Origin of the sequence: Thiothrix subterranea, assembly GCF_016772315.1 — a bacterium.
Lineage (GTDB): Bacteria > Pseudomonadota > Gammaproteobacteria > Thiotrichales > Thiotrichaceae > Thiothrix > Thiothrix subterranea.
Genome location: NZ_CP053482.1, coordinates 2847501 through 3078186, shown reverse-complemented (window position 1 = coordinate 3078186; position 230686 = coordinate 2847501). Strand labels below are relative to the sequence as shown.

At 49.4% G+C, this 230686-nt stretch carries 212 protein-coding genes, 2 rRNA genes and 1 pseudogene (1 of these 215 running past the window's edge); 132 read left to right on the top strand and 83 right to left on the bottom strand.

Annotation, left to right across the window (positions count from 1 at the left end):
• Window positions 1–11: 11 nt before the first annotated feature.
• From HMY34_RS15235 to folK, 3 genes are all read left to right on the top strand, one after another.
• A complete protein-coding gene (locus HMY34_RS15235; RefSeq protein WP_202716298.1) occupies window positions 12–488 on the top strand; it encodes an RT0821/Lpp0805 family surface protein in 477 nt (158 codons plus the stop codon).
• Window positions 489–591: 103 nt separating this feature from the next.
• The gene (folB, locus tag HMY34_RS15230; protein ID WP_202716297.1) at window positions 592–963 is read left to right on the top strand and encodes a dihydroneopterin aldolase; all 372 of its coding nucleotides are present in this window, start codon (window positions 592–594) and stop codon (window positions 961–963) included.
• Window positions 945–1436: a 2-amino-4-hydroxy-6-hydroxymethyldihydropteridine diphosphokinase gene (gene folK, locus HMY34_RS15225; RefSeq protein WP_202716296.1), complete on the top strand. Its 492-nt coding sequence runs from the start codon at window positions 945–947 to the stop codon at window positions 1434–1436. The genes folB and folK overlap by 19 nt, the downstream gene beginning before the upstream one ends.
• Here folK and HMY34_RS15220 read toward each other — a convergent pair.
• From HMY34_RS15220 to gcvA, 7 genes are all read right to left on the bottom strand, one after another.
• A complete protein-coding gene (locus HMY34_RS15220) occupies window positions 1433–1921 on the bottom strand; it encodes an SRPBCC family protein (protein WP_202716295.1) in 489 nt (162 codons plus the stop codon). The two genes, folK and HMY34_RS15220, sit on opposite strands and share 4 nt — an antisense overlap.
• An 80-nt stretch (window positions 1922–2001) precedes the next feature.
• Window positions 2002–2172, bottom strand: a complete 171-nt coding sequence (rpmG, locus tag HMY34_RS15215) for a 50S ribosomal protein L33 (RefSeq protein WP_028487722.1) — start codon at window positions 2170–2172, stop codon at window positions 2002–2004.
• Window positions 2173–2192: 20 nt separating this feature from the next.
• On the bottom strand, window positions 2193–2429 hold the full coding sequence (gene rpmB / locus HMY34_RS15210; RefSeq protein ID WP_202716294.1) for a 50S ribosomal protein L28: 237 nt from the start codon (window positions 2427–2429) through the stop codon (window positions 2193–2195).
• A gap of 101 nt (window positions 2430–2530) precedes the next feature.
• Window positions 2531–3970, bottom strand: coding sequence for a cardiolipin synthase (gene cls / locus HMY34_RS15205; protein ID WP_228287880.1), 1440 nt, complete (start codon window positions 3968–3970; stop codon window positions 2531–2533).
• A gap of 15 nt (window positions 3971–3985) precedes the next feature.
• On the bottom strand, window positions 3986–4429 hold the full coding sequence (locus HMY34_RS15200) for a molybdenum cofactor biosynthesis protein MoaE (RefSeq protein WP_202716293.1): 444 nt from the start codon (window positions 4427–4429) through the stop codon (window positions 3986–3988).
• Between the two features lie 2 nt (window positions 4430–4431).
• Entirely contained in the window at window positions 4432–4665 is a 234-nt protein-coding gene (locus tag HMY34_RS15195; protein WP_202716292.1) for a MoaD/ThiS family protein, read from the bottom strand.
• Complete coding sequence (gcvA, locus tag HMY34_RS15190; RefSeq protein WP_202716291.1) at window positions 4655–5629, bottom strand: transcriptional regulator GcvA; 975 nt, start codon at window positions 5627–5629, stop codon at window positions 4655–4657. Before gcvA ends, HMY34_RS15195 begins: the two co-directional genes overlap by 11 nt.
• Window positions 5630–5726: 97 nt before the next feature.
• Between gcvA and trpE the strand changes: the two genes are divergently transcribed.
• Genes trpE through HMY34_RS15175 form a run of 3 tightly spaced genes read left to right on the top strand, consistent with a single transcriptional unit; the run spans window position 5727 to window position 8234 of the window.
• Complete coding sequence (gene trpE, locus HMY34_RS15185; protein ID WP_202716290.1) at window positions 5727–7208, top strand: anthranilate synthase component I; 1482 nt, start codon at window positions 5727–5729, stop codon at window positions 7206–7208.
• 11 nt (window positions 7209–7219) lie between these two features.
• Complete coding sequence (locus HMY34_RS15180; RefSeq protein WP_202716289.1) at window positions 7220–7804, top strand: anthranilate synthase component II; 585 nt, start codon at window positions 7220–7222, stop codon at window positions 7802–7804.
• Complete coding sequence (locus HMY34_RS15175) at window positions 7794–8234, top strand: RDD family protein (protein WP_228287879.1); 441 nt, start codon at window positions 7794–7796, stop codon at window positions 8232–8234. The genes HMY34_RS15180 and HMY34_RS15175 overlap by 11 nt, the downstream gene beginning before the upstream one ends.
• On the opposite strand, the gene HMY34_RS15170 is transcribed toward HMY34_RS15175, so the two are convergent.
• A complete protein-coding gene (locus HMY34_RS15170; protein ID WP_202716288.1) occupies window positions 8235–8780 on the bottom strand; it encodes an NUDIX hydrolase in 546 nt (181 codons plus the stop codon).
• A gap of 60 nt (window positions 8781–8840) precedes the next feature.
• On the opposite strand from HMY34_RS15170, the gene der reads away from it, so the two are divergent.
• Window positions 8841–10259 carry a ribosome biogenesis GTPase Der gene (der, locus tag HMY34_RS15165; RefSeq protein ID WP_202716287.1) on the top strand — a complete coding sequence of 473 codons (1419 nt, stop codon included), beginning with the start codon at window positions 8841–8843 and terminating at the stop codon, window positions 10257–10259.
• A 48-nt stretch (window positions 10260–10307) separates the two neighbouring features.
• Here the strand turns inward: der and HMY34_RS15160 are convergent, their stop codons facing one another.
• Window positions 10308–11045 carry a TSUP family transporter gene (locus HMY34_RS15160; protein WP_202716286.1) on the bottom strand — a complete coding sequence of 246 codons (738 nt, stop codon included), beginning with the start codon at window positions 11043–11045 and terminating at the stop codon, window positions 10308–10310.
• 183 nt (window positions 11046–11228) lie between these two features.
• Between HMY34_RS15160 and HMY34_RS15155 the strand changes: the two genes are divergently transcribed.
• Window positions 11229–12002 (top strand): hypothetical protein, encoded by a 774-nt coding sequence (locus HMY34_RS15155; protein WP_202716285.1) that lies wholly within the window; start codon window positions 11229–11231, stop codon window positions 12000–12002.
• 73 nt (window positions 12003–12075) lie between these two features.
• Here HMY34_RS15155 and HMY34_RS20630 read toward each other — a convergent pair whose 3' ends face one another.
• Entirely contained in the window at window positions 12076–13623 is a 1548-nt protein-coding gene (locus HMY34_RS20630; protein ID WP_202719213.1) for a PD-(D/E)XK nuclease domain-containing ATP-binding protein, read from the bottom strand.
• A 214-nt stretch (window positions 13624–13837) separates the two neighbouring features.
• On the opposite strand from HMY34_RS20630, the gene HMY34_RS15145 reads away from it, so the two are divergent.
• Both HMY34_RS15145 and HMY34_RS15140 read left to right on the top strand, forming a co-directional pair.
• The gene (locus HMY34_RS15145; RefSeq protein ID WP_202716284.1) at window positions 13838–15049 is read left to right on the top strand and encodes an efflux RND transporter periplasmic adaptor subunit; all 1212 of its coding nucleotides are present in this window, start codon (window positions 13838–13840) and stop codon (window positions 15047–15049) included.
• Complete coding sequence (locus HMY34_RS15140) at window positions 15046–18216, top strand: efflux RND transporter permease subunit (RefSeq protein ID WP_202716283.1); 3171 nt, start codon at window positions 15046–15048, stop codon at window positions 18214–18216. Before HMY34_RS15145 ends, HMY34_RS15140 begins: the two co-directional genes overlap by 4 nt.
• Here HMY34_RS15140 and HMY34_RS15135 read toward each other — a convergent pair.
• The 3 genes from HMY34_RS15135 to HMY34_RS15125 all read right to left on the bottom strand — a co-directional run bounded on the left by HMY34_RS15135 (window position 18174) and on the right by HMY34_RS15125 (window position 23114).
• On the bottom strand, window positions 18174–18779 hold the full coding sequence (locus HMY34_RS15135) for an HAD family hydrolase (protein WP_202716282.1): 606 nt from the start codon (window positions 18777–18779) through the stop codon (window positions 18174–18176). The genes HMY34_RS15140 and HMY34_RS15135 overlap by 43 nt on opposite strands.
• 32 nt (window positions 18780–18811) lie before the next feature.
• Window positions 18812–19957, bottom strand: coding sequence for an RNA-binding domain-containing protein (locus tag HMY34_RS15130; RefSeq protein ID WP_202716281.1), 1146 nt, complete (start codon window positions 19955–19957; stop codon window positions 18812–18814).
• A 109-nt stretch (window positions 19958–20066) separates the two neighbouring features.
• The gene (locus HMY34_RS15125; RefSeq protein ID WP_202716280.1) at window positions 20067–23114 is read right to left on the bottom strand and encodes an NACHT domain-containing protein; all 3048 of its coding nucleotides are present in this window, start codon (window positions 23112–23114) and stop codon (window positions 20067–20069) included.
• A gap of 187 nt (window positions 23115–23301) precedes the next feature.
• On the opposite strand from HMY34_RS15125, the gene HMY34_RS15120 reads away from it, so the two are divergent.
• The 3 genes from HMY34_RS15120 (at window position 23302) to HMY34_RS15110 (ending at window position 25779) form a co-directional block, all read left to right on the top strand.
• Window positions 23302–23505, top strand: coding sequence for a hypothetical protein (locus HMY34_RS15120; RefSeq protein WP_202716279.1), 204 nt, complete (start codon window positions 23302–23304; stop codon window positions 23503–23505).
• 69 nt (window positions 23506–23574) lie between these two features.
• A complete protein-coding gene (locus tag HMY34_RS15115) occupies window positions 23575–24636 on the top strand; it encodes a thioredoxin family protein (RefSeq protein WP_202716278.1) in 1062 nt (353 codons plus the stop codon).
• A 189-nt stretch (window positions 24637–24825) separates the two neighbouring features.
• Window positions 24826–25779: an IS110 family RNA-guided transposase gene (locus HMY34_RS15110; protein WP_202716277.1), complete on the top strand. Its 954-nt coding sequence runs from the start codon at window positions 24826–24828 to the stop codon at window positions 25777–25779.
• 27 nt (window positions 25780–25806) lie between these two features.
• Here HMY34_RS15110 and dsbD read toward each other — a convergent pair whose 3' ends face one another.
• A complete protein-coding gene (gene dsbD / locus HMY34_RS15105) occupies window positions 25807–27717 on the bottom strand; it encodes a protein-disulfide reductase DsbD (RefSeq protein WP_202716276.1) in 1911 nt (636 codons plus the stop codon).
• A 174-nt stretch (window positions 27718–27891) separates the two neighbouring features.
• Between dsbD and HMY34_RS15100 the strand changes: the two genes are divergently transcribed.
• The 5 genes from HMY34_RS15100 (at window position 27892) to HMY34_RS15080 (ending at window position 31620) form a co-directional block, all read left to right on the top strand.
• Window positions 27892–28233 carry a YfiM family lipoprotein gene (locus HMY34_RS15100; RefSeq protein ID WP_202716275.1) on the top strand — a complete coding sequence of 114 codons (342 nt, stop codon included), beginning with the start codon at window positions 27892–27894 and terminating at the stop codon, window positions 28231–28233.
• A gap of 7 nt (window positions 28234–28240) precedes the next feature.
• Entirely contained in the window at window positions 28241–29128 is an 888-nt protein-coding gene (locus HMY34_RS15095; protein ID WP_202716274.1) for an AEC family transporter, read from the top strand.
• A gap of 101 nt (window positions 29129–29229) precedes the next feature.
• Window positions 29230–29868: a thioredoxin family protein gene (locus HMY34_RS15090; RefSeq protein ID WP_202716273.1), complete on the top strand. Its 639-nt coding sequence runs from the start codon at window positions 29230–29232 to the stop codon at window positions 29866–29868.
• Window positions 29855–30844 carry a TolC family protein gene (locus HMY34_RS15085; protein ID WP_202716272.1) on the top strand — a complete coding sequence of 330 codons (990 nt, stop codon included), beginning with the start codon at window positions 29855–29857 and terminating at the stop codon, window positions 30842–30844. The genes HMY34_RS15090 and HMY34_RS15085 overlap by 14 nt, the downstream gene beginning before the upstream one ends.
• A complete protein-coding gene (locus tag HMY34_RS15080; RefSeq protein ID WP_202716271.1) occupies window positions 30841–31620 on the top strand; it encodes an efflux RND transporter periplasmic adaptor subunit in 780 nt (259 codons plus the stop codon). Before HMY34_RS15085 ends, HMY34_RS15080 begins: the two co-directional genes overlap by 4 nt.
• Window positions 31621–31674: 54 nt before the next feature.
• Here the strand turns inward: HMY34_RS15080 and HMY34_RS15075 are convergent, their stop codons facing one another.
• The gene (locus HMY34_RS15075) at window positions 31675–32466 is read right to left on the bottom strand and encodes a hypothetical protein (RefSeq protein ID WP_202716270.1); all 792 of its coding nucleotides are present in this window, start codon (window positions 32464–32466) and stop codon (window positions 31675–31677) included.
• 202 nt (window positions 32467–32668) lie between these two features.
• Here HMY34_RS15075 and HMY34_RS15070 point away from each other — a divergent pair, with 202 nt between their 5' ends.
• A complete protein-coding gene (locus HMY34_RS15070) occupies window positions 32669–33430 on the top strand; it encodes a HesA/MoeB/ThiF family protein (RefSeq protein WP_202716269.1) in 762 nt (253 codons plus the stop codon).
• A gap of 9 nt (window positions 33431–33439) precedes the next feature.
• Here the strand turns inward: HMY34_RS15070 and HMY34_RS15065 are convergent, their stop codons facing one another.
• The 5 genes from HMY34_RS15065 to HMY34_RS15045 all read right to left on the bottom strand — a co-directional run bounded on the left by HMY34_RS15065 (window position 33440) and on the right by HMY34_RS15045 (window position 36599).
• A complete protein-coding gene (locus HMY34_RS15065; protein ID WP_202716268.1) occupies window positions 33440–33721 on the bottom strand; it encodes a thioredoxin family protein in 282 nt (93 codons plus the stop codon).
• A gap of 25 nt (window positions 33722–33746) precedes the next feature.
• Window positions 33747–34796, bottom strand: coding sequence for a permease (locus HMY34_RS15060; protein ID WP_202716267.1), 1050 nt, complete (start codon window positions 34794–34796; stop codon window positions 33747–33749).
• Between the two features lie 75 nt (window positions 34797–34871).
• Window positions 34872–35297, bottom strand: coding sequence for a hypothetical protein (locus HMY34_RS15055; RefSeq protein ID WP_202716266.1), 426 nt, complete (start codon window positions 35295–35297; stop codon window positions 34872–34874).
• A 48-nt stretch (window positions 35298–35345) separates the two neighbouring features.
• Entirely contained in the window at window positions 35346–35633 is a 288-nt protein-coding gene (locus HMY34_RS15050; RefSeq protein WP_202716265.1) for a hypothetical protein, read from the bottom strand.
• A gap of 24 nt (window positions 35634–35657) precedes the next feature.
• A complete protein-coding gene (locus HMY34_RS15045; RefSeq protein ID WP_228287878.1) occupies window positions 35658–36599 on the bottom strand; it encodes a sulfurtransferase in 942 nt (313 codons plus the stop codon).
• A 389-nt stretch (window positions 36600–36988) separates the two neighbouring features.
• On the opposite strand from HMY34_RS15045, the gene HMY34_RS15040 reads away from it, so the two are divergent.
• Complete coding sequence (locus HMY34_RS15040; RefSeq protein WP_202716264.1) at window positions 36989–37753, top strand: SHOCT domain-containing protein; 765 nt, start codon at window positions 36989–36991, stop codon at window positions 37751–37753.
• 5 nt (window positions 37754–37758) lie between these two features.
• On the opposite strand, the gene HMY34_RS15035 is transcribed toward HMY34_RS15040, so the two are convergent.
• Both HMY34_RS15035 and HMY34_RS15030 read right to left on the bottom strand, forming a co-directional pair.
• Window positions 37759–38496 carry an MBL fold metallo-hydrolase gene (locus HMY34_RS15035; protein WP_202716263.1) on the bottom strand — a complete coding sequence of 246 codons (738 nt, stop codon included), beginning with the start codon at window positions 38494–38496 and terminating at the stop codon, window positions 37759–37761.
• Window positions 38497–38601: 105 nt separating this feature from the next.
• Window positions 38602–39270, bottom strand: coding sequence for an ArsR/SmtB family transcription factor (locus tag HMY34_RS15030; RefSeq protein WP_202716262.1), 669 nt, complete (start codon window positions 39268–39270; stop codon window positions 38602–38604).
• A gap of 38 nt (window positions 39271–39308) precedes the next feature.
• On the opposite strand from HMY34_RS15030, the gene HMY34_RS15025 reads away from it, so the two are divergent.
• From HMY34_RS15025 to HMY34_RS14980, 10 genes are read left to right on the top strand one after another with little or no spacing between them, the layout of a single operon-like run.
• Window positions 39309–40583 carry an MFS transporter gene (locus HMY34_RS15025; protein WP_228287877.1) on the top strand — a complete coding sequence of 425 codons (1275 nt, stop codon included), beginning with the start codon at window positions 39309–39311 and terminating at the stop codon, window positions 40581–40583.
• Window positions 40584–40586: 3 nt separating this feature from the next.
• Window positions 40587–41549 carry an AAA family ATPase gene (locus HMY34_RS15020; RefSeq protein ID WP_228287876.1) on the top strand — a complete coding sequence of 321 codons (963 nt, stop codon included), beginning with the start codon at window positions 40587–40589 and terminating at the stop codon, window positions 41547–41549.
• Between the two features lie 43 nt (window positions 41550–41592).
• Complete coding sequence (locus HMY34_RS15015; protein ID WP_202716261.1) at window positions 41593–42738, top strand: hypothetical protein; 1146 nt, start codon at window positions 41593–41595, stop codon at window positions 42736–42738.
• A 54-nt stretch (window positions 42739–42792) separates the two neighbouring features.
• Complete coding sequence (locus tag HMY34_RS15010; RefSeq protein ID WP_202716260.1) at window positions 42793–43752, top strand: DUF58 domain-containing protein; 960 nt, start codon at window positions 42793–42795, stop codon at window positions 43750–43752.
• Window positions 43749–45119 (top strand): flavin monoamine oxidase family protein, encoded by a 1371-nt coding sequence (locus tag HMY34_RS15005; protein ID WP_202716259.1) that lies wholly within the window; start codon window positions 43749–43751, stop codon window positions 45117–45119. The genes HMY34_RS15010 and HMY34_RS15005 overlap by 4 nt, the downstream gene beginning before the upstream one ends.
• Window positions 45116–45451 (top strand): DUF4381 family protein, encoded by a 336-nt coding sequence (locus HMY34_RS15000; RefSeq protein ID WP_202716258.1) that lies wholly within the window; start codon window positions 45116–45118, stop codon window positions 45449–45451. The genes HMY34_RS15005 and HMY34_RS15000 overlap by 4 nt, the downstream gene beginning before the upstream one ends.
• On the top strand, window positions 45448–46449 hold the full coding sequence (locus HMY34_RS14995) for a vWA domain-containing protein (protein WP_202716257.1): 1002 nt from the start codon (window positions 45448–45450) through the stop codon (window positions 46447–46449). Before HMY34_RS15000 ends, HMY34_RS14995 begins: the two co-directional genes overlap by 4 nt.
• Entirely contained in the window at window positions 46446–47456 is a 1011-nt protein-coding gene (locus tag HMY34_RS14990; protein WP_202716256.1) for a vWA domain-containing protein, read from the top strand. The genes HMY34_RS14995 and HMY34_RS14990 overlap by 4 nt, the downstream gene beginning before the upstream one ends.
• Entirely contained in the window at window positions 47446–48156 is a 711-nt protein-coding gene (locus tag HMY34_RS14985; protein ID WP_202716255.1) for a tetratricopeptide repeat protein, read from the top strand. Before HMY34_RS14990 ends, HMY34_RS14985 begins: the two co-directional genes overlap by 11 nt.
• Window positions 48150–49175 carry a BatD family protein gene (locus HMY34_RS14980; protein ID WP_202716254.1) on the top strand — a complete coding sequence of 342 codons (1026 nt, stop codon included), beginning with the start codon at window positions 48150–48152 and terminating at the stop codon, window positions 49173–49175. The genes HMY34_RS14985 and HMY34_RS14980 overlap by 7 nt, the downstream gene beginning before the upstream one ends.
• Before the next feature lie 60 nt (window positions 49176–49235).
• Here HMY34_RS14980 and HMY34_RS14975 read toward each other — a convergent pair whose 3' ends face one another.
• On the bottom strand, window positions 49236–49931 hold the full coding sequence (locus HMY34_RS14975) for a P-loop NTPase family protein (RefSeq protein ID WP_202716253.1): 696 nt from the start codon (window positions 49929–49931) through the stop codon (window positions 49236–49238).
• A gap of 181 nt (window positions 49932–50112) precedes the next feature.
• Here HMY34_RS14975 and HMY34_RS14970 point away from each other — a divergent pair, with 181 nt between their 5' ends.
• Complete coding sequence (locus HMY34_RS14970; protein WP_202716252.1) at window positions 50113–50346, top strand: heavy-metal-associated domain-containing protein; 234 nt, start codon at window positions 50113–50115, stop codon at window positions 50344–50346.
• 44 nt (window positions 50347–50390) lie between these two features.
• On the opposite strand, the gene HMY34_RS14965 is transcribed toward HMY34_RS14970, so the two are convergent.
• From HMY34_RS14965 to HMY34_RS14950, 4 genes are all read right to left on the bottom strand, one after another.
• Window positions 50391–50933 (bottom strand): C40 family peptidase, encoded by a 543-nt coding sequence (locus HMY34_RS14965; protein WP_202716251.1) that lies wholly within the window; start codon window positions 50931–50933, stop codon window positions 50391–50393.
• A gap of 150 nt (window positions 50934–51083) precedes the next feature.
• Window positions 51084–51632 (bottom strand): 16S rRNA (guanine(966)-N(2))-methyltransferase RsmD, encoded by a 549-nt coding sequence (gene rsmD, locus HMY34_RS14960; RefSeq protein WP_202716250.1) that lies wholly within the window; start codon window positions 51630–51632, stop codon window positions 51084–51086.
• Window positions 51622–52935: a M16 family metallopeptidase gene (locus HMY34_RS14955; RefSeq protein WP_202716249.1), complete on the bottom strand. Its 1314-nt coding sequence runs from the start codon at window positions 52933–52935 to the stop codon at window positions 51622–51624. Before HMY34_RS14955 ends, rsmD begins: the two co-directional genes overlap by 11 nt.
• Window positions 52936–52938: 3 nt before the next feature.
• On the bottom strand, window positions 52939–54246 hold the full coding sequence (locus tag HMY34_RS14950; RefSeq protein WP_228287875.1) for a M16 family metallopeptidase: 1308 nt from the start codon (window positions 54244–54246) through the stop codon (window positions 52939–52941).
• A gap of 158 nt (window positions 54247–54404) precedes the next feature.
• On the opposite strand from HMY34_RS14950, the gene ftsY reads away from it, so the two are divergent.
• The 4 genes from ftsY (at window position 54405) to HMY34_RS14930 (ending at window position 57376) form a co-directional block, all read left to right on the top strand.
• Window positions 54405–55406, top strand: coding sequence for a signal recognition particle-docking protein FtsY (gene ftsY / locus HMY34_RS14945; protein ID WP_202716247.1), 1002 nt, complete (start codon window positions 54405–54407; stop codon window positions 55404–55406).
• A gap of 5 nt (window positions 55407–55411) precedes the next feature.
• Window positions 55412–56056, top strand: a complete 645-nt coding sequence (ftsE, locus tag HMY34_RS14940) for a cell division ATP-binding protein FtsE (protein ID WP_202716246.1) — start codon at window positions 55412–55414, stop codon at window positions 56054–56056.
• Window positions 56056–57045, top strand: a complete 990-nt coding sequence (ftsX, locus tag HMY34_RS14935; RefSeq protein WP_202716245.1) for a permease-like cell division protein FtsX — start codon at window positions 56056–56058, stop codon at window positions 57043–57045. The genes ftsE and ftsX overlap by 1 nt, the downstream gene beginning before the upstream one ends.
• A 112-nt stretch (window positions 57046–57157) precedes the next feature.
• A complete protein-coding gene (locus HMY34_RS14930) occupies window positions 57158–57376 on the top strand; it encodes a hypothetical protein (RefSeq protein WP_202716244.1) in 219 nt (72 codons plus the stop codon).
• Window positions 57377–57382: 6 nt separating this feature from the next.
• Here the strand turns inward: HMY34_RS14930 and HMY34_RS14925 are convergent, their stop codons facing one another.
• The 4 genes from HMY34_RS14925 to HMY34_RS14910 are packed head-to-tail and all read right to left on the bottom strand — an operon-like array spanning window position 57383 to window position 64443.
• The gene (locus HMY34_RS14925) at window positions 57383–59020 is read right to left on the bottom strand and encodes an ABC transporter ATP-binding protein (RefSeq protein ID WP_202716243.1); all 1638 of its coding nucleotides are present in this window, start codon (window positions 59018–59020) and stop codon (window positions 57383–57385) included.
• Window positions 59017–60207 (bottom strand): ABC transporter permease, encoded by a 1191-nt coding sequence (locus HMY34_RS14920; RefSeq protein ID WP_202716242.1) that lies wholly within the window; start codon window positions 60205–60207, stop codon window positions 59017–59019. The genes HMY34_RS14925 and HMY34_RS14920 overlap by 4 nt, the downstream gene beginning before the upstream one ends.
• Window positions 60200–61276: an ABC transporter permease gene (locus HMY34_RS14915; protein WP_202716241.1), complete on the bottom strand. Its 1077-nt coding sequence runs from the start codon at window positions 61274–61276 to the stop codon at window positions 60200–60202. Before HMY34_RS14915 ends, HMY34_RS14920 begins: the two co-directional genes overlap by 8 nt.
• A 59-nt stretch (window positions 61277–61335) precedes the next feature.
• Window positions 61336–64443: a leucine-rich repeat domain-containing protein gene (locus HMY34_RS14910; protein ID WP_202716240.1), complete on the bottom strand. Its 3108-nt coding sequence runs from the start codon at window positions 64441–64443 to the stop codon at window positions 61336–61338.
• A gap of 186 nt (window positions 64444–64629) precedes the next feature.
• Between HMY34_RS14910 and HMY34_RS14905 the strand changes: the two genes are divergently transcribed.
• Window positions 64630–65988, top strand: coding sequence for a transposase (locus HMY34_RS14905; RefSeq protein ID WP_202716239.1), 1359 nt, complete (start codon window positions 64630–64632; stop codon window positions 65986–65988).
• Window positions 65989–66112: 124 nt separating this feature from the next.
• Here the strand turns inward: HMY34_RS14905 and HMY34_RS14900 are convergent, their stop codons facing one another.
• Window positions 66113–66292 (bottom strand): hypothetical protein, encoded by a 180-nt coding sequence (locus tag HMY34_RS14900; RefSeq protein WP_202716238.1) that lies wholly within the window; start codon window positions 66290–66292, stop codon window positions 66113–66115.
• A gap of 224 nt (window positions 66293–66516) precedes the next feature.
• Here HMY34_RS14900 and HMY34_RS14895 point away from each other — a divergent pair, with 224 nt between their 5' ends.
• Window positions 66517–66849, top strand: coding sequence for a Uma2 family endonuclease (locus HMY34_RS14895; RefSeq protein ID WP_228287874.1), 333 nt, complete (start codon window positions 66517–66519; stop codon window positions 66847–66849).
• On the opposite strand, the gene HMY34_RS14890 is transcribed toward HMY34_RS14895, so the two are convergent.
• Window positions 66846–68078, bottom strand: a complete 1233-nt coding sequence (locus HMY34_RS14890) for an RNA-guided endonuclease InsQ/TnpB family protein (RefSeq protein ID WP_202716237.1) — start codon at window positions 68076–68078, stop codon at window positions 66846–66848. The two genes, HMY34_RS14895 and HMY34_RS14890, sit on opposite strands and share 4 nt — an antisense overlap.
• A gap of 103 nt (window positions 68079–68181) precedes the next feature.
• On the opposite strand from HMY34_RS14890, the gene HMY34_RS14885 reads away from it, so the two are divergent.
• From HMY34_RS14885 to HMY34_RS14740, 30 genes are all read left to right on the top strand, one after another.
• Window positions 68182–68418, top strand: coding sequence for a Uma2 family endonuclease (locus HMY34_RS14885; RefSeq protein ID WP_228287873.1), 237 nt, complete (start codon window positions 68182–68184; stop codon window positions 68416–68418).
• A 105-nt stretch (window positions 68419–68523) separates the two neighbouring features.
• Complete coding sequence (locus tag HMY34_RS14880; protein ID WP_202716236.1) at window positions 68524–69996, top strand: Fic family protein; 1473 nt, start codon at window positions 68524–68526, stop codon at window positions 69994–69996.
• A 331-nt stretch (window positions 69997–70327) separates the two neighbouring features.
• The gene (locus HMY34_RS14875; protein WP_202716235.1) at window positions 70328–71248 is read left to right on the top strand and encodes a GDP-L-fucose synthase family protein; all 921 of its coding nucleotides are present in this window, start codon (window positions 70328–70330) and stop codon (window positions 71246–71248) included.
• Entirely contained in the window at window positions 71229–72110 is an 882-nt protein-coding gene (rfbA, locus tag HMY34_RS14870; protein WP_202716234.1) for a glucose-1-phosphate thymidylyltransferase RfbA, read from the top strand. The genes HMY34_RS14875 and rfbA overlap by 20 nt, the downstream gene beginning before the upstream one ends.
• On the top strand, window positions 72107–73180 hold the full coding sequence (gene rfbB / locus HMY34_RS14865) for a dTDP-glucose 4,6-dehydratase (RefSeq protein ID WP_202716233.1): 1074 nt from the start codon (window positions 72107–72109) through the stop codon (window positions 73178–73180). Before rfbA ends, rfbB begins: the two co-directional genes overlap by 4 nt.
• Before the next feature lie 8 nt (window positions 73181–73188).
• Window positions 73189–74187, top strand: a complete 999-nt coding sequence (pseB, locus tag HMY34_RS14860; protein ID WP_202716232.1) for a UDP-N-acetylglucosamine 4,6-dehydratase (inverting) — start codon at window positions 73189–73191, stop codon at window positions 74185–74187.
• The gene (pseC, locus tag HMY34_RS14855) at window positions 74188–75354 is read left to right on the top strand and encodes a UDP-4-amino-4,6-dideoxy-N-acetyl-beta-L-altrosamine transaminase (protein ID WP_202716231.1); all 1167 of its coding nucleotides are present in this window, start codon (window positions 74188–74190) and stop codon (window positions 75352–75354) included. It abuts the gene before it with no gap.
• Complete coding sequence (gene pseF, locus HMY34_RS14850) at window positions 75351–76043, top strand: pseudaminic acid cytidylyltransferase (RefSeq protein ID WP_202716230.1); 693 nt, start codon at window positions 75351–75353, stop codon at window positions 76041–76043. Before pseC ends, pseF begins: the two co-directional genes overlap by 4 nt.
• 1 nt (window position 76044) lies before the next feature.
• Complete coding sequence (gene pseG, locus HMY34_RS14845) at window positions 76045–77142, top strand: UDP-2,4-diacetamido-2,4,6-trideoxy-beta-L-altropyranose hydrolase (protein WP_202716229.1); 1098 nt, start codon at window positions 76045–76047, stop codon at window positions 77140–77142.
• An 8-nt stretch (window positions 77143–77150) separates the two neighbouring features.
• Window positions 77151–77699, top strand: a complete 549-nt coding sequence (gene pseH / locus HMY34_RS14840; protein WP_202716228.1) for a UDP-4-amino-4,6-dideoxy-N-acetyl-beta-L-altrosamine N-acetyltransferase — start codon at window positions 77151–77153, stop codon at window positions 77697–77699.
• A gap of 9 nt (window positions 77700–77708) precedes the next feature.
• Complete coding sequence (gene pseI, locus HMY34_RS14835; RefSeq protein ID WP_202716227.1) at window positions 77709–78758, top strand: pseudaminic acid synthase; 1050 nt, start codon at window positions 77709–77711, stop codon at window positions 78756–78758.
• Window positions 78712–79983, top strand: coding sequence for an oligosaccharide flippase family protein (locus tag HMY34_RS14830; RefSeq protein WP_202716226.1), 1272 nt, complete (start codon window positions 78712–78714; stop codon window positions 79981–79983). Before pseI ends, HMY34_RS14830 begins: the two co-directional genes overlap by 47 nt.
• On the top strand, window positions 79980–81308 hold the full coding sequence (locus HMY34_RS14825; RefSeq protein WP_202716225.1) for a hypothetical protein: 1329 nt from the start codon (window positions 79980–79982) through the stop codon (window positions 81306–81308). Before HMY34_RS14830 ends, HMY34_RS14825 begins: the two co-directional genes overlap by 4 nt.
• Complete coding sequence (locus HMY34_RS14820; protein ID WP_202716224.1) at window positions 81286–82305, top strand: glycosyltransferase; 1020 nt, start codon at window positions 81286–81288, stop codon at window positions 82303–82305. Before HMY34_RS14825 ends, HMY34_RS14820 begins: the two co-directional genes overlap by 23 nt.
• Window positions 82292–83422: a hypothetical protein gene (locus tag HMY34_RS14815; protein ID WP_202716223.1), complete on the top strand. Its 1131-nt coding sequence runs from the start codon at window positions 82292–82294 to the stop codon at window positions 83420–83422. Before HMY34_RS14820 ends, HMY34_RS14815 begins: the two co-directional genes overlap by 14 nt.
• Entirely contained in the window at window positions 83415–84341 is a 927-nt protein-coding gene (locus HMY34_RS14810; protein WP_202716222.1) for a glycosyltransferase, read from the top strand. The genes HMY34_RS14815 and HMY34_RS14810 overlap by 8 nt, the downstream gene beginning before the upstream one ends.
• Complete coding sequence (locus tag HMY34_RS14805) at window positions 84338–85294, top strand: UDP-glucose 4-epimerase family protein (protein ID WP_202716221.1); 957 nt, start codon at window positions 84338–84340, stop codon at window positions 85292–85294. Before HMY34_RS14810 ends, HMY34_RS14805 begins: the two co-directional genes overlap by 4 nt.
• Window positions 85295–85335: 41 nt before the next feature.
• Window positions 85336–86064: a phosphoribosyltransferase gene (locus tag HMY34_RS14800; RefSeq protein WP_202716220.1), complete on the top strand. Its 729-nt coding sequence runs from the start codon at window positions 85336–85338 to the stop codon at window positions 86062–86064.
• 184 nt (window positions 86065–86248) lie between these two features.
• The gene (locus tag HMY34_RS14795) at window positions 86249–86398 is read left to right on the top strand and encodes a hypothetical protein (protein ID WP_202716219.1); all 150 of its coding nucleotides are present in this window, start codon (window positions 86249–86251) and stop codon (window positions 86396–86398) included.
• A gap of 44 nt (window positions 86399–86442) precedes the next feature.
• A complete protein-coding gene (locus HMY34_RS14790; RefSeq protein ID WP_202716218.1) occupies window positions 86443–87210 on the top strand; it encodes a type I phosphoribosyltransferase in 768 nt (255 codons plus the stop codon).
• 35 nt (window positions 87211–87245) lie between these two features.
• Window positions 87246–87836, top strand: coding sequence for an acetyltransferase (locus tag HMY34_RS14785; RefSeq protein WP_202716217.1), 591 nt, complete (start codon window positions 87246–87248; stop codon window positions 87834–87836).
• Window positions 87837–87913: 77 nt separating this feature from the next.
• Window positions 87914–88492, top strand: a complete 579-nt coding sequence (locus HMY34_RS14780) for a sugar transferase (RefSeq protein WP_202716216.1) — start codon at window positions 87914–87916, stop codon at window positions 88490–88492.
• A gap of 108 nt (window positions 88493–88600) precedes the next feature.
• The gene (locus tag HMY34_RS14775; RefSeq protein ID WP_202716215.1) at window positions 88601–89641 is read left to right on the top strand and encodes a DUF1800 domain-containing protein; all 1041 of its coding nucleotides are present in this window, start codon (window positions 88601–88603) and stop codon (window positions 89639–89641) included.
• Between the two features lie 255 nt (window positions 89642–89896).
• Complete coding sequence (locus tag HMY34_RS14770) at window positions 89897–91069, top strand: DUF1501 domain-containing protein (protein ID WP_202716214.1); 1173 nt, start codon at window positions 89897–89899, stop codon at window positions 91067–91069.
• Between the two features lie 198 nt (window positions 91070–91267).
• Entirely contained in the window at window positions 91268–91900 is a 633-nt protein-coding gene (locus HMY34_RS14765) for a hypothetical protein (protein ID WP_202716213.1), read from the top strand.
• A 41-nt stretch (window positions 91901–91941) separates the two neighbouring features.
• A complete protein-coding gene (locus HMY34_RS14760; protein WP_202716212.1) occupies window positions 91942–92295 on the top strand; it encodes a hypothetical protein in 354 nt (117 codons plus the stop codon).
• 262 nt (window positions 92296–92557) lie between these two features.
• Complete coding sequence (locus tag HMY34_RS14755) at window positions 92558–92779, top strand: BrnA antitoxin family protein (RefSeq protein ID WP_202716211.1); 222 nt, start codon at window positions 92558–92560, stop codon at window positions 92777–92779.
• A gap of 7 nt (window positions 92780–92786) precedes the next feature.
• Complete coding sequence (locus tag HMY34_RS14750) at window positions 92787–93380, top strand: NeuD/PglB/VioB family sugar acetyltransferase (protein WP_202716210.1); 594 nt, start codon at window positions 92787–92789, stop codon at window positions 93378–93380.
• 165 nt (window positions 93381–93545) lie between these two features.
• Complete coding sequence (locus HMY34_RS14745) at window positions 93546–93890, top strand: sugar transferase (RefSeq protein WP_266096936.1); 345 nt, start codon at window positions 93546–93548, stop codon at window positions 93888–93890.
• 91 nt (window positions 93891–93981) lie between these two features.
• Entirely contained in the window at window positions 93982–94431 is a 450-nt protein-coding gene (locus HMY34_RS14740; RefSeq protein ID WP_202716209.1) for a DUF29 domain-containing protein, read from the top strand.
• A gap of 30 nt (window positions 94432–94461) precedes the next feature.
• Here the strand turns inward: HMY34_RS14740 and HMY34_RS20260 are convergent.
• A pseudogene (locus tag HMY34_RS20260) lies at window positions 94462–94608 on the bottom strand (IS3 family transposase); the annotation flags it as partial.
• A 260-nt stretch (window positions 94609–94868) separates the two neighbouring features.
• Here HMY34_RS20260 and HMY34_RS14730 point away from each other — a divergent pair.
• The 7 genes from HMY34_RS14730 to HMY34_RS14700 all read left to right on the top strand — a co-directional run bounded on the left by HMY34_RS14730 (window position 94869) and on the right by HMY34_RS14700 (window position 105149).
• Window positions 94869–96653, top strand: a complete 1785-nt coding sequence (locus HMY34_RS14730; RefSeq protein WP_202716207.1) for a type I secretion system permease/ATPase — start codon at window positions 94869–94871, stop codon at window positions 96651–96653.
• A gap of 10 nt (window positions 96654–96663) precedes the next feature.
• Window positions 96664–98067, top strand: a complete 1404-nt coding sequence (locus HMY34_RS14725) for an HlyD family type I secretion periplasmic adaptor subunit (RefSeq protein ID WP_202716206.1) — start codon at window positions 96664–96666, stop codon at window positions 98065–98067.
• A complete protein-coding gene (locus HMY34_RS14720; protein ID WP_202716205.1) occupies window positions 98057–98866 on the top strand; it encodes an ABC transporter permease in 810 nt (269 codons plus the stop codon). The genes HMY34_RS14725 and HMY34_RS14720 overlap by 11 nt, the downstream gene beginning before the upstream one ends.
• A 9-nt stretch (window positions 98867–98875) precedes the next feature.
• Window positions 98876–100081 (top strand): ABC transporter ATP-binding protein, encoded by a 1206-nt coding sequence (locus HMY34_RS14715; RefSeq protein WP_202716204.1) that lies wholly within the window; start codon window positions 98876–98878, stop codon window positions 100079–100081.
• 49 nt (window positions 100082–100130) lie between these two features.
• Window positions 100131–101750 carry a class I SAM-dependent methyltransferase gene (locus tag HMY34_RS14710; protein WP_202716203.1) on the top strand — a complete coding sequence of 540 codons (1620 nt, stop codon included), beginning with the start codon at window positions 100131–100133 and terminating at the stop codon, window positions 101748–101750.
• Window positions 101750–102613: a glycosyltransferase family 4 protein gene (locus tag HMY34_RS14705; protein ID WP_202716202.1), complete on the top strand. Its 864-nt coding sequence runs from the start codon at window positions 101750–101752 to the stop codon at window positions 102611–102613. Before HMY34_RS14710 ends, HMY34_RS14705 begins: the two co-directional genes overlap by 1 nt.
• Window positions 102614–102782: 169 nt before the next feature.
• Entirely contained in the window at window positions 102783–105149 is a 2367-nt protein-coding gene (locus HMY34_RS14700) for a glycosyltransferase family 4 protein (RefSeq protein WP_202716201.1), read from the top strand.
• A gap of 23 nt (window positions 105150–105172) precedes the next feature.
• Here the strand turns inward: HMY34_RS14700 and HMY34_RS14695 are convergent, their stop codons facing one another.
• The gene (locus tag HMY34_RS14695; protein ID WP_202716200.1) at window positions 105173–106414 is read right to left on the bottom strand and encodes a CAP domain-containing protein; all 1242 of its coding nucleotides are present in this window, start codon (window positions 106412–106414) and stop codon (window positions 105173–105175) included.
• An 11-nt stretch (window positions 106415–106425) separates the two neighbouring features.
• The gene (locus HMY34_RS14690) at window positions 106426–108030 is read right to left on the bottom strand and encodes a DUF4214 domain-containing protein (RefSeq protein ID WP_202716199.1); all 1605 of its coding nucleotides are present in this window, start codon (window positions 108028–108030) and stop codon (window positions 106426–106428) included.
• Window positions 108031–108434: 404 nt separating this feature from the next.
• On the opposite strand from HMY34_RS14690, the gene HMY34_RS14685 reads away from it, so the two are divergent.
• From HMY34_RS14685 to HMY34_RS14660, 6 genes are all read left to right on the top strand, one after another.
• Window positions 108435–110384: a polysaccharide biosynthesis protein gene (locus HMY34_RS14685; RefSeq protein ID WP_202716198.1), complete on the top strand. Its 1950-nt coding sequence runs from the start codon at window positions 108435–108437 to the stop codon at window positions 110382–110384.
• 84 nt (window positions 110385–110468) lie between these two features.
• The gene (locus HMY34_RS14680) at window positions 110469–111290 is read left to right on the top strand and encodes a tyrosine-protein phosphatase (RefSeq protein WP_202716197.1); all 822 of its coding nucleotides are present in this window, start codon (window positions 110469–110471) and stop codon (window positions 111288–111290) included.
• A 55-nt stretch (window positions 111291–111345) separates the two neighbouring features.
• Window positions 111346–112083, top strand: coding sequence for a polysaccharide biosynthesis/export family protein (locus HMY34_RS14675; RefSeq protein ID WP_202716196.1), 738 nt, complete (start codon window positions 111346–111348; stop codon window positions 112081–112083).
• Window positions 112084–112123: 40 nt separating this feature from the next.
• Window positions 112124–114613, top strand: coding sequence for a GumC family protein (locus HMY34_RS14670; protein WP_202716195.1), 2490 nt, complete (start codon window positions 112124–112126; stop codon window positions 114611–114613).
• 41 nt (window positions 114614–114654) lie between these two features.
• Window positions 114655–115956 (top strand): hypothetical protein, encoded by a 1302-nt coding sequence (locus HMY34_RS14665; protein ID WP_202716194.1) that lies wholly within the window; start codon window positions 114655–114657, stop codon window positions 115954–115956.
• Between the two features lie 14 nt (window positions 115957–115970).
• Window positions 115971–117329, top strand: a complete 1359-nt coding sequence (locus tag HMY34_RS14660) for an O-antigen ligase family protein (protein ID WP_202716193.1) — start codon at window positions 115971–115973, stop codon at window positions 117327–117329.
• Here HMY34_RS14660 and HMY34_RS14655 read toward each other — a convergent pair.
• The 10 genes from HMY34_RS14655 to HMY34_RS14610 all read right to left on the bottom strand — a co-directional run bounded on the left by HMY34_RS14655 (window position 117303) and on the right by HMY34_RS14610 (window position 134336).
• Window positions 117303–118841 carry a class I SAM-dependent methyltransferase gene (locus HMY34_RS14655; protein WP_202716192.1) on the bottom strand — a complete coding sequence of 513 codons (1539 nt, stop codon included), beginning with the start codon at window positions 118839–118841 and terminating at the stop codon, window positions 117303–117305. The genes HMY34_RS14660 and HMY34_RS14655 overlap by 27 nt on opposite strands.
• Before the next feature lie 113 nt (window positions 118842–118954).
• Complete coding sequence (locus tag HMY34_RS14650; RefSeq protein ID WP_202716191.1) at window positions 118955–119188, bottom strand: hypothetical protein; 234 nt, start codon at window positions 119186–119188, stop codon at window positions 118955–118957.
• Window positions 119189–119406: 218 nt separating this feature from the next.
• Entirely contained in the window at window positions 119407–122250 is a 2844-nt protein-coding gene (locus tag HMY34_RS20510) for a beta strand repeat-containing protein (RefSeq protein ID WP_202716190.1), read from the bottom strand.
• A gap of 84 nt (window positions 122251–122334) precedes the next feature.
• The gene (locus HMY34_RS14640; RefSeq protein ID WP_202716189.1) at window positions 122335–125106 is read right to left on the bottom strand and encodes a Calx-beta domain-containing protein; all 2772 of its coding nucleotides are present in this window, start codon (window positions 125104–125106) and stop codon (window positions 122335–122337) included.
• A gap of 348 nt (window positions 125107–125454) precedes the next feature.
• Complete coding sequence (locus HMY34_RS14635; RefSeq protein ID WP_202716188.1) at window positions 125455–126471, bottom strand: hypothetical protein; 1017 nt, start codon at window positions 126469–126471, stop codon at window positions 125455–125457.
• 216 nt (window positions 126472–126687) lie between these two features.
• Window positions 126688–128640: an adenylate/guanylate cyclase domain-containing protein gene (locus tag HMY34_RS14630; RefSeq protein ID WP_202716187.1), complete on the bottom strand. Its 1953-nt coding sequence runs from the start codon at window positions 128638–128640 to the stop codon at window positions 126688–126690.
• Between the two features lie 20 nt (window positions 128641–128660).
• A complete protein-coding gene (locus tag HMY34_RS14625; RefSeq protein ID WP_202716186.1) occupies window positions 128661–130520 on the bottom strand; it encodes a FecR family protein in 1860 nt (619 codons plus the stop codon).
• Window positions 130521–130546: 26 nt separating this feature from the next.
• Complete coding sequence (locus HMY34_RS14620) at window positions 130547–131278, bottom strand: Crp/Fnr family transcriptional regulator (RefSeq protein WP_202716185.1); 732 nt, start codon at window positions 131276–131278, stop codon at window positions 130547–130549.
• Window positions 131279–131285: 7 nt separating this feature from the next.
• The gene (locus HMY34_RS14615; RefSeq protein ID WP_202716184.1) at window positions 131286–132464 is read right to left on the bottom strand and encodes a glycosyltransferase family 4 protein; all 1179 of its coding nucleotides are present in this window, start codon (window positions 132462–132464) and stop codon (window positions 131286–131288) included.
• A gap of 15 nt (window positions 132465–132479) precedes the next feature.
• The gene (locus HMY34_RS14610) at window positions 132480–134336 is read right to left on the bottom strand and encodes a peptide-binding protein (protein ID WP_202716183.1); all 1857 of its coding nucleotides are present in this window, start codon (window positions 134334–134336) and stop codon (window positions 132480–132482) included.
• Window positions 134337–134401: 65 nt separating this feature from the next.
• Here HMY34_RS14610 and HMY34_RS14605 point away from each other — a divergent pair, with 65 nt between their 5' ends.
• The 4 genes from HMY34_RS14605 to HMY34_RS14590 all read left to right on the top strand — a co-directional run bounded on the left by HMY34_RS14605 (window position 134402) and on the right by HMY34_RS14590 (window position 139555).
• Window positions 134402–135193, top strand: a complete 792-nt coding sequence (locus HMY34_RS14605; RefSeq protein ID WP_202716182.1) for an enoyl-ACP reductase FabI — start codon at window positions 134402–134404, stop codon at window positions 135191–135193.
• A gap of 91 nt (window positions 135194–135284) precedes the next feature.
• The gene (locus HMY34_RS14600) at window positions 135285–136532 is read left to right on the top strand and encodes an alpha/beta hydrolase family protein (protein ID WP_202716181.1); all 1248 of its coding nucleotides are present in this window, start codon (window positions 135285–135287) and stop codon (window positions 136530–136532) included.
• A gap of 65 nt (window positions 136533–136597) precedes the next feature.
• Window positions 136598–138643 carry a DEAD/DEAH box helicase gene (locus tag HMY34_RS14595; RefSeq protein ID WP_202716180.1) on the top strand — a complete coding sequence of 682 codons (2046 nt, stop codon included), beginning with the start codon at window positions 136598–136600 and terminating at the stop codon, window positions 138641–138643.
• A 9-nt stretch (window positions 138644–138652) separates the two neighbouring features.
• The gene (locus tag HMY34_RS14590; RefSeq protein WP_202716179.1) at window positions 138653–139555 is read left to right on the top strand and encodes an ATP-grasp domain-containing protein; all 903 of its coding nucleotides are present in this window, start codon (window positions 138653–138655) and stop codon (window positions 139553–139555) included.
• Here the strand turns inward: HMY34_RS14590 and HMY34_RS14585 are convergent.
• Genes HMY34_RS14585 through HMY34_RS14570 form a run of 4 tightly spaced genes read right to left on the bottom strand, consistent with a single transcriptional unit; the run spans window position 139507 to window position 143154 of the window.
• Complete coding sequence (locus HMY34_RS14585) at window positions 139507–140310, bottom strand: DUF4340 domain-containing protein (protein ID WP_202716178.1); 804 nt, start codon at window positions 140308–140310, stop codon at window positions 139507–139509. The two genes, HMY34_RS14590 and HMY34_RS14585, sit on opposite strands and share 49 nt — an antisense overlap.
• Window position 140311: 1 nt before the next feature.
• Window positions 140312–141712: a GldG family protein gene (locus HMY34_RS14580; RefSeq protein ID WP_202716177.1), complete on the bottom strand. Its 1401-nt coding sequence runs from the start codon at window positions 141710–141712 to the stop codon at window positions 140312–140314.
• A 6-nt stretch (window positions 141713–141718) separates the two neighbouring features.
• Window positions 141719–142480, bottom strand: coding sequence for an ABC transporter permease (locus tag HMY34_RS14575; RefSeq protein WP_202716176.1), 762 nt, complete (start codon window positions 142478–142480; stop codon window positions 141719–141721).
• Window positions 142477–143154: an ABC transporter ATP-binding protein gene (locus HMY34_RS14570; protein ID WP_266096935.1), complete on the bottom strand. Its 678-nt coding sequence runs from the start codon at window positions 143152–143154 to the stop codon at window positions 142477–142479. Before HMY34_RS14570 ends, HMY34_RS14575 begins: the two co-directional genes overlap by 4 nt.
• A gap of 277 nt (window positions 143155–143431) precedes the next feature.
• Between HMY34_RS14570 and rfaH the strand changes: the two genes are divergently transcribed.
• The gene (rfaH, locus tag HMY34_RS14565) at window positions 143432–143947 is read left to right on the top strand and encodes a transcription/translation regulatory transformer protein RfaH (RefSeq protein ID WP_202716174.1); all 516 of its coding nucleotides are present in this window, start codon (window positions 143432–143434) and stop codon (window positions 143945–143947) included.
• An 8-nt stretch (window positions 143948–143955) separates the two neighbouring features.
• Here the strand turns inward: rfaH and HMY34_RS14560 are convergent, their stop codons facing one another.
• Window positions 143956–144699, bottom strand: a complete 744-nt coding sequence (locus HMY34_RS14560) for a pteridine reductase (protein WP_202716173.1) — start codon at window positions 144697–144699, stop codon at window positions 143956–143958.
• A 47-nt stretch (window positions 144700–144746) separates the two neighbouring features.
• On the opposite strand from HMY34_RS14560, the gene HMY34_RS14555 reads away from it, so the two are divergent.
• Complete coding sequence (locus HMY34_RS14555) at window positions 144747–145973, top strand: class I SAM-dependent methyltransferase (protein WP_202716172.1); 1227 nt, start codon at window positions 144747–144749, stop codon at window positions 145971–145973.
• Window positions 145974–146005: 32 nt separating this feature from the next.
• Entirely contained in the window at window positions 146006–146833 is an 828-nt protein-coding gene (locus HMY34_RS14550) for an undecaprenyl-diphosphate phosphatase (protein WP_202716171.1), read from the top strand.
• Here HMY34_RS14550 and HMY34_RS14545 read toward each other — a convergent pair.
• The 4 genes from HMY34_RS14545 to HMY34_RS14530 are packed head-to-tail and all read right to left on the bottom strand — an operon-like array spanning window position 146810 to window position 151411.
• Entirely contained in the window at window positions 146810–147883 is a 1074-nt protein-coding gene (locus HMY34_RS14545; RefSeq protein WP_202716170.1) for an acyltransferase family protein, read from the bottom strand. The two genes, HMY34_RS14550 and HMY34_RS14545, sit on opposite strands and share 24 nt — an antisense overlap.
• Window positions 147884–147885: 2 nt before the next feature.
• Window positions 147886–149439, bottom strand: coding sequence for a tRNA(Met) cytidine acetyltransferase TmcA (locus tag HMY34_RS14540; RefSeq protein WP_503663875.1), 1554 nt, complete (start codon window positions 149437–149439; stop codon window positions 147886–147888).
• A gap of 23 nt (window positions 149440–149462) precedes the next feature.
• The gene (locus HMY34_RS14535) at window positions 149463–149801 is read right to left on the bottom strand and encodes a P-II family nitrogen regulator (protein WP_202716169.1); all 339 of its coding nucleotides are present in this window, start codon (window positions 149799–149801) and stop codon (window positions 149463–149465) included.
• A 2-nt stretch (window positions 149802–149803) separates the two neighbouring features.
• Window positions 149804–151411 carry an NAD+ synthase gene (locus HMY34_RS14530; protein WP_266096958.1) on the bottom strand — a complete coding sequence of 536 codons (1608 nt, stop codon included), beginning with the start codon at window positions 151409–151411 and terminating at the stop codon, window positions 149804–149806.
• Between the two features lie 116 nt (window positions 151412–151527).
• On the opposite strand from HMY34_RS14530, the gene HMY34_RS20580 reads away from it, so the two are divergent.
• Genes HMY34_RS20580 through HMY34_RS14515 form a run of 4 tightly spaced genes read left to right on the top strand, consistent with a single transcriptional unit; the run spans window position 151528 to window position 155446 of the window.
• Window positions 151528–151770 (top strand): PP0621 family protein, encoded by a 243-nt coding sequence (locus HMY34_RS20580; RefSeq protein ID WP_407701833.1) that lies wholly within the window; start codon window positions 151528–151530, stop codon window positions 151768–151770.
• On the top strand, window positions 151728–153356 hold the full coding sequence (locus tag HMY34_RS14525) for a two-component system sensor histidine kinase NtrB (RefSeq protein ID WP_202716167.1): 1629 nt from the start codon (window positions 151728–151730) through the stop codon (window positions 153354–153356). The genes HMY34_RS20580 and HMY34_RS14525 overlap by 43 nt, the downstream gene beginning before the upstream one ends.
• 19 nt (window positions 153357–153375) lie before the next feature.
• Window positions 153376–154809, top strand: coding sequence for a sigma-54-dependent transcriptional regulator (locus tag HMY34_RS14520; RefSeq protein ID WP_202716166.1), 1434 nt, complete (start codon window positions 153376–153378; stop codon window positions 154807–154809).
• Window positions 154810–154867: 58 nt separating this feature from the next.
• A complete protein-coding gene (locus HMY34_RS14515; protein ID WP_202716165.1) occupies window positions 154868–155446 on the top strand; it encodes a Uma2 family endonuclease in 579 nt (192 codons plus the stop codon).
• Window positions 155447–155454: 8 nt separating this feature from the next.
• On the opposite strand, the gene HMY34_RS14510 is transcribed toward HMY34_RS14515, so the two are convergent.
• The 4 genes from HMY34_RS14510 to HMY34_RS14495 form a co-directional block, all read right to left on the bottom strand.
• Entirely contained in the window at window positions 155455–155832 is a 378-nt protein-coding gene (locus HMY34_RS14510; protein ID WP_202716164.1) for a type II toxin-antitoxin system VapC family toxin, read from the bottom strand.
• Entirely contained in the window at window positions 155829–156035 is a 207-nt protein-coding gene (locus tag HMY34_RS14505) for an AbrB/MazE/SpoVT family DNA-binding domain-containing protein (protein WP_202716163.1), read from the bottom strand. The genes HMY34_RS14510 and HMY34_RS14505 overlap by 4 nt, the downstream gene beginning before the upstream one ends.
• 145 nt (window positions 156036–156180) lie before the next feature.
• Window positions 156181–156435, bottom strand: a complete 255-nt coding sequence (locus tag HMY34_RS14500; protein WP_228287871.1) for a BrnA antitoxin family protein — start codon at window positions 156433–156435, stop codon at window positions 156181–156183.
• The gene (locus HMY34_RS14495; RefSeq protein WP_202716161.1) at window positions 156416–156706 is read right to left on the bottom strand and encodes a BrnT family toxin; all 291 of its coding nucleotides are present in this window, start codon (window positions 156704–156706) and stop codon (window positions 156416–156418) included. The genes HMY34_RS14500 and HMY34_RS14495 overlap by 20 nt, the downstream gene beginning before the upstream one ends.
• A 231-nt stretch (window positions 156707–156937) precedes the next feature.
• On the opposite strand from HMY34_RS14495, the gene HMY34_RS14490 reads away from it, so the two are divergent.
• From HMY34_RS14490 to HMY34_RS14470, 5 genes are all read left to right on the top strand, one after another.
• Window positions 156938–157405, top strand: a complete 468-nt coding sequence (locus HMY34_RS14490) for a pilin (RefSeq protein WP_323127443.1) — start codon at window positions 156938–156940, stop codon at window positions 157403–157405.
• Between the two features lie 76 nt (window positions 157406–157481).
• On the top strand, window positions 157482–157943 hold the full coding sequence (locus tag HMY34_RS14485) for a pilin (protein ID WP_202716160.1): 462 nt from the start codon (window positions 157482–157484) through the stop codon (window positions 157941–157943).
• A gap of 354 nt (window positions 157944–158297) precedes the next feature.
• Window positions 158298–159404, top strand: a complete 1107-nt coding sequence (locus HMY34_RS14480) for an O-antigen ligase family protein (protein ID WP_202716159.1) — start codon at window positions 158298–158300, stop codon at window positions 159402–159404.
• An 18-nt stretch (window positions 159405–159422) separates the two neighbouring features.
• Window positions 159423–160190: a TfpX/TfpZ family type IV pilin accessory protein gene (tfpZ, locus tag HMY34_RS14475; protein WP_202716158.1), complete on the top strand. Its 768-nt coding sequence runs from the start codon at window positions 159423–159425 to the stop codon at window positions 160188–160190.
• A 306-nt stretch (window positions 160191–160496) separates the two neighbouring features.
• Entirely contained in the window at window positions 160497–160874 is a 378-nt protein-coding gene (locus HMY34_RS14470) for an HVO_A0114 family putative DNA-binding protein (protein ID WP_202716157.1), read from the top strand.
• 195 nt (window positions 160875–161069) lie between these two features.
• Here HMY34_RS14470 and HMY34_RS14465 read toward each other — a convergent pair whose 3' ends face one another.
• Entirely contained in the window at window positions 161070–161972 is a 903-nt protein-coding gene (locus HMY34_RS14465) for an Rpn family recombination-promoting nuclease/putative transposase (protein WP_202716156.1), read from the bottom strand.
• A 109-nt stretch (window positions 161973–162081) separates the two neighbouring features.
• On the opposite strand from HMY34_RS14465, the gene HMY34_RS14460 reads away from it, so the two are divergent.
• From HMY34_RS14460 to HMY34_RS14445, 4 genes are all read left to right on the top strand, one after another.
• The gene (locus tag HMY34_RS14460; protein WP_202716155.1) at window positions 162082–163638 is read left to right on the top strand and encodes a PD-(D/E)XK nuclease domain-containing ATP-binding protein; all 1557 of its coding nucleotides are present in this window, start codon (window positions 162082–162084) and stop codon (window positions 163636–163638) included.
• A gap of 80 nt (window positions 163639–163718) precedes the next feature.
• A complete protein-coding gene (pilB, locus tag HMY34_RS14455) occupies window positions 163719–165440 on the top strand; it encodes a type IV-A pilus assembly ATPase PilB (RefSeq protein ID WP_202716154.1) in 1722 nt (573 codons plus the stop codon).
• 93 nt (window positions 165441–165533) lie between these two features.
• Window positions 165534–166784 carry a type II secretion system F family protein gene (locus HMY34_RS14450; protein WP_202716153.1) on the top strand — a complete coding sequence of 417 codons (1251 nt, stop codon included), beginning with the start codon at window positions 165534–165536 and terminating at the stop codon, window positions 166782–166784.
• A gap of 14 nt (window positions 166785–166798) precedes the next feature.
• A complete protein-coding gene (locus HMY34_RS14445) occupies window positions 166799–167674 on the top strand; it encodes a prepilin peptidase (RefSeq protein ID WP_202716152.1) in 876 nt (291 codons plus the stop codon).
• A 4-nt stretch (window positions 167675–167678) separates the two neighbouring features.
• On the opposite strand, the gene HMY34_RS14440 is transcribed toward HMY34_RS14445, so the two are convergent.
• Window positions 167679–168074 carry a hypothetical protein gene (locus HMY34_RS14440; RefSeq protein WP_202716151.1) on the bottom strand — a complete coding sequence of 132 codons (396 nt, stop codon included), beginning with the start codon at window positions 168072–168074 and terminating at the stop codon, window positions 167679–167681.
• A gap of 84 nt (window positions 168075–168158) precedes the next feature.
• Here HMY34_RS14440 and ubiE point away from each other — a divergent pair, with 84 nt between their 5' ends.
• The gene (gene ubiE / locus HMY34_RS14435) at window positions 168159–168911 is read left to right on the top strand and encodes a bifunctional demethylmenaquinone methyltransferase/2-methoxy-6-polyprenyl-1,4-benzoquinol methylase UbiE (protein ID WP_202716150.1); all 753 of its coding nucleotides are present in this window, start codon (window positions 168159–168161) and stop codon (window positions 168909–168911) included.
• Here ubiE and opgC read toward each other — a convergent pair.
• Window positions 168857–170038, bottom strand: coding sequence for an OpgC domain-containing protein (gene opgC, locus HMY34_RS14430; RefSeq protein WP_202716149.1), 1182 nt, complete (start codon window positions 170036–170038; stop codon window positions 168857–168859). The two genes, ubiE and opgC, sit on opposite strands and share 55 nt — an antisense overlap.
• A gap of 190 nt (window positions 170039–170228) precedes the next feature.
• On the opposite strand from opgC, the gene HMY34_RS14425 reads away from it, so the two are divergent.
• From HMY34_RS14425 to HMY34_RS14410, 4 genes are all read left to right on the top strand, one after another.
• Window positions 170229–171755 carry an OpgD/OpgG family glucan biosynthesis protein gene (locus tag HMY34_RS14425; RefSeq protein WP_202716148.1) on the top strand — a complete coding sequence of 509 codons (1527 nt, stop codon included), beginning with the start codon at window positions 170229–170231 and terminating at the stop codon, window positions 171753–171755.
• A gap of 67 nt (window positions 171756–171822) precedes the next feature.
• A complete protein-coding gene (locus HMY34_RS14420; protein WP_202716147.1) occupies window positions 171823–172194 on the top strand; it encodes a hypothetical protein in 372 nt (123 codons plus the stop codon).
• Window positions 172191–174221 carry a glucans biosynthesis glucosyltransferase MdoH gene (gene mdoH / locus HMY34_RS14415; protein ID WP_202716146.1) on the top strand — a complete coding sequence of 677 codons (2031 nt, stop codon included), beginning with the start codon at window positions 172191–172193 and terminating at the stop codon, window positions 174219–174221. Before HMY34_RS14420 ends, mdoH begins: the two co-directional genes overlap by 4 nt.
• An 88-nt stretch (window positions 174222–174309) precedes the next feature.
• Window positions 174310–175545 carry an ATP-binding protein gene (locus HMY34_RS14410; RefSeq protein WP_202716145.1) on the top strand — a complete coding sequence of 412 codons (1236 nt, stop codon included), beginning with the start codon at window positions 174310–174312 and terminating at the stop codon, window positions 175543–175545.
• A 255-nt stretch (window positions 175546–175800) separates the two neighbouring features.
• Here HMY34_RS14410 and HMY34_RS14405 read toward each other — a convergent pair whose 3' ends face one another.
• The 3 genes from HMY34_RS14405 to HMY34_RS14395 all read right to left on the bottom strand — a co-directional run bounded on the left by HMY34_RS14405 (window position 175801) and on the right by HMY34_RS14395 (window position 180459).
• Complete coding sequence (locus HMY34_RS14405; RefSeq protein ID WP_202716144.1) at window positions 175801–176955, bottom strand: hypothetical protein; 1155 nt, start codon at window positions 176953–176955, stop codon at window positions 175801–175803.
• A 486-nt stretch (window positions 176956–177441) separates the two neighbouring features.
• Window positions 177442–179613, bottom strand: coding sequence for a nitric oxide reductase activation protein NorD (locus HMY34_RS14400; protein ID WP_202716143.1), 2172 nt, complete (start codon window positions 179611–179613; stop codon window positions 177442–177444).
• 9 nt (window positions 179614–179622) lie between these two features.
• Window positions 179623–180459 carry a CbbQ/NirQ/NorQ/GpvN family protein gene (locus tag HMY34_RS14395; protein ID WP_202716142.1) on the bottom strand — a complete coding sequence of 279 codons (837 nt, stop codon included), beginning with the start codon at window positions 180457–180459 and terminating at the stop codon, window positions 179623–179625.
• A gap of 182 nt (window positions 180460–180641) precedes the next feature.
• On the opposite strand from HMY34_RS14395, the gene HMY34_RS14390 reads away from it, so the two are divergent.
• Genes HMY34_RS14390 through HMY34_RS14375 form a run of 4 tightly spaced genes read left to right on the top strand, consistent with a single transcriptional unit; the run spans window position 180642 to window position 184204 of the window.
• Window positions 180642–181160 carry a hypothetical protein gene (locus HMY34_RS14390; RefSeq protein ID WP_202716141.1) on the top strand — a complete coding sequence of 173 codons (519 nt, stop codon included), beginning with the start codon at window positions 180642–180644 and terminating at the stop codon, window positions 181158–181160.
• Window positions 181161–181163: 3 nt separating this feature from the next.
• Window positions 181164–182639, top strand: a complete 1476-nt coding sequence (locus HMY34_RS14385; RefSeq protein ID WP_202716140.1) for an OmpA family protein — start codon at window positions 181164–181166, stop codon at window positions 182637–182639.
• Window positions 182640–182655: 16 nt separating this feature from the next.
• On the top strand, window positions 182656–183159 hold the full coding sequence (locus HMY34_RS14380) for a Rab family GTPase (RefSeq protein WP_202716139.1): 504 nt from the start codon (window positions 182656–182658) through the stop codon (window positions 183157–183159).
• Window positions 183152–184204 carry an HD-GYP domain-containing protein gene (locus tag HMY34_RS14375; RefSeq protein WP_202716138.1) on the top strand — a complete coding sequence of 351 codons (1053 nt, stop codon included), beginning with the start codon at window positions 183152–183154 and terminating at the stop codon, window positions 184202–184204. Before HMY34_RS14380 ends, HMY34_RS14375 begins: the two co-directional genes overlap by 8 nt.
• Here the strand turns inward: HMY34_RS14375 and msrQ are convergent.
• Both msrQ and msrP read right to left on the bottom strand, forming a co-directional pair.
• Window positions 184179–184823, bottom strand: coding sequence for a protein-methionine-sulfoxide reductase heme-binding subunit MsrQ (gene msrQ, locus HMY34_RS14370; protein ID WP_202716137.1), 645 nt, complete (start codon window positions 184821–184823; stop codon window positions 184179–184181). The genes HMY34_RS14375 and msrQ overlap by 26 nt on opposite strands.
• Window positions 184823–185752, bottom strand: coding sequence for a protein-methionine-sulfoxide reductase catalytic subunit MsrP (gene msrP, locus HMY34_RS14365; protein ID WP_202716136.1), 930 nt, complete (start codon window positions 185750–185752; stop codon window positions 184823–184825). The genes msrQ and msrP overlap by 1 nt, the downstream gene beginning before the upstream one ends.
• Before the next feature lie 104 nt (window positions 185753–185856).
• On the opposite strand from msrP, the gene HMY34_RS14360 reads away from it, so the two are divergent.
• Window positions 185857–186474, top strand: coding sequence for a ubiquinone biosynthesis accessory factor UbiJ (locus tag HMY34_RS14360; protein ID WP_202716135.1), 618 nt, complete (start codon window positions 185857–185859; stop codon window positions 186472–186474).
• 2 nt (window positions 186475–186476) lie between these two features.
• Here HMY34_RS14360 and HMY34_RS14355 read toward each other — a convergent pair whose 3' ends face one another.
• Entirely contained in the window at window positions 186477–187058 is a 582-nt protein-coding gene (locus HMY34_RS14355) for a beta-class carbonic anhydrase (RefSeq protein WP_202716134.1), read from the bottom strand.
• A gap of 167 nt (window positions 187059–187225) precedes the next feature.
• Here HMY34_RS14355 and HMY34_RS14350 point away from each other — a divergent pair, with 167 nt between their 5' ends.
• A complete protein-coding gene (locus HMY34_RS14350) occupies window positions 187226–187747 on the top strand; it encodes an ISAs1 family transposase (protein ID WP_228287870.1) in 522 nt (173 codons plus the stop codon).
• On the opposite strand, the gene HMY34_RS14345 is transcribed toward HMY34_RS14350, so the two are convergent.
• The 4 genes from HMY34_RS14345 to HMY34_RS14330 form a co-directional block, all read right to left on the bottom strand.
• On the bottom strand, window positions 187729–188214 hold the full coding sequence (locus tag HMY34_RS14345) for an IS630 family transposase (RefSeq protein ID WP_266096934.1): 486 nt from the start codon (window positions 188212–188214) through the stop codon (window positions 187729–187731). The two genes, HMY34_RS14350 and HMY34_RS14345, sit on opposite strands and share 19 nt — an antisense overlap.
• Before the next feature lie 17 nt (window positions 188215–188231).
• Entirely contained in the window at window positions 188232–188522 is a 291-nt protein-coding gene (locus tag HMY34_RS14340) for a COG3415 family protein (RefSeq protein WP_202716133.1), read from the bottom strand.
• Between the two features lie 93 nt (window positions 188523–188615).
• Window positions 188616–189784 (bottom strand): IS3 family transposase gene (locus HMY34_RS14335; protein WP_407701832.1). Its coding sequence is split into 2 segments (ribosomal slippage): window positions 188616–189505 and window positions 189505–189784, totalling 1170 coding nucleotides; the frame shifts between segments, so codons are not numbered across the junction.
• Between the two features lie 61 nt (window positions 189785–189845).
• Entirely contained in the window at window positions 189846–190046 is a 201-nt protein-coding gene (locus HMY34_RS14330) for a hypothetical protein (protein ID WP_202716132.1), read from the bottom strand.
• Between the two features lie 47 nt (window positions 190047–190093).
• Between HMY34_RS14330 and HMY34_RS14325 the strand changes: the two genes are divergently transcribed.
• Window positions 190094–190780, top strand: coding sequence for an ISAs1 family transposase (locus tag HMY34_RS14325; RefSeq protein ID WP_228287869.1), 687 nt, complete (start codon window positions 190094–190096; stop codon window positions 190778–190780).
• Window positions 190781–190908: 128 nt separating this feature from the next.
• On the opposite strand, the gene HMY34_RS14320 is transcribed toward HMY34_RS14325, so the two are convergent.
• On the bottom strand, window positions 190909–191589 hold the full coding sequence (locus HMY34_RS14320; protein WP_202716131.1) for a cytochrome b/b6 domain-containing protein: 681 nt from the start codon (window positions 191587–191589) through the stop codon (window positions 190909–190911).
• Between the two features lie 212 nt (window positions 191590–191801).
• On the opposite strand from HMY34_RS14320, the gene HMY34_RS14315 reads away from it, so the two are divergent.
• The 5 genes from HMY34_RS14315 to ubiB all read left to right on the top strand — a co-directional run bounded on the left by HMY34_RS14315 (window position 191802) and on the right by ubiB (window position 195850).
• Window positions 191802–192005 (top strand): cold-shock protein, encoded by a 204-nt coding sequence (locus HMY34_RS14315; RefSeq protein WP_202716130.1) that lies wholly within the window; start codon window positions 191802–191804, stop codon window positions 192003–192005.
• A 138-nt stretch (window positions 192006–192143) separates the two neighbouring features.
• Window positions 192144–192407 (top strand): RNA recognition motif domain-containing protein, encoded by a 264-nt coding sequence (locus HMY34_RS14310; protein ID WP_202716129.1) that lies wholly within the window; start codon window positions 192144–192146, stop codon window positions 192405–192407.
• A 93-nt stretch (window positions 192408–192500) separates the two neighbouring features.
• Window positions 192501–193064, top strand: a complete 564-nt coding sequence (locus HMY34_RS14305) for a DUF2058 domain-containing protein (RefSeq protein WP_202716128.1) — start codon at window positions 192501–192503, stop codon at window positions 193062–193064.
• Window positions 193065–193133: 69 nt separating this feature from the next.
• A complete protein-coding gene (locus HMY34_RS14300) occupies window positions 193134–194282 on the top strand; it encodes an ATP-binding protein (protein WP_202716127.1) in 1149 nt (382 codons plus the stop codon).
• Window positions 194279–195850, top strand: a complete 1572-nt coding sequence (gene ubiB / locus HMY34_RS14295) for a ubiquinone biosynthesis regulatory protein kinase UbiB (RefSeq protein ID WP_202716126.1) — start codon at window positions 194279–194281, stop codon at window positions 195848–195850. Before HMY34_RS14300 ends, ubiB begins: the two co-directional genes overlap by 4 nt.
• Window positions 195851–195907: 57 nt before the next feature.
• Here the strand turns inward: ubiB and HMY34_RS14290 are convergent, their stop codons facing one another.
• The gene (locus HMY34_RS14290; protein WP_202716125.1) at window positions 195908–199189 is read right to left on the bottom strand and encodes an Ig-like domain-containing protein; all 3282 of its coding nucleotides are present in this window, start codon (window positions 199187–199189) and stop codon (window positions 195908–195910) included.
• A 324-nt stretch (window positions 199190–199513) separates the two neighbouring features.
• Here HMY34_RS14290 and HMY34_RS14285 point away from each other — a divergent pair, with 324 nt between their 5' ends.
• The 4 genes from HMY34_RS14285 (at window position 199514) to HMY34_RS14270 (ending at window position 207575) form a co-directional block, all read left to right on the top strand.
• Window positions 199514–199924 (top strand): hypothetical protein, encoded by a 411-nt coding sequence (locus HMY34_RS14285; protein ID WP_202716124.1) that lies wholly within the window; start codon window positions 199514–199516, stop codon window positions 199922–199924.
• 17 nt (window positions 199925–199941) lie between these two features.
• On the top strand, window positions 199942–202284 hold the full coding sequence (locus tag HMY34_RS14280; protein ID WP_202716123.1) for an OmpA family protein: 2343 nt from the start codon (window positions 199942–199944) through the stop codon (window positions 202282–202284).
• Window positions 202284–203075: a 16S rRNA (adenine(1518)-N(6)/adenine(1519)-N(6))-dimethyltransferase RsmA gene (gene rsmA, locus HMY34_RS14275; protein ID WP_228287868.1), complete on the top strand. Its 792-nt coding sequence runs from the start codon at window positions 202284–202286 to the stop codon at window positions 203073–203075. Before HMY34_RS14280 ends, rsmA begins: the two co-directional genes overlap by 1 nt.
• 123 nt (window positions 203076–203198) lie before the next feature.
• Window positions 203199–207575 carry a TIR domain-containing protein gene (locus tag HMY34_RS14270; protein WP_202716122.1) on the top strand — a complete coding sequence of 1459 codons (4377 nt, stop codon included), beginning with the start codon at window positions 203199–203201 and terminating at the stop codon, window positions 207573–207575.
• Window positions 207576–207585: 10 nt separating this feature from the next.
• Here the strand turns inward: HMY34_RS14270 and HMY34_RS14265 are convergent, their stop codons facing one another.
• The 4 genes from HMY34_RS14265 to crcB all read right to left on the bottom strand — a co-directional run bounded on the left by HMY34_RS14265 (window position 207586) and on the right by crcB (window position 210628).
• Entirely contained in the window at window positions 207586–208035 is a 450-nt protein-coding gene (locus HMY34_RS14265; protein ID WP_202716121.1) for a PIN domain-containing protein, read from the bottom strand.
• 8 nt (window positions 208036–208043) lie between these two features.
• A complete protein-coding gene (locus tag HMY34_RS14260) occupies window positions 208044–208301 on the bottom strand; it encodes a hypothetical protein (RefSeq protein WP_202716120.1) in 258 nt (85 codons plus the stop codon).
• A 96-nt stretch (window positions 208302–208397) separates the two neighbouring features.
• On the bottom strand, window positions 208398–210230 hold the full coding sequence (recQ, locus tag HMY34_RS14255; protein WP_202716119.1) for a DNA helicase RecQ: 1833 nt from the start codon (window positions 210228–210230) through the stop codon (window positions 208398–208400).
• Window positions 210231–210247: 17 nt separating this feature from the next.
• Window positions 210248–210628 (bottom strand): fluoride efflux transporter CrcB, encoded by a 381-nt coding sequence (gene crcB, locus HMY34_RS14250; RefSeq protein ID WP_202716118.1) that lies wholly within the window; start codon window positions 210626–210628, stop codon window positions 210248–210250.
• Between the two features lie 115 nt (window positions 210629–210743).
• Here crcB and HMY34_RS14245 point away from each other — a divergent pair, with 115 nt between their 5' ends.
• The 6 genes from HMY34_RS14245 to HMY34_RS14220 all read left to right on the top strand — a co-directional run bounded on the left by HMY34_RS14245 (window position 210744) and on the right by HMY34_RS14220 (window position 219467).
• The gene (locus HMY34_RS14245; protein ID WP_202716117.1) at window positions 210744–211202 is read left to right on the top strand and encodes a Uma2 family endonuclease; all 459 of its coding nucleotides are present in this window, start codon (window positions 210744–210746) and stop codon (window positions 211200–211202) included.
• A gap of 164 nt (window positions 211203–211366) precedes the next feature.
• Window positions 211367–215047 (top strand): restriction endonuclease subunit S, encoded by a 3681-nt coding sequence (locus HMY34_RS14240; protein ID WP_228287867.1) that lies wholly within the window; start codon window positions 211367–211369, stop codon window positions 215045–215047.
• A 27-nt stretch (window positions 215048–215074) separates the two neighbouring features.
• Window positions 215075–216241, top strand: a complete 1167-nt coding sequence (locus HMY34_RS14235; RefSeq protein WP_202716115.1) for an RNA-binding domain-containing protein — start codon at window positions 215075–215077, stop codon at window positions 216239–216241.
• 3 nt (window positions 216242–216244) lie between these two features.
• Window positions 216245–218119 (top strand): RNA/DNA-binding domain-containing protein, encoded by a 1875-nt coding sequence (locus tag HMY34_RS14230; RefSeq protein ID WP_202716114.1) that lies wholly within the window; start codon window positions 216245–216247, stop codon window positions 218117–218119.
• Entirely contained in the window at window positions 218116–219264 is a 1149-nt protein-coding gene (gene hemW, locus HMY34_RS14225; protein ID WP_202716113.1) for a radical SAM family heme chaperone HemW, read from the top strand. The genes HMY34_RS14230 and hemW overlap by 4 nt, the downstream gene beginning before the upstream one ends.
• 5 nt (window positions 219265–219269) lie before the next feature.
• On the top strand, window positions 219270–219467 hold the full coding sequence (locus HMY34_RS14220) for a CPXCG motif-containing cysteine-rich protein (protein WP_202716112.1): 198 nt from the start codon (window positions 219270–219272) through the stop codon (window positions 219465–219467).
• Here the strand turns inward: HMY34_RS14220 and HMY34_RS14215 are convergent.
• From HMY34_RS14215 to HMY34_RS14205, 3 genes are read right to left on the bottom strand one after another with little or no spacing between them, the layout of a single operon-like run.
• A complete protein-coding gene (locus HMY34_RS14215; protein WP_202716111.1) occupies window positions 219464–220153 on the bottom strand; it encodes a phosphatase PAP2 family protein in 690 nt (229 codons plus the stop codon). The genes HMY34_RS14220 and HMY34_RS14215 overlap by 4 nt on opposite strands.
• Entirely contained in the window at window positions 220150–221577 is a 1428-nt protein-coding gene (locus tag HMY34_RS14210) for an ArnT family glycosyltransferase (RefSeq protein WP_202716110.1), read from the bottom strand. Before HMY34_RS14210 ends, HMY34_RS14215 begins: the two co-directional genes overlap by 4 nt.
• Window positions 221577–222509: a lysylphosphatidylglycerol synthase transmembrane domain-containing protein gene (locus tag HMY34_RS14205; RefSeq protein WP_202716109.1), complete on the bottom strand. Its 933-nt coding sequence runs from the start codon at window positions 222507–222509 to the stop codon at window positions 221577–221579. Before HMY34_RS14205 ends, HMY34_RS14210 begins: the two co-directional genes overlap by 1 nt.
• Window positions 222510–222565: 56 nt before the next feature.
• Between HMY34_RS14205 and HMY34_RS14200 the strand changes: the two genes are divergently transcribed.
• The 5 genes from HMY34_RS14200 to lptG are packed head-to-tail and all read left to right on the top strand — an operon-like array spanning window position 222566 to window position 228034.
• Window positions 222566–223564: a glycosyltransferase family 2 protein gene (locus HMY34_RS14200; RefSeq protein ID WP_202716108.1), complete on the top strand. Its 999-nt coding sequence runs from the start codon at window positions 222566–222568 to the stop codon at window positions 223562–223564.
• Window positions 223564–225135, top strand: a complete 1572-nt coding sequence (locus tag HMY34_RS14195) for an ArnT family glycosyltransferase (protein ID WP_202716107.1) — start codon at window positions 223564–223566, stop codon at window positions 225133–225135. The genes HMY34_RS14200 and HMY34_RS14195 overlap by 1 nt, the downstream gene beginning before the upstream one ends.
• Window positions 225132–225893, top strand: coding sequence for a phosphatase PAP2 family protein (locus tag HMY34_RS14190; RefSeq protein WP_202716106.1), 762 nt, complete (start codon window positions 225132–225134; stop codon window positions 225891–225893). The genes HMY34_RS14195 and HMY34_RS14190 overlap by 4 nt, the downstream gene beginning before the upstream one ends.
• 6 nt (window positions 225894–225899) lie before the next feature.
• Entirely contained in the window at window positions 225900–226970 is a 1071-nt protein-coding gene (gene lptF / locus HMY34_RS14185; protein WP_202716105.1) for an LPS export ABC transporter permease LptF, read from the top strand.
• Window positions 226967–228034 (top strand): LPS export ABC transporter permease LptG, encoded by a 1068-nt coding sequence (gene lptG, locus HMY34_RS14180; RefSeq protein WP_202716104.1) that lies wholly within the window; start codon window positions 226967–226969, stop codon window positions 228032–228034. Before lptF ends, lptG begins: the two co-directional genes overlap by 4 nt.
• A 69-nt stretch (window positions 228035–228103) precedes the next feature.
• Here the strand turns inward: lptG and rrf are convergent.
• Together rrf and HMY34_RS14170 are read right to left on the bottom strand one after the other, a co-directional pair.
• Window positions 228104–228219 (bottom strand): 5S ribosomal RNA (rrf, locus tag HMY34_RS14175).
• Between the two features lie 168 nt (window positions 228220–228387).
• Window positions 228388–230686: ribosomal RNA gene (locus HMY34_RS14170) — 23S ribosomal RNA — on the bottom strand (it continues 533 nt past the right edge of the window).

Below are 230686 nucleotides of genomic sequence, written 5' to 3'. Positions count from 1 at the left end.
GGAGTGTCCCGATGAAAGCATTAATGAATTATCCCCGCCTCGCCACGGCATTAGCTGCCTCCATTTTATTAAGTGGATGTGTAGGAACTGCCCCGATTAATAATGCCCAAACCGGCTCAATGGTTGGTGCAGTCTTAGGCGGTGTCGCAGGCAACCAATTTGGCAATGGCGATGGCAAAACCGCCATGACTATTTTGGGTACAGTGATGGGCAGCTACCTCGGCAGCCAATGGGGAACGCAACTGGACGCGCGTGACCAGCAAAACTTGGGTCAGTCCATTTACAGCGGTCGTCCAGCCACCTGGCAAAATCCGAACACTGGCTACCAATACAACGTCAACCCCGGTCAGGTTTACCGCGCTAACGTCAACAACCAAAGCACCGTCTGTCGCCCTGTGACCATTGTGGGTACGATTGATGGCAGAAACCAAAATATCCAAACCCAAGCTTGCCAAGACAGCCGTGGGCAGTGGCAACTGTCACGCTAATGCCTTTATCGGTACACTAATTCCTTTAACCCGTTACCCTCTTTCACGGGGGGCGGGTTTCTGTATTACAATCCATGCTTGATAGCCACAACAAGAGCAACGTATGGATATAGTTTATGTACGCGACCTGCGCCTCGATGCCCGCATCGGCATTTACGAGTGGGAAAAACGCATCCTGCAAAAAATTCGCATTGATTTGGAAATGGCGTGGGATAACCGCATCCCCGCCGCCAGCGACGCCATTAAAGACACCCTCAACTACAAAACCGCCGCCAAGCGCGTCATGCAACTGGTCGACAGCGCTCATTACGAATTAGTCGAGCGCCTCGCCGAAACCATCGCAGACACACTGATGCAAGAATTCCACATTCCTTGGATACAAGTCACCGTCGGCAAACCCGGCGCAGTACGCGGGGCCAGCGAAGTGGGTGTTAAAATTGAGCGTGGCAATCGGCAATGGCAAACGTCTATTTAAGCCTCGGCAGCAATATTGAGCGCGAAGCCAACCTGTGCAGCGCGATGCAACGTTTACGGCAAGACTTCGGTCATGTGGTCTTTTCGCACGTCTATGAAACGCCCGCCGCAGGGTTTGCGGGTGAACCCTTTTTCAATTTAGCCGCTGGCCTTACCACCGCGCTAACGCCAACCGCCCTGAAACACTATTTACGGGAATTGGAACAAGCCCACGGACGTTTGCGCGGTGAGGAGAAATTCAGCGCACGCACCTTAGACATTGACCTGTTGCTTTACGATGATTGGAATTTGCAACCAACCACCAATTTACCGCACCAGGACATTCTCACTTATGCATTTGTGCTGTTCCCGCTGGCGGAAATTGCTTCAACAGTCATGCACCCCGTGTTGCAACGCGCTATCGGCGAGATTGCCCGCGAATCAACGCTGTCGGCGGCAATGATGCGCCATGTCACCTTAAATTGCGGCGCTTAAGCCGTAAAGTGCGCTTTCAGTTGCTGAATAAAATGATCTAAACGCTGATCAAGGCTGCTGCCCATACGCCCCCTGATACGCCCTAGTGGACTGCGAGTTTCCAGCATTTCAGTGAAGGTTACGCGCGTGCCACCGGGAACAGCATTCATGCGTGCATGGCGAGTTCCCTTATTGCTACCCTGCGTCATTTCAACGAGTAATTCTTTCAGCGGCAACTCTTTAAGCTTACGCAGTACTAATGGGCGCTGATTAGCCACTTGCTCAACCCAACGCAAGCCCTCGTCATCATCCAGCATTTGCATACTGGTCAGGTCAGCACGCCACTGTGCTTGCTGCGAAAAATCGCTGAGCGCATTCCACACGGCATCGGCAGGCGCTTTGATTAATTCGACCCGCGTCACTTGTTGATAGGGTGAAATCAAAAACCCCACCAATACCGGCAGCAACAGCAGCAGGATAACCAGCGTTATTACAACCCACATCATACGGTGTTCCCTCAGTTTTTCCGTAAACGCAAAAACCCGGCGAAGCCGGGCTTTGGAAAGAATCGCAAGACAGCAAGCAATTACTTGATCTTGGCTTCCTTAAACATAACATGTTTACGCACAACCGGGTCGTACTTGCTGAACTCTAATTTGTCCGGCGTAGTGCGCTTGTTCTTGGTTGTAGTATAGAAAAATCCAGTTCCTGCGGAAGAAACCAGCTTGATTTTATCACGACCGCCTTTCTTAGCCATTCGCTGTTACCTCCGGTAAATTAAACTTTTTCGCCACGGCCACGAATATCAGCAAGAATGGTATCAATACCTAACTTGTCGATAATACGCATACCTTTTGCAGAAACGCGCAGGCGAACCCAGCGTCCTTCGCTTTCGACCCAGAAGCGCTTCGCGTGCAGGTTAGGCAGGAAACGGCGCTTGGTTCTATTGTTAGCGTGCGACACATTGTTACCTGTGACGGGACGCTTACCTGTTACTTGACATACACGAGACATCGGGATACTCCAGATCTGCGATTCTTGAACTCTAAAGGCGCGTGAGGATACCAGAAGCCCCCCCTGCAAGCAACCCAAGCACCTGTTTTTTTACACAAGGCTCATAACAATGGAGCCAGCAAACGCGCAATACTCTCTGCTAAACGCTGCCATTTGCCCAATTGACGGCGCTGGGCTTCAGTCACTTCCTGCGTATTCGCACAAGCGTTCAGAAAATCCTGCTCCAGCTTGCTGGCGATTTCGGCGCTGTAAAAAAAGATGTTGCCCTCGAAATTAAGGCGAAAACTGCGCTGATCCATATTCGCCGACCCCAGCGTCGCGAAGTTGCTGTCGATCATCACCGCTTTGGCATGAGGCATGGCACGGTACATTTCAAACACGCGCACGCCTGCTGCCAGCAAATCGTCTATAAAGGAACGCCCTGCATACAGTACCAGCGGATGATCCGATTTCCCCGGCAATAGCAAACGCACGTCCACGCCGCGCAACGCTGCCGTTTGCAAAGCCATCAGAATCGGGCGATCCGGTACGAAATACGGCGTTTCAATCCAAATGCGCGTATTCGCCAGATTCATCGCCGCGAATAACACGGTATGAATCGCCTGCCAACGCTCATCCGCAGGCCCGCTGGCAAGGAATTGCGCGTGAATCGTTCCGGCATCCGCAATCACCGGAAAGTACACCTCGCTCACCAAATCTTCGCCGGTTGCGTGATACCAATCCTGACAAAACACTTCCTGCAAGGTATACACCACCGGCCCCTGAATCCGTGCGTGCAAATCCTGCCAGGGCTCGCCCCTGCCCGCGTACACATCGCCGACATTCATCCCGCCGGTGAAAGCCAGCGTGCCATCAATAATGACGACTTTGCGGTGATTGCGATTGTTCAGATTAAGTTGACGGCTTAACACATTCACTTTCAGAAAACGTTCGACCTGCCCGCCTGCGGCTAACAGCGGCGCAAAAAATCGCGCATTCGCCTGACGCGAACCCACATCATCGACCAGCAAACGCACCGTGACCCCACGCTGTGCCGCTTGCACCAAGGCATTGCGCAAACGTTCGCCGGTGTAATCCGCCTCCCAGATATAGTAGACCAGATGAATATGCTGGGTAGCAGCGGCGAAAGCCTGTTCCAAGACCGCAAATAGCTGTTCACCCTCGCGCATAATGTCGACGGCATTGCCACCGACGGGGCCGATTTCGTCCAGCTTATTGACCAATTTCAGTAAGGACGGCGGAATCCCGCGAATATGTTGCTGACTATTCAAGCAAACTTGCACGTTTTGTAACGTATTCGCCAACTTTTCCTCGACCCGACGGCGTTTGCGACGGCGCAAATGCAAGCGCGTCGTGCCAAACACCCAAAAACTTAGCAGCCCAATAAAAGGCACAAAGACAATCGCCAACACCCACGCCAGTGTCGCCCCCGACTCACGGCGTTGCTGCACCACTGTCGGTAACAAAGTAGCGACAATAATAACGTCCAACAATAATAAGCCGGTATTGAACCAGCTTGCCAGATAAGCCGTCACGCGCATTCACTCCACGTGACATTAACCGAGCGTATTGCGATCAACCCAACGTACCGTGCCATTGCTCAACGTTTCACGCTTCCAGAACGGCGCAGTATGTTTGAGCGTTTCCATCAAATGGCGGCAGGCTTCAAACGCAGCGGCGCGATGTGCTGACCACACGGCTACCAAGACAATCGGTTGCGCGGGCAAAATCTCGCCCACACGGTGCACCACCAACGCCGCATCCAGCGACCAGCGTTGCGAAGATTCTGCCACCAACGTTGCCAATTGACGTTCGGTCATGCCGGGATAATGCTCCAAATACATGCCAATCACGTCATCGCCTTCGTTGAAATCGCGCATCGTGCCGACGAATACAGCCGTTGCACCGGAACGCGCATTTTCCGGCAACTGTTGCGCTTGCCAATCGGCGAGGTATTGCCAAGGATCAAACGGCATTTCGCGCACGTCAACGTGTTGCATAATCAACCTCCGGTGACGGGTGGAAAAAATGCCACTTCATCGCCCGGTTGCACCAGGCTGTTAGCATCCACATACGTTTGATTGACCGACCTTAATACATTATCCGGCAAATGGGTTTCACCGCTGCTGCGCTGCCAGACTTCTTGCAAGGTCAACGGCGTATCGGTTTCCAGCAGCCGTTGGCTTTGCCCGATGCGTTCGCGCAGGCTGGCAAAAAACAGTACCTTAATGGGCATTCAAACCTTCCTTTATTGGATGTTGATGGGCTTCTTCCAGTAACCATTCCACAAACACATCGCAAGCACGTTGATTTAAGGGCGCGGATTGCGGGCGAAACACGTAGTAAGCGTGCTCCAATGGCATCGGCAAATCAAAGGGGATACACAACCTGCCCGCATCAATATCAGCTTGCGCCAACGGCTTGATGCTTAATAGCACGCCTTGCGCATCAACCGCCGCATCCAACGCCAGTGACACATGGTTAAAATGCAGCCCCCGATTCGCATTAATGCCTTCCACACCCTGTAATTTTAGCCATTTTGACCAACTGGGGTGTCCCACATAATTTGTATCATCATGTAACAAGGTATGAAACACCAAATCCGCAGGTGTGTGCAAGGGGTGCGGATGTTGCGCATTCAACAACGCCGGGCTGCAAACCGGCACGGCAGACACTGCAAACAACTTGATTACACTGTCACCGGGGTATTGCCCTGCACCGAAGCCGATGACCACATCCACTTGATTTTGGCGAAAAAAAGTATCCATCGCACGATTATCTTGCTGAAGATCCGCATCCACCAGCCCCACATTGCTATTGATTTGCATATCAATCTCCGGGTGTTGCCGGGAAAAACGCGGCAGGCGTGGAATCAACCATTTGGACGCAAACGAGGGGGCTGCGCATACCGTAATGTGTTCGCGGTGGGTTTCATTGCGCATCAAATGCACTGCATCCGCCAGACAATCAAACGCTTGGCGCAACTTGGGCAAGGCTGCCTCCGCGCCTTTGCTGAGCACAATTGAACGATTTTTACGTTCCAACAACGCAAAGCCAAGGTAATCCTCCAGAAATTTAATCTGGTGACTAATCGCGGCGCGAGTCACATGAAGTTCTGCCGCCGCTTTGGTAAAACTCAAGTGGCGGGCAACGGCTTCAAAAGCTCGCAAAGCATTCAGGGGGGGCAGTTGTTGTGACATGGGGCAATTATGCCTGAATCAACACGTATCTCGCAGTGATACTTTAAACAATAACTGTGCTAGACTTTTTCCCCTTATTTAACCTGAAATGCCCACCATGAATCAGGATACTTTCGATACCTATATTGCCCAAGGCTACAACCGCGTTCCTGTCCGCCGTACCATTCTGGCTGACCTTGATACCCCGTTAAGTGCCTACCTCAAACTCGCGGATGCGCCCTATTCCTACCTGTTCGAGTCCGTACAAGGTGGGGAAAAATGGGGACGTTATTCCATGCTTGGCTTACCTGCGCAAACCATCATCAAGGTGTTTGGCTTGCAGGTGGAAGTGCATCGTGCGCACCAACCTGTGGAAACCGTTGACGTAGCTGATCCGCTGGCATGGATTACTGAATTTCAGCAGCAATACAATGTGCCAGACATCGAAGACTTGCCGCGCTTCAACGGCGGGCTGGTTGGTTATTTCGGCTACGAAACCATCCGCTACATCGAGAAAAAGTTGGTGCATGGGCGTGAAAAACCCGACCCGATTGGTACGCCCGACATCGTACTGATGGTGTCGGATGAAGTCGTGGTATTCGACAATTTGCGCGGTGAATTGCACCTAATCGTCCTAGCGGAAGCGGGTGGATACAAGCAATCCCAGCAACGCCTCGACGCACTCGAACGCCAGTTGCAAGAAGCCCGCCGCCTCTATCAACCTGCCCCCAAAGCGACACAGGTAGAAGAAAGCGACTTCATTTCCGGCTTCACCGAAGACGGTTTCAAGCAAGCGGTGCTGGATGCCAAGGAATACATCAAAGCAGGCGACATTATGCAAGTGGTGCTATCGCAGCGCATGAGCATTCCGTTTGCCGCGCCGCCGCTGGATTTGTACCGTGCCTTGCGCCGCCTCAACCCGTCGCCTTATATGTACTTCCTGAATCTGGGCGATTTCCACATCGTCGGATCCTCGCCGGAAATTTTGGTGCGCCTTGAAGATGACGTGCTTACCGTGCGCCCGATTGCCGGAACGCGCCGCCGTGGTGACACCGAACAGCGCGATCAGGAACTCGAAACCGAACTGCTCAACGACCCGAAAGAACTCGCCGAACACCTGATGCTGATCGACCTTGGGCGCAACGATGCCGGGCGTGTCAGCGAAATCGGCTCGGTCAAACTCACCGACAAAATGATCGTGGAACGCTATTCGCACGTCATGCACATCGTCTCCAACGTCACCGGCAAACTGCTGCCGGGGCTGGATGCGATAGATGTATTACGTGCCACTTTCCCCGCTGGCACAGTCAGCGGTGCGCCAAAAATCCGCGCAATGGAAATCATCGACGAACTCGAACCCGTCAAACGCGGCGTGTATTCGGGTGCGGTCGGTTATCTGGCGTGGAACGGCAATATGGATACCGCCATTGCCATCCGCACCGCCGTGATCAAGGATGACGTGCTGCACATCCAAGCAGGCGCTGGCATCGTTTACGACTCCGTGCCGCAGTCGGAATGGGATGAGACAATGAACAAAGGGCGGGCGGTGTTCCGTGCGGCTAGTGCTGCGTTGTCTGGCTTGAACGGCAAACATAAGTAAGGGGATAAATTATGAAACTGCTCATGGTCGACAATTACGACAGTTTTACCTACAACCTCGTGCAGTACTTCGGCGAACTCGGTGCGGATGTGCAGGTAGTGCGCAACGACGAAATCCCCGTCGAAGCGATTGACGACATCGCCCCCGACAAGATCGTGCTATCGCCGGGGCCTTGCACCCCGACAGAAGCGGGCATTTCCATTCCTACCCTGCTGCGTTTTGCGGGCAAAATCCCGATTTTGGGCGTATGCCTTGGGCATCAATCCATCGGGCAAGCCTTCGGCGGCAAGATCATCCGCGCCAAAGAAATCATGCACGGCAAGACTTCGCAGGTGCACCACAAAGGTGTCGGCGTATTCACCGGCTTGCCCAGCCCGTTTGAAGCGACGCGCTACCATTCACTGGTGATCGAACAAGAGAGCATCCCCGACTGCCTAGAAATTACCGCGTGGACAGAAACGGCGGATGGCAAGCTGGATGAGATCATGGGCGTGCGCCACAAAACGCTGCCGGTGGAAGGCGTGCAATTCCACCCCGAATCCATTCTCACCCAATACGGGCATGACATGTTGCGGAATTTCTTGGATGGCAAATAAAGATATTATGACGGCTGAACCCGCTACCCTCCTGCGTCGCCTCGGCGCAATCATTTACGACACCGTACTCGCAGGTTTCAGTGTGGTGATTATCGCCGCCATTCCCGCTTACGCTTTCACTGCATTAACCGGCGCAAAAATACAGGAAGCCATCATGTTGTTAGTATACGCTGCCATGACCTACGGCTTTTTCGGTTGGTTCTGGACGCATGGTGGGCAAACACTGGGAATGCGAGCATGGAAATTGCGCGTTGTTACCCCCGATGGACAAGCGATCAATTGGCAGCAAGCCCGTTCCCGTTGCCTGTGGGCATTGCTCAGTTGGGCAACGCTGGGGGCAGGATTTTTGATTTCCTTGTTCGACCCCGAACGCCTGACGTGGCATGACCGTTTTTCTCACACGCGCTTGGTACGCATCCACAAAAAATAATCACGCCGCAGGCTTAGGTATCACAAACCCCAAATTGTGTACCGAAAACGCCCCCAGTTTGCGGTCACTGAAAAAACATTCCAAGGTCTTGCGCACCGACGGAAACGCCAATTCATTCCACGGGATTTCATGCTCGTGGAACAAGCGCGTTTCCAGACTTTCCACCCCCGGTGAGAAGTCGTCTGACACCAATTCGCAGCGGTACAACATGTACACCTGATTAATGTGCGGAATGCTAATCACCGTATACAACCGCAAATCCCGCAAGCTGGCATTCGCCTCTTCACGTGCCTCACGTGCCGCTGCCTGATCAGTGGTTTCGCCGTTCTCCATGAAGCCCGCAGGCAATGTCCACAAGCCGTAACGCGGCGCAATCGCCCGCCGACACAACAACACCTGTTCGCCCCACACCGGCAACGCCCCCGCCACAATTTTCGGGTTTTGATAATGAATCACCCCGCAGGCATCGCACACAAAACGCAGGCGATCATCGTGTTCAGGGATTTTTAAACTCACGGTTGCGCCGCAATCGCTGCAATAATTCATGTTTTCTCCCAAAATAATGCTATCCTAGCCTGCTTCATTTTCTGCTGTACTGTTTATACCATGAAACCCGTCCTCGCACTGATTGGCCGCCCTAATGTAGGCAAATCCACCTTATTCAACCGCCTGACCCGTTCGCGTGACGCGCTCGTTGCCGATTTCCCCGGCTTGACCCGTGACCGCAAATACGGCACTGGCGAACTCAATGGACGCAGCTACATGCTGATTGACACTGGCGGCTTGAGCGGTGAAGAAGTCGGCATCGACGAACACATGGCGAAACAAACCCGCGCCGCGATGCAGGAATCCGATGCCATCCTCTTCATCGTCGATGGCAAGCAAGGGCTGACTGCCGCCGACCAACAGATTGCACAAGACATCCGCGTCATGGGCAAACCGGTCTACCTGCTGGTCAATAAAATCGACGGGGTGGATGCGGATCAAGCCTCCTCCGAATTTTATTCGCTCGGCTTTACCGAAGTCTTCCAGATTGCAGCGGTGCAAGGGCGCGGCGTGACCGTGCTGATGACGGCGGTACTCGACAGCCTCGGCGCGGATTTCGATGCCGAAGAAGAAGAGGAAGACGACGGCAGCATCCGCATCGCCTTTGTGGGTCGCCCGAACGTGGGCAAATCGACCCTGATCAACCGCATTATGGGCGAAGAGCGCGTGATTGCGTTCGACCAACCGGGCACGACCCGCGACAGTATTTTCATCCCGTTTGAACGCGATGGGCAAGCCTACACCCTGATCGACACCGCTGGGGTACGCCGCCGCAGCCGCGTGGATGAAACCATTGAAAAATTCAGCATTATCAAAACGCTGGATGCGATTCAACGTTGCCACGTCGTCATTATGCTGGTGGACGCGCACGACAGCATCACCGACCAAGATGCGCACTTGCTGGGGCTGATTTTGGACGCGGGCAAAGCCTTGGTGCTGGCGGTCAACAAATGGGATGGCATGGAATCCGACGACCGCGAGTGGATCAAGCAACAGCTTGAAATCAAACTGCCGTTCCTCGATTTCGCCGAAAAGTATTTCATCTCCGCGCTGCACGGCTCTAACGTTGGCTTGCTGTATACGGCAGTGAAACGCGCTTACGATTCCGCCATGCTCAAAGTGCCCACGCCACGCTTGACGCGCATTCTGGAAATGGCCGTACAACAACATCAGCCACCGCTGACCCGTGGTCAACGCATCAAATTGCGCTATGCTCATCAAGGCGGCAGCAACCCGTTCCGCGTCATTATTCACGGCAACCGTACCGATTACGTGCCGGATATGTATACGCGCTACCTGACCAACTATTTCCACAAAACCCTGAAATTAGTCGGCAGTCAGGTGCGGATTGAATACAAAGGCGGCGAAAACCCGTATGAAGGCAAGCGCAATACGCTGACCCCGCGTCAGGAACACACCAAGAAACGGCAGGCGGCGCGGATTCATAAGATTAAGAAAAGCGAGAAGAAAAAGAGGTAAGACCCCCTTCCCCAGCCCTTCCCCCGCAAGGGGGGCAGGGAGTAAGAGTTAGTCGAGTAGCAGTTTCAGTGAGACTAACAGTGATACGGTGACTAGGACAGGGCGGATCAGGCGCGTACCGTGCTTGACCGCCATGTGCGAACCGATGTAACTGCCGATCATTTGCCCTACCCCCATTACTAAACCTGCCAGCCAGACGATATGCCCTGAGAGCGCGAAGAACAGCAGCGATGCAATATTGCTGGTGAAATTCAGCAGCTTGGTATTACCCGTCGCTTTCGGTAAACCAAAACCCAGCAATGCTACGTAGCCCATTGTGAAAAATGTACCCGCGCCGGGACCAAAAAAGCCGTCGTAGAAACCTGCGCCAATACCGACCGTCATCGCAAACGTTTTGGGCGAAATCACTTGGTGTTTATCCGCATCGCTGATTTTCGGTGAGAATAAGAAATACAGCGCGAACAAAATCAGCAATACCGGAATGGCTTTTTCCAACAGGCTGGAGTCGATTTGTTGCACTAGCAAGGTGCCGCAGACTGAACCGAGGAAGGTGAGCGCGATAGCCAGTTTTTGCCCTTTGACATCGACCAAGCCGTGGCGGGTATAGTTGAACGCGGCAGTGGATGAACCGAAACTGGCTTGCAATTTGTTGGTTGCCAGCGTTTCCAATGGGGGGAAACCTGCCCACAGCAAGGCGGGGATGCAGATCAAACCACCACCGCCGCCGATGGAATCCACCCAACCGGCAATAATGGCGATGACGAACAGGGCTAACAGTAATTCCATGAAAATTTTGCCTATTTTTTGCTAATTCAGATTCTATAAAGTTTATTGATCAGTTACACTCTGTGTAGGAATTATAGCAGGTTGTTCATGGGGTGGGTCGGTGCAAATCAGGGCGGTAGCGTTACTGTCATTGAGCGATGCATACTTTAGCAATTAGCTTTTTTCAACTAAAAAGGTTAAAAAATGGAAGAAAAAGCTTTTGTAATCATTTCATTTAACAAGAAATTTAAAAATGTATATGACCAAGCCATAAAACCAGCAATTGAAGCCAATCATTTAATATCTCAAAAAGCTGATGGACAAGATACAGCAATACGAGAAATATATAGAGATATTGCCAAAAAACTAGTCAATTCTAAAATAATTATTGTCGATATTTCAAAAGTCAAAGATAATAATGAAGAATTAATAGATCTAAGCAACGTTTATTTTGAACTAGGCTTGGCAACAGCTATAAATAAACGATGCCTTTTCATAACAAGAGACCCCAGCCACATCCCATTTGATTTAAAAAATAGATCAGTTATTACTTATAATGAAGATGACCTTGAAGCATTAAAAGAAAAACTAACAAGTGAAATCGAAAAAGGATTAAAAGAAACCCCAATAGATTTTTTTGAGGGTTTTGACATATTTAATCAACAAAAAACTAACACTGAAAAATCACAACAAAGTAAAGATAGTGAAAAAATCAAAAAAACATCAAATGAATCGTGTGAATCTGGTATACTAGACTATTTATACAATATCTTTGTCTGTGTTGGTGAAGATTTTAAGCCATACAAAGAAGATAAAGTTTCTGAACTACAATTATTCAGACTATCGAGCCTAGGTTTTTTAGAAATCAAAAGAAAAGATTCAAGTACAGGCCCCATTAATTATGTTAGTCTTACAGAAGATGGATTGTCTTATATCGAAATCAATAAAAGCTTAATAAATTACAGCAATGCCAAATAAAATGCATAACGAGCATATCGACGACAGAAGCGGTGACAGCCCACCTCTTCGTCCAATTTGATATTAACACCAATCACTCCACTTCCACCTCAAACCCCACAATATTCCGATCCACCCGACAAAAATCCACCCCAATCAAATAGATCGGCTGATTCAGATAGCGGTATTTATCCGCATACCGCCGTTCTTTCAACTGCTGCATCGCCTCACCTTTCGGTGTCAACTCGACCACCTTAAACTCAAAAATATACACCCGCCCATTAAATTTCAGCGTCATATCCGTCCGCCCGTGATTCGTCGCATCCTCGACAATCACATCCAACCCCAACGCGGCGAAATACGAATAAAACACGCTGGCATAATAACCTTCATAGTGTTGAATATCGTTATTGGTATACCAGTGATAAGGAATGCTGGCAAAGAAACTGTGAAACAGCGTCTTTAACCCTTGCAAATCATTCGCTTCTAACAAGGTATACAATTGCAAACCCTGCTCCACCTGCGCACTTTGGTCTTGCACCAGCATACTCAACAGGCTTTCATTCAAACTTTGGTATACTTCCTTATTAGGATACCCCAAGCGATACAAGGTTTGGCTACCAATACGTTTGACTTCGTGAATGGTTAAATAACCACTCTGAAACAATAACGCTTCAATGGCAATGTGCCCAATATCAAAACTCGACAACATCGCACTGTTACTGAGCATATTCGTCAATTTAATCGAAGTCACTTGACGTTTAAACAACGTCTCCACCAAAAACGTTGGCGTACCGCTTTCAAACCAGTAATTTTTAAACTCACGGCTTTTGAACAACTGTAGAATATCAAAGGGGTTATAAACGCCCTCACCCAGCCAATTATAACCATTATACCACTCACGAATAGCCTGCCTATCTAACCCCTCCAACTCTGGCGCAAACACGCTATCAATATCCTGATCAGTATAACCACAGATGGCTGAAAACTCAGGCACCAAGGTAATATCATACAAGTTATTTAATCCAGAAAACAAACTCACCTTAGAAAACTTACTCACGCCAGTCAAAAAGCTGAATTTAATGTATGCGTCGTAGTCTTTAATAATCCCATAAAACCCCCGCAGAAAATCGCGATTGATTTTGGCAATCTCAGGATAATCCAACGCATCCAAAATCGGTTTGTCGTATTCATCAATCAGAATCACCACAGGCAAAGCGGTTTGCTGCTGCACTTGCACAATCAAATCGGCAAAACGTCCGCCCATGTCATCAAATTGCCGTGAGATGCCGAAATGTTGCTCCAAATGGCGTAGTTGGGTGTTGAGCGTATTGGGCAAACCTTGCGTATCGGTGAATTTTCCACTGCCAAAACTAAACCGCAACACCGGGTAGTGAATGCTCCAATCCCATTGATGCTGTGCGGCTAACCCCTGAAACAACGCTTCATTACCTTCAAACAACTCTTTTAGCGTATCCAAGAATAGACTTTTGCCAAAACGACGCGGACGCGACAGGAAATAGTGCTTACCGCCGTTAATCAGTTGCAGCGCCAAGGCAGTTTTGTCCACGTAATAGTGATTTTTTTCGCGAATTTCACGGAAAGTCTGAATGCCAATGGGGAGTTTTTTGCGTGCAGTCATGGCGGTTGGCTTGCTATTGTCGGAAGGTGTCAGCATACCACACGTCCGCATGGTGGCTGTGGATTCCAAGCGCACAATTGCTAGGGAATAAACACTTTTTCCATCCTTGTATGGCAGTATGCGTACCATGTAGCGTTGCCGCTAAACTTCCACACTGCTTGCACAATCTGGGCGTAGAATCCGCTCTCATTGGGACAAAGGACAACCTGAACGCATGAAAAAAATTATCCTCCCCCTGCTGGTCATTGCTATTGGTGTCGGCTTGGGCAAATTTCTGATTGCCACCGGCCCCGAAGCCGAAAAACAGCCGCAGGAAATCCGCCCCACCGTGGTCGAAGCGCAAGCCCTAGCATTGCAAGATTACCGCGTCAACGTCAGCGCCTCCGGCATTGTCAAAGCGCAAACCCAAACCAATCTGGTCGCGGAAGTATCCGGCAAAGTGTTGGAGATTTCCCCCAACTTTCAGGATGGCGGCTATTTTGATAAAGGCGCACCCCTGCTGAAATTGGATGCCGACAACTACGCCAACGCCATCACCATTGCCGCTGGCGATTTAGCGCAAAAGCAGCTTGCCCTCGAAGAGCAGCAAGCCCAAGCGCAACTGGCGCAACGCGATTGGAATTTGCTGGATAGCAGCAAAAACCGCCCGCAAAGCGACCTTGCCGCCCGCCGCCCACACATTGCCGCCGCACAAGCCGCGATTGCTGCCGCCGAAGCCAAACTCCAGCAAGAAAAACTCAACCTCAGCCGCACCCGCATTACCGCCCCTTACAGCGGACGTGTGCAAGAAAAGCGCGTTGAAGTCGGGCAATACGTCACCCCCGGCACGGTGTTAGGCGTGATCTACGCCACCGATGCGGTGGAAGTGCACTTACCGCTCTCGCTGGCGCAATACGACTTGTTAGGAATGCCCGAAGCCTTCCGCGACAAAGCCGCCGACCCTGCCGCAATGCCCGTCGTCGAGTTCCGCCCCAGCAATGGCAACCGCAGCGATGTCTGGCAAGGGCAAGTGGTACGCAGCAGCGCCGCACTCGACGAAAAAAGCCGTCAAATCAGCGTGATTGCACAAATCGACCAGCCGTTTATTGCGCGGGAAGGCGTGTCTGCGCCGTTACGCATCGGGCAATTCCTCAATGCCAAGATTGCAGGCAAACTGTTCAACAACGTTTATATTGTCCCCAGTGCGGCAGTACGCCAAGGCAAAGAAATCCTGCTGCTACGCGATGGTAAAGTCGCCGTACAACCCATTAACGTGGTGTGGAATGCTGAAAAAGAAGTCGTATTTCAGACCGATACCGACCTCAACGGGCAGCGCGTGATTACCACGCCCCTACCGCTGGCAACCGAGGGTCAAGCCGTGCAAGTGGCGGGCGAAAAGAAGCCACAAAGTAAGCCAGCAGACCCACCACAGGAGGCTAAACCATGATCGCTTGGTTCGTCCGCAATCCCGTTGCTGCCAATATCCTCATGGTGTTGATCATGGTGCTGGGGACGTATTCCGCCCTCAAACGCATTCCACTGGAAGTATTCCCCGAATTTGAGCTGGATATTGTCAACATCACCGTCGCCTACCCTGGTGCAACGCCACGCGAAGTCGAAGACGGCATTATCACCCGCGTCGAAGAAGCGATTGCCGACCTGCAAGGCATTACCGAAATCCTCAGTGATGCTTCAGAAGGCTCGGCACAACTGCGCGTCGAAATCGACAAACAGCATGACGTGACCGAGCTGGTCAACCAGATCAAAACCCGTGTGGATGGCATCACCAATCGCTTACCCGCCGATGCCGAACGCCCCGTGGTCGAACAGCTTACGCGCCGCCGCGAAGTCATTAGCGTGATACTCGGCAGCAATGTGCTGTCGGAAACCGAATTGCGCCTGCAAGCCGAAGCCGTGCGCGATGAAATGCTGCGCCTGCCCGGTATTACCCAAGCCGATTTGGGTGGAGTGCGCCCGTTTGAAATCAGCATCAGCGTGCCGCAAGCCACCTTGCGCCAATATGGGATTACCCTCGACACCATTGCGCAAGCGATCCGCAATGCGTCGCGGGACATCCCTGGCGGCACGGTCAAAACCAGTGGCGGCGATATTCTGGTGCGCAGTTTGGGACAAGCCTACAAACAAGCCGAGTTTGCCAATATCACCGTCATTAGCGGCACGGATGGTTCACGCATTCGCCTTGGTGATATTGCCAATATCAACGATGGCTTTAACGAAGACGAACTCTATTCCGAATACGATGGGCAAAAAGCGGCGTTTATCAACGTCTACCGTATTGGCGACCAGAACGCGATTACCTTAGCCAACACCATCAAAGATTACATTGCCGAACGCCGCGACAGTCTGCCCGCCGGAACGACATTGGATTATTGGCGCGACAACTCCAAAACCATTAAAGCGCGTTTATCCACCCTCACCTCCAGCGCTATCCAGAGCGCGATTTTGGTGTTTATTGTGCTGACGCTGTTTCTGCGGGTGGATTTGGCGTTTTGGATTATGTTGGGAATTCCGATCAGTTTCCTCGGCGCATTGTGGCTGATGCCGGAACTCGGTGTGACCCTGAATCTGGTCAGCATGTTCGCCTTTATTCTGGTGTTGGGGATCGTGGTCGATGATGCCATTGTGACGGGGGAAAATATTTACTCGCACGTCAAACGCCACGATGACCCACTGCGGGCGGCAGTGGAAGGCACACAGGAAATCAGCATTCCCGTCACGTTTGGGGTCATGACAACGGTGGCTGCTTTCACGCCGTTGTTAATGATGGCGGGGGATCGGGGGCCGATTTTCGCGCAAATCCCGCTGATCGTGATTCCGGTGCTGCTGTTCTCGCTGATCGAATCCAAGCTGATTCTGCCCGTGCATTTACGCCATATGCACCCGCGTCGTGACGATGAAATCGGCGCATTCACCCGGTTTCAGCGCAAGTTTTCGCACGGGCTGGAAACGTTTATCGAGCGTGTTTACCGCCCTTCACTCAACGCAGCACTCAACTGGCGTTATCTGGTAATCAGCGTATTTATTGCGCTATTTATCCTGAGCCTGACCTTGCCAATGAGTGGGCGCATGAAATTCACGTTTTTCCCGCGTGTACAAGGCGAGTTTGCCACCGGCACACTGCAAATGCAGGAAGGTACCCCCATTGAAGTGACCACCCGCAACGTTGAACGCATGGCAAACGCCGCCCAGCAATTGCAGGAAAAGTACATTGAACCCACCACTGGCGCGAGCATTATCCAGCATATTCTGGTCACGGTAGGCGCAACGGGTTCATCCGGCAGGCGCGGCGAAAGCACAGGCAAATCACACCTTGCCACTGTTACCTTTGAAATCACCGCACCGGAAGAACGTACCCTAGACATCAGCAGCACCGCCTTAACCAACGAATGGCGCAAACTGATCGGGCCCATTCCGGGCGCACAGGAAGTCAGTTTCCGTGCCGAAGTCGCCCAAGGTGGCAGCCCGTTAGCGGTGCAATTGCGCGGCAATAACTTCGAGGACATGGCGAAAGTTGCCGACAAAATCAAAGCAAAAATGGCGGAATACGACGGCGTATTCGACATTAAAAACAGCTTTGAAGGCGGTAAACAGGAGGTGCAATTGCGCATCCGCCCCGAAGCCGAACAACTGGGTTTAACCCTTGGCACGGTGGGTACGCAAGTGCGCCATGCCATTTTTGGTGCTGAAGCACAGCGTATCCAACGCGACCAGTCCGAAGTCAAAGTCATGGTGCGCTACCCCAAAGAGGAACGTTATTCACTCTCCGATTTGCAAAATTTACTGATTCGTAGCGCGGATGGCGCGGAAATTCCGCTAAGTGAAGTGGCAGACATCACCTTAGGGCAAGGTGCGCCGAAAATTTCGCGAGTCAACCGCCAGCGCGTGATCGACATTACCGCTGACGTGGACAAAGGGCGCATCAATATTCCCAAAGTGGTGGCTGACCTCAAAGCCTGGATGCCGGAAGCGCTCGCCGACTACCCCAGCGTCAGTTACGACATGGAAGGCGAGCAGAAAGAGCAGAAGGAGTCAATGGGCAGCTTGATGATGGGCTTGGGTTTTGCGCTGCTGGCGATTTATATTTTGCTGGCAATTCCGCTGCAATCGTACACGCAACCGCTGGTGGTGATGAGCGTCATTCCGTTTTCCATCATTGGCGCATTGGGCGGGCATTTGCTGATGGGCATGGATTTGAGCATTAGCAGCATGTTCGGTTTGCTGGCACTGTTTGGGGTGGCGGTGAATGACGCGCTGGTAATGGTGGATCGCATCAACCAAAAACTTAAAGAAGGTTTAGCCGTGGCGGATGCAGTGCGTGAAGCGGGGGTGGCACGTTTCCGCCCGATTTTGCTGACGTCGCTGACCACGTTTGCGGGGATGACACCGCTGATTTTGGACAAAACCACGCAAGCGCAATTCCTGATTCCGATGGCGGTCACGCTGGGGTTCGGGATTATGTTTGCGACATTTTTGGCGCTGTATTTAGTGCCAGCCTTGTATTTAATGGGGGGCGATGTGCGCGAATTGCCCGCTAAACTGTTCGGCAAGTCTCACAAAATCGCCAAAACATCCGCCAAGGATTCAATGGTGTAATCCGGCTCAAACGGGTGCGCGTCGGCTTCGCGCCGGTAATGGATGGTGGTCATGCCGAAACGCTTGGCCACCGCCAGATTTTCGCGGCGGTCGTCGATGAAGGCGATGTGCTCACCCCCTACCCCGCTGGCTGTTATCAGCACTTCGTAAATCGCGGGTTCGGGCTTTTGGCACTTGACCGCACCGCTGATAATGCGCGGCTCGAAGCGTTCGCTGAAGGCAAACCGCGCTTCCAACATCTCACCCCATTCCGCCCCCAAATTGGAGAGGATGCCGAGGCGGTAACGTTGTGACAGCGCGTAGGTCACTTCCGCTAAGTCCGCATCCAATTCAAAAAAGTTGAGGAATTGCTGGCGGATGGGTGATTCCAGCGTCAAGCCGATGCCTTCCCAAAATGCTGCTTCGCTAATCTGCCCGCCGGTGTAAGCATCGTAATACGGCTTGACGGCGGCTTTGGTCACGGTGGGTGATAACAACGGCAGCAAACCGTGGGTGACGAGGTGTCCGTCGGAAATCACGACACCGAATAGGTCGAAGGCGATGAGTTTGAGGGTGGGTTGCATGGGGTAACTCTCGATTATTGGTGACAACGGCGTTATAAAGGCAACACAACTCGCAGCTCTTCGCCGAGTTCGTAAACGTTGACTTCCTTGCCAATCTGCTGCATTTCGCGGTAAATCATCGGGAAACCGCGCCCTAAACGGTCGATGTAGCGCAGATTATCCATGAACTTTAGCAACACCGGATTGGAAGCGTAGGACACGCCAGAACGCAGTTTTGCCACCGTCACGGTATTCGGCAAACGCCCAGGGCTGATGCACTCGATGCGGTCATCAAACATGAAAATGCGGATGCGCGAGCCAGCAATCGCGTAATTGCGATGGACACAAGCATTCACCACCATTTCGCGCAACACCTTATCGGGCGGCAGTTGGCGGGTATCTTTGCGCTTCATGCCTTCGATGGTGGAAGGGCGCAACAGGTTATTTTTCATCACGGCGACGGCAGCATCCACTTGCTGGGGCAATGTGCCAATGATTTCTTGGCGGTCGATCAACTCAGCCGCGATTTCCAAACCGTTAAAGTGGGCAAACATAATCGCCGCTTGTGGCAAATAGCGTGACGGATTGATGCCGAACATTAGCAAACCGCCAATGGTGGGTTCACCGGAGGGCGCAAGAATATCGGTGTTGATCAATAACTGACGGCGGGCAATATCCGCTTCCTTGGAAAACTCGAAGCCGTAGTTGGCAAAATAGCTATCGAGTGCTGCCATATTGAGGTCGTTGATACCGGCGTTGGCGACTGGCAGGGTGTCGTAATGGAACACGCCGGACATTTGAAACAAGCGCATCAATTCAGACTGGGTAGCGACTCGATTGGTTGAGCCGACCCGCATCAAGTATTTATCGCCCGTTTGGTAAGGCTTGTCGCTGCCTTTGGGAACACCGACTACCGCAACCCGCGTTGCATTGATCGCGACGGTTCCGTAAGTCACGGTCAACGCTGGAATCACGGCAGTGCGGGCGATATTCATCACCCACTCTTCGAGTTGCTCTGAACCGTCGATGCCAAGCACTGTGCCATCATCCGCCACACCGAGCAGGATTGTACCACCCGCGCTGTTAGCGAATGCCACCATTTCACGGGCTAAGGCTTCAGGGCGAAGCGGCAATGCCTTGAATTCGACGGCGGCGTTTTCGCCTTGTTGGATCAGGGTTTGGAGTTCTTGGGGAGTCATAGCTGTGCTCTGGTTGTAGGAGGAGCTACGATCACTCCTCCAAAAGTCGATGTTTCACTGTCTGGTAGTTTAGGCGATTTTCCTGCAATACCAATAAATTGGCTGTTTTTTACCTATCCAGTCCCAACCATTTTTCTTCCAACCTTGCCAAGCGAATGTGAACATCATCCGTGTGGTAAGAACTTAATATGCTAGGATCAGGCCATTCCCCTGAAACATTTTTTACATGCAACTCAAGATATTCAACAATTCGCTTTTTCGTTCTTATTATTTTTGTATTTTTCATACAAAAATAAATATTCTCTCTACTTTTCAGCATTCCATAATCTATTTTCTTTATTTCATTGTAGTAAATAAACTCACTTTTAAAAACTTTAAAAACCATCAGAATCGACCTAAAAAACATATAAACTACCGCCAAAAAAAGCATAGCGGAAATAAACAATTCATACTTTGAAATCAATTCCATATTATTTAGAATAAAAATTAAAGCCAAAAATACAATTCCAAACCAAATAAACTGTCTTATATTGAGTGTATTCCCATAGTATCGAAATATCGCCATCAATACTATCATTAAAAATAAGAAAACAGAAAAATGCAAGTCTTTATCTTTAATTGTTAACAACATACTAAGTTTAGACTTTTCTTGAAGTTTAACTTCACTTGAGGAAAAACCAGAAATAATTTCTTTAATAAATCCAATGTCATTTATTTTGTAGCATTTTTCAGTTTCACAAATATTGCTTTTGGTCACGATAGGAAAAACATAAGGCGTATTAATTTTAACAGAAAGAAATAACAGCAAAAACAAAAAAGACAAGAAAGAAATCTCATACAACATTTTCTTCTCGCGAAAACTAGAGAAGATTATACGTAACAAAAAAACAATAACCATGAACATGGCTGACAACAAAAATGCTCCGATCACTATGAATGGAGAAAAAAACAAAAAAACCACTAAAAAAAACAACAGCGAATAAATAACAAATAAACTATATCTTATGCGATTTTTTATTCCTTTAAATGCTTCAGATAGAGAAAAGGTAAATAGCAATGAATGTCTAGTTAGAAAAATGTCATAAAGTGTCAGTTTAGACAAGTAGTCTTTAATTTTTTTGTTAAGATTTGGAGTGATTTCTGGTAAATTTCGGCAAGCATTAATTGAAGACTCTTCTAGTATTGGATTATTAATTGAAAGAGCGTCTATAACACATTCATCAATATGATCCGTACTTAATAGAGAAACTGTTTCAAGAGCAATTTTCACTGAAATAACATTATTTTCTGGACGAATAGCATCATATATATATTGTGCAAGTTCATCATTAAATCCTTGTATGCACTCTAGTCTGCCTTTAAAGGCATCACGTAGGAAACGCATACTGTGTATTACTCTTATATCTTGTGGATTTTTAATAGAATCAATAACGTTCCAACAAAAATTGGCAATAACAGTTGCTTTCTCAACACTAGCAACCTCACAATATAGAACTAGTGCATCACGCCATTGTGAATCTGTTGGAATAGCATATAAATCAATAGCTTGATCTTCTTTTATAATTTTTTGAACAGAGAAGTATTCAACAAAACGACGATGAGAAAAACTAAAAAAATTATCATCGCCAGAACCAAGCCGACCAAGACGGGCAAACTTCAATATATCAATAACATCTTCAACAGGAATGTTAGGTAATTTATTTATCAACTGACTAACCGGCGCTTCCAATCCATATTCTTTAAACATGGTACTGGCAATTTCAATAGTGTAATTAATCAAACTCTCTTTATTAAGATTTTTCTTCTCCATACGCATGGTGCAGTTATCGAGTGTTCGACTAAAGTAATCAGCATACATTTCCGATTGATTAGGTGGCAATTTATTTTCATTGTGTTCAATATATTCTGCTATCAAGACGGCTGAAAACGGATTTCTTGCTATTGGCACTAACTCTTGCCTATCCTTAAAAAGTGTCTTAATGATCTCCTTAGTAAATATTCCATAATTCTCAAAAGTCGAAATTATTTTTTGCTCAGTGAATGGTCGAATTTCCAGTGTCACCTCCGTCTGAAATTCGCGGGTTGGTTTTCTGAATAAGCGTGATGCAAGAATTCCTTGAGCCTCAGCTTGTCTTGCACCCTTGAGAAATTTGAAAATAACTTCAGACAACTGATGAATAAGTTCAGAGTTTTCTTTTTCATCCAAAACAGCCGGTATTTCATCAAACGAATCAAAAACAAAATACAGACGTCCGGTTTCATAGAGACGCTCAAAATATTTATCAAAGAACTTACTGGTAACAATGTCTCTGCTTTTAACATTATTGAAAACAAACTGATGAAGCTCTTCCAAAGTCGGCGGATTGTCTTCAGTCCATTTCCTTTCTACATGCCACTCTCTGAGATTAATATAAATGGGTATTTTTCCTGTTTTATCAACCTCTTCAGCCAAATCTTGGCACAATTTTCTGAGCGCAACACTTTTACCTGAACCGGGAGTGCCTAAAACGAGAAAAAGACGGTTCTTTGAACGTTTAATCGCTTTTAGCAAATCGGTAACTCTCCGTTCTTTACCATTAGGCGTATTTACTTCAACTTCAGCATCTAATGGTGTAAAAAGTCGCGCACTCCAGTTCGTTTTTTGATCAATTCCTCTTAAATCATCAGTCAATGCACCACAAACAGCCTTAAGCCTATCCTTGAATGAAGGCTCTGGAACATCTCTGTCAATAGGCGTGGGATGTACTCCCATCCCCGTTTGATCACGCCGGAAGTTGTTTACGATATAGATGACAACAGCAAGAAAGATAAAAACAGCAATTGCCATTGAATCAAGGCTTTGTGTTGCTACGTTGGGGTAATATTCTTTCAAAACTGGCTTGAGATATGTTTCAAGCAAAGCTGGCCAGCCCACGAATGCAGCAACAGCAGACCCAGCCACCCCAAGTGATACCAGTCTTACCGTAGTTTCACCGTATTTATCGGAATACCATATCGGTTTGGCAATGAACAAAATCAAGCCGATACCCGCACTGATCGCTAACGTTGCCTCGATTCCTTTGCCAAACAGGCTGATAAGTAGCCCACCAACAGACACTAAAAACACATACGCAAACAGTTTGTAGCGATCAGTAAAGCTTGAAAAGAAATTACCCATAAGTATCAAGTCCCGATAAAGTCATTATTTCTTCTGTCGAATTTAATCAGAAAATATTATGGGTTATTTTATCATCAATTTGGTTAAAAAACATTGAAACAAAACGACCAATTCATTATTAGTACACTTGCCTCTTCCAACCCTATGAACCACACTAACCAGAATAATTACACTATTGGAGCACCCCATGCTACGCCAACTCCCTACCCTAGTAGTGCGCCAAAACCTTGACGAACTAAACGAAGCCCAATACCAACGCATGACCCGCCAGATGCAGCAAGCCTTTCAAGATGTGCAGGAAACCGACCTCAGCGCGTTGCTGGATGAGGCAATTCAACACTCGCACAACACCAAACAATCACAACCAACCCTAGAAATATCCCCCTCATAAACAACCTGCTAAACTGCCTCCATAACCCAATAATATCACCGCATTACCGCTGTCTGAGGAGGCCATCCCATGAAGTACCTGTTACCCATCCCCCTCGCGCTGGCATTACTCGCCGGAGCAACCCACGCTGCCACGCCCGCTGGCACGCCCACCCAACTGGAAGCCGGTTTAGTCAACCCCGGCGCAATCGACAAACCCGCCTGGTTCAAAGAATCCTTCCTCGACCTGCGCGACGACATCAAAGAAGCGAATGCCGCGAATAAACGCACCGTGCTGTATTTCTACCAAGACGGCTGCCCGTATTGCACCAAGTTGATCCAAGAAAATTTCAGCAAAGAAGACATCACCGCCAAGACCCAAAAAAACTTTGACGTGATTGCCATCAATATGTGGGGCGACCGCAACGTAACCGACGTTGACGGCAAAGAAACTACCGAGAAAGCCTTCGCCGCTGAATTGAAAGTGCAATACACCCCCACCATGCTGTTCCTCGACGAAGCCGGAAAAGTGGTGCTGCGCGTCAACGGCTATTACGCCCCCGACAAATTTGCAATGGCACTGGATTTTGTCGCCGGTAAACACGAAAAAGACGGCAGTTTCAAAGACTACTTCGCCAAGCTCAAAGCCGATGGCAAAGTCGCTGCCACGACTGACAAAACTTACACCCTGCCCGCCGCACTGCCTGCGCCGTTACGCCTGCAAGACGCCCGCAAAGACAGCAAACGCCCGCTGATGGTGGTATTCGCGCAAACCGAATGCGACACTTGCGACGAACTCTACAATGACATTTTCAAACGCAAAGAACTCGCGTATTCCCTCAGCAATCTCGATCTCGCCCAAGCCAACCCCGACGATGACACCAAAATCCAAACCCCCGATGGCAAGGAAATGACCGTGGCAGAATGGGCAAAAGCGCTGGAAATCAAATACAGCCCCAGCCTGCTGTTCTTCGATACCGATGGCAAAGAAGTCTTCCGTACCGAAGCCTACTTCAAAGCGTTCCACCTGCACGGCGCAATGGATTACGTCACCTCTGGCGCGTATGACTGGATGCCCGAATTCCAACGCTACTTGCAACACCGCCGTGAAGCACTGGCTGCCCACGGCTTCCCGGCGGATTTGATGGAATAAAAGAACCCCTAGTATCTGTGCAATACCACCCCAAATGGACTAAACAAAGAGTTTTCAGGATGTGGCAGGCCGTAACCCCTCTGGGTGAACCCCGTTAGAGAGCTTGGGTCGCCACATCCAATTCTTGAAGAACCCGAACAGTTGCCAGGGAACACCCCGCATCATCGGCTAGGATGGGAGTACAGGAACATGGAGAAAACCCAAGAAACATTTATCGGCATTGATGTTTCCAAAGCGCATTTGGATGTGCATAGTTTGCCGTCCAGCGAAGCATGGCAAGCAGACAACACCCCCGCAGGTATTATAGCGTTGGTGGATAAGTTGTTACTTTGCAAACCTAGGCTGGTTGTCATGGAAGCGACGGGTGGCTTGGAAATACCCCTTGCTTGTGCCTTGATGGAAGCAGGTTTACCTGTGGCAGTGGTTAATCCCCGGCAAGCACGGGATTTTTCCAAAGCGATGGGGAAACTCGCTAAGACGGACAAAGTGGATGCACGGTTACTGGCCTTATTCGGGGAACGTATCCGCCCAGAAGTTCGTCCCTTGAAAGATGCCGAGCAGCAACTTTTTAGCCAATTGCTGGCACGCCGCCGTCAGTTGGTGGATATGCGGGTTGCTGAACAAAACCGTTGGTTCATGGCACAAGGTAACGTCCGTGGGAATATTGAACAGCACCTTGAATGGCTCAAGCAGCACATTGACGATGTGGACAAAGACCTAGGGCAATTCGTGCAGGCCAGCCCAGCATGGAAAGCGAAGGAAGACCTGCTGAAGAGTTTCAAAGGTGTGGGTCGTATTGCCAGCTTCACCTTGCTAGCCACGTTGCCGGAACTGGGGATGCTCGACCGAAAGGAAATCGCGGCTTTGGCGGGTCTTGCTCCCTTCAACCGTGACAGTGGCACGATGCGCGGAAAACGTGCTATCTGGGGTGGACGGGCTGAAGTAAGGAACCTGCTTTATATGGTCGCGTTAGTGGCATCAAGGAGTAACGAAACCATCAAGAGGTTTTATGAAAAGCTCGTTCAGGCTGGCAAACCCAAGAAGGTCGCACTCACTGCCTGCATGAGAAAAATCCTGACCATCCTGAATGCAATGGTCAGGGATAACCAACCTTGGAATCCACAAAGGGAACAACATGCTTGACACAACATCAAGACAGTTGCTCTCCCGCTACTGCAATGCCTTACTCAAATGCCCTGCAAACGTTTCTGCTGGCATAAACCCAACCTGCCGAAACGGGCGCAATTCCTCGCCATCCTTGTTAAAGAACAGGATGGCAGGCGGCCCCACAATCTGAAAATGCTTCAACAACGCCTTGGTTTCCGCATTCGTTTCCGTCACATCGGCTTTCACCAAAATTGCATTACGCAATAACGCCTGCACTGCCGGATCAGAAAACGTGTACTTTTCCATTTCCTTACAGGTCACGCACCAGTCAGCGTAAAAGTCCACCATGACCGGCTGACCTTTGCCATCTTTCACCGCCTGCTGCAAATCCGCCAAGGTCTTGACCGTGTTGAACTGCAAACTAGCGGTAGCAGCACCGCCGCCTGCCCCCGCCTGCCCCATGCTCAAACCACGCAAAGGCTGAAACAAATCGCCTTTCCCAGTGGCACTGCCGACCATCAGCAAACCGCCATAGATCAGCAGCAAAATCCCCCAACCCTTCCAAAATTTGCGCCAACCACTGGTATTTTCTGGCAAGTTGCTCAATGCACCCAAGAATATCGCCGAAATGATCAACAACGCCGCCCACAGCAACAGGCTCACGGATTCGGGCAAAATACGCTCCAGCATCCAAATCGCCACCGCCAACATCATCACCCCGAAGACCGCTTTAATTGCTTCCATCCACATGCCCGCACGCGGCAACCATTTTCCGGCGGATGTCCCCACCAGCAATAACGGAATCCCCATGCCAATACTCAGCGCAAACAATGCCATGCCGCCCAATACCGCATCACCCGTTTGCCCGATGTAAATCAGCGCCCCCGCCAGCGGTGCTGCCACACACGGCCCCACGATCAACGCCGACAATGCGCCCATAATGGCAACACCAATCAAGCTACCGCCTTCCTGCTTATTACTCAAATTATTCAAGCGGCTTTGAACACTGGAAGGCATTTGCAATTCATAAAAGCCAAACATCGACAATGCCAGCAGCACAAAAATAAGGCTAAACGTTCCCAACACCCACGGATTCTGGAACATCGCCTGCAAATTTTCCCCAAACAAACCCGCCAAGACACCGGCAACCGTGTAAGTCAGCGCCATCGCCAACACATAAACCAGTGACAGAATGAACGCTTTGCGCCCGGTCATGTTTTTCTGCCCCACAATAATGCCCGACAAAATCGGAATCATCGGGAATACACACGGGGTAAATGCCAGCAATAAACCAAACCCTAAAAAGCCCAACAAGGTCAGCAACACATTGCCACTGGCGAGGGTTTGCGCGATTTCATCTTGCTCAGACATTTGTGTCTCTGCGCCAGAATTAACAGCGGTAGTAGCCGAAGCCGTACTATCGGCTGCTTTCGCAACCGCTTCCGGTGGCGTGGTTTCAGCCCAGCTCACACGCGGTTGTTCCCCCGCAGCAGGCGCGGGCAAATCCACCTTGAACGCTTTGAGTTCCGGCGGGTAACACAATACGTCTTGCGCACAGCCTTGCCAGCCCAGCTCCACCACAAAACTGCCTGCTTTACCGGCTTCGGTGCGTTTCACGGGTAATTGGATGGCAGCGAGATCGTGCACGGCTTCGATTTTGCCGAAGAATTCGTCTTGTTTAACCTCACCGCTCGGCAACTCAGGCTCGCCCACTGTCACGCCTTGCGGATCAAAAATTTTGACCAGAAATTTATCTTTATAGAGGTAATGGTCAGGAGCAATCACCCATTGAATGGTTAATTTCTCACCCGCCAACGCCGGTTGCCCTAACGCGAATGCCTGTTCAGCCGTCAGACTTTCATCCCCAAAATCAAAGCTGGTATTAGCCGCCATTGCGAGTGGCAACGTGAATAACACCGCGAACACCACCAGAAAATAATTCAGATAACGCGACAATGCCGCTGGAATACCCATATTATTGTTTCCTCCTCATCGACTATTAACATAATGATTACAGTGTAATGGAATTACCGGTAAATTGTGAGAACACCGAAAAATTGACGTACATCATATTCTACCGCTGAAGCTACCCTCAAAGGCGTTCCGTGTGATGTAATGGCAGTCCGAATAATGGATTGAGCCGCCCCCATGAAAGCTTCCCAAGCATTGCAGGCAAGCACTTTCGCCATGTTATTGCTTTCCACGCATTTGACCCATGCCGATGAGTGGACAGGCAATGATAAGTCATTGCACTTTGGTGTCTCTGCCGCATTAGGCGTTGCCGCCTATTCGCAAACACATGATCGAACCAAAGCATTCACTTGGGCAATCGCGCCGGGTGTTCTCAAGGAAGTCATTGATAGCCAAGAGGAAGGCAACCGATTCAGTACCAAAGATTTGGCATGGGATGCGCTCGGTGCGTTGGTCGGGGTGCAAGCAGGGCATTGGATAATCGGTGACAATCAAATTGCTTGGGTAACGGATTTTTAAACACCTCATGCTCGATACCGCCCTGCGCATTTTCAGTATTATTTTTCCCGTATTTGCCTGCTCCGCATTGGGAGCGGCGTATGGCTATTTCCGCCGCCCGGATATGGCGGTGGTTAACCGCCTCAATATGGAATTTTTCGCGCCCTTCCTCGTGTTTTGGGCGCTGATGGATAAGCCCTTTGATTTTCTGGCGTTTCGCGACCTCGCCATTGGCGGCGTTGCGGTGGTCTTGGGTTCGGGTTTGCTGCTGTTACCGCTGGCGTGGGTATTGCGCATCAGTCTGAAAACGTTTTTGCCGCCGATGATGTTTAATAACTCCGGCAATATGGGTATCCCGTTGATCCTGTTTGCGTTCGGAGAGTCAGCGCTGCAAGCCGCCGTGGTGCTGTTTATTATTGAAATGGTGCTGCATTTCACGGTTGGTTTTTACATTTTAAACCATCGCACCAATCCATTGCATTTGCTGAAAATGCCGATGATTCAAGCCACGATTCTGGGGTTACTGTTTAGCAGTTTGCACATTACTTTGCCGGATGCCTTGGCGAATACGGTTAAGCTACTGGGGCAGGTTTCCGTCCCCTTGTTGCTATTTTCCTTGGGGGTGCGTTTATTGGAGGTGAATTTTCGCGATTGGAAACTCGGCACGCTTGGTGCACTCGCAGGCCCTGCTGCCGGACTCATCAGCGCATTCTTAATGGCACAATGGCTGGACTTGAGCACGACGCATTACGCCCTATTGCTGGTATTTGCAGCGCTGCCACCGGCGGTGTTGAATGTATTGGTGGCAGAGCAATACCAACAAGAACCGGATCGGGTCGCCTCGATTGTATTGCTGGGGAATCTAGCAAGCTTGGTGATTATGCCAGCAGTATTGTGGTTTGCCCTGCCGCATTAACCTTGTGGTAACTTTCGGGCTTGAATGCCGTCTGAATTAGACCTAGCATACTCCAACCAACAAGTGTCAATGACATACCGCAAAAAGGAGGATTTCCCGTGATGAAAACCATGCTGATCACCGCGCTCATGGCGTTGAGCGTTTCCGTGAGTACTGTATTTGCCGCCGACAAACCCGTAGAAGACAAACCTGCTGCTGCGCCATCCACGGATGTCAGCACCCCGCCCGACAAAGCGGCGGAGAGCGGCGAACCGGCTAAAGTTGAAATTCGTGAAGTGGCAAAATTTTTCGATGAAACCTTCAATGATATGCAGGATGAAATCGAAACCGCCAAAGCCGATGGCAAACAAGGCTTGCTGGTGATGTTTGAAATGGATGAATGCCCGTTCTGCCACCGCATGAAAACCACCGTGCTTAATCGCAGCGATATTCAGGATTACTACAAAGAAAATTTCCGTATCGTGACGGTCGACATTGAAGGCGATGTGGAATTAACCAATTTCAAAGGCGAAACCACCACCCAGAAAGATTTTGCCTTGAAAGAATTCCGGGTACGCGCAACGCCAGTGTTTCAATTCATCGGGCTGGATGGTGAACCCGTGAAAAACGGACGTTTGACCGGCGCAACCAAAGATGCGGATGAATTCATGCTGTTCGGCAAATACGTGGTCGATAAAAAGAATGAAGACGTGCCGTTTTCCAAATTCAAGCGCGAGCAAACCAGCGATGCCAAAAGTTAAGCACTTCCCGCTGTTATTCGCCAGTGCTTTGCTGGTCTCGGTGGCTCAGGCGGCAGAAGTACCTGACCCCTTGAGTTTGGATCAGGCGCTGAATTTTGCCGACGGTCATCCGCGTACCCAGCTTGCAGCGGAAATTGCGCAACGCCACCCCACGCCCCAGCCGGTGTATTTGGACTGCCATAACTTGGCGTACAACAACAATACCAGCCCCGACAATCAGCGTGACCGACCATTAGCCGCGCTGATTTCCCCGCTGGATAATCAGCGTTTGGAAATTCTCCAGCGCTTTTTCGACGTCTTGTTGGCAGATGGCAGCGCGGTGCGTGATAACGAAAACATGGCGGTGTATTTCATCCCGCTGGATCGCACCCGCACCCGCATGGAATTGAAAGAGTTTTCCGAACTCGATGTCGCGGAACTGGATGCCGAATACCAGATCGTCCGCCAGCAAGGGGCGGCAAGCATGGCCTCGCAACGCCTCACCCGTGCTTTACTGGCGCAAGCCATCAATAACCCGCAGACCTTGCCCAACGAACTGAATCCCATCACCCTTGACAAACTTCCCACCGAAATGCCGACGCTGGATGAATTGGTCACAGCCAGTCTGCAAGGCAATAAATGGCTGAAAGACCGCCGCGACGATGCCAACGCCGACGAACGCGCCATCATCGACATGGAATTACGCCAGCAAATTCTCGAAATTATATTGCGTCTGGATATTTTCAAAGTTGCTGAAGGCCGTTCTAAAGCGGAAATGCTATGGCGCGATTATTATCTGGAACGCAGCCGTACCCTGTACGAACAGGAAGTGAAATCCGACATTGGCGATGCCATGACCCAACAAAGCAAAGCGCGTTTGCAAGCGCAACAAATCCAGTTTTGCCAAGCACTCAGCCTTGCGCAACTCAATGCATTGCAAGGCAAACCCGTCTGGCCATTGCCCCAACCCGCGAAACAAGAGGAAAAGCCCGAATGAGATCGACCCCGCTAAGCATCCGGTTACTTTTGCCCGCCCTATTAGTGTGCAGCCTGCCCGCGCACGCGCTGGAACTCAAAGGGCGTTTGGAATGGATGCACAAAGTTGACATGCGCGTCATTGAAAACGGCATTGTCGAAAAAGTGAATGTCACCACCGGGCAACACGTCAAGGCCGGTGATGTTTTGGTGCGTATGGATCAACGCAAACAAAAAGCCGCGCTGCTGGAAGCCAAAGCCCGCGTTGCCCGTGCAACTTTAAGCTTGGACGATGCTGCCCGCGACATGGCACGCACCCAAGAACTGTTCGACCGTGGCTTGATTGCTGAAGAAGAGTTGAAAGACGGCGAGTTAAAACAAGCCGTGGCACAAACCGAAATGGAATCCGCCAAAGCCACCGAAGAAGCCGCGCAAGTTGCCTTGGAACACACCGAACTCAAAGCCCCGTTTTCCGGCATTATTGCTGCGAATACCGCATGGCAAGGCGCGGTAATTTTTGCAGGCAAGCAAGATCAGCCCTTGGTGACATTAGCGCCCGACGATCAGATGGTTGCACGGGTATTGGTCACAGCCGATGTGTTGCGCCGCCAATCGGTCGGGCAAAGCGCACAAGTGCTGGTGAATGGCAGTTCGCGCAATGGCAAAATCTATCGCCAAGGTGTGGAAGCCGTGCGGATCGAGCCGGAAGGCGCGATTTACGAGCTGGATATTATCTTCAAGCCCAATGGCAAAGAATTGTTGCGACCCTCGGAATCCGTCCGGGTAGTGTTGCCATAAAAAAAGGGCTGCAAGTGCAGCCCTTTTTTTTACTCAGCAATAATACCGACGAGCTTACTTAGCCGCAGGTGTTGCGGGTGCAGCCGGGGCAGCGACAGGTGCAGGTGGCGCTGGTGGCATATCCGTTGCGGCTGGCGTGGTGGTAGCAGCCGGTGCTGGTGCAGCAGGAGCGGCGGCTGGTGTGGCTGGGGTTGCAGCCGCAGGTGGGGTTACGGCGGCGGCGGTTGCTGCTTGGCGTGCTGCCGCTGCTTTGCGCTGCTCATCCACCTTTTTGAAAAACGCATCAGCCTGCGCACGTTGCATCAACATTTGCTGATAAACCTGCTCAAAACTAGGCGCTTGCGGCGCAGCGCTATAGCCCGGCATCATGGGCATTTGAGCGCCTTGCATCATCGGCATGGATGGCATTTGAGCACCTTGCATTGGCATCATGTTTGGCATACCGCCAGCACCCCACGGGTTGTTATTGCCACCTTGTGAGGAATTGCCCGTGCCATACATATTGTTGTATGCATTGCCATAACCGTAGCCAGTACCTTGCATATTGCTTGCGCCATCGCCACGACCGCTGCCCGCCATGTCGCTTGCCAAATCGGTTTTGCCTTTACCTTTCAAAGTAATGGTGAAATCGACTTCGCCGTCAGCATCGCCTTGACCGCGCCCGAAACCGGAAGCATCGCTGGCACCACTGCCATAACCTTGACCGGAACCACTGGTGTTAGCTTGACCACTACCTGCGCCTTGACCGGTAGCACTGCCATTGTCGAAACCATCGGTAAACTCAGCAGAAACCAGACCAGAAATGGCAAGCCCTGCGATAAAAAGTGCTGTTTTAGTGTATTTCATGAAATTGTCCTCTTCCTCTCGTGGTGATTTTTTACCCTTGCTGTTGCAGGATAAGCTGCTGCTGCACCAACCCCAGGCGCGTGATGCAGAGTGTGCATAATGCTTTATTTGCAAAGAGATGTACACCCATTGCGGGCAACTATGAAGATTGAGGAATCCAACCGACGGTGGCACACTCAGCCGATTAGTCTAGGAGTTCCCCATGCAAGACGAACAGCTTCTCCGCTACAGCCGCCAGATTATGTTGCCGCAAATTGATCTGGAAGGGCAAACGAAACTGAATGCCGCGTGCGTACTGATTTTGGGGCTGGGCGGGCTGGGTTCGCCGGTGTCGATGTACCTCGCCGCCAGCGGTGTCGGTAAGCTGGTATTGTGTGACCCGGATGTGGTTGACCTGACCAACCTGCAACGCCAAATTGTCCACGACACCCCCAAAGTGGGCATGGCAAAAGTCGACTCTGCCGCCGAAACCTTGCAACGCCTCAACCCCGAAATCATCGTTGAAACCATTCCCGCCAAGCTGGATGAAGCGACCTTGCGGCAACGGATGCAACAAGCCGATGTGATCGTGGATTGCACCGATAATCTGGAGGCGCGTTTGCTGATTAATCGGGTTGCCGTGCTTGCCCGCAAACCTTTGGTATCCGCTGCCGCCATCCGTTGGGAAGGGCAAATCAGCGTATTTCAGCCGTATTTGGGCGACAACCCGTGTTACCAGTGCTTTTACGGCAAAGTGGGCGGCATTGCGCAAACGTGCAGTGAAAACGGCGTAGTAGGCCCATTATTGGGCATTCTTGGGAGTATGCAGGCCTTGGAAACGCTCAAATTGCTGGTCGGCACTGGCGAAACGCTGACCGGGCGGGTCTTGCTGTTTGACGGGCAACGCATGGAATGGATGGCGCTAAAACTGCCGCGTGACCCCAATTGCCCGGTGTGCGCAACGGTTAATAGAATACATCCCTGATTTTCGGGCTTAGCAGCACTTACCGCCACTACAGCAGTTACCCACATTCGTGGTGGTTTCCCCCAACAGCCAGCATTCAATACTCGCTTTGGAAGGAATGCCGCCTGCATGAACGACTTTGCCATCCACCACTACACCGGGGGTAGACATCACCCCGTAGCCCATGATGGAAGGCAGGTCTTCGACTTTTTCCAGCTCCACCGCCACGCCTTTTTCTTTCGCCATGTCTTCAATCAGCTTGAAGGTGGTTTTGCAGTTGGCACAACCTGTGCCGAGAACTTTGATTTGCATGAAATGCTCCTTGATGCAGTAAACGTTACAAAACGAGATTAAAAATATACCCAACCAGCAAGATACCCGTCGCCACGATACCGATAAAAGTGGCGATCAAACGCGGTTTCAGTACCTTGCGTAAAATGATCATTTCCGGCGCAGACAGCGCAATCACGCTCATCATGAACGCCAGCACCGTACCGAGTGCCGCACCTTTCGCCAGCAATGCCTGCACGATCGGAATCACTCCGGCAGCATTGGTGTACATCGGCACGCCCAAGATGACCGCCGCAGGCACTGCCCACCACACATCCTTACCCATGAAAGATGCCATAAAATCTTCCGGCACAAAGCCGTGAATCAGCGCCCCCAAACCCACGCCGACGACAATATAAGGCCAGACCTTGCCGACGATTTCACGCACATGCTGGAAACCGTGCTGGATGCGTTCTGCCCAGGGCATCGCGCTGGCACCGACATTGCCAGCGGATTGGGTGTTTTGCATCTTGCGTACCCAGTCTTCGAGGTGCTCTTCCATGTTCAACTTGCCGATCAGCATTCCGGCGACAATCGCAATCAGCAAACCCATGACCAGATACAGCGCGGCGACTTGCCAGCCGAACAAGCCGAATAGCAAGATCAAGGCAACTTCATTCACCATCGGCGCAGCAATCAGGAACGAGAACGTCACCCCCAACGGCACACCCGCTTGCAAAAAGCCGATGAATAACGGCACGGCGGAACAGGAACAAAACGGGGTAACAATGCCCAAGGTTGCCGCCATCGCATTGCCCACGCCCAACCGCTTGCCGGAAAGCATGGCACGGGTGCGCTCTGGCGAGATGAAGGTGTGGATAATGCCCATCACAAACACAATGCCGGTGAGCAGCAGCAACACTTTCGGGGTATCGTAGAAAAAGAATTGCAATGCCCCGCCAAGGTGACTGTCACGCTCGATGGGAAGTGCCGCCACCAATGCTTCCGAGGCCGGAATCAGTGAGCGGTACAGCAAAAACCATACCGCTGTGGCAAGCAATACAAACAGAAGCGGTTGCTGCGCGGGAAAGCGGCGTAATTGTTGCAGCGCTGGCATCGGTCATCTCCTAAAGCGTGAGCATTTTAGCATTATATACGGATAGACGAATGTAAGTGCAACAGGATGCCGTTTTTAACCGAATAACTTTTGCCACCAACGTTTGCGATTGCCCGGTAACGGCGCGGTTTCTGCCAACGGTTCGGGCTTGAGGTGGCTTAATACCCAGCGCGGCCAGATGCGTTCCCCGCTGCATCCGCAGGAACTGCCCATATTGTGCGGGTCGTAAATTTTGATCATGGTGGGCGTGGCGGGGTTGTCGGCGTAAACAAGGCCGCAGTAGTCGTAATCGTGTTCTTCGCGCAGCAGGGTATCCATTTCGCGGATAAATTGTTCCAGTGCCTCTGCCGATAAGGGCGCATCCGGCAAGGCTTCGCCGACCAAACTGGCGTACCAGCCTTCCGGTTGCGCCCGTACTTTTTCCCAGAGTGCATCCAACTGATGCCAGCGCAAAATGCCCTGAAATGAACCGTCAAAATATTGGGTAAACGTCACGCTCATACCGATTCCTTCTCCTTATTTTGGTGAATTTATTTCATACAATGCACATCAGCAACACGCTTGCCCGGATGCCGTCGGCGTGCAGCAAGCGCCGCCAGCCTCCACGACTGGCGCACCTGAGAATTGCTCATCAAACGCCGCATCCAGCTTTTGCGCCGCTTCGTCGCGGATATGGCGGGCAATTTCCACCGCTGTTTGGATGTGATCTTCCGACACACCCAAGGAACGCAGCCGCTGCACTTGGCACAGCCCCATGCTGGGGTGTTTGGCGGCAATGCCCGCCGCCAGTGACACCAGCGCGACGATGGAAGAATGCAAAGGGATGGTTTCACTCATCGAGCTATCTCCAATGTTGCTGTTTTACAGTGAATAATCGTCGTCATACGGTTTGTCGCCTTGCACGATCGGCAGGGTCATCGCACCGTCCCACGCGCTCCAGCCGCCATTGACGAAACGCACGTCTTTGTAGCCGAGGCTACGCAATTGCAGGAAACCCAGACTCATGCGGAAACCGTCGTGGCAATACAGGTAGACGGTTTTGTCTTTGGGGATGTCTTTGTACATGGCTTCGAGGTCTGCGGCGGATTTCCAAGTTTGGCTTTGCCCGTCCGTACCGTCAAGGCTGACGATATTAATCGCACCGGGGATATGCCCACCTTGTACGGCGTGGCGGATGGTTTTGCCGTTGTACATATCTGCCGGACGCGCATCGACGAGCACGACTTTTTCATCGCGGCGTGACACGACATCGTCGTATACGTCCATCCACTCCACCAGCATGTCGGGGTTGGGGTCTTTGAGGGTGACATTGCCCTCTTTCGGCGCGGGAGTGGCTTCTTTAGTGAGTTCATTGAAACCTGTCCAGCCAATCGTACCGCCGTCGAGGATTTTCACTTTGCTCATGTCATAGCCGAACAACTCCAGCGTGCCATACAAACGCGCCACCAGTGCCGTGCTGGAATCATCGTACAGCACGATGGTGGAATCGTTATTCACACCCCATGAACGCAGGGTTTTTTCAAACTTTTCCTTGCTGGGGAAACGCATGATCGGTTTGGCGAGGTTGTCGCCCAAATCCTTGAAACGCTGCACTTGTACGGCACCTTCGATATGCCCAACGGTGTAAAAACGGTGCGGGTGGTAACGGGCTTCTAAAATCACCAGATTTTTGTTTTTCTCTTTTTCTGCTGCCAACCAGTCGGCATCGACCAGAAAATCGCGGCCTTCTGCCCACGCGGGCGCAACCATTATCAGGCTCAGTAGCAGCAGTGCGTTGCTAATACGTTTTAGGAATACGGTCATGGGGTTCCTCATCTTGGGGAAAACGTTAAGTACTTTCTCTTGATGTTTACCATTTGTTGGGAGATTATCATATTCGCATTAACGAATATATGGATGCGTAAATCTATACAACCGCACATTGCCAGGCATTCGGGCTTGAGAGGGTCAGCGAATCAAGGGAAACGTGTTGCGTACCGGGAACGCAAGCAGGAGACTGCTGTAATTAATGTGACCCCTGCACTGGCGCTTCAGCCAATAAGCCAGTATGGAAGTAAAACATTGCAATTCCCTAGGAACACTCGATAATGCTGATAGCGACCTAAGCAAACCTGCCAACCAATGCTAATAACCCATCGCCCTCAACGGGCTGGCAGTACCTTCCCTACCTAGCAGCTTTTGGAGATCATTCCATGCAAACGTTCACCGATTACGGACAAAATGCCATCAATAATTTGGCGCAACGCTACGGCGTTTCCAACGATGCCGTCACCCACATGCTTTACGCCGTGATGAATGGCAACGGCACCATGGCGCAATTCAACCACCCTGAACTCGGCGGCGGCGGGCAATGGATGCAAGGCGGCATGACGATGGTGGGCGATATGTTCAACTATGGCCTGAAAGCCAAAGTCGACGGCCTGTGCGTGGAATTATCCAACCTATTGGGCGGGCAGCAAGCGGTATTCATGCCAGTCAACAACCCCAGCAACCCCCAAGGCAGCCGCAACTGGTGGCCGGATGAGCTGGGCATGGCATCCACTACCGGCGCACAAAACAACAGCCGTTACGCCTATTTCCCGTCTACCTGCCGTTTAGCGGTCGATATTAACGGGCAAGTCACTGTTTATAACACGCTGGATCACCAAATCGGCGGCGTATCGCAACAGCAAGGCGGCAATAATTCCATGACGTTCAGCAGTCAATACGGCACGGTGGCAGTCGACCAATTGCCCATCGTGTCGGTGAATGGCGTTGCCCCCTTCGTGCCAGCACCCGCCCCTGCCCCGTACTACCCAAACAACAACAATGTTAACAATAACAATAGCAATAACGCCCCCGCAGACAACGGCGATATTTTTTCCCTGATTGAACGGCTGGCAGATTTGAAGCAAAAAGGCATTCTCAACGACGACGAATTTGCCAGCAAAAAAGCGGAATTGCTCCAGCGGTTGTAAATTCGCTAAAACGTCGCACTGGCATTGCGGCGGATAATCTCTGCCATGCCTTCTGGCTGTGGCGGCAAATCTGCGAGAATTGCCGCCACAAACGCCGCTTTATCCGCCAGCAACGTCGTATTAAACCGCTTTTCAAACGCAATCGTGGACGACGGTTTGCCCGAAATCCCCGCCCCACACACGCTACCCGCTTGCGCACCGGGGAAGATTTCCACATGTTCCGGCAAGGTCAGCAGCTTGTTAAACAGCGAATCGTGCAGCAAGCCGCCCATGCGTTCTTCTTCACCGCGCAAATCCGGTCGTCCCGCACTGCCCACAAACAGCGTATGCCCACTCAACAAAAACCACGGTTCAGCACTGCGGCGCACATCCGATACCAGCAAGCAAATGCTATCCGCTGTATGCCCCGGCGTGTGCAACACTTGCGCAGTCACATTGCCGATGGTCAGCACTTGCCCATCCTTGAGCGCAGTAAACGCAAATTGCGGCGTGGAACTTTCGTGCAAGCAATAGTCCCCGCCACAACGTTGCGCCAGTTCACGCCCGCCGGATACGTGGTCGGCATGGATGTGCGTGTCGATCACGTAATCAATCTTCACCGCCTGTTGCGCGGCTTGCTGCAAAAACCACTCCACGTCTTCGGCATGAACATCGACTGCGATGGCGTGACCTTTGCCGCCACAGCCGAACAGGTATGCGAGTGAGGAAGGGGTCGATGGTGCGGCACGTTGCAAGAAAAACATGAGAAAACTCCTTTGTTGTGAGAGTGAAGAGGGCGACCGCCGGTCGCCCCTACAGGGAATGATCTGCGTAGGGGCGACCGGCGGTCGCCCTCTTCGGGAAGTTGGTTAGGTCGGTGTTGCTTGAACAGGTAATCCAGCGGCTTTCCATTCGGGCAAGCCATCGACTAGGCGCACGGCGTTAATGCCATACACACGCAAGGCTTGCACCATCTGGTAGGAATACACGCAATACGGCCCACGGCAATACGCGACGATGGTTTTGCTGTCATCGAGTTCGTGCAGGCGTTCGGCGACTTCTTCCGGCAGCAGGTGAATCGCGCCGGGGATGTGTCCGGCGGCGTATTCGGCTTGGGGGCGCACATCCAGCACGGTGACTTCATCGCGCTGAATGCGAGTCAGCAATTCTTCCGCGCTAATGGCTTCCATCGCCTGTTTGTCGGTCAGGTAGGTGTGGGCAAGCCGCTCCACCTCCGCCAGATGCAATTCCGCCGTGCGCCGCAAGCTGGCAATCAGTTGCACCACATCATCCCCCGCAAGACGGTAGACGCGGCGCTTGCCATCCGTGCGTACATTCACCAACGCGGCTTGTTTGAGGGTTTGCAAATGCCGCGAGGTGTTGGCTACCGTGAGGTTAGCAAGCTGGCTGAGTTCCTCCACGCTGCGCTCGGTTTGCGCGAGGTAATCGAGGATTTCCAAGCGTTGCGGGGAGGCAAGTGCTTGCGCAATCAGGGCAAATTGGGCGTTAACGTGTTGTTTAAAACCGGGGGATGGCATCAGGGATTTCTCATTCAATTGATAACTTGAATGATTGCATGGCAATGCGTATCCTGCAAGTGTTTCCACCACAGGTTTTTTCCATGCCTCAGCTTCAGCACGGTATCCACGCCAATCTCGCGCAAATCTTGCACCAGTTGTTACAGGTGTTTCTGGTGGGTTTGACCATCGGCATGACGCGCACTGTCGTCCCCGGATTGGCGGAAACGGAATTCGGGTTGGGTGGGCAACAGTTCTTTTTGCTGACCACGTTTGTGGTGGTATTCGGTGCAGTCAAAGCGGTGATGAACCTGTTTGCTGGGCGGTTTTCTGACCGTTTCGGGCGCAAGCGGGTGTTGGTGACGGGGTGGATAGCGGCGTTGCCGATTCCGTTTCTGCTGCTTTACGCGCCGAATTGGGGGTGGGTCGTCGCTGCCACCGCACTGCTCGGTATTAACCAAGGCTTGTGCTGGTCGATGACCTTGAACAGCAAACTCGACATGACCAATCTGAATCAGAAAGGGCTGGTCAATGGCATGAATGAGTTTTCCGGTTATGCTGCGGTTGCGCTGGCGGGTGTCGTTACGGCGTGGTTGGTGGAAGTGTACGGCGCACGACTGGGCTTGTTTATGTTTGGTTCAACGGTGATTGTGTTGGGTTTGGTGTTGGCGGTTCTTGTGGTGAAGGAAACGCGACCGTGGGCGTTGGCTCATGTTCCCTTCGACTCCGCTCAGGGAACGGCTTTACAACCCTCACTAGGTCAAGCCTTCCTCTACGCCAGTTGGCAAAACCGCAATCTATTAGCCCTAAACCAAGCCGGATTGGTAGAAAAATTCACCGATGCACTGGTCTGGATCATCCTCCCCGTCTGGTTCGTCTCGCAAAACCTAACCCTCGTACAAGCCAGTTCCATCATCGGCATCTACGCGCTGGTATGGGGCGCAAGCCAACTCATCACCGGCCCTGCCTCCGACCGATTTGGGCGCAAACCTTTGATCGTTGGCGGCATGTGGCTATGCGGTATCGGCGTATTGTTGCTGGTACTCACCCACACGGTATGGCTGTGGACGTTGGAAGCAGGGCTAATCGGTTTCGGCATGGCAATGCTTTACCCCACGCTGGGTGCGGCAGTTGCCGATGTCAGCCCACCCGCGCAACGCAGCACCTTGCTGGGTGTATACCGTTTCTGGCGCGACTTCGGGTACGCGGTAGGTGCGCTGAGCATGGGCTTGCTGGCACAATGGGCGCAAGGCTTGGACGTAACCTTCTGGCTGGTCGGGGTAGCAATGCTGCTCTCCGGCGCATGGGTTGCGCTGGCATTCACCAAGGAGTAACCCGTGCAAACCCAAACCGAATTCCTGCAACTGCGCTCCCACCTCGAACAAGTGATCGTGGGGCAATCCGCCCTGCTCGACCGCCTAATGATTGCACTGCTCACGGGCGGGCACATCCTGCTGGAAAGCCTGCCCGGTCTGGCGAAAACCACCGCCGTCACCACGCTCGCCAGCGGTGTCCACGCCAGTTTCCAACGCATCCAGTTCACCCCGGATTTGATGCCGGGGGATTTGACCGGCACGGATATTTTCGAGCCGCAACACGGCACATTCCGCTTCATACCGGGGCCGTTATTCCACGAAATCGTGCTGGCGGATGAGATCAACCGCGCTCCGCCCAAAGTGCAATCCGCGCTGCTCGAAGCCATGCAGGAACACCAGATCACCGTCGGCGGCGTGACCCGCCCCTTGCCCGAACTCTTCATCGTGATGGCGACGCAAAACCCGCTGGAACAAAGCGGCACGTACCCTTTGCCCGAAGCGCAACTTGACCGCTTTTTGCTCCACGTCGTGCTGCAATACCCCTCGGCTGACGACGAATTGCTGATCTTGCAACGCGACCGGGCGCGGCATTACGGCGCGGATAAACCCGTGCTGCATTCACCTTTGCACCCGCAACAGGTATTGCAGGCACGGCGGGAAGTTGCCGAGGTGCATGTTGCGCCGGAACTGGAGCGGTACATTGTTGCGCTGGTCGGGGCTACACGCGATTTGGGGCAGTTTGATGCGGCGTGGGCAGAGTATTTGCAGGTCGGAGCATCGCCGCGTGCGTCGATTGCGTTACTGCGAGCCAGCAGTGCCTTGGCATATTTGCGTGGCAGGGAATACGTCGTGCCGGATGATATTTTGGAGATTGCGCCGGATGTATTGCGACATCGGTTAGTGTTGGGGTATGCGGCACGGGCGGCGGGTGTGGATGCGAATGCGGTGGTGCGTAAGGTGTTGGCGGGCGTGACGATTCCGTGAGAGTTTCGCGTAGTGGTATAGTCAAACGATAAGGAGTAAGTGCATGAGTGAATACCAATATTATGATTTTCGAGCGATTGACCAATCGTTAACCGCTGAACAGAGGGCAAATGTTGCCAGTTTGTCCAGCCGTGCGCAGGTGAGTTCGCAACGTGCCGAATTCGTTTACCACTACGGCGATTTTCGGGGCAATGTGACCCAGCTCATGCGTGAAACCTTTGACATGATGTTGTACGTCGCCAATTGGGGAGCGCATCGCTTAATGTTCAGGCTGCCCAAGGCATTGTTTAATGTGTCCGAAGTGCGTGATTATTTTATTTCTGACGAAATAGACCATCACCAACACGGTGAATACGTCATCATCGACCTGCATTTTAGCGAAGAAGAGCCGGATGGCGACTGGTTGGAAGGTGAGGAATTATTAGACGAAATGCTGTCATTACGGGATGAACTCTTGCAGGGAGATTTCCGCGTGTTGTATTTGGCATGGCTAAAAGCAGCAGAAAGAGAGGCGGATGATGAAACGCTTGAACTCGTCGTTCCAGCGGGGTTGGCTGAACTTTCTCATGCCCAGCAACGCTTTGCGGCGTTGTTTGGAGTGGATGAGATCATGATCAACATTGCTGCTGACAATAGCCCGCCGCTCCAGCAGACTGCTTTTCAGCCGGAAGCATGGGTAACGCAACTCCCCGATGCAGAAAAAAACGATTTTCTGGCGCGTTTGTGTCGTCATGAATCCAACCTCGCTACGCACCTAAACCGGCGGTTGCAAACCTTGTTTCAGACTCCAACACAAACGGGAACAACCCAACCTCAACCACCGCGCCGCCGATTTGTGGATATGCAAACCACTTATGATGCGCGTAAAGAGGCGGCTGATCGCGAAGCCCAGCGTCAAGCTGCTATCAAAGCCGAAGCCAAACGCCAAGCCGATGCACAGAAACGCCAGCAGTACCTTGATGAACTGAAGCAGCGGGAAAATCGTGTATGGCACGAGATCGACAATCTGATTAGTGAGGGCAATGCCAAAAGCTATGAACAAGCGGTTCGCCATTTGAGTGATTTGCGCGAACTGGCGGAACGCGACCAGACATTGCCAGTATTTCAACCTAAGTTGATTGCGCTGGCGAATCAGTACAGTCGCCGTCCGGCGTTTATGAGCCGCTTGCGGGGCAAGGGTTTGGTCTAACCCAAAAGTAGCCAATAACAGACTTTCTCTATTTAACCGCCCAAGGAGGATGCAATGTCGGACATCAGCGACATCACTAGCAAACGCCGCCGTCATGCCACCACGGGCAATAACCAACTGCTCACCGAAACGGAATTACAAGCATTGTACCAACGCGCCCGCAGTGCTGCCGCCGATAGTTCCCTGCAAAACCTGCTGGAACAACGTCAAGCGGGTGACGTAGCCTCGCGTTATCGCGGTGCTGGGCTGGATTACGCCGAAAGCCGCCCCTACCAACCCGGCGATGAACCGCGCTTTATGCACTGGAGCATCACCGCTCGCACCGGCAAACCGCACGTCAAACAATTCCGCGAAGAGCGCCGCCCCGCCGTTTTCATCCTGCTGGATCGGCGCAAAGCCATGCGCTTCGGCACGCGGGTACGCCTCAAAGCCGCACAAGCCGCCCGCGTTGCGGCGCTGGTCGCTTTCGCCGCCACGCAACAAGGCTGGGCAGTCTCCGGTGTCGTGTTGGAAGCGCACCCGCACTGGTTTCCAGCCTCCGCCGACACCCATGCCGCGTGGGAGTTCGTGCGCCAGTGCGCAGGAACTTGCCCATCGTTACCGCCGACGGCTGAACCTGCCTTGGCAAGCATTTTGCCCCTTATCAATGCGCAATCGGTACGTGGTACACACGTCTATTTGCTGAGCGATTTCGCCGACCTCGACGCAGCTTGTGAGGCGCATATCCTGCAACTCCTCAATCATCACCCGCTGTTCACAGTGCAAGTGCTGGACACTGCCGAATGCGAATTACCCGCTACCGGACGTTTAAACCTGCAAGGGTTGGATGGCGTTACCCACCACGTCAATCTGGCTGATCCCGTGTTGCGCGAACAATTCCGCCAGCAAGCAGCGGCATTGCATGATGGGCAAGCGCAACGTTTACGTGGCTGGGGATGCCATTACACACAACTCCTCACAGAGGTGGATGCGCCAGAATTGACAATACCACTACCGCATGGAATAGGAACATGAGCCGAAGAAAATTCTTACACCTAATCGCTGGTCTGTTAGCAAGCAGCACCATTGCGCCCCTGTCTGCTACCCCCGCCAAACGCATTGTCGTCGTCGGTGCAGGCATCGCCGGTCTCACTGCCGCACAAACCCTGCGCCAGCAAGGGCATTCCGTGACCGTTGTGGAAGCGCGTGACCGACTGGGCGGGCGTTTGTGGACAAGCAAACGCTGGCAACACATGCCCGTAGACCTCGGCGCAACGTGGATTCACGGCGCAAAAGACAACCCCTTATCCGCTTTGGCTGACCGCATCGGCGCAAAACGTTTGATCACCCGTTACGCAAACACCACCACCTACAACACCGCTGGCAAACCCCTGAACAACAGCGAAAACCGCCAGTTGGAACAATGGCAAGCGCGTATCGACAGCGCATTGGACGCCGCGCAAGCCGCCGACACCGATCAATCCGTTCAAGCCGCTGTCGAAACAGCACTGGGCTGGAATAGCCTGAAGGCAAGCGAACGCCAACTCGTGCAATTCATCCTCAACAGTACCTTGGAGCAAGAGTATGCAGGCAGCATCCATGAGCTTTCCGCCTACTGGCATGATGCAGCCGCCGCATTCAAGGGCGATGATGCGCTGTTCCCGGATGGCTACCAAATCATCGTCGATCATCTGGCGAAGGGGCTGAATGTGCAGTTGCAACACGTCGTGAAAACAGTCACATGGTCAGAACAACAGGTGACGGTGCAAACCAACCGGGGTGCGTTTCAAGCCGATCACGCCGTTATCACCTTACCGCTGGGCGTGTTGAAAAGTAGGCAGATCGCCTTTTCGCCGCCGTTGCCTGCCCGCAAACAACAAGCCATTAATACGCTGGGAATGGGGACGTTAAACAAGTGCTACCTGCAATTCCCCAACGTTTTCTGGCCGGAGGATCAGGACTGGCTGGAATACATTCCCACCGAAGCGGGCGCATGGGCAGAATGGGTTAGCCTGACGCGGGTAGCAGGTTGGCCGGTGCTGTTAGGCTTCAATGCGGCAAAGCGCGGCAAGCGCATCGAGCAGTGGACGGACAAACAAATCGTCGCTGATGCCATGCAAACATTGCGCAAACTGTTCGGGGCTAACATCCCTGAACCGCTTGATTACCAGATTACCCGCTGGAATACTGACCCGTATGCGCAGGGCGCGTATTCCTTCAATAGCGTGGGTTCAACGCCTGCCATGCGTGACCATTTGGCAGAACGTCTGGGCAATACGCTGTTTTTTGCCGGAGAAGCTACCGAGCGCAAACATTTCAGCAGCGTCCACGGTGCGTACCTGTCCGGCTTGCGGGCAGCCCAGCAAATTCTTGAACAGGGGCGGGGTAAACCATCCGCATGAATTCGCCCGTCCTGCACGATTTAGAACTTCCTCCTGTACCCTTGCCGGATGATGTGTGGTGGCTGCTGGCGTTGGTTGTGCTGTTGTTGTTGCTTGCAGGATTGGTGTGGTGGCGCAAATGGCAACACCCCGTGGCGCGGGCTTTGCGTCAGCTTGAACGCTTGCCCAATTCACCCCCCAATCCGGCGAAACTGGCAAGCATTTTGCGCGAAGCAGGGCTTACCTCCCCTGCCGCTCTCGACCACACCCGCTTTGCCCCAACGCCTTGCACGCCCGAAACCTTCGCCACCCTCAAACGCGAAGCCCGCACCCTGTTGGAGCAAGCCCGATGAACATCGACTGGCTTACCACGTATCTGGCGTTAATACCTGTGGTGTTATGGTTGGCTTCGACTACGCTCAGCCAACGCACCAACCGTTCCCTGAGCGAAGTCGAAGGGAACAACACGGGGAAGGGGGTCTTTCTTCACCCCCTAGCGCACCTATTACCCACTACCAAAATCCCCCAATGGCAACGCCACCTCCAACGCGCCATCTTCCTCTGGCTATGGCTCTGCCTAACCCTAGCCATCGCCCAACCCGTGCAACGCGGCGCAAAACTCCCCGATCTCCCTCCCGAACGCGACATCCTGCTACTGGTAGACGTATCCATCAGCATGACCCTAACCGACTACACCCTCGGCGGGCAAAAACGCAGCCGCATGGAAGTCCTCAAAACCCTGCTGCACGATTTCGCCAACCGCTTGCAGGGCGAACGCCTCGGCATGATCGTGTTCGCCGAAAACCCCTACCTGCTTGTACCGCTGACCCGCGACCCGACACTAGTACAACGCCAACTACAACGCCTAACCCCAACGCTGGCGGGGCGCGTCAGTGCCGTCGGCGATGCCATCACCCTCGCACTCAAAGAAGCCAGCAAACAGCCACAACGCAAACCCATTTTCGTACTCTTCACCGATGCCGACGAATCCATCGGGCGCGTAGACCCCGAAGCCGCCGCCGCCCTCGCCGCCGCAAGCAACATTCCGCTCTACACTATCGCCATCGGCTCAACCGCTGCGACAATGACAGGCGGCACCGGCGGATTAGCCTACCAACCCGTCAACCTCGCCCTGTTACAAACCTTATCGGAACGCACTGGCGCAAAAACCTACCAAGCCGGAGACACACAAGCCGTCGAACAAGCCCTTGCCGACATTACCCGCCAACACCAAAACGCCGCCGAACAAACCCAGCGCTACGAACAGCAACCGCTGTACCACTGGCTGCTACTCGCTGGCTTATTGCCGCTAATGCTGTGGCAACTCTGGCAACGGAGGGCAAACGCATGAACTTATGGCAAACCCTGCATTGGCGCGAACCCTTATGGCTATTGCTGGCACTGTTCCCGCTGCTGCTGGCGGCATGGGGCTATTTCCAGCAACGCCGCCAAGCGCAAACCTACGCCGACCCGCATTTATTGCCGTGGGTACAAGTGACCGCCAGCCAACACGGTTGGCGCAAATGGCTCTCACCGCAAACACTGTGGGCGATTATATGGCTACTATTCGCCATCAGCCTTGCCGGGCCGCGCATTCCGCAAACCCAACCCGATGACCTGCGCCCCGCCCAATTCGACGTGCTGGTGGTGCTGGATATTTCGCGCTCCATGCAAGTCACCGACCTTGCCCCCAACCGCCTGCAACGTGCCGCGCTGGAATTGCACGAATTCCTCAGCCTTGTCCAAGGTAGCCGCGTCGGCATCGTGGTGTATGGCGCACGTCCGCACCTGTTCGCACCGCTGACCAACGATGCCAACGCCGTGCGCTTTTACCTGCAACATCTGGAAACGCTGGTGTTGCCGACGCACGGCACCGACCACGCCGCCGCGCTCGGCTTCGCCCAGCAAGAACTTGCAGCGCGTGAACAAGCATTACCCGCTGCCGTGCTGTGGATTACCGATGGCGATATTCCCGCCGACAAATACTCCGCCTTGCAAACCCGTGTGCAAACCCTGCAAACGGCTGGCATTCCACTGTACAGCCTTGGCGTTGGCACAGAAGATGGCGAAGCCATCCCACTCCCCGGCGGCAAATGGCTGGAACACGCTGGGCAAGCGGTACGTTCGCGCCTCGACAGCGCCTTGCTGCAAAACCTGACCGCACAAGCGGCGGGAAGCTACAGCGCAGTGAAAGACGATGCCAGCGATTGGCAAACGCTGTACACCAACGGGATTGCACAGGCGTTTCCTGCCACTACCAACGATACGCAACAATGGCAGGAGTTGTATGTGTGGACGTTGTTACTGGGGATGGTGTGTGCATGGCTGGCAATAAGAGGAAGAAAAAATGAAGCATAAGCTGTTTGCGCTACTACTGCTGTTGACGTGTAGCGTCCAAGCGGATGAAACGAACCTACGCAACGGCATCGAAGCCTACCGCGCCGAACACTACGACACCGCCATCCAACACTTCACCGCCGCCGTATTCGCCGCCACCAATGACACCGAACGCGCCCGCGCCCTACACAACCTCGGCAACAGCTATTTCCAACAAGGCAATTACTCCGCCGCCGCGCAAGTATTCCGCGATGCCCTAACCTATCGCCCCAACCACCCAACCACCCAACAAAACCTCGACCTTGCCATCGAAATCCAAGCCGAACTCGAACGCCGCCGCGAAGCTGGACAACGCGCCGCCGCCGACAACGCCAGCACTGGCGCACGCCGCGAACGCAACACCAATACCCTCGACTGGGATCAAGCCAGCACCCTGACGTTGGGCGAAGGCAAAGACGCACCCGTCAATACTCCACCGCCCGACTTACCCCCAGATTTCGACAAACTGGTCGACAAAGGCATGGCACGCTTGACCGAAACCGGCGCAACCGACCCGCAAACATGGCGCAAAAGCCAACAATCACTCGATGATGCCCGCATTGCCTTGCAACAACTTGATGACGACCCCGCTACTCTATGGAAACGTTTGTTTGAAGTCGAAGAAGGCTACCCCGCCCCGCAAACCCAACCCAACGAATTACCGGGAGTCCTGCCGTGGTAGCCGCTGATTTACCGTGGACAATTCAACTCGAAGACGCGCAAGTTTGGCAACGCGAACGCACCACGTTGACCGTAGAAGTGCAATCCACCGACCGTTTCGCCATACTCGAAGCCAGCTTGCCGCGCATTGAAGGTGTCGATGTGCAAGCCCTGCCTGCCACTAATGAAGCAAGTCCTGATGGCAAACGTATCCTGCGCCTGATTTGGCAATTGTCTGCGCACACACCCGGCAAACAAACGATTCAACTTCCCGCCATCCGCTATAACCTCAACGGACGCGATGCGGCGCAATGGCAACCGCCCTTGCAAACGCTAGACGTGCAAGCTTTACCACCCTATTTGCCGCCAACCATCCCCGTCGGTAAGGTGCAAATCGAATCCCGCATTGAACCCAGCGGCTGGTTGCAACCGGATCATCTCGCGTATTGGCACATCCGTTTGCACAGCGACGCGGTAAGCACAGCGCAATTTCCACCGATTCTCAAACAAATACAGACCACCCAAGGCGTCGAGGTTTTCCCAGCAACCGTAGGGGCGGTTCATGAACCGCCCCTACAAACGTTGAATTATCGTATTCCATTGAAGGCACAAAGCAGCGGCAAATTGGATTTACCGACTTTGCAATGGCATTGGTTTGACCCCGAAACCGGACGCTTGGAACGGCAACAATACGCGCCCCCGACTCCGTGGGTTTTGGCGTGGGCATGGCGGGTGATACTCGCCATTAGCGGCGGACTCTTGCTATTGCTGGGGTTACGCACCGCCGGATACTTCACCTACCGCCGCCTGCGCCGTTGGCGTAGCAAGCGGCAAGTCCAGCAAGCCTTACAACAAAACGCCGATGCATCAAGCGTGCGCCAAACATTGGACGCCTGTTCCGCCGCACACGGCTGGCCTGCCAATCTCAGCACCCGCCATTGGTTGCAACACTGGGAACAGCAGTACGGTGCAAACCCAAGCTTGCAAACAGCGCTCCATCAGCACGAAGCCAAGCGTTTTGCCTCTAACCCACCGGGCTAAGTGCTGAAATTTCTCAGACAATGCAGCCATTCGCAGGAAATTGTTTATCGGACGTTGGGCTTAATCGTCGTGTTTGAGGAAGTGGTCGAATTGCGTGTAAGCATTGTCTAACCATACCCGCAGCCGCTGGCGTTCCGGCGTGTTCATTAGGTCACGGTTATTCGCTGCTGCCCAAAAACTGAGGTCGTTGAAATCCACTTTCTGCACCAATTTGGCGTGCAATTTGCCCAGTGTCATGCAATACGCATTGCGTTGTTGCGCTTTCTGGAAAATTGGCGAGCGCTCGAATGCCTCGAAGTTTTCACCACGCCCCATGTTTTGCACCACAATGAACTGAACGTCTTGCTGTGGGTAGCTATCCAACGTTTTGTCCAGCAAGCTCATGGCATCTGCGCCATCATCCATCACATGCCAGATAAATACCTTATGCCCCATTTCGGTGAAAATGCCGAGTACGTCACTTTCCGCCATCCACTGCCCCAAGCGTGCCGAGGTTTGCGCCGCAAGGTCGATAATGAGGTCATGTTCCGGCAAGGTTTCAGCGATGGTGATAATATTATCCAGACTTTCGTAATCATCCACCCGCAGCGGTGAAGAGAAGTCCTTGTAAAAGCGGGAAAATGTGCCGTGTGATTGATCGGAATCGAAACCTGTAAACGGTGTGGCGTTGTCGATGAAATATTGTGCCAACAGACGTGCGGTCAACGATTTGCCAACGCCGCCTTTTTCGCCGCCAATGAAATGTACCCTACCCATTATTATCTCCATGATTGCTGGTGGTTAAAATGCGCATTATGCAACATTCAAGCCAGCTCAAACCAATGCTTCCAAGCAAGCTCTGCATGATACAGGCTAATTAAACATAAAAAGTGGTAGTTTTTGACATTTCGCAAGCACGTTTTTACTGTGTTGGCTTGACATCCAAGCGAGGTGGCTTATGAAATCTTACGACGTAGCCGTCGTCATGCACATTGACGAAGAACTTTCCGACACTGAAATTCATCAATTGGAATACGACCTCTCTTTCGCTCCCGGTATCCGTTCTGCTTGCGTTAACGAACGCGCTCGCCATTTAATGGTGATTGATTATGACCCCGAACAGGTATATTCCGGTGAAATTCTCCATGCTGTACAGCATCGTGGTTATCACGCCGAGTTGATCGGCTTGTAAATTAACTCAAGCACGGCGGGCAATGGTCACGCCGCGCTACACGCTTAGGAATAACTGGGTTTACATGCGCCGGGAATGCGCCCAAACCCAATCAAACGCTGCGACCAATAACCTTTGAGTTCATCGGTAGCAATCGCCCTGCCTTTCCGTGGTGCGTGGACAAATTTGTCATTGCCCAAATAAATACCCACGTGGCTCACACGCCTGCCGCTGGTATTAAAAAACACCAAATCGCCTTTCTGACTTTGCGCTTGGGATACTTTGACAGCGGCAGCATATTGCTGAGCAGCAGTACGCGGAATAGCCACGCGAGCACCGTTTTTGAAAGCGTATTGCGTCAAGCCGCTGCAATCAAAACCCGTCACCGGGCTAGTGCCACCCCAGCGGTACATTTTGCCTTGCTGCTTTTGCGCATTCCACACGACTTTATCCAGCAAACTCACCGCTGGCTGCTGCTGTACCACCGGAATTTGCGCCACACTGACCGCTTTCGTCGATTCGGCTTGAGAAGATTCAGACACCGCACTACAACCAACCGAAGCACACACCAACAGAACTGCAAATCCTTGCATGATAATACCAGACATCTGGACATCCTCCACTCAACACCACACAACCTTGATACCTGTAAGGCAAGGGGAAAAACCTAATACTTCCCCTAATTGACTTACGACATCTCCCTCACTTAACAATAAAAAGTCTAGGTCAGAACCTGAATCTTTGCTGAACAAATATGATTAAATTAGCAAGAAACTTTTTACCTGCCCCGCTTGGGTTTCGCGATGGATGTTTAAGTTGAAACGGCTGAAGTCAATCGTGGCATCAGACTCGTGTTCCAGATAGATCATGGCCCCCGGTTTCAACAGGGATTTCGCCAACAAGGTATCCAGCACGGGTTCCAACAAGTTTTTGCGAAACGGCGGGTCAAGGAAAATCACCTCAAACCCTTCCGTTTCCCGTTGCAGAAACCGCAAGGCATCATCGTGTACCAACTGCGCGTGTTGCGCCCCCAACAAGGCAATATTGTCACGCAAGGCTTTGGCAGCAGCGGGGTGTTTTTCCACCATCACCACCTCACTCGCCCCGCGTGACAACGCCTCCAAACCCAAGGCACCACTGCCTGCAAACAAGTCGAGGCAACGCGCCCCCGGTATTTGCAGTTGCAGCCAATTGAACAAGGTTTCGCGCACCCGATCCGGGGTTGGGCGTAAACCGGGAACATCGGCAAAGCGCAACTGGCGGCTGCGCCATTCGCCCCCAATAATGCGCAAAAGATTATTTTTCATCACCGCCCACAATCACTGTCACCATTTTATCGGGCTGGACACGGCGCGTAAACGCCTCGGTAATTTGTTCGCGCGTCAACGCATTCACCTTAGTAGTAAAGGTATCCAAATAATCCAACGGCAATTGGTAAAAACCGATCATGCCGATGTATTCCACAATCTGGCTATTATTGGCGGTACGCAACGGGAAACCGCCACTCACGTCTTTTTTGGAAGCTTCCAACTCTTCAGCCGTCGGGCCGTCTTGCTGGAATTTACCCAATACATCGCGCACCACTTTTAATGCCTCGTCGGTTTGCTCCAACTTGGTTTGCAAGCCCACTTGGAACACCCCAAGTTGTGCTGAAGGCGCAAAATAGCTGTATACGCTGTAACTCAAGCCCCGATCATTGCGGATTTCCTTCATCAAACGCGAGGTAAAACCACTGCCCCCCAACACCTGATTGCCCATGTACAAGGTGAAAAAGTCTTCATCACCACGCTTATTACCGACCTGCCCCACCAAAATGTGCGCCTGCGTGGAAGGGTAAGGAATCTTCACCGTTTTCGCTTCAGTCAACGGTTTAACCTCAGGCAACGCGGCAGCGGCTTCACCCACCGGCAACGCCCCCGACACCTTTTCCGCTAACGCTTCGGCTTGCGCACGGTCTACCGCGCCGACAATCGCCAGCAGACCGTTTTTCGCCACGTAATGCTGTTGGTAAAACGCTTTTAAATCGTCAACTTTCAAGGCTTGCACGCTGGCTTCCGTGCCGTTTTCGGGCTGCCCATACGGGTGATCGCCGTAGAGCGCTTGGTAAAATGCTTTGCCACCAAGACTGGCAGGATCTTGTTTTTCACCTTGCAAATCCACCAACGCCAACTTTTGCACCCGCTCGAAATCCTTTTGCGGGAAATCGGGTTTCGACACCACTTTTAACCACAGCTCCAGCGCCGCTTGCTGCTCTTTTTCCAAGGTAATGGTGCGCAAGCCTGCCCAGCCCATGTCGTTGGAGGTACTGGAAGAAAACACCGCGCCAATGGCTTCAAACTGCTCGGCGAGTTGATCTTCACTCAAACCCGCCGCGCCTTTATCCAACATGGCATTGGTCAACATTGCCAAGCCCGGTTTTGCACCATCACGGGCGCTACCGGCAGCAAAAATCAGGCGCATATCCAACATCGGTAATTCCGGCGCGGGGACGTAATACACCCGCAAGCCATTGACAGTTGTCCAATGTTCAATTTTCGGGGCGGCGGATACCTGCGCAGTAAACAGGGCAAATAACAGCACCAACGGCGCTACAATAATAGTTTTTAACATCAGTTATCTCACAAAGCTGCGCGTGTTTTTCGGCTTATTCGGGTCAATGGGCTGCGGGTCAAGTTCCGCAATCGTCAGTGAATCTTCGATCAGGTATTTTTTCGCAACTGCCTGAATTTGCTCTGGGGTAATCGCCAGAATGTTGTCCACGTATTCATCCGCCAGCTTGTAACCCAAGCCCACGGTTTCCAAAGTACCTAACACATTCGCCTGATTTTGTTGGGAATCGCGCTCGTAGATTTCGCTGGCAATCACTTGGGCTTTGGCCCGTGCCAATTCGTCGGCAGTCACCGGCTCGTTGCGGAGTTTTTCCACCTGTTCCAGCAAGGCGGCTTTCACCGTTTCAAGTTTTTCGCCCTTGGTCGGCATTCCGCTCAAGCTGAATAAATCCGGCAAACGCCCAAACCCGCTGTACCAAGCACTGGCGCTGGAGGCAATTTCTTTGCCGCGAATCAGCTCTTTGGATAAACGTGAACTGTTACCGCCATCCAAAATACTGGCTAACATTTCCAGCGCATACGGCTCCCATTTTTCCTTGGCATTGATCATGCCGGGGACTTTGTAACCCATCATAATGTACGGCAGTTCAGCAGGCGCTTTGACTTTGATCGTGCGCACGCCTTTTTGCTCAACTTCGGTTTGCGGCTTGGGCGGGGGAATGTTCTCCGTCGGTTTGAGTGAGCCGTAATATTTTTTTGCCAGTTCTAGCACTTTTTCTGGCTCGACATCACCGACGACGACCAGCGTGGCATTGTTAGGCGCATACCAGCGTTCATACCATGCCCGCAGGTCTTCGACTTGCATGGCATCCAAATCCGCCATCCAACCGATGACCGGATTTTTGTACGGACTGTTGAGGAAAGCCACCGCCTCGAATTGTTCGCGGGTCAAGGACGTAGGCTTGTCTTCGGTACGCCAGCGGCGCTCTTCTTTGACCACTTCGATTTCTTTTTTGAATTCGGCGGGCGGCAAGGTAAGGTTGCGCACCCGATCCGATTCCAATTCAAACGCGACTTCCAACCGATCGGCGGCAATCACTTGGTAGTAAGCGGTGTAATCTTGCCCGGTGAAGGCATTATCTTCCGCGCCATTTTCCGCAATGATGCGGTTGAATTCGCCTGTTGGGTATTTTTGCGTCCCCTTAAACATCATGTGTTCGACCACGTGCGATAAGCCGGTCGAGCCGTTGTGTTCGTAACTCGAACCCACTTTGTACCACAATTGAACCACCGCAATCGGCGCACGCTTATCCTGTTTCACCAGCACCTTCAAACCGTTATCCAGCTTGTATTCGTGGACGGGTACTTGCACTTTTACACGCTCGATGGCGGGCGCAGGGGCTGTAAAAAAACCTGAAAATATGACGGAAACCGCTAGAATTGTTTTGATATTACGGTTTTGTCTGGCAAATGGTAGTATTCTTCGCATTCTCGCACCTGACGATAATAAAGCTGGACGGTCATTGTACGATGTTTGGATTCGGAAAGAAAAAAAAGCCGGAATTACCTGATGCCACTACGGTAGTTCCGCAAGCCCCTGCCCCGGCGGAAGGTTTATTTGCACGGTTAAAACGCGGTTTGTCCAAAACCAGCCATGCCCTTACCGAGGGAATGGAAACGTTGGTAGTGGGCAAAAAGCAAATCGACGACGATGTGCTGGAGGAGCTGGAAACGCGCTTACTCACCGCCGACGTTGGCATGGAAGCAACCCGCGAAATCATGAGCGACCTCACCAGCCGCGTCAAACGGGCGGAACTTGCGGATATGGATGCGCTAATGCAAGCGCTCTACAATAAAATGCACCGCATTCTGCGCCCTGCCGCGCAACCCTTGGAAATCGACGGCTCACACCAGCCCTTTGTGTTACTCATGGTCGGCATCAATGGCGCGGGCAAAACAACCACCATTGGCAAACTGGCGAAAAAATTCCAGCAAGACGGCAAATCGGTGATGTTAGCAGCGGGTGATACCTTCCGCGCCGCCGCCGTCGAACAGCTCACCATTTGGGGCGAACGCAATAATATTCCGGTGATTGCGCAAGGCAGTGGCGCGGATTCTGCCTCGGTGATTTTCGATGCGTTTCAAGCCGCCAAAGCGCGTAAAATCGACGTGTTGCTGGCGGATACTGCCGGACGCTTGCACACTCAAACCAATTTGATGGATGAGCTGAAAAAGGTCAAACGGGTTATTCAGAAATTCGACGGCACTGCACCGCATGAAATCATGCTGATTGTGGATGCCAGCATTGGTCAAAATGCTTTGGTACAAGCCAAACAATTCAACGAAGCATTGGGGCTGACGGGAATCACCGTCACAAAACTGGACGGAACTGCCAAAGGCGGGATTCTGTTCGCGATTGCCCAACAACTTAACATTCCGGTACGCTTTATTGGCGTGGGTGAAAGCATCGACGACTTGCAAGAATTTGATGCGTATGAATTCACCAGCGCCCTGCTCGCCGGAAACGACTGAGCCACATGATTGAATTCAAACAGGTTAGTAAGAAATACCCCACGGGGCAGCTTGCCCTTTACAATATCAACCTGACGCTGGAGGCCGGTGAAATGGTGTTCATCACCGGGCATTCCGGCGCAGGCAAAAGTACCTTATTGAAACTGGTCGCGATGCTTGAACGCCCCAGCAAAGGCGAGGTGCTGATTGGTGGGCGTTCCTTGAGCAAATTAGGGCGTAGCCAAATCCCCAACTACCGCCGCCGCATTGGGTTCATTTTCCAAGACCCGCACTTATTGTACGACCGCAGCGTATTCGACAATATCGCCCTGCCCTTGCGCATTGCTGGCATGGGGCAAAGCGAAACCCGCCGCCGCGTGCAAGCCGCGTTGGATAAAGTCGGGCTAACCGGGCGCGATACCACCTTTCCACTGATGCTTTCCGCCGGGGAAAAACAGCGGGTGGGTATTGCCCGCGCGATGGTCAATAAACCCACCATTATTCTGGCGGACGAACCCACCGGCAACCTCGACCCGGAACTCGCGCAAGACATTATGTTTACCTTTGCGCAATTCAACGAACTCGGTGCCACAGTGATGATTGCCAGCCACGACCATGCACTGGTGGAACGCATGAAAAAACGCACCATCGTCTTACAAAAGGTGGACTAATGGCGAACCCCAGTAATAAGAAAACGCCCCCGAAACGCAATGCCGCCTCCAGCGCTAATCCGTTGAGCGCTTGGTGGAATCAGCAATCCAGTGCCATCCATTTCAGCATGGAACGCTTGTGGTTCAACCCGGTATCGACCTGGATCACGCTGGCGGCGATTGCGATTGCGCTATCCTTGCCCACCAGTTTGCATTTACTCCTGAAAAACATGCAAACCTTGACGGCGGATAAGCGCGAAGTTCCCACGATTACACTCTTCCTCAAACCCGCCGTTGTCGAGCAGCAAGCCAAAGACCGCGCGGAATTGCTGTCTGAATTGCCAGAAATCGACAATGTGCGCGTGGTGACACGCGAAGAAGCGCTGGCCGATTTCCGCAAAATCACTGGCTTTGCGCAAACCTTGGAAACGCTGGACGAAAACCCCCTGCCACATGTGCTGATTCTGACGCCGCGCCTCAGTCTGCTCGGCGATTTAGAAATGGATGTGGCGGGTTTGTCTAAAAAGCTCAAAGCTTACCCCGAAGTTGACGATGTGCAAATTGACGTAGAATGGGTGCAGCGCCTGCGCGGGATTTTGCGCATTGCCGAACGCATCGTGCTAGTGGTATCGGTGTTGCTGGGGCTAACCGTGTTGCTGGTGGTCGGCAACACTATCCGTCTCGACATTGAGAACCGCAAGGAAGAAATCCGCGTCACGCAATTGATCGGCGCGACCAATGCTTATATCCGCCGCCCGTTCATTTATAACGGTGTTTGGCTGGGGTTGTTTGGCGGCGTTCTGAGCTTGGTGATTGTCCACGTCGCGCTGTTATTTTTGGTCGAGCCGGTCACTAAACTTGCCAGTTTGTATGGCAGCACGTTTATCCTCAGTGGCATTGATGTTGTGATGACCCTGAAAATTCTGCTTGCCAGCAGCGTGTTAGGCGTTATTGGCTCATGGTTAGCGGTCGGACGCTATTTGTGGCAAAGCGACGATGCGATTAAGTAATGTGGATACCTAAAACTTATCTATAATCAAAATAATTGATTTCATCTATGGCTAAACTTACCTTACCTTAACACTGTATGAATATTATTCTGAGTGTTAAAGGGCTTGTGTTATGTTAAGTACATCCAAAGCGTTGGTGGTTACATCCCCACCGCGTCCGTTTTCGCAAAAGCACCATTTTGATTGGTTGAAACACAGCCGCATCGGTTGCCCCAGTTGCAAAAGTTCTTACGTGATGGCAGTGCGGCGCACTTGGTATGAAAAGCTGCTGACTCGCCAGCACAAATTCTGGTGTCAGGATTGCGGCGAGAAGTTCTGGAAGAAGGATTGATCCCCATCAAGTAAGCAAGCGTGGCACAGCCTGCAACAGCTTCTGTGTGTACGCTTCTTGGGGATTACCGCATACCGCAGCGGTAGTCCCCCGCTCCACAATTTTGCCTTTGTACATCACCACCGTTTGATCACTTAAGTACTCTACCACCCCAATATTGTGCGTAATAAACAGCAAGGTCAGGTTATGTTCCTCACGGATTTTTAGCAGCAATTGCAAGATTTCCGCTTGCACCGATACATCCAATGCGCTGGTAATTTCATCACAGACGATGAATTCGGGGTTCAATACCAAAGCACGCGCCAAACCGATCCGCTGCCTTTGCCCGCCGGAAAATTCGTGCGGGTAACGCCACAGCGTGTCACGCGGAAGCTGCATATCCTCCAGAATCTGCGCGGCACGTTCGATGCGTTCCTCATGGTTTGCGCCGATGCTGTGGGCTTTCAGCGGCTCGGTTAAGGTGGTTTCGATCAGCAAACGCGGATTCAGCGACGATTGCGGGTCTTGGAAGGCAATCTGCATTTTCGGGCGCAAGGGGCGTAATTCCCGCGCCGATAAGCCGACCAATTCCTGCCCGTGAAGCTGAATACTGCCGGAAGTGGGCTTTTCTAATTGTAATACCGCCCGCCCCAAGGTGGTTTTGCCGCAACCGGACTCACCCACCAGTGCCACGATTTGCCCTTGCGGAATGTCGAGGGACACATCATCGACGGCGCGTACATGGTCAACCGTGCGGCGCAGAATGCCTTTTTTGATGGGAAACCAGACGTTTAGGTGGCGGATGGAAAGCAGCGGTAGATCGGATTTTACTGTCGGACTAAAGTCCGAGCTACTGGATCGGCGGCGAGCCAAATTCTCCGGCACTGCCGCGAGCAATTGCCGCGTGTAAGCGTGTTGCGGCTGGCGTAATACTTGCGCCGTACTACCAACCTCCACCAAACGCCCTTGTTGCATGACGCCGACTTGTTGCGCCATTTGTGCGACCACACCGAAATCGTGGGTGATAAACAGCGTGCTCATGCCGCTATCATCTTGCAGTTGGCGCAGCAGGCGCAAAATTTCAGCCTGTACGGTCACATCCAGCGCGGTGGTCGGTTCGTCAGCAATCAGCAATTCCGGTTCGCACGCCAACGCCATTGCAATCATCACCCGTTGGCGTTGCCCGCCGGATAATTGGTGCGGAAAGTCGCGGAAACGTTCGCGTGCTTTGGGGATTTGCACCTGTTCCAGCGCTAACATTGCCCGTTCTATCGCATCCGCATCGCTCATCGACGGGTGATGCAATTGCAAGGCTTCGGTAATCTGTTCGCCCACCGAAAATACAGGGTTAAGCGAAGTCATCGGCTCTTGGAAAATCATCGCAATTTGCGAACCGCGAATGTGCTGCAATGCCGTTTCGGGTTGGGTAAGAATATCTTGCCCGTTAAACAGGATTTCGCCGCCGGGGTGCGAAGCAATATCCTGCGGCAATAAGCGCATCACCGACAACGCCGTAATCGACTTGCCGCTGCCTGATTCTCCGACCAAACAAAAGGTTTCGCCCTTGGGGATGCTAAAACTCACATCATCGACCGCTTTCACGGTGCGCCCGTCACTCTTCAGGTAAGTGCGTAAGTGGCGGATGTCAAGCAAGGTCTGACTCATGAGCCTACCCCAGCATTGCGCGATAATTTCGGATCAATCGCATCGCGGAACGCCTCCCCAATCAGATTGTACGCAAACACCGTGAAGAAAATCGCGCCACCGGGGAATGCCGCCATCCACCAATTGAAGGTGGACGATTTCACCGCCTGATCCAACATTTGCCCCCATGACGGCTCACCGACCAAACCCAGCCCCAGAAAGCTCAAGGTTGCTTCCGCCAAAATCGCCGACGCCACCCCAAAACTCACCGCTACAAGCAACGGCGCTACCCCATTCGGCAACATGTGGCGGAACAAAATAGAGGTCAAGGGCAGACCACTGGCAACCGCCGCTTGCACATACTCCTGCTTACGCAACTTAAGGAATTCGGCACGCACATAACGCGCATACCCTGACCAACTGGTAAGACCGATAATAATCATCATCATGTACAAACTGCGCCCAAAAAACGCCACAAACGTCAGCAGCAAAAACAGCGTGGGAATCGCCTCGAAAATTTCCACCAGACGCATTCCCAGCATATCCACCACGCCGGAAAAATAACCCATCAGCCCGCCCAGAATCACCCCGATTACCAGCGCAATGCCGGTCGCAATCAACCCAATGCTCAACGCAATCCGCGAGGCATGAATCATGCGGCTGAACACATCCGCACCATTTTCCTCTGTCCCCATCAGATGAAACCGCTCAGTTGCCGCCAAGGGCGCTTCCAAACCGTGTTCGGGGTAATCACGCAAGTAATCGGTGGGCGCGTAAGGCACAGGCGGCATAATCCGCCAATCGACGTCGGTGTACGCGGGGGTGCGGAATTCGTCGTAAATTTTCACCGCAGGCGGTTTTACCAGCCAGTTTGCCAATAACGCTGCCAGCAAAGTTCCCACGATGAAAAACATTATTCGCCTACCGCCACTCAATGGCAACCACGCCAACAGCAGCGCCAGAGCAAACATCGCCAGCACCAAGGCATCTTCCGCCGTCAAATACGCCAATACCGGCGCAGACAACACTCCGTCTTTGCTCATCAGCAAAGGCATGGAGTTTGCCAAAAACGGCGCAAACACCCCCATGAAAATCAACACCCCCACCCACGCCAAGCCGAATTTCACCCCGACACCTTGCAAGGTTTTGAGCCAAATACGTCGGGAAAACGATTCGCGGCTGACCGCCTGTGCGCTTATTTCAGTCATACGACACCCTCGGATCGACCAACGTGTAACAAAAATCCGCAATCAAATAACCGATCAGGGTCAAAAAGCCGCTGATCCAGGTAATCGACAGCACCAATTCGCGGTCACGCCCTTTCACCGCCTCGACTGCCAATTGCCCCATGCCATTGATACTGAAAATGTTTTCCACGATGAGCGAACCCGCCAATAAACTCGGCAATAATCCGGCAGAAACGGTAATCAACGGCAACAGGCTATTGCGGAACACGTGTTTCCACAGTACATCCTCTTCCGCTAAGCCTTTGGCACGGGCGGTACGGGCATAATCGGCTTGCAGATTTTCCAACACCGAAGTGCGCGTGAGTTTTGCCAACCCCGCAAACCCGGCGTAAGACAAACAAATGACCGGCAACACCAAATGCCAGAGGCGATCGAGCAAGTAACCGGGGACAAATTCACCCCCTAGCATATGCGGCAAAAACGGCATGTCTTGCGCGGCACGACTGGAAATCCCCGCCGTCGGAAACCACTGAAAATATTGGGTATTGGCAAAAAAGCCCAGCAATAACACCCCGGCTAACATGGTCGGAATCGACCACAAAGCCAGCATCGACACGCCGGAGGCAATATCAAAACGCCCGCCCCTATCCGTCGCCGCTTTCACCCCGATCACAATCGCAATCACGTAAATCAACGGCAAGGTCACCAGATTGAGCAGCAAGGTGATGGGAATGCGTTCCGCCAGAATCTCGCTGACCGGTCGCCCATACATAAAGCTATTGCCCAAATCCATGCCCTTGGTGAAGGAAAAGCCAGTGAATGCGCCTTCCGCATCTTGGGTAAAACCGATGGGGGAAACATTGTTGAGCCAGCGTACATACTGGAGCGGCGCGGGTTGATCGAGGCCGTAGCGCTGGTTGTAATAGGCGGTCAGCGCGGCTTTTTCCTGCGGGTTCATATTCGCACCGCCAACCAGCGATTGCGCGGTAATGCCACCGGGGGAAAGTGCCATGACGGTAAACACGACAATGGTGATCCCCAGCAGCGTGGGGATCATCAAGAGTAAACGGCGCAGGAGGTATGTTAGCAAGTTCTTCTAGCCTGACTGATGGTAGAAGGGTTCAGAGTACACAACCCTTTCACGATCGTCTAGTGAGACTTATCCCAAACGCCTGCAATTGCTGATATATATTGCGGATAAACAGGACACTGATTATTAAACAAACTGCGTTGATTACTACTATTGCTACCAATAAGACTGATATTACTTGGCCAACCGAATAAATCTGAATCACTGAGACAATTTCCTTGCAGATGCAAAGTCATAGCCTGCGGAAATACCTTCAAGTTATTGACTGTCGCTAAGCGATTATAACGAACCGTTAGTACACTCAAGTTTGTTAGATTTTCCAAACCATTAATACTCGTCAATCCGTTATTGTCAATCTCAAAATAAATTAACGCTTGCAATTTTGACAAAACAGCCAAATTAAGCGCTTGATTTTTACTTAATCCATTATTATTCAAACTCAAAGTACGAATACTCGTTAACGACGCCAAAGGCGTTAAATCACCAATAAAATTATTATCCAATGTCAAGACATCCAAACGTTTTAATTGACTTAACGGATTAATATTAGTAATTTTATTACCACCCAAATACAATTGAGTTAGATTGGTCAACCCAGCCAAAAAATTAATATCTAAGTCATTCAACTGACTTTTCTCTAAACTGAGAATACTAAGTTTTGATAACTGAGCGATAATTTGTAATGCTGTAGCATCTAACACATTACCTTTTAAAGACAAACCTATCAATTCAGGAAAATCTAACAACGTTGAATAGTCACTAATAGCATTGCCTCCTAACGATAGATGCGTCAAGTTAGGCAAAAACATAGGCAATGCACTAATATCCGTAACATTGTTACCTTTATTCTCACAGCTCAAAGATTGTAATTTTAACAAATCCTCATCACTAGGAATATTTTTACCAAAGCAAGTCTCCAGAATCGGAGGAATTACACGCAATTGCACGGTAACTTTTTGTGACTTTTCACCATCACTATTTGTAACTGAGAAGGTGAAATTACCCGCACTCTTCAAGTGATCGGGATTAGGGAAAAATATTATCTGATTGCTTGCTAATTTTCCAATAGAAGCACTTAGCACTCCACCATTAACCGCAATACTATCCAATTGAAAAATCATGGTTTTATCATTAGGATCATAAGCATCCAAGGTAATTATTGTTGCAGTGTTAGGATAAACCTCTACTGTTTTACCAATAGCCACAGGCGCAATGCCCCCACACTTTGAGCCTGGAAACTGCCAAGACTTACCATAAACCTGAATAGTTTCAGGTAATGAAATATTCACTAAACAGTTATCTTCTAAACGTAGGCTATAGCTATTACGCATGGACGCAAGCAATATAATATCTTCATCTAACAACTGGTTATGACTTAATTGCAATAAACCATTCACTGCACTTAGATTTTGCAAACCACTAATGGTATTTAACGCATTATTCTCCAAATCAATATGTTGTAAACTCATCAAATTTGTCAAACCAGTAACTTCAGTAAGATTATTAAAATCTAGCGTCAAGTTAATCAGGCTGACCATATTTTGCAAAAAAATAACATTGGTGATTTGATTAAAGCTCAATTCCAACGTCTTCATGTTTACAAGATAAGTTAACGGACTAATATCCGTTAGCAAGTTTCCACTTAAATAAAGTGATTGTAAATTCACAAATTCTGCTAGTGCAGAAATATTTGATAAATCATTAGCTTCTAATGCTAATGACTGAAGTCGTTTCAATTTAGATAAAGCACTAATAGAATTAATTTGGTTATAGCTCAAACCTAAGTGTGTCAAATTTGTCAAGGCTGATAACTCAGCAATAGAATTAACTTGATTATCATCCAAATAAAGCTTTAGTAGTGATTTTTTATTTGATAGTGCACTCAAATTACTTAACTTATTAGCATCCAAGTAAAGCTCTTGTAGACTGTTCATATTTGACAAAGGAGTAATGTCACTAATTTCATTGAAACCCAAATTCAAGATTTGCAATTGCTGCATATCTGACAATGCACTAATATTTTCAATATAATTAGAGCCTAGATTTAATTTGGTTAGTTGCTTTAAGTCAGATAGACCGTTAATACTCGTCAATTTAGTGTTCGACAAATCAAGGTTACGCAGATTAGGAAGATATGTTAGCTGTGTTAAATCAGCATTAGAAAGATCTAAATCATTGCAGCTAAATGTTACCAATGTTTGTTGATCGGCTGCGGTTGGTGCAATATTTTTCAAACATTGTAATAAGCTAGGATCTGTAACAGTAGTCAATGCCGATTGTATGTTTATCGTTACCAGTGCTGGCAGCGATGCAACTATTCCATCGTGTGCAGTAAATCCAAAACTGTCCACACTAAGACCGGCTTTAGGCGTGTAGATAACTTGGCTGCCATTCATAGTTCCCAAACTGCCTTTTGGATTGGGTGAATTTGCTAATTGATAACTTAACTTATCATTGTCTGGATCTGTTGCCTGCAAAGTAATAATACTAGGTTGACTAGCCGGAAGCGTTACGGTTTGTGGTTGTCCAATTGGTGCATCATTCACGGGGATTACCGTCACGTTAATGTGTCCCGGTGCAGAATAATTTTTGCCATCAAAAGCCGTGTAAGTAAAACTGTCTGTACCGAAAAAATTGGGTTCTGGCGTGTAAGTAACTTTCCCCCCCTGAATAATAGCTTGCCCATGCGCGGCTTTAGTGTGAATAACATAACTTAAGGTATCACGCTCAATATCTGTTCCGCTGAACGTCATTGACTTAGCCGCATCCTCCTCTGTACTCAATGTAGTCACACTAGGTACAACAGGAGCATCGTTCACAGGGTTCACAGTGATGGATACTTTTGCTGTCTTAGAAATTAATCTGCCATCACTGACTTGAAAGTAAAAACTGTCGGTTCCTGAAAAATTTGCGGATGGCGTATAAATTAATTGTTTACTACCTGATTTTAGTTGTGACACGACACCCGTGCTAGGCTGAAGCGTGATCTTATACGTTAATAGTTTTTCATCTGTATCTGTATCAGAAGCTATCAAGCTAATGGGGATTGCTGTATCTTCATCCACTATAACGGCTTGTGGTGTCGCTATTGGTGTAACATTTGCTTGTGCAGTGAATGGTAACAAGGCCATGATTAATACCATACATGCGATCAACTTGGGGTTCATTGAACATCCTCACCATAATATTTTAGCTTTATATTATAATGTATTCTTATTCATAAAGTGTGAGCCTTGTCACACAGAAGTGAGTTGGTTAAAATATAATGGATGCTATGCGCAAACAGCAATTCCCGCCGATCTTAAAATGACTGTATAATCATGGTCTTGTAAAACGAGTCACTGTGCAACGAAATGCCTGCAAAACCACCTGCCCTGCCTCCTGTTGGTAGCCTGAAGCTACGCAAGACTCTCTCAGCCCCCGGATTGCTGGAACGTGTGCGTGGCTGTTTCAGCGAAGTCACTGAGCACCGTAAAACCAAACCCGACTATCCCTTGGTTGACGTGTTGATGTCAGGGCTTGCCCTATTTTCGTTGAAAGACGGCTCACTGTTGCAGTTTGACAAACAGCGCGGGGACAAGGCGCGGCGGCACAACCTGAAAACCCTGTTTGGCATCCCCGATGCTCCCTGTGACAGCCAAATGCGCACGGTATTGGACGGGGTAAAACCGCAGCGTCTGCGCCCGGTGTTTCGCGCCATCCATCAGGAGCTGCAACGGCAAGGCATACTGGAAGGCTACCGTTTTCTAGGAAAGTATTTAGTCAGTATTGATGGAACAGGTATTTTTAGCTCTGGGGCTATCTCTTGCCCGGATTGTTGCATTAAGACACACAAGGACGGACGTGAGGCGTATTACCACCAGATGCTGGCGGCAGTGCTGGTTCACCCTGACAAGAATACCGTATTACCCTTTTTCCCAGAGGCCATCACCAAGCAGGATGGCAGCAAGAAAAATGATTGCGAACACAATGCCTCTAAACGGCTCATCCCCCAGTTGCGCCAAGACTTCCCGCGCATGGAGATGATCCTGCTGCAAGATGCCCTGTCCTGCAATGCACCGCACATCCGTCTTCTGAAATCAAACGGTTACAGCTTTATCATTACCGCCAAAGCCCGTAGTAGCAGCCTATTGCTGAACACCGTATTGGACGGGTTAGCCAATGGCAGTACCCAAGAATTGGCAGGTACGACAAGCAAAAAGTTACGGTGTGGCTACCGTTATGCCAACGACATCCCGCTCAATCATGCCAACCAAGACGTGCGGGTCAACTACATCGACTATTGGGAGGAACGCCCCGACGGTACAACCTTTATCTATGACTGCGTGACTGACATCCCCCTCACCGCCGACAACGTGGCGGATGTGGTACGCGCAGGCCGTTCCCGCTGGAAGGTGGAGAACGAAACCTTTAACACCCTTAAAAACCTCGGTTACAACCTCGAACATAATTATGGTCATGGCAAGCAGCACCTCTCCACCGTGTTCGCCACCCTGATGATGTTGGCCTTCCTGATCGACCAGATACAGGAAGCCTGCTGCCAGTACTTCCAAGCCGCACGCGCCCGCTTACAGAGTCGTACTGCATTGTGGGAGAAGATGCGCGGGATGTTCCGTGAGCATCTGATTAGCGATTGGGAGTCCTTCTATGCTGCCATCATTTGGGGTTACGAACGTACCGACCTGACACCTAAAGGCATTCGCAGCGGATGAAAATCAGGCTTGAGGGTACGCTGGAGTTTTCCAACAGGGTGTTGGGTTATGCAAAAGTCAGGCGGTATTCGGGCAGGCTTTCAGGGCTTAGAGGGTGGGGTTGTGCCCGTAAAAATCAAAGCCCTCACAAGCCTGCGAAGCTCTGATTACCGATGGATAGCGGGAATTGCTGATGCGCAAATGCGGCTTGCTGATACCGGCTGTATAAGGTAGGGCTGTAGCGTGTCTGGTGCTGGCGTATCAAGGCAACCGTGTATAACCTGCGGCGGCTCTGTTCGCTCAAAGAAGGCGGAGTTGTGCCCATTTGACGGGGAAATCCCCGAAAAAACCGCAAAAATGCGGAAAAACAACCTAATTGTGGCTTGGTGTGCTAAAAATTGAGATGGGTTGGTGTTTTTTTAATAAAATACCGACAGGTCAAAGCTAACCGTTGCTATACACTGGGTTTTTAAAGGTTCCCCCTCTGAATTTGCGGTTTAGTGGTGGGCTTGCTAACCTCATTCCATCATCCAGTTGAAGGAAACACCGATGGCACACGCACTGAAATATGACCTCACCCCGTTTGAGGATTATCTGGCGGGTGAACGCGACGCTGACAGCCGTAGCGAATATGTGGATGGACTGGTGTACGCAATGGCGGGAGCGAGTGAAACACACAACACTATTGCCACCTCCTTTTGTGCGTTTATCGAAACCCAGCTAAAAGACAGTTGCCGTGTCTGGCAATCTGACATGAAACTGGTCATCCGCAACCAATGGCAGCGCTTCGGTTATTACCCCGACATCATGGCTGCTTGTGGTGAGAACCCAGATGACCTTTATACACGCACTAACCGTTCCTTTAAACTTATACAAACTTAACCAAGGTCAAGTTTGCGGTTAAATTCCTGCTTCATTGGGGCTGGTTTCGTCTTCGGCTTACGCCCAAGACCAGAGCCTTCCCCTCCACAGGCAGACACCGTGGAACTCACGGCGTGGTTGCTGAGCGTAGCCGAAGCATACTCTTGCAAATTCTTGGCAGCATTTACGTCACGGTCATGAACTGCGCCACAAACGGGGCAAGTCCATTCGCGTACCGATAGTGGTAATTTGTCCACTTTGTACCCACAGCCGGAGGCAGAACAAGTCTTGCTGGAGGCAAAAAACCGATCAGCCACCACGACCACCGCTCCACGCATTCCCGCCTTGTATTCCAGTTGACGGCGAAACTCGAAAAACCCCATATCACTGATAGCACGGGATAAACGGCGATTTTTCACCATGCCCGACACATTCAAATCTTCAATGCCGATGGTGTAAAAACGGCGGGTTAAATCCGTAGTGAGTTGGTGCAAACTGTCTTGGCGGATATTGGCAATACGTGCGTGAAGTTTTGCCAGTTTTTGTTTTGCCTTGTGGCGGTTGGCACTGCCCTTGACTTTGCGTGACAAGCTGCGCGAGAGCCGTTGTAGGCGTGAAAGCAAGACTTTATGCGGCTTCGCACCAACCACTTTTTCCCCCGTTGACAGCGTTGCCAGTGCGGATACGCCCAAATCCACCCCCACCGTGCCTTGGTTTTCGGCAGGCGGGAGGTGGTTTTGATCCGTATCCACGGTGATGCTGGCGAACCACTGGTCAGCGGTGCGGGAAATCGTGGCAGAAAGAATTTTGCCGAAAAAGCGTAACGTTTCCCGCATCCGTGCTAACCCAAGGTTGGGAATGCGGATGCGGGAAGCATCAAGCGAAAATTGATCGTTGGTGAGGGTGAAACTGTCACGGCTCTTGCCTTTCTTTTTGAACTGCGGGTGCTTGGCACGTCCGGCAAAAAAGTTGTTGAACGCTTGCCCCAGTTGGATAATTGCCATTTGTGGGGCGTTTTTGGTGACGTCGAGCATCCACGGGAATTGTTCGCGTTTAATGGCGTTCAATTGGCGACGCAAACTCATTTGGTTGGGTTTGGGCTGGGTGTTGTCGTCTTTCCATGCCGCGTATTGGCTTTGCCATTCCGCCAACGCCCAGTTGTAAGCAAACCGCGCTGTACCTGCGGCTTTCGCCAAGTACGTGGCTTGTTTATTGTTGGGGTCTAGGCGGATTTTGTGGCTGATAATCATGAGGAATAGGATGCAATACAGCAGATTTTGTGTCTAGGGGTGGGTGTTTTTGATGTTGCTATCGACAGATGAACGGTAGTCTGTGCCTTACAACTTCTCCAACATGACAAAGATTGGAGAAGTTTGGGTGGGTTTTGTGGTAGCTGCTTCAAACCCCATCTTGATTGTGGAGGTGCTATCTGATGGCACCGAGCGGGTTGACCTGAAAGAAAAATTCGATAACTACACCAGTATCCCTTCGCTGTTGGAATATGTGGTGGTATCACAGGATGTGCCACTGGTACGGCTGCGAAACGCAAATATTCTCACTTTTGATTTGATACTGATAATGACAAGGTAGGGCGGTAGCTATGCCAGTCCCTCTGAAATAAATTCAAATAAAAATGTAAAAAATAGTTGTTTCTGATAGAATTCCAGATTCACTGAAGATTTTTCGGATTTGAGCATGAGTTTAGTCGGTTACACATACTTAGTAGAGCAGTTAACGTTAGCTGTCAAACCCGTCTCACCGGTTGCACAAGTATCGGGAACAGTCAGCCAACGTACTGAAGCCCAGGGGAAGGTGCTGTTTCCGCACGGTGTCGCGTTGCAGGATACGCCGCTGGGGCATTTAGAATTTGCCATCAAGCATGAAGGCATTAATCTGGAAGTGATTGATGCAGCATTTGAGCATATCCAACCCGCTGAGCTATTGAATCGCCTCGCCCAAACACCCAATGGGGAAAGCATCCGACGTTTGTGTTTTTTGTGGGAATGGTTACGCGGGGATTCGCTGGATGCACCCACGACACCGACGGGTAAATACATCGACCTGTTTCCCAACGACATTTATTTTACTGCCCAACATGGGGAGCGACACAAAACCTATCGAATCACCAATAATGCCCTAGGAAATGCTCAGTTTTGCCCCACTGTTAGGCGGGATGTGCTGGCTGGTAAGGCAACATTGGAAAGTTTGTTAGCGCAAGCACATCAACTGTTTTACCAAGGGCATTCGGCAGCGGTTTATCAACGGGCTATCCATTATCTGTATCTGTCGGAAACCCGTAGCAGTTTTGCCATTGAGAAAGAGACACCCAGCGCCCAGAAAGAAGAACGGTTTGTGCAGTTATTGCAACGGGTGCGTGAATACCCGCAACTGATAGAAGATGATCTGGTCATTTTGCAAAATGCCGTGGTACGGGATGTATACAGTCAGGAAGCCAGTTACCGCTGGCGACAAAACTGGCTGGAAAACAGTTTGGGCAGGGTTACGTATTTCCCCCCACCACCCGCTGTGTTACAGCACTTAATGCAAGGTTGGGAAGCGTTTACCAATGATAGCCAACGCGGCGTTGATGTATTGGTGCAGGCAGCTTGCGCGGCGTTTGGGTTTGTTTACCTGCATCCGTTTATGGATGGCAATGGGCGCTTACACCGTTTTATGTTTCATCAGGTATTGGCACGACACCCGCAGCTACCCGCCGATATGATTGTGCCGGTTTCGGCGGTGATTATGCAAAACATCCCAACTTACCATGAAGTACTGACGGGGTTTTCGCAGCCAATCACAAGGCTTTGGGATTATCGACGGGCAGAGATTGAGCCTTACATCCTTAAAGCAGCCGATAGCCGCAGCTACCGTTTTTTTAATGCCGACCGTGAAGTAGCCTTTCTGCATCAGATGTTGCAGCAAGCGATTGAAGTCGAAATGCCTCAGGAAATGGCTTGGTTGGATGGCTATGATCAAGCCACCACTGCACTGGAGCAGCGTTTTGATTTGCCGAAGAAAGACATAGCAGCATTGGTGCGGATGGCTTGGGGCAATGGCGGACATCTCTCGAAACATCGGCGCAAGCAGTATGCACATTTGCCCGATAGTGTGCTGGATGAAGTGGAGACAGTGGTTCGACAAGCTTTCCAGTTTGGAAATGACTAAGCGCAGCCCTGCCCTTCGACAGGCTCAGGGCGCGGGTAAGTGGTGGACTCGCGAACTACCACGAGGCATCCGTGGGCTGAGCGAAGTCGAAGCCCTGTTCGACGTGAATTTTACTCCCCACAATTGACTAGAATGTGACCGCCATCACAGGCATAATCCCCACATTGCATTAAGCTATGGTACATCTAACAACAACGTTTACTGATGCCGACCATGACAAGGTAGGGCGGTAACGTTCTTGATGCGGGCTTACATCTTATATTTTTGATTTGATACTGATAATGACGAGGTAGGGCGGTAGCGTGTCTGGCTACTGTGTTCTTAAAAACTCATGAATAAAAACGCAAAAATTTTCGTCACCGGGCATCGTGGCATGGTCGGTAGTGCTTTGGTGCGCCGTCTGCAAGTGGGTGGCTATACCAATATCATTACCCGTTCGCGGCAGGAACTGGATTTACTCAGTCAGGCAGCGGTGCAGCAGTTCCTCCAGGTTGAGCAGCCGGACTATATTTTTATTGCGGCGGCGAAGGTGGGTGGCATCCACGCAAATAATACTTATCGGGCGGATTTCATTTATCAGAATTTGATGATTGAGGCGAATCTGATTCATGGGGCGCACAGAGCAGGCGTGCAACGGCTGATGTTTTTGGGCAGCAGTTGCATTTATCCGCGTGATTGTCCGCAGCCGATTAAGGAAGAGTATTTGCTGACGGGGGCGTTGGAATGTACCAATGAGCCGTATGCGATTGCGAAGATTGCGGGGATCAAGCTGTGTGAGGCGTATAACATGCAGTATGGGCGGCAGTATGTAAGTGTGATGCCGACCAATTTATACGGGCCGAATGATAATTATGATCTGGAGACTAGCCATGTCCTGCCTGCCCTGTTGCGTAAGGCGCATGAGGCGAAATTGCGTGGGGATAAGGAACTGGTGGTGTGGGGGACGGGTACGCCACGGCGTGAGTTTTTGTATGTGGATGATCTGGCGGATGCCTGTGTGTTTTTGATGGAACAGGGTTATGCGGGGTCGTTGCTGAATATTGGCACGGGGCAGGATGTGACGATTCGGAAACTGGCGGAAACGATTATGGATGTGGTGGGGTTTGAGGGGCGGATTGTATTTGATGCGGGTAAGCCGGATGGGACGATGCGGAAGGTATTGGATGTCAGTCGTTTAAATGCTCAGAATTGGGAAACAAGCACACCGCTACATAAAGGTTTAAGAATTACCTATGAACAATTTAAAGCGTAAAGGCATTATCCTCGCTGGTGGCAGTGGTACGCGCTTGTATCCACTCACCAAAGCCGTCAGTAAACAGCTCATGCCTATTTATGACAAACCGATGATCTACTACCCGTTAACCGTACTCATGTTATCCGGCATTCGGGATATTTTGATCATCACCACGCCGGAAGACTCTGCTCAATTCCAGCAACTGTTAGCCGATGGTTCGCAGTGGGGCTTGAATATTAAATATGCGGTACAGCCAAAGCCGGAAGGGTTAGCTCAGGCTTTCTTGATCGGGGCTGACTTTGTAGGCAGTTCACCCGTCACTTTGATTTTGGGTGACAATATTTATTACGGCGAAGGGCTGTCACAGCGTCTGCAAAGCGTGGCACAACAACAAAACGGCGCAACCGTGTTTGCCTATTATGTCAAAGACCCGGAACGCTACGGTGTCGTCGATTTCGATGCGCACGGCAAAGCTCTCAGTATTGAAGAAAAGCCGGTTAAACCACGTTCAAACTATGCGGTGACTGGGTTGTATTTCTATGACAACCAAGTGGTGGATATGGCGCGTGAAGTGCGCCCTTCCCCGCGTGGCGAGTTAGAGATCACCACCCTGAATCAGATGTATTTGGAAGCGGGTCAATTGCAGGTCGAAATGCTCAAACGTGGCACAGCGTGGTTGGATACGGGTACACATGCGTCATTGCTGGATGCATCCAACTACATTCGGGTGATTGAAGAGCGGCAAGGGTTGAAAATTGCTTGCCCGGAAGAAATTGCGTGGCGGATGGGCTTTATTGACCAAGAACAATTGCTTAAATTAGCTGAACCGCTGAAGAAAAGTGGTTATGGCGATTATCTGACAGGATTGCTTCGCGTATGACAACAACACACAATCCGCAACGCTTACTCGTCACGGGTGGGGCTGGCTTTATTGGCACTAACTTTGTGCATTATTGGCTTGAACAATACCCTGATGCGCATATTGTGGTGTTAGATGTGCTGACGTATGCGGGGCGGCGTGAGAACCTGCAAGCGCATGAGGGGAAAAGCAATTTTCGCTTTGTGCAGGGTGATATTCTGGATCAGGGATTGGTGACAACGCTGTTGCGTGAGGAAACCATTGATACCATCGTGCATTTTGCGGCGGAATCACACGTTGACCGTTCGATTTACGGGCCGGATGCTTTTCTGAAAACCAATATTGATGGTACGCACAGTTTGCTGAAAGCGGCTAAAACAGTGTGGTTGGATGAAAAGCCGGGGTTTGCACACCGTTTTCATCATGTCTCAACGGATGAGGTGTATGGGACGCTCTCCCCTACTGACCCGGCATTTACGGAAACCACGCCGTATGCACCGAATTCACCGTATGCAGCGAGTAAAGCGGCTTCGGATCATATTGTGCGGGCGTATCAGCATACTTATGGGTTACAAACGACCACTAGCAACTGCTCTAATAATTACGGCCCTTATCAATACCCCGAAAAGTTGATACCGCTGGCGATTTCACGTTTGCTGCAAGGGCAAGCGGTGCCGATTTATGGTGATGGCTTGCAGGTGCGCGACTGGTTGTATGTGGATGACCATAATCGTGGGATTGATCTGATTATTCGCAAAGGGCAGATTGGCGAGACCTATAATATCGGCGGGAATAATGAACAGGCGAATATCAACCTGATTCACGCCCTATGTGAACTGCTGGATGCACGTTTCCCTGAATCGCCGAATGTGCCGCATCAGCAGCATATTACGTATGTGACGGATAGACCGGGGCATGATCGGCGTTATGCGATTGATAATCGTAAATTTTCCCACGAATTAGGGTACATCCCACAAGAAACATTCCAGACTGGATTGAAAAAGACAGTGGAATGGTATATGCAAACAGATAACATTTTGATTGATAACATAAAAAATCCAGTTATCACTCACAATAGAAGTCAACAATAGGTAATTCGATGCTTACTAATCAAACGATTCTCATCACTGGTGGTACTGGTTCTTTCGGTCACACCTTCATCCCGATGACCCTCGCTAAATACAATCCCAAAAAAATCATCATCTACTCCCGCGATGAGATGAAACAATGGGAAATGGCTAAGCTATTTCAAAATGATCCACGAGTACGCTTTTTCATTGGAGATGTGCGAGACAAAGATCGTTTGTACCGTGCTTTGGATGGTGTTGATTATGTTGTTCATGCCGCAGCAACCAAAATTGTACCAACAGCGGAATATAATCCTTTTGAATGCGTAAAAACGAATATCAACGGTGCAATGAATCTAATTGATGCTTGCATTGATAAAGGCGTGAAACGAGTTGTTGCACTTTCTACTGACAAAGCCAGTAGCCCTGCTAATTTATATGGCGCAACCAAGCTCGCCTCAGATAAGTTGTTTGTAGCGGGTAACTCTTACAGCGGTGGCAAACAAACACGTTTTGCTGTCGTGCGTTATGGGAATGTCATGGGTTCACGCGGTTCAGTTATCCCATTTTTTCTATCTATCGCAGCTCAAGGTAAACTACCCATCACCGACACACGCATGACTCGCTTTATGATTACATTGGAACAAGGCGTTGAGTTGGTATGGCACGCTTTTGAAGACATGGAAGGTGGTGAAATCTATGTTAAGAAAATTCCTTCAATGAAGGTAACAGATGTGGCACTAGCTGTTGCACCTGATGCAGAGCAAACCATTATGGGCATTCGCCCCGGCGAAAAACTGCATGAGCAGATGATTAGTGCGGAAGATGCTTATCATACTTATCAGTACCCTGATCACTTCAAAATTTTACCTGCTATTCATAACTGGAGCAACGACCCCAATCGGATTAAAGATGGGGTGAAAGTATCAGAAAATTTTGTTTATGAAAGTGATAGTAATACCGAATGGATGGGTATTGACACGCTCAAACAATGGATTGAGCAGAATCAGCATAAGATTGGAAATATCTAAATGAACGTTATCCCTTACGGTCGACAAGACATTAGTGAAGCCGATATTCAGGCAGTAGTTGATGTATTGCGTTCTGACTTCCTCACCCAAGGGCCTGCTGTTCCGGCTTTTGAACAAGCAGTAAGTGATTATTGCGGGGTACAACATGCTGTGGCGGTGAATAGTGCCACTTCTGCTTTGCATATTGCTTGTTTGGCGTTAGGGGTTGGTAAGGGCGATGTGGTTTGGACTAGCCCGATTACGTTTGTCGCCAGTGCCAATTGTGCGTTGTATTGTGGGGCAAGTGTTGATTTTGTCGATATAGATCCACGCACTTATAATTTAAGTGTTGAGCAGTTACAGATGAAGCTGGAACAAGCACGGCAGCAGAACCGTTTACCCAAAGTGGTGATTCCGGTTCATCTGTGCGGGCAGCCTTGCGAGATGGAGCGGATTCATCAGTTAAGTCAGGAGTTTGGTTTTAAGATTATTGAAGATGCCTCCCATGCGATTGGTGGCAAATATCAGGATGAGCCTATTGGTTCATGTCGCTATAGTGATATAACTATTTTTAGCTTTCATCCGGTGAAGATTATTACCACGGCTGAAGGTGGAATTGCTGTCACCAATCATGCCGAACTGGCGGAAAAGATGGCATTGTTACGCAGTCATGGCATTACCCGCGATCCGGCACAGATGACACATGAATCGGATGGGGCATGGTATTACCAACAAGTTGATTTGGGCTTTAACTACCGCATGACGGATATGCAGGCTGCGTTGGGGCTTAGCCAAATGCAGCGACTGGATCCATTTGTACAACGGCGGCATGAATTAGCACAACGGTATAATGAACTGCTGGCTCACCTCCCGCTTACCCTTCCTTGGCAGCACCCTGATAGTTATTCTGGCTTGCATTTGTATGTGATACGGCTGCAACTGGATGCGATTCAATTGACTCATCGGGAAGTGTTTGATGCGCTACGTCAACAAGGCATTGGGGTCAATCTGCACTATATTCCGGTGCATCGCCAGCCTTATTACCAGGCAATGGGGTTTGAATCTGGGAATTTCCCTGAAGCAGAACTGTATTATCAGGAAGCGATTAGCCTACCAATGTTCTCTGCAATGACGGATGAGCAACAAGAGACCGTTTGCTCGACTCTCACAACGGTTTTACAAGCATGAATATTGCCATTATTCCAGCACGCGGGGGGAGCAAGCGCATCCCTCGGAAAAACATCAAGGATTTTTGTGGCAAGCCGATGATTGCTTGGTCGATTGAAGCAGCTTTGCAAAGTGGATGTTTTGAGCGAATTATTGTTTCTACCGATGATGAGGAAATTGCTGAAGTAGCATTGCGTTTAGGCGCAGAAGTGCCTTTTATGCGACCCGAAGGACTATCGGGTGATTTTGTTGCGACGATTCCAGTCATCAAACATGCTATTCAATGGTTAGAGGCTAATCAGGTTATACCTGAATGGATATGCTGTATTTACGCAACCGCACCATTTATTTCTGCTAATGCGTTGAGAAGTGGACTGACGTTAATCCAGCAACAAGATGCCGATTATGCTTTTTCTGTTACCAGTTATGCTTTTCCTATCCAACGGGCGATCAAGTTTCAGCAAAACAGCATGGTACAAATGTTTTCCCCTAAACATTTCAATACCCGTTCTCAAGATTTGGAAGAAGCCTATCATGATGCGGGGCAATTTTACTGGGGAGCAAGAACTGCTTGGCTAGAAGAAAAACCTATTTTCTCCTCAGAATCATATCCTATTATTTTACCTAGGCATTTAGTTCAAGACATTGATACCCAGGAAGATTGGATAAGAGCTGAGTTGATGTTTAAAGCGATAGAGAAAAATAGCTGATATGGTAGTTATCTTCCGTGTCGATGCTTCTATCCAAATAGGCAGTGGTCATGTGATGCGCTGCCTGACCTTGGCGGATGCGCTAAAAAATGAAGGTGCAAACTGCACTTTCATTTGCCGTGAACATAGCGGCAATATGTTGGCGTTAATCCAAAGCAAAGGGCATGGTGTTGTTGCCTTACCGACTAAGGAAGCTAACACTTCGCTTACCAGCCAACACCCACGGCAGGAATATCTGTCTTGGCTCGGCGCAACACCAGATGAAGATGCAGAGCAAACTATAGCGGCGATCCAATCACTAACGGCGGATAAGTCTGCTTGGTTGATTGTAGATCATTATGCTTTGGATAGAGACTGGGAAGAGCAACTAAGACCGTATTGCCAAAAAATCATGGTGATTGATGATTTGGCAGACCGTCAGCATGATTGCGATTTACTGCTGGATCAAACCTTTGGACGTGATGAACGCGATTATCAGACACTTGTCCCTGAACATTGCACCATCCTTACTGGCTCTTACTATGCGCTGTTACGCCCTGAATTTGCCCAATGGCGTGAATACAGCCTGCAACGCCGCCAACAGCCACAGTTAAAACAGTTGCTGATTACTTTGGGTGGTGTGGACAAAGATAACGTAACTGGACAAGTCCTCACTGCTTTAGCAAATAGCCAGTTACCCAACGATTGCCACATTACCATCGTCATGGGAGAACATGCTCCTTGGCTGGAAAGCATTAAAGCACAAGCCCAACAACTGCCTTGGTCTACTGAAGTCCGGGTTAATGTCACCCAAATGGCTGAGTTAATGGCTAACAGTGACCTCTGTATTGGCGCGGCGGGAAGCACAACATGGGAACGCTGTTGTCTTGGTTTGCCAACAATTATGCTTATAACGGCAAAAAATCAAATTTTTGCCGCTGAGCTACTTAAAGATAAAGTTGAAATTGCTCAGGAAATTGATGAAATCAAACGCCATTTACTAAGCTTTTTTAGTTCAATTAACTTAGCGAATCGCTTAAAAGTACTTTCTGAAACATCTAGTAAAATAACAAATGGAACAGGCTCTAAAAGAATAGCCTCCTTTCTTCTAAAAAACTGAGAATTTATATGCAAAACACATTTGGACTGCTAAGAAACATAGAAGAAAACGAAATTGAGTTAATGCTTTCTTGGCGAAACCATCCGACGATACGTGCTAACATGTATAATCAACACGAAATAACAATAGATGAACATGTAATTTGGTGGAACAAAGTAAAATCATCAAAAACCGAAAAATACTTTCTATATGAATTAAAAGGTGTCGCCACTGGAATAGTGGGCTTCAATAATATAAATAAACAAAATAACAACTCCTCATGGGCATTTTATGCTTCACCAGAAGCTGCCAAAGGCACTGGAACAAAGATGGAGTTCTTAGCTTTAGAGTATGCGTTTAATATTTTAAATTTACACAAACTTTACTGTGAAGTTTTATCTTTCAACTCATCAGTAATAAAACTACACAAAAAATTTGGTTTTTCTGAAGAAGGAATATTTCGCGAACAATACTGCAAGGATAATCACTATATTAACATTCATAGACTGGGGTTGCTAAAAGCCGAATGGACTGAAAAAAAAGATGTAATGAAATCAAAAATTGAGTCGTTTAAGTAGGTTGAAAGTATGAAAAACACCATATGTATTAATAGTCGAAAAATCTCCCCTGAAAATCCACCTTATATTATTGCTGAAATGTCTGCCAACCATAATGGTGACATCAATAACGCTTTCAAAATTATTGAAGTCGCAAAATCGGCTGGAGCGGATGCCGTCAAGCTGCAAACATATAGACCCGATACCATTACCTTAGATTGCGACTCTGAGGATTTCCAGATACATGGCGGCTTATGGGATGGAAAAACACTGTACCAACTTTATTCAGAAGCCTACATGCCTTGGGATTGGCATAAACCGCTATTCGATTACGCCCATAAACTGGGCATTACCATTTTCAGCTCACCCTTCGATAATACGGCGATTGACTTACTGGAAGACTTAAACGCTCCTGCCTACAAAATTGCCTCATTTGAAGCCGTTGATCTTCCACTAATCAAATACGCCGCCAGTACCGGCAAGCCGATGATTATCTCAACCGGTATGGCAAATGCGGAAGAAATTCAGGAAGCCATTGAAGCCGCCCGCGAAGGTGGCTGTAAAGAACTAGCCATCCTGCATTGCGTCAGTGGCTACCCTGCCCCAGCGTCTGATTACAACTTGCGAACCATACCCGATATGATCCAGCGGTTTGGTTTGGTAACAGGGCTTTCTGACCACACCATTGACAACACCACCGCGATTACCAGTATTGCCTTGGGCGCATCCATCATTGAAAAGCATGTGACACTTGACCGTAAAGGTGGTGGGCCGGATGACAGCTTTTCGTTAGAGCCGCAGGAATTGGCAGCCTTGTGCCGCGACACAAAAACAGCTTGGGAAGCATTGGGGCAAGTGGACTATGGGATGAAAGCCAGCGAACGGGGAAATGTGAAGTTTCGGCGCTCGTTGTATTTTGTGAAGGATATGGAGGCGGGGGAAGTGATTACGGAGGAGTGTGTGCGGAGTGTTAGACCGGGGTTTGGGTTACAACCTAAACGTCTGAAAGAAATTATAGGTAAAAAACTTAAACATGGTATTTATAAAAATACTAAGACCTCATATGATCTTATCAATTAGTAAAATATCAAATATATTTCTAAGATTTAGCTCTGTCGGAAGCAAGTTCGTTCTAATTTTCTTTTTAGCAAAAGAGCTTCAGCCCATTGAAGTGGGCTTATTTGGATTATTATCAGCCACTATTACATTTAGCGCGCTATTAATTGGAGGAGACTATTACACCTATACACAAAGAGAATTAACATTAGACAATAAAGAGCACAATGGAAAAGTACTTTTTAATCATATTGCCGCCATATGCATAATTTATGGAATAACACTCCCTTTGCATTACTTGCTATTTATACTGGATATTCTGCCTTATAGTTTTCTTTTTATGTTTTATTTGATTTTAGTTAGCGAGCATATATCTCAGGATATCATGAGAATATTGATAATTTTAAAAATGCCTCTTATTGCAAGCTTACTTTTAAACATAAAGACAGCGGTCTGGATAACAATACTAGTAACATCAGCGACACTAAACAATACAAATAATCTTGATTTGTCATCTGTTTTTTATTATTGGTTAGCGGGATCATTTTCATCTGTTGTATTTGGTTTATTATTTATAAATAAATCAATAGCTTATACTAGTTTTTCACTAAATAACAATAGTTATCTTATTAATGGATTCAAAGTAGCTTCATTTTTCTTACTTTCAACAATAAGCTTAAAAATAATTTTCACATTAGACCGATATATATTAGAGGCATACTATGGTTTGGAAGTCGTGGCTGCTTATACATTACTTTTCGGGATAGCTATGTCTCTATCGACAATAATAGATGCAGGTGTTATGTCTTTTAAATATCCTCAAATGATTTTCTTTTTTAGAGAAAAAAAGTTTGCCGAATTTTTATCAATTAAAAGAAGTTTACAGAAAGAAATTATTTTGTGGTCACTTATTCTTTCTTTATTAACATATATAACAACACCATATGCATTAGCACTTATTGAAAAACCAATGTACTTAGAACAAACTAAAAACATGCTAGCACCATTACTTTTAATGACCTTTTTTTACAATATAGCATTAGTGCCCCATTATCAATTGTATGCACAAGGAAAAGACAAAGAAATATTAATAAGCAATATACTGCTTCCGATTGTTTTTATAGTTACTTCATTTTTACTTATAAAAGTAAATATAAGTTATTCGGCAATACCTACCGCCCTGGCTATTACCATGATAGCTAATTTTCTTTTTAAATTTTCTTTTTCTAGGAAATATAAAATCTCATGAACAACAAACGCATAAAAGAAAAAATTATTGAAGTTTCTGAGCTCAGTGCCATAAAAACAACCGAGCAAGTTATAAGCATAACTTATGAATATTTTATAGAGCCATTCTTAAAATACCTTACATTAGAACAAAAAATAAATTTGGCGAAATCATTGAATCAAGAAAGATTTATAATTGCCGAAGATTTTTTCTCAACAAAATCACCAATAAGTTCGATCCATCAGAAAATAACTAATTCTAACAACGAAATAGCCATTAATAAAATTATAACGTTAACAGACATTCATGGATATGGCAATCTATCAAGATTTGATGAAGTTAAATTAACATTACATGGTAAAGTCTCGGCTCCAAATGCTGGGTTAACTATAACCAAAAAACTATTAAAGTCACTTTTTTTTTCATCGACTGGAAAAATATACAACGAACAAAGAAAAAAAACATTTTTTCTAAAAGAAAACCTTAAAAATAAACTAATGCAGACTATTGAAAATGAGGTGGATTGTCAACTTATATCTGCTTTATTTCCTTCTGATTTATTATTAAAGCAAGAAAGCAAACTCTCTATAAAGGAATACAACGGGTCATTATTTGAAATAATAAAAAACCCATCAATGATAAACCTATTTAGTCAAAATACAAAAATAATAGGAAGGATGCATGGAGGAATATATGGAGAATGGGACTTTTATTGGATAGAGAATGAAGAAAAGAAAGCCAGTGATTATTATGATTACTGGCATATATCGGGAATTGATAGATTCTATAAAACTGTAAAACCAAGAGAGTTGTTTAGAAGAAAGGGTTCAATTGCCGAAATTTTATGGGTAGGCCGTTCTTCTCAGAGAGAAGATTTCTTAGAAACAATATGTCCATCATATGCTAGTGCATTTTCAGTGACTTCACACATAAATTTAATAAATAATGCATTATTAGAAGTTCACTTACCTTTTTTATTAAACCCACACCCAACAGGATTTCATTCTGCATATAAAAATATTAAAAATATTAAAAATATTAAAAGATTACAATCAGAAATAAACAAAAGTACACTTTGTGTATTTGATGCTCTTTCTCATACTTTGTATTATTTCTGTATCAAATATAAAATTCCATTCTTGATTATAATACCTCACATTCCTAAAAATTTATCTGCTCATTATCTGAACGACCTAAAAAATCTAAAAAAAGCTGGCATACTAATTGAGACAGATGATGATTCTTATGACCTAAAAGATATGATACTCAGGACGATAAACTCATGGATTGACATTGAAGAATCAATTGAACTAAGAGAAATTTATGAAAAATACAAAGTCGGATAATAAAATCTTCATTGCTATACCTAGACTTGCAAATACTGGCGGGAACATAATATCTGTTTATTTAAGCGAGATACTCATATCAAAGGGATATGAGGTTATTGCTTTAACAGGATTCTCTCAGAAAAATCTAAATCTAAATAAACTTAAACTTAAAAATCATAAAAAAACAAAACTTAATTCTATTCTTAACTATATCTCATATATATCCATATCAGTAAATTTCATTTTCATCCGAAGCAAAAGAATAGCCACACATCACTTAACTTGCCTTTTTAATTTTTTAAGGCCATGCGAGTATAATTTTGTTCAAGACTTAGAGTTAAGCTTTTATCCTGACAAGCTCAAAAATATTGGTAATATGTTATGGAAAAACTATTTGAAAAGCGAAAAAATAATATTTACGAATCATATATTAGCCAAAAAATGTGGTTATGATATATTAGACATAGGTTTTCCTTTTATTACGGATACTGAATTCCATTACTATAAATACCAACAAAAAAATTATGACGCTTTGATAATATTAAGGGATGGGGCTTATAAAGCTCCACAAGAAACTCTAGAATTATTTGAAAAACTGAAAAATAAGAAAAAAATAATAATGATAAACAATTCAAAAATAAATAATAACTTAACGAATGGAGATAATAACTCATTGATTTTAGGAACAATGAGTCGCAAAGACTTTTTAGCGACACTTTGTAAGTCACACTACTATATATGCCTTTCAAAATGGGAAGGATTAGGATTACCAATTATAGAAGCATACTTAGCTGGTTTAAATGTAATTTCGACACCGATACCATCGGCAATCATAATTAATAATTATCAAAAAAACCCCAATGAAATTTTTATTGTCAATAGCAATGAAGAAATAGACATTAGTCTTATGGAAGTATTCGAAAAAGATCAACGAGAAAAAACTAGCACAGAAAGACAAGAAGTCATTAAACAGATAAATAAAAAATGGGTTACATATATAAATGAACTCTTCTAAACTAAGTGCATCGAAATATGGATTATACAGCTTTACAGCATTCATTATTTTTTCATTATTTGGTAGAATATTATTTGTTCCTGGAGATGAACCAGACTTTGAAGTAAAATCAATGCAAATGCTTGATTTTTACAAAGAATATAATTTAGATTTTTTTTTGATTCACTTAACAGATACTAGTTGCTCATATCAGCATGATCCAAAATCTATATTTTTCACAATAACCGATTGTTATGATAATACTCATAATGTTCTCAAAAGAACGTTATGGTTACTTATTATTTCCTTCCCATTGTTTTTCTTTCTCCTAAAAAAAGAAAAAACCCTGTCTAATCTTGATTACATAGCAAGAAAAAAAACGTTAATAGCTATTATGCCATTTCCAAGCATAATATATTTTTCTGGTTTGTACTCTAATGAACAAACAACACTTTTGTTATCACTATTTATTTTTTTATTCTGGGATAAATTTTTAATAAAATTACTATTATTGACATTAATCACAGTTATAGATGTAGGAAATGGAATTGTGGTTTTATTTTTCATTACGAATGTATATTTTTTAAATACCATAAATCATAAAGCCTCAAAAAAAATAACGAGAATCATATTAACTTTATTAGTTTCAATTTTATTAACTTATCTATTTCCTTTGCTTATCGATTTTTCCACACTTTTCACAAATAAAGTATATTCAATATTAAGCGTAATCGATTCCGGTGGTTATAATTCGGAATTATCGCCAATAATAAGACCAATAATAACTTTTACCTCTATAATTTTTATGACATCAGCTTATATTAAAGCTCCAATTTCTTATGCTTTTCTATTAATTGCATTGCTTTACTCAATCTCTTTAAAAGCGGTTTTGATAAAAAAAGAGTCATCATTAATTAGTCTTAGTCCTTCCGTAAGCATATATTCGTCTATATTAACAATATTATTAATTACTTTATCCATCCCAACTTACTCATATGGAAAATATTATGCCTTCTTAATACCTTTTATTTTTTATTATTTTCAACAAAAACATGATCAATCACGAATCTTGTTATTTTCAATATTTTTATCAATCACTGTATTTCTTCATCTAGCTTTTTATAGATTTTATGGATAATTTCAATAAGCCCCAAATTGTTGTTTTGTTAGCTGCATATGATGGTAAATCATGGTTAAAAGAACAAGTTGATTCTATTTCTCGACAAGAAAATATTAACATTTTTATTTACATAAGCATCGATCCCTCAACTGATAATACCGAATTTCTTTGCCACCAACTTGCCGAACAAAACTCAAACATCACTGTTCTTCCTGACATCGGCAAATTCGGTAGTGCCGCCCCCAACTTTTTCCGACTAATTCGAGATGTAGATTTTTCTAATTTTGATTACGTCGCCTTCGCCGACCAAGACGACATTTGGCATTCCGATAAACTTTCCAGAGCCGTCCAAATGTTGACTAAACATGACTGTGATGGCTATTCCAGTAACTTCACTGCTTTCTGGCCTGATGGACGAAAAAAACTAATAAATAAAGCCCAGCCTCAAGTTGAATGGGATTACCTCTTTCAATCACCGGGACCGGGTTGCACGTTTGTTTTGACTAAAAAACTTGTACTTGAACTACAGACATTTGTCCGCAACAACAAAGAACCCATGTCATCTGTTTGGCTACATGATTGGTTTATCTACGCATTCGCACGCTCTCATAGCTACAAGTGGTACATAGATAAATACTCGTCAATGCTGTACCGTCAGCATGAAAATAATCAAGTCGGGGTCAACACTGGCTATAAAGCATTCTTGTATCGAATGCGCTTTGTTCTTAGTGGCAAGGCTCTAGAGCAATCCGTGTTACTTGCTCGCTTATGCGGCTTAGCTTCACACCCATTTGTAAATCGTTGGTGCGACCTATCACGTAGCGGTTTTTTTTATCTGGCTTTTAACGCTTATAACTGTCGCCGCAAGCCATCCGAAAAAATTCTATTTCTACTTTCCTGTCTTTTATTATCCGTTATTGGTCATAAAAAACCATGAAAAATATCTTACTAACTGGCTCGACAGGATTCATCGGCTCATCCCTCACCCAACATTTACACCAAAAAGGCTATCCCATCATTGCTGCGATACGCCAAATTAGCGATGCTTTTTCTCCCGGCATTCAGCAAGTCTCTGTCTCTGATCTACTTCCATCTACTAATTGGACATCTGCGATTAACAAGGTAGATACCATCATCCATCTCGCCGCCCGTGCCCACATCCTCAAAGACCAAGCCACTGCCCCACTAGCCGCCTTCCGCGAAACCAACACCTACGCCACCCTCAACCTAGCCCAACAAGCCGCTAACGCAGGTGTACGCCGTTTCATCTTCATCAGCTCTATCGGGGTCAATGGCAACCAAACCTACGCTAAACCCTTCACCGCCGATGATCTACCCACCCCTGCCGAACCCTATGCCATTTCCAAACACGAAGCCGAAATCGGTCTACGCCAAATTGCCACCGAAACAGGTATGGAAGTCGTCATTATCCGCCCCCCATTGGTTTACGGCGCAAACGCCCCCGGCAACTTCGGACAACTCATCAAAACCGTAACGCGTGGCATCCCCCTCCCCCTAGGCAACATCCGCAACCAACGCAGCCTAGTCGCCCTGCCCAACCTCATCGACCTGATCACCACCTGCATCGACCACCCCGCAGCCGCCAACCAAATCTTCCTCGTCTCTGACGGCGAAGACCTTTCCACCACCGAACTCCTGCAACGCCTCAGCCACGCCCTAGGCAAACCCGCCCGCTTACTCCCCATCCCCCAAAGCTGGCTAGAAACCGCGTTAACCCTAGTGGGCAAACGCGCCATCGCCCAACGCCTCTGCGGCAACCTGCAAGTCGACATCAGCAAAACCCGCGACCTGCTCGGCTGGACACCACCCGTCAGCGTCGACGAAGCCCTACGCCAAACCGCCCAAGCCTACCTGCAAGCCAAGCGTTAATTTGCTATACTCACACGAATCAATCAGGCAGTAGTCATCGGATGATAAAGCGTTACCCTTGGGATAATTTTCCACCCATCTGGATTCATGCCAATGAATCGTCAGTCAAACAACACCCTGCCTACCGTGCAGCAAAATCTGGCGACCCTGACGCTGCTTACCAGCTAGTAAACGCTCAATTAAACTCCACTATTATTGGACAATTAGCCACTCGGTTCGCCACACACAAACCCATGCTGGTATCCGCCCATGCCGTAGAAGGCTCAGGTGTAAACGCCATACCTGAAGCACTCGCCGATATGCTTGCCCAGCAATTAGATTGGATGGCTGACACCGCCATTATTCAAACCAATATCGTTGGGCATACCGGAGCAGATGGCTTTTCCCGCTTGGCACGACAAGCAACCTTTGATGGTGACATTATCAACGGCTGCCCCTACCTGCTGGTAGATGATTTCATTGGACAAGGCGGCACATTAGCCAACTTACGCGCACATATCATACAGGGTGGTGGCACGGTATTAGGCGCAACTGTCTTGACAGGCAAGCCTCATTCCTCAAACATAACCTTAACCCTATCCACACTGGAACAACTGAGGCAAAAACATGGAAACATACTTGAACACTGGTGGCAACAACGCTTCGGCTTCGGGCTTGACTGCCTTACAGAGTCTGAAGCACGTTACCTGCTCAACACCCCGAATGTTGACCGCATCCGAAATCAAATTATTGCGGCAAGCCAAACTAGAGATTGCCCTGCGGATCAATGAATTATTGCGATTGCACAACACGCCGACCTCAAAGGCAATTTGAGCCAAACAATCCAAAAAGAACGAAAAAATCGCGTGTGAACTGACAGAAACCCAACTCCTGCAACGCCTCAGCCGCGCCTTAGGCAAACCCGCCCGCTTACTCCCCATCCCCCAAAGCTGGCTAGAAACCGCCCTAACCCTAGTGGGCAAACGCGCCATCGCCCAACGCCTCTGCGGCAACCTGCAAGTCGACATCAGCAAAACCCGCGACCTGCTCGGCTGGACACCACCCGTCAGCGTCGATGAAGCCCTGCGCCAAACCGCCCAAGCCTACCTGCAAAGCCAGCGTTAAACTGTGCTACACTCACGGCATGTTATCCACTAGCAAACAACACCATGCCTCCCACCTCAACATCACTTCGTGAATACGGCATTCCCATCAGTGCGAGCGAGCCTTTCAGCTTATTCGAGCATGACACCGATCTAAAGAAACACAATTGTTATCAATCCGCTAAAGCAGGTGATGAACAAGCTGCATTTATATTGCTCAAAGAGTTAGCACTGCCATTTCTGATTGGTATCAAAGGAAAACTGCCCAGAGACGCAATATTCGTCGCTCCCTTCGCCAGAGAGTCCGGCGGTGACAACGCCATTCCCCAAGTATTAGCCACCTTTTGCCAGTCTATTTTGGGCGGGGAGCTGGACAACGGTATAGTACAAGTAACTCGCGTATTTCATACAGGTGCTGATCCAATGGAACGGCTGACGATGCGCCCTGAATTTGAAGGCAAGGTGATGTCACAACGACCTTATGTGTTAGTGGATGATGTCACTAATATGGGCGGAACCTTAGCCGAACTCGCGAATCATATTCAACGACATAGCGGCATAGTTGCCGCTATAATAGTGTTAGTTAATGCCGGACGTTTGAAACGCCTTGCACCCGATAAAACAATCATTGGCAAACTTGAGCGGAGATACCCTAATGAAATCATCAATCTGTTCCACATCTGCCCCCACGCCCTCACTGCCAACGAAGCCCAGTATCTCATTGGTTTCAAGACGGCTGACGAAATCAGAAATCGACGCACTAAGGCAACGGAAGAAATTCATCGCCGACTACGTTCAAAGGGAATTGAGCTTGCTGCTGACAACAATGGATAAGGTAGCCTAATTCCCCGCGTCATCTGCATCGCGCTATGACACTCTACATCTACGGTGCAGGCGGACACGGCAAAGTCGTGTTTCATACCTTTATCAGCATGGGCAAAACCATCACCGCGTTTTTGGATGATAAGCTCACTCACGAACAGCGCTGCGGCTTGCCCATCCTCGCTCCTGCTGACATACAGAGTTCAGCCCCCTACACCATCCACTTCGCCATCGGCAATAACCGCATCCGCCACGCCTTGCAAACCGCATGGCAACAGCGCGGCATCAGCGCCGCAACCGCCATTCACCCTCGCGCCACCTGCTACCCAAGCACAACCATTGGCACAGGCAGTTTGCTCACCGCTGGCAGCATCACCGGCCCAGATGCCGTTATCGGTGCAGGCTGCATCCTCAACCACAACAGCGTGGTCGAACACGATACCCTCATCGGTGACTTTTGCCACATTGCCCAGTGCGCCGTGCTCGGCGGCGGAGTACGCCTCGGCACACAATGCCTCGTTGGTACAGGCGCAGTGATCCTGCCGTATCTCACCATCGGCAATCACGTCACCATCGCAGCAGGTGCAACCGTCACCCATGATTTACCCGATAACAGCACGTTTCCACCCCCAATGTGATACCCATCACAGCCATCAATTAACCCAGCTTATATAACAACAGGCAGTTTACTGCTGGGCTTAACAGGAGAATCATCATGAACTTACATCCAAGCTTCAAACGCCAATCCGATCTGGTATTAGCATTGCTGGCTACCGCCATATTGCTAATACCGGGGTTAATCGTGGCATTGCTAGTCCGCTTGACCTCACCCGGCCCTATTCTGTACTGGTCTGATCGTGTGGGTGAAAACAATCGCATCTTCAAAATGCCCAAATTCCGCAGTATGCGTACCGACACCCCCGCTGTCGCCACGCACCTGCTGAAAGACCCCAAAGCTTGCCTGACGCCGATCGGTGGTTTCCTGCGTAAAACCAGCCTTGATGAAATTCCACAACTGTGGAGCATTCTCAAAGGCGACATGAGCTTTGTCGGTCCACGCCCTGCGCTGTTCAATCAAGAGGACTTGATCGCATTACGTACCGAGCGGTCTGTGCACCGCATCCCTCCCGGTTTGACGGGTTGGGCGCAAATCAACGGGCGTGATGAATTGCCTATTCCACAAAAAGTCGCCTTGGATGCCGAATACCTGCAACGCCAATCCTTCTGGTTTGACCTGAAAATCATCTGGCTGACCGCGCTCAAAGTCATACGCAGCGAAGGTGTGACCCACTAAAGTCCTATCAAGTCTTCTGCTTCAGATAGATCATAAAAATCTATTTGTCATCCAGCCCCCAGAAGGTGCTAGACTCGACGAAGAAGATTAAACAAGGCATTTTATAAAATGAAAATTAACAGCCTATACGATGCTCGTCACTTCAGCACACGTTTACGTTTAGGTGTTGACTATACTTATGCAAGTACCCTCATCGGCAAAGACATCGCCGCATTAGCGGCGGCTCAAACTAGCGCTCCCATTAAGATACCGGAAATACCAGACATCACTTCATGGGAAGAGATACAGGCACTTCCCTCCAAAACCAAAGAACAGAAACAAGTCCGCAATCGTATACTGAGAAAAGATGCCAACACTCTCGTGGCTTGGTGGCTGAAACAGCTTCACCTCACCACACACCCGCAACGCGAACGCATGGTGTTGTTTTGGCACAATCACTTCACCTCTGAGCTACGCAAATTACGCCAGCCCCAACTCCTGTACCGTCAAAACCAGTTATTCCGCAAACACGCTTTGGATGACTTTAGCAAGTTACTACACGCCATTCACAAAGACCCCGCCATGTTGCTCTATCTGGATGGCAACAAGAGCAAAGCAGCGCAACCCAATGAAAATTTCGCCCGCGAACTGCTGGAGTTATTCACGCTAGGCGAAGGGCATTACACCGAACAAGACATTATCCAGGCTGCTCGTGCGTTCACAGGTTGGCGTTTTTTACCCAAAGAGAACGAAGTCGTTTTCCAAAAAAAGCTGCATGACACCGGCAAAAAAACCTTTTTAGGCAAAACAGGCAATTTTGATGCTACCGACATCATCAACATCCTGTTAGACACCCCCAGAACCGCCGACTTTATCGCCGAAAAATTCTGGCACGAGTTCATCAACCCCGGCCCCCCCCACAAAGGCATTATCGCAGAATGGGGAAAAACCTTCCGGGAAAGCGGCTACCAAATCTCCGCACTCCTTGCCCGTGTCATCCAAAGCGATGTTTTTTGGGCGCAAGAAAACCGTGCCACACTGATCAAATCCCCCGTTGAATTCACCATTGGATTATTACGCGAGTTGCAACTGGATGAGTTTTCCGCGTATCCCAAACTCGCCCGCATCAACAAACAACTAGGGCAGGAATTATTCTCCCCCCTGATGTAAAAGGTTGGCGCGGCGGCAATGCTTGGCTGGATAACACCACACTGGTTTTACGTCACGACTTTATCGACAATATCGCCACTGAATATGAAGAAAAGTTACTCCAACCCACCAGCCTGGTGAGCAAACTGAATCAGTCGCGTGAACTTGCCGAATGGCTCTTGCCCTATTTTCCGAGCAAACCAGGTATCGCCAAACAAACAACCGATGAGCAATTCCTAGCTTTGCTTAAAGACCCGGTTTACCAATTGAGGTAGCATGATGGATCGTAGAACCTTTCTCCAGTTAAGCGGGCTTGTCGGTTGCGGACTGTTTACCCCACGATTATGGGCAGAAACACCCAAGTCAGCCACACAAGCCACCAAAACCCTGATACTGGTCGAGTTGAAAGGCGGTAACGATGGCTTGAACACCCTGATTCCGTATGCCGATGAGTTGTATTACCAACATCGCCCTAAGCTGGCTATCCCACAAAAAGAAATCATCACCCTCGATAAAAAAGTCGGAATGCACCCTGCTCTCACCCCGCTACAACCATTGTGGGAAGCCGGAGACATGGCATGGATTCAAGGTGTGGGTTATGCCAACCCCATACGCTCCCATTTCCGTGCAATGGATATTTGGGATAGCGCCAACACCGAAGACACTGAAGTCAGCACAGGCTGGGTAGCCAAAACGCTCACCACGGAAGGTTTAAAAGGGGTCGCAGTCGATTGTTCTCTTGGCCCCTTATACAGTAGCGATCTTTCCACCATCGGTTTAGTCAACCCCAAACAATTCGCCCGTTTGGGTAAAAAGCTAGAAGGAATCAAAGCAGAGAGCGCTATCAACCCCGCATTACAGCACGTATTGGAAGTGCAAAACAGCGTCGATACACTTGCTCAGCGCTTTCTCAGCAAAATTAACACCGCACCCGCGCCAACAATAGCCTTCCCAACCCACCGCTTCGGCAAAAGTCTGGAATCGGTTTATGGCTTGATGAGTGCCGGACTCAATATACCCACCTATAAAGTATCGCTGACTGGGTTTGACACCCATGCCAACCAACGGCCCCGTCATGCCAATCTGCTCAAGACATTGGCTGAAAGCCTCACGATTTTGGTTGATAATTTGAAAGCCAGCCATCAATGGGATAATACCCTGATCATGACCTATTCCGAGTTCGGGCGGCGCTTGCAAGAAAATGCTAGTGGTGGCACTGATCATGGCACCGCAGCCCCACAATTGATGTTGGGCGGAACAGTCAAAGGTGGGTTTTACGGCACTTATCAAGCCCTGGATCAATTAGATGATCGGGGAGACCCTGTTTTCACCACGGATTTTCGCGGCATTTATAGCACTATTGCCCAGCAATGGTGGCAATTATCGCCCACGACGCAATCGGAAAACAGTCAGCCAAACCTGCATCTGTTCAATCAACCTAAGACTTAAACGCAGCAATGACACGCTCGATAATTCAAAAATTTTCAGCATTTTTCAGCTAAACCAAATCAATGTGATGATCATCACAGAAAATAGCAAGACCCAGTGATATAAAAATAACTAATTGGCATGGATGCTATGTCAATGGTTATCCACTTAATGCAAGTTAGCGTTACTTAATTGATTAATCTAAGGGGTACAGGGTAAATGCAGCGCAATACACGTTTTTTAGTCACTGCACTCGTTGTTAGCACGGCTTTCAGTTACTACCTGTTTGCATCCCCTAGCTTATGGGATTCTGCACCTGCTGGATCGCCATCACATCAATTGTACGATACCACCGCTCCTCTGACAGTCCAAGCCATAGAGCCGGATACGACGGCGGTGAGCGCAGAACGCATAAGTCTACCCACACCCGATAAAATCAATGCACCAGCGCCAATAAACCCAACAGAAATGGCGATAGATCATGACTTTAACGTAGTATCAGCCGAGGTCTTAGCATTAGAACAACAATACCGCGAAGGCAAACTGCCAATAAGCGCATCCGATGAAGTTGATTTCTCCCCCGATGCGGCTGTCACACCAGAGGTCGCCGAGCTTGAAAGGCAATACCGCGCAGGGGAAATACCAATACTCACAATTGATGACATCGACACCACGCCTAATGCTCCGGTTACACCGGAAACCGCCGAACTCGAAAGACAATACCGCGCGGGGGAAACGCCACGCTATTCACTTGATGAGATTGATTTCTCCCCAGACGCTGCCATCACTCCCGAAGTCGCGGAACTCGAAGCGCAATATCGCCAACGAGAAACCGGACAACGCGGGGAATAACCCTCGAATATTTACCAACCACGCAAATTCAGGAAACCAACATGAAACCTAAATTCTTCACAATATTGCTTACCACCATCGTAGTAATGGCGACCAGTCAAGCTAATGCATTAACATTTCAAAAAACAGGAAAGATCACTCGAATATTATCAGATTCAAGCAAATTCGGAGGCTGTATGGTGCAACTCGATGTATCAATCGGTAACACTTGCCCGACCACTCCTTGGGTATCCTTAGATTGCAAGGCAGTTACTACTCCTGCGGGTGATGGCAATCGCCATTATGCCAGCGCATTATTAGCTGCATCATTAAATAAACAAGTGACAATTTACATTGATAATACCAAAAAGATTAACGCCTACTGCGTAGGTACGCGCATTGACACCATATTTTAAGCAACCAAACAACAACCAAACAACCCTAAGCAAAGGAATCCACAACCAAATGCATACTTGCTGTGGATTCCTTTGCAAACCGTCTCCAGCCTGCAATCACGGAAACGCCCCAGCGCCCAACGCCTCTGCGGCAACCTGTAAGTCGACATCAGCAAAACCCGCGACTTGCGCAGCGGTATTCTCCGTCAGCGTCGATGTAGCCCTATGCTGAACGGCTCAAGCTTGACGCTTCTGAACAAGCAGCTTATTGGAGCAACCGACCATGAGAGAACATTACGACTTCACCACTATGCAGGGGAAACGCAACCCCTACATCAAACATTTAAAACAACCGGTCACCATCCGCTTGGATAACGATGCCGTGGAATACTTCAAAGCCATGACCGAAGAAACCGGCATCCCCTACCAAACACTCATTAACCTCTATTTGCGGGATTGTGTCACCCAGCACCGTAAACTGGATTTGTCATGGAAAACCACCTGAAGCCATCATGACTCACTGCTACATCTACGGTGCAGGCGGACACGGCAAAGTCGTGTTTCACACCCTTGCCAGCATGGGCAAAACCATCACCGCGTTTTTGGATGATAAGCTCACTCACGAACAGCGCTGCGGCTTGCCCATCCTCACTCCCGCTGACATACAGGATTCAGCCACCTACACCATCCACTTCGCCATCGGCAATAACCGCATCCGCCACGCCTTGCAAACCGCATGGCAACAGCGCGATATCAGCGCCGCAACCGCCGTTCACCCCCGTGCCACCTGCTACCCAAGCACAACCATTGGCACGGGCAATTTTCTCACCGCTGGCAGCATCACCGACCCTGATGCCGTTATCGGTGCAGGCTGCATCCTCAACCACAACAGCGTGGTCGAACACGATACCCTCATCGGTGACTTTTGCCACATCGCCCAATGTGCCGTCATCGGTGGCGGAGTACGCCTCTGCACACAGTGCCTCGTTGGTGCAGGTGCGGTGATTTTGCCCTATATCACCATCGGCAATCACGTCACCATCGCAGCGGGGGCAACCGTCACCCATGACTTACCCGATAACAGCACATTTCCACTTCCCATGTGATACCCATCACAACCATCAATTAACCCAGCTTATATAATGACAGTCAGTTTATTGCTGGGCTTAACAGGGGAATCATTATGAACTTACATCCAAGCTTCAAACGCCAATCCGATCTGGCATTAGCACTGCCTGGCTACCGCTGTGTTGCTAATACCGGGGCTAATCGTGGCATTGCTAGTCCGCCTCACCTCGCCCGGCCCTGTTCTGTACTGGTCGGATCGTGTGGGTGAAAACAACCGTATCTTCAAAATGCCTAAATTCCGCAGTATGCGTACTGATACCCCGGCTGTAGCAACACACTTACTGAAAGACCCCAAGGCTTGCCTGACCCCGATCGGCGGTTTCCTGCGTAAAACCAGCCTTGATGAAATCCCACAACTGTGGAGCATCCTCAAAGGCGACATGAGCTTTGTCGGCCCACGCCCTGCCCTGTTCAATCAAGATGACTTGATCGCCTTACGTACTGAGCGGTCTGTGCACCGCATCCCCCCCGAAGGGGTGACTCACTAATTTTAGCGGTAGCGCTTAATCATTTACTCGCAGATGATGTTTCGTGGGGTATATAATCGTAACATCGGCAACACTCACAGGTATCACCACCATGAACCAAGCCACCTACGACCAAGACCTCTACACATGGTCATTACAACAATCACAACTCCTGCGCGAACGTAAATTTGACCAAGTGGACTGGGAACACATCATCGAGGAAATCGAAGACATGAGTAAATCCGAAAAGCGTGTCCTACAATCCTTTTTGGAAACCCTGCTCATGCACCTGCTCAAATGGCAGTACCAACCTGCTTATCAAGGAAATAGTTGGAAATTTACCATTATCGAACAACGCGAACGCATCCTTGAGCATTTACAGGAAAATCCGGGGCTAAAAAGCAAACTACCTGAATTAATAATCAGGGCTTATAGCTATGCTGTAAAAGGTGCAATGCGTGAAACAGGTTTGCCTATCAGTCATTTCCCCGAAAACTGCCCGTGGACATATGAAACCTTTATGGATGAGACATTCTGGCCAGAATCAGGCATTACCCCATAACATTGATCTGACCCCCCAAAACCCGACACCTCAAGATGCGAGCGCTTGAGCCTCAAAGTCCACAGGGCTGAGATAGCCGAGTGTACTATACAGGCGGTTACGGTTGTAACGTGTTTAGATATATTCAAACACGGTTTGCCGCATGTTTCCGCGCGTGTCGAAGCGTTCACCGTGAATGGTGCTGCGGGAGATTTCCAACAAGCAACACAGAGCTTTCAGGTTGAACTGCTGGCTATGGTTCTGGATGAATGCGTACTTCACTTGATTTGCCTCGCGAAGTACGCACTGGCTTTTTTTAAAATGCATAACGCTATTACACAGTTTATCCACCCCCAACTTTATGTGACATTTGTCACACAAAAGCAGGCTTTGACCTTGCTGAATAGCCCTCCATTGCGTTAATTTTACCACTCAAATTTTTATCGGGTGAATAATATATGAATGCGAAAAGCAGAAGGGTCAATGACGACAAGTCAGAACTGAAGGGGGTTTTGGATAGCTTTCGCGGAAGCTTTCTTTATGTAGGTTTTTTCAGTCTTTTCATTAACCTACTCATGCTTGTCCCGCCGTTTTACATGTTGCAAGTATACGATCGTGTCATGGCGAGCCGCAGCCTAGAAACCTTGCTAATGATTACGTTAATCGTGGTTTGGCTATTCATTACAATGGGGTTACTGGAATATGCGCGATCACGGATGCTGGTCAGAATTGGTTCGCAACTGGATGATCGCTTAAATTCTCGCCTGTATAGCGCCATGACTAAAATGGCGCTTCGTCAGCCGGGTCGGGCATCTTCGCAACCACTGAATGATCTGACAAGTATGCGTCAGTTTATGACAGGAAATGGCCCCTTCGCCTTTTTTGATGCACCTTGGATTCCAATTTACTTTGCTATTCTATTTGTATTTCACCCGATGTTCGGTGTTTTCGCTCTATTTGCGGCGGCTATTTTGATTGGACTCGCCATCATGAATGAGGTTTCTACCCGCGATCTCATGAAAGATGCTAATAACCGAAATATTCAATCCACCAGTGCGATGAGTGCGCAGTTACGCAATGCCGAAGTATTACACGCCATGGGCATGGAATCTGCCATGCGTGAACATTGGTTGCGTCAACATTTAGCTTTTTTACAAGCACAATCCGATGCTTCTGACAAAGCAGGCATTTGGATGAACTTTAGTAAAACCTTGCGCATCATGTTTCAATCATTAATGCTGGGTTTAGGCGGATACCTAGCCATCAATAATGAAATTACTGCCGGTATGATCATTGCTGGCTCTATCCTGATGGGGCGTGCTTTAGGCCCGATTGACCAAATGATTGGCGCATGGAAACAATTTAATTCAGCTCGCATGGCTTATGCACGCCTAGAAGAGTTGCTGCAAGGCATCCCTGATAACGATCGCAGAATGTCTTTGCCAGCGCCTAAAGGCGATTTACGGGTTGAATCCGTCACCCTTATTCCTCCCGGTTCACAGCAACCCATTTTGAGAAGTGTTAGCTTTGACATCGCACCTGGAGATGCCTTATTGGTATTGGGGCCTAGTGCTTCTGGAAAATCGTCACTGCTACGTGCCTTACTCGGCATCTGGCCATTAGCCGCAGGCAAAGTCCGATTAGATGGTGCTGAAATTGGGCATTGGAATCGTGATGAACTTGGCTCTCATATTGGCTATTTACCCCAAGACGTTGAACTTTTTGAGGGTACGATTGCCCAAAATATTGCGCGATTTAACAAAATAGAATCAGAGAAAGTCATGGATGCTGCTCGTATGGCGGGTGTTGATGAAATGATCCGTCGCTTGCCAGAGGGTTATGACACCCTGATCGGTCCTGGTGGAGCAACCCTCTCTGGTGGGCAGCGGCAACGGGTCGGGTTAGCACGAGCCATTTACGGCAAACCTAGCGTCGTGATTTTAGATGAACCCAATGCAAGCCTGGATGATGCAGGGGAATTAGCCTTAGTCAATGCGTGTAAACAACTCAAGTCACAAGGCACAACGCTAATTCTAGTGACACATCGCCGTAGTATTTTAGAAATAGCTGACAAGGTACTGTTGTTGGTAGAAGGACAAGTACGCTTATTTGGGGAACGCGACAACGTATTGCAGCAATTAGCCGCACAAAATCAACAAGCAGTCGCTGCTGCTCAAGCACGTTCACAACAACAACCTAGAGTAGCTGTTGTGTCATCCATTACAGCCGGAAGTAAGGGTTAAGGTAATTATCATGAGTAGTTCAGTCGCACTAGGGAACGTTATACAAGAAGGTACATTGATTGCTGCGGAAGGTAGCTCAAGCAGTATCACACTAAAAAAAGATGATGGCCCTTACCGTATCTTTGGGATAGCGGTATTGGTATTGATGTTCGGCGCTTTCTTTTTATGGTCAGCCTTTGCTCCGTTGGATCAAGCAGTGGTCAGCATGGGACGCACTGTCGTGGCTTCGCAAAATAAAGTCGTACAACACATGGACGGCGGCATCGTCAATAAAATTCACGTGCGTGATGGGGACATCGTAACCGCTGGCACGGTTTTATTGGAATTAGATGATGTTCAATTAAAAGCACAATTAGACAGCACCGAAGGGCAGTTATGGGAAGTCGAGGCGAGTTTAGAACGTTTACGAGCAGAACGCGACGGCGTTCCGTTGCAGTGGACGACGGCACACCTGAAGACCATACCGACTGACATTATCAAAACCCAAGAAAAATTGTTTGAAGCACGGCAACAAGCCCAAGTTTCGGGTCAAAATGCACTCAAACAACGTCAACCGCAAGCACAAGAGCAAATCATCGGTTTGCAACAGCAAATCGCCGGCTTAGAGGCACGCTTTGACACCTTAGTAAAAAGACGCAATTCTTTGGATCAAGACATAGGGCGCTTACAAGGTTTATTTAATCAGCGCCTAATTTCCGACATTGAACTGCGCGAAAAAGAACGTGAGTCCACTCAACTGGAAGGCGATATGGCATCAACAAAAGCCGAAGTTGCACGCTCAAAAGCTGAAATTGCGCGAATTCGGGAAGGTATGACCGAAACAGGGCATCAAGTCGTCTTGAACCGCGAAGAATACCTAAAAGAAGTCAGCACCCAACTCAGTGAATTACAAGCTCGCCGTACACAACTGCATTCACAACAAGTCGCTGTTCTTGATAAATTAGCACGCATCGTGATCAAAGCGCCGGTAGATGGGAAAGTCAAAGGTTTTGAAGTTGTCACCGTAGGTGCTGTACTGCAAGCTGGCGCACCTATTATGGAAATAGTCCCGAATGGACAGGATTTCAAGATTATCGCTGAAGTCGAGCCTGCACACATTGATGTCATTTCTCCGGGGTTGGATGCCGAAATACGCTTATCGGTATTCGATAATGCTCGTTATTTCCCCGTGATCTATGCTAAGGTAGAGGACGTTTCAGCCGACACCTTAACCGATCCAAGCACTAAAATGTCTTACTACAAAACTTCTTTATCGCTAAAACCTGAAAGTTTATCGTTGTTGGATAAAGAGCAATTGGAATTGGTTTCTGGAATGCCAGTTGAAGTAATGATTCTTACCGGAGAACGCACCCTATTGGATTATTTACTGAAACCCTTCACCGATATGTTGGCACGTAGCTTTAATGAAGCTTGATATTTCAATAGAACGTAAAGAATATTGGAAACAGCAGGGTATTAAAATCCTGCTGTTTGCCAAGTGGGAACTACGTGATCAATTTCGCAATCGTTTATTGGGTGGCTCATGGCTATTTTTACAACCATTAAGTTATATACTTATTTTTACATTAGTTTTTTCACACCTAATGAACGCCCGTCTGCAACAATTTGACTCACCTTACGCTTATAGCATTTACCTGATCAGTGGTATTTTATTGTGGAATTTAATGGCGGGAATTTTACAACGCCTAACAAATATATACGCTGAAAAAGCAAGTTTAATTAAAAAAGTCCCCATAAGCTTGGTATTAATGCCACTCTATGTTCCACTTGTTGAATTAGTCATATTTTTAATTGCTGGTACTTTTTTCGGGATATTTTTAATATCTATACATTACAGCCCTACACTTTATTGGTTGTGGCTGCCTGTCATTGTATTATTAAGTGTATTTTTTACCTATAACTTAGGTTTGATTTTAGGAATTTTATCTGTATTCATGCCTGATTTGAGGAATTTTATTAGCATCCTATTACAATTAGCATTTTGGATGACACCTATTGTTTATGTGGATTCTATTCTTCCTACTTGGGTTGCAGAATGGCTGATGTTTAATCCATTTTATTGGAGCGTCAGCAATATGCATAAAATTATATTACACGGACAAGCTCCCGATTTAGCTTTATTAGTACTACTATTCAGCACGGGTGTCATTATGGCGTTTTTTGCTCGTCACTTGCAAAAACGCTTGGAAAAGGATGTCCGTGATTTATTGTGAGGAATAAATTTGCAGCTATTAGCTATCCGAGGATTAAAAAAATCTTTTTCACTGTATCACTCGCCATTAGACCGTCTCAAAGAGCGCTTATTAGGTGGGCTGCGACATCGTGATTATTGTGCCGTTAACAATATCGACCTAACCTTATCGGCTGGAGAATCGTTAGCTTTAATTGGTCAAAATGGTGCAGGCAAATCAACATTATTAAAACTTATCACCGGCGTATTGTTACCTGATGCAGGTGTTATTGAACGCCAAGGTAGAGTCACTGGGCTGTTGGAATTAGGCACAGGTTTCGACCATGAACTCTCCGGTATGGACAATATCAGTGTAAATGCCCGATTACTAGGCATGAGTGCTGCTGAAATTGAAATGCGCCGAGCCACCATTGTCGAATTTGCCGAACTGGGTGATTACATTCATGAGCCTATGCGCACGTATTCCTCAGGAATGTTGATGCGCCTAGGGTTCGCGATTGCTATTCATGCAGACCCATCCTGCTTTGTAGTGGACGAGGCGCTATCCGTGGGAGATGCCCGCTTCCAACAAAAGTGCTTACGCAAAATCCGCGCTTTTCAAGCTCAAGGTGGAAGTTTGCTGTTTGTATCGCACGATTTGACTTCGGTTAAGTTATTGTGTAACCGTGCCATCGTATTAGACAAAGGTCAAAAAGTGTTCGAGGGAACACCTGAAGCTGCCGTCAATTACTATTATCAAGTTATTGCTCGCTTAGAAGCCACAGAAAATGCCAGCACGCCAACCGATAAAACCGGATACGGTCTTAAAAATGTTCAAATGACTTCGGCATGGTTACACAATGGAATTGTCAAAACAGAGTCATTCAGTGCCGGAGAACAAGCGTACTTGTGTATCCAAGTCATCGCGCAACAGGAAATTGAAGATTTGGAATTAGGGATTCTTATTAGAGACCGCTTTGGGCAAGATATTTTTGGTACTAATACTGCGTTACTGGAACATGAATTACCCCTAAATTTTCCAGCAGGGCAACAAACCCAGCTAGAACTAAGTTTTCCCATGAATTTAGGTATTGGCAAATACACTGTGACGTTGGCATTACACAAAGACATGGATCACTTGGAACATTGTGAACATTGGTGGGATAATGCGTTAGAATTTGAAGTAGCGGGCTTTCATACCCCAATATTTTCGGGGTTAACATACCTGCCGCTTACCTTGAAACAAACGCTACAGTGATTAATAGCACACGTATCTGCATAAGTTTTAGTGAGAAACCCCAGAAAGTATGAACGATCAAGAATTAAATGCAACTTTCAAGTCGATTATTGAGCGAGTGCGCCAAACGGCTACTGGAGTTGCGAGCGAACTTGCCACCAATAACACTGCATCAGCAGCATTCAGCATAAACCCGAAAAATCGTGTGCCAGTAAGTAGACACTTGCGGATGCAACAGGTACATGTTTATGAATTGTTGGCTGGCGACGATACGGATTTTATGAATAAAGTTTATCATTACCTATTGCAACGTGAGGTTGATGACAGTGGCAAATATAACTATCTCAGCCGTCTCAAGTACAAGGAAAGTCGTCATCTTATTATTCATGAATTGCAACATTCTGCGGAAGGTCAAGCTCAACGTGTACAAGTAGTCGGTTTAGGTTTAATCCGTTATGTCCTGAAAGTTTATAGTAGGCTTCAAACATTAAATTTAGGTAAGCTATCAGTTTTACCCAAACTTTTAAGTAAAATCATAAAAAAATCCTTATATATTTACGAAAAAAAATATTTGTTCAAGACATCTGTTTTTTTATTGACTGATTCTAACCGCGAAATAACAAACGATTTAATAACTAGCACACAAGATAAATTAGAACAGCGCTTTGACGAAAATGAAGGTATTGTTCAACAACTGAATGATACGGTTATATCCTATCAAACAGTATTACTGAATTATCATCATGAACTTGAAACACTGAAGCAGCAGTTACATCAACAAACAATAGAACACCAACAATTCCACCAAAATATTGCAGAGCATATCACGCAACAACTCGGTCGTACTGATCGCTTACAAACAGAAATTATAGCACAACATCAGCGCATCAGCTTGGCGCGGCAAGATGCTTTATACCAACAATACCATTTGCGGCATTTGTTAGCGGATATAAAAGGGGAAATACATACCCTGACACCCAGTGATGCCGCCCGTCATTTAGATGAGTACATGGATGCTTATTACCTCGCTTTTGAAGATGCTAATCGAGGTACACTAGCAGAAATTCGCCAAAAACTTGCTATTTATATTCCTTATGTTTTTGAATTCAAACAACAATCAAGCACCTTACCCGTACTTGATCTTGGGTGTGGGCGGGGTGAGTGGTTAGCCTTGCTAAGGGATAATGCCATTGCTGCTTATGGCGTGGATATGAATGGCGTCATGGTAACGTTGGGGCAAGAATCGGGATTAGATGTACGACATGCTGACGGTCTCACCCACCTTCAACAGTTGCCAGATGCATCGTTATCTGCCATCACCAGTTTTCATGTTATTGAACATTTGCCATTTGCAACGTTGTTCAATGTGTTAATGGAAATTAATCGTGTCTTAATTCCCGGTGGATTATTAATTTTTGAAACACCCAATCCAGAAAATGTGCTGGTAGGCTCACATACCTTTTACCACGACTTCACGCATCGCAACCCGATTACCCCGACTGCACTGACTTTCTTACTGACTTACCATAATTTTCAGGCTATTCAAACCCTGCGCCTACACCCCTACCCGGAAGCCGCTAAAGTACCGGGTGATGATCCATTAACAGCGCGTGTTAATGGGCATTTATGTGGTCCGCAGGATTTTGCACTTATTGCACATAAAAGTGCCGCCATTGGGGATTTAGAATAATGCGGATATTATTAACCGCGAATATTGCCCCTTTCCTACAAGGTGGTGCTGACTACCATATCAATGGCTTGTACAACGCACTAAAGCAATTTGGATTTGAGACGGAATTGATTCGTTTTCCGTTTAAATTTCATCCTGAAACGGATATACAACATCTCATGGCTTATTGTGCAGGGCTAGATTTAAATCAAGCCAACGGCATCAGTATTGACCGCGTGATTAGCTTGCAATTTCCGGGATACGGTATTCAACACCAAGATCATTGGGTATGGCTGATGCATCAACACCGGGCAGTCTACGAGTTGTTTGATCCCCTTACTGCTAATCCGGCACACCAGCAACTCCGTGAAACAATTGTTCCCTATGACAATGACGCACTGGGAAAAGCTCGAAAAGTATTTGCCAACTCACAACGGGTAGCGGATCGCTTGATGCAATTCAATCAAATCACCAGCCAAGCGTTGTATCACCCACCCAGTTACGTGGAATATTTCCGATGTGAAGAAGCATTACCTTACGTGTTTTTCCCCAGTCGCCTTGAGTCCCTCAAACGCCAAGATTTATTGATTAAAGCAGCACAATTCTTACAAACTCCCGTGAAAATTGTACTGGCGGGTATCGGTGGTCAATACACGCATTATCAGCAACTGGTTGCAGCATGTGGTGTGGCTGAACAAGTCGTATTGCTAGGGCATATTACCGAGGCAGAAAAAATTGCCTTTTATGCTCATGCCTTGGCGGTATGTTTCGTGCCTTACGACGAAGACTATGGTTACGTAACCTTAGAGGCCATGTTATCCGCCAAACCAGTGATTACGGTAACGGATGCTGGGGGCCACTTGAATTTGTTACCCACGGTCTGAATGGTTGGATTTGTGAACCTGAGCCGCAAGCCATTGCCGCCGCCATTGATGAAGCGTTTACGCAACCACACCTCAGTCGCGAAAAAGGACGTGCTGGACGCGCCTTGTATACAGAACTGGGTATTTCTTGGTCTAATGTAGTTGAGAAACTAACAGCCGAGGGATAAAGGTGAAAATTGCAGTAGTAGCGCCCAGCAGCGTGCCTTTTGTGCGTGGCGGGGCAGAAAATCTTTGGTGGGGGCTCGTCGACTCTCTCAATAAACGCGCCGACGTCAGTGCTGAACTTATCAAAATACCCTCACCCGAACGCAACTTAGATGAAATTATCCACAGTTACATCGACTTTGCGCGTTTGGATTTGCTGCACTTTGATCAAGTTATTAGTACAAAATACCCTGCATGGATGATTAGTCACCCGAACCATGTTATTTACATGCAACATAAATTACGGGGGCTTTACGACACTTATCCGCAGCACTTATCCACTGCGATTCCAGATAAGCGTCAATTTCCACGTGAATTGCATACGCTGCATGACTTTTTGTTAAAACCGCCCGCCAATCGTGACTATTTACCGGAAATTATTCGGGCTTTACTCACTTTTCTGGCGTGGAAACAACGTTTACCTGCCGATTGGTACGGTTTCCCCGGTGCAATTAGCCGGAGTATTGTGCATTTATTGGATACTGTCGGGCAATCTAGCCCCGGTGTGAAACGGCATTGTGCCATTTCACATACCGTTGCCAATCGTGTGGGCTATTTCCCCGCCAACAGTGTCGTGGAAGTATTTTATCACCCCACATCCCTAAGCGGCTTGTACACGGGAAGCCAACGCTATTTTTTTACCGCTAGTCGCTTGGACAAACCCAAACGTATCGACTTGATTATTCGTGCTTGGTTAGCTGCTGGTGTTGCGAACCCTTTATATATTGCCGGTAATGGCCCTTGTGAAGCCGCATGGCGAGATTTGGCGCAAGGTAATCCCGGCATTGTATTCCTCGGCTATGTCACAGACGAGCAATTAGCCCGGTATTACGCTGACGCCTTGGCAGTGATTTTTGTACCGGAACAAGAAGATTACGGGCTAATCACGCTGGAAGCTATGTTAGCAGGTAAGCCGGTTATTACCACCAGCGATGCCGGAGGCGTGACCGAACTGATTAAACACGCTGAAACGGGTTGGGTCGTTGCACCGGATGTCACCAGTTTGGCACAAGCATTAACAACCTGTGCTAACACACCGGCATTAGCTGCCCGCTACGGCGCAGTCGCTAAACAGTGGGCCGATAAAGTATCGTGGAATGAATTGCATCAATTTCTCGTGGTTGGCTTACGTAAAAAACTGGTAGTCATCAATACTTTTTCGGTTTATCCACCAGTCAGTGGTGGGCAATTGCGTATTTACCACCTGTATCGGTGGCTGGCGCGTGTCTGGAATGTGGTATTAGTGACGTTAGTGCCTGCCAGCCACGCCACCGAGTCAGTGACCATTGCACCGGGAATGCAGGAAATCCGTCTTGCCAAATCCCTTGACTACGAGCAACGTGAACACTTGTTGTCCCAAGAACTGGGGATCTCAGCGGGTGATATTGCTGCACTGCTTTACCCTAATGCCCTACCGGAATGGGTAAACACGATCAAGACAGAAACGGCTAATGCTGATTGGGTAGTATTATCACACCCTTACGGTTACTCGGCATTACGTTCGGCTTATGCGGGGGCATTTTGCTACGATGCCCATAATATGGAATTTGACCTAAAACAAGAGATGCTGGCATCTCAAGGCGACGTACACCGTTATAACGATGCTTTAACCGCCGTGGAGCAAGCAGAACGTGCTTGTGTTCAAGAATCAAGCTGCGTCATCAGTTGCACCACAGCGGATATGGATAGATTACAACACTATTATGGCGCTGCTAAACAAGGCGCTATTGTTGCCAATGGCGTGGATATTGATAGCATTCCGTTCGTGTCGACTCAACAACGCTTAACTGATAGAAAGGATAATCGCCTTAAGGTACTGTTTATGGGAAGTTTACATCTGCCCAATATTCATGCACTTAAGGCCATTATCGATATTGCCACGCAATGCAATCACTTGAATTTCATCATCGCTGGCAGTGTCTGCCGTGCCATAGCGACAGAAATACACACTGCAATACCCACCAACCTCACCTTATTAGGGGTAGTCAGCGATGCTGATAAACTGAAGTTGTTGCACACCTGTGACATTTCCCTGAACCCGATGATGGCTGGTTCAGGGTCTAATTTAAAAATTCTCGAAGCTGCCGCCAGCGGGCAGTTGATTATATCCACCCGTTTTGGGGCGCGAGGCGGCATCTTTGTGACAGGACGTGATTACATTGCGCAAGAACTGGATGAAATACCGGCGTTTTTAAACACTATCGCCCCACAGCAACTCGCCAGTTACTCGCACGTTGTTAATTCAGCTTACCAGCAAGTCAGGCAATATGCGGATTGGAAACAGTTAGCCGCACATTTCAAAGAGGCGTTACAGCAACACTCTGCTACCTGAACAGCACCGCTTGTTAAGTCTGATTATGCTATTAACCAGTCAGACTTAACGTTATCGATGCCAATCACCAAGTCATTGACAAATTGTGTATTGCCATCAAACGTATACGTTATATCATAAACACCTGTTTGTAACGCAACTTGATACCCTCCCGCCGTCATTGAATACAGTGTTTGAGTCGTATTAGTAGCAGTATTGAGAATAACAATACTAACATCACCAATGCCTTCCCCAGGCGTATAGAAAGCATTGTTATCCGCGTCAGCATAAATTACGCCTAGCAATATTGCTTTTGCATTTGGTTGAGTTGCAAAATTCTGCGTGGACATCACTACATTGAAATCCGCATTACCATTGTTAAAACTGCCATCCACAATACCAATACCGATTTCTTTAAAGTTTGCATTGAGCATATTGATACGGTGTCCACGCCCAATAATTCCCTCATCTACGAATAAGTCCTCATGAGAATCTTGCACAAACGTATTGATCAATGCTTGAGAAAGCGTTGCCGTTGTACCAACATAGGCAAGATTCTCACCTGCGGTGGTATAAGTATAACCTGCTGCTTGAATGCGGTCGAAAGGAGAATTACCAGCTAAATTCGTATGTGCAAAAAAATCATTGTCCAGCATATCTTGACTATGAGAACGTGCTGCGGCTGTCAGTTCATTATTAAACGCTAAGGGTTGGCGCGGATTCGTGGACAATGTTCCTGCTGCTAATCCTTCATTAAGATCAATACCGAGTAGACTCGCTTCTTCAACCGGGTTCATCCGCGCACGATTCAATAACTCCAGCATAAATTGTTCTTGCGCGGTCGGCTGATGACTGGGCTGTTCCGAAGAATTACCGTTAGTTAATACTGGTGCAACCAGTTGCGCACCACCTGCCAAGGTTGATACGGCCTCACCACCAACAGTAATTTTACCCGCACTAGATCCACTTACTGAAAAATTAATTACCGCTTTGCCATTATCGAATGCAAAATCTAAATTATTTCCCGTTCCCACCGGCACTGTTGCGATTAAATCCCCGTCAAATTGATAAATTCGCAAGACGTTACCAACTTGTTGAAATTTATATGCATTGCTCGCTGCTTGAAACTGCACATGCTCAACACTCTGATCAAGCATAATATTAGCGGCATCGAATGGCATATTATCAAATATGACAATAGTTTCCGTACCCGTATTACCGACCACATCAACATTGTTATTAATAACATTAAACAACTCGTTTCTATTTAATAATACACGCGCCATTAATCACCTCATTAAGCTAACCAAAAACCGTCATCAATAATCGCAGCCAAATTTATACGATTTTCCGCACTCTCACTAAATGCCAACAACACCGCAGCCGCTGACATTCCTTTTTGCATTTCCGCCTGCCAATGAGCTAAACCACCCGCATCAGGCGTGCGTCCCAGCACATTGTCGTACAAACCGTATAAAAAAGCGGAAGTATCACCTACGGGATAAAGTGCCATGAATTCTTGTGAATAGGTAAAGCCTGCTGAAATCGTGGCAAGGTCTTTACCAGCAACATATTGACTAATCCAATAGCTTAAGCCGCCCTTGTCAGGTGTGCGATCAAATGCGGCTTGATAGAGCCGATAAACCTGCTGAGCCTCGACACTATCAAAAAAGCTTCTGTCAGCAAATTCTAGGCTCTCGATGCTATGTAGAACATCTGTTGTACCGCTGTTGAGAGATGCTAATTCCCACGAATCACCATTCTGCGTCACTCGATAAGCATTGCTAGATGAAGCATAACGCGCAACATCATACCCGGCATCGCCAAACAGGGTATTGCTACCACTCCCGCTTTCCAGCACGTCATTCCCAGCGCCACCGCGCAAGATGTTATTCGCGCTGTTACCAATCAATGTGTCATTACCAGCACCACCGATAGCATTTTCAATCGTAACACCGTAAGCAATCGCCAAATTATCCTTACCTGTATACAAAGTACCATCGGCTGCAAAGCGATCCACGCGCTCATCGATCCAACTGCTAGGATATTGTGGAAATTGTGCTGCCAACGACTGCTTCAACTCATCTGCTGAGACTGAACCCAGTGATGAAAAAGTCCCGGCATTCAAATTAATAATACTGGCTACTTGGTTGGATGCATCAATAGTATCAGTTCCACCGGCGTCCCATAACGTGGTAAAAAACGCTTCGCCTGCTTCCCAACGATAAGTATCGTTACCCGTTCTCGTCGTATAATCAGCACCGTACAACGCTTGGATAGCCAATACATCCAATAACATGGGCGCTGATGCGTACACAAATGTTGCGCTATACGCTAAGTTGTTTGACTCATTAATATAGAAATTCAACTGGTAACGATCGGGTTGCTCACGGTAAGACATAACCGTATGACGCATATCATCCAATTCTGTCGGCAGCACGGTACTGCTAAGGCCACTCGCTTCATGAGGATGCTTCAAACCTAAAGCATGACCAATTTCATGCAAGAGCAAGAAGTAGGCGTAACTATTGTCCGCAAAGGTGACATTCTTTAAGTTATCATCCAACCAAATATCACCCGCCTGCTCCGTGATTCCCGGATAATAAGCATGACCTGCCTCAGACGTTCCGACATTAGCAAAGGCCACACGTATTTGCCCCTTACCAACAATATCATTGACTTCTGTCAACGTTAATGCAGTCACCTCATCCCAAGCATTGAGCGCATCCCGAACACGGCTTGCTTGCGACTCCGATAAAACACCGTACATGGAATCATTTGGTTCACCCGCATACCCCCATGAACTGCCAATGATAGGCAAACTGAAAGTTACACGCTCACTGCTCCATTGATAACCACTGCTTAGTGCATCGGCAATCAATTTTTCATCTTTAATAACCACGATCTTACCCCTGACGATTATAACCCCTAATCTCATATAACATTTGGCATATCACTCAAACTTATAGACCTTGAGGATTCCCAAAGATTCACTGACCTCTCACCATCACTGGTACTAAACTTACTCAGCTTATAAAGTAAGCAGTAGTACCTTATTATCTCTGGTACTAACATTACCTGTTTCGTGTTCGGATCACTGTGAACTTGATCACATAAAATTAACTATAGGTCGTCTAATATTAATTATTGCTGAAGGATAGAGAAAATTTCATATCATTTTTTAATCAATGACATCACAATGAATCTGAACAATATGTTAGCATATATTATTGGTTATTATCGTTACACATCAATAAACTCAGAATGCATACAGAATATACACACGGATTAGGGAGCGCCGTACCAATGAATACTCAAAAGTCTGCTTATAAACACTTGTTAGCACTACCCCGCTGGCAAAAACGCATCATTATGCTTGGTGCTGATACCGTATTGCTGACCTTAGCAGTGTGGATAAGTTTTGCTATGCGGTTTGGTACTTGGCAACCTAATTTGCAAGACGGTCAATGGCTGATGATTGCAGCACCCTTGGTAACGATTCCACTGTTTGTCACACTGGGGCTTTACCGAGCGATTGTGCGTTTCATGGGTGGGGAGGCACTGCTTGCCGTGATCCAAGGCATTACCGTGTCAGCGGTACTGCTGGGTACAATGGCCTTATTGTTTGACTGGAATGGCATCCCGCGTTCTTTTTATCCCATTTATTGGGGAACAGCGTTATTTTTAGTGGGAAGCAGCCGTTACTTGATTCGGCATCACCATCAAACCTCGCAATACAAAAATGGTCATATTCGCGTCGCTATTTACGGTGCTGGTCAGTCAGGCATTCAATTAGCAGCAACGTTAGCGAGTATGCCGGAATACCGGGTGGCAATCTTCGTTGATGACAACCCCGCCTTGCACAAAGCCGTTATTCACGGGGTAAGGGTTCACGCTATGGAAGAACTGCCTCATTTGATCGCAACGCGGCATATTCAACAAGTATTACTGGCGATGCCGTCGGTTAGCCATCAACGTCGCCGTGAAATTGTGGAGTCGCTGGATCATCTATCGGTACATGTGCGCACCATTCCAGAGTTAAGTGATCTGGTTTCAGGGGAACGGTCGATTGCCGAATTACGCGAAATTGGCATTGATGAACTGCTAGGGCGCTCCTCGGTTGCCCCAAAAGCCGACTTACTCAGCCAGTGCATTACCAACAAAGCGGTGATGGTAACAGGGGCAGGCGGTTCCATTGGCTCAGAATTGTGTCGCCAAATCGTGCGCTTGCAACCAACTCGTTTGGTTTTATTCGAGTTATCGGAGTTCGCGCTCTATCAAATTGAGCAAGAATTATTAAACCTTTGCCGCCACGAACACTTATCTGTGCCGATTATCCCTATGTTAGGTTCAGTTCAAGATTATCAACGGGTTGAAGAAGCGTTACGCCAACATGGGATCAACACGCTTTACCACGCTGCGGCGTACAAACATGTACCAATGGTAGAACACAATCCGATCGAAGGCTTGCGTAACAATGTTTTCGGCACACTACAAGCTGCCAAAGCGGCGCGGGCGGAAGGCGTTGAACGCTTTATTTTAATTTCGACGGACAAGGCGGTACGCCCCACCAATGTGATGGGAGCCAGTAAGCGCATGGCAGAGCTAGTGCTGCAAGGCTTGGCAAAAATGCCCGGTGACACAGTGTTCAGTATGGTACGGTTTGGCAATGTGCTAGGGTCATCAGGCTCGGTGGTACCGCTATTTCGCGAACAAATACGCAAAGGTGGCCCAATCACTGTGACGCATCCCGATATTATTCGGTATTTCATGACCATTCCTGAAGCCGCGCAACTGGTTATTCAAGCGGGAGCGATGGCAACGGGTGGCGAAGTATTTGTATTGGATATGGGCGAGCCGGTTAAAATTGTTGATTTGGCAAAACGCATGGTAAATCTCTCAGGGCTTACGTTGCAAACCGAAGCCCACCCACAAGGCGACATTGCTCTTAGCTTTTCAGGGTTACGCCCCGGCGAGAAACTGTATGAAGAGTTGCTGATTGGCGAAAGCCCGCAAACAACCTCACACCCACGTATTTTTATGGCGCATGAAGCCTGCATGGAATGGGCGGACGTGACGAAAATGCTAGATTCATTGGATACGGATTGCCGTCAACGCAATTTAGCTAAAGTGTATCGCCTGCTCCACAGCCATATTCAAGGGTTTAAACACCCTGGTGTAACGCCCGATATAAGTGCACAGAAAGCAACAAGTTGTGTTATTCCCTTCCCTGTCAAGTTGGAAGGCGTTGCTTAACTCGGCAAAAAGTGTGACCAATTTCACAAAATTTTCCAGATGAATGGTATATAATTTGAGACTTAATGATACAGGTGACGCATTATGATTGATTTACATAGCCATATATTACCGGGGTTGTGTGATGGTTCTAAAAATTTGGAAACATCACTCGCCATGGCGCGTATTGCCGTTGCTGACGGTACGACGCATCTGGCGTGTACACCGCATATTTATCCGGGTATTTATCATAATTCGACCAGCACGATTATGCCTGCCTTGCACCACTTGCAAGCAGCATTGGATGAAGCCGAAATCCCACTGACATTGATTGCAGGGGCGGATGTTCACATGGTGCCAGAAGTCATGATGGGCTTACATAACGGTGATATTCCGACATTACACGGCTCACGTTACTTTTTACTGGAGCCTTCTCATCACGTGCCTGTCACCGGATTTTTGGAACAGATTGAAAACTTCATTAACGCTGGATACGTTCCTCTGATTACGCATCCAGAGCGGTTACGTTGGTTAGACGACCACTACCAAGATTTTGTAACCGCTGCTCAACAAGGCGCATGGATTCAAATCACCGCTGGTGCAATCAGTGGTAAATTTGGCAGTAAAGCCAAGCAGTGGTCTGAGCGGATGCTACAAGAAGGCATTGTGCATATTATTGCCTCTGATGCACACGGCACCGAACGCCGCCCACCGATTCTGTCGGAAGGCATTGCGGCGGCTATCGACATTACCGGCGATGAGGCAGAAATTATGCGTATGGTCGTTGAACGCCCGCAGGCGATTCTCGACAACGCCAACCCTGCGGCGGTGAGTCAACCACCGGGTCTATCGACAGCCTTTGCGCCTTACATGGCTTCTGAGCAGTTAGCGACTAAAAAAGGTTGGTTTAGCCGTTTTTTTGCCTGATCACATTTATTATTCCTCGTTTAAGACGACTTTTAACGTTTCAAGGGCTTTTGAAATGCACAAACATTTAAACAGGCTGCACTCCCTGTTACCCGTCACTGCCGTATTTGTCGGTGCCGCTTTAATAGCAAGTTGTAGTACACCGCCTGCTCACCCGGAAGATACACAGCAAGTCGGCTTAGGCACTACTGAATCTGGTAGTATTTTTTCTAGCTTGCAAGAACTGGATTATTTAGCACCCACTGAAAATACCGCTATTAGTTCAGGCGATTTGCTAGACATCAAGGTATTCCAAGCCGAGGAGTTATCGGGAAAATACAAGGTTGGTTCAGATGGTAAAATCTCCCTGCCATTGATAGGCGCATTATCAGTTAGCGGGAAAACACCATTAGCCGTAGAAAATCAACTCAGTGGCTTGTTACAACAAAAATACTTACAAAACCCTCAAGTTAGCATTTTAGTTGAAAGCTTTACCAATCAACGTGTTACTGTAGAGGGTGAAGTAAATAAACCTGGCGTTTATCCTATCGAAGGTTCCATAACGTTTCTGCAAGCCATTGCCTTAGCCGGTGGTCTAGCTAATCTTGCCAGCCCGGATAAAGTAGTGTTATTTCGACGCAATGGTCAGCAAGTTAAAGCCTATCAATTGGATATTCAAGCCATTCGGGATGGGCGTTTACGTGACCCTTATATACGCGGTAATGATCAAATTGTGGCGCACCGTTCGGATAGTCGCTATTGGTTCAAAGAAGTAAAAGACATGATGTCAGGGTTAATCAACCCTTTTAATTAAAACTAACGGGCTTGGCATACGGATACACTTGGTAAAAATTATGATTACGCAAAAATACCCTTCTTATGACGATGATAATTCTCGCCCTCGGCAGGAAGTGACCTCACTGAGCCAACGTAAATTCATGACGGTTAACGAACCAGAACCTGTACCTGCTATTTTTGAGCAAGACAAAAGTGATGATGACGAAATCGATTTACGCCAATTATGGTCAGTAATTCGGCGGCGGCGTGCGGTAATCTTCACCCTGTTCATTTTGATCACGCTGATTACCTTAATCTTCACCCTGAGTATTACGCCCATTTATCGAGCAGGCGTTACCATGGAAATCAATCAAGAGGAACAACGTCTCTTGGATTACGATGTCGAGGCAAAAGCCTCACAAGGCAGCAGCGTAAATAGCAAAGATTTTTATCAAACCCATTATGAATTGCTCAAAAGCCGTAGCTTAGCTGAGCGCGTGATTAGCAATATGGGCATTGAAGACAAACTGCGTGGCACTCAAGAACAATTAGCCAAACCCTTCTACGCGGATTGGTTGGAAGCGTTTAGTACTGAAGAAACTGTGCAAGACGCCACCGAAGTCAAAGGTGAACGCCCCTTAGCGGATAAATTCTTGGCAAATGTCACCATTTCTCCGGTGAAAAACTCTAAAATCGTGAATATTCAATACGATGATGCCAGCCCAGAATTTGCTGCGAATGCTGCCAATGCCATTGCCCAAAACTACATCAGTATGAATTTGGAGCGTCGTGCCGGTACTACCCGTTACGCGGAGCAATTCCTGCAAGAACAGCTAGTCTTAACCAAAAGTAAGTTGGAAGAGTCCGAAGCCAAGCTTGCCGACTATGCTAAACAAGCCGATATTTTGGATATCAACAATGAGAATATGAAAGAACAGCGCTTATCTGGTTTGAGCAATGCATTAGCCACCGCCGAACGTGACCGCATCTCGGCTGAAACCAAGTATAGCCAAGTCAAATCAGCGGATATGGCTTCAGCGGTTTTGGCCAGCACCACGATCCAAACGCTCAAGAAAGCACTGACTGAACTGGAAGTAAGAGCACAATCAGTTAGCAGCAGTACCACGATTAACGACCCCACCATTCAACGCCTTGAACAAGAAAAGGCCAAGTTAGAAGCCGACTACCAAGAAAAGTTGGAAATTTACAAACCGGATTACCCGTTGATGGTACAGCTTGAGCAAAAAATCAATAAAATTGATACCCAACTGAGTAAAGCCAGTAGCAATATACGCACGGGTATTGATCAGCAAATTGCGGAATTGAAAACACAGATTCAACAAGAAACCCGCAATATCCAAAATGCCTTAAAATCAGATTATTTGGAAGCCAAGCAAAAAGAAGACGAATTGCGTGCAGAGATGCAAACCCAAGTATCAGGCGTGCAAGATTTACGTGACAAACGCATTACTTACAACACTTTAAACCGTGAAGTGGAAACCAATCGCAATGTATACGAAGGCTTATTGCAACGCCTTAAAGAAGTGGGAGTTGCCAGTGGCGCTGTCACCAACAATATTGCGGTGGTTGATGCGGCAATTGTGCCTTACGCTGTCCACAAACCTAACAAGAAGCTAAATCTGGCATTGGGTGCCGTACTGGGTTTATTCATTGGCGTGGTCGCTGCATTCTTATTGGAATTTTTGGATGACCGCATCAAAACCAAAGAAGACATTGAACGCTTATTACCGTTGCCATTACTGGGTATTGCCCCAGCGATTGGCAAACGCAGTAAAGGCAGCGCCGACACCGAGTATCACTTGATGACCGCTGAACAACCCACTTCGGCCGTCGCGGAGGCGTTCCGCTCGTTGCGTACCAATTTGATGTTTGCCACCCGCACCGGTGCACCACGCATTATGAACGTGACCAGTGCAGGCCCTAGCGAAGGGAAAAGTAGTGCGATCATTAACTTAGCGACGGCATTTGCGCAGGCAGGTAAAAAAGTATTGATTATTGACGGTGACTTACGCAAACCCACGGTACACAAACGCTTTAAACTGGATAATAGTCAGGGTTTTGTACATTTCCTAACCGGTCAGGAAAAATTGGAAGCATTGGTTAAACCGACACTGATTCCAAATGTGTTTGCGATTCCATCAGGGCCGATTCCGCCTAACCCGGTTGAGCTGCTATCCAGTGAACATTTGCATGAATTGACAATGCGAGCCGAAAATGGGCAACTGCCTTACGATCTGGTCATGATCGACGCGCCGCCAGTACTTGGCTTAGCCGATGCGTTAATTATTGGCAATCATACCCGCGCCACTTTGCTCATTACCGCATACAATGAAACCCGTAAGCAGCCCTTGCATTCTGCCTACGAGCGTTTGCGGCAAGCTCGCAGCCACCTGTTAGGCGTCGTGCTTACTAAAGCAAAAAGTGCGGTGGGTGATTCTAACTACTACAGTTATGACTACTACTACAGTTACGGAGCGGGGGAAAGCAGTGAGGGTGACGGGCGTACTCCGAAGAAAAAGGCGTTAACAGGGAAAAAAGCGGCGTAATACTATAAGTTTAGTACCTCATCGAAAAAAGGAATTTACTGATGGTAACGTGGTTACAACGCGCATTATTGGTAGTGATAGTAGCCTTAGTGGGCTGGCAGGTGGTAACTCGCGGCAATGATCAAATTCTTGCCGAGCGCCTGTCAGCCCCTTACGATACAAGATGGACACCGTTACTCAATCCATTGGAACAAGTACCCCCAAATGATAGCCGAATTCTCACGGCTGATGCTTGGTCAAACCTTTCAGAACAAGCTTTCATCTTAGGAAAACAGGATGACGCTAGAGCCTATGCCCTGCGCGGTATCAACCAAAATTTAAGCAGTGGACGTGCTGTTGCGCAGTTTGTCCAAGCTTATCAAGGTGATAATTTAGAATCTATCGATAGGCTTGCCGACTTAGCCACTCTGCTATGGCCTGTACATGGTGATGTACAATTGCGTATGCTTGGTCACTGGTCAAAGCTGCCTCCTGATTTAGAAAAAGCCACCAAAGCTATACATACCCTCCTGAGTGTTACCTCTCAATTTAACGACAAACTCTTCCCGCCTTTGCATGATATGTTGAAAGAAGAGGTGGGAGGAAAATTGCTATTAGAATATGCTGAACGAGCACCTTCTTGGTGGGCAACGTTTTTCGCTTATTTAGCGCAGAACGAACCCAACATTGATCTACTCAACCGCTATTATCAAGCACGTGAGACCTCAAACAAACCTGTCTCTAAAAATGAACAAATGCCTTATGTTTATCGTCTGATTAAAGAAAAGCGTTGGCAACAAGCTCAGCGATTATGGCTAGACACATTGAAGCCTTCCCAACAGGCACTAGCCAACTTGGTTTATGACGGAGGCTTTGAAGGTGAAGTTCATAACGAAGGCTTCGCTTGGTATTGGCAACCCACACCATTAGTCGACATTAAGACGACGGGCAACATCAGCGGTAGCAATGGCCTAAAAGCCTTACAAATTGCATTTAAGGGGCATCAGCAGCAAATCATCAACTTTCAACATGTCTGGCAGCAGTTGATACTCCCATCTGGGCATTATATGTTGGAGATGAGTTACCGTCTTGGCGATGTAGCTAATCGTAAAGGGCTGCAATGGCGTATCCGCTGCGAAGGCGACCAAAGTATTTTATTGGCTGAGGGCTCTGCCCTAAGAGGCAGTACTGATGGCTGGAAAAACTTACAAATAACATTTAATGTTCCAAAACCTGATAATAATGCGAATGCAACGTCATGCCAGACACAATTATTACGTTTAGAAGCAGCCAGCCCATACGCCCACGAACACCTGTTTAGCGGACGTTTGTGGTTCGATGACGTAACCATTCAGACAAAATGATACAGGGTTTCTCTATGACAACTTCCCGCTTACCTCAACAAATTGTATTTGGGGTGACATGCCTGTTATTGCTTTTTTCCCCACTAATGAGAGCTGGTAATACAGCAATGGCTTTGCTCATCATGCAATGCATGGGCTTAATTATGCTGGCAACAATTGGTTGGTGGGGCTTATGCCGTCAACGGTTTACAGGTGCGATATGGTGGTTTCTGCTATTCGCACTTAGTATTCTAACGCTGTATTTAATGCCTTTACCCGAAAGTCTATGGCGTACATTACCCGGAAGGGATCTGTACGTACAAGTGTATGACTGGCTTGATGAAAACGGTAAAGCTGACGCCTATCTAGCATTGTCAGTCATTCCTACCAACAGTCTATACAGTTTACTCGCAGTTTTACCGGCTTTAGCGGTGTTTCTCGCGGTCGGCAGTATGAATAAAAAGCATACATTATACAGTCTGTATGTCTTTCTTGGTATTGCGGCTTTACAAGCCGCTTATGGCTTATCGCAATACGCTGCTGGTTTCACTGATAGTGCTACTGGCAGTTACCCTAACCGTGACCATTTTTCAACTTTAATGGAAATAGCCTTTCCTCTTGCCGCAGGGTTAACAGCTTATACTATTGGTCGCCGTCATGTGCAGGATGACGGACATGATCTTAACCATTTTATTCACAAATTTAACCATGCACTGATTTTCGGCAGTATTGCCTTATTATTATTACTGGCTGGGGTTTTTTCGCGTTCCCGGGCGGGTGTTGCATTAATCATACTGGGACTTTTACTGTGCAGCTTGCTGTTTGCACGTCATATCGGCGGTAAACGTTCAGCAGGCATGGGGGTAGTCATCAGCACCATTGGGTTTGGAATTGCCAGCAGCATTGGGCTGATTCCCGTATTAAATCGCTTTGTCCAAGCCAACCCAATGGAAGATGAGCGCTGGCGAATACTCGAAGTCAGTTGGCAAGCTGTCCAACAATTTTTTCCTTTTGGTACGGGTCTGGGTACTTATGCCGATGTTTACCATGCCTTTCAGCCGGTTGAACAAATCGGCTTTGCCCATAACGCCCATAACGATTACTTAGAACTCTTGCTGGAAACCGGGGTGGTAGGCTTAGGCATTATTCTCGCTGTTCTAGCGCTGTATGCTTACGGCTGGTGGCAAATGCGTGAGCAATCTTGGGGACAAGAGCGTTTCATCAAGGTTGGTGCAGGCATCGGCATTTTGCTGATGCTCCTACACGCCTCGGTAGATTTTAATTTTCACATCCCTGCTAACGCTGTCTTTTTCGCATTTTTAGCTGGTTTATTTCTAAAGCGGCCTCTGGTGGAACCTAATCACCGTTCAAGACACAACCTGCAACGCCCGTAACACAGGTAAACGCTTCTCCGCAAAGGTTTGTGCCTGCGCGGTGAGTTCAGCGAGGTTTTCTTCTGTGGTTTCCAACGTTTTGCCTTCTTTAAGCAACTTGTGACCTTGCGCTGCCAGTATTTGCCAAACAAAACCCGCCTGTTCCATTGGGGACTTTTTACCCTGTGACAATGCCAGTAAAAACAGTTGCTGGAAACGCCCCACGGTCACGCCGCCGCCGATCACGGGGCTTGCCAGATAACTCACATCAGTGCTACCACGGGATTTATCCATCAACCAAGCATTGAGCTTGTCAGTATGTTTGCGTGCTCGGTTAACGGTGACATCTGCTTGTACGGCAGCCATGAAACTGCCTCCTGTCAATACCATCGCCGCCTGTACCACTTGCCCAATGCTGATACCTTGCTCCTGTACAGCTTGGGCAATCTGACCAAGGGTACGCGCCCGGTAATCCGCCATCAGATCCAGGATAGGTGTATATACCGCTTCTGACATACTGGCTTCGCCTAAATCCCCATTAACTTTCAACGGTACGTCGGCGCGGTGTGCTATCAAAATGACCTTTTGCGCACGCAATGCTTCCGCTTGTTCCAGTGAATTGAATCGACGTGCACCCTTAACCCAATAATCGCGGCGGAATTGCTGATTGACCATGAAATCACGTACCGCTTCGCGTAGCTGGGCATCCGGTATGTCTTTCAAGAACGCTTGTTGATCCGCTGTCAGATTGACCCCATCAATGTGATCAAGGTAATGCGCGGAACAAGCATAACTGAGTTTGGCGCTTTCCAGCCATTCCGCCATCGTACCGAAGTGCATGGGTAACCAGTCGCGGTTGAAGTATTCATGTGCCAGATAATGGCGGCTCTGTGTTTTGATTTTGTTGATGCGTTCCGCAATTTGTGGATTGGCACGACTGTAGCTGGGGTTGGTGGCGAGCAGCTTTTCAGTAAAGTCGATGGCACCGTTGACGCGATTAACAATGCCATTCCCCTCTGCGCCGATAACGCGGGCGTGTTCGGTCATGAGGTGACGCATGGGTGCAAACGCGCCCCAGCCCGGCAAAGTATTGTAACTGATGTAAAGCACACCGCCGACCTTGAGCTTGCGACGCAAGAAATCAACGATCACGCCACGGTTTTCATCCGAAATCCAGCTCCAGATACCGTGCATACCGATGTAATCAAAATCCGGCAGGTCATCACGCTGAGCGAATTCAGCGAATGCCTCATCGTAAAGCCGTGCGGCAGAACCTGATACGCTCGCGGCATCTTGCGCGAAAGCCGCTTGTGCCGGATTAAAGTCTGTCCCACACCATTGCGTGGTGGAAGCGGCGGCGTGCAGGTTGATGCTCATCCCCTGACCGAAACCCAGTTCACAAGCAGTACCGACGTCAGGAAATACCATGCCTGCGTGCAGAAACGCCAGCTTTACCCGCAACGGGTTCAATTCAGGGTAGTAACCATAGGTATAGCCAATATCAGCCACGTAGCCAGAAGTCCAATCAGACATAAACGCTCCCCAAGCCCATAAAAATAAAATTATAGCAACCACTTGGCCAACAATAAACAAAAAAGCCCTGCTCTCCGTATGGAAAGCAGGGCTATGAGGGTCAGTGCAACTAATTAACGACCGCTGAAGCTAGTGTTGCTGGCGATAACAGTTTGAAAAGTCGTTACACGAGTACCTGCGCCCACGTCAGGAACAACCACTGGCTGACCAGGTGCTGGAGGTGGCGTGAGAGTTGCCGCCAGTTGTGCAACTGCCGGGCTACCAGAGCCACCACCGCGTGCCGCCATTGCGTCAACGCTTACCATTAGGGAAGCAGCCATCAGCGCAGCACCTAAAACGTTTTTCATGTTCATAATAGAACTCCTTTAAGATAGATTCAAATAAACCAGCACTGACTCTTTAGCCCAATGCCCACTTACACTTTATCAATGTAAATTGCTTAATTCAATTAAAAACACTAATTAAAAAATCCCATTCCTGATGTCAAAAAGCCCCCAACTTTTGGGGCTGGGGGGCTTGACCATGCCATCAAACACAGCCCTTCAACTTAAACTACCGAGATAGATTAAGCAATGATGTCGTCAATGGAGAAAGAACCTGTGACACCAGTAATTTCAACGAACACATCTGAAGCGTCAATTGCTGACAAACCAGTCCGAGAATTGTTACCATTAACAGCCAAGAAAGTAGCCGCTGCACCATTGAAGTTAGCAACCTCAATAAACAGCACGTCACCTATGGCGTTATATGCACTCTGCGCCAGCATAGCAACTTGAGATTGAATTGCTGATGCCAGCGTTGTGGAGGTTGCAGAAGCAACGTTGATCAAAGTCATGGAGTCAACCCCTGGTTCTGGCGCGTTACCACCAACTTTGATCTTGTCATCGTTAACGTTCAGATCAGAAATCTTATCCCAACCGTCTTGGATGTTGCTCTGAGCAGCAGTCATAGCAAAGTTATCCTTACCAGCACCGCCAGTGAGAGTATCCTTGCCAGCACCACCAGTGAGTGTGTCATCACCAGCGCCACCAACGATAATATCGTCTTTGCTACCACCGATAATAATATCGTTACCTGCACCACCAGTAATGTTGAACTTACCATCCAGTTCTAGTGAACCATCAAAATTCAATGTGCTGGCAGTGTAAACTGGGGTAGTAGTGGTTGGTTTCCACGTGCTGACATCAATTGTTAGCGTTCCATCTTTATCAACCAATGCATCAGTTGCTGCCAATGTCGTGTTAACGTCAGCCAGCTTCAGTACTTCGATACTGCTAACCAAAGCTAAGTCAGTATTAGCCGCTGTACCATCCTTGATTTCCAAGGTGTCAGTACCTTTGCCACCGGCAACTGTGTCAGCATTAGTCAGGAAAGTATCGAACTTAAAGGTGTCGTTGCCTTCACCACCTTTTACATTGTCAACTTGGTCGCTGGAAGTGTAAGAAAATGCACCGTCTTTTTCCGCACTACCATCGAATGAAACATTCTTGTTAGCAGTGTTTACTGGAGCCGGATGAGTGGTAGCAGTTGATGGCTGAAGAGCGCTAACCCCAAAGGTAGTACCCGCAGCAACCAAAGCATCACCAACGATTACAGTAGCGTCACTTGCCAAGAAGTCCAACACCAGACCTTCAAAGCCGGAGACGTTTTTGAAGTCATCCGCGACAGCATTAACGTTGCCGAACAGATTCAAAAAGTCAAGGCTACCAGCACCACCATTAACGGTATCGTCAGAAGTCAACGCCTTAACACCAACAGGTAAGAATGTGTTGTCAAACTCAACCGAATCATTGCCATCACCACCATCGATCTTGTCTTTGCCGCCTGCCACGTTGATCGTGTCATTGCCAGCGCCGCCATTGATGGTTTCATCATACTGGTAGTTAGCTTGTAAACCGACTGCTGGCGGTGTTGCTGGAGCAACAGCGTCAGCAAAGTCCCCCTTAATAACATCAGCTTCTGCTGAACCCACTACTGTGTCACCCGTTGTACCAGTAAGAGGTGCACCCAAAGTAATGCTGGAAGCAGCACCCAACGTGACCTTGACAGTACCGTTATGAATAGCGACTGGTGCATTCGCATCAGTACCCGCTGCCAGTGTGACTGCATCGATACTGGTCAATGTGCCACCCGCTTTAGTATCACCCAATGCCAACCCACCTGGAGCAGGAGTGTTCAGCGATGTGACTTTATCAGTGATAACCAATGTGTCGGTTTTTGCCAAGCCATCAATGGTAGAACCAACCAAGTTAGCAACAGTTGTATTGATGGTGTCATTTGCAACAGTCGTTTTATCAGTTGCATTGTCGTTCTTGGTTGCATTAACCAAAGCTGACGGTGCTGTCAACGTAATGGTATTGCCTGCAATCAGATTCAACTGAGCAGCCGTTACATTGGAAGTGCCCGGAACGATGATCTGTTCGTCATCATTGACGTTCAGGATACCGTCTTTGTTTTTATCAACCCACAGACGACCATTGCCTTGACCATCGAAGTTGCGTTCAAACACAGCACTGTTCTCAGTCTTGAGCAACGCGAACTGGGCAGCACCAAAGTTGTCAAAGTTACCCACAAACTGATCAGCAGTGGTAACACCCCATGCTGGGTTCAAGGTAATGCTCAATGCATCATCATTAGTAATGGTGATAGTCGCAGCAGCGGCAGCAGCATTGATCACGTCACCCGCAGATGGGTTAGACAAGCTGATAGAGAAGGTTTCGTTACCTTCAAAAGCAGTATCGCCAGAAACCAGTACGTTGACAGTCTTGCTAGATTCGCCCACTGCAAAAGTAACCACTTGGTCAACCGCAGTATAGTCGCTACCAGCAGTCGCAGTGCCATTAGCTGTTTTCAGCGTTACGCTAGCTGCTTCCGTCGTGTCGCCAGAGCGTGCAATGGTGACAGTCAAAGTAGTAGTGCCGCTGTTGCCTTCAGCAATGCTGCTGGCAGCAGTCATGCTGAAAGTAGAAGCGCCGCCAGTTGGACCATGAGAACTGCCATCAGTACCATTCAAAGTCACACCGCTCAATGTAGAAGCAGTGGTAGATACCGCTACGCCACCGACAGTGATTTTACCAGCATTGACACCAGCAGTTTCAAACTTAACTACTGCAGAACCGTCTTGCATAGCAACAGTTTGTACGCCAGAAGTGTTAACAGGCAGTGTCATGATGACTTTGCCGTCAGCACCGATAACAGATAAAACGTTACCTGTCGCTTGGAACTGGTAGCCAGATTGAGCCAATGCCAATTCTGCACGCTCAACGTTTTGGTCCAGTTTAACGGTATCTACGCTGAAAGGTGCGTTGTCAAAGATAACGACGGTTTCAGCCCCTGCCGCGCCAACAACATCGCTATTGTCTGTTGCGATATTGAATTTGTCATTTTGTGATAAAAGAATACGTGCCATTTCTATTAACTCCTTAGTTTAAAATCAGCCTATCTCCTAGGGTCAGCCCGTTACTGACCGCTAGGAGTTTCTGTGAATTAGCCCTTAGATCAGGCTGCCAGCACCGAAAGTGTTGTTGAAGGTAGTAGCGTCTACGATGAACGTAGTGCCGTTTTCAGCCGCAACACCGGTCAAAACGATAGTTGCGACATTGCCAGACGCATCAGCCGCGCTGATTTGTACGTTGCCGTCGAAGAAATCAACGTTGGTAACGCTGGCTGGAGCGATGAAGCCGTCTTCAAAGTCGATCTTATCGCCAGCAGCAAAACCACTGATGGTATAAGTGAAGTCAGCGCCAATGCCGTCAGCGATGATGAAAGTAACGTTGTCAACAGACGCATCTTCTGTTGTGTTGCTACCAGCAGCAGCGTCGTCTGTACCATTAGTAACAGTCACGGTGCGATCAATAGGGCCTGCAACGTCAGTATCAGTGATAGTGACAGTGGCAGCACCGGCTGCACCGATAGTGCCAATGGATGGGTTAGACAAAGTAGCTGTGAAGGTTTCAGCACTTTCAGGCAATGCATCATTCAATATATTGATTGAGACAGTGGCAGTTGCAGCGCCAGCAGCGAAGCTAACTGTCTTGTTAGCAGCCGTATAGTCTTGACCCGCTACAGCAGTACCGTTTGAAGTTTTAACCTGAACAGTCGCTGCATCGGTGGTAATATCACGAGTAATAGTCAATACTACAGAGCCGCCTTCTTCAGCAACAGTTGCACCAGCAATGCTGAATACAGGTTGTGGCGGTAGTACATCGTTATCAGTGATAGTGACCGTTGCAGTACCTGCTGCGGCATCCACAGTGCCGATAGTCGGGCTAGTGATCGCTACAGTGAACGTTTCAGCCGCTTCAACATCAGCGTCATCGATGGTCGCGATAGAAACAGTCTTGCTCAACTCACCTGCTGCAAACGCGATAGAAGTACCAACACCGGTGTAATCAGCCGGGCTAGTGGCAGTACCATCAGCCGTTTGCACGGTGATAGACGCTGCATCAGTCGCGTCATCACGAGTAATTGTTACCAGTGCAGTACCACCTTCTTCAACAGTAGAAGAAGCAATACTGAAGACAGGGTTGCTAGGTGGAACAACAATCGGAGTCAGAATCCCATTTGGATCAATTACTTGGAAATTGACCAAATCCGCAGCCGAAATATTTAACAGGAATTGACCCGGTGTAGTTACATCAGTCAAATCCAATACCACTTTCTTAGGGGCAGTGCCTGCACCCAATGTGATCTTGACCGTTTCTGGGTTAGCAACTGACGCTGTACCCGCAGTGTTGAAACCATCCAGAACTGCATCATTCAGTTTCAGTGTCAATACTTGTTCTTCAGTTTGGTTGCCAGAGCTGAATTTGATTTCGTTGATGTTTTTGATGCCTGCCAAGTCAGCAGCAGAGACGTTAGCCGTGTCGAAAATTTCCAACACGTCAGTCGCAGAATCTTTACCATCAATCACTTGACCAGCATTCAAGCTATCTTCGTCAGCTTTGATCAAATCAACAGCCGCGTCAGACAACGTTAATTTGCCCGTCATGCCACGTACATCGAGGTATTGCAGGGTGCTGTCCATGCCTACCAAGTCACCGATAGTCAGGTTGCTGCTACCAGAAACATACAGTTTTTCCAAGTTTTGAACATTCAATGCACCCACGACGTTAGGTGACATTGAACCCGCAGAGTCAACACGCAGTTTTTCGAGGAAGTTCAGACCCTTGTCTACTTCACCAATCACTAAGTTATCAACGTCAGCGTTGTTAATAGTGATAGAGCTTACGTCACCATCGCTGAAACCTTCTGCTGCTGGGTCAGTACCGTTGCTCTTTTTGTCCAACGTGTGTGCAGCAAAGTCAAACGTCACCGTGTTAGTGCTAGCAGACGTGTTGTTCAATGTCATGTTCAGCGGAATGCTTTTCATGTCACCGATAGTGGCACTGTTGCCTGTACCGCTGATGCGGTTAACGTTTACATACTGAACACCTTGTGCGTCTTGCAGATTCAATTCCATGCTGGAAACGCTGCTAGAGAACTCAGCATTGATGGTACGTACATCAACCATTTTAGGGGTGACAATAGAAGCACCGTTGTCATTAGGTGTACCCAAGGTGACATCCAATGTTGCATTGCCGCCGGTACCAATCAAGGTATCTTCATCTTGCAAGGTGTTAACGCGGTCGTTACCACCAGGTGTATAACCCACAGGTGCTTTGAAGTAAGTACCGGTGAGTGAGTCAGTATCAGCAGTCAACGTTACAATGCCTGGCGTTGGTGCTGCATTGCCACCGACCAGCTTCACGATCACTGGGTCAATGTTCAGTTGCTTTTCGTTCAGGTTGTCTTTACTAACACCACTCATGAAATCACGCACTGTGTTAGCAGCAGCGTTGCCTGCGTAAGCATTAACTTCTTTAGCCTCATTGAGGTGAGCAGTAAAAGCGTGAGCGATAGCTTCCTTGTTATTCAAGATAGCTTTGTCTTCGTTTTGCGCACCGTTAAGAACATCAAGCATTACAGATGCTAGGGTGATTTTTCCACTCTCAATTTGTTGCGTGTAGAATGCCAAGCCTTCTGCATCAGCCTCACGCCCAAACAGTTGCATGTAAACTTTGTTGATGCGAGCTGCGGCACCTTCGCTACCGTATAACTCAATTGCTTCAGCAGAATTACCAAAAGCATCAATGATTTCAGCAAGGTTGCCGTTCACTTTGTCAAGACGATCAGCCCAGTAAGCCAGACCTTCTGGGTCAGCAGGGCGGCCATAATATGCAATGTAAATTTGTTGCACTGTGTCGTAGTATTGGTTCGCAGCCATTAGATTGCTCCTAATTGGTTCAAGTTCAAGAGATAAAATTTGCATTATCAAAACATTCAAGTCCGTCTGAGGTTTTGCTTCGCTCATCGGCTTGGTATGAACTATACATAGGATTAATCTGCGAATATGTGACACTCATCACGATGCACAACATTTGTTTATGACTCTAATACGTTTAGCTTATTTTATAAGCAAAAGTATAATTACCAAAAAGTTTAATGAATAATGAATGGTGAGGAAAGTTTAATTAATGGAAAAAGATCACCACTGAAACCATCAGCAGTTCCAGAAAAAATCTTTATAAATCAATGAAATTTTAAGAGAAAGAGGATTATGACTGAGTTGTCATCAATCGAGTTGATGCTCAAACGTGATGCCGAGCATATTGCCGAGGGGGAGATCAAACAGAGGGATTTCACGGTCTTGTGATTTGTCTAGGGTGTACTTGACGGCAATACGGTCACTATTCGTTATTTTTTTACTTAAACCAAGTTCCAAACGCGCTTGGGTTTGATTACGCACCCCCTCACTGAACAATGCCCGATTATAGGCATCATCGTCACGCTTATAAGACAGGGTTGCCCCTAGGCTAGGTGACCAACCCGCCATACTTTCACCATTCCAACTTCCGGACAGATCCAAGCCAACCCGACTACCACCGGGTCGACTCCCTAGCGCGTGATCATAATTGAGAATTATACCCGTCGAGAGTTGCCCACCTTCGGGCAATAATTGTTGGCGTTTGATTCCAGCATCCACAAAAACAGCATTTTGCTCGGCTTGTTGCGGGTAAACGTCATAACGCGCCCCAATACTTGCACGAGTATTCCGCACAACATCGGTATTTTCTATTGACAATACTTGGTGGTAAACCCCGCCAAGACTCGCTCGCGTATTACCATCAGGGTCAGAGACCAGCGAAAAATGCGCCTCTTTAGCCGATTCATCCGCTTGCCATTGACGACCAGCAGCTAACCCCGTCATATTATAATCCGGCTCATCGGGGTAGACTTGTTGCAATGCCGCCGCATAATCCGTGCCACCGTGAGTATTCATCACCTGATAAGTCCCCCTAACATTCACAAAAGAAGACGACAGCGGGCGACTGCGTTCGTCGACTTGCAAATTAACTTTTCCATCACCAAAAGGATTGTTGATACTCAAGTTTTCATGGCGTGTGCCCAGATTCACATTATCCAAATAGCCTATGGATGTGGACAAGGTTATTTGTCCTTTAAGCGATTCCTCTGGTGCGGAGCTACGTTGTTGCAACTGCTCAGGTAAGCAAACACCATGCTGAAATAAGACTAGCCATTGTTGAATATAACGTTGCAAAGAAGCTTCCAATACGGAGGGTTCATTCATTAACCCCCTTAATTGATCACTCACCGTATCTAACGTTGCTTGATCACCTGCTTGACATGCTTGAGCCGCACTATCTAACCAGTATTCCACATCAATCGTTTGAACCGGCTCAGCAATAACAAATTTTGGCAAACCGCACGTTAATAACAACCCTAAACTTATCGCAACACTATAACGATATTCAAAACGAACCCATTGCATCAAGCTAACTCCCTGCTATTCAGATGGTTTTAAAGTGTAAATAGCGACGCGATTTTCTCGACCTTTCAAGGCAATAGCCCCACGACTCACCAACGGGTATTCCTGACTTAGGCACTCAACCGTCTGTTGACTGACCACCAGTGGTTCTTTGATTTCTCTAGCTAATGTTTGTAAACGTGCCGCAACATTCACTGCATCACCGATAGCGGTATAAGCATGGCGGAAACGTGTGCCTAAATCACCGACGATAACCTCGCCAGTATGCACACCAATTCTCACCAACATTGGCTCGCCTTTCAATAAATCACGTTGTATTAAATTCTGATTAAACGCGCTGATGGCTGCTAACATATCAATAGCAGCTTGCACGCCTTTGTCTGCATGGTCTTCATTATTAAAGGGAGCATTCCAAAATACCATTGCAGCATCTCCCATGTATTTATCGAGAGTGCCTCCGTGCTTATGCACCACCAGCGTTAAGCATTCCAATATTTGTTGAGTTAAAGATGCAATTTCTTCCGGTGTAGAATATTCCGCCCGCTGCGTAAAATTGGCAATATCAGCAAACAGAATTGTCAAATTACGACGGCTAGGAATCAATAAATCCGTGCGTCCATCATCCACCAGATGATCCACTAACGCAGCAGGCAAATAATCCTGAAATACATGCCGCAAACGCCCAGCAGCACGTTGTGCGATCCACCATTCGACAGGAATTTGAAAGACCAAGAAAAATAAAAATAACATTACCGGGTGAATAGGCAGAAACCATTGATAATCAAGCCATACCCAGAATCCAAAACCCAACCACCCAACAATCATTAATACGGTAACAGTCACAACTGCACTAGCACTGATCCCACCCATCAACATGGCATACAGTATAACCAGTCCTACAAAGCCTAAAAGCCACGAGCCTTTATCCAGAGAAAAACTTGGCGAATTACTTTTATTAGACAATAACCAATCTAAAAGCTGCACATGTACACTAACACCAGGAACATTATTGTGTAGCGGAGTCGCTTGCTGATCACCTAACCCTGGTGCTGTACCTGCAAGAAAAACCATGCCATTTTTTAAACGACTGATATACTCTGAATCAACCTCGCCGCGTAACACATCAATCGCAGGTATACTGATAATATAATCTTTATGAATTAAATACGGTATGCGCCACTTACCCTCATTATCGACCACAAGCGGCGAAGTGGAGCCTTCACCTAATAAATGACGCAATTCAAGTTGCCAACCGTTAGCATGTTCAGTAAATGAAAAATCATAGGGCTTATCTGCGTTTGAATAACAACGCAGCATTTCCAACGCTAACATTGGGAAAAGATGGTCTTGCCAACGCACAAAAGGGTTAACTTGTGTAATCATTCCTTCGTTATTTTTAATCGAAGTGATATGTCCTACACAGCGGGCGCTGGATAACAACTCATTGTTACCAATGTAACCGTTCGCTACGGGGAACACTTGACTAAGTGCTGGCTCGGTCATCGCTAACCCAGTACTTAAATGACCACTGAAAAAAGCATCTTCCGGGAGATTTTCTAAATCGAAAGCCTGAGCAAATACTACCGGTTTCTGCTGAGAAATAGCGAGAAGCGCCTGATTACCCTTGATATCGCGATCATCAGGCATATACATATCTAATCCAACAACACCAACGTCATACTGATTAAATAAAATTTCCAGTAATTCCGCATAGCGCTGGCGCGACCAAGGCCAGTCCTCACCATTTTTCTGCTTGCGTAATTCATTAATACTTTCAGCATCGATCTGAACTACCACTACATAAGGGGAATGCTTATTAATAGCAGTTCCCCATTGTTGATAAGCATTCCACAAACGCGTCTGTGCACTACTGTATAAACCGCTGGGATTCCAGACAGACACTAATAACAGAACCAATACACCAACACCTAACGATGCCAGCCGACTTAAGTGAGGCAACCAACCTCTCACTTACAAACGCTCAGCCATCATCATTGTTCGATTTCCCAAGAAATACCACCAAACGTATCCTTGTTTGTGTCAATGGATTTGTAGAAACCATACGCTGCACTGTGAAGTGTTGTATCGTCTCCAGCAACTGCACCACGGATCACTGTAAACCTGTCCTTACGATCATCGGTTAAAATCCCATCTTTAGACACAGTACCCGTAGCTGATATAACATCATTATAAACATCGGATGACACTTTAAACTCGGTTGCAAACACCGCTGAATCACTGTTCTCTACATTAATCCGCAATTTCGCATCGCTCACGGTTGCGGCGGTGTATTGCGTACCTTCTCGCACAAATGCTTCAGAACCAACCGGTTTGAAAGCATAACTGGCAGGCTTTACAGGTAATTGATTAGTATAATTTTTCAAACGAGTTACTGCGTAATACGCATTTGAAGTAATCAACGCATATTCCTGATTAACTTGTTCACTTAAAGGGATAGCGCCAATACCAGATGCCGGATTCCAACGCCCTATTTTGACCACAGGCACTGTGCTAACGGGCGGCTGTGTGGCTACAGGAGGTATCTTAGGCGCCACCGTATCACCACCCACATCAATAACAGACTCTACCGGACCTGATACTGGTGGTGGCTGTATAGGTGCAACAGTATCACCATCAACATTAATAACGGATTCTGTTGGGCCTGATACGGGCTGCGGCTGCTCCGCAGGGGCAACGAATTGTGCCAATTCTACTGCTTTAGATAACTGCTCAGCCTTGGCTGCATCAACTAGCGCCTCAACAGTACCACCTGAAATTGCAGCATTCACATTTTCTAATACGGTTGGTTTGGCTTCAGTAATTACCTGCGTCACCTTCTCAAAATTGCTTACCACTAGAGCTGTTTTGGTAGTGGAGGTATCGTTTGCTGTTTTGGTGTCGCTTGCTGTTTTGGTATCGCTTGCTGTTTTGGTGTCGCTTGCCGTTTTGGTGTCGCTTGCCGTTTTGGTGTCGCTTGCCGTTTTGGTGTCGCTTGCCGTTTTGGTGTCGCTTGCCGTTTTGGTGTCGCTTGCCGTTTTGGTGTCGCTTGCCGTTTTGGTGTCGCTTGCCGTTTTGGTGTCGCTTGCCGTTTTGGTGTCGCTTGCCGTTTTGGTGTCGCTTGCCGTTTTGGTGTCACTCCCTTCATCAGCATCGTCTGCCTCAGACTGAGAAGACTTGATGCGACTAGGTTGTGCAACAGGGACAAAAGCTGGCCTGAATTGACCCGCCTTCAATACTAACGCCAAACCACGCTGTGACTCGGATAGAGATTCCGCGCTGTCTCCTCCACAGGGTCCAAACGCTAAGCGTTGACAACTAGCGTTAAAACTAGACATCACAATCTCGCCAGAACTCAAGCTAACATGGGTTTGCAGATCACTGGTTTTTACAGTAAATTCAGTCCCACGAATACCAATAGCAGCAATCGGCGTATTGAGACGATAACGGTGCTTCGCTGCCTGCCCACCTTTGCCTGTCTTGCTAACTACTTCGCCATCGACTAACTCCAAACGAATTTCGCTGGCAGACGGATTTGCCGGGTCAAAATAATACTTTTCGATGTCAAACACACTGTTAGCGCGAATTTGTTCAGTGGCGCCGTCAATCATGCTCAAACCAACTTGACTTCTGTCATGAACAGTCAATCGGCTACCTTCATGGATGTCCATCCCTTTAGAAACAGGCATAACAATGCCGTCATCCGTCTGTAATTCTGCTTGCCCCACTAAAAACACTACTTTACCGACTGAAGCACGTGATGAAACATTCATAGACTCGTCGGCACTTACTTGAGCAATAAAGATTGCTCCTATAACTGTGACCGCCCCTACGAGCGCTGATATGTATTTCATATATTGATCTCCCAATGAAGCCCTAACTATTCCTCTGTTTCCTTGACTAACGATCCTTCGCCATGCATCGCTCGTTCTTCTAGTACTTCAGGTTGCAAAACCACTATTTTTCTTTTATCCCTCTTTATTATACCCTCTTTTACAAGCGTTTGCATCGCTCTTGATACCGTTTCGCGCGTTGTATTCACCATCCCTGCAATCTCCTGTTGTGTCGGCACATTTTCCAATGTCACTGTACTGGTTTCCGCGTGAAGATCAGGGGAACGCACCATCCTCGCCAGCATCACATAGACCCTCGCGTGCGCAGAGGGAATGCTAAGCAGCATCTGACGACCAGATGCCTGTCGAATAACTTGCGCGAACCTGATCAACAAGCGCTCAATTACAGACGGATAATTATAAAAAAGGTTCAATGCATGTCGCTTAGATAGAAAAGCAACCACAGATTCTTTGATTGCGACAATAGAAGCAGAACGTGGGGCACCATCAATCACAGACAATTCGCCAAAATAATCACCTGGCTGAATAACGTGCAAAAAAACTTCCTTTCCTTGTAAAGTATAATCTACCACGTGTAACTGACCCGCTAACAGAAATAGCAACTCCCCATCTGTTGCCCCTTTTTGCAAAATAATATCGCGCTTTTCATAGCGACGAACCGTGAGTTGTTTAAGAATAATACCTAAAGCAACGTCATCCAACCCTTCCAGCAAGGAAACCTTACGTAACGATGCAACTGTTAATTTTGTTGGAGTCATATAAATATCAAATACTCATGCATTGTAAAATATTGATCATGTCTTCCTTACGCGCCGCCCACGTCACTCGATGTTGAGGCGCAACGCTCGCCATTCCCGAATCATCTAGTATATTAGTAAAAGTTATGTATTCTGCAAGTGCTAACCTTATTTCCTCAGTGTTTTCTGGCGTCACCAAACGTGCTAAGCCACCTGCTGCTTCCTGCATCGCTCCACGATTTGAAGTAATCACCGGCGTTCCAACTGACAGAGCCTCCAGAATCGGCATACCGAACCCTTCAAACAATGATACATACACAAATACATGCGCTAATTTATACAAATATGGAACATCTTCTTCTGGTACATACCCTAACCAGCGTACATTTTCGACTGACTCTATTCTTCGTAATATATCGTCTGCCAACCAACCCTGCTCACCCACCAACACCAAAGGATAAGCCCTGCGCGATGCCTCAGGCAAACCTGCATAAGCATCCAATAAACGCATGAAATTTTTTCGTGGCTCAAACGTTCCTACCGATAAAATAAAACGTTTGGGAAGGCTGTATTTTGCGCAAATCAACGCTTCTTGTGTGACACTTAAATTGTAAAAATGTTCACCAACAGCGGGACTCACTACAAAAATAGGGGGCAGAACTAAGGATTTCCCCAAAGACTTATTCACGTCTAACGCTGTAGCACTAGACACGACTGTAATGACAGTAGCACGCTGTACAGTAGCAGGTAAATATTTGTTTAAAAACCTAACACGATCGACAGGGTGACAATCAGGGTAATGGATATGCGATAAGTCATGAATCGTCAATATACTTTTATAGTGCCAAAATTGGGGAATAGCATAGTTCCCACCCCAAAAAATATAGTCCTGATAACGCCTCTGCCGATGATACAACAGGACTGACTGCCAATATCCATTAAGCTCCCTGATGTAAGGTACATGTTTCAATACTTTTTTCACACCGCCACTTTTTGGCAACGTCAACGCTTCCTGCACATTAGACTTTTCTGGAAATAAAAACGCTAATAATTGTTGACGATTTAATATCTTCGCCCCACAGATGCCCACCACATCATCAACTCTCTTATCACAAATCAACTCACGCAATAAGTAAAAAATATAATTACCGACTCCCGTTCGACGGCGCAACAATGGACAAATATCAACCAAAAGTTTAATACTCATTAATTTATTGACACCTTACTGCGTATACTTCTGCATCGCCGCAGGCACGTAATTTTCCAACGGCAAACTCCCTCGATTCAGCCCCAGCTTGGTCATTTGCAAATTCTGAATGCGCTTATCCACAAACGATAACGACTGCCGCCGCATCAAAAACGTGTACGGCTGATCGTCAACCATAATCCGCTCGGCTTGTTGCCACAACGGCATCCGCTCCGCCTCATTGACGGTTGCGCGTGCTTGATCAATCAGCTTATCCAGCTCAGGATTTTTATAGCTAATGCTATTATCGCCATCAGTTTTCGCTTGGGTACTGTGGAACATCTGGAAAATGTCGGTTTCAATTCCACTCGTCCAACCCAGCGTGATTGCATCGAAATCTTTTTTGTTCAACGACTCCAGCATCACCGGCCATTCTTGTGGGAACGGCTCTAACTTCACCCCGGCTCGTGCATACAAATCTTTCAGCAACAACACCATGCGCTTGGTGTCTTCGTTCGCTTCAAAGTAAGTCAGCTTGAATTCAAACGGATTGCCCGCCTGATCTTCCAGCAAACCATCACCATTGCGGTCTTCGTAACCTACTTCCTTCAGCAACGCCTGCGCCTTTTCCAGATTGAATTCCCACGGCTGCAAGCTGGTGTTGTGCTGCTTACTGGTATTGCTGAACGGGCTAACTGCTGGCTCGGCATAACCGAGGAAAATATCCTGAATCACCCGCGACACATCGGTCAAATGCGACATGGCTTGGCGCACGCGCTTATCCGCAAAGCGCGTGGGCTTACCGTCACGCTCCTGATTCCAGCCAATGTAGCTATACCCTGCCACGGGCGGCATGTATTCAAAATTATGGCTTTTCTCCATAATTTGCGCGTCATTTTTCAAACTGGCGTATTCATTTGGGCGAGCGCTATACGCATCAATCTGCCCATTGCGGTAGGTAGTCAAACGCGCACTGTCATTCTGAATGATTTTCCACAACACGCGGTTAAACGGCGGCTGCACATCGCCCCAATAACGCTCATTGCGCACCAATTCCACACTCCCCGCATCCGGTCGCCAGCCTTTCGGATCGGCTAAACGGTAAGGGCCACTGCCCAGCAATAAACCTTTGGATTCATTGAATTCTTGCGGCTTTTGCAAATACGGCTCGTAAAAGTGCTTCGGCAAAATGCTCAAGCCGCCTGCCAAATCAAACGCCTCGAAGTATGGCTCTTTGTACACAAACACCACTTCGTATTTGCCATTCGCTTTGACTTCTTTGATTTTATCGAGGTAAGCGCGTTGACGCGGCGCTTGAATCGCCTCGGTCATAATGAATTGGAAACTGAACACAATGTCATCCGCCGTCAGCGGCACGCCATCGGAAAATGTCACGTCATCGCGCATCTGAAAGGTAATCGTTAAACCGTCGGGGCTAACTTGCCAGCTTTTCGCGATCAGCCCTTCCCATGCCAGTGTATCGGGGTTGCGCGTCACCAAACTTTCGAGCACGTAACCCTGCACTTCCGACGCATACGCATCGCCGGAAACCAACGGTGTCAAGGTTTTGAGGTTAGTGCCGAATGCATCCACCGACCAATCGCCTTGCGCATAATCCGGCTGTTGCGTCATCGCATGGGCGCGTTGGAAGGCGGGGGAAATGCCGGATGCTGTACCCGCGTTCGCGTCCGCGCTCTGCTGACGCACTGCGCCACTGGCTAAGGCGGCTCGCAATTCGCGAATGTCTTTCGCTTGTTCCGTCATGGTGGCTTGCACGTCGCCCAATTTCAGCCATTGCCGATCAATCTGGTACATGGTCAACAGCATCAATACGATCACCAAGGTGATCAGCACAGTCAGCAAGCCGTTGGTGGCACTCGATCGTTTTTGCATACGCTTGTTCATTTACTGCATAATTCAGGGGATTACAGCATAACATTAACGCAACAGGAGTTCACATGGGTTTTCTGACCGGCAAACGCGCATTGATTACCGGGGTCGCCAGCGACCGTTCCATCGCCTACGGCATTGCACAAGCCATGCACCGCGAAGGCGCGGAACTGGCGTTCACCTACCAAAATGACAAATTAAAAGGTCGCGTGGAAAAATTCGCGGCGCAATTCGGTTCGAGCATCGTGATTCCCTGCGAAGTGGCGGAAGATGCCAGCATTGAAGCCGCCTTCCAACAATTGGCTACCCATTGGGATGGTTTGGATATTGTGGTGCATTCCATCGCGTTCGCCCCCAAAGAGCAATTATCGGGCAGCATCGTGGATAACACCACCCGCGACGGCTCAAGCATTGCCCACGACATTAGCGCGTACAGCTTTTTAGCATTGGCACGTTACGCGAAGCCGATGATGGCGGGGCGCAATGGCTCAATGTTAGCACTGAGCTATTTGGGGGCAGTGGCGGCGATTCCGAATTACAACGTCATGGGCATGGCGAAAGCGAGTTTGGAAGCGGGTGTGCGTTTCATGGCAGCCGATTTGGGGCCACAAGGGATTCGCGTGAATGCGATTTCCGCAGGGCCTATTCGCACACTGGCTGCGTCGGGTATCGCCGGTTTCCGCAAAATGTTGGATCATTTCGAGAAATACGCGCCACTGCGCCGCAACGTGACCATTGAAGAAGTGGGCAATGCGGCGGCCTTCCTGTGCTCTGATTTAGCATCGGGGATTACGGGTGAAATCACTTATGTGGATGGGGGGTGGAATATCCTCGGCATGTCAGGGTTGGGCGAGGAGTAATGATGGCGGGGAACACTTGAACCAAATACTTTACTTATTCGACAGATAATCTATATTTTTGTCTACTATTGGTAAATTTGGAGTGTTCCCCATGCGTTTAGCACCCTATCGCGGCTTATTGCGACATACTTATGTGTTATTGATAAGCAGCTTACTCATCAGCGCGTGTGGTGGCGGGAGTAATTCCACCACAGCGGGACCGGCTAATCTCTCTGATAATGCGAGTGACCAACCCCTAATAATTGCGCCCGTTGCCGCCCCCATTCCCCCACGCATTACCAACGCACGTGGTGCTTTGCTGGACGACGGTGAGTTACGCAAAACCAATAGCATTACCGACAGCACACAAGCCATCCGTGAAGCAGCGGATAGAACCCCCGAAGTCATCCCGCTCTACGCCGTCCAACAATACCGCCTGACTTACCTAACACCGGATAAAGCAGGCAATCTCATTACCGCATCCGGCATTGTTGCTGTACCGCAAAAACCCGCAGGCGTAAAAAGTCCCCTACTCAGTTTCCAACACGGTACAATTTTTTACGACCGTGACGCGCCCAGTAATGATACGGATGCGAAATCCCCCGTGAATATTCTAGCGTCGCTAGGATACATCGTCGTTGCAGCGGATTATGTCGGCTATGGCGCATCTTCCGACACCCCTCACCCGTATTTGCAACGCGATCCGTCAGCCAATGCCGTCATCGACTTTATCACGGCCTCACGGCAATGGCTGGCAGAACAACGGCTTCCGCTGAATGAACAACTGTTTCTCACGGGTTATTCTGAAGGCGGCTATGTCACTCTCGCGGCGCAACAGACGCTAGAAGCAGCCGGTACACCGATTACTGCCAGCGTTGCCGGTGCAGGCCCCTATGATTTGCGCTATACACTCGACAATTTGCTTGGCAAAAAAGCGCTGCTTGCCAGTGCAGGGAACGCGCTGGGTTTTGGTCGCCCTGCTCCAGCCGCCAAATATCCCGGTAAATTTGATGAACTGCTGGTCGATACGCTGCTGTATTTTCTCATCCCTGAAAACAGTGACGCTGAGTTTGACAAAACCTTCCTGCTCGACTGGATGGCAGATGATTATGACACGCTCTACCGCAATAGCGTCTACGAATGGCAAGCCAAAACCCCGACCCGCTTGACGCATGGACGCGACGACACAACGGTACCGTTTGGCAATGCCACCCGCGCCTTGGAAGGAATGCGGGCAAAAGGCACGCCCGACCTTGATCTAACGGAATGTGTCGCAGCACCGTCTGACCACACCAACTGCATCAAGCCCTACGCGCAAACCATGTTGCAATACTTCGGTGGCTTTGCACGGGACTTATAGAAAGGCATTTATCTTAGGAGGAAACTAGCGCATAATGCCCGGTTTCCTCCTCACTCTGAAGCCCCATGTCCCCAGAAACAAACACACCTCCCACGTTCGCCGAATTCGGCCTTGCCGCCCCCGTGCTGCAAGCCGTCCTAGACCTCGGCTATGAAACCCCGTCAGCCATTCAAGCTGAAACCATCCCTTACCTGCTGGCAGGTCGCGATGTCCTCGGACAAGCGCAAACCGGCACAGGTAAAACTGCTGCATTCGCCCTACCCCTGCTCTCACGATTGGACATGAGCAAGACCGGGCCACAAATTCTCGTCCTCGCGCCGACCCGCGAACTGGCGATTCAAGTTGCCGAAGCGTTTCAGAAATACGCGGGCAAACTCCCCGGCTTCCACGTCATGCCGATTTACGGCGGGCAAGATTACCGCACGCAATTCCGCCAACTGGAACGCGGCGTACAAGTCGTGGTCGGCACACCGGGTCGCGTCATGGATCACCTGCGCCGTGGTTCACTCAAACTCGACGGCTTGCAAGCACTGGTGCTGGATGAAGCTGACGAAATGTTGCGCATGGGCTTCGTCGATGACATCGAATGGATCATGGAGCAAACCCCGCCACAACGCCAAATCGCGCTGTTCTCCGCGACCATGCCCCCCGCAATTCACCGCATTGCGCAAAGCTATTTGACCGACCCTGCCGAAGTCAAAATCAAGGTCAAAACCACCACCGCCGACACCATCCGTCAGCGTTACTGGTTGGTCAGCGGCTTGCACAAGCTCGACGCACTGACCCGCATCCTCGAAGCGGAACCGTTTGATGCCGTTATTCTGTTCGTGCGCACCAAAAATGAAACCGTGGAACTGGCGGACAAACTGCAAGCACGCGGTTACAACGCGGTTGCCCTCAACGGTGACATTGCGCAAAACGTGCGCGAACGCACCATCGACCAGTTGAAGAAAGGCAAAATCGACATCCTCGTCGCTACCGACGTCGCCGCACGCGGCTTGGATGTGGAACGCATCAGCCACGTCATCAACTACGACATTCCCACCGACACCGAATCCTACGTCCACCGCATCGGGCGTACCGGGCGTGCCGGGCGTAGCGGCGAAGCGATTTTGTTCGTATCACCGCGTGAACGTCACTTGCTGCGTAACATCGAACGCGCCACCCGCAAACCGATTGATCTGATGGAATTGCCTTCCACTGATGTCATCAACAATATGCGGATCGCACAATTCAGCCAACGCATCACCGACACGCTGGCAGAAGAAGGCTTGGATTTCTTCTCGCAATTGCTGGAAGGTTACGAGCGCGAACACAATGTTCCCGCACTCGAAATTGCGGCGGCACTTGCCAAAATGCTGCAAGGCGATTCGCCCTTGTTGCTGGAAGAGCGCAAAAATCACCCGGCTTTCAACCCAAATGCGGCGCGTGAACGTGAGCAAGAACAACGCCCCGGTAAGCGCAAATCCAACGCTGCCAACTCCGCGTTCAGCAGCGACGACGACACCATTCCAATGGAACGTTTCCGCATTGCGGTTGGGCGTTCGCACGGCGTCAAACCGGGCAATATCGTCGGTGCGATTGCGAATGAAGCAGGCTTAGACAGCCGCTACATCGGTTATATCGAAATTCAAGACGATTGCAGCTTGGTCGATTTGCCAGCAGGAATGCCGAAAGACATTTTGCACGAATTGCGTACTGCACGGGTTGCTGGGCAAATGTTGAATATCGAACCAGCGGGTGAAGCAGCAGCGGATTATTCCCCCAACAAACCCAGTGGTGGCGGTCAACGCCGTGACCGTGGTGGCGATGATCGTCGCCCGCCACAACGTCGCGATGGCCCACCGCCGCGCCGTGACGGTGGTGCAGGTCGTGGCGGTGATCGCCCCGATCGTCGCCCGCGCACTGAAAAGGAACGCGCCCCGTTTGCAGGCGGTGACAAGCCGCGCTTTGCCGACGAAAAACCCAAGTTCAGTGCGGACAAGCCGCGCTTTGCTGACGACAAGCCCAAGTTCGGTGGTGACAAACCCCCAGCACGCAAGCCTGCCGTCAAAAAAGCCGCGCCAGACAAGGACAAAGGTAAACCCAAGCGTCCACCGCCTGCCGCTTAAGTCATTGCCGTGAAACGTTGCGCCTTCCTGAGCATGGCAAGTTTGGAGAAGTTCGTCTGCTACGACGCGCTTCTCCATGCTCCGCTAAAACGCTACGGTTGGCACGCGGAAACGGTAGACTGGCGTGATAACAGCATTGACTGGAATCAGTTTGATGCTGTTATTATCCGCTCCTGCTGGGATTACCAGAATAATCCCGCGCAATTCCTCGCTGTCCTCGCCACCATTGAAAATTCCCGCGCCAATCTAGCCAATTCGCTGGAGGTGGTACGTTGGAATCTCAGCAAAATCTACCTACGCGACCTAGAAGCCAAAGGCATTCCGATTGTGCCGACTGAATGGTTTCATGGTTTGGACGTAGCAGCCTTACCTCCCCTCTTCACTCACTGGCAGACGCCGGAAATCATTATCAAACCTGTCATCAGTGCCTGTGCCGATGATACCTTCCGCCTCACACCCACCGCCCTCACCCAGCAAGCCAAAACGCTGGCAACACTGTTCCAAGAACGCGATTGCATGGTGCAACCGTTCATCCCCGTCATCGTCACCGAAGGCGAGTATTCGCTGTTCTTTTTTGGGGATGAATACAGCCACACGATTCTAAAAACCCCCAAATCCGGCGATTTTCGCGTGCAGGAAGAACACGGTGGGCAATTGCAAAGCGTTGAACCGGAAGCGATATTGCTGGAACTGAGCCGCGCGGCACTGGCGGCTATCCCCGAACCGACGCTCTACGCCCGTGTTGATTGGGTACGCACCGACAACGGCTTTGCGCTGATGGAATTAGAACTGATCGAGCCGTCGCTGTATTTCAATATGGATGCGGCATCCGCCGAGCGATTTGCACGGGTATTTGCAGCAGGCTATTTTAGGGGTAGTAAAGCCTTGCGCTGTGTCTCGGCACATACGTAACGTATACCTGAGACAATATTAGCCAAAATAAGTTCGCCTTCATCTGACAATAAATCCAGTGTCAACTTATTACCATCATCCAAAGTCAGCACAACCTTGCCCTGACTCGCTTCGCTCGCATACGCCTCAACCCGCAACGCATCGGCGGATTGCCATTTTTGCAGCAAGCCCGCTGCACTGGCATTGAAACCAGCGGGTAACGACACCGCTTTCACCGTGCGTCCTTCCGGCACCAGTTTATTTGCCACCAAGGTTGTCGCCTCCCCCGTCAGCAAACCAAATACCGCTTCCGACACCAATTTGACCTTGCCGTCATGCAACAGGTAACGCTTGCGGGAAATGGGATTTTCCGCCCCAAATATCACGGTTTCAGCATTGAAAGCGAGACTGGCACTGCCCGGTTCAAGCCCGTATTGCTTGAGGTCTTTGCCTGCCGCGTCATAACTGGCGGTCACGGTTTCATCCAGTAGCGTAAACAATTGGCTGATGCGGGTAGCGTTAGCATCAACCTGTTTTGGCTCAAGCATTCGCCAACGCTCCCCGGCGCGTTCCAGCCGAATCACTTCCGGCGTGGCACTCCCCAATTCGCGGGTAATCGTCACGCGGGTAATATCCCCCCGCGTCAGGCGCAATAAAGTGTCGGGCTGGGCAGCCGGTTGCTGCATTTGCCACCATGCTAACGCCCCCAAGCCTCCCACCAGCACCAACAACGCAAGGTTCAACACCCAGCGCCGCGTTTGTGTCACATTACTCATCTCAACGTCTCCGTCTGCGCCACCAAATCCACAACCCTGCCGCCAATAAGCCCAGCGGCAAGACAAACAGGAAGAACGTACCCAACACCGCACCCGCCGTTTCACTCAATTCCAATTGCGTATCGGGGGCGCGAATCACCGGCACTTTCAGCAAACTGTCATCAGCACTCAACCAATTGAAAATATTGCTGGCAAGATCCAAATTCGCCCCCTGCCCAATGAAGCTATTCAGCATGAAATCGCTATCGCCCATGACGACAACCCGCTGTTCGCTTCGGCTGCGCTCAGCGACCGTTTCCAACTGCCGTACCAAACTCACGCCGAGCGGCACTGGCCCTGGCTGATCATCGCTACCCTCGTCGAATTTCACCGCGCCTTCCAATACCCCACTGCTTTCCAACCAACTCGCGGGCAAGGTGTACAGAAACTCCTCCGCTTGCCACACGAGCGCCCCCGCTTGCGTACCGGCTTGCGGGTCACGCGCCACCAGCGTTGCAAACGGAAACACGGTTTGCTTGCCCGCTAATTTGCTCACCAGCTCCGCTTTGCCATAATCCACCACTGGCACGACAGCAGGGTGATTAATCCCCAACATCGCTTGCAAATCTTCATTGGCATCAATCACCGTACCGGTGTGAATTTGCAAACCCAGCAATTCCTCCAACGCTTGCAGCCCGCGTAAACCACCGGGATCTTGCAACCACAACAAATTACCGCCTTGTTCCACATAGGTTTTCAATACCGCGACTTCACCGGGCAAGAAATCCTGTTGCGGCGCTGCAATCACCGCAAAACTGGCATTCTGTGGAATCGACTGGGTGCGTACCAGATTATGCGGTTGCACCAAAAACCCGCTGCGTTGCAATTGCGCCACCAATTGCGACATGCCGGTGGACTCGGACGATAAGGGTTGGCGTTCACCATGCCCCTCCAAAAACACCACCAAACGCTCACCGCCCCGACTCATGCGCTGAATCGCATTGCCAATGGTTTGCTCACTGGCAGAATCCATCACCTCGCTGCGCTCCCCCAAATGAATCGCCAACTGCCCGGAATGCTCAATCCCATCTTGCTGCGCCCGTGCGGGGTCAAGATCAGGGTTCACAAATTCCAGCGTGGTATCCGGCTTCACCCGCTGATATTTCGCCACCAAATCCTTCACTTGCGTCTGCAAGGTCGGGTTATCGGGAATGTAGGCAATAAACGCCAACGGCTGATCCAGATTTTTCAATAAGGTTTGCGTCGGCGCAGACAGGCTATTGCGACCACTTTGCGTCCAATCCGCCACAAACGTGAATTCGCGGCTCAAAAAACCCAGTAGCCCAATCACCAACACCACTAACAGATAAAAAATAGCATTGTGCAGCCCAAGCCAACGGTGGGACGTTTTAGTCATTTTCATTGTTGCTTACCCCTGTAACCGATCATTATCGAGTTTGCGGATGGTCAAAATCAGAAATCCCGCAATAAACAGCCCGTAATACACCAGATCACTGCTATTAAACATACCACCTGCAAACGACAAAAAATGCCCGAATGCCGACAAATACACGAACAATTCACTCGCCGAGCCTTGCGCATTCCCCGACTGATACAACACATCCAACAGCAACAAAAACCCAAACGTCGTCACAGCAGCAATCACCGGCTGCCGCGCTAACGACGACAAAAACAAACCCGCTGCCGCAAACGCTGCCAATAACAACAGCAACCCTAAGCTGGCGGCGGCTAATTGCCCCCAATCCAACGGTGTCGCAATTGCCAACGACAGCGGCATCAACGCCACTAATGCGACGAACAGCACGACAAACCCCAATATACTCAAATACTTACCCAACACAATCTGCGTATTGGAAACCGGCGAAGAGGTCAATAAAATCAAGGTTTGATTCATGCGCTCTTCCGCAAACAAGCGCATCGTAATCAACGGCGTGACCACCAACATAATCGACGCGGCGGTTGAAAACAAAAACGGAATCAGCGCTTCACTAATCCCTGCCATATCCTCTGCCCCCACAGCATTTGCTTGCGTTTGCAAGGTGTATTCATTCACCCCCAGCAAAAACATCCACGCCAAAATAAATTGCACCACCGCCAAAATGCTCCACGCCAACGGCGACACAAACATGCGGCGAAACTCGGTACTCGCGATTACCCAAATAGCCCTCATGCTGCCACCTCCTGCTGCGTATCACTCAGGGCTTCTTCGCGGAAAATCAGGTCGAAAAACACTTTTTCCAAGGATTCCACCCCATCCAACGTACCGTTAAACACCGTTTTGCCTCGATTAAGAATTTGCACCCGATCACACACCGCCTGCACTTCCGGCAAAATGTGGGTCGATAAAATAATCCCGTGATCCTTACCCAATTCACGGATCAAACTGCGAATTTCGCGAATTTGAATCGGGTCCAAACCCACCGTCGGTTCATCCAAAATCACCACCGCTGGGTTATGCAAAATGGCCTGTGCAATTCCCACCCGCTGCCGAAACCCCTTGGAAAGGTTGCCAATCAGCCGCTTATTAACTGCTTGCAAACCACAACGCTCACTGGCGTAATCCACTGCCTTGCGACACTGCGCGGCGGGTACGTTACGCAAACGGGCGCAATAATGCAGGTATTCGCTCACCGTCAAATCGCGGTACACCGGCGGCTGCTCCGGCAAATAGCCGAGTTGCTGCTTGGCTTGGCGTGGCTCATCCAATAAGTCGATGCCATTGATCTTAATTTCACCCGTGCTGGGGGCGAGATTGCCGGTCAACATTTGCATAGTGGTCGATTTTCCCGCACCATTTGGCCCCAGCAAGCCCAATACCTCGCCTTTGTCCAAGACAACTTCCAAATTATTTACGGCGCAGTGCTCGCTGTAGTAGCGTGATAATCCTACTGCACTAATCAACCTATCTTGATGATTTACCATGTAACTTGCCCTTGTCTATTCAGCTTTCATTAATAACATTGCGAGATTGATAGAAATTTTCTATTGCAATAGGGGTTGAACTTAACAGTATATCGAATAGACTCAAAAGAATGTAACGTGAAGATACTTGTGAATCTTGGGGATTTAGCAAGTGTAGCGTTGACGAAAGGTTTAGTCGGGCTTACTAAAGGTATCAGATATGAGTGTCAACACAGCTAGAAACTGGTTTTTGCTGACGAGCAGACCGCACAAGGATGAAGTGGCAGAATTTCATCTGCGCAATCAAGGTTACGACGTTTACCGCCCACTGGCGAAACGCTTGCGCACCCAGCGGGGTAAAGCCATCACCAAAATCGAATCACTGTTCCCGCGTTATATGTTCATCCACCTGGATAAAGGCGTGAATGACAATTGGGCACCGATTCGCTCCACCACCGGCATCAGCAACTTTGTACGTTTTGGATTAGAACCAGCCTGTGTGCCAGACGAACTCATTATCGGCTTGAAAGAGCAGGAAGCGTTATTCGGCGAACGTTCCATTGACCTTGATCGCTACCATACCGGCGATAAAGTCATCATTACCGAAGGCCCTTTCCGGGGCTTGGAAGCAATTTTCCAACAATATGATGGTGAAGAACGGGTCATGGTATTGCTGGAAATTCTCCACAAACCCACCAAATTGAAATTGAATCCGGGGCATTTGTACGCCGCCTGAGTACAGTGCTAATGGTTGAGCAAGCGCCCTCCATCGACGGGGATGATTTGCCCGGTAATGTAATCCGCATCGCGCACCAGAAATAGCACAGTTTTGGCAATATCAGCGGGGCTGCCTTCACGTTTCAAGGCCGTTTTTGCCAGAATTTCGGCGTGCATGGCGTGATTAGCGGGCATTTCCGGCCACAAGATCGCGCCAGGGGCAATGCCATTCACCCGCACATTCGGCCCTAATTCGCGTGCCAGCACTTGGGTTAACATCAACAAACCGGCTTTGGCAGTGCAATAGGCGGCGTAACCTTGTAAGGGGCGCATTCCGTGAATATCGACCATATTGATTATGCAGCCGTGATTGGCTTGTAAATGCGGCGCGGCGGCTTGTGCCATGAAGAGCGGCGCTTTCAGATTGGTGCCGATCAGGTCATCAAACTGTTGTTCGGTCACGGTAGCTAAGGGGGTGGGGTAAAACGATGAGGCGTTGTTTACCAAAATATCTAATCTGCCCGCTTGTTCAAGAGTTTGCGTGATTAAGTTGGGGATGCTGGCGATGTCAAGTAAATCACCGCGCACTAAAAAGCAGGCGTTTTTGCGTTGCGCGTTTAATTCGGCTTGCAGTTGTTCGGCATCAGCGGCGGAATTGCGGTAGTGGATGACGACGGTTGCACCTGCGCTGTGGAGCGTGCGGGCAATCTCCGCACCGATGCGCCGGGCTGCGCCTGTGAGTAGTGCTACTTTACCTTGTAATGTCGCCATGCCATACCTTCTGTTAAGCTTTATGTTTTCCACCATCATAACCTGACATGCGCTTTACCGACACATTACCCACACCTTCCGCCGAGGCATTAGCCCACAGCGAACAACTCGCCCAACGCATCCGCGCCGCCATTGAACGCAACGGTGGCAGCATTTCCTTCCACGATTTCATGCAAATGGCGCTCTACGAACCGGGCTTGGGCTACTACGTGGCAGGTTTGCACAAAATCGGTAAGACTGGCGATTTCATCACCGCACCGGAAATTTCCCCGCTGTTCTCGCAATGCCTTGCCAACCAATGTGCGCAAGTGCTGACCGAACTTGGCGGCGGCGACATACTAGAATTGGGTGCGGGTAGCGGCATTATGGCGGCGGATATGCTGGCACATTTGGAAAACATCGGCTGCTTGCCTGACCATTACCTGATACTGGATCTCAGCCCCGAATTACGCGACCGCCAACGCCAAACCTTGCAACAACACGTGCCGCACTTGCTGGCGCGGGTGGAATGGTTGGATCGTTTGCCTGCAACTCCACTGCGCGGCGTGATCGTCGGCAACGAGGTGCTGGATGCGATGCCAGTGGAACTGTTTACCGTCACAAATGGAGTGCCGTTTCCTGTTGATGTAACCATCGCAGATCAAGGCTTCGCCTTTACCCCTCACCCCAACCCCTCTCCCTCAAGGGGAGAGGGGCTAAGAGAAAAATTACCTAGTGCGGTGCAAAAACTCTTACTCCCCTCGCCCCTTGAGGGAGAGGGGCTGGGGGTGAGGGGTTCTTCCTACACCTCCGAATTCAACCCCGCCCTGCCCGCTTGGATGCGCAGCATGGCAGATACCCTCGCCGCTGGCGTCTTGCTGCTAATCGACTACGGTTACGAACACGCTGATTATTACCGCCCGGAACGCACCGCAGGCACGTTGCTTTGCCATTACCAACACCGTGTACACGCCAACCCACTGATTTACCCCGGTTTGCAAGACATTACCGCCAGCGTCGACTTCACTGCGGTGGCAAATGCGGGGCTGGACGCGGGTTTGGAATTGGCAGGCTACACCACCCAAGCGATGTTCCTCGCCAATAGCGGCTTGGAAGCTGTATTCATGCAAGCGCTGGAAGCCAACCCCGCTAAGCAATACCACCTCGCCCAACAAGTACGTACCTTAAGCCTGCCCGCCGAAATGGGCGAACGTTTCAAGGTCATGGCATTTAGTCGGGGGTTTACGCCAGAACTGCAAGGTTTTCGATTGGGTAGCCAGCAACATCGCTTATAATCTCACGACTAAATACACACCAAAGGACATTTATGGATTTTATTTTACTGCTGAAAGCCGCTGTCATGGGGCTAGTGGAAGGCGCAACCGAGTTTTTGCCTGTTTCCAGCACCGGACACCTGATTCTCGCGGGTGACTTGATGAACTTTATGGATCACGACAAACGCGGCGTGTTTGAAGTTGCGATTCAATTAGGCGCAATTCTGGCGGTGGTGTGGGAATACCGCATTCGCTTTGTCAGCACGTTTGCCGGTTTGGGGCGTGATCCGCTTGCTAACCGTTTGATTATTAATCTGGCGATTGCCTTTTTACCCTTGGCGATTCTGGGCTTGCTGTTTGGTGATGTGATTAAAGAGCACTTGTTTAAACCCGTACCGGTTGCCATTGCCTTCATTTTGGGCGCATTTGTGATTTTGTGGGCTGAAAAACGTCAACATACCGTCACCATTGCCACCGTTGATGACATCAAGCCATTGGATGCCCTTAAATTAGGATTGGCGCAAGCGGTAGCCTTGATTCCGGGTACGTCACGTTCGGGGGCAACCATTATCGGCGGCTTGTTTTTTGGGCTATCGCGTCAGGCGGCGGCAGAATTTTCCTTTTTCCTTGCCGTACCCACGTTAGGCATCGCGTCCATATACACCATGTATAAAGCACGCGATTTGCTGAGTTTTGATGACATCGGGGCATGGATTGTCGGCTTCATCTTTTCCTTCATCAGTGCCATGATCGCGGTACGGGCGTTAATTCGCTACGTCAGCCACCACGACTTCACCGTGTTTGCGTGGTATCGAATTGCGTTCGGGGTCATTGTCTTGATCACCGCGTACACCGGCTTAGTCGAGTGGACGGTGCACTGATACCGGTGCTGGGGGTTTGGAAATCAACCCTTCCAACCCCCAGCGCAAACGCTTACCCAACGGGATTTCCAAATAACGGTGGGTAAAGTGCGAATACACCAACACTGTCACCAACGTTAAGCTCAAAATCATTGGCTTATCCCAACCGTGTTGCAAAGCGAAGTGCCGAAAAATCATGAGGACGACCAAATGATTCAGGTAAACCGAATACGAAATCTCTCCCAAATAAGCCAGTTTACGCAAACCACGCGACAACCATCCCTGCTCAAACGCGAAAATGGCTACCATCAACAGCGCCAGATACGGCACGAAAACATCCATCCCCACTGAATCCCCAGTGCGACTCCAGAGAATGCCGACGACCGCCAATACACAAGCCCCTTCCAACCAAACCGCATACCGTGCTACTCGCCAATCCTCGCGGTAAAACAGGTACACCCGGTAAGCCAAAATACCCAATAAAAACGATGCCATTCCCCGCAACATCCCCGCATTAATAATACTGAGGTATGTCTCCGCCTGCGCATTCAAATTACCGTGCAACTTCAACAAACTCACCAGACCAAACGTGCTCAATAAAAATAACAGGCCACTGGAGGTGTTACGAGAAATCAGAAAAATAAACAGAATATTGACCCAAAACTCCACCGATACCGACCAGCTAGGATAATTCCAGGTCAACCCCTGTGGACTCAGACCAATGTTATGCGTCAGGGTCAAATGCTGCACAAACGTAAACAATGCACCATCAGGAAAGCCCGGCATTGTCCAATACATCAACCAATGCACCAACACAAACACAAACAGCGTGTAAAGATGCAACGGATACAAACGCGCAATCCGATGGCTAATAAACACCGCCGCGCTAGTGGGCTTGTCACGGTACAAATAACGGTGCGCGAGGATAAAACCGCTCAACACCAAAAAGAAATCCACCGCCAGATAACCCAAGCCACCGTAGACATGAAAATACACCACCCACAATGCCGCCAAACCGCGCAAGGCATCGAGGGCAAGAAACCGCTGCCCACTCACTAAAACTTTTTCCACGCTCATAACCCTTTGAACAATAACGCTGCCGCCGCACTCAAGGCTTTCACTTGCACCACCGAACGGCTGCCGCTGGCGGTATCTTTGCGAAACCCGACCCGTGCCAATACAAATCCGGCACGTTCCCAAAAGCGCAGCAATGGCGGAGTCATGGCGTAACTGACCCCCATGTAATCTGCCCCGCTGTGGGTGGCGAATCCTAACAGATGTTCCAGCAAGTGCGCACCCAGACCGTGATTTTGCCAGTCAGGATGCACTGCAATCCGCATCACTCGTTCACAAATCAAGGTTGCCGCACCGGGGATTTTCGCGTGAAAAGTGAGGGTTTGCGGGATGGGGTGTCCGTGGGGGCGGCGCGTTCCGGCGTGAATCGCGGCGGTCAATTCCGCATCAAAACCACCTTCGCGGGACAGTAAGGCGACTGCCAAGATTACGCCTTGCTGTTCGAGGATATGGATGGAAATGTCGGGTGCATCCAACATCTGGCGCAGATCGGAAGGGCGCGTTTGGTAGTGGGCGGTGATGAGTAGGCCGAACAGTTGGCGGAGTAAGGGTTCGTTGTGGGCAAGTTCGTCTCGGTTTAATTGACGGTAAAAAGGATGTAGGGGCGTATTGCATACGCCCGCTTCCACATCCGCATCCAGCAATAGCGCCCGATTGATGAAGCACTCCAGTGGGTCGTTTTCCGCCCAACGGATCGGCGTGTGTAACCGCACTGCTTGCCAACCCGCAACACGCGCCTCCAATTCTTTCTGAAAACGCAATGCAAACCCACGTCCGCTCCCCTCATACCCGTGCAAGGTAGTGGAAAACACGCAACACGGGTAATGTTCCAGCATTTTCAACAACAGCGGCACAGGAATCGCCGCTGCCTCATCCACCAACAACACATCGCCTTGTGGCAAGGTTTGCAGCAGGTCATCAGGTGCAAAAAATGGAGGGGGATTTTCCGCGTGTTTGAAAACAGTTGCGACGGTGGCGCGGGAAGGTGAGGTAAGCAACACCTTTTTGCCTGCCGCCATCAACTGGCTGGCAGCCATGCCCAACGCAGCCGATTTGCCGCGCCCTCGATCCGCCGTTAATACCACTGGGGAAATGGAATGGACGATGGTTTGTATGGCTATTGATTGCTTGCATTGAAGAGGGCGAACGCCATTCGCCCCTACAAGGGAGGGTCTTTGTAGGGGCGAATGGCATTCGCCCTCTTTTCCATCCAACAACCGCACCAAGCGCTGCAAAAACCGCCCCTGCACGTCTTCCGGTTGATAAGGATAAGGAATAAACCGCCGATAATCGGGGTCAGGAAAAGCCGCCCACGCATCCAACGGCGGTATCAACAAAAACAACGTCCCGCCACCGCGCAACGTGCCACTGACCGCCGCAAACGCATTCACATCAAAGCCACTATGCGCATCAAACACCAGCGCATCACACTCTTGCCCCAATAGGGTATGCGCTTTCTTGATCGCATTCCCTGTCAGCCAAAACACCTCGCCTTCCGCAGGCAGCAAGCATTGCACCCGCTGCAAGCATTGCGTCTGTGAACCCTCGATCAGCTCCAGACGACGCGGCAGGTTATTTATACCGCATCCCGCCCGCTTTCACCGGTACGGATACGAATAGCCTGCTCAACCGGCAACACGAAAATCTTGCCATCGCCAATCTTGCCGGTGTGTGCTGCTTTTTGAATCGCTTCAATCGCCGACTCCACGTCTTCTTCCTTGACCACGATTTCCAGCTTCACTTTGGGCAGAAAATCTACCACGTATTCCGCGCCACGGTACAACTCGGTATGACCTTTTTGCCGCCCGAAACCCTTCACCTCAATCGCCGTCATCCCGGTCACACCGATTTCGGTCAAGGCTTCGCGCACATCGTCCAGTTTGAACGGTTTAATAATCGCCTGAATCAGCTTCATGCTCACTCCTTTGGGGGGTTGAAAGGTAAATTTTTACGCCAAGCAGAGGTAATCGGGTAACGCCAATCCTTACCAAAGCCACGCCCGCTGATGCGCACGCCCGGTGCTGCTTGCCGCCGTTTGTATTCGCTCAATAGTACCAGATTCACCACGCGGCGCACGGTTGCCGCATCGAATCCACTGGCAATAATATCCTCAAGCACCTCATCACCTTCGATGAAACGCCGCAAAATCGCATCCAATACCGCATACGGTGGCAACGAATCCTGATCCACTTGCCCCGGCGCAAGTTCAGCGGAAGGCGGGCGCTCAATCACCCGCTGCGGAATCGCCTGCCCCAAGGTATTCCGGTATTCCGCCAGCGCATACACTTGCAGCTTGTACACATCTTTCAGCGGTGAAAATGCCCCCGCCATATCGCCATACAAGGTGGCATAACCCACCGCGCTCTCGCTCTTATTGCTGGTAGACAGCAACAAACTGCCCAACTTATTCGACAGCGACATGAGCAATACCCCGCGAATCCGCGCCTGCAAATTCTGCTCGGTCACATCCACCGGGCGCTCCCCAAACTCCGGCGCTAACGAAGCCGTGAAACTGTCGTAAATCGACGCAATCGGTATATTGCGGTAACGCACTCCCAGCCACGCGGCTTGCTGTTGCGCATCCTCCAAACTCATGCCGGATGTGTAATGAAACGGCATCATCACCGCCTCGACATTTTCTGCGCCCAAGGCATCCACTGCTAACGCCAGCACCAAGGCGGAATCTATGCCACCCGATAGGCCCAGCAGCACACTGGAAAACCCGTTTTTGTGGACATAATCGCGGATACCGGTGGTCAGGGCTTGGTAAATAACCGGTGTAATGTCAGATAATGAGGGTAGGGGCGACCGGCCGGTCGCCCCTACGGGGGAGGTGGTAATATCCCACTCTTCAACAAACACGCCTGCCGCAAACGCCTTTGCCCGAAACACGATATTTCCCGCCGCATCCAGCAGCATCGAATCGCCATCGAACACCAGCTCATCCTGCCCACCGACCAGATTCACATACGCCAACGGACATTGATTGCTCGACGCCTGCCGTTGCAACAAGGCTGCCCGTTGCGCCTGCTTATCGTAACTAAACGGCGACGCATTCAACACACACAGCACGTCCGCTCCCGCTGCCACCGCCGCTTGAGCAGGCGCATCCTCCCAAATATCCTCGCAAATCAGGATGCCGACCTTAACGCCCGCCACGTCCACTACCAGCGATTGCGTACCCGGCGTAAAATAACGTTTTTCATCAAAAACGCGGTAATTGGGCAAACATTGCTTGCTGTATTCCGCCAGAATCTGCCCATCGCGCAACACACACGCCATGTTTTGCAACACCGCACCGCGACGCAACGGCACACCCACAATCACAGTAATGCCAGCGGTTTCTGCTGCCAAGGTTTCCACGCCTGCCTGCATTTGCGCCAAAAAGTCGGGGCGAAACAGCAAATCTTCCGGCGGATACCCCGCCAAGACCAGCTCTGGGAAGACAATCAAGTCAGCCTGCTGTTCCCGTGCTTGACGGATAGCGGCCTGTACCTGACGAAGATTATTTTGCACATCACCCACACATACATTTAATTGGGCTAAAGCGATGCGTAATGTCTGATTTTTCTTTTGCACGGTGTCATAAAACGTTAAGGTAGTTAAGTCAAAGACTATACCTGAAAAGGCTGTAACACATCATGTCCCGCATTATTTTTATCCTTGTTTTGCTGGTAGTCGGTTTCCTTCTGTTAAAATCTTGGCAACGTAGGCAAAGCCTGAAACAACAACACCAACAATCGTCCGGGAAAATCACAACAAATACCCGCATGGTACGCTGCGAACACTGCGGCCTGCATGTCCCGGCGCCTGAAGCGATTTCCCAAGGGGGGAAACACTTTTGCAGCCTGGAACACGCGCAACAACACTTGACGAAAAGCTAATCCCGGTCTTTTTACACGAAGACCCTTGGAATTTACTACGCCTCTACCATGTCTACCGCTTTACACTGGCGGGTGCATTATTAGTCTCGTTGGTGCTGGATTACAGCAATGTCAAATTGGGGCAACATGACCCCGGCCTCTTTGTTTGGCTCACTGGCACTTATCTGCTAGTGGCCGTTTTCAGCAATCTCGCTTCGTATTTTCAATGGCCGGATTTGCCGGTGCAAACCGTGCTGTTTGTCATCCTCGACATTGCCATCTTGCTAGGCTTGTTGTATTCCAGCGGTGGCATTGGTGCGGGCTTTGGCATTTTATTGCTGATCCCCGTCCTGATTCCTCACCTTGGCAACCCCGGTCATGTATCGCTGCTATTGGCGACGTTGACAGGCATCGCATTGGTCGCCATGCAAATCTGGCTGCAAAGTCAAAATGAATCCGACACCAGCGGCGTCATGCACAGCGGCTTGATTGCCTTGTTCATCCTGTTGATCAGCCTCGCCAGCAATCGCTGGATTCGCAAAGCCAGCGCAGTCGCGTCATTAGCTCAACGGCGCGGCGTTGATCTTGCTAACCTCTCGCAACTCAACCAGTCGATTCTCGACAAACTCGAATCCGGCATTGTGGTGGTGGAAGGCTCCGGCGCAATCCGCCACATGAACGAATCCGCGTGGGACATGCTAGGGCAACCCGGCAACTGGCGCAGTAAACCTTTGCAGCAATTCGCCCCGGAACTCGATCATCATCTGCAACATTGGCTGCACACCATTTGCCCGCGTATTGCCAGCTTTGATGTGCGCCATCAAAACACCACCGAAATGCGGGCGCGGTTTTCCCAACTGGGGAATCAATCGCGCCGCGCTACCATGATCAATCTGGAAGACACCACCGAACAACGCGAAAAATTGCAAAGCGCCAAACTCGCCTCTCTCGGTCAGCTCACCGCCAGTATTGCGCATGAAATCCGCAATCCTTTAGGCGCAATCAGCCACGCCGCGCAACTCATGAGCGAATCCCAAAATCTGGATAAAGCCGATGTACGTTTGCTGCAAATCATCCAATCCAATGCCCGCCGCATGAATCTGACCATCGAAAGCGTGCTCAACCTCTCCCGCAAAAAAACGCCCAACCGCGAACGCCTCGCGCTCAAATTGTGGTTACACGAATTCCGCAAAGATTTTCTGCTGCAAAACAAATTGCGCATTGATCAGATGAACTTATTCATCGAACCGGCGGACACCGTGATTGAATTTGACCCGGCGCACTTGCACCAAATCATTTGGAATTTGTGCAGCAACGCCTACAAATACGCACACGATGACCCCAAGTATTTACAAATCGACATTCACGGCGGCAACCCGACGCATACCCGCGACATTATGCTCAATGTGATGGATAACGGGCGCGGCATGACCGAAGCGCAACGCCAACGCCTATTTGAACCGTTTTTCACCACCAGCACCCAAGGCACAGGCTTGGGTTTATTCATGTCACGCGAACTGTGCTTGACCAATGGCGCAACCTTGGACTATGTTGCGTTAGCGTCCGGTGGAAGCTGTTTCCGCTTGGTGTTTGCGCATCATCGCTAAAACCATAAGATAATTATAAATGACTGAACAAACCGTACTCATCATTGATGATGAACCTGACATTCGTGAACTGTTGGAAATCACCCTGTTACGCATGGGGCTGGATACCATCACCGCTGGCAATGTGGAAAATGCCCTCAGCCAGATCGAAAATTACCACCCGCATTTGTGCCTGACCGATATGAAATTGCCCGATGGTAGCGGCATCGACATTGTGCGTTACCTGCAAAAAAATCACCCGCATATTCCGGTCGCAGTGATTACGGCGTTTGGCAGCATGGATACGGCGGTGGAGGCGCTTAAAGCGGGCGCTTACGATTTCGTCTCTAAACCCGTGGATTTGCCGAAACTGCGCGAATTGATTCAAACCGCGCTCAAGCTTTCCGCTGGAAAGGGGCGTCAACCCAGCGACGAAGAAGCGGGCAGCGACACCCACAGCAATAGTATTTTGGGAAATTCTCCGGCGATGCAGCAACTCAAAGCCACCATCCACAAACTGGCACGTAGCCAAGCGCCAGTGTACATCCACGGCGAATCGGGCAGCGGTAAGGAATTGGTCGCGCACCAGATTCACCAGCAAGGTTCGCGCGTCAAAGCACCGTTTGTGCCGGTCAACTGCGGGGCGATTCCTGAAAATCTGATGGAAAGCGAATTTTTCGGACACAAAAAAGGCAGCTTTACCGGGGCAATGGCGGATAAGCAGGGGCTGTTTCAAGCAGCGCACAAAGGCACGTTGTTTTTGGATGAAGTCGCGGATTTGCCGTTGACCATGCAGGTCAAATTACTGCGGGCTATTCAGGAAGGCGCGGTTAAACCCGTGGGGGGCTTGGAAGAAATTCCGGTGGATGTGCGGATTCTCAGTGCAACGCACAAGAGTTTAGAACACGAAGTCGCGGCGGGGCATTTCCGGCAGGATTTGTATTACCGCCTGAATGTGATCAAGTTGAAAGTGCCACCGCTGCGCGAACGTCAGGAGGATATTTTGCTGTTGGCGGACTTTTTCTTGCAGAAAATTGCGGAACGTTGGCAGATGCCACCGATTCGGTTGTCGCCTGCGGCGCGGCAAGAGTTGGGGGCGTATGGGTTTCCGGGGAATGTGCGCGAGCTGGAAAACGTGCTGGAGCGGGCGAGTACGTTGTGTGATAACAATACGATTCAGCCGGATGATTTGCAGTTGCCGGTGGAAGCAAACATGACGGCTTGCGCCGTTACCCCTCTCCCCAACCCCTCTCCCTCAAGGGGCGAGGGGCTTGAAGAAAAAGAGAAAAAAAGTAGAGGGGATGCGGAGGCGTTACCGGCGTGGAATCCGGTGGATGAGGAGGCGGAGCGCGATTTGATTTTGCGGGCGTTGGAGCAGACGCGCTGGAATCGCACTAAGGCGGCGGAAGTGTTGGGGATGTCGTTCCGGCAATTGCGTTATCGGATTCAGAAGTATGGGTTGGATGAGGGCTAAGTGACGTTATGTGTTCAGATACGCTATTATCAATGGCATCGGCACAGGAGATTCGCACATGGGTTACGCACTACTGCAAGACAATTACCTCACGCCTGAAGAATATTTGGAAGGTGAGCAATTTGCCATTGAGAAATCAGAATACGTTCGCGGCGAAGTTTACGCGATGGCGGGAGCTTCTGACCGGCATGTTAAAGTCAGCGGCAATGCTTACGCATTAATCAAAATGCACCTGCGCGGCTCTGGGTGCAGCACGTATATTGCGGATATGAAGGTACGCATTGCGGCAGATGATACCTTTTTCTACCCTGATGTGATGGTAACGTGCGAGCCTTCCGATCAATTGGCGGAACGGGATTATGCCAAACATCACCCCAAGCTGATTATCGAGGTGCTTTCTCCTTCAACCGAGGATAAAGACCGGGGCAGTAAATTCATCAGCTACCGCAAACTGGCGAGTTTGCAGGAATATTTGCTGATTGACCCCCGCAAGTATTATGTGGAACTGTTCCGCCGCCAGAATGAGGATGAATGGGTGCTCATGACGCGCAGCGGTGCTGAGGCAAACTTGACCTTGAATAGCATTGGGTTGACGTGTTGTTTGGCGGATTTTTATGATGATGTGCGGTTTGACTAAAATGTGGCTTAAACTGACTTTTTGAAATACTGCACACCATCGATACCTTCAAAATCATTATCCTGTGTCAATAGTTCCGCTCCATTTGCACGGGCAGTTGCCAAAATAATGCTATCAGCCATTGGCAGCTTCTTTTCATGCGACAATTTTGCGGCAGACAGTGCCAATGAAACATCTAGATCAACAACATTACCCTGCACCATGATGGCAACTGCCTGTAAAGCCGCATCTTCACCTTGTTGCTGCAAAATTCGCTTAAACACCTCAAATACACTGATACTGGGTACAACTAATTCATCGGTGTTTTCGATAGCAGCCGCAAAAGCGTCTGCGTTGTTGCTATCGGCAAGATATTCTAACCAGCCAGAAGAATCGACAACTTTCATACGCGGTCGCCCTCACGTTCAATACTGGTATTAATTCCACGTAGGAAGCCGCGTAACTGCCGCGCCACCTTAAATGGAATTAGTTCAATGCGATTGCCATAACGCAATACCTGCATTTTCTGCCCCGGCTGTATGCCCATCGGCTCGCGAATCATACGAGGTATGACCACCTGAAATTTTGGGGAAACGGTTGCTGTTTGCATAATATCTCATCCATCAAGTAAACGTTATACAGTATAGCAATGGATAGTGAATTTGTAAGCCGATTATGCATTGGTAGAGCTGATTTGTTCAATTGCCTCATCTGGCATTGCGACTAGCGCCTTGGATCGCTATTTGCTCATCTGCCTACGCTGCCTGCTGCATTGCCTGGCGGAGCACTTGGTTTAGCCGCGTTTGGTAGCCTGCGCCGCTGGATTGCAGCCATGCCAGAATGTCTGCATCAATCCGCACCGTGACTTGTTTCTTGATCGGACGGTAAAATTTGCCAACCACGGCATTTTTCCACATGGCTTCGGTGGTTTCTGGAATATCGCTGAAGTCAATTTCTTCATCAGGCATATTTACCAGATATTCCCATTCTTTATCCGCTTTGGTATTCATAAAATCTCCTTTCATGCTTGGTAGCCTTTCGTGCCGATATGATGTGAACGTGTATCACATCACCTTCCCATAATGTGTGTGCAACTAACAGCAGTGCTCGACCATCCACCATACCCAATGTCTGCCACCGCTCTTCACCATCCACCACCCTATCTTGAATGGAAACATGCAATGGGTCAAAAAATGCCTGCTGAGCTTTCTCAAAACTGAGATGGTGCTTGCGCAAGTTGCGTTCTTCCTTATCTTTACGCCAAGTGAACTGGAACTCCATCTCTATCCCCTTACGAAAACGTAGTTACATAATACATCAAAACCTCCCCTCTGTCACATTCCTCCTACCTGCCTGTCACATTCTGACAACCCCCTCCGCAAAACCACCGATCATCCCAGAAAACCAACCGCTAACACCCAAATGGCAGTTGGCACGTCTCCTGCATTACTCCTTACGTCTGAGGACATTAACCAAGCTCCTAACTAATCCTAACAATAAGGAATGATTCAAATGAGTATGAGAACAATGAAATCTAACGCACAAGCGGGTTTCACCTTAATCGAATTGATGATCGTCGTTGCCATCATCGGCATTTTGGCTGCGATTGCACTGCCTGCGTATCAAGATTACACCATCCGTGCAAAAGTCTCTGAAACCATGGGCTTTGGAGCAGCAGCAAAAACCACACTCGCAGAAGATTACTATGCTCGCGGTACAATGCCTGAATCTACTAATGACATCGTTGTCAAAACTAAAGCATCAATGGAAGCATCAAAATATATCAGTACGGCGGCATATACTAAGACGAGTGCCGATGTATCCTTATGGACTGTCACACTTGAGAATGTTGGAACACAAGCCAACACTGACACACTAATATTTGACTATGTTGGTAGTGCTGAAAAGTTAGATATGACTTGTGTCAATGGCACTTTGGATCAAAAATATCGTCCAGCTCAATGCCGTAATGGTAGCTAATATCTTGATAGCTTAAGCTTAAAACAAACCCGTCTAGTACGGGTTTGTTTCTTTTAACATTAGCAAAGCAATAGTCATGAAAAATAATAACAATAAAAAAGAGCGTGGTTTCACCCTTATTGAGTTAATGATCATTGTTACCATCATTGGAATCCTTGCTGCAATTGCTTTGCCTGCTTACCAAACCTATAGCATCCGCGCCAAGACTGCTGAGGCCATGCAATTTGCGGGCAGTGCAAAGATTACCATGTGGGAATCCTATTTCGGGAAAGGCACAATGCCAGATGACAATGCTACTATTATTGATGCTACGGAAAATAGTATGATTTCCTCCAAATTTATCAGCAATGCTATTTACACAAGAGAGGATGCAGACCATGCTAACATTGTCATTACATTTGAAAATATGAGTAGTTATGCAAATGGCAGCACATTAGTCTTTGATTTTTCTGCTATAGTAGGTAACATTGATTTTACGTGTACAGGTGGTACATTAGAACAAATTTACCGTCCATCATCTTGTCGCTCTGGCTCTTAATTATATTAATTCTATAAACTTTGATGTATCATGCTTACAATAATAAGAAATACAAGCATAATAACGCACCCTCTTAAAAGTCAACATTGGCTTTTTCTGATATTTTTGACTGGCGCCAGTCTACTGCCATTCTCAATGTCAAGCTCCTATCATGACTCACAACGTTTGATCATGGTCTTTGCACTGAGCATCATCAGCATTTACAACCTCATCAAGATAAAGAAACAACCAAAGATATTAACTATTGTGTTTTGTTTTTTGTTTATATGGGGAGGTATAATCACATTAAATTCCTTATCTATTGAGTGGTCTGTTATCGAGCTCTTTTTATTTACGATATTAGCCATTACGATCATGACTACTAATTATGATGATAATCACCTCACAATAAGACTTTTGGCATTAACATTTGCCTTAGCACAAGCTCTTTATATTATAAGAAGCTTTCTTAACTATAGTTTTATTATTGTCAGCCAAGACAAATTAGATGTTTGGAATGTAATTGATGGGTTTTCAAATATTCGATTTTATGCGCAATTCTTGAGCTGGACACTTCCATTCATATTAGCTTACGCCTATATCGACACCAAAGAAAAATACCGAAAACTGCTACTCTCCATCGTTATTGCTAGTTGGATATTAGTATTAATGAGCGGCACACGCGCATTTATTCTTGGTATTCTATTTAGCATTATTGCCGTAGCATGGTTTACACCTAGACTTTGGATTAGTTATACAAAGGGAGTGCTCTTCACTGGATTGATTGGCTTATTAGGCTATTTTTTATTGATATATTTATTGCCCGCGTTAATTGGATTGGATAATAGCGCCGCACTCGATAGTACGACCAATCGTGATTTCATGAATTCTAGTGGTAGAATAGTCATCTGGCAGGATACACTCACAATAATTATAAATCATCCATTAATGGGAATTGGTCCAATGATGACAGCAATGGAGGGCGTTTTAGATAAAGTTGCACACCCTCACAACTTCCCTTTGCAATTAGCCGCAGAATGGGGAATTCCTTTTGCAACTGTTATTTTTCTGTCACTTTTTTGTGCTAATTTTCAGTGGCGGAATGCTATCAAAAAATCACCCGAACACCGTGAATCATTAGCACTTCCCATTACGGCAGCCACAAGTTCCGCGATGTCAGCCAGTTTAGTAGATGGCATTATCGTCATGCCAGTCAGTTTATTATACATGGCAGTTATTGTGGGGATTGGCTTTTCATTGTGGCGACAATGGTCCCAATCTAATGATTGGGTAAAAATACCAAAAACAGTAGCCTATTTCTTGATTATCATACCGCTATCGCTTTCCCTGATAACCATCATGCAATGGCAAAAGCTATCAAATGATCATAGCTTATCTAATAGGTTAGAACCAAGATTTTGGGTTGATGGGAAAATCAGAAATAACAATAAAACTTCAAGTAATAATTTTTTTGATGAATAACATAATAGGAGGCATCGTATGTTGATTACAAAACTTAAAGCATCACTGCTTCATTTACTCATTAGCGCCATTGTTGTCAGTTGTTTCGCAGGATTTGCACTGTTGATTTGGTATCCATCGCCGTTTCTACAAATATCGGGAATATTATCAATTCTGTTAATATTGGTGAGCGTCGATTTGATTTTAGGCCCATTGTTAACATTCATCATTTACAGACCAAAAAAACCAAAACTAGCTATGGATTTAGCCTTTATTGGTATAGTACAAATCGCCGCACTAGGCTACGGCATGTACACCATTCACCAAGGTCATCCCGCTTATATCGCCTACACGGTTGATCGTTTCACCTTAATCAATATCGCAGATGTTAACCCATTGGATGCCAAACACACCGATTTACAAGCCTCTGGCTGGTGGAAGCCCATTACGGTATATAGCCAACCGCCCACTGATCCGTCAGAAAAAGAGCGGCTCATTTTTGAAGTATTAGAAGGCAAACCTGACATTGATGCACGCCCAGAGTATTATGAACCTTTCGATAAATTTGCCAACAAGGTTATGCAAAAGGGTTTAACAGCACAACAACTCAGCAGTACGCCAGAAAGTAATCAAAAACTGGAGGTATTTATCGCTAAACACGGTAAGACCACCAACGATTACGCTTATCTACCACTGGTTGGCAAAGAGAAAGACGTGCTATGGGTATGGGATAAAGCCACCGAACAACCCGTTGGCACATTAGACATCGACCCGTGGCGTTTATCGAATGTCGCCACTAATGGCTAAAAAGCCAACCGCTCAGCAGGGCAAGGCTAGAATGCCCATGTCCTGCTGCTAAACTCAAGCGATGCAAACCAAAGACATCACCAGAAAGCAACTCCTCAAACGCATGGCAGCCGACCTCGCCAATCTGCTGCTCAAGCACTAAAAATTGCGATCTGTACGCTTATACTGTTATCATCCAATCATAACCCAAGGACGATTCGCCATGCCCACACAGCAACACAATGAGGATAAAGGTTTAGAAACCTTGCTCTTGCTGAATGGTGAGATATTTCCAATGGACAACGGCTAGATGGGCGAGGCATAAACATGACAAACAAAATTCTCAATATCGGCATTATGTCACGACTGGATTACATCCAACGTACTATCGCCATCGCCAAAGGTGACTATCAACCGCTACCCGATGAACCTAAAATATGGTTTGAGTCTGTAAAATCCATGGCGCAAGTATTGAGCGATGAAAACCAAGCATTGCTGGATTTAATCATACGCCATCAACCCCAGTCCCTAAGCGAACTAGAACAACTTTCCCACCGCAAAAAACCCAACCTGTCACGCACATTAAAAACCCTAGAACGTTACGGCGTGGTCGAGTTGCACAAGCAAGCCGGAAAGCTTGCCCCAACGGTCAAGGCAACCGATTTTCGTGTCCAGTTTGGTTTGCACCACGGCAACGCTGCCTAAAACAGCGGCTCCGTACCAATCAATTACCCAAAGTAGCAGCCAACCGCTAATACCAACCGCTCAGCAGGGCAAGGCTAGAATGCTGATGTCCTGCTGCTAAACTCAAGCGATGCAAACCAAAGACATCACCAGCAAGCAACTCCTCAGTCGAAGAACGCCACTCTGATCTCGTCGTCCACGCCCAACTTCCGACGACTACTCCGCCATCACTTGCTGCACAAAATCGACCGATAGATTCAACGTATCAGCGATAAATGCCGCATCCAAACCCTTGGCAGACAAAGCAAGAATAACCTTGCGTTGCTCCTCCTGTTTACCACGCTCAACCCCGATGCTGATACCTTCTTCGCGTCCCTCCTCTCGTCCCTCTTCCCAGCCTTCTTCCCGCGCGGTGTCCGTCACATTTTTGAGATCACGGTAATATTTAAGGCTGTCTTCGTAGGCTTGGCGCTCCGCCGGATTGAAACAAGCAATCTGTGCCGCTTCAAACAGTTTGAGAAAAACTGCACCCTGCAATACGGGCGGAATTTCCTGCAATTCGTGTAAATGCTTAAAAATGTAAAACCACTTATCCTGATCCGTTTGCAACTCCGTCAGTGTCTTCTGAAAATACGGCAACGTCAGATAAATGAAAGTTAATTTATCGTAAAAAACATGCCCGCTCTGATTCTTGAGCTGAATAAAATGCATCACTGGCTTTTCTGCTGCTTCCCGATCTTCCTCAAACGTAAAGTCCAGAATACCAACCGTATACACCGCCGCCAGCTTGTAATCCCAATCCCCCCGTTGCGCCTGCTCCTGAATCGGAAAGGTGGCGTAATACAAGCTACGGTCTTTAAAATAATTCTGTTTGGCTTTCTGCAATTCGACAATGAAGCGCTCACCCGTCAAGCTAACACAGCTCAAATCGAAAATAGCTTTACGGTCGAGAATGCTCGCCCCTTGCTGTTCATTACGGGTATATTGCAAATCCTGAATCTGGTGTTTTTCAGGCAATAAAGTATTAAGAAAACTGATCAACAGCTCCTTGTGTGGTTCTTCCCCGAACAGCTTCTTAAAACCAAAATCGGTAAAGGGATTAACGTACTTGTCCTGCATGACAACGACCATAAATGATGACGACAAAACAAGTGTAGCAGACCACCCAAAACCGTACCGCAAGAACTGTGCTATGCTTTTCCCATGCACTTTCCACAGCGGACTTCCCATGTTGCAAAAACTCCCCGTCGGCATCCAAACCTTTGAAGAAATCATCGGCAAGGACTACCTATACATCGACAAAACCGAAGCCATCCACCGCCTGATTGCCAGCGGCAAATACTACTTCCTCTCGCGCCCGCGCCGCTTCGGAAAATCGCTGACACTCTCCACCCTCAATGCCATTTTCAGCGGCAAACGCGACCTGTTCAAAGGTTTATGGATTGAAAACCAATGGGATTGGGATAACAAGCATCCGGTGGTACACCTATCTTTTAGCAGTATTGGTTATCGAGAAATTGGCTTAGAACAAGCTATCCGCCAAGAACTGAACAAGATCGGGGCAATAGGAGGTATAACATTCCCACAGCAAGCCAGCATCGCGTTGATGTTTCGCCAACTGTTGGAGCAGCTAGCACGACAACACGGCAAAAAAGTTGTCCTACTCATCGACGAATACGACAAGCCGCTGATTGACTACCTCGATGACATCCCACAAGCTCGAACCAATCAACAGGTGATGAAAACCTTTTACTCGGTCATCAAAGACAGCGACCCCTATCTGGAATTTCTACTCATCACGGGTGTTTCTAAATTCAGCAAAGTCTCGGTATTTTCCGACCTGAACAACCTCTACGACCTAACCTTAGACCACAAAGCCGCCACCCTAGTCGGCTACACCCAAGCCGAGCTGGAACATTATTTCGCCCCCTATTTCCCTGCCGCTGAACAACGTCTGAAACTCAGCCGTGCAGAATTGCTGGAAAAACTACGCCGCTGGTACAACGGCTACTCGTGGGATAACGAAAACTTCGTCTACAACCCGTATTCCATCCTCAGTTTTTTCAGCGCCAATGCGTTTCGCAACTTCTGGTTTGAATCCGGCACGCCCACGTTCTTGATCAAACTGATGCGGCGCGACTGGCTCTATCAATTCGACAACCTCGAACTGAGCGAACGCGCCTTTTCCAGTTACGACATTGAATATCTGGAAACCTTGCCAATCTTATTCCAAACCGGCTATTTGACGATCAAAGGTATCGACGAACACAACCTCTACCGCCTCGACTACCCTAACGCTGAAGTCAAAGAAGCCCTACTGGAATACATGATCAGCAACCTGCGGCATGAGCAAACCGCACTCGGCACCCCCTTGGTTGTGCATTTACACAAGGCATTCCAAGCCAATGACCTTGAACAAGTCATCGACATCATCAAAAGCATCTTCAAAAAAATCCCCTCGCAAATTTTCATCAAAGAAGCCGAAGCCTACTACCACAGCCTGATTTATCTGGTGTTTTTCTATCTGGGGCAATACACCGAAGCCGAAGTCAACGACAGCACCGGGCGCATTGATTGCGTAGTCAAAACCCCCACGCACATCTACATTATCGAATTCAAGCTCAATAAAAATGCCAAAACCGCGCTCAAGCAGATAAAAGACAAGGACTATGCAGGCGCGTATCGTACTGATCCACGCCCTAAAGTGCTGTTAGGCATCAACTTTAGCAGCAAAGCCAAAACGGTGGATGATTGGGTCACAGAACTGGCAGCCAGCAGCGCTTAAAGAAATTCATGTTATAGACACTTTCAACGCGCTATCATGTAGTTCTATTTATTCTAATAATGACAAGATAGTTTTTATCCATGATTCCGCTGACTTCTTCCATCCCCTTACCGGGGTTAGCCAGACAATTAGTTGTGCAAGACTTGCTCGACAAAGAGTCGGCGACGCAAGCCGTGCAGAAAGCGCGCGCGGAAAAAGTCTCGCTGGTGGAATGGATGATCCGCTCACGCATCGTATCCACCAAAGACGTCGCCTACGCTGCCAGCCTCGAATACGGCCTCAGCATGGTCGACCTCGACCAAATCAGCATTCCGCCGCCGATTGCAGCCTTGCTCAGCCCAGAGCAGATGCGCAAACTCAACCTGATTCCCCTCTATCAGCGCGGCAAAAATCTCATGGTGGGCTTGGCTGACCCCACGTATTTGACCAATTTGGATGATGTCAAATTTGCCACCGGCTTAATCCCCGAACCCGTTTTTGTGGAATTCGACAAGCTGCAACGCTACATCAGCAGCGACGACGGCATGAGTGGGCACGCCGCCCAACCCCACAGCGGCAAAGCCTCTCCCACTGCCGCGCCGGTAGCCGCAGCCAAAGAAATATCCCTAGACGTCCGCGATCTCAAAACCAAAGATGACGAAGATCCCGCCGTCATTGAATTCGTCGACAAGCTATTAGCCCACGGCATTAAATCCAAAGCGTCAGATATTCACATTGAAATTTTTGAAAAAAACATGCGCATCCGCTACCGGATCGACGGCATTTTGCAAGTCGTTGCCACCCCACCCAACGATTCCGCCCAGCAATTAATTTCGCGCATCAAAGTACTGGCGCGGATGAATATTTCCGAACGCCGCGTCCCTCAAGACGGGCGCATCCGCTTTACGGTCAGCGACAAGCAAAAAATCGACTTTCGTGTCAACACCCTCCCCACCCTGTTCGGTGAAAAAGTGGTTATGCGGATACTCGACTCCTCCAACGCCACGCTAGGGGTAGAAAAGCTCGGTTTTGAACCCAAGCAACAACACGATTTCATGAAAGCGCTGGAAAAACCCGATGGCATGATTCTGGTCACAGGCCCGACGGGTAGCGGTAAAACCGTGACGCTGTACACCGGTTTAGGCATCCTCAACACCCCGGAAAAAAACATTTCCACTGCCGAAGACCCCGCCGAAATCAATATGCCCGGCGTGAATCAAGTCAACGTCAACGCCAAAGTCGGGCTGACCTTTGCCGAAGCTCTGCGCTCTTTTTTGCGTCAAGACCCGGACATCATCATGGTGGGGGAAATCCGCGACCTTGAAACCGCTGAAATTGCCATCAAAGCGGCACAAACCGGACACTTGGTGTTATCCACCTTGCACACCAATAGCGCCCCGGAAACCTTGACCCGTTTGATGAACATGGGCGTGCCGACGTTTAATATCGCCTCCTCCATTCACTTAATTATTGCCCAACGCCTTGCACGGCGCTTGTGTGAAAACTGCAAAAAACCCTCGGATGTACCCCGCGACGTCTTGCTGCAAATGGGCTTTCACCAAGAGGAAATTCCAGCACTCAAGCTGTATGAGCCTTGCGGCTGTTCAGAATGTTCGCGCGGCTACAAAGGGCGGGTAGGTATTTACCAAGTCATGCCGATTTCCGCCGAAATGGGGCGCATGATTATGAATGGCAGCAACTCGCTGGAAATCGCTGAACAATCCCTCAAAGAAGGCATTGCGGATTTACGCCGTTCCGCGCTCAACAAAGTGCGCCAAGGTGTCACCTCGTTGGCTGAATTGGAGCGCGTCACCTCAGACTAAGCCTGTAACGACCACTTATCCCACCGGATGCAGTTCCACCGCCTGTGCGTGTTAGACTGGCAATAATCACAAAAATAACGCAGAGCCACGGATATGCAAAGCAACACCTTGAAAAAACCGGTAGCAGGCAAAAAACCTGCCCCCAGCGAAGCACAAGCCATTTACAAGTGGGAAGGCGTTAACCGCAATGGCGTAAAAATGCGCGGTGAAACCGAAGCCGTGAACCCCAACTGGTTACGCGCTGAACTGCGACGCAAAGGCATTAATCCGGGGCGTATCTACCGCAAACCCAAACCCTTGTTCAAAGCCGCCATCAAACCGGGGGATATTGCGCAATTTGCCCGCCAATTGACCACCATGATGCGTTCCGGCGTGCCCATGGTGCAATCCTTGGAACTGATGGCTTCCGGGGGCGATAACGCCTCGGTACGCGAATTGGTGAACAAATTACGTGCAGACATTGAAGGCGGTGCCAGTTTAGGTTCAGCGTTAGCCAAACACCCCAAGTATTTCGACAAACTTTTCGTCAACTTGGTGAAAGCGGGTGAACAGGCCGGTACGCTGGAAACCATGCTGGAAAAAGTCGCCACCTACAAAGAAAAAAGCGAAGCGCTCAAAGCCAAAGTCAAAAGCGCGATGATGTACCCGATTATCGTCGTGGTTGCCGCTGTGGTGGTGTCGGCCATCTTGCTCATCTGGGTTATTCCGCAGTTTAAGGAAGTGTTTAGCAGCTTTGGCGCAGACTTGCCTGCTTTCACGCTATTGGTCATTTCGTTTTCAGATTGGCTGGTCGCTAACTGGTGGCAACCCATTCTGATGTTTGTTGCAGTGGGAACCGGCTTCACCCAAGCGCGGCAACGCTCGCCAGCCTTTGACCGTTTCGTGGATAAAGCGTCGTTAAAAATCCCGATTATGGGTAATATCCTGAACTTGTCAGCAGTCGCCCGGTTTGCGCGTACCCTAGCCACCATGTTTGCGGCGGGTGTGCCGTTGGTGGAAGCGATGGATTCGGTGGCGGGCGCGACCGGCAATGCCTTGTATGAAGAAGCGTCGCGGCGGATTCAAGACGACACCGCTCGCGGGGTGCAATTGAATACCTCCATGCAAACCACGCAATTATTCCCGAATATGATGGTACAAATGACCCGTATCGGTGAAGAATCCGGGCGTTTGGAAGAAATGTTGGCAAAAGTAGCCGATTATTACGAAGCACAGGTTGACGGCTTGGTCGACACCTTGGCAAAACAAATTGAACCGCTGATCATGGCGGTATTGGGCGGTATTGTGGGCAGTTTGGTCATCGCCATGTACTTGCCCATCTTTAAACTTGGGGCTGTTGTTTAGGAACGCATACTCGCATGGAACTGATTTTTTTACTCAAAACCAGCCCTGTTTGGCTGATAAGCGTCGTGGGGCTATTTTCGCTATTGGTGGGCAGTTTTCTGAACGTGGTGATCTACCGCCTGCCCATCATGCTGGAACGCCAGTGGAAACAGGATTGTCACGAATGGCTGGATCAGCCGCCCGATAAGCTGGATACCGGCGATTTCAATCTGGTCGTGCCACGCTCACAATGCCCGACCTGTGGTCACAAAATCACGGCACTGGAAAACATTCCCGTGATCAGCTACGTATTTCTGCGCGGCAAATGTGCCGGTTGCAAGACGCCGATTTCCAGCCAATACCCGTTGGTGGAATTGGCAACGGCATTGCTGTCCATGTTGGTCGCTTGGCGCGTCGGTTATGGCGTTGAACTGGTGGCGTTGCTCGGCTTTACTTGGGTCTTGGTCGCGCTGTTTATGATTGACGCGCAAACCATGCTGCTGCCTGACATTCTGACGTATCCGCTGCTGTGGGCGGGTTTGCTGCTCAATATCAGTGGCACATTGGTGAATTTGCCGGATGCGGTCGTGGGCGCAGCTTTTGGTTATTTGGCGTTGTGGTCAGTGTTTCACCTGTTCCGACTGTTGACGGGCAAGGAAGGCATGGGGCATGGCGATTTCAAATTGCTGGCAGCACTCGGCGCATGGGGTGGCTGGCAAATTCTACCGTTTGTGATTTTTGCGTCATCCGCGTTTGGGGCGGTGTTTGGCATTTTGTGGATGCTGGCAAAAGGCAAACGCGAAAGCCTGCCCATGCCATTTGGCCCGTGGCTGGCAATGGCAGGCTTTGTGGCAATCGTATGGCGCGAGGCAATTTTGACCTGGATGAGCCGGATTTTCATCCCCTTCTAAACCACTAACGAATATAACGGCACATCGGTTGCGCTTGCCCCACAATCCGGTGAACACGCAGCGGCTGTTTGGCGGCGTGATGGCGTTGCGGCACGTAATAGGCGTGCATTTGCACCGGGCGTATCGGCACATGCGCTGCCTGATGCGGGCGTTGCATCCGCTGCGGTGTTACCCGTGCCGAACGCTGCCAGCCGGTTGCTTGGTGTGAATGCCGTTGCGTTCGTCCTTGGCTTACTTGGCATTGCTCACACGATAAGGTGGCGGTTTGATAATGCTTGACGACCCGCACTATCGGCTGGCTTTTATTGGCATGCACGGTGCGTGAATCATCCATTGACCACGCTTGTGCGGACGGCACGGCTAATACCGTCAAGCCCAAACCTGCTATTAACTTTTTCATCATCAGACTCCATGTAGAAATAACGTTTGCCTGTTACAATGTTCAAATAATTGAGTCACCTTGAACCACACGGAAACATGTCGCATGGCAGAACAGGAACAAACCACCCATTTCGGTTTTCAACAAGTACCCGTTACCGAGAAAGCTAGTCGGGTTGCCGGAGTATTTCATTCAGTAGCCGACAAGTACGACGTAATGAACGACGTAATGTCATTTGGCGTGCATCGCTTGTGGAAACGCTTCACGATTGATGCGGCAGGGGCGAAACGCGGCAACCGCGTATTGGACTTGGCAGGCGGCACCGGTGACTTAGCTTCGAAGTTTGCGCGGATAGTGGGCGATGATGGCGAAGTGATTCTTTCCGACATCAATGCGTCGATGCTGGAAAACGGGCGGGAACGCTTAACTGACATGGGAATTGGCGGCAATGTGCACTATGTGCAAGCCAATGCCGAGTGCTTGCCGTTTGCTGACAACCATTTCGACATTATTACCATCGCCTTCGGGCTGCGGAATGTGACGGATAAGGATAAAGCGTTGCGCTCCATGTATCGCGTATTGAAACCGGGCGGACGCTTGTTGGTGCTGGAATTTTCCAAGCCATCCGTCCCCGGTTTAGCGCCGATCTACGACCAGTATTCGTTCAAATTCCTGCCGATGATGGGCAAATTGATTGCGAATGATGCCGAAAGCTACCGTTATCTCGCGGAATCCATCCGTATGCACCCCGATCAAGCCACGCTCAAAGCCATGATGGACGCGGCAGGCTTTGAACGCACCACCTACACCAACATGACCGGTGGCATTGTAGCCTTGCACAAAGGCTTCAAATTCTGAGCCTGTTGTGCAGCTTGCTTCTTGCGCTGCAAATAGGCTTTATGCCACAGCGCAGGCAAGCTCAAACTGGCCAAAAACGCCACCAACACAAACCATTTCTGCTCATCCGTAAACGCCCATTCACCCCAGCGAAACGGAATGTAGCAATACAACACCACCAGATGATAAGCGAACACTTGCAAAGAATGCTGCCCTAAAAATCCTAGCCAACGCGCTGGTAAAGCCAACAGCTTCAACACGTTATAGCGCCGGTGTAACACAATCACCCCCGCAATCACGTACACAAACGCCAAGAAATTCGTCAACCGTAACCACGCCAAATTATCCCGTGCAATGTGGCGGTATTCCTGCAACCACGCTGTCACAGGCGACAAATCACGCTGAACATAGCCATGCCGTTGCAGATACAAGGCCACAATCACCACCAAACTGACCGACCACAACCAGCCGTTCACACGCGGTAACTCGTCCTTGCTGTTAAAACGCAAGACCCCCAACACCATGCCCAGCACAAAAATAAATTGCCAAGCCATGAAATCAAACGCACCGCCCCGCAACAACAAACCGTGCGGCAATAACCCCAACACATCATGCCCCCAGCCATATTGCGCTGCCAGCCAAAAACTGCCGCTGCCCAGCAACACCATCCCCACCCCAATGGCTTGGTATTGCAACATCAAGCGCAACCCGAACGGTGCTGCCAACATCAACACCACATACAGCGGCAACACATCCAGCATCGGTGGCTGATACACCAGTAACAGCGCCGATAACAAACCGCGTGCCGGTTCTGCCTGCATCTCATTGGCAAAGCTCGTCCAATACGCGCCCGACCATTGCGTTGCCACCGTGAACACAAATACCCCTAGCACCACCATCAGATGGTACTGGTAAATCACTGCCGCCCGCTGCCAAACCCGTTGTTCCAACACCAAGCCGCCCGCAACGTGATAACGGCTGTACACCAACGCCACCAACATGCCGGAGAGAAAGACAAAGCCTTCCGCCGCACTGACATACCCAGCAAACTCATACAAGTGCTGGAAAATCGGCTCACCAAAATGGTCAGCAGCCATAATGATCAACATCAAGCCTCTGAGTATATCCAGCGAAATATCACGCTTCATCGACGACGAATTCCTTGCCTTGCGGCATTGTTTGGGCTACGGGGCGCAACTATACGATCAAGCACGGATTCTGCCAATCATATACCGCTAGACGTCACTTAAATTCTGCTCTACTATTTCCCATCCAAGTCGCTTGGTCAATCTTGGCAACCTACTGAGCAATATAGCCTTCTTCGGTATCCCCACCATTATGAAATCTAACCTGCCTATTTGGCTCTTATCGTTTGTACTGCTAACCCTGAATAGCGTTAACGCTTACGCCGCTGACGGCTGTTTTGCACACGTCAAACAGGTGGCGGAACAACTTTCCAGCCAACCATTCAGCAAAACGCCCATGATGAAAGTGGATACGGGGCGGATCACCTATGACCACTATCAGCACATCAAGTTCAAAGGCAACCAAACCTTTTGGCGCGACGAAAAGCTACCGTTTCAACTCGAATTTATGCATCCGGGTATGCACTACATTCACCCCATCGAACTGTTTGCCTGGGAAGACGGCGCAGCGACCCCCATCAAATTTTCGCGCAAATACTATGACTACACCGAAGTCAAAGGCTTAAACCTCGAAAACGATGAACCCAATATGGGGTTTACCGGCTTTCGCATCCTCGCCAAACTCGGCGGCAAACATTCCAGTTACACCGAAGCGCTGGTGTTCCAAGGGGCAAGTTACTTCCGTGCACTGGGGCTGGATCAAAAATACGGCCTGTCCGCGCGCGGTCTTGCCATCAACACCTCGCTGGAAGGCAAAGAAGAATTTCCCGACTACACCAAATTCTGGCTGGAAAAACCGGCGAAAGATGCCGACACCTTGGTATTTTGCGCCCTGCTCGATTCGCCCTCGACCACGGGTGCGACCCGTTTTGTGCTGACCCCCGGCAACAGCACTGAGATGGAAGTCGAAACCCAGCTTTACCCACGCCAAGACATGACAGAAATCGGCATTGCGCCGCTGACCAGCATGTTCTTCCACGGTGAAAATTCCCAGCAACATTACGGCGATTACCGCCCTGAAGTGCACGATTCTGACGGCCTCATGATTCAGAAAGGCGACGAATGGGTGTGGCAACCGCTGTGGGAAGTGCCTTATTTCAACTTCCAATCCACGCCTATCGAAAAACTCAGCGGGTTTGGCTTGTTGCAACGTGATCGCGACTTCAACAATTATCAGGATCTGGAAGCCTGGTATCACGCCCGCCCCAGCGTCTGGATAGAACCGCTGGAAGATTGGGGCAAAGGCAGCGTGCAACTTTTACGTTTACACACCGAATCCGACATCGTGGATAACATCGTGGCATACTGGAAAAGTGATGCAGGCAACGCTTTCCGCCACCTGCACTACCGTATGTCTTGGCGTTCGGATGAACCACCCGCGCATACTTTAGGTAAAGTCGTGGCAACACGCGCAACCAATAAAGCCGTGGATGGCTTGCCCGGTCACAAAGGCCGTATTCGTTTTATTGTCGATTTCAATGATGTACCGAAACTGGATAAAATGCCGCAAGTAGAGTTAGTATTCAATGGCGCAGGCCAAACCAAACCAGCGGTCATCCAAGAGAACCCTTACGTAAAAGGCTGGCGGGTCATTGCGGCGGTATTCCCGGAAACGTGTGACAAACCCATGACCGCTACCATCCGCCTGACGGACGGCAGCAACCCTGTGAGCGAAACGTGGTCTTACCCTATTCCTGAGTCACTGTGCCTCGCACCCTGACCAGCAGTCTCAATAAACAATAACAACTGTAATACTGTTAACAACCCTTGAGCGGATTGACAAACAAATGACTGAACAACTAGCACAAACTGACGCAGCAAAAACCGAGACGAATGCTCCTAGCAATGCCTGGTTAATCGCCCAAAAACGCGCCAATGACTACCTAAAACTGCACCGCTTATTGGACTCAGAACGTGAACGCCTGTTAGCGCAAATCACTCAAAAATTGGCGCGGGCGGGATTATTTTCCGAGCAAGAACTGATTCAACTGTTCATCAGCACCGCTCAGGAAGAGCTGGCGCTGCTGCAAGCCAAAAACAGCGACAACCGCACCCCCACTGGGCCGTTGTTTGAGCGCAGCAGTATTCGGATCGCGCCTTTGCAAGCGATTACATTATTGCCATCGTCACGCCCACGCTCACGTTTACTGCTTAAATGAGCCAAGCACACGACGAACAAATACCTTGGCAAGCGACCGCCAGACGGCGGCGATTGGTATTTTTTGCGACAATTGCCTTCTTGACCGGACTCGCCACCTTTTGGCTGGGCGCTAACCTGCCTGCGGAGCTGCCTATTGTGTGGCAAGCCTTGGTGTTGATTCCGTTTGCGATACTGTTTTTGTGGTTAGCCTTAGGCTTTATGACCGCTGTGGTCGGGCTGTGGGTACTGAATTTCGGCGGGCAAAACCGCATTGCGAGTGCGCCCACTTCGCCCTTGCCGCAATTGCAAACCCGCGATACCACCGCGATTTTGCTGCCGATTTATAACGAAGACATCGCCTACGTTTACGCCGGGCTGCAAAGCATTTACCAATCACTGGAAAAAACCGGGCAGTTACACCAGTTCGAGTTCTACATCCTCTCGGATTCCGACGATGCCAGCAATTGGTTACGCGAAGAAGCCGCATGGTCGGCATTGTGCCGCACTGTGGGTTCATCCGAACGCATCCACTACCGCCGCCGTAAACACCGTACCAAAAAGAAAAGCGGCAATGTGATGGATTTCTGCCGCCGCTGGGGTAAACGTCATCCCTACATGGTGGTGCTGGATGCTGACAGCCTCATGACCGGCGATGCTTTAGTGCGTCTGGTCGATGCGATGGAACGCAATGAACGGGTTGGTCTAATCCAAACCCCGCTCTACACCATCGGTTTGGATACGCTGTACGCTCGCGGGCAACAGTTCGTTAATCGCTTATACGGGCCGATATTTTTTGCGGGTTTGCATTGGTGGTGGCTGGGTGAAAGCCAATACTGGGGGCACAATGTCATCATTCGCACCCAAGCCTTTATGGGGCATTGCCACTTGCCCAAACTCAAAGAAGGCAGCACTTTAGGCGGCGAAATCCTCAGCCACGACTTTGTGGAAGCGGCATTGCTCAACCGTGCAGGCTGGGAAACGTGGCTGGCTTACGACATGGAAGGCAGCTTCGAGCGCCCCCCACCGACCATGACCGATGCCCTCAAACGTGACCGCCGCTGGTGTCAGGGCAACCTGCAACACTGGCTAATTATTTGGGCGCATGGCATTCCGCACCTCCACCGCTTCCTGTTGTTGGGCGGCATTATGTCTTACGTCAGCTCCCTGATTTGGCTGGGTTGGCTGGGCATATTAACCGCAATTGCAGTATTTTATCCCAAGCTCACCTTAATTCCGTTAACCGCAGGCAATAGCGCGTTGTTGGTGCTGACTCTCATTTTGCTATTTTTCTACAAAACCTTCGGCTTAGCGGAAACAGTACGCAAAGGCACGGCGCATTTGTTTGGCGGCGTCAGCGGGCTGAGCGCCAGTGTCGCCACAGAAACCCTGCTTTCCATGCTTACCGCCCCCGTGCGCATGATGTATTACAGCAAATTCGTGGTGCAAATCCTGCAAGGCAAACGTGCTGTGTGGGGCACGCAACAACGCACTGGCGGCGGCTTGACGTGGGCAGATGCTTGGCAAGAATACGGCTGGGTCAGCCAAATTGGGGTGGCGTGGGCAATTTTGCTGCTGATATTCAACCCCATGACCTTTCTGTGGATGTCGCCGGTTATCGCAGGCTTAGTACTTTCAGTGCCATTGGGCATGTTGACCAGCGTCCAGACCAGCTTGCAAACCAACCTATTCCGCACCCCGGATGAAGTTGCGCCCGACTATATCTTGCAAGCTTTTGAGAAAAATTACGCTGAAATGTTGGCGAACCCGTGTATCTCCACCCGCGATTTGTTTATCCGCGTGGTGGTCGATCCGCTCGCTTTCCGGCAACACATGACCTACATCCCGCACCGCCAGCACGTCCCCGAAGGCACGCGCCAGCAACGTGAAGAACAGGTCAAACGCTTGCTAGAACAAGGCCCCGGCGCAATTTCCAACAGTGAACGCCTGATTATTCTGGAAGACGACGACATGCTCATGCAATTGCATACGCAAGTGTGGCAATTGCCGGAAGCACGATTCCACGAGCATTGGATGTCGAAGCTATAGCAAATCTGGTCTTGTAGAGACGCAAAATTTTGCGTCTCTACCCACATCAACACTTTAAACCAGACAAATCCTAGCGTAGAGTTAGGATATGTCTGATCTAAAGCGCAACCTAGACACCAAAATCAATCTGCTGCTCACCCTGTTCCCGGTGGTGCTACTGATTGGTGCGCGGCAAACCGGCAAAACCACTCTCAGCAAACAGCTACGTCCTGATTGGCGCTACTTCGATTTAGAGAATGCCGCTGACCATGACTTTCTCAGCCGCGACTACGATTTCTTTTTTCGAGAATATCCCCGTCATCTCATCGTTAATGAAGCTCAAGAAGACCCCGAACTATTCCGTCACCTACGAGGTGTCATTGATGCCAAACGGGAGGAAAAAGGGCGGTTCATCCTAACCGGTTCAAGTTCACCAGAATTGTTACAGCAAGCAAGCGATTCGTTAGCAGGGCGTATCGCGATTGTGGAAATCGGCACGCTGAAAATGAACGAAGTTCTCCAACAGCCATTGCCACCGTTTTACCGTATTTTTGAGCAGCCCCTGACGAGCGATACGCTGGATTACCTGAAAACACTGGAAAACCCGATCCCAGATGTGATTCCGCTATTTTTACGCGGCGGTTATCCTGAACCTGTACTGGTGCAAGATACGTATGCGTTCGGGTTATGGATGGAAAACTATTACCAGACTTACATCAATCGTGACATCCGGCGGCTATTTCCGCGTCTGGATAGCATTCGTTACCGGCGTTTTATCAGTATGTTGGCATCGCTCTCTGGCACGATCATCAACAAGGCACAACTGGGGCGTTCGGTGGATGTGTCAGAAGTGACCATCCGCGACTATATTGAAATTGCTGACAAAACCTATATCTGGCGCACCATCCCCTCGTTTGAAACCGGCAAAAGCAAATCGGCATTGAAAATGCCCAAAGGGATTTTGCGTGACAGCGGCCTGACGCATTATCTCGCGAGCATCGAAAACCGCGAAGCTCTGTTACGCTCCCCGCAGGTCGGGCAGAACTTTGAAGCTTTTGTTACCGAGGAAATCATCAAGGGCATACAGGCGACCCGCGTCACCCGTTGGGATTATTATTACTTTCGTACCAAGAATGGCGCGGAAGTTGACCTAGTGCTGGATGGCAGCTTTGGAACGTTGCCGATTGAAATCAAGTTAGGGCAGCAAACCACAGTGAAGCAACTAAAGGCTTTACGGAAATTTGTTGAATTACATGGATTGCCGTTCGGAATAATCGTGAATAACGACACTGAAGTGAAAATGCTGACGGATAAGATCATTCAACTCCCTGCCGGATACTTTTAACAAAATGATGAAATCACGTTATATTTTTCATCATTCCATATTGTAATAAAAAAATACACCTACTAAACCCCGTCTAGCGCGAGAACCGTAGTTTCTCCTGCTCAGGCTCAAGCGTAGTTTTTGTCCATAGTCGATCAGCGATGGCATGAGGATGGGCATTAATGGTTTTCTCAAAAGAAACAACTTGCTCAATCAGTTTGGTGTCAATGTTGTAGCAGGCATAGTAAGAACTGTGGATTTCAGAACAGCCGGGGTTTAAGTTGCTTTCGGACTATTTATCACTTTAGATGGTTTCTGAGAACCATGATAAAGCTGTCGGCCAAGAGCAGAGAACATTCGCCGAGGAATCCATACAACAGCACCAAAAATAACGAAAAAATATAAAAGCCACGTTGGCACCATGAGTAAAAGCTTTACTAGCAAATCAAAAAAATCGCCTTTATAGGCTATTTTAGTTCCACGGCTCACGAATTTAGTAAATTTTAATGCACCAACATTATCAAGTAACTTTAACCCACCTTGACCAAAGGTTGTGGCTAACTTAATTGTTTCATTACCTAATTTCTCTGATCGTTGCGCAACATCAACAGCCACACCACCACCAATATGATAAATTGTTGCGCTATGAGATCCAAAGGCATCGGCAAATTTTGCCATACGTCGGAGATCCGCAGCATTTTCTGCATTCCCTATTAATTTAAATCCGCCACGTGTATTAGCAAGCGTATTTACATCACTAAGAAAATCAGTTAACGCTCCAAAACTTTTTGATTGCTTTGCAGTTTTCGCTGTTTTAACAATTGCTTTCCCTAACCAAGGAGGTAATTTTCCAAGCTTTTTAGCTGTTTTAAGTGCGATAAGTCCGCTTTTAACAACAGTGCTTCCGACTACTGAGGGCGCTGCAACACCGCCAGTGGCTACCGTCCCAGCTCCACTGGCTACTTGCGCAGTGCTGGCAACAACTCCAAGCGTTGCTAAGGCAACAAGAATTTCATCGACTTCTTCGCCTTGTGCAAGGTTAACTCCTTGCTCTGCTAAGTCACGGATGTCGCCAATAACAAAAAAATCAGTCGCCACTCCCGCCACTTTACCGATTGTTTCATCGCTTGTGCCAGATAGCAGCCCTTCTCCCAGTTTATTTAGCTGATAACCCCAACTTTCACGTTTACTTGAAATCTCTTGATATAAGGACTGTGCTTCTGAATTTTGATTAACATACTCATAATCCATAAAAAAGCTCAAATAATCCGCAGCCTCGGCATATCGTTCTTCTGCCAGCATGGCACGAGCATCTGGAAGCGGATCAATACGCGTCAGTGCTAAAACCAAAAGTTGTGTTTGTTGCCAGAGGATACCAGCAGAAACAGCAGCCAGCACTAACAAAGCAAGTTTAAAGGGGAGTTTAAACATCTTGAATTCCTCTAACGTTAAAGCGTTTTATTAATTTTCTTCAAAGAATCTTATATAGAAAATCATCTAAAAAATATTCAAAGCCATCACTCATCACAATCGCCCCAATGCCAAAAACTTTAACAAAAAGCACACAAATTAAAAGTGATCACTATCACAGAAAAAGTATTAATACAAAAAAATATGCCAATTTATCTTACACAAGCCCCACAAAATAGACATCAAAGAATGTCAGATTCGATTGACTTTAAAAAATAAACCAATGCATTTCAACCTTGATCCGCTGCTCCCACATACTATCATTGCGCGTTACCCTGTTTCATTCTGTCCGATCAGTCGCAGTATTTCATTGTGCGCGGCAATAACCGCAGCGAAATATTCCTTGCTGAAGCAGACCGTCAATTTCATATAAAAAAATTAGCGCAAGGATTATTAACTGTAACAATTCTTACAGCAATGATTCTTACGCTATGGGCAAATTCAAAATCAAGACGTCAATCGCCGGTAAATATCCGCCACCTTCAACGGCAATTTCTTCACATCATCAATCTCCACCCAATTGGCGTGACCGTACATGTGCGGCAAATAATCCTTGCCGCGCTGGTCAATCGTGATGCAAAACGGATGAATACCCGTCCGCCGCGCTTCAAACAAGGCTTGGCGCGTATCCTCAATCCCGTACTGCGTATTATAAATGTCGAAATAATCTTCCGGCTTGCCATCCGAAAGCGTAATCAGCAAGCGGGTTTTCGCCTCCACCGTATTCAGCTTCTCGGTCAAATGGCGAATCGCCACGCCCAAACGGGTGTAATCTTTCGGCACAATCCCCGCAATCCGCGCTTTGGTGGCGCTGTTATACAAATCGTCAAACGCTTTGATGCGGTAGATTTCGCAACGCTTGCGCCCAATCCCCGAAAAGCCATAGATCGCATAACTGTCACCCAGCTTTTCCAGCACTTCGCACAACATCACCAAGGCTTCACGCTCGGCATCGTTGATCCAGCCCTTGGTGCTGCCACTCATATCGACCATGAACATCACCGCCATGCTGCGATCCGCCCGGTGCATGTGCTGAAACAGCTTATCGCTCATTTCGCTACCGTCGCGGCTATCCGCCAGCGCTTCCACCAGCGCATCAATGTCCACATCATCGCCTTGCGACTGGCGTTTCAGCAAACGGTTTTCATCGCGCATCGCCTCGAAAGTGCGCCGCAAATGCTTGATCATGCCCTGATACTTATCCAGCACCTTATCCACATACGCCGGATCGCCGGGGGGCAATTCCAGTTCACGCAACACACACCAGTTTTTGCGGTAATGCTGGCGGGCAAAATCCCACTCACGGTACAAAAACGCCCCCTCTTCGTGGTAAATCCCTTTCCACACGTCCTCAATGTCTTTTTCTTCTTTTTGATACAAGGACGGATCGTATTCCCCATCCCCCGCAGGCACTAAAAATTCCGGCGGCACATCGCCCCAATCCAACATAATCGAAGTCAGCAACTGCTTCACATCTTCCGGCGGCGCAATCGGCTTATCATCCAGCACCAACTCCATGCCCTGCCCCTCTTGCACCTCGCGCATCTCAAATTCCGGCGACGCAACCTCCTTCTTCTCTTCCTCCTCCCCTGACAAGGGGAGGTCGGGAGGGGTTTCTTCCTTATGTTCCTTCACCAACTCCGCGAGTTTCACCCTCAATAAAATCTTTTCCCGCTCCATCCGCGCCAACATACAAGCGGTAACAGCCTCAGGATTCAACCTAGTCTGATACACCGGCTGTGGAATCGGCAACCCCAACACCTGCGGCACTAACGCCAACACATCCTCAATGGTGGAAGAGGGCGTATGCAACACCCCCCGACACGTCTCCCACATCCCATGTAGGGGCGTATTGCATACGCCCTCTTCCTCCCGCATTTCATCCAAGCGCAAGCGCTCAATCCGCTGCATATCACGCCACAACCCCGGCAATTCACGCTCCATATACGCCTCCAGCCGCAAAGTATCCAACGCATGAAACGCCGCCAACGCCTGCTCCCGATCAGGGTAATCCGCTAACACTGTCGCAAAATCCACCCGAAAACTGCCAAAGCGCGTCTGCGCCCACATGAACGCCACCTGCGCCTTGCACAACAGGAAATTATCCTTGGATTTCACCAATTTCGCGGTAATGTTCGGCAAATACAGCGTTTCACTGTCGGTGTACACCGTGTCGCCTTGCGCCAATTTCAGCCGCCGCCCCGACAAACCACACACGAAGGTCGACAAAATCGACTCCACTTCGTCAAAAGCAACCCCTTCCGCGTGAGCATGAGCGCTTTCCAGAAAGCTATCGACCTGTTGAATCACCGCCAACGCCGGGCGCAAGCCCTGCTGATCAAAAGTATCCGCCGCGTGAACTGCCCAGGCTTCGATCACGCGCCGTTCCAACCGATCCAATGCCTCCACCACGCGAATAATGAATTCGTGGCTAATGTAAACATTGGTGGTCAGCAAACGCTCCGCCCAACCGAGGATGAAATCTTGCGTATTCCGATCCAAATTGACCAAGCCTTGCACAAGCTGTTCGACTTTCAGCCAAGTAAATTCAACTTCATACAGTTCCTCAAGCCGCTCCAGCAAAGTGGCGTAAGCATAGGGTTGCTCCGTTGCTTTCAAACCCGTCTCCTAGAATAGTGCGCCAATCAGTTCGTTAATCGCCGCAATCATGTCACTGTCATCCGTCAATGCCAGCGCAATCGCCCCCTGACACGCCGCACGCGGCTCGACGCCTTTGGAAATCAATTTGCCCGCGTGTACCAACAAGCGAGTAGATGCTCCTTCTTCCAAACCGTTGTCTTTCAGGTTGCGGGTCATTTCGGCGAGTTTCAGCAATTTATCGGTCACAGCGGGGGCTAACCCAGTCTCGTGCATAATAATTTCACGTTCCAGCGCCGGTTTCGGGTAATCGAATTCGATGGCAACAAAACGCTGGCGGGTGGATTGCTTCAATTCCTTCAACACGCTTTGGTAGCCGGGGTTGTAAGAAATTGCCAGACAAAAACTGTCCGGTGCTTCCAGCAATTGCCCTAACTTTTCAATCGGCATAATGCGCCGATCATCTGCCAGTGGGTGAATCACCACCATGGTATCCTTCCGTGCCTCGACAATTTCATCGAGGTAACAAATGCCGCCGGAACGCACCGCTCGTGTTAACGGACCATCGACCCACACCGTTTCGCCGTTCTTCACTAAATAACGCCCCACCAAATCGGAAGTCGTCAAATCATCGTGGCACGACACCGTAATCATCGGACGGCGCAACCGCCACGCCATATATTCCATGAAACGGGTTTTGCCGCACCCCGTCGGGCCTTTCAGCAGCAAGGGCAAATGGTTGTCATAAGCGGCTTCAAACAGCGTGATCTCATTGTTCACTGGCACATAATACGGCTCTTTTTCAATGAGATAGGTTGACGGGTCATGAATGAGGGCGTGATTGCTGGCATTAGCGGTATTCTCCACTACAACGGACTCCTGTGGTTGCTTGACATCAAGATCACACGATAATAACAGCACCTAGCGTTGTACGGTTATTCTGTGACAGATACTAAGGGAGTTAACCAAATATCAGGAAAACTGGCGACCACATCGCGCTAATGCTAAGGTCGCAACCATTCCCAATAATAAAAACAAGGGCTATCCCCATGACAACAACAGAAGCAGATCTCGACTTTGCACCGCCCGTACAAGACAAAAATCTCGACATGGTGCGCAACATCCTGTTTGGCGAACAAGCGCGTGAAAACGAAAAACGCCTAGCCAATCTGGAACGTTTCGTCAAAGTGTGGACCAATTCCGTGCGTGACGAAATGCGCAAAAACATGGATAGCGTCAACCACGAAATCCACATGCTGCAAGACTTGTTGGATCAAGAAGCCAAAGCTCGCATGGCAGACACCGCCACCGCTCGCAAACATTTTGAACACAGCAGCAAAGGCATCGAAAATCTGCAACGCCAGCTTCAAAGCAGCGACACCATACTCAACGAACGCATTACCGAAGAATCCAAACTGCTCAGCCAAATCATGGAAGAGCAGCGTAACGATTTGCTCAACCAACTCAAACAGGCCACTGAGCAATTACGCCAAGACAAAGCCGATCGCAAAATGCTCGCCTCCCTGCTAGAAAGCGTCAGCCATCAATTGGCAGGTGACAAGGCATAAGCCATGCAAGGCACGCCCGATATTTCACAGTTGCGCCACCTACTGTTCGGCAAGGACTACGATGCCTTGCTGGCATTAAAAGCACAGTTTGAAAGCTCTGCAACATACAGTGCCAGTGTCGCCAGCGTCATTGCCGAAGCGCTGCAACATCGCGAAGCACACGATGGCGGTGTATCCAGCGTTTTAGCACCGACAGTTGAACGTGCCATGAGCCACGCCATCAGCAGTGACCCCAAACGCTTTGCCGACGTGCTTTACCCGGTGATGGGGCCTGCTATCCGCAAATCCATCCAGCAAGCGTTGAACGAAGCGCTGGAAAATTTCAACCGCCTGCTTGAGCAAAGCCTCTCGGTAAATTCGTGGCGCTGGCGTTGGGATGCATGGCGCACCGGGCAATCGTATGCGCAAATTGCGATGCTGCGCACCTTGGTGTATCAGGTGGAACAAGTTTTCTTGATCCACCGTGACACCGGCTTGCTGTTACAGCACGTCGTTTCGGAAAACGTGACCAGCAAAGACCCGGAAATCATCTCCGGCATGTTAACCGCGATTCAGGACTTCATTAAAGATTCTTTCGCTACCACCGGCGACGACATGCTCGATACCCTGCGCTTGGGCGAACTCACCGTCTTGGTCGAACACGGCCCGCTGGCGGTGCTTGCCCTGGTGATACGCGGTACAGTCCCCGCCGAATTACGCGCATTGCTTGCCGAAACGGTGGAAAACATTCACCAGCAATACCGCCAACCACTGCAAGCTTATCAGGGTGATGCCAGCGTTTTTACCAGCATTGAACCCTTGCTCCGCGACTGCCTGATCAAAAAACAACAGCAACGCGAAAAACGCCCGCCATGGTTAGCGTATTTGTTACTGGCAACCATCGTTGGCGCACTCGGCTGGTGGATTTACCAATACCAACAAGCCCAAGCCGCACAATTGCACCAACAGCGGCAGGCTGAACAGGCGCAGCAAGCCGCCGTACAAGCATTGCGCGAACAGTTGGCACAACAACAGACGCAACAGGCTTCCTTGCAAACCTCGATGCAAACCTTGCTCGACCAGCAAAATCACCAACAACAGCACAGCGCACAACAAATTGCTGCCGACACCGCTGCACTGACAACACTCACCCAGCAAATCGAAGTCGCCAACTACCCGTTTGAAAAAGCCAAGGCAGACGTTAACCCGCAACACCCCGCCATTATTGCCCTGGGTAAACACATCGGCGAACTGCTGCAAACCGCGCAACGCTTGGATAAAACCCCACAAATCATGATTGTCGGCAATGCGGATGACAGCGGCAAGGACACCTTTAATCGTGAAATGGCGCAACAACGGGCTGACAACTTACGCACTGCCCTGATAACCTCCGGCTTACCCGCGTTCGCATTGGTTGCCTACGGCGCACCACATCCGGGGCTACCCAGCCATTTGCAAAAAAACGAACGCAGTACCCACTACCGCGTCAGCCTTTACTAGTACCAGCGAGAGAATCATGATTCAGCAAAAAATATGCCTGTTAGGTTCCTTCTCGGTAGGCAAAACCAGCCTGATCCGCCGTTACGTTGACAGCCTATTCAGTGACAAATACCTCACCACGGTTGGCGTCAAGATCGACAAAAAGCAGCTTGAATTCAACGGCAACACGCATTCCCTGATGCTTTGGGACATTGCGGGCGAAGACGATTTTACCAGCATCCGCACCGCTTATTTACGCGGCATGTCCGGCTACATTATCGTGATTGACCCCACCCGCCCACACTCGTATGAAACCGCACTCTCGATTCATGACATGGTGAAAACCACGGTCGGTGACTTGCCAGCCGTGTTTGCCCTCAACAAAGCTGACCTAAAATCCACCTGGCAATTCGAGACTCCGCAACATCAGCACCTGCAACAACTGGGACACCCCATCGTCGAAACCAGCGCCAAACAAAACGTCGGCGTTGAAACCATGTTCCTGAAACTGGTCGAACAATTAGGAGGTCAACATGGATAAGCTGCTCGCCAATATCTGTGCTTCGCTGAACATTGCGGTATTCTGCCAACGCCCCAATGATTCATTTCAGCTACTTTCCCCTACCCCCGACTGGCTGGTGTTTTTCCTAGGTCAATCCGTCTCAACCGAATGTGCGCTTACTCACACCTTTCCTTACCTCACCTGTTTCATCGACGATGCCGAACAACATTGGCAAGCACGCAATGCCACCCCGCTATCCTCCGGTGTTTGGGTCGAAACCGACGAACTCGGCAATGAAATCGCCATCGAAGCCAACGCCTTGTGGGTCGACGGGCAAGCCGTATTGCTGCTCAACAACCTAGGTGAAAAATACCGCAAAGAAGTCAGCCACCTGCAACAACTCCGCGAAGGCTTGCTCACCCAAGAAAAACTCGAAAACGAAGTCCAAAAGCGCACCCTCAAAATCAAACAGCGCGAAGAAGAAATCGCCATCAAACTGGTCAGCCTCACCAGTTACCGCGACGAAGAAACCGGCGCACACGTCAAACGCATTGGCTTATACGCAGCCGCGATGGGCAAAGCCTTGGGCTGGGAAACCCAACAGATTGACGACATCCGCATTGCCGCCCCCATGCACGACATTGGCAAAATCGGCATTCCCGATCGCATCTTGCTGAAAAAAGGCAAACTCACCGATACCGAATTCGCCATTATGAAACGCCACACCGAGATTGGCGCAAAAATGCTGCAAGATTCCCACATCCCCGTGCTCGACATGGCAGCCGATATTGCGCTGTGCCACCACGAAAAATGGGACGGTTCCGGCTATCCACGCGGGCTGATGGGCGAAGAAATCCCTGTTTCCGCCCGCATCACCGCCATCGTCGATATTTACGATGCCTTGGTACACGAGCGGGTTTACAAAAAAGCGCTCAGCGAAGCCGAAGCGCTGGAACTCATGGAGAGCATGACCGGCTCACATTTGGATGCCAAACTGTTCGAGGTATTTTTAGGCATACTACCGGTGATGCGCCGGATTCGGCAGGAAGTCAACGAAATTAATGAGTTACTGGTGTCTTACTAAAGCGTGGAACAGACCAGCGCCACAGCCGTTCACCCAACAATATTGCCAGCAATACCGCGTAAATCAGCGGCACCTCCGTGCGTGCTTTGCTGTCTGCCAGCCACCAAAAATGCAATACTCCTAATACCGCCAAGGGGTAGATTAGGGTATGCAGCCGTTGCCAATTACGCCCCAGCTTGCGGATCGCTGCTTTAAACGAAGTCAGCGCCAACGGCGTCATCAACACAAACGCCAACATTCCCACCGTAATGAAGGGGCGCTCCACAATGTCATACCAGATTTCCGCCCAATCGAAAAACTGGTCAAGCCACAAATAACTCAGGAAATGCAAAACGCCATAAAAAAAGGCAAACAGACCGAGCATACGCCGCAAGCGTATCCCTTGAACCCAGCCTGTTGCCCGTCGCAGTGTCGAGAGCAATAACGTTAACAGCAAAAACCGTAACGTCCACTCCCCCAAACTGCGCGTAATCGTTTCAATCGGATTCGCCCCCAGCGTGTCTTGCCACACTCCCCAGCCTAACAATGCCAGCGGCAGCAGTGCCAATGCAAACACGACCGGCTTGAAGACTTTGGTGAAATACGGCTCACGAATCTGAACAGCAGTTTGCGCTCGCATCAGTAGTTCTTCCGTAAATCCAAGCCACTGTACAAACTCGCCACCTGTTCGGCATACCCGTTGAACATTAAGGTATCGCGCTTGCGGAATTCACCGATGCGGCGCTCTTTACGCTGGCTCCAGCGCGGGTGATCAACTTCAGGGTTCACATTGGAATAGAACCCGTATTCACCGGGAGCCGAACGCCCCCAACTGGTATCCGGCTGTTCTTCCACAAAACTAATCCTGACAATGGATTTAATGCTTTTGAAACCGTATTTCCAAGGTACGACCAAGCGCAACGGTGCGCCGTTTTGATTCAGCAAATCTTTGCCGTACAAACCCGTTGCGATGAAGCTCAAGGGGTGCATCGCCTCATCCATGCGCAAGCCTTCCGCGTAAGGCCAGTCGAGCACATTGCGTTTTTGCCCCGGCATCTGTTCCGGGTCAAACAGGGTTTCAAAACTCACGTATTTGGCTTTGGACGTTGGTTCAAAACGTTTCAGCAAATCTGCCAGTGGAAAGCCGAGCCAAGGAATGACCATCGACCAACCTTCCACGCAGCGCAGGCGGTAAATACGATCTTCCTTGCTGTGCGGTTTGAGAATGTCTTCTAGGTTAAGTTTACCGGGTTTGGCGCATTCACCATCGACGGTAACACTCCAAGGTGAGGTTTTCATAATGCTGGCGTATTGGGCGGGGTCGCTTTTATCCGTGCCAAATTCGTAGAAATTGTTGTAGGTGGTAATGTCGTCGAAAGGCGTTTGTTCTTCATCGGTCGAAAACGCTGATTTCGCCGCTGCACTCAGGGGCAAACCGCTTGCGCCGATTAAAGCGATACCCCCCAGTGTTTTGAGAAAATCGCGACGCCGTTGGTAAAGCGTGTAGTCGGTCACGTCGTTGTCGGTCACGTCGTTGTCGGTCAGATCGAATGGGCGTTTGATTAACATATTAATGCCTCCTTGGTTTATGCTATTACGCATCAACACCGGGTTTGGATGCAAATAACCGTGCAGATACGTTATGCTAAACCCTCTACAGAGAGGAATTCGCCATGTTATTCGCCGCCCTGACCGCCACACTCGAAACCGCCTTCAACACCTGGTTACAATTGGACAAAGCCAGCCACGGCAATGCCTTGGCACGGTTGCAAAGCTTGCAAGGCAAGCTGATTTGCCTACACATCAGCACCCCTGATCTCCAACTGTATTTTCTGCCGACTAATGAAACCGTGCGTGTGACCACTACGTATGCAGCCGAACCCGATGTCACCATTCACGGCTCAGCACTGGCGTTAATGCGCTTATCCGCTGCGGAAGATACCGGCAAAGCCATGTTAGCCAACGGCGTTAAAATCGACGGTGATATGGGCTTGGGCAACCGTTTCAGCGCCATCTTGCGCGACATTGACGTGGATTGGGAAGAACTGCTGTCACGCGCAGTCGGTGATGTGCTTGCACACCAAATGGGACAATTGGCACGCGGTAGCAAAGGCTGGCTGGACGATTCCGCCCACGCGATGCGTTTGAATACCCAAGAATATTTGCAGGAAGAAGCGCGGTTATTGCCCGCTGAAGCCGAAATCCGCAGGTATCTGGATGAAGTCGATACGCTGCGGATGGATGCCGATCGCCTAGAAGCGCGGCTCAAACGGCTGGAAAGTCGCCAATAACATTACGCAGCTAGACCGGCGGTAGTTGCTTCTGGTACTTCGATCAATTGGCCGGTTTTGCAGTCGTAGATATAACCGTAGATGGGAATTTCAGCGGGAACCATCGGGTTTTCACGGATGCGTTGCACATCCTCCACCACGCTTTGTTCCAGATTGCTAATGGTCAGCCATTGCACAAATTTACCGTTAGCGCAGCCCGTGCCATCGCCATGATCGTGCCAGCCGGACGCATCCACTGTGGCGGTTTTCAGGCTACTCGCCAACAAATTGCCCATGATTTCATTGTTGAAAGTTTCCATCCCGCAATCGGTGTGGTGTATTACAAACCATTCACTCGTCCCCAACAGCTTGTAGGAAATGACCAAGGAACGAATCGCATCATCGCTTGCCCGCCCTCCGGCATTGCGAATCACATGCGCATCTCCCTCTGCCAATCCCGCGTATTTGGCAGGATCAAGCCGCGCATCCATGCAAGTTAAAATCGCGAAATGCCGCCCCGGTGGCATGGGCAAGTTGCCCTTATCCCCGAAGTTAGCAACATAATTCGCATTGGCGGCTAACACTTCCTCTAACACGTTACTCATAAAATCCTCCTAAGGTTTCACCGCGTATTGTGGCGCCGGACTATCGGCGGTGAAGCGAGGCATCCGGTCATGGCAATAGACTTACGCCATTCATTAGGGCAATCGCATTAAAACGCTCTTGACAAAACCACCTTAAGGTTGTTCCCTGTCAGGCTTTTGGTAGCCCCATGAAACTCCGCCCAACGGCTTCGATAGTCGAGCATTTTGCCTCAATTCCTGACCCACGCATGGATCGTCGCAAACGGCACAAACTGAGCGATATTTTCTTCATCACCCTGTGTGCGGTGATTTGCGGCGCGGATGACTGGGCATCTATCGAACAGTTTGGCAGGGCCAAAGAAAAGTGGTTCACCCGCGTACTGGATTTGAAGCATGGCATCCCGTCACACGACACGTTTGGGCGGGTTTTTGCACTGATCGACACCCAGAAGTTCAGTGAATGTTTTAGCCGTTGGGTGGCTGACTTGTGTGACCTTAGTGAGGGTGAGATCATTGCCATTGATGGCAAATGCCTGCGCCGCAGCCTTGATAGCGCATCCGATAAAGCCGCCATTTACATGGTCAGTGCTTGGGCAACCAAGAACCAGTTAGTGCTGGGTCAACAACGGGTGGATGACAAGTCCAATGAAATTACCGCAATCCCCAAGTTATTGATGCAGCTTAATATACCTCACAGCGCCAAGACTTGAACATTTTTAAAGGTTTGAAAGTTTGTTGTCATCAACTGTGCCAGTTCTTTCTTGTGATCAGTATCCAGCTTGTCGAGACAGTTGGTGATGGCCGACTTGAAAGCGGGAAACTTATCATAGTACTTCGAGTACAAGCATTTTTTCTTGACGAACTTCCACAACCGTTCAATCAGATTGAGGTTGGGTGAATAGGTCGGTAAAAACAATAGTTCAATATTGAGCCTTTTCGCACAGGCAAACACGGCTTCACAGCGTTGATACTTGGCATTATCCAAGACCAACGTGATCGGTATTTTGAGTGCTAACGCTGCAATTTTTTCCAATAATTCACACACGCTGCCAGCGTTGATATAGGTATCGTTAGTGAGGGTGATCAGTTGCAGTGTTATCACATTGAGTGCGCCCAATACGTTGTAACGTTGTCGACCACAGGGCGCTTTGATGAATACGCGGGAAAATGACCACAAAAATCCCAGAAACGGTGCTAAAACGAAGTGGGCGGCATCGACAAAAAAAGGGCGCGTTTACCTTCTTGAGCCTCTTGAATGCGCGGTTTAAGTTCATTTTCCAAGAACTTTTCTTGTGCTTCCACATCAGCTTTGGCGGGTATCATCCCCACTTTACGGATGTCCATCCCTATTTTCTTCATAAAGATACGTACCCTGTCCTCGCTGCGTTTGATGCCTGTCAGCTCCTCAATCTTGGCGGCTGCTGCCTTGCTGGTCGCGGGTGGATATTCACGAAAATAGGTCTCAATCTTGTCTTTATATGCCATCAAATCACTCTTTGGTTTATTGAAGCGTATTTCTTTAAGAGCTTCTAAACCGTTAGGTTGTTTAAGGTACTCCCCATTGTCCAGACCAAAATCTCAAGAAATTAAAATAAAAGCTGGTTGATAAAAATCTGTCTTCCCTTGCCCATCCTGCCGCCCTGCAAAATACACAGCAGCCGGTGTGCTGTAATCGAGGGACTGATGCAAGCGTCGGTGGTTGTAGAACTGGAAGTAGTCCCGCAAGCCTGTCCTTGCCTCTTGCACCGTCTGTATATCCTGCAAATAAATATGTTCATATTTGACTGTCCGCCACAGCCGTTCAATAAAAATATTGTCCAGTGCGCGTCCCCGCCCATCCATGCTGACACGGATGCCTTTGTTTAGCAGCGGTGTCGTGAATCGTGGTGTCGTGAACTGTGCGCCTTGATCGGTGTTGAAGATTTCACACGACCCGCTATCCAATAACTCGCCGACCACTTCAATGCAAAAATCAGCTTCCAACGTGGTACTGATCGCCCAACCCAACACATAACGGCTGTACCAGTCGATCACTGCCATCAGGTACACAAAGCCATGCGCCAATCGGATATACGTGATGTCGGTACTCCACACTTGATCGCAGCGGTCAATCACCAAACCCCGCAGCAGGTAAGGGAAAATCTCATGTTCAGGGTTCGGTTTACTGGTGTCAGGTTTTTGGTAAACCGCCTCCAGACCCATGGTGCGCAATAGCCGCCTCACCCGCTTTTCGTTCACTACATGCCCCAAGGTACGCAAATGTGCTTTCATCTTAAGCACCCCGTAGTAGGGCGTTTGGGTGTATTGTTCATCCAATAAGCGCATCAACAACAGGTTTTCCTCACTTTCACCCTGCGGCTGGTAGTACAGGCTGGAGCGGTTGATCCCCAACAATCCACACTGCTGACGCAAGCTAAACGCCGCATTGTCTGGCTCAAGCAAGGCTTTCCTTAGGGTTAATGGATACCCGCCGACTTTTTTTTCAGCCAATCACGTTCGGCAACCACTTGCCCTAGTTGGCGGTATAACTCGTCAATCTCCGCTTGCTGGTTGTGTTGATCGCGGTCTTTTTTACTGGAAAAAGCCAAGGGGATGGCAGCTAGAGCCTGTTTTTTCCACGTGCTGATCTGAGCCGCTTGGATGGCGTAGGCGGTGATCAGTTCGTTGGTGGTTTTCTGTTGCCTGATCGCCTCCAATGCCACTTTCGCCTTGAACTCCGCTGTATGATGTTTGCGCACATTTGCCATATCTTGCCTCCTTTCGCTGCTATCCTCTTATCTTAGTCAGTGGTCTAGAATATGGGGAGTATCATAGTTGGTAGGCGTTTAGGTAGGCAAGCAGCGTGGCTTCTGTAATCCTTTCCAATCGTTTGATTTCCTTATGCGTCAACTGTTGGGATTTCAGGTACAGCACGGACATTTTCTTACGGACTCTGGGATGAGGGTGGCGCTCCTTCCAGTAGAACAGCTCCGCTACCTCATCATCAGTGAAGGTGATTTTTAATGTCATACATTACTCATAGTTGCCTTTATTGACCGTCAGTTAACCATATTTACTTGATTACTAGAAAGCCATTTTATGGCACTGATTGGTATATCACGGGTGCAGTGGTGACGCTGGACGCGATGGGATGCCAAACGGCGATTGCCCAACAGATCGTGGATAAGGACGCAGATTACCTGCTCAGCCTCAAGGGCAACCAAGGCACATTGCATCAGGATGTGAAACTGTTCTTTGAATCCGCCAACACTTGTCCACCGATTGGGCACACCAGTTATGACGGCGGGCATGGGCGTATTGAAACCCGTATCGTGCGGGCTACCTCAGACATCAAGTGGTTAAAGAAAGACCATCCCCATTGGGCTAAGCTCACCAGCATCATTGCTGTCACCGCCATCCGCGAATGCAAGGACAAAACCACAGAGGAAACCCGTTACTTCATCAGCAGCATGGATGCCTCCAACCCCGAACGTTTGGGGCAAATCGTGCGGGCGCATTGGGGCATCGAGAACAACCTGCACTGGGTGTTGGACTATGCTTTCCGCGAAGATGACCAACGGATGCGTTCCGGCAACGGCGATGCCAACATGGCGGTTGTCCGGCATATTGCCCTCAACTTGGTCAAAACCGAGAAAACCGTCAAGCTCGGTGTGAAAAACAAGCGCCTCAACGCAGGCTGGGATGAGGACTATCTGCTAAAAATCGTCACAGGCAGACCGGGGGCTACTAAGCCTAAAACCTAGGGTCTTGTAAAACAAGATATTTTTAATGCGATTGCCCTGGCCATTCATGGAAATGACTATAGACCGAAGTGGAGAAGCTCACGACAAACCACGCAAAAATTGTACAATTCGCATAGGAATCGCCCCTGTTACGGCTTCGGCGGCTTTTGAATGCTCGCAATGGAAACATGCGTGATTGAAGCTTTGCCGGTAGCAGGTGGCGGTTTCACACTCGCGGCGGGTGTATCCACATGAAAATAACGGTAGCCACTGATGATGCCGGAAATACTCGCACCCTTGCCTTTCAGGTCATGCAATACCACTGCCAGTAAATGCGCCAGGGTAAACCCCAAAATCAAACTCGCCAAGCCGCCATGCAGCCCAAACATCGACATTCCCAAGAATTGATACGGCGCGTTATAAAATAAGCCCGTTATCGCACACACCAGCAACACCACCCAAAACAGCGGGTAGATCACGCGCCAAAACGGGTTATGCCCATACCAATTCGGTAATGGAAACCGCGCAAAGCTCAGGTAAAACAACGCCATCTGCTTCATGCCGACCCATTGCGCCTTATCCGGCAGAAATGCACGCCAATTGGCAGTACCGGGCAGCAAAAACATCAAAATCACCCGTCCCACCACCGCAACCAACACCAATTGCCCCACAATCATGTGCCAATCGCGCCAGAAGTCAGGATCCACCACACCCTGTTGCAATGCCCACGCGCTTGCCAATAAAAACAGCACTCCAGCAGCAATCAGACCGTGGGTTAGGCGCACCCAACCCGACCACACCAACACATAACGTATCGTTTCTTGTTGCATCTCAGCCTCACTGACAGCTCAATCATAAATGCCCAGTCTAGCAGGAATTCAAAATAATAGTGGCATTCAGCGGGCGATTAGCCTACCCTCGCAAAAGCTACAGCGATTACCCTGGCAGTTTCAACAGTTCCTCCCGGTTACTTCACGAATATCTCCCCTGTTACCTGTAAGCACAACACTCTCATACACCTGTTTTTTAAAGGAAATTCATCATGGCTACAGGCAAAGTAAAATGGTTTAACGACACGAAAGGTTTCGGCTTTATTTCTCAAGACGACGGCGGCCCAGACGTATTCGTTCACGTCAGCGCTATCCAAAGCTCAGGCTTCAAGACCTTAGCAGAAGGTCAACCCGTCAGCTTCAACGTAGAAAAAGGCAACAAAGGCCCGCAAGCTACCAACGTCGTTCCCCAATAAGCTTTCAAGCCTAGCGCTCATTCAGCAACCGGGCTGATTTCCCTACCGCACGGCGGCATCTGGACATCAGCCCGTTTTTCCATTGAGTATTAGCCTTACTCAACCCGCCCATTCACCCCAGCATTCGGGAACATCACTATGAAAACACTCTTCATTGGCAACATTGCGCCACAGGCGACAGAAAAAGAACTGCGCGAACTCCTCGCCGAATACGGCACTATCCGCAAACTGGAAATGCCCCGCGATATTTTCAGCGGCAAATGCAAGGGCTTCGCCCTGATCGACATGGAAGGCCACGAAGCGCGCGCAGTCATGGCAGGCTTAAACGGCAAAACTTTCCTCGATAACCCGCTCAAAGTCACCGATGACAAGCCCAAAGCCAAAGGGCGCGGTCGCCGCTAAGCAATATTTCACCTATTCGGGGTCTCACCCCGATTTTGTGCCTGACGACAAATGGTATACTCCGCATATCATAGCAACCGGACTGACTTCCTCATGTCACTCAAAGACCAACTCCTCAAGGCTGGCTTAATCGACCAGTCCAAGGCACAAAAAGCCGAACAAGATCAGCGCAAGCAAGCCCACCAAAAAACCGCCAAGGCCCAAAAACAAGCCAAAAAAACCGGCGAAGTCGTGGTGGATGAAGCCAAAGTGCTCGCGGAAAAAGTCTTGCAGGAAAAAGCCGAACGCTCCAAAGAACTCAACCGCCAACAGCGCGAACAGGCTGAGAAAAAAGCCCTTCAAGCGCAAATCAAGCAACTGATCGACATCAACCGTATCGACCGCCAGCGCGGTGACATTGCTTACCAATTCGCCGATGGCAGCAAAATCAAAAAGATTTACCTGACCAAAACCCTGCAAGACCAACTCGCCTACGGCATTATTGTGCTGGTCAAATTTGGCGACGGCTACGAACTCGTGCCACGTCAAATTGCAGAGAAAATTGCGCAACGCGACGCCACTTGTATTTTGGTGCAAAATGCGGGTAGCACCGAGACCGCCGCCGTGGAAGACGACCCTTACGCTGATTTCAAAATCCCCGACGATTTGATGTGGTAAGCACTTTTTTCTTGAATCGTAATTCAAAAATATCATACTATTCATGAATTACGATTCAAGAAGTACTGCATGATCAACAGGCAACTCCTCGCGGAAATACAAAGCAAGCTGTTCAAAGGCAAAGCCATCTTGCTCATGGGGTCACGACAAGTCGGCAAAACCACGCTAGTACAAACGTTGCTGGCAAATCTCGCCATGCCCGTCATGAAGTTCAATGGTGATGAGCCTGATATGCGGGAAATACTCGCCAACACCACCTCTACACGCCTCGCCGCCTTGGTCGGCAATCACAAAATTGTTTTTATTGACGAAGCACAGCGTATCGAAAATATCGGTCTAACCCTAAAATTATTCACCGATCAATTACCTCATATTCAAGTGATTGCAACGGGTTCATCAGCGTTTGAGCTTGCCAGCAAAATTAATGAGCCACTCACGGGGCGTAAATTTGAATACGAACTGTACCCGCTATCGTTTGTCGAAATGGTGGAACATCATGGCTGGTTTGCCGAAAAACGCTTACTGCCACACCGCCTGATTTACGGTTATTACCCCGATGTTATCAATGCACTCAGTGAAGGTAATAGCGCACAAGTATTGAAATCACTCACCAGTAGCTACCTCTACAAAGACTTGCTCAGTTTGGAAGGTGTGCGCAAACCCCAACTGCTGGATAAATTGGTCAAAGCCGTTGCTCTCCAAATCGGCTCAGAAGTTTCTTTCAACGAACTGGCACAACTCACCGATACCAACGTTCATACGGTTGAGAAATATATCGACCTGCTAGAAAAAGCTTATGTGCTGTTTCGCCTGCCCGCTTACAGTGGCAATCATCGCAATGAAATTAAAAAGGGGCGTAAAATCTACTTTTTCGACAATGGCATTCGTAACGCGCTGATCAATAACTTCAACCCGCTGGAATCACGTACTGACGTAGGCGCACTCTGGGAAAACTTCCTGATCAGTGAACGCATGAAATACCTGTCTTACCAACAAAACCTTTTTTTCACGCGGCGTTACTTTTGGCGCACGACCCAACAGCAAGAAATCGACTACCTCGAAGACAGCGGCGGTAAACTCCACGCATGGGAATTCAAGTGGAATCCCAAAGCCAAGGCGAAGTTCCCTATCACATTCACGAATGCTTACCCAGACTGTGTAACCATGCGTGTAGACCCCGACAATTTTGAAGCATTTATTGGGCTAACAACTGCATGAAACCCTTCACCCGCATCCTCCGCCTGTGGACGATCAACCGTGTCTTTATTCGCCACGGTTTAGACGAACTCGTGTTCCGCATTCCCTTCATGCGCCCCGTGGCGTTCATTTACCACCTGTTGCCGTGGAATTGGGGCAAGCAAGAAACCCGTCCACGTGGAGAGCGCATTCGCCGCGCCTTGGAAGATTTAGGGCCGATTTTCATCAAATTCGGGCAAATGCTTTCCACTCGCCGTGACTTATTGCCCGACGACATCGCCACCGAATTAACGCGCCTGCAAGACCGTGTGCCGCCGTTTTCCAGCCTCGAAGCCCGCAAAACCATTGAAAAAGCTTACGGCAAATCCGTCACGGAAGTCTTTCAACGCTTTGAAACTGACCCGATGGCTTCCGCGTCAATGGCGCAAGTTCATGCCGCGCAATTGTGGAATGGCAAGGAAGTCGTGGTCAAAGTGCTGCGCCCCGGCATTGAAAAAACCATCAGCCAAGACGTGGAACTGATGTATTTAATGGCGAATTTGCTGCAACGCTACTGGAAAGAAGCCCGCCGCCTGCGCCCGCTGGACGTGGTTGCCGAATACGAAAAAACCATTTTCGACGAACTCGACATGATGCGCGAGGCCGCGAATGCCAGCCAAATTCGCCGCAATTTCGAGGCAAATCCAACCCTGTACGTACCGGAAATTTACTGGGATTACACCCACCCCAATGTAATTGTGATGGAACGCATTTACGGCGTACCCGTGGGCGATATTCCGCGTTTGCGCGAATTGGGGGTAAATTTCAAACGGCTGGGCGAATTAGGCGTGGAAATCTTTTTCACCCAGGTGTTCCGCCACAATTTTTTCCACGCGGATATGCACCCCGGCAATATTTTCATTGACCCTAGTAATCCGAATGACCCGCAATACATCGCGGTGGATTTCGGCATTGTGGGCACGCTGTCTCCGGCGGATAAGCGTTATCTGGCAGAAAATTTCTACGCCTTTTTCCAGCGTGATTACAAACGGGTGGCGGAATTACACGTAGAATCGGGCTGGGTTCCGCCCTCTACTCGTGTGGATGAATTTGAATCCGCGATCCGTTCGGTGTGCGAACCGATTTTCAACTTACCGATTAAAGACATTTCCTTCGGGCAATTTTTGCTGCGCCTGTTCCAGACGGCACGGCGTTTTAATATGGAAGTGCAGCCACAATTGGTTTTGCTGCAAAAAACCTTGCTGAATATCGAGGGCTTAGGTCGCCAGCTTTATCCTGATTTGGATTTGTGGTCGACCGCTAAACCGTTTATTGAACGTTGGATGGATGAACAAGTCGGCGTGCGTGCCTTGCTGAATGGTGCAAAAGTCAACTTACCGAAGTTTCTGGAAAACCTGCCATACATGCCGAATATGTTGCACGACATTATGCAGCAAACCACGCAGCACAAACTCAAAATGCAGTGGGAATCCGAACAGCTCGAAGCCTTACGCAAGGAAATGCGCCGTTCGCAGCGCATCAATCAAACCCTGATTATCACTGGCATACTGGTATTTTTAGCGGTACAAGTCTTTAACCTTTACCGTTAAACGCAAAAAAGCCGCTCCGTTACCAGAGCGGCTTTTGCTCATCAATCAACCATTGACTTAAGGAGTCGGTGTGCTGGTCGGCCCGGTATAACCGGCGGGTTCAACATCAACAAACACATGAGCGCTGGCTTCTTTACCATGCTTATCACGTATTTTATAGGTAAAGCGATGATCGATGCAGTATCCACTCCGTAAAGTGTAACGAATCATTTGCTTGCCCTGCCAAGTAATGATTTCCGCCGTACCGTAGTCAGGCTTGCCAACTTCAACAATGGTCAACGTATCACCGGTATCATTTGCCAAAACATCCACGCGCCGTGGCACGAGATCATTGAGTGATAACGGGCCTTTGGTTGCATTATCATCCACGGCTGTCAACGTTGTTACTGGCGCAGTCACAGTGATTGTGACGGTGGCGGTTACTTGATGATCTTTACCGTCGGTAATCACATAATCAAAGTGGTCGGTTCCGGTGAAATTGGCATCAGGCAAATACGTTAACAAGTTGCCGTCTTGCGTCACTCTACCGTTAGCACCTTGGGTGACACTGACGATGCTCAGGGGATCACCATCAACGTCTTCATCATTCGCCAAGACATCGACCGATACGGCGGTTCCGCTAGTCGTGTCTTTTGCATCAGGCTTAGCAACCGGCGGTGAATTATCCTTTGTTACCGTGATCGTCACCGTCGTCTCATTGCTGGCGTTACCATTAGCATCTTGGGCAATGTAAGTGAAAGTATCGATGCCAAAGAAATCCGGATTAGGTGTGTAGCTCAGACCATTACCATCCTTCGCCGCTGTACCGTTACTGCCTTGCGTGAAACTGGCAATGCTTACGGCATCTTTATCATTCGCCAGTACGTCAACCGTGACGGGTTTGCCCATAGTCGTTTCTGTTGCATCAGGCTTAGCAACCGGCTTATCGAGCAGTGGGCTAGTGACGGTAACAGTGACGGTAGCGATGGCGCTATTCCCTTCTGGATCAGTCGCCACATAAGTGAAAGTGTCTGTGCCAACAAAACTCGGCTTCGGGGTGTACGTCAGCATATTACCGGCTTGCGTGACTGTACCGTTGGCTGGATCGGTATAACTACCAACCGTTAACGGCATACCGACCGGCGAACTGTCATTCGACAACACATTAATATCAACTGATTCACCCGAAACGGTAGACGCTACGTCATCCAACATCACCGGTAACTTAGACGGATTAACCGTCACCGTCACCGTTGCCGTGCTTTGATTACCCGCAGGGTCAGCGATGATGTAAGTGAATGAATCCGTTCCCGTAAAGCCTGAAGCAGGCGTGTAAACCAATTTATTGCCATCTTGAGTGACCGAGCCATTGGTGCCTTGATTAAAGCTAACAATGCTCAAGGGATCGCCATTCGGGTCTTTATCATTCGCTAACACATCAAGCGTCACTGGCGTATCACGATTGGTGATACCGGTGTCATTCCCCGCCACCGGTGCAACCGAACTCGGAACCGTAGCGCCTACTGTCACCGTAACCGTTGCCGTGCTTTGATTGCCCGCCGGGTCAGTAATAATGTAGGTAAACGTATCCGTTCCCGTAAAGCCCGCGATTGGCGTGTAAACTAATTTATTGCCATCTTGAGCAACTGAGCCATTGGTGCCTTGATTAAAGCTGACGATATTCAAAGGATCGCCATTCGGATCCGTATCGTTCGCCAACACCGCAATCGTCACCGGCGTACCGCTGGCAGTCGTGGCACTGTCATTCGCTGCTACGGGTACAGTCGGATTATTGCCTTCCTTGTCACCCTCACCACCCACCGTTTTGTAAGTATCCACGGTTTGTTTGTGATCAGCGGTGTTGCGCAATGCTTGGCGTACCCACAGTGGTGGTTCAGGAATCAGTTCCTTGCGCCAAACGACTTTCGGGTCGGTCGTGCTAGTGCCACCGGCTTCAATCACTTCGTCTTTGTATTCGTTTTGATACGTGACGTATTCAATGTCAACGCGGCGATTTTTGTGGCCTTCGGCATCGGTATTCGGGTATTTTGGCTGACTTTCACCTAAACCTTGTGCCAGCAATTCATTGGCGCTGAAACCGTTTTTGATCATAAAATCACGCACGGCATTCGCACGATTTTCAGACAATTTCTTATTGTGCGCGTCTGAACCTTTGTCGCACGTATTCCCAGTAATGCGGATATTGCCGTCGTAACCCGATCCACGGATTTGACCGATAACCGCTTTCATGCGTTCTTGCGCTTCCGGGGTCAACTTGGCGCTATCGAGCTTGAAGAAAGTATCCGATTCCAGCTCCATGGTGTTTTTGACCAGTTTGCGCTCAATTTTAGGCGGCTGCTTCACTTGTTCGCCCGGAATCTCGGTACGAATCCGACGGTAGCGCTGTTCTGGCTGCCAAACACCCGCTTCACTGCCAATGTCATAACGGTAGGAAACCCCGCCGCGTGCTTCCGCATCCTCCGACGTTAGCGCCCCACCCGCCTTTTTATAGACTTCCAATTCCGCACCTACACTATGCGGGGTATCGGGGAAAAACTTTTCGACGCCGCCGGTAATGGTCGTTTGAGCCGCACGTTTTTCACTCGCGGCAACATCTTCAGCCCATTCGTAATCCAAGCCGCCTTGTAAACGCATACTCTGTTGCGGCAGGAAAGTTCCCACACGCCCGCCTACGCCTAAATCATAGGCTTTTTCTGTCACACCCGGCGTAGCAGTCGTCCGCCCTTCAGACAGACCTTTGCTCACATGACCCGACCAAAACAGATTGGCATTTTCTTGACCGTAACCGACGGTGGCCTTTTTATCTTTGTGCTCATTTTGGTCATAAGCACCAAAAACTTTGTTCACGTGGGCGGGATTATTTGCATCCCCAGATACCCAATGATGGCTAATTTTCGCACCCGCACCGGTCAACATTTCTTCGCCAGCAGCAGCATCAGCACTGGGGTTGAAACCCAAATAGCCTTGACCAATCGTTGCGCTGCTTTCGGTATTGCCGAATATTTGGCTGGCTTCCACTTTGCCCTTGAGTTCGGTGTCAACGCCAATGCCGATGCGAGTATTGCCACCCACATAGCCGGTATTCACGCCGGAAGCTTCGGTAGAATCGTCCACAAATCCGTCACTTTCCTGACCTAAATTTTGGGCTTGGCTCATGACATCAGCGGGTAAGTTAGCGTCTGGCGCGGCACTGCCTTCTAAAGTTAGCGGCGCAGAGGGTGGCGGCGGAACCTGACCATACGGCGCGTCATAACCACCGTCTCCGGCGAGAACCGTGGCAGAACACAATAGTAATGGCAGAATAGCCCAGTTGGAGGAAAGCGTTTTTTTGTTATTCATCGTTAGTGTCTCTTTGTCTGCGTGCCTTTATTATTGGTATTGGGTCACATGGTAGCGGTCACTATATTCTGTATAACGAACGCACCACAACATCTTCCGACGAACGTGGTCTCGTGCTACATCCCTAGCCAACAGACTGAAACTGCATGATTTTGTGTTTTATGCCTGACGCTGGAAAGTCCTTCGTTTATACTCCCTCACATATTACCGACTGTATTCAGGTTAGCGTCGCATCGCCAACCACGCACAGATAAATGGTGTTTATAAAGGTTAGGAAATGGATTCTTTTTCGAGTAAGAAAAAACAGGGAGTATGCGCGACATTATGTTTAAAATAATACAGATCGTTCCATTTTTCGGGATTGTCCTGCTGGTTTACTGGCTGGCAGTTAAAACCAATTTATTCCCCGAAGGCTTGAACCACGTTTTATTTCACTTACGCCTACCCTCCAAAGCCTTGTGGAAACCCACTTGGGGTGACTTCATGGTATTGCTTGGCGTTGCTTGTTTGTACGTTGAATTATTCAAAGCCACTCGCACCTCAGAAACCACCATCGTCGATCACCTATTATCCACGTTTGTGCTGATTTTTTACCTGACAGCGTGGTTGATTTACCCGTGGGCAGGCAACTCGGTTTTCCTGATTCTGACGGGCATGACATTTTTGGATGTCATTGCCGGTTTCACCATCACCATTTCAGCCGCACGTCGTGATCTGGCGATTGGTGGACGATAATGACGAGGGAAGCGTTCATGCACACACTTATTGCCCGTTTGACGGTGCTTTCCACCTTGTCATTCAGTGCTTATGCCGAAGTTCCGCAATTTCCCGACGCCAGTATGCTTCCCCCTGACACCAGCGCGACGTCGCGCAGTGTCAGCACCACGAATACCACGACCGGCAACAGCGCAGCAGGCATTTACGTTTATCCACAAGCAGATACCACCAGCAATATTGGCAACAACACAGCGGTCAACCCCACCGCCACCACTTACGGTTACACCTACCCGCCGAGCCAAACCAATAGCGGCTGGGGCAACTATTACAACTATGCCCAACCGTCTTATTACAACCCCTCGCAATATTTCTTGCCCAGCCCCATGCTCACCCCGCCATCGACACCGCCGATGATGATGCCAACTATCCCCAGCTTTAGTTGGCCGAATATGGGCTTTGGTTATCGCAACAATACAACGCCTTACAGCAATTGGCCAGGCAATGCCGCCAATACGCAAATGCCGGTGCCGCCAGCTACTACACCCGTAACCGCGCCCAATACCCAACAAATTGACGCACTCAATCAAAACCTCAACAATCTGCGCCAACAACAAACTGACTTAGAAAATAAAACGCAGCAAACCCTATCCGCTCACGAACAAACCATTGCCGACTTGCGCAAACAACTCGAAACCGCCAGCCAAGGCAAAGGCGATCTCGAAAGCCAATTAACAGCATTACGGGGCGAACTCGCCGAAAGCGTCAAAAAAGCCGAGTTAGAAAGCTGCAAAGCCGAAAAAGACGAATTAGCGGGAAAAATCTCCGATATGGATCAAAAAGTGTCCGCCATTGCCGAAGTGTCCCAACAATTCGCCCAATTGCGCCAAAACTTCGCCACGCTCGAAACCGAAAAACAGCAACTGGTCAGTGCGTTAGAAAACGAAACCAAAGATCTTGACGCTGACGGCGTTCCCGACAAACTCGATAAATGCCCAGAAAGTGCTTTGGGTGTTACGGTAGATGCCAGCGGCTGTAACCCCCCCAAAGATACCGACAAAGACGGCGTTACCGATGAAAAAGACCGCTGCCCAGTCACAGAGGAAGGCGTCAAAGTCGATGACAATGGCTGCGACTTACCTCCACCGGATAGTGATAAAGACGGCATTCCTGACGAAACCGATCAGTGCCTCAACACCAAGAAAGGTATCAAAATCGACGCACTCGGTTGCGACTTACCGCACCCTGATGGCGACAAAGACGGCATCATCGACGAAGCCGATAAATGCCCTGATACCAAAGCAGGCGCGAAAATCGACGACAAAGGCTGCGACTTGCCACCACCCGACGGCGACAAAGATGGCGTAATCGACGAAGCTGATAAATGCCCCGACACCAAAAACGGCGCGAAAATCGACGACAAAGGCTGTGACCTACCACCTCCCGATAGCGATAAAGACGGCATCATCGACGAAGCCGATAAATGCCCTGACACCAAAAACGGTGTGAAGATCGACGATAACGGTTGTGACTTACCACCACCCGATGGCGACAAAGATGGCGTAATCGACGAAACTGATAAATGCCCTGACACTAAAGCAGGCGTGAAAATCGACGACAAAGGCTGTGACCTCCCACCTCCCGATGGCGACAACGACGGCATTCCTGACGAAGCCGATAAATGCCCTGACACCAAAGCAGGCGCGAAAATCGACGCACTCGGCTGCGATCTACCCCCACCGGATGGTGACAAAGACGGCATCATCGACGCTAACGATCAGTGCCTTGACACCAAAGAAGGTGTGAAAATCGACGACAAAGGTTGTGATTTACCGCCGCCACTACCGGCTGATGGCGATAAAGACGGTGTTCCAGACGATGCTGACAAGTGCCTCGATACCAAAGAAGGAACGAAAATCGACGATACCGGTTGCGATGCCATTGCCGATGCAGACAACGACGGCGTAGCCGATGACGCAGATTTGTGCGCTGACACCGCCGCCGATGCAGAAGTGAACCAAGTCGGCTGTTCCAAAACCGAAAACATCAATCTCAAAGGCGTTACTTTTGAAACAGGTTCGGCGGTATTGACAGCAACGTCCTTCCCAATTCTCGATGAAGCCGCCGCCACCCTGAAAAAATACCCCGACCTGAAAATCGAAGTCGGCGGTCACACCGACAGCAGCGGCGACAAAACAGCCAACGAAAAGCTTTCCCAATCCCGCGCCGAAGCCGTCATGAACTACTTAACGGACAAAGGCGTAGCCGTCAAACTCCTCAGCGCCAAAGGCTATGGTTCCAACAACCCCATTGCCGACAACGCCACGCCCGATGGCAAAGCGCAAAACCGCCGCGTCGAACTGAAAATACTAGGACAATAGTGAGCCAATACCAACAACACGCCAAAAAACGTTTCGGTCAGCACTTCTTGCATGACCGCAACGTGATCGACAACATGCTCCGCGCTGTTAACCTGCAACCCACGGATCACGTCGTCGAAATCGGCCCCGGCCCCGGCGCACTTACCTTCCCGCTGCTGGAATTGCTACCGCGTCTGGATGTGGTCGAAATCGACCGTGACGTGATTGCGTGGTGGCAACAACAGCCGCAAGCCGAAGGTAAATTGCACATCCATGCCCAAGACGCGCTCAAGCTGGATATTCCGGCATTGCGTGGTGACGGCGATACGCTGCGGATTATCGGCAATTTACCGTACAACATTTCCACGCCGCTGATTTTCCACTTTTTGGAACATCGAGCGCACATCCGCGACATGTTGTTCATGCTGCAAAAGGAAGTGGTGGATCGTCTTACTGCCGAGCCGGACAGCTCCGATTACGGGCGACTGTCAGTGATGGTGCAATACTATTGCGAACCGCATTATTTGCTGAAGATTGGCCCCGGCGCGTTTACCCCGCCGCCCAAAGTTGATTCAGCGGTGGTGTATTTGAAACCGTGGGCAACACAGCCTTTTATTGCCAACGATACGGAACAGTTTGAAAAGCTAGTGAAACAAGCCTTTGCACAACGGCGCAAAACCTTGCGCAATACCCTTAAAGACTTGCTGACAGCCGAACAAATTGAGAGTGCGGGAATCGACCCGACCCGCCGTGCGGAAACGTTGGCGGTGGAAGATTTTGTTAATTTGGCGAATTTGTTGACGGTGATGTAACCCGGCATAAAGAGGGCGACCAGCCGGTCGCCCCTACAAAAATCCGCGTAGGGGCGACCGGCTGGTCGCCCTCTTCTCTCTTCTGTTAAACTGCTGTAAACCTCAACAAGCAGGGCTTGCAGCATGTCAGGGCAACACCAACACATCTTCATTTCTCACGCGACGGCTGACGATGCGTTCGTCAAAGCGTTACGCATCAAGTTAGAACTGCACGGGCTAACCGTGTGGGCTGATTCGCGTAATCTGGTAGCTGGCAACAAATTGACGCCCGAAATCGAACGGGCTATCCGGGATTCGCGCCATGTACTGGCTATCCTCAGTCCGCAAACCATCAATTCCGCATGGGTACGCAAAGAAATCATCTTCGCCGAAAACAACGGACATAACGTTATTCCGCTGATGCTACCGGGTATTGAGCCTTCCGCTTTGGTGATGTGGTTTGATGAAGAACCTGTCGGGGTAAAAATTGAACTCCATCCCGGCAAACTCAACGAAGCGATGCCGCGCATCCTCGCCGCCCTCGGCGAACGCTTACCCGATGACTTACCCACCGAACAAACCATCGAAAACAAACCCCTTGCCGAATTATTGCTGGAACTCACCGAACCCACCTTGACGCGCAACGCTGATGGCAGCGAACAATTGAATGCGCGGGCAACCCTGACCTACACCCCCGCCGACCTCAGCAAAGAACGTGAAGTCACCAGCCGCCCGTTCCGCTTCACCGCCCCCATCGGGCAGATTGAGCAGGACGAATTGCGTTGGTATCTGGAGGCGTATTACCAATGGCCTGTCGGTTTGTTCCGCAAACGGGCGCAACGCACCGAAGCGCAATTGCCGCAATGGGGCGCGAAGCTATCCGCCGCTGTGCTGGACAAGCCCGAATGTCAGGCAGTGAAAGCGGCTTGGCACAATACCCGCACCGAGTCCGAACGCCTGTTTTCGGTGCTGGTGGAAACGGCGTTGCTGGAGGATGCCAGCGATGCGGAAAAAGCCAATGCCAATACCGCTGCCAGCCGCTTGCAAAGCCTGCCGTGGGAGTTGCTGCACGATGGCAAAGGCTACGTCAGTGATGGCAAATACCCGGTGCGCATCCGCCGCCGTTTGCCCAATTACGATCAGAAACCGCCCAGCATTACCCAGTTGCCGATCCGCATTTTGCTGCTGAGTCCGCGCCCGGAACAGGCTGGCGTGGGTTATATCGACCACCGTGCCAGTGCCTTGCCGCTGGTGGATGGAGTGGCAACTCTTGGCGAGTTGGTGCAAGTGAGCGTGTTGACTCCACCGACTTTAGGCGCATTGGAAAAGGAATTGCGCCGTGCCAGTGAGGCGGACAAACCCTATCACGTCGTCCACTTCGACGGTCACGGGGTCTACGACCAACAGCATGGGCTGGGTGCGTTGTGTTTTGAAGACCCGCAGGACAGCCATGAGTTGAAAAACCGGCGGATGCAATTGGTACACGCCGACACGCTGGCGGTGCTGTTGCGCGATTACCGCATTCCACTGGTGTTCCTCGAAGCCTGCCAAACCGCGCAGACCGATACCGACCCCAGCGCATCGGTTGCCGCCAAATTGCTGGAAGAAGGCATTGCCTCGGTGGTTGCCATGACCCACAGCGTGTTGGTGGCAACAGCACGGCGTTTCGTCACCCAGTTTTACCGCACCTTGGCGGAGGGGCAACGCATTGGCAAGGCGATGTTGGCAGGGCAAACGGAGCTGATGCGCGACACGTTCCGCCTGCCGATTGCGGGCGCGGGCGATTTGCACTTGCAGGATTGGTTTGTGCCGATTTTGTATCAGGAACAGCACGACCCGCAGTTATTCGCACGGCTGCCTTCCGCCACCGCGCAATTGATGACGGCGCAACAACACCAGACGCGGCTGGGCAGGTTGCCCGAACCACCGCCGCACAGTTTCATTGGGCGTAGCCGTGAATTGCTGCAAGTCGAGCGGTTGTTGGAACAGCAACCCTATGCGGTGCTGCGCGGTCAGGGTGGCGCGGGCAAAACCACGTTGGCGGTGGAACTGGCGCAGTGGCTGGTGCAAGGCCGCCGCTTCGAGCGGTGCGCCTTCGTTAGCGTCGAGCAGTACACCCACCCCGACTACGTGCTGGAACAACTGCTCCAGCAACTGGTGAACGCGAATCACAATTTTGCAGCGGAATACGCCAGCGACACCGACAGAGCCTTGCAGGTCATCCGGCGGGTGCTGGAAAACGAGCGCGTGTTGATTGTGGTGGATAATGTGGAGGCGTTGTTGGCGGATGGGGGGAATGTGGGGGCTGTGTTGGGGCTTCTGGCGAAGCTGTTAACCCCCCCATCCCCAGCCCTTCCCCCGCAAGGGGTGAAGGGGGCAAGAGTGCTGTTCACTACCCGTGAGGCGTTGCCTGCGCCATTCAACCATAAAGCCCGTGAGATTGTGCTGGGGGCGTTGAGCGTGACGGATGCCAAGGCGTTGGTGATGCAGGTGATGAACAACGAAGGTTTGCACCTGCGCCATGACGATCAGGGCAATACGCCGCAGGAAGTGGACGATCTGGTGCGTTCGGTCGGTTGCCATGCGCGGGCGTTGGTGCTGCTGGCGCGGGAACTGGCACAGCGCGGGGTGAAGGCAACCACCGCGAATGTGCGGGCGATCATGCAGGAGTTGGAACAACGCCATCCGGGGCAGCGCGAACTGTCGCTGTTCGCCAGCGTCGAACTCTCCCTGCGGCGGCTATCGCCGGAAGTGCGCGAGCAGATTGCGGGGCTGGTAGTGTTTCAGGGTGGAGGGCATATAAGCAATATGGCGTATGTTTTAGATGTAGACAGTGACCAGATGCGTATCATCGGCATGGATTTGATTCAAGTCGGACTGGCGCAGAACGTGGGGGATTACGGCTACTTCCGTCTTGACCCTGCCTTGCCTACATATCTGGCCTTGGGGCTGGATGCAACGCAACAAGACTCCTATCAGCAACGATGGCTAGATGCAATAGAACAATTAGTGAGTTTTCTCTATCAGCAGGCTTCTAAGGATAAAAAGCTCTCCGCACAACTCACCCAACTAGAACTACCCAACCTGCTGGTTTATCTGCAAATTCTTGTTGATGGGCTGCAAGCCGGACACGGACAAATAGTCGCTGAACAGGTGGTAGACAGTGCAAGCCGCGTCGAGCAATTACTAGCGAATCTGCATCACCCGCAGGCACTGGCACAGGTAGTGACATGGCGCAAACAGACCGCAAAAGCCTTGGGTGAGTGGAGTAATGCTAGATTTGAAAATGAACGCATGAATATTGAGCGGCTGTTGCAGCAGGGTAATGTGCAGGCAGCATTTGATGCTGCACAAACAATGTTGCAGCAGTGTCAGCAAGCTGGAGAGCAGGCATATATTGGAGCAGATTATGATTTAGCAGCAGTACATTTTATCTTTGGGGATATATTAGAAATAGGTGGCGCAGCAGCCCAAGCTCTACCATATTTGCAGGAAGCACAAAGACGTTCTGAGTTATTGGGAGAGAATGGTGCACGGATGGTTTCTGTAAGTTTGGCAGAACAAGGAAATTGCCTGCAAGCATTAGGGCAACTACAAGCAGCGGCAGTAGCTTATGAGGAAGGTATCAAACGTGCTGATAAACTAAAAGATATACGACAGGTTGCAGTAGGTAAAGCTAATCTAGCTACAATCCACATGTTACAAAGCCATTATGCTGATGCAATATATAGTTACCAAGCAGCATTAGAACTATTTCAAGAACTAAGTGAACCTGCAAGCATAGCTGCTTGTTGGCATCAAATCGGGATGACACACAAACGGGCGGGTGATTTTGTATTGTCTGAACATGCCTATCGACAATCCTTATCGATTACAAGTCCATTAAACGATTTAAAAAAACAGAATGATACGCTTACTGAACTTGGCAGCCTTTATGCAGACTGGGATAAACCAGAAGATGCAGTAAAATATTATAAGCAAGCAATTGCACTTGATGTTCAGCGAGAAGATTTACGTGACGAGGGTATAGATCGTAGTGATATTGCAAACCCGTTGATCAAACTCAAACGCTATGGCGAAGCCCGTTTAGAAATATTACGAGCTCTTGAATGTAAACAGGCATTTGGGCATGAGGTAAATCCATGGAAAACATGGGCTAGTTTGTATGAGTTGGAACAAGCTTGTGGTAACCCAAGAGCAGCGTCAGAGGCGTGGCAACAAGCGTTGACAGCATATCTGGCCTATCGATGGGATGGTGGAGAGAATCATAGCGGTGGAGGATACTTAGCTTTAGCAGTAGAACAGGCAATAAAACAAAATAATAGAGCGGGGATTGAGCAAGAAATTAAACAATTGTCTGAATATGATAATTGGCAAGAACATAAAAACTTCCTGCACAAGCTGCAAGCGATTATCGCCGGGGAGCGGGATTTGGCTTTGGCGGAGGATGAGGGGTTGTACTTCGAGTTGGCGGCGGAGTTGGTTTTGTTGTTGGCTGGATTGCGGGAGGCAGGATTATAGCCCTCCCTGATCAAACGCTCTTAAGCTGCTGGAGCATCTTGTCAGACAACCACATGCCATGCTGATTCACCAGCGCGTCATAATGCGCCAACAACTTGTCACGCCCAATCAGCCCTTGCGCATGAGCTAACTGCAACACACCCAGCGTACCGATCATGTTCAACCCCATGCGTTTGGCTTTCTGGCGGGCGCGTAAATCATCCAGCAGCACAAAATCCGCCGCCGTTTCCTGCGCCAACACCATTGCCTCCAACTCGCCCGCATGAAGCGTGCCGATAGAACCCGCCACATAATGCTTACCAAACTCGGAAATGGTTTGTACCTGCACAAACGCGGGCAAAGACAAATCCCCCACTTCTGCACGCACTGCCTGCGGAATACTGATTTCAGCAAAACAATGCGTCAACAATTCCAATTCGCCCAGCTTGGACAGAAAAATCAACGGACTGGCATTAGACACTACCCGCATCATGCACCCATCATCAACAAACGTGCCACAGTCTGCAAATCTTCCTCGACCACCTCATCGGCAACGAAAAACCCCGTATCGAAATGCTCCCGCAAACGGTAGAGGAATTCATCAAAACCAAGGTTCGCCAACGCCGCCGCCGCTGAAAAGCTAATCTTGTGGGCATGATACAAACTAGCAGCCAAGAAAAACTCTGCCGCATTTTTGCCAAACGGATTCAGTACATCATCAAATTCTTGTCGCAGTATCAAAGACATAGCATTCACCCTTTCAACGCTGATTCATGGTATTCAGTATAGCACGGTGCTTTCCAGCCTCCCCCTTTGCAAAAGGGGGATTGAGGGGGATTTTCTTCACGCCCCCAACACCACATCCAAAAACGCCTGCCCATACTGCGCCAACTTACGCTCCCCTATCCCCGCAATACCCCGCATCGCCTCCAGCGTTTGCGGGCGTTCATCCGCCATTTGCAGCAAGGTGGAATCGTGGAAAATGACATACGGCGGCACACCCTGTTCCTGTGACAAGCGTAGGCGCAGCGCACGCAAAGCTTCCCACAAGGCTTCCACCTCAATGGGCATGGTATCGCGATTAAACCGAGGTTTGGCGACAGGATCACCCCGCACACGATCACGCCGCACCCGTTCGCGCTTCTGCTCTTTGCGCAAATGCAGCTCAATTTCCCCGCGCAATAACGGGCGGGCGTTATCGGTCAAACGCAAACCGCCATGCCCGTCCACATCCACCGTCAAATACCCCAGCGCAATCAGTTGGCGGAAAATATTGCGCCATTCCGCCTCCGAATGCTCCTTACCAATCCCAAAGGTGGAAAGCTGTTCGTGGCGAAACTGGCGGATGCGCTCATCATCCTTGCCCAGCAACACCTCGATAATGTAATTCACCCCGAAACGCTGCCCGGTGCGGTACACGCACGACAAGGCTTTTTGCGCCGCCACCGCTGCTTCCCACACTTCCGGCGGATTCCGGCAATTATCGCAATTGCCACACGGTTGCGGGGTCGGTTCACCGAAGTAGCTCAACAAGGCTTGGCGGCGGCAGGTGGTCATTTCGCACAAGCCCAACATCGCTTGCAGCTTGTGGTGTTCGATGCGCTTTTGCTGCTCGCTGGCGGTGGATTCCAGCATCATCTGGCGCAAAGTGATGACATCTTGCAGGCCATACGACATCCACGCATTCGCGGGCAAACCGTCACGCCCCGCCCGCCCGGTTTCCTGATAATAGGCTTCGATGCTTTTCGGCAAGCTCAAATGCGCCACGAAACGCACATCCGGCTTATCAATCCCCATGCCGAAGGCGATGGTGGCAACGATGATCACGCCATCTTCGCGCAGGAAACGTTGCTGATGATGACGGCGCGTATCCGCATCCATCCCCGCATGATACGGCAAGGCGGTGCGCCCCTGTTGCGCCAGCCACGCGGCGGTATCTTCGACCTTTTTGCGCGACAGGCAGTAAACAATCCCCGCATCCTGCGAATGATGCGCGTCGATAAACTGCCACAATTGTTGCCGCGCCTGCTGCCCCTGCTGGATGGTGTAGTGGATATTGGGGCGGTCAAAACTGTTGACGTAAATATCGGCGCGTTGCAGGCGCAACTGCTCAATGATTTCCTGACGAGTACGCTGATCCGCCGTCGCCGTCAGCGCAATGCGCGGCACACCGGGGAAACGTTCTGCCAGCATCGACAATTGCTGGTATTCCGGTCGGAAATCATGCCCCCATTGCGACACACAATGTGCTTCGTCGATAGCGAACAGGCTGATACCGATGGTGGTGTGCAAACGTTCCAGCAAGGGCAGCATTTTTTCGCTGAGCAAACGTTCGGGTGCAACGTAGAGCAGGTCGATTTCACCCGCCAGCAATTCGCGTTCTACCCGCTGCACCGCACCGTAGTTGAGCGTGGAATTGAGGTAAGCGGCACGGATACCGAGTTGCAGCAAGGCATCGACCTGATCCTGCATCAACGCAATCAGCGGCGACACGATAATGCCCACGCCATCGCGCACCAACGCCGGAATCTGGTAACACAGCGATTTACCGCCGCCCGTCGGCATGAGCGCGAGAACATCGTGGTCTTGCAGCAATGAGCCGATAATATCGCGCTGATTCAGGCGAAAATCGGTATAGCCATAGGTGTTGTTGAGAATGTGGTAGGCACGTTGCATAGCGCTATTGTTTCACCTTAAGAGGTTCGTAACCACTGCCATGTTGCCATACCTGCCAGCGTCATGAGCAACGAACCGATCACGTGCACGCTAATAACCCCCGCTGCCCATGCCATACGCCCGTTCTGGAACAACAACATCACCTCCGCCGAAAACGTCGAAAACGTCGTCAAACTGCCGCAAAAGCCGGTAATGATCAGCAGCTTCCATTCCGGTGACAGATTCATGCTGGTGAAAAACGCAATCGCCAAGCCGATGATATACGCCCCCAACAGATTCGCAGTCAGCGTACCCACCGCCAGATGCGGCAACAACGTGTTGAGCTTCAAGCCCAGCAACCAGCGTAACCATGCGCCGAGTGCTGCGCCAATGGCGATAGCGAGGAAGGTTTTCCACATACGGCTGCCTTTTCGTGATGAATCTTGGCGGTAGATTCTGCGGGGTTCGGGTTAGCGTGTCAAAGCGGGCAGTATCCGCTACAATCAAAGCACACCACTACTGCGAGTTGATACCATGTCTGCCGCGACACATGAACATGAACACGGCGAAACAGAAAGCGACATTGCCTTTCACCTCAAAAGCTTTTTGCGCCAGCACAAACTGGGCAAAGTCATGACGGGCGAGGTCGGTATATTCATCCGCCGTAACCCTGACAGCATCCGTGCGGCTGATGTGCTATTCATATCACACGAACGTTTACTGCAAGTGCAATCCAAATCGTATCTGGATGTTGCGCCGGAATTGGTTGTGGAAGTCTTGTCACCGCGTGATTCGTGGGTCGATATGGCGGACAAGCTGGAAGAGTATTTTTCTATCGGTGTCTTGCAAGTGTGGTTCGCCAACCCTCGCAATAAGACTTTGCAGGTATTTACCTCTGTGACCGATTCGGTGTTGTTGCGGGGTGAAGATCATTTGCCTGAAATGGCATTCTTACCCGGTTTTACGCTCGCTGTCAGCGACATTTATAGTTAAGAAATAAAGCATACATGATTACCAAAGATAATTTTCAAAGTGTCCTGATCGCGCTCGGTTTTCAAGCAAAAAATGCCTTCTACACCAAACATTTTGCCGCGTTTGACAGCAAGCTGAGTGTTGATTTTAACCAGCAACAACTCATCTACCCCGAAGCACAGGGCTTGAGTATCAACGAACGTCAAACCTGCAATTTTTCGTCTCATGAGAATTTTGTGGTGTTTGAATGCGTTTGCCGCCTGCTGGAAAAAGGTTACAAACCTGAACACATCGAGCTAGAACCCAAGTGGAAGCTAGGGCATGGGGCAAGCGGTGGACGTGCTGACATTCTAGTACGCGATAACACAGGCAAGGCATTATTGATCATTGAATGCAAAAATGCAGGCAGTGAATTCAATAAACATTGGAAAAAAACACTGGAAGATGGCGACCAGTTATTTGGTTATGCTCAACAAGAACCCAGTGCCGCGTTCTTATGCCTGTACGCTGCCGACTGGCTGGATGATGAGGTAGTTTATGACAGCCACATCATCACGCTACGCGATAATGAAAAACTGCTCGAAGAACGTAAACACCAAAAACCGCTCAGTTACCAAGCCGCACAAGATCGCACCGAACGTTTCAAAGCATGGAAAGAAACCTATTTGCTGGACTACGCCACGCAAGGCTTGTTTGAAGCGGACATTCCCCCGTATGAAATCGGCAAAAAGAATTTCACCGTCAATGATTTAAAACGCATTTCCAGCAAGGATACCCAAGGCAAACACCATGCGTTCGCTACTATTTTGCGCAAATACAATGTATCGGGGCGTGAAAATGCGTTTGATAAACTCATCAACTTGTTTTTATGCAAGGTGGTAGATGAAACCAATAATGCCGAAGACCTGAAGTTTTATTGGAAAGGTGTCGCTTACGATTCACCGTTTGACCTGCAAGACCGTTTACAGTTGTTGTATAAAGAAGGCATGGATCGGTTTTTAGATGAGAAAATCACCTATATTGGCAATAAGGAAATTGACAGTGCTTTCTGGGCATATTTAGGTGATGAAGATGCGACTAAAAACAAAATCAAGGAATACTTTAAAGAGCTAAAATATTTTACCAACAATGATTTTGCTTTTATCGAAGTTCACAATGAAAACCTGTTCTACCAAAATGCGGCAGTATTGCGTGACATTGTGCGCTTATTTCAGGACACCCGAATCAAAGGTGAAACCCGCAATCAGTTTCTCGGCGATATGTTCGAGATCTTCCTTGACCAAGGCATTAAGCAAAGCGAAGGGCAATTCTTCACACCCATGCCCATTACTCGCTTCATCATTGCGTGCTTGCCGTTGGAAAAAGTGATTCTTGACAATCAACATCCGCCCAAGTGTTTGGACTATGCGTGTGGAGCGGGGCATTTCTTAAATGAATTGGCAACGCAAATGCAGCCTTACGTCGAACAACACCAAAAAGGTGATATTGGTGATTTTTACCGTGAGATTGAGGGGATTGAGAAAGAATACCGCCTGTCAAAGGTCGCCAAAGTATCCGCGTTCATGTATGGGCAAGATAACATCAAAATCACCTATGCGGATGCATTATCAAAATTGGCACATACACCGAAAAACAGTTATTCGGTATTGGTAGCCAACCCGCCTTACAGCGTCAAAGGTTTCTTGGAAACCTTGAGTGAAGAGGAACGCGAAGGCTATTCATTAACGAATACCGTACAAAATACGGCAAATAACAATTCTATCGAAACGTTTTTCATTGAACGTGCCAAGCAATTACTGGCTGGAGATGGCGTAGCGGGGATTATTGTCCCATCTTCCATTTTGTCGAACGCGGATTCTACTTACATTGCTACCCGTGAAATTCTGCTGAAGTATTTTGATATTATTGCTATCTGTGAATTTGGGTCGGGTACGTTTGGCAAAACAGGAACAAATACGGTAACACTGTTTTTACGCCGCAAAGCAGCCCAGCCGCAACCTGCTGATCATTACCGTAATCGGGTGAATCAGTGGTTCACCAAACCCGATGACACCAATGAACAGCAACGCCAAGGTATTTTTCAGGATGAGCATTTCATTCAAAAATATTGCCGTCATATCGGGGTTGAACTAAACGATTATAAAACGCTATTAATGGGCGAAACCGAAGGTGAAGCGAATAAGGAGCTGATGCAAGTCGAAATGTTTGCCGAATACCGCAAAGCCTTTGATAATCTTACTAGTACGGTACAACGCAAGAAACAGAAGTCTTTCAAAGACCTGAATGTGATTGATCAAGCGATTGAAATGCGTAAAAAACTGATGGCTTACATTCAGGGTATTGAAAAGGAAAAACTTTATTATTTTGTATTAGCCACGATCAACCCCAATAAAGTTGTGATAGTCAAAAGCCCCTCTGACACCAAAGAAGCCAAAAACTTTTTGGGGTATGAATGGAGCAATGCCAAAGGCAATGAAGGCATCAAACTCATGATCGACGCAGCGGGCAAACACCTCACCCCGCTTTACGACGAAGACAATCCGCGCAACCCTGACAAAATCAACCACTACATCGAACGCGCCTTTTTAGGCGAATCGCTCGACAACATCCCCGACCACCTACAAGCATTCATCACCCCTGCCCGCTTGGTCGACATGCTCGATTTCACCCGCACCGACTTCAACAAACAGTTCAGCTTAACACCTAAAAACACTTACAAAATTGAAACACAATGGTCAATCAAGAAACTTTCTGATTTGATCGAAATTATTGGAGGTGGTACACCTGATACCAAAAACGCGAGTTATTGGAACGGTGATATACCTTGGTTAAGTGTTGTGGATTTTAATTCAGATGAACGCTATGTGCATACAACAGAAAAAACCATTACAGAAGAAGGATTAAAAAATAGCAGCACAAAATACCTGCAAACTAATGATCTAATAATTTCAGCGCGTGGCACAGTTGGCGCATTAGCGCAGTTATCAAAACCTATGACCTTCAATCAGTCTTGTTATGGTTTGAGAGCTAAAAATACTATTACCAATGATTTCCTTTACTATGTTCTCAAACAAGAAATTGAACAGTTCAAACTCAATGCTTACGGCAGTAAATTTGACTCAATAACCACAAGAACATTCGACGACATAAAAATACCAGTGCCGCCAATACCGACTCAAGAAAAGATAGTAAAAGAATGTGAAACAGTAGATTCTGAAGTATTTTCTTCAAAATCAATCATTGATACATCCAATAATGAAATTGATTCAATCATCAGTAAAGTTTCTGCACCACTATTGAAACTTTATGAAGTGACATCCAAAATTGGCAGTGGAGCTACACCAAGAGGTGGCGAGTCGTCTTACAAAAAACATGGCATCAGCTTAATTAGAAGTCAAAATATTTATGATGATCGTTTCAAAGAGGAAGGATTAGCTTTTATCGACGATGAACAAGCAAAATTATTAGAAAATGTCATAGTAGAAGAAAACGATGTATTGTTTAACATTACAGGTGCGTCTGTTGCTAGATGCTATGTTATTGATAAAAAGTACTTACCTGCACGAGTAAATCAACATGTTGCTATTATTCGTCCAACAAAAGAAATACTACCGCAATATCTCCATCATATTTTAATTAGCCCAGCCATTAAAAAAGAATTACTTAATATAGCATCAGGTAGCTCAACCAGAGAGGCTATTACCAAATCTCAATTAGAAGAATTCAAAATACCCGTACCTGATTTAAAAACACAGCAGCGGATTGTTGCGGAAATTACGGTATTGGAGCAAAAGATTAAAGCGGCGCAGGCGGTGATGGATGGCGCAGCAGCGCGGAAGGCGGCGATTGTGAAAAAACACCTATAATCAGGGCATAACCGAGGTATCGACAGAATGGCAACACTCACCCCACAACAGCTTGAAACCATCCTAGCCCAAGGCGAAGACAGCCAGCACCAGTTCAAGCGTAACATCACTAACGTCGATGCCTTCGCCGCTGAACTCGTGGCATTCGCCAATACCGGCGGTGGGCATCTCATCATTGGTGTAGAAGATAGCGGCAACGTCACCGGATTAAGCCGCGAAGACATTGCCCGCCTGAATCAATTGTTATCCAACGCTGCCTCCCAACATGTGCGCCCGCCGCTGCACCCCACCACGCAAAACATGACGCTCGAACAAGGCATGATCATGGTCGTCAGCGTGCCAGAAGGCTTGAATAAACCCTACATGGATAACCAAGCACGCATTTGGGTAAAAGCAGGCGCAGACAAACGTCACGTCACTGCCCGCGAAGAAATTCAGCGCATGTTTCAAGCAGGTGGCTTGGTGTATGCCGAAGAAACGTTGATACTAGACAGCAGCAGCAAAGATTTACACAGCCTGCTATTGGGCAACTACATCCAGCACCGCTACGGCAAAACACTGGATGAACTCAATTTGCCGCTGGATCAAGTCATTCGTAGCCTGAAACTGGGCAAAGATGGCGAACTGAATCTGGCAGGCTTGCTGCTATTTGGTCAAAATCCCCAGCAATTTCGCCCCGTATTCATGGTTAAAGCGGTCTACATCGACGGCACAAACATCGCCTCGCAACATTATCGTGATAGCGAAGACATCGAAGGCCCACTCATCAACCAATACGAACGCGCCCTATCCTTCATCACCCGTAACTTGCACCGCTTGCAAGCAGGGCAAGGTGTAAACAGCCTCGGTAAACTCGAAATCCCTGAAATCGCCTTGCAGGAAGTGCTAGTCAACGCGCTGATACACCGTGATTACTTCATTTCCGCCCCCATCCGCATCCTGATGTTTACCGATCGCGTGGAAATCATCAGCCCCGGTCATTTGCCCAACCATTTAACCATTGAGCAAATCCGCTTTGGCTTATCGAATATGCGTAATCCGATCATTGCCTCGCACGCTACCCGGCAAATGCCTTATCGTGGTTTAGGCAGCGGCATCCCACGTGCATTAGAGCATTACGCCTTTATCCAATTCATTGACGACCGCGCAGGCAACCAGTTCAAGGTGATTATGCAACGCCCGCAAACAGGTTAAACCATGCCCCAACACCAACTCACCCTGTTTGAAGAATTCTCCTACTTTGAAGGCGCAGATGTCGAATACAAAAGTGCCAAAGGTGGCTTGCCCAGCACCTTGTGGGAAACCTATAGCGGTTTTGCCAACACCGGCGGCGGCACGCTTTACCTAGGCATTACCCAAACCGATGCAGACAGTTTGGATATTCACGGTCTGCCCATTGCCGCTGCGGAAAAGCTACGTACCGATTTCTGGAACACCCTCAATAACCGTGGCAAAGTCAGCATCAACCTATTGAGCAACGGGGATGTTTCCCTAATCCCCTTACCCGACGCAAGCAAAGTTGTTATCCGCATTCACGTGCCACCTGCCAGCCGCACCCAAAAGCCTGTTTACATTGGTCAAAATCCCTTATTCGGTACTTACCGCCGCTACCATGAGGGTGATTACCGTTGCAGCGAGGACGAAGTGCGGCGCATGTTTGCCGACCAATCCAGCGAACCCGCCGACAGTCGCATTTTGCAACACTTTGGCTGGAATGATCTCGATAAAGATTCCATTCGCCAATTCCGCAACCGCTTTGCGTCGCGTGACCCATACCATGCGTGGTTGGAAGAGGATGATCTTGGCTTGCTGACAAAGCTAGGCGGGTGGCGACGCGACCGCGCCAGTGGACAAGAAGGGCTAACGCTGGCAGGGCTACTGATGTTTGGCAAACACGAAGCCATTACCGATCCGGCTGCGATCCCCGGCTTTCATGTCGATTACCGCGAACGGGTATTGGATGACCCCGCCATGCGCTGGTCAGACCGTGTATACCCAGATGGCAAATGGGAAGCCAATTTATTTCAATTTTACCAGCGGATTATTCTAAAACTCAGCACCAACCCCAACCTGAAAAATCCTTTTCGGCGCGACAAAGAAGGCTATCGGCAAGCCGGTACAGAAGTCCACGAAGCCCTGCAAGAAGCCTTGGTCAATGCCATCATTCATGCCGACTACGCAGGCATGGGGGGTATTGTGGTGGAGTGTTACCCCGACCGTTTTGAATTTGCGAATCCCGGTAGCTTACTCGTATCACGCGAACAATTACTTTTGGGTGGAACAAGCGAATGCCGCAACAAAGCCTTACAAAAAATGTTTCAAATGCTCGGAGCGGGCGACAAAGCCGGTTCTGGTCTCGACAAAATCCGCCGTGGCTGGGCAACGCGACAGTGGCAAGCACCAGCATTGCGCGAAACGCTCAGACCTGACCGGGTATACCTCATCCTGTCCATGCTCAGCATCCTATCCACGGAAACACTGGAACAACTGGCGCTACAGTTTGGCGAAACCTTCCGGCAGCTAAATCAAGAGGAAGTCCAAACACTGGTCATAACGGCTCAGGAAGAACAAATTTCCAACCAACGCCTACAAGAAATGTTGCCGTTGCATCGGGTTGATATTACCCAGATGTTACGTGGACTGGTGCAAAAAGGCATGTTGATCGTATCAGGCACAGGGCGCGGAACACGTTATCGTTTGCCGCCAAATGAACAAATATCAAACGACAATGATACAAGCTCTCCTGTCAATGAGACCACCCCGGTGACTAATGAGACCACCCCAGTGCTCAATGAGACCACGCTGCCGACCATATTGTCGGCTATTGCTGAACCCGCTCGGCAAAACAAACGGCTATCAGCATCTGACATGCGCAACATCATTTTGCAACTTTGCGCGTATGGCTTTTTACCCATGCACCAATTAGCCGATTTACTCAAACGGGATGCCCGCAATCTGCGAAACCGCTACGTTAGCCAAATGGTCAGTGAGGGATTACTGGAATTACGCCACCCAGAAAATCTTAACCATCACGACCAAGCCTACCGCCGTAAATCAATGGACGCGCTATGACCCACATCCCCCTATCCCTCTACATCCACATCCCTTGGTGCATCCGCAAATGTCCGTATTGCGACTTCAATTCCCACACAGCCCCCAGCGGCTTGCCGGAAAAAGCCTACGTACAGGCTTTGCTCACCAACCTTGCCAACGAACTCCCCCACATCTGGGGACGCAAGCTCGAATCCATCTTCATCGGCGGCGGCACACCCAGCCTATTTTCAGCGGAAAGTATCGACGAACTCCTCTGCGGCATTCGCGCCCTACTCCCGTTTCGCCCCAATATCGAAGTCACGCTGGAAGCCAATCCCGGCACATTTGAACAGGAAAAATTCCGAGGGTTTCGTGAAGCGGGCATTAATCGCTTATCGGTCGGCATCCAAAGTTTCAACGCGCAGCACTTGCAAGCCCTAGGGCGTGTCCACAACCGTGACGAAGCCTTACGCGCTGCCGACATTGCGCGTACTGCCGGATTCGACAATTTCAATCTGGATTTAATGTTCGGTTTGCATAAACAAACCTTGGCAGAAGCACTCGACGACTTACAACAAGCGATTGCCCTGCAACCCACGCATTTGTCTTGGTATCAACTGACACTCGAACCCAACACCTTATTTTACCAACAACCGCCGCCCTTGCCGGACGATGATTTGGTCGCGGAAATTCAGGAGGCGGGGCAACAATTCATCAAATCGTCATGGTATACTCAATATGAAGTTTCCGCCTACGCCAGACCGGGCTATGAATGTCGGCACAACAGAAACTACTGGGAATTCGGTGATTATCTAGCGATCGGTGCAGGTGCACACGGGAAAATAACCCACCCCGCGCACGGCACGATTACCCGCTACCACAACCACCGCCAACCTGCCGACTACACGCAGCAAGCCATGCAGGGCAAATCACGCAGCGGCGAGCAAACGCTTACCCCGGCGGATTTAAGCTTTGAATTCATGCTGAATGCATTGCGGTTGCGGGAAGGGTTTCCCCTAAGCCTGTTTACTGAGCGCACGGGTCTGGCGACCGATCACCTCAAGGCGGGGCTGGAGCAGGCATTGCAGCGCGGTTTGCTGGAATTTAACGGCGACCACATCCGCCCAACAGCGACCGGCTGGCAATTCCTAAATGTGGTTATGCAATTGTTTTTGGAGGATTAATTACCATGTCGCAGGCTATCACCTATGCCGACATCACCTGCCCTTACTGCCATTCGGATTTTGGTATCGAGATCGACCATACCGCAGGCAGTCAGGATTATTACGAAGATTGCCAAGTGTGCTGCAACCCGGTTCAGTTATTCATCCACATCGACGCCGACGGTGAAATCACCCGCATCGACGTGCAGCCCGGAAACAGCTAAGCCTTATCGAGCGGATCACGCTCCGCCATGCGCATGAGTGGGTAGTACAACAACCACGCAGCAAACAGCACCACCCACGCCGACCACATCACGTCGGAAAGGAAATGCCCCCCTGCTGCCATGCGCGTTACCCCGATCACTGCACCTAGCGTCACACTGAATGCCAATGCCAGCCGCGCCCACTGCGGCTTGCGCTCACGCCACAAAAACCAGAACGCCACAAACGCAAACCCAATCGAGCTATGCCCACTGGGGAACGAACGCCCCTCCCCATTCGCGACGAAATAGCCCGGTGGCACATAACGTTCCTGCCCGCCTAATTCAGCCACCTGCACCGGACGCGGCCTGCCCCAATGATCTTTGAACACCGTATTCACCAACAAGCCCGGCCCCAATAAAAACACCAGTAACACGTAAATTGCCGCCAGCCGTAGCCGGTATTGCTGCCGCAAACTGCCAATCAGTATTGCCAACAGGCTGCCAAATAACACAACCATTGCGATGATTTTCACACCATCATAAAACAGTATTTTCCACAACGGAAAATAATCCAACAGCCAGTGATCAGCCCGCCGAAACGATTGCGCAATCTGCAAATCCCAATCGGATAACCAAAACACCACCGTTGAAGCCACGACAGTATTAAACCATTGCCAGATGCGCGGATAACGCTGCCAAACGTTCACGGTGTACGTAGCCCTCTGAAATTTTTCAATAAGTACACATTATAATGGAGTTTCCATGACAAATGGATGACAGCTTGCAACTGACCAACGGGCTGCACGCTCTCGAAATACGGTTCTATGCTTGCTGGCAAATTATTCGCCGTCACCAGCAAAAAATCTTGCCCTTGCTTGTCATCCAACCGTGTCACCAAATCATAATGATGACGCATCTGGTGTTGCGGATTCCAACTGACCCCGCGCAAGCCTTCCGGTTTGGCATAGTAAGCCAGACTGCTCAATACATCGCGCCCGTCGGCTAATAACAGCGCATCAGGGTAATCTTGCTGAAGCTCACGGTATTGCGCCCCGATCACCTCCCAACCTTTCAGACGTTTGTGCAAATCGGTATTCAACAACTGATTAAGCGGCATCGGGTGATAAACCAGCAAACCCAGCGCCAGATTCAATACCAACACCGCCGTCACGGTTTTCCACTTAGCGTACAACCACGCCGCCATTAACACCGTTGCCGCCACGTAAGTCGGCGCTGCCCAATTCGCATTGGCTCGCCCGAATAACGCTTGCGCCATAATAATCAGCAAAAATGGCAAAGCAAAACTCATCAACAAGGTTTTATGCGCCACTTGCCCCCGCCCAATAACCCACAACAACAGCGGAAACAACAATACACCAAAAACCCCAAATTGCCCGCCGAAAAATTCCGCGAACTCATCCCAATGCAACGCGCCTTGCGTACTGCCTGCGGCAATGTCTGCCGTGTGTTGGAAAGTGGGAAACCCGTGCTGCCAATTCCACCACACATTCGGCGCAAAGATCAGCAGCATCACCCCAACCGCCAACCAAGCACGCGGATTGCGCAATAAATCAAAGCGTCGTGCCACCACCACGTACACCAACGCCGACACTAGAAAAATACCCATGGTGTATTTACTCAACATGCCCAATCCTAGGGCAACACCGAGCAATATCCAGTCGTCCCACGCATCGCTATCCAACGCAAACACGAATGCATACAACGCCAACGTCCAAAAAAAGAACAGCGCCACATCGGTTGAAATCAGCGTAGAAGACAAACTTACCGCAGGCAGCGTGATAAACAGTGCCGCCGCCAACAATGCTACTTGGGCATTAAACAGCTTACGTGTCAGCAAAAACAACAGCCACGCACTCAAGGGGTACAGCAGCAAACTCCCCGAACGCACACAGAATTCACTGTCCCCACACACGCCAGTGGTTGCCGCAATCAGCGCCGCAATCACCGGCGGTTTGGAATAGTAGCCCCAATCCAATTGTTGCGCCCAATACCAATATTGCGCCTCATCCACGTACAGATTCAGCCCATTGGTCGCCACCACCCACGCCCGATACGCTGTTATCCCCAAGAGGAGCAACAGCAAGGCAAACCCGCTATGACGTTGCAACATTAGGTTTTCGCTTTTAACGGAATCAACCAACCGATTAATGCCCCGATTAAGGAAGCGCCCAACACAAACAAGTGCAAATTCACCGCCGCCGTCAGCGCGACTTTAGCATCAACCATGCGTGATAACGGCGCGATGACCCCCGCCTCATACGTGCCAAAACCACCGGGCGCATGAATCGGCAACACACTGGTCAATTCCCCCGTGACCACACTGGTCAACAATAAATTCCAGTTCACATCCGGCACAAACTGGCTCAACAACCACGCCAAGGTCAGCAATTTCACCACCCAGTTTGCCCAAGTCATTGCCCAACTCCGCCAAAACGCCCACCAACTGTTCGGCAAACCGTGCAAGGCTTTCTGCATAAAAACACTGAAGCCGCCATCCTTGCCTGCCAAGCGCACGCCTAACTGATTACGCAACAAATACGCCCAAATCGGCAACGACATCCAAATAAACAACAACGGCCACGCCAACACCCGCAAGCGTGTCGAAATCATCAGCGGAAATACCGCAAACGCCAAAATCGTATGCAAATCCAGCGCTCGAAACCACAGCAATGACGATACCGAATGCGCATACCCCACCCCAAAATAACGGCGCATTAATACCGGAAAACTCAACTCACCCATTCGGGCGGGCAACACATTATTCATCGCGTTATGGATTAACATCAGCCGCCAGGTTTGCAACCACTGCCCGCTCAAAAATTGTGGGAAATAATCGTACATACGCCACGCCCGCAACGCATAACTCAAGATCAGCAGCGCCAAGGCAATTACCCCTTGCGTCCAACTAAAACCTGCCCAAGGCGTTAATACGCTTTGCCAACCAATCCAATACTGTACGCCCGCCACAAACAGCACCAACACCAGCCAAGATAAAGCCAGATGCCAACGTTGCCCGGATATATTGCTTTGTTCTGTCATCATGCACTCGCTTTCAAGTATAATTCAGCTCAATTGTAGTCGAAGCAGATCGTAGTTTAATGACAAATTCTAACGACAGTATCAGTATCATCGTGCCGTTCTATAATGAAGAAGGTAACGTCATGCCCTTGGTGGAACATGTCAGCCAAGCCTTAGCCAACTTTGAACACCCGTGGGAACTGGTATTAGTTGACGACGGGAGTTCCGACCAAACCCTCAGACGCTTGCGTGAAGCCGCTGAAAAATTTGGTAATCATATCCACGTTGTCGAGCTGCAACGCAACTTCGGGCAAACTGCCGCCATGCAAGCCGGTATCGACCAGGCACGCGGCACAATCCTCGTCACGCTGGATGGCGACTTGCAAAACGACCCCGCCGACATCCCCGGCATGATCGAAGAATTGCAGGAACGTGACCTCGACTTGTTGGTTGGCTGGCGCAAAAATCGCAAAGACACGCTGGTGATGCGTAAAATTCCCTCGCGCATTGCCAACCGGTTAATCCGCAAAGTGACGGGGGTTTACCTGCACGATTACGGATGCAGCCTCAAAGTATACCGCGCCTCGGTCATGGAAAAAGTGCGTCTCTACGGGGAAATGCACCGCTTCATTCCCGCGTGGGTTGCCACCGCTGTACCGTCTTCGCGGATTGGTGAGCGTGTCGTCAACCATAAAGAGCGCTTAAGCGGCGAATCGAAATACGGCATTTCCCGCACGTTCCGCGTCATTATCGACTTGCTATTTATGTGGTTTTTTATGCGTTTCCGCGCACGTCCTGGGCATTTGTTTGGCACGATTGGGCTGGTGTTCGCATTGCTCGGCACGCTGATTCTCACTTGGTTGGGCATCGACAAATTCATTATGGGCAATGACATTGGGGGTCGCCCGTTATTAATGGCGGGTGTCATGTTGGTTATCACGTCCATCCAATTCATGACCACGGGTATTATTGCGGAATTGCTGGCACGCATTTATTTTGAATCGTCCAGCCGCAATGCCTACGTTATTCGTCCACCGCGCAAAGCTGAGCCGGAATACGGCTGGCACAAACCTAGCTGATGCGCATCGCGGCAAGCCTGCGGCATTGGCTGCTACACAGTGGGGATGGCTTCCTGCTACCGTTGGTCATTCTGGCATTTTTTTGGCAGTTGGGAACACCCGCGCTGTTCGATCTTGACGAAGGCGCATTCAGTGCAGCAACGTGGGAAATGCTTCAGCGTGGTGATTTCATTACCACCTTTTTGAATGGTGAGCCGCGTTTTGACAAGCCCATTCTGATTTATTGGCTGCAAGCGCTGAGTGTTTCCGCATTCGGCTTGCACGAATGGGCATTGCGTTTGCCTTCCGCGTTAGCCGCTAGTGCGTGGGTCATCGCAACTTATTATTTCGCGAAACCTCGGATGCCGCGTCAGCAAGCCATACTCGCGGCGGTGATGGTGGCGACCTCTGCGATGATCGTGATTATTGGGCGAGCGGCGACGGCGGATGCGGTACTTAATTTATTAATCACGCTGGCACTGTTCGATATTTGGCGCTATTGGGAACAGCCAACGCGGATGCGGCATTTCCGGGTATTTTTCTGGCTAGGCTTGGGCTTTTTGTGTAAAGGGCCGATTGCGGTAGCGATTCCTTTTCTGGTGAGTGCATTTTTGTATCTGAGCAATGGGCAATGGCGGCGCTGGTTGCAAACGGTTTTCCATCCTTATGGGTTAAGCGTGTTTCTGGCGGTCGCTGCACCTTGGTATATCCTCGAATATTTGGCACAAGGGCAGGCATTCATTGACGGTTTTTTTCTGAAACACAATGTCAGCCGTTTTGCGGATACGATGGAAGGACACGGCGGGCATCTGTGGTATTACTTGGTGGCGTTACCGTTCATTATTATGCCATTTGGTGGCTTGCTGGTGCAGTTGCTGGGGAAGAAATGGGCGTTATTTCCAGCAAGTGATCAGCTTTCACGTTTTCTTGGCGTGTGGTTTGTATTGGTCTTGGTGTTGTTCTCATTTTCCAGCACGCAATTGCCGCATTATTTGTTGTATGGCATTACGCCATTATTGCTGTTGCTGGCACAACACACGGGGGCAAATCCGCAGCGTTGGTTAACGGTGTTGCCTGCTACGCTAGTCGCGGGGTTATTGCTGTTTTTGCCGGAATTATTGGCAACCGCTGTGGCTGATAATCCCTCACCGTATTGGCAAGGTTTGTTAGCGCAATCGCAAAAAGTAACCGGAACAACCTACCGTGCAGCAGCAGGGATTTACTTGTTCGCCTTACTTGCCTTGCTGTTCTGGCCTAGGGTGCAAAATTATTGGCGCTTGCTTGGCGTGGCAGTATTGCAAACCTTATTTTTGGTCAGTGTGTTGATTCCCGTGGTGGCGTATACCCAGCAAAGCGCGGTGAAAGATGCCGCACGTTTTGCTCGTCACCACATTATGGGTTCAACGGTGGTAATGGATGGTGTGAATATGCCCAGTTTTACCGTTTACCGCCAAGCCATTACCCCGAAACGAGCGCCACAACCGGGGGAATACGTGTTCTCTAAAGACGGGCATCTGCAACCTGACGAGGAATACGTGGTGGTGTTTCGTCAGGGCGGATTGGTGTTAGCCAAACGGCTCGTTAAACCATGAGAGATGAAGCCGAAACGGTCGCCGTTCCCATTCTGATCATGACACTATTGGCGGCAACCCTCGCCCTGTTTGACCTCAATCTGCTGGTATTTGATGGCCTGAATCAGGTGTTTCGGGTATTGCCTGATGGCTTTTGGGCAAATGTGACGATTTTGGGCGACTCACTGGTTTCCTTGACGTTATTGAGTGTATTAGCGCTACGTTACCCGCAACTATTAGCGGCTGGCCTACTTGCTGGGTTGATTGCGACGGGCATTACCCGTCCACTCAAACTATGGGTGGCAATGGATCGCCCCATGGTAACGCTGGGTGAACACGTGCATTTCATCGGCAGTCTCGAACTGCACAATTTCAGCTTTCCCTCTGGACATACCACCGCCGCATTTGTGCTGGCGGGCGTGATTACATTGGTAACGCAACACAAGCGCTTAGGCATGGGTTTCTTTGGTCTAGCATTGCTAGTCGGTGCAAGTCGGATGGCGGTTGGCGCACATTGGCCAATGGATGTTGCCGCAGGTGCGGCATTCGGCTGGCTTTCTGCTTGGGCAGGTTGGAAATTAGCCAGCCACTGGACGAGCACGGCGACACTGGCGGGGCAACGTTTACTGGCGGGTTTATTTTTACTGTTTGCGCTCATGCTATTTAGGTTAGATACGTATTATCCGCAAGCGTTTGCATTACAAATACTCATCGCCGTCAGTGCAACTTTAGCCATGTTGACATACAGTTGGCGCATTTGGTGTAAATCGGGTGTCTGAGTACCCATGAGTATTATTAATCGCTACCTGTTCAAAGAAATCGCCCTCAGTTTTGCTGCCACATTGTTGGTGTTAACGCTGATTATTGTTGGCAATACGTTCGTGCGCTTGCTGGCAGATGCCAGCACCGGCAACTTACCTACCGATTTGGTTGGGAGCTTGTTGGGGTACGGCTCACTAAAACAACTGATTCGTCTGATTCCTGTCGCCTTGCTGATTGGGATGATGTTAGCTTTCAGCCGTTTGTATCGTGACTCGGAAATGTCGGCATTACGCGCAGCAGGCGTTGCTCCACGTCACTTTTACCGTGCCATTTTTAGCTTTGTATTGCCACTCACCTTAGTACTGGCGTTACTGGTTATCTTTGCTTCACCTTGGTTGGAAAGTAATACCGCAAAATTACGCAGCGAAATCAGTGAACGCCCAGAAGCGGCTGGTATTCCCCCCGGTGAATTCGTTAGTTCCGGTTCAGCCGAACGCAATTACACCGCGCTTGCCGAAAGTATCGACGCGAGCCGCACCGTGATGGAACGCTTTTTCATCCGCGTGCAAAGCGGCAGCAGTGAAGTGCTTATTTGGGCAAAATCAGCGGTACTGTTCATTGATTCCGGCAGCGGCGAACGGGTATTGCAAATCAGCGATGGCTACCGCTACGAATCTAATCCCGAACAAGGGGGAATGACGGTGATTCGCTTTGGGGAACACAGCATTCGCATTCCGCTGAAAAATAGCGGTGAAATGGATAGTTTGGCTGCCATGCCCACATTAGAATTATGGCAACAAACCGACAATGAATCCCAAGCAGAATTTCAATGGCGTATTGCTATTATTCTCTCCGCACCCTTGTTAGCGTTACTGGCTTTCCCCTTGAGTTACACCGCTCCCCGTCAGGGACGCTACAGCAAAATTGCGGTGGCGATCTTGATTTATGCCGTCTACGCGAGTGTGCTTGGCACAATGCGCGGCATGATAGCGCGTGGTGATTTCCCGCCACTACTCGGTCTGTGGTGGATCCATCTGCTGGTGCTGGGGTTAGCTCTGTGGCTACTGCGCAAATATTACGGAAAACCTGCATGAATCTGTTAGAACGCTATCTGTGGAAAAGTGTTTTGTCGAGCATCCTTATTACGTGGTTGTCGCTGGCATTACTTGACCGATTTTTCGCACTGTTGGGTGAATTCGGCGATGTAAACCCAGAAACCCAATACGGTAATCTGCAAGCGCTTTACTACATTTTGCTCGGCACTCCGCGTGTCTTGTATGACTATTTCCCTACCGCGACCTTGATTGGAAGTTTGCTGGGTTTAGGCAATCTTGCCGCCAATAGCGAACTTACGGCCATGCGAGCGGCGGGTATTTCCATCAAACAAATTGTCATGATGACCTTGAAACTGGGGCTAGTCTTGGTGGTATTGGTCTTCATCCTAGGTGAATGGGTAGCACCGCATACGGAACTCAGCGCCAGCAGCTTCAAATTACGAATGCAGCAAAAACAACTCGCCATCGGCAATCAAGGCATTTGGGTAAAAGATGGCAACCGTATTCTCAATATTGCCAAGCTGTGGTCAGAAAAAAAACTGGAAGGTGTCTCTATTTACGAGGTAAACCCTGATGCGGGACGTATCGACAGCATTACCCATGCCGCAAGCGCAGAACGTGATAATGACGGCTGGATGCTGTATGACATTAACCGTAAACACATTCAAACCGATGGGGTTGCACAAGAAAGCTTGCCACAAGAACATGTCAGCAGATTGATTCCAGAGCAGGTACTCGCGATTGCGGCGGTTAAACCGAATCAATTAGCGGCGAGTGAATTAGCGGACTTCATTCGTCATCAGCGCGAAAATGATTTGAGCAGTGAACGGTTTGAACAAGCGTTTTGGCAGCATTTCACCACACCGCTGTCCACGCTGGTGATGTTGATTATTGCCGCACCGTTTGTGTTTAGTTTTCAACGCAATGCTGGATCGGGACAGCGGGTGTTTATTGGAATTCTGATCGGAATTGTGTTCTTCCTGTTCAATCGACTGTTTGCCAGCGTGGGGATTGTATATGGCATTCCAGCGTTACTGGCAGCGACATTGCCTTTGTTGGTATTTCTGGCGGGCGGGCTGTGGATGTTACGTGGCTTACGCTAAAGTTTGGTAAACGATAGGCATAAAAAAAGCCCCGCAACGGAAACCGTTAACGGGGCTTTTAGGAATGATGCTTGGCGTTGACCTACTCTCACATGGGGAGACCCCACACTACCATCGGCGATGCTGCGTTTCACTTCTGAGTTCGGGATGGGATCAGGTGGTTCCACAGCTCTATGGACACCAAGCAAACTGGCAAGGTTGGGAAGGTTTATGGGTCAGTGAGGGCGTTTGTGCGCTCATCTGCCGTAGTCTTCTCGACCTAATCTGGAAAAATATCAGGGATACTTAATAACTGAGGTCTGACAGTTGCCTGTCTTCGATTCATACATCTCTAGTAGACCGTTTTGGGTTATAGGATCAAGCCTCACGGGCAATTAGTACTGGTTAGCTACATACATTACTGCACTTCCACACCCAGCCTATCAACGTCGTAGTCTCCAACGGCCCTTTAGGACCCTCAAGGAGTCAGGGAGATCTCATCTTGGGAGGGGCTTCCCGCTTAGATGCTTTCAGCGGTTATCCCGTCCGAACATAGCTACCCTGCAATGCCACTGGCGTGACAACAGGAACACCAGAGGTTCGTCCAACCCGGTCCTCTCGTACTAAGGTCAGCTTCCCTCAAATCTCCAACGCCCACGGCAGATAGGGACCGAACTGTCTCACGACGTTCTGAACCCAGCTCGCGTACCACTTTAAATGGCGAACAGCCATACCCTTGGGACCTGCTTCAGCCCCAGGATGTGATGAGCCGACATCGAGGTGCCAAACTCCCCCGTCGATATGGACTCTTGGGAGGAATCAGCCTGTTATCCCCGGAGTACCTTTTATCCGTTGAGCGATGGCCCTTCCATGCAGAGCCACCGGATCACTAAGACCTACTTTCGTACCTGCTCGACTTGTCTGTCTCGCAGTCAAGCGTGCTTATGCCTTTACACAAACCTCACGATTTCCGACCGTGATTAGCACACCTTCGCGCTCCTCCGTTACTCTTTAGGAGGAGACCGCCCCAGTCAAACTACCCACCATGTATTGTCCCCGGCATTGTGATGCCTGGGTTAGAACTCCGAACATACCAGGGTGGTATTTCAAGGACGACTCCACCAGAACTGGCGTTCCAGTTTCATAGTCTCCCACCTATCCTACACAAGTAGGTTCAAAGTTCAATACAAAGCTATAGTAAAGGTTCACGGGGTCTTTCCGTCTAGCCGCGGGTACACTGCATCTTCACAGCGATTTCAATTTCACTGAGTCTCGGATGGAGACAGTGCCGCCATCGTTACGCCATTCGTGCAGGTCGGAACTTACCCGACAAGGAATTTCGCTACCTTAGGACCGTTATAGTTACGGCCGCCGTTTACCGGGGCTTCGATCAAGAGCTTCGCTTGCGCTAACCCCATCAATTAACCTTCCGGCACCGGGCAGGCGTCACACCCTATACGTCCTCTTTCGAGTTTGCAGAGTGCTGTGTTTTTGATAAACAGTCGCAGCGGCCTGGTCTCTGCGGCCCGCTTGCGCGGGCGTACCTTCTCCCGAAGTTACGGTACCATTTTGCCTAGTTCCTTCATCCGAGTTCTCTCAAGCGCCTTGGAATTCTCATCCAGCCCACCTGTGTCGGTTTGGGGTACGGTCAGCACTAACCTGAAGCTTAGGGACTTTTCTTGGAAGCATGGCATCAAACACTTCAGTACCGTAGTACCTCGTCATCACGCCTCAGTGTTAACAGATTCCCGGATTTGCCTAAGAATCCCACCTAAACGCTTAAACAACCATCCAATAGGTTGCTGTCCTAGCCTTCTCCGTCCTCCCATCGCAGTTAGTGCCGGTACAGGAATATTGACCTGTTTCCCATCGACTACGCATTTCTGCCTCGCCTTAGGGGCCGACTAACCCTGCGCCGATTAACGTTGCGCAGGAAACCTTGGGCTTTCGGCGGACGGGTTTTTCACCCGTCTTGTCGTTACTTATGTCAGCATTCGCACTTCTGATACCTCCAGCAAACTTTCCAGTTCACCTTCACAGGCGTACAGAACGCTCCTCTACCACTTGAATTGCTTCAAGTCCGCAGCTTCGGTGTGTGGCTTAAGCCCCGTTGAATCTTCCGCGCAGGCCGACTCGACCAGTGAGCTATTACGCTTTCTTTAAAGGATGGCTGCTTCTAAGCCAACCTCCTGGCTGTCTGTGCCTTCCCACATCGTTTCCCACTGAGCCACAACTTGGGGACCTTAGCTGGCGGTCTGGGTTGTTTCCCTTTTGACAACGGACGTTAGCACCCGCTGTCTGTCTCCCGTGCTCGCACTTCCTAGTATTCGGAGTTTGCAATGGGTTGGTAAGCCGGTCAGGGCCCCCTAGCCATAACAGTGCTCTACCCCTAGGAGTGATACACGAGGCGCTACCTAAATAGCTTTCGAGGAGAACCAGCTATCTCCGAGCTTGATTAGCCTTTCACTCCTATCCACAGCTCATCCCCTACCTTTTCAACGGGAGTGGGTTCGGTCCTCCAGTACCTGTTACGGCACCTTCAACCTGGCCATGGATAGATCGCTCGGTTTCGGGTCTACTCCCAGCGACTGAACGCCCTGTTCAGACTCGCTTTCGCTACGCCTCCCCTATCGGTTAAGCTTGCCACTGAAAGTAAGTCGCTGACCCATTATA

Bases quoted from the DNA above. Each gene is read 5' to 3' on its own strand.
- HMY34_RS15235 (WP_202716298.1), top strand. From the start codon at position 12: ATGAAAGCATTAATGAATTATCCCCGCCTCGCCACGGCATTAGCTGCC.
- folB (WP_202716297.1), top strand. From the start codon at position 592: ATGGATATAGTTTATGTACGCGACCTGCGCCTCGATGCCCGCATCGGC.
- folK (WP_202716296.1), top strand. From the start codon at position 945: ATGGCAAACGTCTATTTAAGCCTCGGCAGCAATATTGAGCGCGAAGCC.
- HMY34_RS15220 (WP_202716295.1), bottom strand. From the start codon at position 1,921: ATGATGTGGGTTGTAATAACGCTGGTTATCCTGCTGCTGTTGCTGCCG.
- rpmG (WP_028487722.1), bottom strand. From the start codon at position 2,172: ATGGCTAAGAAAGGCGGTCGTGATAAAATCAAGCTGGTTTCTTCCGCA.
- rpmB (WP_202716294.1), bottom strand. From the start codon at position 2,429: ATGTCTCGTGTATGTCAAGTAACAGGTAAGCGTCCCGTCACAGGTAAC.
- cls (WP_228287880.1), bottom strand. From the start codon at position 3,970: ATGCGCGTGACGGCTTATCTGGCAAGCTGGTTCAATACCGGCTTATTA.
- HMY34_RS15200 (WP_202716293.1), bottom strand. From the start codon at position 4,429: ATGCAACACGTTGACGTGCGCGAAATGCCGTTTGATCCTTGGCAATAC.
- HMY34_RS15195 (WP_202716292.1), bottom strand. From the start codon at position 4,665: ATGCCCATTAAGGTACTGTTTTTTGCCAGCCTGCGCGAACGCATCGGG.
- gcvA (WP_202716291.1), bottom strand. From the start codon at position 5,629: ATGTCACAACAACTGCCCCCCCTGAATGCTTTGCGAGCTTTTGAAGCC.
- trpE (WP_202716290.1), top strand. From the start codon at position 5,727: ATGAATCAGGATACTTTCGATACCTATATTGCCCAAGGCTACAACCGC.
- HMY34_RS15180 (WP_202716289.1), top strand. From the start codon at position 7,220: ATGAAACTGCTCATGGTCGACAATTACGACAGTTTTACCTACAACCTC.
- HMY34_RS15175 (WP_228287879.1), top strand. From the start codon at position 7,794: ATGGCAAATAAAGATATTATGACGGCTGAACCCGCTACCCTCCTGCGT.
- HMY34_RS15170 (WP_202716288.1), bottom strand. From the start codon at position 8,780: ATGAATTATTGCAGCGATTGCGGCGCAACCGTGAGTTTAAAAATCCCT.
- der (WP_202716287.1), top strand. From the start codon at position 8,841: ATGAAACCCGTCCTCGCACTGATTGGCCGCCCTAATGTAGGCAAATCC.
- HMY34_RS15160 (WP_202716286.1), bottom strand. From the start codon at position 11,045: ATGGAATTACTGTTAGCCCTGTTCGTCATCGCCATTATTGCCGGTTGG.
- HMY34_RS15155 (WP_202716285.1), top strand. From the start codon at position 11,229: ATGGAAGAAAAAGCTTTTGTAATCATTTCATTTAACAAGAAATTTAAA.
- HMY34_RS20630 (WP_202719213.1), bottom strand. From the start codon at position 13,623: ATGACTGCACGCAAAAAACTCCCCATTGGCATTCAGACTTTCCGTGAA.
- HMY34_RS15145 (WP_202716284.1), top strand. From the start codon at position 13,838: ATGAAAAAAATTATCCTCCCCCTGCTGGTCATTGCTATTGGTGTCGGC.
- HMY34_RS15140 (WP_202716283.1), top strand. From the start codon at position 15,046: ATGATCGCTTGGTTCGTCCGCAATCCCGTTGCTGCCAATATCCTCATG.
- HMY34_RS15135 (WP_202716282.1), bottom strand. From the start codon at position 18,779: ATGCAACCCACCCTCAAACTCATCGCCTTCGACCTATTCGGTGTCGTG.
- HMY34_RS15130 (WP_202716281.1), bottom strand. From the start codon at position 19,957: ATGACTCCCCAAGAACTCCAAACCCTGATCCAACAAGGCGAAAACGCC.
- HMY34_RS15125 (WP_202716280.1), bottom strand. From the start codon at position 23,114: ATGGGTAATTTCTTTTCAAGCTTTACTGATCGCTACAAACTGTTTGCG.
- HMY34_RS15120 (WP_202716279.1), top strand. From the start codon at position 23,302: ATGCTACGCCAACTCCCTACCCTAGTAGTGCGCCAAAACCTTGACGAA.
- HMY34_RS15115 (WP_202716278.1), top strand. From the start codon at position 23,575: ATGAAGTACCTGTTACCCATCCCCCTCGCGCTGGCATTACTCGCCGGA.
- HMY34_RS15110 (WP_202716277.1), top strand. From the start codon at position 24,826: ATGGAGAAAACCCAAGAAACATTTATCGGCATTGATGTTTCCAAAGCG.
- dsbD (WP_202716276.1), bottom strand. From the start codon at position 27,717: ATGGGTATTCCAGCGGCATTGTCGCGTTATCTGAATTATTTTCTGGTG.
- HMY34_RS15100 (WP_202716275.1), top strand. From the start codon at position 27,892: ATGAAAGCTTCCCAAGCATTGCAGGCAAGCACTTTCGCCATGTTATTG.
- HMY34_RS15095 (WP_202716274.1), top strand. From the start codon at position 28,241: ATGCTCGATACCGCCCTGCGCATTTTCAGTATTATTTTTCCCGTATTT.
- HMY34_RS15090 (WP_202716273.1), top strand. From the start codon at position 29,230: ATGAAAACCATGCTGATCACCGCGCTCATGGCGTTGAGCGTTTCCGTG.
- HMY34_RS15085 (WP_202716272.1), top strand. From the start codon at position 29,855: ATGCCAAAAGTTAAGCACTTCCCGCTGTTATTCGCCAGTGCTTTGCTG.
- HMY34_RS15080 (WP_202716271.1), top strand. From the start codon at position 30,841: ATGAGATCGACCCCGCTAAGCATCCGGTTACTTTTGCCCGCCCTATTA.
- HMY34_RS15075 (WP_202716270.1), bottom strand. From the start codon at position 32,466: ATGAAATACACTAAAACAGCACTTTTTATCGCAGGGCTTGCCATTTCT.
- HMY34_RS15070 (WP_202716269.1), top strand. From the start codon at position 32,669: ATGCAAGACGAACAGCTTCTCCGCTACAGCCGCCAGATTATGTTGCCG.
- HMY34_RS15065 (WP_202716268.1), bottom strand. From the start codon at position 33,721: ATGCAAATCAAAGTTCTCGGCACAGGTTGTGCCAACTGCAAAACCACC.
- HMY34_RS15060 (WP_202716267.1), bottom strand. From the start codon at position 34,796: ATGCCAGCGCTGCAACAATTACGCCGCTTTCCCGCGCAGCAACCGCTT.
- HMY34_RS15055 (WP_202716266.1), bottom strand. From the start codon at position 35,297: ATGAGCGTGACGTTTACCCAATATTTTGACGGTTCATTTCAGGGCATT.
- HMY34_RS15050 (WP_202716265.1), bottom strand. From the start codon at position 35,633: ATGAGTGAAACCATCCCTTTGCATTCTTCCATCGTCGCGCTGGTGTCA.
- HMY34_RS15045 (WP_228287878.1), bottom strand. From the start codon at position 36,599: ATGACCGTATTCCTAAAACGTATTAGCAACGCACTGCTGCTACTGAGC.
- HMY34_RS15040 (WP_202716264.1), top strand. From the start codon at position 36,989: ATGCAAACGTTCACCGATTACGGACAAAATGCCATCAATAATTTGGCG.
- HMY34_RS15035 (WP_202716263.1), bottom strand. From the start codon at position 38,496: ATGTTTTTCTTGCAACGTGCCGCACCATCGACCCCTTCCTCACTCGCA.
- HMY34_RS15030 (WP_202716262.1), bottom strand. From the start codon at position 39,270: ATGCCATCCCCCGGTTTTAAACAACACGTTAACGCCCAATTTGCCCTG.
- HMY34_RS15025 (WP_228287877.1), top strand. From the start codon at position 39,309: ATGGCAATGCGTATCCTGCAAGTGTTTCCACCACAGGTTTTTTCCATG.
- HMY34_RS15015 (WP_202716261.1), top strand. From the start codon at position 41,593: ATGAGTGAATACCAATATTATGATTTTCGAGCGATTGACCAATCGTTA.
- HMY34_RS15010 (WP_202716260.1), top strand. From the start codon at position 42,793: ATGTCGGACATCAGCGACATCACTAGCAAACGCCGCCGTCATGCCACC.
- HMY34_RS15005 (WP_202716259.1), top strand. From the start codon at position 43,749: ATGAGCCGAAGAAAATTCTTACACCTAATCGCTGGTCTGTTAGCAAGC.
- HMY34_RS15000 (WP_202716258.1), top strand. From the start codon at position 45,116: ATGAATTCGCCCGTCCTGCACGATTTAGAACTTCCTCCTGTACCCTTG.
- HMY34_RS14995 (WP_202716257.1), top strand. From the start codon at position 45,448: ATGAACATCGACTGGCTTACCACGTATCTGGCGTTAATACCTGTGGTG.
- HMY34_RS14990 (WP_202716256.1), top strand. From the start codon at position 46,446: ATGAACTTATGGCAAACCCTGCATTGGCGCGAACCCTTATGGCTATTG.
- HMY34_RS14985 (WP_202716255.1), top strand. From the start codon at position 47,446: ATGAAGCATAAGCTGTTTGCGCTACTACTGCTGTTGACGTGTAGCGTC.
- HMY34_RS14975 (WP_202716253.1), bottom strand. From the start codon at position 49,931: ATGGGTAGGGTACATTTCATTGGCGGCGAAAAAGGCGGCGTTGGCAAA.
- HMY34_RS14970 (WP_202716252.1), top strand. From the start codon at position 50,113: ATGAAATCTTACGACGTAGCCGTCGTCATGCACATTGACGAAGAACTT.
- HMY34_RS14965 (WP_202716251.1), bottom strand. From the start codon at position 50,933: ATGTCTGGTATTATCATGCAAGGATTTGCAGTTCTGTTGGTGTGTGCT.
- rsmD (WP_202716250.1), bottom strand. From the start codon at position 51,632: ATGAAAAATAATCTTTTGCGCATTATTGGGGGCGAATGGCGCAGCCGC.
- HMY34_RS14955 (WP_202716249.1), bottom strand. From the start codon at position 52,935: ATGTTAAAAACTATTATTGTAGCGCCGTTGGTGCTGTTATTTGCCCTG.
- ftsY (WP_202716247.1), top strand. From the start codon at position 54,405: ATGTTTGGATTCGGAAAGAAAAAAAAGCCGGAATTACCTGATGCCACT.
- ftsE (WP_202716246.1), top strand. From the start codon at position 55,412: ATGATTGAATTCAAACAGGTTAGTAAGAAATACCCCACGGGGCAGCTT.
- ftsX (WP_202716245.1), top strand. From the start codon at position 56,056: ATGGCGAACCCCAGTAATAAGAAAACGCCCCCGAAACGCAATGCCGCC.
- HMY34_RS14930 (WP_202716244.1), top strand. From the start codon at position 57,158: ATGTTAAGTACATCCAAAGCGTTGGTGGTTACATCCCCACCGCGTCCG.
- HMY34_RS14925 (WP_202716243.1), bottom strand. From the start codon at position 59,020: ATGAGTCAGACCTTGCTTGACATCCGCCACTTACGCACTTACCTGAAG.
- HMY34_RS14920 (WP_202716242.1), bottom strand. From the start codon at position 60,207: ATGACTGAAATAAGCGCACAGGCGGTCAGCCGCGAATCGTTTTCCCGA.
- HMY34_RS14910 (WP_202716240.1), bottom strand. From the start codon at position 64,443: ATGAACCCCAAGTTGATCGCATGTATGGTATTAATCATGGCCTTGTTA.
- HMY34_RS14905 (WP_202716239.1), top strand. From the start codon at position 64,630: ATGCCTGCAAAACCACCTGCCCTGCCTCCTGTTGGTAGCCTGAAGCTA.
- HMY34_RS14900 (WP_202716238.1), bottom strand. From the start codon at position 66,292: ATGGGCACAACTCCGCCTTCTTTGAGCGAACAGAGCCGCCGCAGGTTA.
- HMY34_RS14895 (WP_228287874.1), top strand. From the start codon at position 66,517: ATGGCACACGCACTGAAATATGACCTCACCCCGTTTGAGGATTATCTG.
- HMY34_RS14890 (WP_202716237.1), bottom strand. From the start codon at position 68,078: ATGATTATCAGCCACAAAATCCGCCTAGACCCCAACAATAAACAAGCC.
- HMY34_RS14885 (WP_228287873.1), top strand. From the start codon at position 68,182: ATGACAAAGATTGGAGAAGTTTGGGTGGGTTTTGTGGTAGCTGCTTCA.
- HMY34_RS14880 (WP_202716236.1), top strand. From the start codon at position 68,524: ATGAGTTTAGTCGGTTACACATACTTAGTAGAGCAGTTAACGTTAGCT.
- HMY34_RS14875 (WP_202716235.1), top strand. From the start codon at position 70,328: ATGAATAAAAACGCAAAAATTTTCGTCACCGGGCATCGTGGCATGGTC.
- rfbA (WP_202716234.1), top strand. From the start codon at position 71,229: ATGAACAATTTAAAGCGTAAAGGCATTATCCTCGCTGGTGGCAGTGGT.
- rfbB (WP_202716233.1), top strand. From the start codon at position 72,107: ATGACAACAACACACAATCCGCAACGCTTACTCGTCACGGGTGGGGCT.
- pseB (WP_202716232.1), top strand. From the start codon at position 73,189: ATGCTTACTAATCAAACGATTCTCATCACTGGTGGTACTGGTTCTTTC.
- pseC (WP_202716231.1), top strand. From the start codon at position 74,188: ATGAACGTTATCCCTTACGGTCGACAAGACATTAGTGAAGCCGATATT.
- pseF (WP_202716230.1), top strand. From the start codon at position 75,351: ATGAATATTGCCATTATTCCAGCACGCGGGGGGAGCAAGCGCATCCCT.
- pseG (WP_202716229.1), top strand. From the start codon at position 76,045: ATGGTAGTTATCTTCCGTGTCGATGCTTCTATCCAAATAGGCAGTGGT.
- pseH (WP_202716228.1), top strand. From the start codon at position 77,151: ATGCAAAACACATTTGGACTGCTAAGAAACATAGAAGAAAACGAAATT.
- pseI (WP_202716227.1), top strand. From the start codon at position 77,709: ATGAAAAACACCATATGTATTAATAGTCGAAAAATCTCCCCTGAAAAT.
- HMY34_RS14830 (WP_202716226.1), top strand. From the start codon at position 78,712: ATGGTATTTATAAAAATACTAAGACCTCATATGATCTTATCAATTAGT.
- HMY34_RS14825 (WP_202716225.1), top strand. From the start codon at position 79,980: ATGAACAACAAACGCATAAAAGAAAAAATTATTGAAGTTTCTGAGCTC.
- HMY34_RS14820 (WP_202716224.1), top strand. From the start codon at position 81,286: ATGAAAAATACAAAGTCGGATAATAAAATCTTCATTGCTATACCTAGA.
- HMY34_RS14815 (WP_202716223.1), top strand. From the start codon at position 82,292: ATGAACTCTTCTAAACTAAGTGCATCGAAATATGGATTATACAGCTTT.
- HMY34_RS14810 (WP_202716222.1), top strand. From the start codon at position 83,415: ATGGATAATTTCAATAAGCCCCAAATTGTTGTTTTGTTAGCTGCATAT.
- HMY34_RS14805 (WP_202716221.1), top strand. From the start codon at position 84,338: ATGAAAAATATCTTACTAACTGGCTCGACAGGATTCATCGGCTCATCC.
- HMY34_RS14800 (WP_202716220.1), top strand. From the start codon at position 85,336: ATGATAAAGCGTTACCCTTGGGATAATTTTCCACCCATCTGGATTCAT.
- HMY34_RS14790 (WP_202716218.1), top strand. From the start codon at position 86,443: ATGCCTCCCACCTCAACATCACTTCGTGAATACGGCATTCCCATCAGT.
- HMY34_RS14785 (WP_202716217.1), top strand. From the start codon at position 87,246: ATGACACTCTACATCTACGGTGCAGGCGGACACGGCAAAGTCGTGTTT.
- HMY34_RS14780 (WP_202716216.1), top strand. From the start codon at position 87,914: ATGAACTTACATCCAAGCTTCAAACGCCAATCCGATCTGGTATTAGCA.
- HMY34_RS14775 (WP_202716215.1), top strand. From the start codon at position 88,601: ATGAAAATTAACAGCCTATACGATGCTCGTCACTTCAGCACACGTTTA.
- HMY34_RS14770 (WP_202716214.1), top strand. From the start codon at position 89,897: ATGATGGATCGTAGAACCTTTCTCCAGTTAAGCGGGCTTGTCGGTTGC.
- HMY34_RS14765 (WP_202716213.1), top strand. From the start codon at position 91,268: ATGCAGCGCAATACACGTTTTTTAGTCACTGCACTCGTTGTTAGCACG.
- HMY34_RS14760 (WP_202716212.1), top strand. From the start codon at position 91,942: ATGAAACCTAAATTCTTCACAATATTGCTTACCACCATCGTAGTAATG.
- HMY34_RS14755 (WP_202716211.1), top strand. From the start codon at position 92,558: ATGAGAGAACATTACGACTTCACCACTATGCAGGGGAAACGCAACCCC.
- HMY34_RS14750 (WP_202716210.1), top strand. From the start codon at position 92,787: ATGACTCACTGCTACATCTACGGTGCAGGCGGACACGGCAAAGTCGTG.
- HMY34_RS14740 (WP_202716209.1), top strand. From the start codon at position 93,982: ATGAACCAAGCCACCTACGACCAAGACCTCTACACATGGTCATTACAA.
- HMY34_RS14730 (WP_202716207.1), top strand. From the start codon at position 94,869: ATGAATGCGAAAAGCAGAAGGGTCAATGACGACAAGTCAGAACTGAAG.
- HMY34_RS14725 (WP_202716206.1), top strand. From the start codon at position 96,664: ATGAGTAGTTCAGTCGCACTAGGGAACGTTATACAAGAAGGTACATTG.
- HMY34_RS14720 (WP_202716205.1), top strand. From the start codon at position 98,057: ATGAAGCTTGATATTTCAATAGAACGTAAAGAATATTGGAAACAGCAG.
- HMY34_RS14710 (WP_202716203.1), top strand. From the start codon at position 100,131: ATGAACGATCAAGAATTAAATGCAACTTTCAAGTCGATTATTGAGCGA.
- HMY34_RS14705 (WP_202716202.1), top strand. From the start codon at position 101,750: ATGCGGATATTATTAACCGCGAATATTGCCCCTTTCCTACAAGGTGGT.
- HMY34_RS14695 (WP_202716200.1), bottom strand. From the start codon at position 106,414: ATGGCGCGTGTATTATTAAATAGAAACGAGTTGTTTAATGTTATTAAT.
- HMY34_RS14685 (WP_202716198.1), top strand. From the start codon at position 108,435: ATGAATACTCAAAAGTCTGCTTATAAACACTTGTTAGCACTACCCCGC.
- HMY34_RS14680 (WP_202716197.1), top strand. From the start codon at position 110,469: ATGATTGATTTACATAGCCATATATTACCGGGGTTGTGTGATGGTTCT.
- HMY34_RS14675 (WP_202716196.1), top strand. From the start codon at position 111,346: ATGCACAAACATTTAAACAGGCTGCACTCCCTGTTACCCGTCACTGCC.
- HMY34_RS14670 (WP_202716195.1), top strand. From the start codon at position 112,124: ATGATTACGCAAAAATACCCTTCTTATGACGATGATAATTCTCGCCCT.
- HMY34_RS14665 (WP_202716194.1), top strand. From the start codon at position 114,655: ATGGTAACGTGGTTACAACGCGCATTATTGGTAGTGATAGTAGCCTTA.
- HMY34_RS14660 (WP_202716193.1), top strand. From the start codon at position 115,971: ATGACAACTTCCCGCTTACCTCAACAAATTGTATTTGGGGTGACATGC.
- HMY34_RS14655 (WP_202716192.1), bottom strand. From the start codon at position 118,841: ATGTCTGATTGGACTTCTGGCTACGTGGCTGATATTGGCTATACCTAT.
- HMY34_RS14650 (WP_202716191.1), bottom strand. From the start codon at position 119,188: ATGAAAAACGTTTTAGGTGCTGCGCTGATGGCTGCTTCCCTAATGGTA.
- HMY34_RS20510 (WP_202716190.1), bottom strand. From the start codon at position 122,250: ATGGCACGTATTCTTTTATCACAAAATGACAAATTCAATATCGCAACA.
- HMY34_RS14640 (WP_202716189.1), bottom strand. From the start codon at position 125,106: ATGGCTGCGAACCAATACTACGACACAGTGCAACAAATTTACATTGCA.
- HMY34_RS14635 (WP_202716188.1), bottom strand. From the start codon at position 126,471: ATGAATGAACCCTCCGTATTGGAAGCTTCTTTGCAACGTTATATTCAA.
- HMY34_RS14625 (WP_202716186.1), bottom strand. From the start codon at position 130,520: ATGAAATACATATCAGCGCTCGTAGGGGCGGTCACAGTTATAGGAGCA.
- HMY34_RS14620 (WP_202716185.1), bottom strand. From the start codon at position 131,278: ATGACTCCAACAAAATTAACAGTTGCATCGTTACGTAAGGTTTCCTTG.
- HMY34_RS14615 (WP_202716184.1), bottom strand. From the start codon at position 132,464: ATGAGTATTAAACTTTTGGTTGATATTTGTCCATTGTTGCGCCGTCGA.
- HMY34_RS14610 (WP_202716183.1), bottom strand. From the start codon at position 134,336: ATGCAAAAACGATCGAGTGCCACCAACGGCTTGCTGACTGTGCTGATC.
- HMY34_RS14605 (WP_202716182.1), top strand. From the start codon at position 134,402: ATGGGTTTTCTGACCGGCAAACGCGCATTGATTACCGGGGTCGCCAGC.
- HMY34_RS14600 (WP_202716181.1), top strand. From the start codon at position 135,285: ATGCGTTTAGCACCCTATCGCGGCTTATTGCGACATACTTATGTGTTA.
- HMY34_RS14595 (WP_202716180.1), top strand. From the start codon at position 136,598: ATGTCCCCAGAAACAAACACACCTCCCACGTTCGCCGAATTCGGCCTT.
- HMY34_RS14585 (WP_202716178.1), bottom strand. From the start codon at position 140,310: ATGAGTAATGTGACACAAACGCGGCGCTGGGTGTTGAACCTTGCGTTG.
- HMY34_RS14580 (WP_202716177.1), bottom strand. From the start codon at position 141,712: ATGAAAATGACTAAAACGTCCCACCGTTGGCTTGGGCTGCACAATGCT.
- HMY34_RS14575 (WP_202716176.1), bottom strand. From the start codon at position 142,480: ATGAGGGCTATTTGGGTAATCGCGAGTACCGAGTTTCGCCGCATGTTT.
- rfaH (WP_202716174.1), top strand. From the start codon at position 143,432: ATGAGTGTCAACACAGCTAGAAACTGGTTTTTGCTGACGAGCAGACCG.
- HMY34_RS14560 (WP_202716173.1), bottom strand. From the start codon at position 144,699: ATGGCGACATTACAAGGTAAAGTAGCACTACTCACAGGCGCAGCCCGG.
- HMY34_RS14555 (WP_202716172.1), top strand. From the start codon at position 144,747: ATGCGCTTTACCGACACATTACCCACACCTTCCGCCGAGGCATTAGCC.
- HMY34_RS14550 (WP_202716171.1), top strand. From the start codon at position 146,006: ATGGATTTTATTTTACTGCTGAAAGCCGCTGTCATGGGGCTAGTGGAA.
- HMY34_RS14535 (WP_202716169.1), bottom strand. From the start codon at position 149,801: ATGAAGCTGATTCAGGCGATTATTAAACCGTTCAAACTGGACGATGTG.
- HMY34_RS20580 (WP_407701833.1), top strand. From the start codon at position 151,528: ATGTCCCGCATTATTTTTATCCTTGTTTTGCTGGTAGTCGGTTTCCTT.
- HMY34_RS14520 (WP_202716166.1), top strand. From the start codon at position 153,376: ATGACTGAACAAACCGTACTCATCATTGATGATGAACCTGACATTCGT.
- HMY34_RS14515 (WP_202716165.1), top strand. From the start codon at position 154,868: ATGGGTTACGCACTACTGCAAGACAATTACCTCACGCCTGAAGAATAT.
- HMY34_RS14510 (WP_202716164.1), bottom strand. From the start codon at position 155,832: ATGAAAGTTGTCGATTCTTCTGGCTGGTTAGAATATCTTGCCGATAGC.
- HMY34_RS14505 (WP_202716163.1), bottom strand. From the start codon at position 156,035: ATGCAAACAGCAACCGTTTCCCCAAAATTTCAGGTGGTCATACCTCGT.
- HMY34_RS14500 (WP_228287871.1), bottom strand. From the start codon at position 156,435: ATGAATACCAAAGCGGATAAAGAATGGGAATATCTGGTAAATATGCCT.
- HMY34_RS14495 (WP_202716161.1), bottom strand. From the start codon at position 156,706: ATGGAGTTCCAGTTCACTTGGCGTAAAGATAAGGAAGAACGCAACTTG.
- HMY34_RS14490 (WP_323127443.1), top strand. From the start codon at position 156,938: ATGAGTATGAGAACAATGAAATCTAACGCACAAGCGGGTTTCACCTTA.
- HMY34_RS14485 (WP_202716160.1), top strand. From the start codon at position 157,482: ATGAAAAATAATAACAATAAAAAAGAGCGTGGTTTCACCCTTATTGAG.
- HMY34_RS14480 (WP_202716159.1), top strand. From the start codon at position 158,298: ATGACTACTAATTATGATGATAATCACCTCACAATAAGACTTTTGGCA.
- tfpZ (WP_202716158.1), top strand. From the start codon at position 159,423: ATGTTGATTACAAAACTTAAAGCATCACTGCTTCATTTACTCATTAGC.
- HMY34_RS14470 (WP_202716157.1), top strand. From the start codon at position 160,497: ATGACAAACAAAATTCTCAATATCGGCATTATGTCACGACTGGATTAC.
- HMY34_RS14465 (WP_202716156.1), bottom strand. From the start codon at position 161,972: ATGCAGGACAAGTACGTTAATCCCTTTACCGATTTTGGTTTTAAGAAG.
- HMY34_RS14460 (WP_202716155.1), top strand. From the start codon at position 162,082: ATGTTGCAAAAACTCCCCGTCGGCATCCAAACCTTTGAAGAAATCATC.
- pilB (WP_202716154.1), top strand. From the start codon at position 163,719: ATGATTCCGCTGACTTCTTCCATCCCCTTACCGGGGTTAGCCAGACAA.
- HMY34_RS14450 (WP_202716153.1), top strand. From the start codon at position 165,534: ATGCAAAGCAACACCTTGAAAAAACCGGTAGCAGGCAAAAAACCTGCC.
- HMY34_RS14445 (WP_202716152.1), top strand. From the start codon at position 166,799: ATGGAACTGATTTTTTTACTCAAAACCAGCCCTGTTTGGCTGATAAGC.
- HMY34_RS14440 (WP_202716151.1), bottom strand. From the start codon at position 168,074: ATGAAAAAGTTAATAGCAGGTTTGGGCTTGACGGTATTAGCCGTGCCG.
- ubiE (WP_202716150.1), top strand. From the start codon at position 168,159: ATGGCAGAACAGGAACAAACCACCCATTTCGGTTTTCAACAAGTACCC.
- opgC (WP_202716149.1), bottom strand. From the start codon at position 170,038: ATGAAGCGTGATATTTCGCTGGATATACTCAGAGGCTTGATGTTGATC.
- HMY34_RS14425 (WP_202716148.1), top strand. From the start codon at position 170,229: ATGAAATCTAACCTGCCTATTTGGCTCTTATCGTTTGTACTGCTAACC.
- HMY34_RS14420 (WP_202716147.1), top strand. From the start codon at position 171,823: ATGACTGAACAACTAGCACAAACTGACGCAGCAAAAACCGAGACGAAT.
- mdoH (WP_202716146.1), top strand. From the start codon at position 172,191: ATGAGCCAAGCACACGACGAACAAATACCTTGGCAAGCGACCGCCAGA.
- HMY34_RS14410 (WP_202716145.1), top strand. From the start codon at position 174,310: ATGTCTGATCTAAAGCGCAACCTAGACACCAAAATCAATCTGCTGCTC.
- HMY34_RS14405 (WP_202716144.1), bottom strand. From the start codon at position 176,955: ATGTTTAAACTCCCCTTTAAACTTGCTTTGTTAGTGCTGGCTGCTGTT.
- HMY34_RS14390 (WP_202716141.1), top strand. From the start codon at position 180,642: ATGACAACAACAGAAGCAGATCTCGACTTTGCACCGCCCGTACAAGAC.
- HMY34_RS14385 (WP_202716140.1), top strand. From the start codon at position 181,164: ATGCAAGGCACGCCCGATATTTCACAGTTGCGCCACCTACTGTTCGGC.
- HMY34_RS14380 (WP_202716139.1), top strand. From the start codon at position 182,656: ATGATTCAGCAAAAAATATGCCTGTTAGGTTCCTTCTCGGTAGGCAAA.
- HMY34_RS14375 (WP_202716138.1), top strand. From the start codon at position 183,152: ATGGATAAGCTGCTCGCCAATATCTGTGCTTCGCTGAACATTGCGGTA.
- msrQ (WP_202716137.1), bottom strand. From the start codon at position 184,823: ATGCGAGCGCAAACTGCTGTTCAGATTCGTGAGCCGTATTTCACCAAA.
- msrP (WP_202716136.1), bottom strand. From the start codon at position 185,752: ATGTTAATCAAACGCCCATTCGATCTGACCGACAACGACGTGACCGAC.
- HMY34_RS14360 (WP_202716135.1), top strand. From the start codon at position 185,857: ATGTTATTCGCCGCCCTGACCGCCACACTCGAAACCGCCTTCAACACC.
- HMY34_RS14355 (WP_202716134.1), bottom strand. From the start codon at position 187,058: ATGAGTAACGTGTTAGAGGAAGTGTTAGCCGCCAATGCGAATTATGTT.
- HMY34_RS14350 (WP_228287870.1), top strand. From the start codon at position 187,226: ATGAAACTCCGCCCAACGGCTTCGATAGTCGAGCATTTTGCCTCAATT.
- HMY34_RS14340 (WP_202716133.1), bottom strand. From the start codon at position 188,522: ATGGCATATAAAGACAAGATTGAGACCTATTTTCGTGAATATCCACCC.
- HMY34_RS14330 (WP_202716132.1), bottom strand. From the start codon at position 190,046: ATGACATTAAAAATCACCTTCACTGATGATGAGGTAGCGGAGCTGTTC.
- HMY34_RS14320 (WP_202716131.1), bottom strand. From the start codon at position 191,589: ATGCAACAAGAAACGATACGTTATGTGTTGGTGTGGTCGGGTTGGGTG.
- HMY34_RS14315 (WP_202716130.1), top strand. From the start codon at position 191,802: ATGGCTACAGGCAAAGTAAAATGGTTTAACGACACGAAAGGTTTCGGC.
- HMY34_RS14310 (WP_202716129.1), top strand. From the start codon at position 192,144: ATGAAAACACTCTTCATTGGCAACATTGCGCCACAGGCGACAGAAAAA.
- HMY34_RS14305 (WP_202716128.1), top strand. From the start codon at position 192,501: ATGTCACTCAAAGACCAACTCCTCAAGGCTGGCTTAATCGACCAGTCC.
- HMY34_RS14300 (WP_202716127.1), top strand. From the start codon at position 193,134: ATGATCAACAGGCAACTCCTCGCGGAAATACAAAGCAAGCTGTTCAAA.
- ubiB (WP_202716126.1), top strand. From the start codon at position 194,279: ATGAAACCCTTCACCCGCATCCTCCGCCTGTGGACGATCAACCGTGTC.
- HMY34_RS14290 (WP_202716125.1), bottom strand. From the start codon at position 199,189: ATGAATAACAAAAAAACGCTTTCCTCCAACTGGGCTATTCTGCCATTA.
- HMY34_RS14285 (WP_202716124.1), top strand. From the start codon at position 199,514: ATGTTTAAAATAATACAGATCGTTCCATTTTTCGGGATTGTCCTGCTG.
- HMY34_RS14280 (WP_202716123.1), top strand. From the start codon at position 199,942: ATGCACACACTTATTGCCCGTTTGACGGTGCTTTCCACCTTGTCATTC.
- HMY34_RS14270 (WP_202716122.1), top strand. From the start codon at position 203,199: ATGTCAGGGCAACACCAACACATCTTCATTTCTCACGCGACGGCTGAC.
- HMY34_RS14260 (WP_202716120.1), bottom strand. From the start codon at position 208,301: ATGTCTTTGATACTGCGACAAGAATTTGATGATGTACTGAATCCGTTT.
- recQ (WP_202716119.1), bottom strand. From the start codon at position 210,230: ATGCAACGTGCCTACCACATTCTCAACAACACCTATGGCTATACCGAT.
- crcB (WP_202716118.1), bottom strand. From the start codon at position 210,628: ATGTGGAAAACCTTCCTCGCTATCGCCATTGGCGCAGCACTCGGCGCA.
- HMY34_RS14245 (WP_202716117.1), top strand. From the start codon at position 210,744: ATGTCTGCCGCGACACATGAACATGAACACGGCGAAACAGAAAGCGAC.
- HMY34_RS14235 (WP_202716115.1), top strand. From the start codon at position 215,075: ATGGCAACACTCACCCCACAACAGCTTGAAACCATCCTAGCCCAAGGC.
- HMY34_RS14230 (WP_202716114.1), top strand. From the start codon at position 216,245: ATGCCCCAACACCAACTCACCCTGTTTGAAGAATTCTCCTACTTTGAA.
- hemW (WP_202716113.1), top strand. From the start codon at position 218,116: ATGACCCACATCCCCCTATCCCTCTACATCCACATCCCTTGGTGCATC.
- HMY34_RS14220 (WP_202716112.1), top strand. From the start codon at position 219,270: ATGTCGCAGGCTATCACCTATGCCGACATCACCTGCCCTTACTGCCAT.
- HMY34_RS14210 (WP_202716110.1), bottom strand. From the start codon at position 221,577: ATGTTGCAACGTCATAGCGGGTTTGCCTTGCTGTTGCTCCTCTTGGGG.
- HMY34_RS14205 (WP_202716109.1), bottom strand. From the start codon at position 222,509: ATGATGACAGAACAAAGCAATATATCCGGGCAACGTTGGCATCTGGCT.
- HMY34_RS14200 (WP_202716108.1), top strand. From the start codon at position 222,566: ATGACAAATTCTAACGACAGTATCAGTATCATCGTGCCGTTCTATAAT.
- HMY34_RS14195 (WP_202716107.1), top strand. From the start codon at position 223,564: ATGCGCATCGCGGCAAGCCTGCGGCATTGGCTGCTACACAGTGGGGAT.
- HMY34_RS14190 (WP_202716106.1), top strand. From the start codon at position 225,132: ATGAGAGATGAAGCCGAAACGGTCGCCGTTCCCATTCTGATCATGACA.
- lptF (WP_202716105.1), top strand. From the start codon at position 225,900: ATGAGTATTATTAATCGCTACCTGTTCAAAGAAATCGCCCTCAGTTTT.
- lptG (WP_202716104.1), top strand. From the start codon at position 226,967: ATGAATCTGTTAGAACGCTATCTGTGGAAAAGTGTTTTGTCGAGCATC.